Origin of the sequence: Pseudomonas ficuserectae (assembly GCF_024584585.1) — a bacterium.
In the GTDB taxonomy this organism is placed as follows: Bacteria; Pseudomonadota; Gammaproteobacteria; order Pseudomonadales; family Pseudomonadaceae; genus Aquipseudomonas; species Aquipseudomonas amygdali.
This window is the reverse complement of sequence record NZ_CP085684.1, coordinates 2,473,725-2,704,410: the sequence shown is the minus strand read 5'-3', so window position 1 is coordinate 2,704,410 and position 230,686 is coordinate 2,473,725. Positions and strand designations below refer to the sequence as shown.

188 protein-coding genes, 2 tRNA genes and 12 pseudogenes (2 of these 202 only partly in view) are annotated in these 230,686 nt (G+C 58.5%); 70 read left to right on the top strand and 132 right to left on the bottom strand.

Annotated elements, in window-relative coordinates; all coding sequences use genetic code 11:
- The 3 genes and pseudogenes from LJU29_RS11850 to LJU29_RS11840 form a co-directional block, all read right to left on the bottom strand.
- Positions 1–1,295: the 5' portion of an efflux transporter outer membrane subunit gene (locus LJU29_RS11850; RefSeq protein WP_057424217.1), read on the bottom strand. The gene continues 115 nt to the left of window position 1, outside the view; the window shows 1,295 of its 1,410 coding nt (coding positions 1–1,295); it begins with the start codon at positions 1,293–1,295; the stop codon falls past the left edge of the window.
- Positions 1,295–4,442, bottom strand: a pseudogene (locus tag LJU29_RS11845) (efflux RND transporter permease subunit). Before LJU29_RS11845 ends, LJU29_RS11850 begins: the two are co-directional and overlap by 1 nt.
- Positions 4,443–4,444: 2 nt before the next feature.
- Positions 4,445–5,648 (bottom strand): annotated as a pseudogene (locus LJU29_RS11840) (efflux RND transporter periplasmic adaptor subunit).
- A gap of 144 nt (positions 5,649–5,792) precedes the next feature.
- Between LJU29_RS11840 and baeS the strand changes: the two are divergent.
- The gene (gene baeS, locus LJU29_RS11835; RefSeq protein ID WP_257112423.1) at positions 5,793–7,184 is read left to right on the top strand and encodes a sensor histidine kinase efflux regulator BaeS; all 1,392 of its coding nucleotides are present in this window, start codon (positions 5,793–5,795) and stop codon (positions 7,182–7,184) included.
- 14 nt (positions 7,185–7,198) lie between these two features.
- Positions 7,199–7,873 carry a response regulator gene (locus LJU29_RS11830; protein ID WP_041924791.1) on the top strand — a complete coding sequence of 225 codons (675 nt, stop codon included), beginning with the start codon at positions 7,199–7,201 and terminating at the stop codon, positions 7,871–7,873.
- Positions 7,874–8,348: 475 nt separating this feature from the next.
- On the opposite strand, the gene LJU29_RS11825 is transcribed toward LJU29_RS11830, so the two are convergent.
- From LJU29_RS11825 to LJU29_RS11785, 9 genes are all read right to left on the bottom strand, one after another.
- Complete coding sequence (locus tag LJU29_RS11825) at positions 8,349–9,749, bottom strand: LLM class flavin-dependent oxidoreductase (RefSeq protein ID WP_057424237.1); 1,401 nt, start codon at positions 9,747–9,749, stop codon at positions 8,349–8,351.
- 4 nt (positions 9,750–9,753) lie between these two features.
- Positions 9,754–10,194 (bottom strand): acyl-CoA dehydrogenase family protein, encoded by a 441-nt coding sequence (locus LJU29_RS11820; protein WP_057452982.1) that lies wholly within the window; start codon positions 10,192–10,194, stop codon positions 9,754–9,756.
- 15 nt (positions 10,195–10,209) lie between these two features.
- The gene (locus LJU29_RS11815; protein ID WP_004662491.1) at positions 10,210–11,424 is read right to left on the bottom strand and encodes an SfnB family sulfur acquisition oxidoreductase; all 1,215 of its coding nucleotides are present in this window, start codon (positions 11,422–11,424) and stop codon (positions 10,210–10,212) included.
- Between the two features lie 184 nt (positions 11,425–11,608).
- On the bottom strand, positions 11,609–12,388 hold the full coding sequence (locus LJU29_RS11810; protein ID WP_257112421.1) for an ABC transporter ATP-binding protein: 780 nt from the start codon (positions 12,386–12,388) through the stop codon (positions 11,609–11,611).
- 5 nt (positions 12,389–12,393) lie between these two features.
- The gene (locus tag LJU29_RS11805) at positions 12,394–13,725 is read right to left on the bottom strand and encodes an ABC transporter substrate-binding protein (protein WP_002553384.1); all 1,332 of its coding nucleotides are present in this window, start codon (positions 13,723–13,725) and stop codon (positions 12,394–12,396) included.
- Positions 13,726–13,772: 47 nt separating this feature from the next.
- Positions 13,773–14,840 (bottom strand): branched-chain amino acid ABC transporter permease, encoded by a 1,068-nt coding sequence (locus tag LJU29_RS11800; RefSeq protein ID WP_004665249.1) that lies wholly within the window; start codon positions 14,838–14,840, stop codon positions 13,773–13,775.
- Positions 14,841–14,861: 21 nt separating this feature from the next.
- Complete coding sequence (locus tag LJU29_RS11795; protein ID WP_005733105.1) at positions 14,862–15,743, bottom strand: branched-chain amino acid ABC transporter permease; 882 nt, start codon at positions 15,741–15,743, stop codon at positions 14,862–14,864.
- A gap of 3 nt (positions 15,744–15,746) precedes the next feature.
- Positions 15,747–16,541 carry an ABC transporter ATP-binding protein gene (locus tag LJU29_RS11790; RefSeq protein ID WP_057452989.1) on the bottom strand — a complete coding sequence of 265 codons (795 nt, stop codon included), beginning with the start codon at positions 16,539–16,541 and terminating at the stop codon, positions 15,747–15,749.
- 5 nt (positions 16,542–16,546) lie between these two features.
- On the bottom strand, positions 16,547–17,647 hold the full coding sequence (locus LJU29_RS11785) for an AMP-binding protein (protein WP_257112420.1): 1,101 nt from the start codon (positions 17,645–17,647) through the stop codon (positions 16,547–16,549).
- 280 nt (positions 17,648–17,927) lie between these two features.
- Here LJU29_RS11785 and LJU29_RS11780 point away from each other — a divergent pair, with 280 nt between their 5' ends.
- Entirely contained in the window at positions 17,928–19,166 is a 1,239-nt protein-coding gene (locus LJU29_RS11780; RefSeq protein ID WP_257112419.1) for an acyl-CoA dehydrogenase family protein, read from the top strand.
- A gap of 9 nt (positions 19,167–19,175) precedes the next feature.
- On the opposite strand, the gene LJU29_RS11775 is transcribed toward LJU29_RS11780, so the two are convergent.
- From LJU29_RS11775 to LJU29_RS29575, 6 genes are all read right to left on the bottom strand, one after another.
- Entirely contained in the window at positions 19,176–20,162 is a 987-nt protein-coding gene (locus LJU29_RS11775; protein WP_257112417.1) for an ABC transporter permease, read from the bottom strand.
- Complete coding sequence (locus tag LJU29_RS11770; protein WP_005756219.1) at positions 20,159–21,163, bottom strand: ABC transporter permease; 1,005 nt, start codon at positions 21,161–21,163, stop codon at positions 20,159–20,161. The genes LJU29_RS11775 and LJU29_RS11770 overlap by 4 nt, the downstream gene beginning before the upstream one ends.
- Entirely contained in the window at positions 21,150–22,721 is a 1,572-nt protein-coding gene (locus LJU29_RS11765) for a sugar ABC transporter ATP-binding protein (RefSeq protein WP_060406982.1), read from the bottom strand. The genes LJU29_RS11770 and LJU29_RS11765 overlap by 14 nt, the downstream gene beginning before the upstream one ends.
- A gap of 15 nt (positions 22,722–22,736) precedes the next feature.
- Positions 22,737–23,741: a sugar ABC transporter substrate-binding protein gene (locus LJU29_RS11760; protein ID WP_044344532.1), complete on the bottom strand. Its 1,005-nt coding sequence runs from the start codon at positions 23,739–23,741 to the stop codon at positions 22,737–22,739.
- A 216-nt stretch (positions 23,742–23,957) separates the two neighbouring features.
- On the bottom strand, positions 23,958–24,596 hold the full coding sequence (locus LJU29_RS29580; protein ID WP_371321911.1) for a methyl-accepting chemotaxis protein: 639 nt from the start codon (positions 24,594–24,596) through the stop codon (positions 23,958–23,960).
- A 60-nt stretch (positions 24,597–24,656) separates the two neighbouring features.
- Entirely contained in the window at positions 24,657–25,586 is a 930-nt protein-coding gene (locus tag LJU29_RS29575) for an MCP four helix bundle domain-containing protein (protein ID WP_371321903.1), read from the bottom strand.
- A gap of 208 nt (positions 25,587–25,794) precedes the next feature.
- On the opposite strand from LJU29_RS29575, the gene LJU29_RS11750 reads away from it, so the two are divergent.
- On the top strand, positions 25,795–26,226 hold the full coding sequence (locus LJU29_RS11750) for a VirK family protein (protein WP_057424232.1): 432 nt from the start codon (positions 25,795–25,797) through the stop codon (positions 26,224–26,226).
- 321 nt (positions 26,227–26,547) lie between these two features.
- Here the strand turns inward: LJU29_RS11750 and LJU29_RS11745 are convergent, their stop codons facing one another.
- Complete coding sequence (locus tag LJU29_RS11745) at positions 26,548–27,000, bottom strand: DUF3237 family protein (RefSeq protein ID WP_005756229.1); 453 nt, start codon at positions 26,998–27,000, stop codon at positions 26,548–26,550.
- Between the two features lie 401 nt (positions 27,001–27,401).
- On the opposite strand from LJU29_RS11745, the gene LJU29_RS11740 reads away from it, so the two are divergent.
- The gene (locus LJU29_RS11740; protein ID WP_257112415.1) at positions 27,402–28,169 is read left to right on the top strand and encodes a C1 family peptidase; all 768 of its coding nucleotides are present in this window, start codon (positions 27,402–27,404) and stop codon (positions 28,167–28,169) included.
- A 4-nt stretch (positions 28,170–28,173) separates the two neighbouring features.
- Here LJU29_RS11740 and LJU29_RS11735 read toward each other — a convergent pair whose 3' ends face one another.
- Positions 28,174–29,373, bottom strand: coding sequence for a XylR family transcriptional regulator (locus LJU29_RS11735; protein ID WP_257112414.1), 1,200 nt, complete (start codon positions 29,371–29,373; stop codon positions 28,174–28,176).
- 182 nt (positions 29,374–29,555) lie between these two features.
- Between LJU29_RS11735 and xylA the strand changes: the two genes are divergently transcribed.
- The 4 genes from xylA (at position 29,556) to LJU29_RS11715 (ending at position 34,800) form a co-directional block, all read left to right on the top strand.
- Entirely contained in the window at positions 29,556–30,872 is a 1,317-nt protein-coding gene (gene xylA, locus LJU29_RS11730) for a xylose isomerase (protein ID WP_257112413.1), read from the top strand.
- Between the two features lie 139 nt (positions 30,873–31,011).
- On the top strand, positions 31,012–32,013 hold the full coding sequence (gene xylF / locus LJU29_RS11725) for a D-xylose ABC transporter substrate-binding protein (RefSeq protein WP_257112412.1): 1,002 nt from the start codon (positions 31,012–31,014) through the stop codon (positions 32,011–32,013).
- 93 nt (positions 32,014–32,106) lie between these two features.
- Positions 32,107–33,663 (top strand): D-xylose ABC transporter ATP-binding protein, encoded by a 1,557-nt coding sequence (xylG, locus tag LJU29_RS11720; RefSeq protein ID WP_005756235.1) that lies wholly within the window; start codon positions 32,107–32,109, stop codon positions 33,661–33,663.
- On the top strand, positions 33,664–34,800 hold the full coding sequence (locus LJU29_RS11715) for a sugar ABC transporter permease (RefSeq protein WP_122322740.1): 1,137 nt from the start codon (positions 33,664–33,666) through the stop codon (positions 34,798–34,800). It abuts the gene before it with no gap.
- A 20-nt stretch (positions 34,801–34,820) separates the two neighbouring features.
- Here LJU29_RS11715 and LJU29_RS11710 read toward each other — a convergent pair whose 3' ends face one another.
- The 11 genes and pseudogenes from LJU29_RS11710 to LJU29_RS11660 all read right to left on the bottom strand — a co-directional run bounded on the left by LJU29_RS11710 (position 34,821) and on the right by LJU29_RS11660 (position 47,281).
- Positions 34,821–35,255 (bottom strand): RidA family protein, encoded by a 435-nt coding sequence (locus LJU29_RS11710; RefSeq protein WP_122322739.1) that lies wholly within the window; start codon positions 35,253–35,255, stop codon positions 34,821–34,823.
- Positions 35,256–35,295: 40 nt separating this feature from the next.
- On the bottom strand, positions 35,296–36,879 hold the full coding sequence (locus LJU29_RS11705) for a flavin monoamine oxidase family protein (RefSeq protein ID WP_257112410.1): 1,584 nt from the start codon (positions 36,877–36,879) through the stop codon (positions 35,296–35,298).
- Positions 36,880–36,901: 22 nt separating this feature from the next.
- Positions 36,902–37,831 carry an ABC transporter substrate-binding protein gene (locus tag LJU29_RS11700; RefSeq protein ID WP_005733125.1) on the bottom strand — a complete coding sequence of 310 codons (930 nt, stop codon included), beginning with the start codon at positions 37,829–37,831 and terminating at the stop codon, positions 36,902–36,904.
- Between the two features lie 28 nt (positions 37,832–37,859).
- Positions 37,860–38,645: pseudogene (locus LJU29_RS11695) on the bottom strand (amino acid ABC transporter ATP-binding protein).
- Positions 38,638–39,612, bottom strand: coding sequence for an amino acid ABC transporter permease (locus tag LJU29_RS11690; protein ID WP_002553360.1), 975 nt, complete (start codon positions 39,610–39,612; stop codon positions 38,638–38,640). The pseudogene LJU29_RS11695 and the gene LJU29_RS11690 overlap by 8 nt, the downstream one beginning before the upstream one ends.
- A gap of 41 nt (positions 39,613–39,653) precedes the next feature.
- A complete protein-coding gene (locus tag LJU29_RS11685; protein WP_183138007.1) occupies positions 39,654–42,104 on the bottom strand; it encodes a TonB-dependent receptor plug domain-containing protein in 2,451 nt (816 codons plus the stop codon).
- Positions 42,105–42,637: 533 nt separating this feature from the next.
- The gene (locus LJU29_RS11680) at positions 42,638–43,306 is read right to left on the bottom strand and encodes a DUF3313 domain-containing protein (RefSeq protein WP_257112408.1); all 669 of its coding nucleotides are present in this window, start codon (positions 43,304–43,306) and stop codon (positions 42,638–42,640) included.
- Positions 43,307–43,737: 431 nt separating this feature from the next.
- Positions 43,738–44,574, bottom strand: a complete 837-nt coding sequence (locus LJU29_RS11675; protein ID WP_122322736.1) for a sugar phosphate isomerase/epimerase family protein — start codon at positions 44,572–44,574, stop codon at positions 43,738–43,740.
- Positions 44,575–44,581: 7 nt separating this feature from the next.
- Complete coding sequence (locus LJU29_RS11670; RefSeq protein WP_257112406.1) at positions 44,582–45,814, bottom strand: NAD(P)/FAD-dependent oxidoreductase; 1,233 nt, start codon at positions 45,812–45,814, stop codon at positions 44,582–44,584.
- Between the two features lie 18 nt (positions 45,815–45,832).
- Positions 45,833–46,153, bottom strand: coding sequence for a MocE family 2Fe-2S type ferredoxin (locus tag LJU29_RS11665; protein WP_003376651.1), 321 nt, complete (start codon positions 46,151–46,153; stop codon positions 45,833–45,835).
- A gap of 36 nt (positions 46,154–46,189) precedes the next feature.
- Positions 46,190–47,281, bottom strand: a complete 1,092-nt coding sequence (locus LJU29_RS11660; RefSeq protein WP_257112403.1) for a fatty acid desaturase family protein — start codon at positions 47,279–47,281, stop codon at positions 46,190–46,192.
- A 121-nt stretch (positions 47,282–47,402) separates the two neighbouring features.
- On the opposite strand from LJU29_RS11660, the pseudogene LJU29_RS11655 reads away from it, so the two are divergent.
- Positions 47,403–48,503 (top strand): annotated as a pseudogene (locus LJU29_RS11655) (LacI family DNA-binding transcriptional regulator).
- A 6-nt stretch (positions 48,504–48,509) separates the two neighbouring features.
- Here the strand turns inward: LJU29_RS11655 and LJU29_RS11650 are convergent.
- A complete protein-coding gene (locus LJU29_RS11650) occupies positions 48,510–50,504 on the bottom strand; it encodes a sigma-54 interaction domain-containing protein (protein WP_057423228.1) in 1,995 nt (664 codons plus the stop codon).
- A 193-nt stretch (positions 50,505–50,697) separates the two neighbouring features.
- Here LJU29_RS11650 and LJU29_RS11645 point away from each other — a divergent pair, with 193 nt between their 5' ends.
- From LJU29_RS11645 to LJU29_RS11630, 4 genes are all read left to right on the top strand, one after another.
- Positions 50,698–51,720 carry a Gfo/Idh/MocA family oxidoreductase gene (locus LJU29_RS11645; protein WP_257112402.1) on the top strand — a complete coding sequence of 341 codons (1,023 nt, stop codon included), beginning with the start codon at positions 50,698–50,700 and terminating at the stop codon, positions 51,718–51,720.
- On the top strand, positions 51,717–52,505 hold the full coding sequence (locus tag LJU29_RS11640; protein WP_257112401.1) for a TIM barrel protein: 789 nt from the start codon (positions 51,717–51,719) through the stop codon (positions 52,503–52,505). The genes LJU29_RS11645 and LJU29_RS11640 overlap by 4 nt, the downstream gene beginning before the upstream one ends.
- Positions 52,506–52,597: 92 nt before the next feature.
- On the top strand, positions 52,598–53,524 hold the full coding sequence (locus LJU29_RS11635) for a sugar ABC transporter substrate-binding protein (protein WP_257112399.1): 927 nt from the start codon (positions 52,598–52,600) through the stop codon (positions 53,522–53,524).
- A gap of 47 nt (positions 53,525–53,571) precedes the next feature.
- Positions 53,572–53,694, top strand: coding sequence for a hypothetical protein (locus LJU29_RS11630; protein ID WP_005756266.1), 123 nt, complete (start codon positions 53,572–53,574; stop codon positions 53,692–53,694).
- Between the two features lie 314 nt (positions 53,695–54,008).
- On the opposite strand, the gene LJU29_RS11625 is transcribed toward LJU29_RS11630, so the two are convergent.
- From LJU29_RS11625 to LJU29_RS11605, 5 genes are all read right to left on the bottom strand, one after another.
- Positions 54,009–54,084, bottom strand: a tRNA-Gly gene (locus LJU29_RS11625).
- Between the two features lie 66 nt (positions 54,085–54,150).
- Positions 54,151–54,711, bottom strand: coding sequence for a CDP-diacylglycerol--glycerol-3-phosphate 3-phosphatidyltransferase (gene pgsA, locus LJU29_RS11620; RefSeq protein ID WP_002553346.1), 561 nt, complete (start codon positions 54,709–54,711; stop codon positions 54,151–54,153).
- A 32-nt stretch (positions 54,712–54,743) separates the two neighbouring features.
- On the bottom strand, positions 54,744–56,567 hold the full coding sequence (gene uvrC, locus LJU29_RS11615; RefSeq protein ID WP_005732030.1) for an excinuclease ABC subunit UvrC: 1,824 nt from the start codon (positions 56,565–56,567) through the stop codon (positions 54,744–54,746).
- Between the two features lie 2 nt (positions 56,568–56,569).
- Positions 56,570–57,214 (bottom strand): response regulator transcription factor GacA, encoded by a 645-nt coding sequence (gene gacA, locus LJU29_RS11610; RefSeq protein WP_002553344.1) that lies wholly within the window; start codon positions 57,212–57,214, stop codon positions 56,570–56,572.
- A gap of 179 nt (positions 57,215–57,393) precedes the next feature.
- Positions 57,394–57,687: a helix-turn-helix domain-containing protein gene (locus tag LJU29_RS11605; RefSeq protein ID WP_005746418.1), complete on the bottom strand. Its 294-nt coding sequence runs from the start codon at positions 57,685–57,687 to the stop codon at positions 57,394–57,396.
- Between the two features lie 129 nt (positions 57,688–57,816).
- Here LJU29_RS11605 and LJU29_RS11600 point away from each other — a divergent pair, with 129 nt between their 5' ends.
- The 7 genes from LJU29_RS11600 (at position 57,817) to LJU29_RS11570 (ending at position 65,964) form a co-directional block, all read left to right on the top strand.
- Positions 57,817–58,053, top strand: coding sequence for a DNA-binding protein (locus LJU29_RS11600; RefSeq protein WP_002553342.1), 237 nt, complete (start codon positions 57,817–57,819; stop codon positions 58,051–58,053).
- 707 nt (positions 58,054–58,760) lie between these two features.
- Positions 58,761–59,843 (top strand): 3-deoxy-7-phosphoheptulonate synthase, encoded by a 1,083-nt coding sequence (locus LJU29_RS11595; protein WP_057424192.1) that lies wholly within the window; start codon positions 58,761–58,763, stop codon positions 59,841–59,843.
- An 81-nt stretch (positions 59,844–59,924) separates the two neighbouring features.
- Positions 59,925–60,206 carry a peptidylprolyl isomerase gene (locus LJU29_RS11590; RefSeq protein ID WP_002553340.1) on the top strand — a complete coding sequence of 94 codons (282 nt, stop codon included), beginning with the start codon at positions 59,925–59,927 and terminating at the stop codon, positions 60,204–60,206.
- 223 nt (positions 60,207–60,429) lie between these two features.
- On the top strand, positions 60,430–62,298 hold the full coding sequence (locus tag LJU29_RS11585) for an extracellular solute-binding protein (protein WP_257112392.1): 1,869 nt from the start codon (positions 60,430–60,432) through the stop codon (positions 62,296–62,298).
- The gene (locus LJU29_RS11580; RefSeq protein ID WP_005747402.1) at positions 62,299–63,363 is read left to right on the top strand and encodes a microcin C ABC transporter permease YejB; all 1,065 of its coding nucleotides are present in this window, start codon (positions 62,299–62,301) and stop codon (positions 63,361–63,363) included.
- Positions 63,363–64,385 (top strand): ABC transporter permease, encoded by a 1,023-nt coding sequence (locus tag LJU29_RS11575; protein ID WP_257112716.1) that lies wholly within the window; start codon positions 63,363–63,365, stop codon positions 64,383–64,385. Before LJU29_RS11580 ends, LJU29_RS11575 begins: the two co-directional genes overlap by 1 nt.
- 1 nt (position 64,386) lies before the next feature.
- Positions 64,387–65,964: an ABC transporter ATP-binding protein gene (locus LJU29_RS11570; RefSeq protein WP_257112715.1), complete on the top strand. Its 1,578-nt coding sequence runs from the start codon at positions 64,387–64,389 to the stop codon at positions 65,962–65,964.
- A 48-nt stretch (positions 65,965–66,012) separates the two neighbouring features.
- Here LJU29_RS11570 and LJU29_RS11565 read toward each other — a convergent pair whose 3' ends face one another.
- Positions 66,013–67,182: a PilT/PilU family type 4a pilus ATPase gene (locus LJU29_RS11565; protein WP_257112391.1), complete on the bottom strand. Its 1,170-nt coding sequence runs from the start codon at positions 67,180–67,182 to the stop codon at positions 66,013–66,015.
- Between the two features lie 123 nt (positions 67,183–67,305).
- On the opposite strand from LJU29_RS11565, the gene LJU29_RS11560 reads away from it, so the two are divergent.
- Positions 67,306–67,581: a peptidylprolyl isomerase gene (locus LJU29_RS11560; protein WP_002553334.1), complete on the top strand. Its 276-nt coding sequence runs from the start codon at positions 67,306–67,308 to the stop codon at positions 67,579–67,581.
- Between the two features lie 74 nt (positions 67,582–67,655).
- Here the strand turns inward: LJU29_RS11560 and pgm are convergent, their stop codons facing one another.
- The 4 genes from pgm to LJU29_RS11540 all read right to left on the bottom strand — a co-directional run bounded on the left by pgm (position 67,656) and on the right by LJU29_RS11540 (position 74,851).
- Positions 67,656–69,302, bottom strand: coding sequence for a phosphoglucomutase (alpha-D-glucose-1,6-bisphosphate-dependent) (gene pgm, locus LJU29_RS11555; protein ID WP_257112387.1), 1,647 nt, complete (start codon positions 69,300–69,302; stop codon positions 67,656–67,658).
- A gap of 115 nt (positions 69,303–69,417) precedes the next feature.
- Positions 69,418–71,745, bottom strand: coding sequence for an ATP-dependent DNA helicase (locus tag LJU29_RS11550; protein WP_257112386.1), 2,328 nt, complete (start codon positions 71,743–71,745; stop codon positions 69,418–69,420).
- 105 nt (positions 71,746–71,850) lie between these two features.
- A complete protein-coding gene (locus tag LJU29_RS11545; RefSeq protein WP_057422130.1) occupies positions 71,851–73,257 on the bottom strand; it encodes an aminotransferase-like domain-containing protein in 1,407 nt (468 codons plus the stop codon).
- 91 nt (positions 73,258–73,348) lie between these two features.
- Positions 73,349–74,851, bottom strand: coding sequence for a hypothetical protein (locus LJU29_RS11540; RefSeq protein WP_057452735.1), 1,503 nt, complete (start codon positions 74,849–74,851; stop codon positions 73,349–73,351).
- Between the two features lie 763 nt (positions 74,852–75,614).
- On the opposite strand from LJU29_RS11540, the gene LJU29_RS11535 reads away from it, so the two are divergent.
- Both LJU29_RS11535 and LJU29_RS29570 read left to right on the top strand, forming a co-directional pair.
- Positions 75,615–78,590, top strand: coding sequence for a Tc toxin subunit A (locus LJU29_RS11535; RefSeq protein WP_257112383.1), 2,976 nt, complete (start codon positions 75,615–75,617; stop codon positions 78,588–78,590).
- 87 nt (positions 78,591–78,677) lie between these two features.
- On the top strand, positions 78,678–79,745 hold the full coding sequence (locus LJU29_RS29570) for a neuraminidase-like domain-containing protein (protein ID WP_257112381.1): 1,068 nt from the start codon (positions 78,678–78,680) through the stop codon (positions 79,743–79,745).
- A 130-nt stretch (positions 79,746–79,875) separates the two neighbouring features.
- On the opposite strand, the gene LJU29_RS11525 is transcribed toward LJU29_RS29570, so the two are convergent.
- Positions 79,876–80,856 carry an IS5-like element ISPsy2 family transposase gene (locus tag LJU29_RS11525; RefSeq protein WP_054078085.1) on the bottom strand — a complete coding sequence of 327 codons (981 nt, stop codon included), beginning with the start codon at positions 80,854–80,856 and terminating at the stop codon, positions 79,876–79,878.
- A gap of 546 nt (positions 80,857–81,402) precedes the next feature.
- Between LJU29_RS11525 and LJU29_RS11520 the strand changes: the two genes are divergently transcribed.
- On the top strand, positions 81,403–82,044 hold the full coding sequence (locus LJU29_RS11520) for a DUF6602 domain-containing protein (RefSeq protein WP_306459402.1): 642 nt from the start codon (positions 81,403–81,405) through the stop codon (positions 82,042–82,044).
- A gap of 338 nt (positions 82,045–82,382) precedes the next feature.
- Here the strand turns inward: LJU29_RS11520 and LJU29_RS11515 are convergent, their stop codons facing one another.
- From LJU29_RS11515 to thrS, 11 genes are all read right to left on the bottom strand, one after another.
- Positions 82,383–83,075 carry a DUF4225 domain-containing protein gene (locus LJU29_RS11515; protein ID WP_371321902.1) on the bottom strand — a complete coding sequence of 231 codons (693 nt, stop codon included), beginning with the start codon at positions 83,073–83,075 and terminating at the stop codon, positions 82,383–82,385.
- A gap of 95 nt (positions 83,076–83,170) precedes the next feature.
- Positions 83,171–83,665, bottom strand: coding sequence for an Hcp family type VI secretion system effector (locus tag LJU29_RS11510; protein ID WP_003393924.1), 495 nt, complete (start codon positions 83,663–83,665; stop codon positions 83,171–83,173).
- A gap of 321 nt (positions 83,666–83,986) precedes the next feature.
- Positions 83,987–84,063, bottom strand: a tRNA-Pro gene (locus tag LJU29_RS11505).
- An 88-nt stretch (positions 84,064–84,151) separates the two neighbouring features.
- A complete protein-coding gene (locus tag LJU29_RS11500; RefSeq protein WP_002553165.1) occupies positions 84,152–84,508 on the bottom strand; it encodes a MerR family transcriptional regulator in 357 nt (118 codons plus the stop codon).
- Complete coding sequence (ihfA, locus tag LJU29_RS11495) at positions 84,489–84,791, bottom strand: integration host factor subunit alpha (RefSeq protein WP_002553164.1); 303 nt, start codon at positions 84,789–84,791, stop codon at positions 84,489–84,491. Before ihfA ends, LJU29_RS11500 begins: the two co-directional genes overlap by 20 nt.
- 3 nt (positions 84,792–84,794) lie before the next feature.
- Positions 84,795–87,173 carry a phenylalanine--tRNA ligase subunit beta gene (gene pheT, locus LJU29_RS11490; protein ID WP_257112378.1) on the bottom strand — a complete coding sequence of 793 codons (2,379 nt, stop codon included), beginning with the start codon at positions 87,171–87,173 and terminating at the stop codon, positions 84,795–84,797.
- Positions 87,174–87,201: 28 nt separating this feature from the next.
- Positions 87,202–88,218: a phenylalanine--tRNA ligase subunit alpha gene (gene pheS / locus LJU29_RS11485; protein ID WP_005753561.1), complete on the bottom strand. Its 1,017-nt coding sequence runs from the start codon at positions 88,216–88,218 to the stop codon at positions 87,202–87,204.
- A gap of 104 nt (positions 88,219–88,322) precedes the next feature.
- On the bottom strand, positions 88,323–88,679 hold the full coding sequence (rplT, locus tag LJU29_RS11480) for a 50S ribosomal protein L20 (protein ID WP_002553161.1): 357 nt from the start codon (positions 88,677–88,679) through the stop codon (positions 88,323–88,325).
- 29 nt (positions 88,680–88,708) lie between these two features.
- Positions 88,709–88,903, bottom strand: coding sequence for a 50S ribosomal protein L35 (gene rpmI / locus LJU29_RS11475; protein ID WP_002553160.1), 195 nt, complete (start codon positions 88,901–88,903; stop codon positions 88,709–88,711).
- A 60-nt stretch (positions 88,904–88,963) separates the two neighbouring features.
- Entirely contained in the window at positions 88,964–89,515 is a 552-nt protein-coding gene (gene infC / locus LJU29_RS11470; RefSeq protein WP_170855886.1) for a translation initiation factor IF-3, read from the bottom strand.
- The gene (gene thrS / locus LJU29_RS11465) at positions 89,515–91,437 is read right to left on the bottom strand and encodes a threonine--tRNA ligase (protein ID WP_005746771.1); all 1,923 of its coding nucleotides are present in this window, start codon (positions 91,435–91,437) and stop codon (positions 89,515–89,517) included. Before thrS ends, infC begins: the two co-directional genes overlap by 1 nt.
- A gap of 360 nt (positions 91,438–91,797) precedes the next feature.
- On the opposite strand from thrS, the gene LJU29_RS11460 reads away from it, so the two are divergent.
- The gene (locus LJU29_RS11460) at positions 91,798–92,103 is read left to right on the top strand and encodes a hypothetical protein (protein WP_257112375.1); all 306 of its coding nucleotides are present in this window, start codon (positions 91,798–91,800) and stop codon (positions 92,101–92,103) included.
- Between the two features lie 295 nt (positions 92,104–92,398).
- Entirely contained in the window at positions 92,399–92,611 is a 213-nt protein-coding gene (locus LJU29_RS11455; RefSeq protein WP_257112374.1) for a cold-shock protein, read from the top strand.
- A gap of 65 nt (positions 92,612–92,676) precedes the next feature.
- Here LJU29_RS11455 and LJU29_RS11450 read toward each other — a convergent pair whose 3' ends face one another.
- Positions 92,677–93,024, bottom strand: coding sequence for an I78 family peptidase inhibitor (locus LJU29_RS11450; protein WP_005746772.1), 348 nt, complete (start codon positions 93,022–93,024; stop codon positions 92,677–92,679).
- Between the two features lie 309 nt (positions 93,025–93,333).
- Here LJU29_RS11450 and LJU29_RS11445 point away from each other — a divergent pair, with 309 nt between their 5' ends.
- Positions 93,334–93,528 carry a hypothetical protein gene (locus LJU29_RS11445; protein ID WP_002553154.1) on the top strand — a complete coding sequence of 65 codons (195 nt, stop codon included), beginning with the start codon at positions 93,334–93,336 and terminating at the stop codon, positions 93,526–93,528.
- Positions 93,529–93,555: 27 nt separating this feature from the next.
- Here LJU29_RS11445 and LJU29_RS11440 read toward each other — a convergent pair.
- The 8 genes and pseudogenes from LJU29_RS11440 to LJU29_RS11405 all read right to left on the bottom strand — a co-directional run bounded on the left by LJU29_RS11440 (position 93,556) and on the right by LJU29_RS11405 (position 100,948).
- Positions 93,556–94,582: pseudogene (locus LJU29_RS11440) on the bottom strand (nucleoside hydrolase).
- Between the two features lie 22 nt (positions 94,583–94,604).
- A complete protein-coding gene (gene rbsD, locus LJU29_RS11435) occupies positions 94,605–95,009 on the bottom strand; it encodes a D-ribose pyranase (protein WP_002553152.1) in 405 nt (134 codons plus the stop codon).
- On the bottom strand, positions 95,006–95,926 hold the full coding sequence (gene rbsK / locus LJU29_RS11430) for a ribokinase (RefSeq protein WP_057423184.1): 921 nt from the start codon (positions 95,924–95,926) through the stop codon (positions 95,006–95,008). Before rbsK ends, rbsD begins: the two co-directional genes overlap by 4 nt.
- Positions 95,927–95,956: 30 nt before the next feature.
- Complete coding sequence (locus tag LJU29_RS11425; protein ID WP_002553149.1) at positions 95,957–96,973, bottom strand: LacI family DNA-binding transcriptional regulator; 1,017 nt, start codon at positions 96,971–96,973, stop codon at positions 95,957–95,959.
- A 1-nt stretch (position 96,974) separates the two neighbouring features.
- A complete protein-coding gene (locus LJU29_RS11420; RefSeq protein WP_054076385.1) occupies positions 96,975–97,967 on the bottom strand; it encodes an ABC transporter permease in 993 nt (330 codons plus the stop codon).
- Positions 97,964–99,517, bottom strand: a complete 1,554-nt coding sequence (locus LJU29_RS11415) for a sugar ABC transporter ATP-binding protein (RefSeq protein WP_005753550.1) — start codon at positions 99,515–99,517, stop codon at positions 97,964–97,966. Before LJU29_RS11415 ends, LJU29_RS11420 begins: the two co-directional genes overlap by 4 nt.
- A 53-nt stretch (positions 99,518–99,570) precedes the next feature.
- Positions 99,571–100,491 (bottom strand): sugar ABC transporter substrate-binding protein, encoded by a 921-nt coding sequence (locus LJU29_RS11410; protein ID WP_371321910.1) that lies wholly within the window; start codon positions 100,489–100,491, stop codon positions 99,571–99,573.
- A gap of 232 nt (positions 100,492–100,723) precedes the next feature.
- On the bottom strand, positions 100,724–100,948 hold the full coding sequence (locus LJU29_RS11405) for a YgdI/YgdR family lipoprotein (RefSeq protein ID WP_002553145.1): 225 nt from the start codon (positions 100,946–100,948) through the stop codon (positions 100,724–100,726).
- Between the two features lie 133 nt (positions 100,949–101,081).
- Between LJU29_RS11405 and LJU29_RS11400 the strand changes: the two genes are divergently transcribed.
- The 3 genes from LJU29_RS11400 to LJU29_RS11390 all read left to right on the top strand — a co-directional run bounded on the left by LJU29_RS11400 (position 101,082) and on the right by LJU29_RS11390 (position 102,522).
- Entirely contained in the window at positions 101,082–101,333 is a 252-nt protein-coding gene (locus LJU29_RS11400; protein ID WP_004662361.1) for a DUF1654 domain-containing protein, read from the top strand.
- Between the two features lie 4 nt (positions 101,334–101,337).
- Complete coding sequence (locus tag LJU29_RS11395; protein WP_005753543.1) at positions 101,338–102,039, top strand: endonuclease; 702 nt, start codon at positions 101,338–101,340, stop codon at positions 102,037–102,039.
- Between the two features lie 234 nt (positions 102,040–102,273).
- Positions 102,274–102,522, top strand: a complete 249-nt coding sequence (locus LJU29_RS11390; RefSeq protein ID WP_257112369.1) for a DUF6555 family protein — start codon at positions 102,274–102,276, stop codon at positions 102,520–102,522.
- Between the two features lie 77 nt (positions 102,523–102,599).
- On the opposite strand, the gene map is transcribed toward LJU29_RS11390, so the two are convergent.
- The 4 genes from map to LJU29_RS11370 all read right to left on the bottom strand — a co-directional run bounded on the left by map (position 102,600) and on the right by LJU29_RS11370 (position 105,076).
- Positions 102,600–103,391, bottom strand: coding sequence for a type I methionyl aminopeptidase (gene map, locus LJU29_RS11385; RefSeq protein ID WP_005753541.1), 792 nt, complete (start codon positions 103,389–103,391; stop codon positions 102,600–102,602).
- Positions 103,388–103,645: a ParD-like family protein gene (locus tag LJU29_RS11380; protein ID WP_002553140.1), complete on the bottom strand. Its 258-nt coding sequence runs from the start codon at positions 103,643–103,645 to the stop codon at positions 103,388–103,390. Before LJU29_RS11380 ends, map begins: the two co-directional genes overlap by 4 nt.
- 87 nt (positions 103,646–103,732) lie before the next feature.
- Positions 103,733–103,942, bottom strand: a complete 210-nt coding sequence (locus LJU29_RS11375) for a hypothetical protein (RefSeq protein WP_004662355.1) — start codon at positions 103,940–103,942, stop codon at positions 103,733–103,735.
- Between the two features lie 102 nt (positions 103,943–104,044).
- Positions 104,045–105,076 (bottom strand): Ldh family oxidoreductase, encoded by a 1,032-nt coding sequence (locus tag LJU29_RS11370; RefSeq protein ID WP_122322404.1) that lies wholly within the window; start codon positions 105,074–105,076, stop codon positions 104,045–104,047.
- A gap of 255 nt (positions 105,077–105,331) precedes the next feature.
- On the opposite strand from LJU29_RS11370, the gene LJU29_RS11365 reads away from it, so the two are divergent.
- Together LJU29_RS11365 and LJU29_RS11360 are read left to right on the top strand one after the other, a co-directional pair.
- A complete protein-coding gene (locus LJU29_RS11365; protein WP_002553138.1) occupies positions 105,332–106,360 on the top strand; it encodes a FecR family protein in 1,029 nt (342 codons plus the stop codon).
- Between the two features lie 228 nt (positions 106,361–106,588).
- On the top strand, positions 106,589–106,981 hold the full coding sequence (locus LJU29_RS11360; protein WP_002553137.1) for a Fe2+/Zn2+ uptake regulation protein: 393 nt from the start codon (positions 106,589–106,591) through the stop codon (positions 106,979–106,981).
- A 33-nt stretch (positions 106,982–107,014) separates the two neighbouring features.
- Here LJU29_RS11360 and LJU29_RS11355 read toward each other — a convergent pair whose 3' ends face one another.
- On the bottom strand, positions 107,015–107,203 hold the full coding sequence (locus tag LJU29_RS11355) for a hypothetical protein (RefSeq protein ID WP_005779813.1): 189 nt from the start codon (positions 107,201–107,203) through the stop codon (positions 107,015–107,017).
- A gap of 243 nt (positions 107,204–107,446) precedes the next feature.
- Between LJU29_RS11355 and LJU29_RS11350 the strand changes: the two genes are divergently transcribed.
- Positions 107,447–109,255 carry a monovalent cation:proton antiporter-2 (CPA2) family protein gene (locus LJU29_RS11350; protein ID WP_122322403.1) on the top strand — a complete coding sequence of 603 codons (1,809 nt, stop codon included), beginning with the start codon at positions 107,447–107,449 and terminating at the stop codon, positions 109,253–109,255.
- Between the two features lie 42 nt (positions 109,256–109,297).
- Here the strand turns inward: LJU29_RS11350 and LJU29_RS11345 are convergent, their stop codons facing one another.
- The 3 genes from LJU29_RS11345 to moaB all read right to left on the bottom strand — a co-directional run bounded on the left by LJU29_RS11345 (position 109,298) and on the right by moaB (position 112,069).
- Positions 109,298–110,224: a glycosyltransferase family 2 protein gene (locus LJU29_RS11345; protein WP_002553133.1), complete on the bottom strand. Its 927-nt coding sequence runs from the start codon at positions 110,222–110,224 to the stop codon at positions 109,298–109,300.
- Positions 110,225–110,311: 87 nt separating this feature from the next.
- Positions 110,312–111,523: a molybdopterin molybdotransferase MoeA gene (locus LJU29_RS11340; protein WP_257112365.1), complete on the bottom strand. Its 1,212-nt coding sequence runs from the start codon at positions 111,521–111,523 to the stop codon at positions 110,312–110,314.
- Between the two features lie 6 nt (positions 111,524–111,529).
- The gene (moaB, locus tag LJU29_RS11335) at positions 111,530–112,069 is read right to left on the bottom strand and encodes a molybdenum cofactor biosynthesis protein B (protein WP_257112364.1); all 540 of its coding nucleotides are present in this window, start codon (positions 112,067–112,069) and stop codon (positions 111,530–111,532) included.
- A gap of 75 nt (positions 112,070–112,144) precedes the next feature.
- On the opposite strand from moaB, the gene mobA reads away from it, so the two are divergent.
- Positions 112,145–112,750 (top strand): molybdenum cofactor guanylyltransferase MobA, encoded by a 606-nt coding sequence (gene mobA / locus LJU29_RS11330; RefSeq protein ID WP_005753525.1) that lies wholly within the window; start codon positions 112,145–112,147, stop codon positions 112,748–112,750.
- A gap of 97 nt (positions 112,751–112,847) precedes the next feature.
- Positions 112,848–113,072: a YgdI/YgdR family lipoprotein gene (locus tag LJU29_RS11325; RefSeq protein ID WP_002553129.1), complete on the top strand. Its 225-nt coding sequence runs from the start codon at positions 112,848–112,850 to the stop codon at positions 113,070–113,072.
- 76 nt (positions 113,073–113,148) lie between these two features.
- Here LJU29_RS11325 and LJU29_RS11320 read toward each other — a convergent pair whose 3' ends face one another.
- Positions 113,149–114,039 (bottom strand): pseudouridine synthase, encoded by an 891-nt coding sequence (locus tag LJU29_RS11320; RefSeq protein WP_057401625.1) that lies wholly within the window; start codon positions 114,037–114,039, stop codon positions 113,149–113,151.
- A gap of 184 nt (positions 114,040–114,223) precedes the next feature.
- Here LJU29_RS11320 and LJU29_RS11315 point away from each other — a divergent pair, with 184 nt between their 5' ends.
- The gene (locus LJU29_RS11315) at positions 114,224–115,078 is read left to right on the top strand and encodes a shikimate dehydrogenase (RefSeq protein WP_054076373.1); all 855 of its coding nucleotides are present in this window, start codon (positions 114,224–114,226) and stop codon (positions 115,076–115,078) included.
- A gap of 3 nt (positions 115,079–115,081) precedes the next feature.
- On the opposite strand, the gene LJU29_RS11310 is transcribed toward LJU29_RS11315, so the two are convergent.
- Both LJU29_RS11310 and quiC read right to left on the bottom strand, forming a co-directional pair.
- The gene (locus tag LJU29_RS11310) at positions 115,082–115,753 is read right to left on the bottom strand and encodes a TetR/AcrR family transcriptional regulator (protein ID WP_257112361.1); all 672 of its coding nucleotides are present in this window, start codon (positions 115,751–115,753) and stop codon (positions 115,082–115,084) included.
- A 107-nt stretch (positions 115,754–115,860) separates the two neighbouring features.
- Positions 115,861–117,768: pseudogene (gene quiC, locus LJU29_RS11305) on the bottom strand (3-dehydroshikimate dehydratase QuiC).
- A gap of 617 nt (positions 117,769–118,385) precedes the next feature.
- Here quiC and LJU29_RS11300 point away from each other — a divergent pair.
- Positions 118,386–119,714, top strand: a pseudogene (locus LJU29_RS11300) (MFS transporter).
- 682 nt (positions 119,715–120,396) lie between these two features.
- Here LJU29_RS11300 and LJU29_RS11295 read toward each other — a convergent pair.
- The gene (locus LJU29_RS11295; RefSeq protein ID WP_005753513.1) at positions 120,397–121,284 is read right to left on the bottom strand and encodes a DMT family transporter; all 888 of its coding nucleotides are present in this window, start codon (positions 121,282–121,284) and stop codon (positions 120,397–120,399) included.
- A 260-nt stretch (positions 121,285–121,544) separates the two neighbouring features.
- Here LJU29_RS11295 and LJU29_RS11290 point away from each other — a divergent pair, with 260 nt between their 5' ends.
- Entirely contained in the window at positions 121,545–122,801 is a 1,257-nt protein-coding gene (locus LJU29_RS11290; protein WP_257112359.1) for an OprD family porin, read from the top strand.
- Between the two features lie 252 nt (positions 122,802–123,053).
- Here LJU29_RS11290 and pcaC read toward each other — a convergent pair.
- The 8 genes and pseudogenes from pcaC to LJU29_RS11250 all read right to left on the bottom strand — a co-directional run bounded on the left by pcaC (position 123,054) and on the right by LJU29_RS11250 (position 130,073).
- Positions 123,054–123,452: pseudogene (gene pcaC, locus LJU29_RS11285) on the bottom strand (4-carboxymuconolactone decarboxylase).
- Positions 123,449–124,810, bottom strand: a complete 1,362-nt coding sequence (locus tag LJU29_RS11280) for a 3-carboxy-cis,cis-muconate cycloisomerase (RefSeq protein WP_060406972.1) — start codon at positions 124,808–124,810, stop codon at positions 123,449–123,451. Before LJU29_RS11280 ends, pcaC begins: the two are co-directional and overlap by 4 nt.
- Positions 124,811–124,834: 24 nt before the next feature.
- A pseudogene (pcaK, locus tag LJU29_RS11275) lies at positions 124,835–126,184 on the bottom strand (4-hydroxybenzoate transporter PcaK).
- Between the two features lie 86 nt (positions 126,185–126,270).
- Positions 126,271–126,873, bottom strand: a complete 603-nt coding sequence (pcaG, locus tag LJU29_RS11270) for a protocatechuate 3,4-dioxygenase subunit alpha (protein ID WP_004665140.1) — start codon at positions 126,871–126,873, stop codon at positions 126,271–126,273.
- An 11-nt stretch (positions 126,874–126,884) separates the two neighbouring features.
- Complete coding sequence (pcaH, locus tag LJU29_RS11265) at positions 126,885–127,604, bottom strand: protocatechuate 3,4-dioxygenase subunit beta (RefSeq protein WP_257112357.1); 720 nt, start codon at positions 127,602–127,604, stop codon at positions 126,885–126,887.
- Positions 127,605–127,729: 125 nt separating this feature from the next.
- Complete coding sequence (gene pcaQ / locus LJU29_RS11260) at positions 127,730–128,659, bottom strand: pca operon transcription factor PcaQ (RefSeq protein ID WP_257112356.1); 930 nt, start codon at positions 128,657–128,659, stop codon at positions 127,730–127,732.
- A gap of 52 nt (positions 128,660–128,711) precedes the next feature.
- Positions 128,712–128,954, bottom strand: a complete 243-nt coding sequence (locus LJU29_RS11255) for a glutaredoxin family protein (RefSeq protein WP_005732565.1) — start codon at positions 128,952–128,954, stop codon at positions 128,712–128,714.
- Positions 128,955–129,011: 57 nt separating this feature from the next.
- Positions 129,012–130,073 (bottom strand): acyltransferase family protein, encoded by a 1,062-nt coding sequence (locus LJU29_RS11250; RefSeq protein ID WP_057423189.1) that lies wholly within the window; start codon positions 130,071–130,073, stop codon positions 129,012–129,014.
- 243 nt (positions 130,074–130,316) lie between these two features.
- On the opposite strand from LJU29_RS11250, the gene LJU29_RS11245 reads away from it, so the two are divergent.
- The 7 genes from LJU29_RS11245 (at position 130,317) to LJU29_RS11215 (ending at position 138,155) form a co-directional block, all read left to right on the top strand.
- Positions 130,317–130,631 (top strand): ElaB/YgaM/YqjD family protein, encoded by a 315-nt coding sequence (locus LJU29_RS11245; RefSeq protein WP_257112353.1) that lies wholly within the window; start codon positions 130,317–130,319, stop codon positions 130,629–130,631.
- Between the two features lie 4 nt (positions 130,632–130,635).
- Complete coding sequence (locus LJU29_RS11240) at positions 130,636–131,028, top strand: phage holin family protein (RefSeq protein ID WP_257112352.1); 393 nt, start codon at positions 130,636–130,638, stop codon at positions 131,026–131,028.
- The gene (locus LJU29_RS11235; protein WP_257112350.1) at positions 131,025–131,381 is read left to right on the top strand and encodes a hypothetical protein; all 357 of its coding nucleotides are present in this window, start codon (positions 131,025–131,027) and stop codon (positions 131,379–131,381) included. Before LJU29_RS11240 ends, LJU29_RS11235 begins: the two co-directional genes overlap by 4 nt.
- A 189-nt stretch (positions 131,382–131,570) precedes the next feature.
- Positions 131,571–132,902, top strand: a complete 1,332-nt coding sequence (locus LJU29_RS11230) for a deoxyguanosinetriphosphate triphosphohydrolase (protein WP_002553115.1) — start codon at positions 131,571–131,573, stop codon at positions 132,900–132,902.
- A gap of 250 nt (positions 132,903–133,152) precedes the next feature.
- Positions 133,153–133,545: a response regulator gene (locus LJU29_RS11225; RefSeq protein ID WP_002553114.1), complete on the top strand. Its 393-nt coding sequence runs from the start codon at positions 133,153–133,155 to the stop codon at positions 133,543–133,545.
- 357 nt (positions 133,546–133,902) lie between these two features.
- Positions 133,903–134,529: a response regulator transcription factor gene (locus LJU29_RS11220; RefSeq protein WP_005732559.1), complete on the top strand. Its 627-nt coding sequence runs from the start codon at positions 133,903–133,905 to the stop codon at positions 134,527–134,529.
- Between the two features lie 56 nt (positions 134,530–134,585).
- On the top strand, positions 134,586–138,155 hold the full coding sequence (locus LJU29_RS11215) for a transporter substrate-binding domain-containing protein (RefSeq protein ID WP_257112712.1): 3,570 nt from the start codon (positions 134,586–134,588) through the stop codon (positions 138,153–138,155).
- Positions 138,156–138,237: 82 nt separating this feature from the next.
- On the opposite strand, the gene LJU29_RS11210 is transcribed toward LJU29_RS11215, so the two are convergent.
- The gene (locus LJU29_RS11210; RefSeq protein WP_005732557.1) at positions 138,238–138,582 is read right to left on the bottom strand and encodes a YggL family protein; all 345 of its coding nucleotides are present in this window, start codon (positions 138,580–138,582) and stop codon (positions 138,238–138,240) included.
- Between the two features lie 329 nt (positions 138,583–138,911).
- Here LJU29_RS11210 and dacB point away from each other — a divergent pair, with 329 nt between their 5' ends.
- Positions 138,912–140,378 (top strand): D-alanyl-D-alanine carboxypeptidase/D-alanyl-D-alanine endopeptidase, encoded by a 1,467-nt coding sequence (gene dacB, locus LJU29_RS11205; RefSeq protein ID WP_257112349.1) that lies wholly within the window; start codon positions 138,912–138,914, stop codon positions 140,376–140,378.
- A 52-nt stretch (positions 140,379–140,430) separates the two neighbouring features.
- Here the strand turns inward: dacB and LJU29_RS11200 are convergent, their stop codons facing one another.
- Both LJU29_RS11200 and rlmKL read right to left on the bottom strand, forming a co-directional pair.
- Positions 140,431–142,821, bottom strand: a complete 2,391-nt coding sequence (locus LJU29_RS11200; RefSeq protein WP_057423191.1) for a sensor domain-containing diguanylate cyclase — start codon at positions 142,819–142,821, stop codon at positions 140,431–140,433.
- Between the two features lie 140 nt (positions 142,822–142,961).
- Complete coding sequence (gene rlmKL, locus LJU29_RS11195; RefSeq protein WP_054995270.1) at positions 142,962–145,214, bottom strand: bifunctional 23S rRNA (guanine(2069)-N(7))-methyltransferase RlmK/23S rRNA (guanine(2445)-N(2))-methyltransferase RlmL; 2,253 nt, start codon at positions 145,212–145,214, stop codon at positions 142,962–142,964.
- A 588-nt stretch (positions 145,215–145,802) separates the two neighbouring features.
- Between rlmKL and rmf the strand changes: the two genes are divergently transcribed.
- Complete coding sequence (gene rmf, locus LJU29_RS11190) at positions 145,803–146,018, top strand: ribosome modulation factor (RefSeq protein ID WP_002553055.1); 216 nt, start codon at positions 145,803–145,805, stop codon at positions 146,016–146,018.
- Between the two features lie 144 nt (positions 146,019–146,162).
- On the opposite strand, the gene LJU29_RS11185 is transcribed toward rmf, so the two are convergent.
- Positions 146,163–147,194 carry a quinone-dependent dihydroorotate dehydrogenase gene (locus tag LJU29_RS11185; RefSeq protein ID WP_004659287.1) on the bottom strand — a complete coding sequence of 344 codons (1,032 nt, stop codon included), beginning with the start codon at positions 147,192–147,194 and terminating at the stop codon, positions 146,163–146,165.
- Positions 147,195–147,445: 251 nt separating this feature from the next.
- Here LJU29_RS11185 and LJU29_RS11180 point away from each other — a divergent pair, with 251 nt between their 5' ends.
- A complete protein-coding gene (locus tag LJU29_RS11180; protein WP_257112346.1) occupies positions 147,446–148,657 on the top strand; it encodes a CmpA/NrtA family ABC transporter substrate-binding protein in 1,212 nt (403 codons plus the stop codon).
- A 14-nt stretch (positions 148,658–148,671) separates the two neighbouring features.
- Positions 148,672–149,247 (top strand): ANTAR domain-containing response regulator, encoded by a 576-nt coding sequence (locus LJU29_RS11175; protein WP_257112345.1) that lies wholly within the window; start codon positions 148,672–148,674, stop codon positions 149,245–149,247.
- Between the two features lie 63 nt (positions 149,248–149,310).
- On the opposite strand, the gene LJU29_RS11170 is transcribed toward LJU29_RS11175, so the two are convergent.
- On the bottom strand, positions 149,311–150,558 hold the full coding sequence (locus LJU29_RS11170) for a glycoside hydrolase family 68 protein (protein ID WP_057422376.1): 1,248 nt from the start codon (positions 150,556–150,558) through the stop codon (positions 149,311–149,313).
- A gap of 900 nt (positions 150,559–151,458) precedes the next feature.
- Here LJU29_RS11170 and LJU29_RS11165 point away from each other — a divergent pair.
- From LJU29_RS11165 to cobA, 5 genes and pseudogenes are all read left to right on the top strand, one after another.
- Complete coding sequence (locus tag LJU29_RS11165; protein ID WP_002553050.1) at positions 151,459–152,670, top strand: nitrate/nitrite transporter; 1,212 nt, start codon at positions 151,459–151,461, stop codon at positions 152,668–152,670.
- A gap of 7 nt (positions 152,671–152,677) precedes the next feature.
- Positions 152,678–154,339 carry a bifunctional protein-serine/threonine kinase/phosphatase gene (locus LJU29_RS11160; RefSeq protein WP_054996215.1) on the top strand — a complete coding sequence of 554 codons (1,662 nt, stop codon included), beginning with the start codon at positions 152,678–152,680 and terminating at the stop codon, positions 154,337–154,339.
- A 277-nt stretch (positions 154,340–154,616) separates the two neighbouring features.
- Positions 154,617–155,822: pseudogene (locus LJU29_RS11155) on the top strand (NAD(P)/FAD-dependent oxidoreductase); the annotation flags it as partial.
- A 20-nt stretch (positions 155,823–155,842) separates the two neighbouring features.
- Entirely contained in the window at positions 155,843–158,563 is a 2,721-nt protein-coding gene (locus LJU29_RS11150) for a nitrate reductase (protein ID WP_057422378.1), read from the top strand.
- Between the two features lie 10 nt (positions 158,564–158,573).
- Positions 158,574–159,335, top strand: a complete 762-nt coding sequence (gene cobA / locus LJU29_RS11145; RefSeq protein ID WP_257112342.1) for a uroporphyrinogen-III C-methyltransferase — start codon at positions 158,574–158,576, stop codon at positions 159,333–159,335.
- An 87-nt stretch (positions 159,336–159,422) separates the two neighbouring features.
- Here the strand turns inward: cobA and LJU29_RS11140 are convergent, their stop codons facing one another.
- The 8 genes from LJU29_RS11140 to ppsA form a co-directional block, all read right to left on the bottom strand.
- Positions 159,423–160,457 carry an OmpA family protein gene (locus LJU29_RS11140; RefSeq protein ID WP_002553044.1) on the bottom strand — a complete coding sequence of 345 codons (1,035 nt, stop codon included), beginning with the start codon at positions 160,455–160,457 and terminating at the stop codon, positions 159,423–159,425.
- Between the two features lie 105 nt (positions 160,458–160,562).
- The gene (sigX, locus tag LJU29_RS11135) at positions 160,563–161,153 is read right to left on the bottom strand and encodes an RNA polymerase sigma factor SigX (protein WP_002553043.1); all 591 of its coding nucleotides are present in this window, start codon (positions 161,151–161,153) and stop codon (positions 160,563–160,565) included.
- An 82-nt stretch (positions 161,154–161,235) separates the two neighbouring features.
- Entirely contained in the window at positions 161,236–162,060 is an 825-nt protein-coding gene (locus LJU29_RS11130) for a mechanosensitive ion channel family protein (protein WP_002553042.1), read from the bottom strand.
- A 2-nt stretch (positions 162,061–162,062) separates the two neighbouring features.
- Entirely contained in the window at positions 162,063–162,311 is a 249-nt protein-coding gene (locus LJU29_RS11125; RefSeq protein WP_257112339.1) for a CrfX protein, read from the bottom strand.
- Between the two features lie 86 nt (positions 162,312–162,397).
- Positions 162,398–163,393 carry a divalent cation transporter CmaX gene (gene cmaX / locus LJU29_RS11120; protein WP_002553040.1) on the bottom strand — a complete coding sequence of 332 codons (996 nt, stop codon included), beginning with the start codon at positions 163,391–163,393 and terminating at the stop codon, positions 162,398–162,400.
- Positions 163,394–163,404: 11 nt separating this feature from the next.
- On the bottom strand, positions 163,405–163,893 hold the full coding sequence (gene rraA, locus LJU29_RS11115; RefSeq protein WP_004659258.1) for a ribonuclease E activity regulator RraA: 489 nt from the start codon (positions 163,891–163,893) through the stop codon (positions 163,405–163,407).
- Between the two features lie 87 nt (positions 163,894–163,980).
- Positions 163,981–164,973, bottom strand: coding sequence for an alpha/beta fold hydrolase (locus LJU29_RS11110; RefSeq protein ID WP_057454769.1), 993 nt, complete (start codon positions 164,971–164,973; stop codon positions 163,981–163,983).
- 161 nt (positions 164,974–165,134) lie between these two features.
- Entirely contained in the window at positions 165,135–167,510 is a 2,376-nt protein-coding gene (ppsA, locus tag LJU29_RS11105) for a phosphoenolpyruvate synthase (protein WP_257112338.1), read from the bottom strand.
- A 205-nt stretch (positions 167,511–167,715) separates the two neighbouring features.
- Between ppsA and ppsR the strand changes: the two genes are divergently transcribed.
- A complete protein-coding gene (ppsR, locus tag LJU29_RS11100; RefSeq protein WP_002553036.1) occupies positions 167,716–168,534 on the top strand; it encodes a posphoenolpyruvate synthetase regulatory kinase/phosphorylase PpsR in 819 nt (272 codons plus the stop codon).
- 53 nt (positions 168,535–168,587) lie between these two features.
- On the opposite strand, the gene prpF is transcribed toward ppsR, so the two are convergent.
- From prpF to LJU29_RS11075, 5 genes are all read right to left on the bottom strand, one after another.
- Entirely contained in the window at positions 168,588–169,769 is a 1,182-nt protein-coding gene (gene prpF / locus LJU29_RS11095) for a 2-methylaconitate cis-trans isomerase PrpF (RefSeq protein WP_257112337.1), read from the bottom strand.
- A 120-nt stretch (positions 169,770–169,889) separates the two neighbouring features.
- Positions 169,890–172,481 (bottom strand): Fe/S-dependent 2-methylisocitrate dehydratase AcnD, encoded by a 2,592-nt coding sequence (gene acnD / locus LJU29_RS11090; protein ID WP_257112336.1) that lies wholly within the window; start codon positions 172,479–172,481, stop codon positions 169,890–169,892.
- 69 nt (positions 172,482–172,550) lie between these two features.
- A complete protein-coding gene (gene prpC, locus LJU29_RS11085) occupies positions 172,551–173,678 on the bottom strand; it encodes a bifunctional 2-methylcitrate synthase/citrate synthase (protein WP_057454772.1) in 1,128 nt (375 codons plus the stop codon).
- Positions 173,679–173,975: 297 nt separating this feature from the next.
- Positions 173,976–174,869: a methylisocitrate lyase gene (gene prpB, locus LJU29_RS11080; protein WP_005753455.1), complete on the bottom strand. Its 894-nt coding sequence runs from the start codon at positions 174,867–174,869 to the stop codon at positions 173,976–173,978.
- Positions 174,866–175,573 (bottom strand): GntR family transcriptional regulator, encoded by a 708-nt coding sequence (locus LJU29_RS11075; protein WP_054077194.1) that lies wholly within the window; start codon positions 175,571–175,573, stop codon positions 174,866–174,868. Before LJU29_RS11075 ends, prpB begins: the two co-directional genes overlap by 4 nt.
- 296 nt (positions 175,574–175,869) lie before the next feature.
- Between LJU29_RS11075 and rloA the strand changes: the two genes are divergently transcribed.
- From rloA to pabB, 4 genes are all read left to right on the top strand, one after another.
- Complete coding sequence (gene rloA / locus LJU29_RS11070) at positions 175,870–176,421, top strand: retropepsin-like aspartic peptidase RloA (RefSeq protein ID WP_004664760.1); 552 nt, start codon at positions 175,870–175,872, stop codon at positions 176,419–176,421.
- Between the two features lie 4 nt (positions 176,422–176,425).
- Complete coding sequence (rloB, locus tag LJU29_RS11065; RefSeq protein WP_004659234.1) at positions 176,426–177,961, top strand: osmotic stress tolerance membrane protein RloB; 1,536 nt, start codon at positions 176,426–176,428, stop codon at positions 177,959–177,961.
- A complete protein-coding gene (locus LJU29_RS11060; RefSeq protein WP_162235178.1) occupies positions 177,961–178,938 on the top strand; it encodes an alpha-L-glutamate ligase-like protein in 978 nt (325 codons plus the stop codon). The genes rloB and LJU29_RS11060 overlap by 1 nt, the downstream gene beginning before the upstream one ends.
- A 75-nt stretch (positions 178,939–179,013) precedes the next feature.
- Positions 179,014–180,357 carry an aminodeoxychorismate synthase component I gene (gene pabB / locus LJU29_RS11055; RefSeq protein WP_005753452.1) on the top strand — a complete coding sequence of 448 codons (1,344 nt, stop codon included), beginning with the start codon at positions 179,014–179,016 and terminating at the stop codon, positions 180,355–180,357.
- Positions 180,358–180,475: 118 nt separating this feature from the next.
- Here pabB and thrH read toward each other — a convergent pair whose 3' ends face one another.
- Positions 180,476–181,093, bottom strand: a complete 618-nt coding sequence (thrH, locus tag LJU29_RS11050; protein WP_054995701.1) for a bifunctional phosphoserine phosphatase/homoserine phosphotransferase ThrH — start codon at positions 181,091–181,093, stop codon at positions 180,476–180,478.
- A 139-nt stretch (positions 181,094–181,232) separates the two neighbouring features.
- Here thrH and LJU29_RS11045 point away from each other — a divergent pair, with 139 nt between their 5' ends.
- Complete coding sequence (locus tag LJU29_RS11045) at positions 181,233–181,967, top strand: phosphoadenylyl-sulfate reductase (RefSeq protein ID WP_002553025.1); 735 nt, start codon at positions 181,233–181,235, stop codon at positions 181,965–181,967.
- A 91-nt stretch (positions 181,968–182,058) separates the two neighbouring features.
- Here LJU29_RS11045 and cysB read toward each other — a convergent pair whose 3' ends face one another.
- From cysB to LJU29_RS11025, 4 genes are all read right to left on the bottom strand, one after another.
- On the bottom strand, positions 182,059–183,033 hold the full coding sequence (cysB, locus tag LJU29_RS11040; protein ID WP_002553024.1) for an HTH-type transcriptional regulator CysB: 975 nt from the start codon (positions 183,031–183,033) through the stop codon (positions 182,059–182,061).
- 159 nt (positions 183,034–183,192) lie between these two features.
- Positions 183,193–183,681, bottom strand: a complete 489-nt coding sequence (locus tag LJU29_RS11035) for a universal stress protein (protein WP_257112334.1) — start codon at positions 183,679–183,681, stop codon at positions 183,193–183,195.
- Between the two features lie 76 nt (positions 183,682–183,757).
- The gene (locus tag LJU29_RS11030) at positions 183,758–184,678 is read right to left on the bottom strand and encodes a 5'-nucleotidase (RefSeq protein ID WP_257112332.1); all 921 of its coding nucleotides are present in this window, start codon (positions 184,676–184,678) and stop codon (positions 183,758–183,760) included.
- Positions 184,679–184,681: 3 nt separating this feature from the next.
- Positions 184,682–185,653, bottom strand: coding sequence for a putative 2-dehydropantoate 2-reductase (locus LJU29_RS11025; protein WP_257112330.1), 972 nt, complete (start codon positions 185,651–185,653; stop codon positions 184,682–184,684).
- 243 nt (positions 185,654–185,896) lie between these two features.
- Between LJU29_RS11025 and LJU29_RS11020 the strand changes: the two genes are divergently transcribed.
- A complete protein-coding gene (locus LJU29_RS11020; RefSeq protein WP_054995703.1) occupies positions 185,897–186,973 on the top strand; it encodes a 3-deoxy-7-phosphoheptulonate synthase in 1,077 nt (358 codons plus the stop codon).
- Positions 186,974–187,058: 85 nt separating this feature from the next.
- On the opposite strand, the gene LJU29_RS11015 is transcribed toward LJU29_RS11020, so the two are convergent.
- A complete protein-coding gene (locus LJU29_RS11015) occupies positions 187,059–187,346 on the bottom strand; it encodes a GNAT family N-acetyltransferase (protein WP_002553019.1) in 288 nt (95 codons plus the stop codon).
- A gap of 473 nt (positions 187,347–187,819) precedes the next feature.
- Between LJU29_RS11015 and oprI the strand changes: the two genes are divergently transcribed.
- A complete protein-coding gene (gene oprI / locus LJU29_RS11010) occupies positions 187,820–188,071 on the top strand; it encodes an outer membrane lipoprotei OprI (RefSeq protein ID WP_002553018.1) in 252 nt (83 codons plus the stop codon).
- 839 nt (positions 188,072–188,910) lie between these two features.
- On the opposite strand, the gene LJU29_RS11005 is transcribed toward oprI, so the two are convergent.
- The 3 genes from LJU29_RS11005 to LJU29_RS10995 all read right to left on the bottom strand — a co-directional run bounded on the left by LJU29_RS11005 (position 188,911) and on the right by LJU29_RS10995 (position 190,932).
- Positions 188,911–189,876, bottom strand: coding sequence for a L,D-transpeptidase family protein (locus LJU29_RS11005; RefSeq protein ID WP_002553017.1), 966 nt, complete (start codon positions 189,874–189,876; stop codon positions 188,911–188,913).
- A 112-nt stretch (positions 189,877–189,988) separates the two neighbouring features.
- On the bottom strand, positions 189,989–190,270 hold the full coding sequence (locus tag LJU29_RS11000) for a hypothetical protein (protein WP_002553016.1): 282 nt from the start codon (positions 190,268–190,270) through the stop codon (positions 189,989–189,991).
- 56 nt (positions 190,271–190,326) lie between these two features.
- Positions 190,327–190,932 (bottom strand): arylesterase, encoded by a 606-nt coding sequence (locus LJU29_RS10995; RefSeq protein ID WP_005753444.1) that lies wholly within the window; start codon positions 190,930–190,932, stop codon positions 190,327–190,329.
- A 10-nt stretch (positions 190,933–190,942) separates the two neighbouring features.
- Between LJU29_RS10995 and LJU29_RS10990 the strand changes: the two genes are divergently transcribed.
- Both LJU29_RS10990 and LJU29_RS10985 read left to right on the top strand, forming a co-directional pair.
- On the top strand, positions 190,943–191,626 hold the full coding sequence (locus LJU29_RS10990) for an ABC transporter ATP-binding protein (RefSeq protein ID WP_004664748.1): 684 nt from the start codon (positions 190,943–190,945) through the stop codon (positions 191,624–191,626).
- Complete coding sequence (locus LJU29_RS10985) at positions 191,626–194,142, top strand: ABC transporter permease (protein ID WP_257112321.1); 2,517 nt, start codon at positions 191,626–191,628, stop codon at positions 194,140–194,142. Before LJU29_RS10990 ends, LJU29_RS10985 begins: the two co-directional genes overlap by 1 nt.
- Before the next feature lie 37 nt (positions 194,143–194,179).
- Here LJU29_RS10985 and greB read toward each other — a convergent pair whose 3' ends face one another.
- From greB to LJU29_RS10960, 5 genes are all read right to left on the bottom strand, one after another.
- Complete coding sequence (greB, locus tag LJU29_RS10980) at positions 194,180–194,653, bottom strand: transcription elongation factor GreB (RefSeq protein ID WP_257112319.1); 474 nt, start codon at positions 194,651–194,653, stop codon at positions 194,180–194,182.
- Positions 194,654–194,699: 46 nt separating this feature from the next.
- Positions 194,700–195,029: a hypothetical protein gene (locus LJU29_RS10975; RefSeq protein WP_002553011.1), complete on the bottom strand. Its 330-nt coding sequence runs from the start codon at positions 195,027–195,029 to the stop codon at positions 194,700–194,702.
- Between the two features lie 104 nt (positions 195,030–195,133).
- On the bottom strand, positions 195,134–195,442 hold the full coding sequence (locus LJU29_RS10970) for a class I SAM-dependent methyltransferase (protein WP_122322105.1): 309 nt from the start codon (positions 195,440–195,442) through the stop codon (positions 195,134–195,136).
- Positions 195,443–195,684: 242 nt separating this feature from the next.
- On the bottom strand, positions 195,685–196,119 hold the full coding sequence (locus tag LJU29_RS10965; protein ID WP_002553009.1) for a DoxX family protein: 435 nt from the start codon (positions 196,117–196,119) through the stop codon (positions 195,685–195,687).
- Between the two features lie 106 nt (positions 196,120–196,225).
- A complete protein-coding gene (locus LJU29_RS10960; RefSeq protein ID WP_257112317.1) occupies positions 196,226–197,647 on the bottom strand; it encodes an MltF family protein in 1,422 nt (473 codons plus the stop codon).
- 181 nt (positions 197,648–197,828) lie between these two features.
- On the opposite strand from LJU29_RS10960, the gene LJU29_RS10955 reads away from it, so the two are divergent.
- The 3 genes and pseudogenes from LJU29_RS10955 to LJU29_RS10940 all read left to right on the top strand — a co-directional run bounded on the left by LJU29_RS10955 (position 197,829) and on the right by LJU29_RS10940 (position 200,592).
- Positions 197,829–198,665, top strand: a complete 837-nt coding sequence (locus LJU29_RS10955; protein WP_057404355.1) for a TatD family hydrolase — start codon at positions 197,829–197,831, stop codon at positions 198,663–198,665.
- An 84-nt stretch (positions 198,666–198,749) separates the two neighbouring features.
- Positions 198,750–200,225, top strand: a pseudogene (locus tag LJU29_RS10945) (methyl-accepting chemotaxis protein).
- 124 nt (positions 200,226–200,349) lie between these two features.
- Positions 200,350–200,592 carry a hypothetical protein gene (locus tag LJU29_RS10940; RefSeq protein WP_057453731.1) on the top strand — a complete coding sequence of 81 codons (243 nt, stop codon included), beginning with the start codon at positions 200,350–200,352 and terminating at the stop codon, positions 200,590–200,592.
- Positions 200,593–200,605: 13 nt separating this feature from the next.
- Here LJU29_RS10940 and LJU29_RS10935 read toward each other — a convergent pair whose 3' ends face one another.
- From LJU29_RS10935 to kdpF, 12 genes are all read right to left on the bottom strand, one after another.
- Positions 200,606–201,403 carry an acyl-CoA thioesterase gene (locus LJU29_RS10935; RefSeq protein ID WP_257112313.1) on the bottom strand — a complete coding sequence of 266 codons (798 nt, stop codon included), beginning with the start codon at positions 201,401–201,403 and terminating at the stop codon, positions 200,606–200,608.
- A gap of 121 nt (positions 201,404–201,524) precedes the next feature.
- Positions 201,525–202,286, bottom strand: coding sequence for a CHAD domain-containing protein (locus LJU29_RS10930; protein WP_257112312.1), 762 nt, complete (start codon positions 202,284–202,286; stop codon positions 201,525–201,527).
- 24 nt (positions 202,287–202,310) lie between these two features.
- Positions 202,311–204,320 (bottom strand): transglutaminase TgpA family protein, encoded by a 2,010-nt coding sequence (locus LJU29_RS10925; RefSeq protein ID WP_257112311.1) that lies wholly within the window; start codon positions 204,318–204,320, stop codon positions 202,311–202,313.
- Positions 204,317–205,300 carry a DUF58 domain-containing protein gene (locus tag LJU29_RS10920; RefSeq protein WP_039847526.1) on the bottom strand — a complete coding sequence of 328 codons (984 nt, stop codon included), beginning with the start codon at positions 205,298–205,300 and terminating at the stop codon, positions 204,317–204,319. The genes LJU29_RS10925 and LJU29_RS10920 overlap by 4 nt, the downstream gene beginning before the upstream one ends.
- Positions 205,270–206,187 (bottom strand): AAA family ATPase, encoded by a 918-nt coding sequence (locus tag LJU29_RS10915; RefSeq protein ID WP_002553000.1) that lies wholly within the window; start codon positions 206,185–206,187, stop codon positions 205,270–205,272. Before LJU29_RS10915 ends, LJU29_RS10920 begins: the two co-directional genes overlap by 31 nt.
- 393 nt (positions 206,188–206,580) lie before the next feature.
- Positions 206,581–206,859, bottom strand: a complete 279-nt coding sequence (locus LJU29_RS10910) for a hypothetical protein (RefSeq protein ID WP_002552999.1) — start codon at positions 206,857–206,859, stop codon at positions 206,581–206,583.
- A gap of 97 nt (positions 206,860–206,956) precedes the next feature.
- Positions 206,957–207,649, bottom strand: a complete 693-nt coding sequence (locus LJU29_RS10905; RefSeq protein WP_005746102.1) for a response regulator — start codon at positions 207,647–207,649, stop codon at positions 206,957–206,959.
- On the bottom strand, positions 207,646–210,309 hold the full coding sequence (locus LJU29_RS10900) for a DUF4118 domain-containing protein (protein WP_257112310.1): 2,664 nt from the start codon (positions 210,307–210,309) through the stop codon (positions 207,646–207,648). The genes LJU29_RS10905 and LJU29_RS10900 overlap by 4 nt, the downstream gene beginning before the upstream one ends.
- Positions 210,310–210,375: 66 nt before the next feature.
- A complete protein-coding gene (kdpC, locus tag LJU29_RS10895) occupies positions 210,376–210,948 on the bottom strand; it encodes a potassium-transporting ATPase subunit KdpC (RefSeq protein ID WP_004664723.1) in 573 nt (190 codons plus the stop codon).
- A 54-nt stretch (positions 210,949–211,002) separates the two neighbouring features.
- Positions 211,003–213,081, bottom strand: coding sequence for a potassium-transporting ATPase subunit KdpB (kdpB, locus tag LJU29_RS10890; protein WP_117139857.1), 2,079 nt, complete (start codon positions 213,079–213,081; stop codon positions 211,003–211,005).
- Positions 213,082–213,091: 10 nt separating this feature from the next.
- Positions 213,092–214,786 (bottom strand): potassium-transporting ATPase subunit KdpA, encoded by a 1,695-nt coding sequence (kdpA, locus tag LJU29_RS10885; protein WP_257112309.1) that lies wholly within the window; start codon positions 214,784–214,786, stop codon positions 213,092–213,094.
- 2 nt (positions 214,787–214,788) lie between these two features.
- Complete coding sequence (gene kdpF / locus LJU29_RS10880; protein WP_003406089.1) at positions 214,789–214,884, bottom strand: K(+)-transporting ATPase subunit F; 96 nt, start codon at positions 214,882–214,884, stop codon at positions 214,789–214,791.
- A gap of 242 nt (positions 214,885–215,126) precedes the next feature.
- Between kdpF and LJU29_RS10875 the strand changes: the two genes are divergently transcribed.
- On the top strand, positions 215,127–215,390 hold the full coding sequence (locus LJU29_RS10875; protein ID WP_005753408.1) for a helix-turn-helix domain-containing protein: 264 nt from the start codon (positions 215,127–215,129) through the stop codon (positions 215,388–215,390).
- A gap of 257 nt (positions 215,391–215,647) precedes the next feature.
- On the opposite strand, the gene LJU29_RS10870 is transcribed toward LJU29_RS10875, so the two are convergent.
- Positions 215,648–216,628 carry an IS5-like element ISPsy2 family transposase gene (locus LJU29_RS10870; protein ID WP_054078085.1) on the bottom strand — a complete coding sequence of 327 codons (981 nt, stop codon included), beginning with the start codon at positions 216,626–216,628 and terminating at the stop codon, positions 215,648–215,650.
- A gap of 42 nt (positions 216,629–216,670) precedes the next feature.
- Complete coding sequence (locus LJU29_RS10865; RefSeq protein WP_257112306.1) at positions 216,671–221,071, bottom strand: RHS repeat domain-containing protein; 4,401 nt, start codon at positions 221,069–221,071, stop codon at positions 216,671–216,673.
- On the opposite strand from LJU29_RS10865, the gene LJU29_RS10860 reads away from it, so the two are divergent.
- A complete protein-coding gene (locus LJU29_RS10860; protein ID WP_257112304.1) occupies positions 221,051–221,455 on the top strand; it encodes a hypothetical protein in 405 nt (134 codons plus the stop codon). The genes LJU29_RS10865 and LJU29_RS10860 overlap by 21 nt on opposite strands.
- A 106-nt stretch (positions 221,456–221,561) precedes the next feature.
- On the opposite strand, the gene LJU29_RS10855 is transcribed toward LJU29_RS10860, so the two are convergent.
- The 3 genes and pseudogenes from LJU29_RS10855 to LJU29_RS10845 all read right to left on the bottom strand — a co-directional run.
- Entirely contained in the window at positions 221,562–222,047 is a 486-nt protein-coding gene (locus LJU29_RS10855; RefSeq protein WP_005753400.1) for a hypothetical protein, read from the bottom strand.
- A 51-nt stretch (positions 222,048–222,098) separates the two neighbouring features.
- Positions 222,099–227,292, bottom strand: a pseudogene (locus LJU29_RS10850) (imidazole glycerol phosphate synthase).
- A 49-nt stretch (positions 227,293–227,341) separates the two neighbouring features.
- Positions 227,342–230,686, bottom strand: partial view of a hypothetical protein gene (locus LJU29_RS10845; RefSeq protein WP_257112303.1) — the 3' portion only. Its footprint extends 954 nt past the window's final position; 3,345 of the gene's 4,299 nt are visible here — the last part of the coding sequence; its start codon lies off the right edge, out of view; its stop codon occupies positions 227,342–227,344.

Below are 230,686 nucleotides of genomic sequence, written 5' to 3'. Positions count from 1 at the left end.
TCAAGTGCCTCCAGATAACTCTGCGACCCGCCGCGATACAGGGCATCGGCCAGTTCGTAGCTCTTGCGACTGGCATCGGTATAGGCCTGTTGTGCAGCCACCCGCTCGTCCAGCGTGCTGCGCACTGCCAGTGCATCGGCCACTTCTTTGAACGCAGTCTGAATCGTCTGCTGATAGGTCTGGATCTGAATCTGGTTTTCCACCTTGGCCGAGTCAAGCGTGGCCCGATTGGACCCGCCATCGAAAATCGGCACGCTGATGCTCGGCGCAAAGCTCCATGAGCCGCTCCCGGACGTGAACAGACCTGACAGGCTGGTACTGGCAGAGCCTGCATTGGCGGTGAGGGTGATGCTGGGGAAGAACGCGGCACGCGCTGCGCCAATGTCGATGTTCGCTGCTTTGAGGCTGTGTTCGGCGCTCAGCACATCCGGACGACGTTGCAGCAGGCTGGAAGGCAGTTCGTCCGGCACCTGCACCAGTTGCGCCACGGATGGCACGTCGGCAGTGGGCAGAAGCTCCTCCGGCAGATCGCTGCCCACCAGCAGGCGCAGGGCGTTGCGGTCCTGAAGAATCTGGCTTTTATATTGCGCCACATCGCCCCTTGCAGACTCTACCGTGGTTTGCGCCTGAGCCACTTCCAGGCCGGAAGAGCCGCCCAGAGCATGGCTGCTCCTGGTGAGGTCGTAGCTTTGCTGCTGGCTGGCCAGCGTATCTTCAGCCAGTTTCAAAAGCTGGTTGTCGGCAGCCAGGGTGAGCCAGCCGGTCGCGACTTCGGCAATCAGGCTGATCTGCGTGCTGCGCCGGGTTTCGGTCAAGGCCAGGTAATCCTCGAGCGCTTCGTCCTGAAGGTTCTGGATACGCCCGAACACATCCAGTTCATAGCTGCTCAAGCCCAGTTGCGCGCTGTACTCATGGCTGATCGACGACTTTCCGGTCATTGAGGTCGATGACGGCGTGCGTGTATGCGTGCAGCTGCCGCTGGCATCAATGGTCGGCAGGCTCGCTGCACGCTCGATACGGTATTGAGCCTGGGCTTTCTCGACATTCAGGCTGGCCAGGCGCAGATCCCGGTTATTCACCAACGCCAGGGTTTGCAGACGTACCAAACGCTTGTCGGTGAAAAAGTTCTGCCAGTCGATATCCGTGGGCACGCTGCCTGACGCGACAGGTTGGCCCGCCGTCGCCGGCAGCCATTGGCTCGATACAGGCGCTTCGGGGCGTTGATAATCCGGAGCCAGGTTGACGCAGCCCGTGAGCAGCGCCGAGAAAGCCAGCGAGGGCCAGAAAAGACGCATCATGCTTCACCTGTAGATGTGGATTGGGCAACCGGAGCATTGCCTGCAGAACGACTGAAGCGGCGACGGACTTCGACGAAGAACAGCGGCACCAGGAAAATACCCAGCACGGTGGCGCTGAACATACCGCCCAGCACGCCAGTGCCGATTGCATTGCGCCCAGCCGAGCCTGCGCCGGTGCTGAGGGCCAACGGCAGTACACCGAACATGAACGCCAGCGAGGTCATAAGAATCGGGCGCAGGCGTTGCCGGGCAGCAATGAGGGTGGCTTCACGCAGGCTTTTTCCCTGTTCCTGAAGATGCTTGGCGAACTCGACGATCAGAATCGCGTTCTTTGCCGCCAGGCCCACGGTGGTCAACAGCCCGACCTGAAAGTACACGTCATTGCTCAAACCGCTGAGCCGTGTCGCCAGAACCGCGCCGACAACGCCCAGAGGCACCACGAGCATGACCGAAAACGGTACTGACCAGCTTTCATACAAGGCCGCCAGGCAGAGGAACACAAGCAGCACTGAAACCGCGTAGAGCATGGGTGCCTGAGAGCCGGACAAACGCAGTTGATAGGACTGTCCGGTCCACTCGTAACCAATGCCTTCGGGAAGCTGCTTGATGATCGTTTCAACGGCATCCATTGCCGTGCCCGAGCTGACACCCGGCGCAGGATCACCCACCACTTCAAGCGACGAATTGCCGTTGTAGCGTTCCAGCAAGGGCGAGCCATAGCTCCAGCTACTGCGGGCAAACGACGAGAACGGGACCATTTCGTCATTGCTGTTGCGCACGAACCAGTGGTTCAGATCGGCTGATTGCATGCGCGAAGCAGCCTCGCCCTGCACGTAGACTTTCTTCACTCGCCCCTGGTTGAGGAAGTCATTGATGTAGCTGCCACCCAGCGCAGTGGACAGGGTCGAATTGATGTCGCTGGTAGACAGACTCAGCGCACCGGCCTTGCGGTCATCGATGGTCACTTTTAACTGTGGGGTGTCGTCCAGGCCGTTGCTGCGTACGCCCAGCAAGCTCGGGTCGTTCTTCGCCAGCTCGATAAACTGCTCGCGTGCCGCGACCAGCGCCTCATGCCCCACGCCGCCAAGGTCCTTGAGCTGCACATCAAACCCCGAACTCTGCCCCAGCCCGCGCACCGCAGGCGGTTGCATGACAAACACGCTGGCGTCGCCAATGCTTGCCAGCGCCAGCGTTGCCCGCTGAGCCACCTGCGCTGCGCCCTGCCCCTTGCCGGAACGCTCGCTCCAGTCCTTGAGCTTGATGAACGCCCTGGCAGTGTTCTGGCTGTTACCGCCCATCCCCAGCCCGGAGATACTGATCAGTGCCTCGACCTCCGGCTGCTTGAGCATGTAGGTCTCGAACTGCCTCATAACCGCCTGCGTACGGCTGTCGGTAGCGCCTACCGGCAGCTGGATCTGCGCCATCAGCGCGCCCTGGTCCTCATCCGGCAAAAACGATGTGGGCAGGCTGACATAACCCACCGCCATGGCCACCAGCACCAGCACGTACACCAGCAGAGCCCGCCCGCGATGGTTGATCACACCGCTTACGCCTCGCTGGTAACGGTCGGCGCTGCGGTCGAAGGAACGGTTGAACCAGCCGAAAAAGCCGCCCCGTTGTGCATGCAACTGAGCGTCCGAGGCTTTGAGCATCGTCGCGCACAACGCCGGTGTCAGGGTCATCGCCACCAGTACCGAAAGCAGCATTGCCGAAACAATGGTTACCGAGAACTGCCGGTAGATGATCCCGGTGGAGCCGCTGAAAAAGGCCATCGGTATGAATACGGCACTCAGCACCAGAGCAATGCCGATCAGCGCGCTGGTAATCTCATCCATTGATTTGCGGGTCGCCTCCAGCGGGCTCAGGTGCTCTTCGCTCATGACCCGCTCGACGTTTTCCACCACCACAATCGCATCGTCGACCAGCAGGCCGATGGCCAGGACCATGGCAAAACATGGTCAGGGTATTGATCGAATAACCGAACAGCGCCAGGACGCCGAAGGTGCCCAGCAGCACCACCGGCACAGTAATCGCCGGAATCAGCGTGGCGCGCAGGTTCTGCATGAACAGAAACATGATCAGCACCACCAGTACGATCGCCTCACCCAGAGACTTCACCACTTCTTTGATCGACAGGCTCACGAACGGTGTCGTGTCATAGGCAATCACTGTCTTCAGTTGCATCTGCGTGGGGTAGAAAGGTTCCAGCTCCTTGAGTTTGGCCTTGATCGCTTCGCCAACGCTCAGCGCGTTTGCGCCTGACGCCAGTTGAATGCCCATTGCCGCCGCAGGCCTGCCATTGAGCGCCGAATTGATGTCGTAGCTCTCGCTGCCCAGTTCCACCCGCGCCACATCGCGCAGGAGCACGACAGCGCCGTCACTGGAAGATTTGACGACCACGTTTTCGAATTGCTCAGGCGTCTGCAGCTTGCTGCGGGCGCTGATGGTCGCGTTCAGTTGCTGGCCGGTCACCGCAGGCAAGTCGCCCAACTGGCCTGCCGAGACTTCGGTGTTCTGCGCCTCCAGCGCCGAGCTGATGTCGGAGGGCATCAGTGCGTACTTTTCCAGCCTGGCCGGGTCCAGCCAGATACGCATGGCGTAACCCGAACCCAGGGTCTGCACGTCGCCAACGCCATCTATACGGCTGAGTTGGTCGAGCAGCGTGCTGGAAATGTAATCACCTATCTGCGTACCCGTGACACTTTCGTTATCGGATGCCAGGGCAACCAGCATCAGAAAATCGGAATTGCCCTTGGTCACCGTCAAACCTTCGCTCTGCACGCTTTGCGGCAAACGTGATTCAGCCTGCTGCAGCTTGTTCTGCACCTGCATCTGCGCCACATCAGGGTCGGTGCCTGCGGCGAAGGTCAGGTTGATGCTCGCACTGCCCGCAGAGCTGCTGGAGGCGGACATATAAGTCAGCCGGTCCAGCCCCTTCATCTGCTGCTCGATGACCTGGGTAACCGAGTCTTCGACGGTCTTGGCCGATGCGCCAGTGTAGGTGGCCGAGATCTTTACCGTCGGTGGCGCGATATTGGGGTATTGCTCAAGTGGCAGCTGGCTGATGGACAACCCGCCGGCGAACATGATGCAAATGGCAATGACCCAGGCGAAGATGGGGCGATCAATGAAGAAACGAGCCATGTTCAGTGCTCCTTCACGTCAGTGGCAGCGACAGTGCCGCTCGGCGATGGCGAATTCGGGCTGTCGGCGTTCTGGACACTGACTTCGGTGCCCACCGGCGTTTTCTGCCCGCCCTCGACCACCACCTGCTCATTGGCCTTGAGCCCGCTGCTCACCCACCACTGGTTGCCCACTGTGCGGTCGACACTGATCACCCGCTGCTCGATCCTGCCGTCAACCACCAGCAACACTGTGGTCTGGCCGCTGGCACTGCGGCTGACGGCCTTTTGCGGAATCAGGATCGCATTTTGATCCTGCGCCTGCTCCAGCACCGCTACCACGTACATGCCCGGCAGCAACAGCCGCTCGGGGGTTGGCAAAGCTGGCACGCAGCGTTACGGTGCCGGTGCCTTCATTGACGCTGACGCCACTGAATTGCAAGCGGCCGTCGTGGTTATAAGTGCTGCCGTCATCCAGCTTAAGGGTGATTCGGGCTTGCCCATCGCCGTTGGTTTGCAGCTTTCCGCTGGCCAGGTCGCGCTTGAGACGCAGCAACTCGGTGGTGGACTGCGTGACATCGACGTAAATCGGGTCCAGTTGCTGAACAGTGGTCAGCGCCGTGTCCTGCTGGGCCACCACCAATGCACCGGGGGTGACGGTCGAGGTCTCGATACGGCCACTGATGGGCGCGGTAATACGTGTGTAAGCCAGGTTGATGCGCGCGGTCTGCACATCGGCCTCCGCCACTTTTACCTCCGCCGCAGCGGTCAACAGACTGGCCTCGGCGTCTTCTTTATCCTGCTGGCTGATGGCATCTATCTTTGCCAGTCCAGTATCTCGCTTGGCGGTCGCCTGCGCCGATTTGAGCGTGGCACGGGACTTGGCGAGCGTGGCCTGTGACTCCGCCAGCGCGGCCTGGTAGGTCGCACTGTCGAGCTGATACAAAGGCTGGCCGGCCTTGACATCTGCCCCCTCGACGAACAGCCGCTGCTGAACGATGCCACTGACCTGCGGCCGTATCTCGGCGACCATGAACGCTTGAGTGCGCCCCGCCAGCTCGGTGGTCAGCGCCTGGCTGCGCGGCTGGACAGTGATGACCGACACGCTTGGTTTTGGCGCAGCGGGCGGCGGATCATCCGCCGAACAACCGCTCAGAAGACTGATAAGGGCTGCGTAGATGACAAAGGTCACCGTTATCAGGTATTTGGCGAAAATCTTGCTCGACATGTTTGCCTCAGGACGTTGTGGCGAAAGCCTGATGTCAGAGTGCGAGGCAAATGTGCAGGAAAATTGAAGATTGCTGCGCCGACTTGAAACTTGCGGTCACGAAGGCCTAAATGGACGCCGTCTTCAGGGAAAACCCGAGCTTTCATGAAATCGAGCATCTCCACCAAATTATTTGTCGCGGTACTGGCCAGCGTGCTGTCAGTGATCCTGATCATGGGTCTGACTGCGAACTGGAGTTTTGCCCGTGGCTTTCTGGGTTATCTCAACGAGCAGGCCATGCAGCGTATGTCGCCGGTCCTGCCGCGGCTGGCCGTGGCCTATGCTCGCGAAGGCAGTTGGGAGTTCATGCGTGACAACAAGGATCGCTGGTTTGAGGTGATGCGCCCGGAGCCCGCACAGGACTTCGCCATTCCCGGGCTGGCAACACCACCCACTTCCGATCTGACTGGTGCAGTGTTTCGAATCGCCCTGCTGGATGCGCAGAAGAACCTGGTAATGGGGTTTCCGGGCGTGCATGACGATGAATTCATGCGCCCGGTGGAAGTCGCCGGCAAAATCGTGGGCTGGCTGGCCGTCACACCCTTTCAGAGCGTCAGTGAAGCGGGTGGCGAGCGCTTTCAGCAGTACCAGCTGCGCGCCAGCCTGGCGATGGGTGTGCTGTCGCTGCTGCTGGCCGTGCTGATTGCCTGGTGGATTGCCCGCACGCTGCTCGACCCGGTCAAGCGTGTGGCCGCTGCAACCCATCGGCTCGCCGCCGTGGAATACAGCAGCCGCGTGGCGGTTTCCTCCAATGACGAGGTAGGCCAGTTGGCTCGCGACTTCAATCAGCTGGCCTATACCCTGGAGCGCAATGAAAAGATGCGCCGGGAATTCATGGCCGATGTCTCCCATGAGCTGCGCACCCCGCTTTCGGTACTGCGTGGCGAACTGGAAGCCATCGAGGATGGCGTGCGCACCCTGGATCAGGCATCGATGAAGTCCCTGCAGGGCGAAGTCGGCATGCTCAGCAAGCTGGTGGATGATCTGTATGAGCTGTCCCTGGCGGATGTGGGCGCCCTGACCTACCGCAAGGTCGACTGTGACCTGGCAGAGCTGCTGACAAACATCACTGAGATGTTCGAGGAGCGTTGCGCCGCGCGTCAATTGAGTTTGCAGCTGGAACTTGCGACTCACCCCTTGTCGGTACACGCAGACCCAGGCCGCCTGCAACAGTTGATCAGCAACCTGCTGGAAAACTCGGTGCGCTACACCGATGCCGGTGGCACGGTGCAGGTTCGCGCAGCCATGCGCGATGATGAAGTGTGTATCGAAGTCATGGATTCCGGCCCCGGCGTCGATCCAGCACAATTGCCCAGGCTGTTCGAACGCTTCTATCGCGGTGAAACATCGCGTAACCGCGCCAGCGGCGGTGCGGGTCTGGGGCTGGCGATCTGTCACAGCATTGCCCTCGCCCACGGCGGCAGCCTCAGCGCCGACCATTCGCCCACAGGCGGCCTCTGGCTGACCCTGTGCCTGCCTGGACGGCTGCGACCATGACCTCCATGACCTCCATGACCACCGAAACGCCGATTCTCATTGTCGAAGACGAACCCAAACTGGCATCGCTGATGCGCGACTACCTGATCGCTGCCGGTTATTCGACCCATTGCCTGAGCAACGGTCTGGAGGTAGTGCCAGCAGTCAGAGCCCAGCCGCCGCAACTGATCCTGCTGGATATCATGCTGCCCGGTCGCGATGGCATGGATATCTGCAGGGAGCTGCGCAGTTTCAGCGCCGTGCCCATTGTCATGATCACCGCGCGGGTCGAGGAAATCGATCGTTTGCTGGGCCTGGACCTCGGTGCGGATGACTACATCTGCAAACCGTTCAGCCCGCGTGAGATGGTAGCCCGCGTCAAGGCAATACTGCGTCGCACTTCCTCAACCGACCCGCACACGCCCAAGGGTTTGCAGGTGGACGAAGCGCATTATCAAGCCTCGTTCAATGGTGTCAGCCTGGACCTGACCCCGGTTGAGCTGCGTCTGCTGGCCACTTTCGCCCGCTCACCGGGCCGGGTCTTTTCCCGAGACCATCTGCTGGACCGGCTCTACTCGGATCATCGCGTAGTAACCGACCGCACGGTGGACAGCCACATCCGCAACCTGCGTCGCAAACTGGAGCAGGCCTGTCCTGGTCAGGACCCGATCCAGTCGCTTTACGGCGTGGGCTACAAGCTCGAGCTTTGACCGTCACAGCGTTGAGCACACGTCATCATCCATGCCGTTCCAAGCACCCAACATCGGACGCGGAGCGTCCAGAACGGCATGCGACGCACGATAGTTACGATGATCGTTCCGCACGCTCCAGCGTGGGAGTGCCGTTCGTGACGCTCCGCGTCAAAAATCTGCGCCGCGCCGCAACCTCAAGACCGGACGCAGAGCGTCCAGAACTGCATGCGACGCGGAGCGCCGCACGATAGTTGGGATTATCGTTCCGCACGCTCCAGCGTGGGAATGCCGTTCGTGACGCTCCGCGTCACAAATCTGCGCCGCGCCGCAACCTCAAGACCGGACGCAGAGCGTCCAGAACTGCATGCGACGCGGAGCGCCGCACGATAGTCGGGATTATCGTTCCGCACGCTCCAGCGTGGGAATGCCGTTCGTGACGCTCCGCGTCACAGATTTGCGCCGCGCCACCTGGGCAACGACAGTCGTCAAACGTTTAGGCACTCTCCGTTTGGCGAGCGCGATTTAGTGCAGCGAGGTCGCGAAAGGCAGCGCCCGGGTGCCCCGCTTCCAGGCGCGGTCCTTCGCCGAACAGCTTTTCGCGCAGGGTGCCTTTGGCATATTCGGTCTTGTAGACGCCGCGTTTCTGAAGTTCCGGCACCAGCAGGTCCACCGCATCGATGAACGTTTCATGGGTCAGCGCGTAGGCCAGGTTGAAGCCGTCCACGTCGGTTTCTTCAACCCACTCCTGGAGCAGGTCGGCCACGGTTTCCGGGCTGCCGACAAACAGCGGGCCGAAACCGCCGATACCGACCCAGTCGGCCAGCGCCTGCGGCGTCCACACCGTATTCGGGTCAGCAGTGGAAAAGGTCTCGACTGCCGACTGAATGGCGTTGGTGTGCACATGCCGAAGCGGCTCATAAGGCTTGAACTGGCTGAAGTCGATGCCGGTCCAGCCGGAAATCAACGCCATCGCGCCTTCATAACTGACCCAGCTTTTGTATTCTTCAAACTTGGCCTTGGCCTTGGCGTCCGTTTCACCAAGGATCACCGTCTGCAAGTTGAAAATCAGCACACTGGAGGGGTCACGACCGGCCTCGGCGGTGCGGCGACGGATATCGGCCACGGTCTTTTTCAGTAGAACCTTGGAGGGTGCGGCCACAAAAACGCATTCGGCGTGCTCGGCGGCGAACTGCTTGCCGCGGCTTGAAGCCCCAGCCTGATAGAGAACCGGCGTACGTTGCGGCGACGGCTCGCACAGGTGGATACCCGGCACCTGGAAGTGTTTGCCAACATGACGAATCTCGTGGATCTTGCCGGGGTCACTGAATACCCGACGCTCGCGATCACGCAGAATCGCGCCCTCCTCCCAACTGCCTTCCCAGAGTTTGTAACAAACCTCCAGATACTCCTCGGCATAGTCATAGCGCGCATCGTGCTCGGTAAGGGTTTTCTGCCCTAGATTCTTCGCGCCGCTCTCCAGATACGACGTGACGATATTCCAGCCTGCGCGGCCCTTGGTCAGGTGATCGAGCGTCGACAGACGTCGGGCAAACGGATAAGGATGTTCGAACGACAGCGACGCGGTCAGGCCGAAGCCCAAATGTTCGGTCACCAGCGCCATGGGCGGGATGAGCTGCAACGGGTCGTTGACCGGCACCTGCGTGGCCTGGCGAATGGCCGCCTCACCGTTACCGCGATAAACATCGTAAATGCCCAGCACGTCGGCAATGAACAACCCATCGAACTTGCCGCGCTCAAGAATTCTGGCCAGATCGGTCCAGTATTCCAGGTCCTTGTACTGCCAGGAGCGATCACGAGGATGAGCCCAGAGGCCAGGCGATTGATGACCGACGCAGTTCATGTCGAACGCATTGAGGCGAATCTGACGAGACATACACTTACTCCTGAAGCTGCGGCGGAACCACGCCATTGAGGCGTTGATTGCCGATAACCTGATAGTGCCAGCGCAGCGGTTCACGACCGGTCGGGGCAGGCAATGACGAACGTTTGCCGGTCAGTTCGTACTGAATATTGCCCACCGCCTGCAATGCATCGGCACTGGCGATGACCGCCTCGCTGCTGGCGACAAGGCGCTGCTCGGAAGAGCCATCCAGCCTTTGGGCACGCTCCAGCAGCGCAGCGGCAACCTCCAGACGAATCTGCAGATCTCCGACTTTGCTGATCACATAGGGGTCATCGACAATGCGCTGCAGGTCACTGAGCGGCCATGGCTGAGCGTGCTCACGCAGGTAATCGAGGGTGTCTTGCAAGCCTTCGCGCGCCTGACCAAGGTCTTCGGCGGCGACCTTCAGTTGTGCGGTAATAGCGGGATGCGTCATGGGCGTACTCCTTGATCAGTTCCAGGCATGGCGTGGCGGTGCAATGCCGTTGAGCACCTGATTACCGATCAGGTGATATTTCCAGCGTGCCGGGTCATGCAGGGTGTGGGTGCGCGCATTGCGCCAGTAACGGTCCAGATTGAGTTTGCCCAGCACCGAACGGGTGCCAGCCAGTTCGAACAGCTGGCTGCTGGCGAGCAAGGCAATCTGTGCCGACAGCACCTTGGCCTGCGCGACGATCACCGATGCTTGCGCGACGCTGGCCTCACTGGGTTCGGCCAACGCATGGTCAATGGCTTGGCCGGCCTTGGCGAGAATCGCGTCGGTGCCATGCAGCCGCCACTGCAAGTCGCCGATGGTGGCGATGCTGAACGGGTCCTGCCAGCCGAAATCCTGCTTGCTGTCGATCCATGGCCGCGCCAGTCGTGCGTGCTTGAGGGTTTCCTCGAAGGCGCCGTGAGCGATGCCAGTGTCCACCGCCGCCTGGATAATCTGCGAAATAGGCCCGTCGGCAGTCGGCTCATCGAAGGCCCGGTGCGCAGGGATCACCGCGCTCGACGGCACGCGGACAGCATTCAGGACTGCCCCGCCGCTGGCGGTGGTGCGCTGGCCGAAACCGTCCCAGTTGTCGATGATCGTCAGGCCCGGATTGTCGCGCTCGACGAACGCGATAAAGGCCTGATTCTTCTCGTTGACCCCCGCCACTGGCACGATGTGCGCGAACAGCGCGCCGGTGCAGTAAAACTTTTCACCGTCCAGCACCGCGTGCTCGCCATCGAAGCGGATACGGGTCTGGAAGGCTCCGGCGTTCTTGCTTTTCGACTCGGAGAACGCATTGCCGAAGCGGTAACCGGCCAGTGCCTTGCCGAAATAGTGGCGCTTCTGCTCCTCGGTACCGGTCTGCAGCAGGATATCGAGCACGCCCAGATGGTTCTGCGGGATCTGCCCGAGCGAAGAGTCGGCGGCAGAAATGATCTTGATCACTTGCGCAACGGTGACGTAGGAAACGCCTGCACCGCCATAGGCTTTGGGCACGGTAATGGCCCACAGTCCGCTGGCGGAAAACTCATCCAGCTCAGCGACCGGCAGACGGCGTTCGCGATCACGCAGCGACGCTTCCTCGGCGAACCGGCTGGCCAGTGCCGTGGCGACTTCGATGGCTTCGGCATCGGAAGCGATGACATGTGCTCTGGGCGGTGCTGCAGGTGGAATTGAGAGTGGGTTACTCATGGGCTGGCTCCTGCTCGTTGGCGACAGGTTGAAAACACTCAACACGCTTGACCTTGAACAGTGCATAGCCCGTGCCGTAAATTATTTTTCTTTTAAAACAGTCGCTTGCATTAAATTTAAGATTCTCGGCGGTGCCCCGCAGAACAAAATGTCCGAACACTGTTGCTGGGCGAACAGCGGGGATTCACACTTGAGTCGCTGTGCCCAGATAGAAGTTCTGGATATCGTCACTCCCGGCCAGTTCCTGCGCAGTCCCTGAGCCCACCACCCGGCCGTTCTCCAGCACATAACCGAAGTGCGCGTATTCCAGGGTCAGATTGATATTCTGCTCGGCCACCAGCAGGCTCAGCCCCGCCTCGCGATTGAGCCGCGCCAGCGTGTCAAAAATTTCCTCGACTACCTGCGGAGCCAGTCCCATGGAAGGCTCGTCGAGCAGCAGTAAACGAGGCTGGGACATCAATGCCCGGCCGATGGCGACCATCTGCTGTTCACCGCCCGACGTATAGCCGGTCAGCCGTTTACGCAGCAGGCGCAGCCTGGGGAAGTAGCTGTAGACCCTCTCCAGCCTGGCCTTGATTTCGGCCCGTGATGGTCGCGACACAAAAGCGCCGATCAGCAGGTTCTGCTCGACACTCAAGTGGGTGAAGCAGTGTCGACCTTCCAGCACCTGCGCCAGACCGTTTTTGACCAGTGCCGAAGGATCGGAATGGGTGATTGGCAGGCCCTGGTAGTGAATCCGGCCACTGACCACCTCGCCCCGCTCGGCACTCACCAGTCTGGAAATGGCCTTGAGCGTAGTGCTTTTGCCCGCGCCATTGGCCCCCAGCAAGGCCACGATCTGGCCCTGCCGAACCTGCAGACTGATCCCGCGCAACGCGAGGATGGATTGCTCGTAGAACACCTCGACCTGCTCCACCGACAGAATGGTTTCGGCAGCGGGCGCAGCATGCGGGATCAGGCTCATCGGGTTTACTGCTCCTTGCTGCAATCGCGCGGGGTAATGCCTTTTTCCTTGGCGTACTGCGCAGCCGATGCCTCGATGATGGGCCGCAACAAGGCACGATCAGCCTGTATCCAGTCGCTGATCAGGTTCCAGCGCTGGCCGTCCCATTGCTGAAAGCGCACCGCACCACCGCCTTCGTGGTCAGCGCACGACAGCTTCAATGGCTGTACCAGCCCTTTGGCACCCAGCGCCTGCAAGCGTGCGTCGTCAAGGTTCAAATGCTCAAACCCCCAGCGCACCTGCTCGCCAGTCAGTGGCTTATTGCCGAATCGGGCCTGTGCAATGCGCAGCGCTTCGACATTGAGGATGCCGTTCACCACACCCAGGTTGTAATACACGGTGCCAAAACGTTTGGGGTCGGCCAGGTTGCCTTGGCCCTTGTCGAGCACCGCCGTCTTGATGCCTTGCAGCACCGGGAAGTCGGTCCCGGAGGGGTGCGTGGTGATAGAAATGAAGCCCTTGGCGGCTGCCCCTGCGGGAATCACGTCTTCCTCGGAATTGCTCCAGATGTTGCCAATGATGTGATCCACCGGAAAGCCAACCTTCTGCGCCGACTTCAGCGCCACCGGATTCATCACCCCCCAACCACGCAGGATCACCCAGTCGGGCTTGAGGCGACGAATGTTCAGCCATTGCGATTGCTGTTCGTTACCGGGGTGCGGCACTTCAAGGGTGGTCAGCTCGAAGCCGTAATTTTTTGCCAGGGTTTCCAGTACACCATTGGTTTCCTTGCCATACGGCGAGCCGTGATACAGCACAGCGATTTTCTTGCCCTTGAGCGACGCCAGGCCGCCTTCACGCTGACCGATGTAATTGACGATGGCCGACACTTCGGAGTACGGGTTCAACTGCAGCGGAAACACATAGGGAAAGACACTGCCGTCTGTGGAATCCGTGCGTCCGTGGTTGATGGTGATCAGCGGAAGTTTGTCGGCAGTAGAGCGCTCCAGCGTGGCGTAGGCGATGCCGACGGAAAGCGGGTTGGTCGCCGCCGCCGGAGCACCGTTGAGCCCGCCTTTGAGACGCTCGTAGCACTCGACGCCCTTCTCCACCACGTATTCGGTTTCGCACTCCGACCAGGTCAACTTGACGCCATTGACCCCACCGTTGGCATTGACGTATTGCAGGTAGTCGATGAAACCACCGAAAAACCCGGTGCCGCCCGCAGCATAAGGGCCAACCCGGTAGCTCTGCAGCGGGAAATACTGCTCGTTGGCAGCCTGTGCCGTGGTAGCCAGACCACACCCCAGCAGGGCCATACCGAGGGCCAGACGCAACAGGGATTTTCGGTGTTTCATAGGCGCATTCCTTGAGGTACACGAGGTTTTTGTGGGTGAGTAACCAGTCAATAGCGCAGCGGCCAGACGCGTGCGCGCTGACGAAAGCGCAGCCAGAGACGCGCCAGCCCTTCGGGCTCCTTGATCAGAAAAGCGATGATCAAGGCACCGAAAAGCATCTTCTGAATGTTTTCCAGTTGCCCGGAATCGATCAGGCCGACCGGCAACAAGGCGCTGAGGTTGCCGAGCAGAATCGGGAACAGCACGATGAAAGCTGCGCCAAGGAAGTTGCCTTGCACGCTGCCCAACCCGCCGATAATGATGATGAACAGAATCTGGAATGACCGGTTCAGGTCAAAACCATGCGGCTCGACCGTGCCCAGATAAGCGAACGCCCACAGCGAGCCAGCGACGCCCAGATAGAAACCGCTGATGGCGAATGCCAGAAGTTTGGCCTTGAACAGGCGGATGCCGATTACCGCAGCGGCGGTGTCCATATCGCGCACGGCCATCCAGTTGCGGCCCAGCTCGCCGCGAAGCAGATTTCTCGCCAGCCAGAAAAGCAGCACTACCAGCCCAAGCGTCAACAGGTAGCGGCCTTGCGGCGAGCTGAAATTCACCCCGGCGATGATCAGTGGCGGCGAGGTGATCACGCCCGAGGCATTGTCGTTGGTGAACCAGCTGAAGCGGGTCAACACCCACTCGACCACAAACTGTGCGGCGAGTGTCGAGACCAGCAGGTAGAAGCCCTTGATCCGCAGGCTCGGCAGCCCGAACAGCAACGCCACCAGCGCAGACACCAGCCCGCCCAGCGCAAAACCGAGCAGCAATGGCATGCCCGGCACCCGCAGTTGCAGGTTATAGGCAGCGAAAGCACCCACCGCCATGAACGCAGCCGAGCCCAGCGATAACTGCCCGGCGTATCCGGTTAACAGGTTAAGCCCCAGCCCCGCCAGCGACAGCACCAGAAACGGAATCAGGATCGCGCTGAACCAGTAATCGTTACCCAGCAACGGCACTGCGATAAAAGCGAATACCAACAGACTCCACAGCCCGATGCGGTCCTGGCGCAGACGAAACACCCGGCGTTCATCCGCGTAGCTACTCGCCAGTTGTCCGGTTTCTCGATAAAGCATGGCATTGATCCTTGATGAAAGTCAGACGCGCTCTATCGCCCGCTCGCCGAACAGGCCGGCAGGACGAACCAGCAGAAACAACAGCGCCAGCACATACGGCACCCAGTTTTCGATACCGCTGCCGATGATCGGCCCCAGGTAAATCTCGGCCAGCTTCTCGGCTGCGCCGATTATCAGACCGCCGACAATCGCTCCGCCAATCGAGGAAAAACCGCCAATGATCAACACCGGCAGCGCCTTAAGCACCACCAGTGACAGGGAAAACTGCACCCCCAGCCGCGCCCCCCAGAGCAGCCCGGCCACCAGTCCGACAAACCCGGCCACGGCCCAGACCACCGCCCAGATGCGTGGCAAACGGATACCCACGGCCAGCGAGGCCAATGGGTCGTCCGCCACTGCACGCAACGACAGACCGATACGAGTACGGTTGAACAGCAACGACAGGGCAATCACCAGCGCCGCAGCCGTGCCCGCCGCGAACAGGTCGAACTGCGAGAGCAACATGCCGCGAATTTCCAGTGGCTCGTCAGGGATGCCCAGCTCAAGGCCGTGAACCTGCGCCCCCCACAGCGCCTGGGCCAGGCCTTCGATCATGTACGACAGGCCAAGGGTGGCCATGAACAGAATGATCGGTGGACGATTGACCAGTGGGCGCAGAACCATTCTTTCGATCAACAGCGCCAGCACCACCATGCTGGCCAGCGTTGCCAGAAACGCCCAGAAAAATGGCACACCCCGCTCCAGCAGGCTGACAAACGTCAGCGCCGCGAACAGCACCATCGCGCCCTGAGCGAAGTTGAACACCCCCGACGCCTTGTAGATCAGCACAAACCCAATCGCCACCAGCGAGTACATGACACCTGCCAACAGCCCGCCGATCAGCACTTCAAAGAAGAATTCCATGGTTTATGGTTTCCCGACCGAAAACGAACGACGCGTGCCGAGATACGCAGCGATTACCTGAGGGTTGGCGCGAACCTGCGCGGGTGTGCCATCCCCGATCTTGCGACCGTAATCCAGCACCACCACATGGTCGCTGAGGCCCATCACCACACCGATGTCGTGCTCGATCAGCACCACAGTGACGCCCAGCTCACGATTGATATCGCGGATGAACTGACTCATCTCGTGCTTCTCTTCGGCATTCATTCCGGCCATCGGCTCGTCCAGCAACAGCAGACGCGGTTCCGCCGCCAGGGCGCGGGCCAGTTCGACACGTTTTTGCAGGCCATAGGAAAGTTTGCCCACCAATGCGTGGCGCCACGGGTGGATGCGCAGAAACTCAATCACCCGCTCGGCATGCCGGCGTTGTTCGTCGTCTTCGGCAGGTGCCCGACCGATGCGCAGCATCTGCTCAAGCCAGGTACTGCGCCGTTTGAGATTGCGCCCGGTCAACACGTTGTCCAGCACACTCATGCCCTTGAACAAGGCGATATTCTGAAAAGTACGGGCGATACCGCCCTCGGCCGCCTGGTGCGGACGCATCCGGCGGCGCGTCTGGCCGGCATAAGTGATGGAGCCGCTTTGCGCCTGATACACGCCATTGATGACGTTGAGCAGCGAACTCTTGCCCGCACCATTGGGGCCTATCAATGCGCAGATCTCGCCTGTAGCCACCGAGAAACTGATTGAGGCAACAGCTTTAACCCCTTTGAAAGATAAGGAAATATCTTCAAGTTCCAACAGCGCCACAGGCGCCAGCGCATTCAAGACGGCACACCCAGTAGTGCTGGCGTATGCGGCATATCATCTGCCGGTTCTTGCGGCTGATTGGCCTGGCTCGCTGCCCCCAACCTGATTGGCCTGATACCCAGCGCCGTAAAAAATGCTTCGCTCTGTGGCGTCAGCGCATCGCCTGCCAGCAATGGTTTAGCCAGCCGACTCATGCCCAACACGTCCAGCAGCGGGCGGCGAATCAACCAATAACCCAGCCAGCGCCGCACGGCACCCGGAGCAGGAGCCATCGCCCATTGATAAAGCCGGTGGCTGATGCTGCCTAGTAGCGGCAAGCGCTCCCTGACCCAGAGTTCCAGACGTGCGTAGGACTCGCGAGTGCCCAGCACCAGGGTGGGCCCCAGTTCGCGACGGTCGTTGTCGCGAGTGCCAAGGGCCTCGGGAAAATTCAGGCAAAACCCGGCAACCAGCCAGGGTGCCAACAGATAGCGCGCCTGCCCGCTGGCGGCAAACACTCTGGCGGCCAATGCCTGATCCTGGCTGGAAAGCGCATGCCTTTGCGCCAATTGCCTTGCGTCCGAAAGCAGAACTGCATGACTCAACTGCAGGTCCGGCTGCCAGTCGACAGCGGGAAAGACAAAGGCCGCAGCCCGGCTCTGGCGCGGATCGGCAACGTTGCCAGCCGGTCCGTCCAGCAGTCGGGCATAGTCGATCACCCCGCTGTCATCAGCCTCAGTCAGGCCGCGCTTGTCCAGCAACACGACGATGCCCGGTGAGGCGACGCGCACCTGGAGAAGCGCTTCCAGCCCGTCGACCACTGCAAACTCCGGGGACTGGCCTGCCAGCCATGCGCGGTTATCCAGCGCCGGGTCGAGCAGGCTGACGCTGCCCCCAAGCCAGTGCGCCGCCAGCGTCAACAACAACGCTTCGGCTCGCGCCTCGCTGATAATGAACAGCCTGTCGGCCGGGCCGAACCCGACGCCCTTCAAGGCAGCGGCCAAGCTTCTGACGTCACTGGCCAGCTCGCCCCAGCTACGTTTCTGCCAGATACCGAATTGCTTGTAACGCAAGGCCGTCTGTTCAGGGCGGCTTTGAGCCTGCTGTAGCAGCGCCTGGGGCAATGAGTCGCACATGTTGCGCTTCCGTCGATAAAGAATCGATGAAGCCATAGCAGCGAGCGTGCCAGTCTAACAACCTTATTAATATCAATAGGTTGCAACGCCTGAATGAGTTTTGTCACTGTGCGGTTTGCAGACAAGCTGTTGCGCGGCTGTTGCCCGGACAACAGATGAATCCGCCAATTAAAATAAAATCTATAAAAATCATATAGTTATATTCAGGCATAAAGCATGCAGAGATATGCACGAACCCACCCGGCCCATGTGCCGATCTCTTCGCGTTCAGGAGTACCGCATGACTCAATCAACCGACTCAAACCCTCTCTCGCTGGGCACCGATTACGAAACTCTGGCCAACCGGTTCCGGCCGATTTTCCGCGAGATCGGCGCTGGCAACGTCGAACGCGAGAAAGCCCGCGCCCTGCCCTATGAACCGATTGCCTGGTTGAAGAAAGCCGGTTTCGGCGCTGTGCGGGTACCCGTCGAATACGGCGGTGCGGGTGCTTCGGTGAGCCAGCTGTTTCAACTGCTGATAGAACTGGCCGAAGCCGACTCGAACATTCCGCAAGCCTTGCGAGCGCATTTCGCCTTTGTCGAAGACCGCTTGAATGCACCACCGGGCGCCGACCGTGACACATGGTTTGCACGCTTCGTGGCTGGGGATCTGGTCGGCAACGGCTGGACCGAGGTAGGGGCAGTGAAAATCGGCGATGTGATAACCAAAGTCAGCCCTCAAGGCGATGGCTTCGTGCTTAACGGCACCAAGTTTTACAGCACCGGCAGCATTTTCGCCGACTGGATCGACGTCTACGCCCAGCGCGCCGACACTGGGGCCGATGTGATTGCGGTGGTGGATGCCAGGCACGCAGGCGTGCGTCACAGTGACGACTGGGACGGGTTTGGCCAGCGCACCACCGGCAGTGGCACCTCGGTGTACGACAATGTGCCGCTGCCCGCCACACATGTCATCCCGTTCGAGCAGCGTTTCAAATACCAGACGGCGTTCTATCAGCTGGTGCTGCTGGCGGTGCTGGCAGGTATTGGCCGAGCCGTCGAACGCGACATCGCGCATGAAGTGCGCGACCGCAAGCGCATCTTCAGCCACGGCAATGCGAGCAGCGTCAGCCAGGACTCACAGGTGCAGCAAGTGGTCGGGCAGATCTCCGCTCAGGTCTACGCCGCCGAAGCGGCCACCCTGCGTTCTGCCGAGCCTTTGCAACGCGCTTATGTCGCACGCTTCGGCAATAATCCACAGCAGGAAAAAGACGCCAACATTGCCGCGGAAATCGAGACTGCCAAGGCGCAGGTCATTGTGTCGGAACTGGTGCTGCGCGCTGCCACCGAGCTGTTCAATGCGCTGGGCGCTTCAGGCGTCAGCGTCAACAAGGCGCTGGATCGCCACTGGCGTAATGCGCGCACGGCGGCATCGCACAATCCGCTGATCTACAAGGCGCGCATTGTCGGTGACTGGCGCATCAATGGTACCGAGCCGCCTTTTGTCTGGCAGATCGGCAGCGGTACCGGCAAAGCCTGAAGTGTAAGGTTACGCCGCGTTACGCAACAGGTGGCGACTGGCAAAGCTGAACGCCAGCACCAGAAAGATCAGCACCCCGGTCGCTACCTGCTGCCAATAGAAGTTCCAGCCGATCAACAACAAACCATTGGCGATGACGTTGATGAACAGCACGCCCAATAACGTCCCGACAATGTTGGCACGCCCATGGCGACTCAGCGTCGTGCCGATGAACACCGCGCCAATGGCGTTGATCAGGTAGGCATTGCCCGACATCGGCACATAGGCGTTGACCGTGGAGCTGAGCATTATACCGGCGACCGCGCAGGCCAGAGCGCTGGCGACAAACACCTGTACGGCGATGCGCCGGGTAGAAAGCCCCGAGTAATACGCCAGCTGCGGCTGAGTCCCCAGCGCAAGCATTTCCCGCCCCAAACGGCCACGCGCCAGCACCAGCCCGTAAAACCCTGCCAGCACCCCGACCACCACCAGAGGCAATGGCACGCCCAGAATCAGTACACCGCTAATGCCCGGCAACGCGCCCTGAGCGATGTAGATAGGTTGACCACCGTCGGATAACAGCTGCTGCACGCTGGTGCCGATAAACAACGTATCCAGCGTCGCCAGAAACGGCGAAATACGCAGCCCGGCGATCAGCGTCGCATTAAACGCGCCCGCCGCGCCGCCTGCCAACAAGGCCACCGCGATGGCCGCACCCAGACCGTGGCCGCCATTGAGCGTGACGACAAAGCCGAGGCTGGCAAAGTCCAGCGCTGTTCCCACCGACAGATCGATGCCGCCGGCAGCAACTGCCCAGGTCATACCGACGGCCACAATGGCCAGCAACACAAAATTATTCAGCACCAGGCTCGACAGGTTGCCCCAGCTCAGAAATCCCGGTGCATTGATGGCGAAAAACAGCAGGATGATCAGCACCAACAGCGGCAGGACCGCAGGCAAAAGGCGCGGCAGGAATTTCACCAGTGTTGAAGAAGTGTTCAGGGTCAGCGTATTCATTGTTCACCCTCCCGGCGGCCCAGCGCCCCGGAAAATGCCACCACCAGCAGGATCAGCACGCCTTGGACGCCATTGACCCAGAAATTGGAAATGTTCAGTAATTGAAAGCCATTGATCAGAAAACCCAGCAGCAACGTCGCCAGCAAGGTGCCAGGAATGTTGGCGGTCAGGCGCCGCGAGAACACCACACCGAGAAAGGCAATCGCCACCACTGACAGCAGCATGTCGCCGGAGCCGGTGGTGCTGCCACTGAAAAATGCAGCAGAGCAGAACGCCGCAATGGCGGCGCAGCCACCGGCAATCAGGTAGCTGGCGAACACATGGCCCTGCAGATTCAGGCCGGCAGCAGTTGCCGCTTGCGGGTATTCACCGATGGCATACAGGCGCAGGCCAAACGCGCTGTGCTGAATCAGCAGCCACAACAGCGCTGCAACACTCAGCAACACCCACGCCAGCGCCGGAATGCCCAGCCAGACGCCGGAAGCCAGACTGTCCAGCAGCGCGGAATCGGTAGCCAGTACGGTGTTCTGGGTCAGCACCAGCTCCAGACCTGCAATCAAATTCATGCTCGCAAGCGTCGCCAGCAAGGGCGGCAAGCGTAATAACACCACTGCCAGACCATTGAGCGCCCCAACCAGCAGACCACAGGCGAGCGTCAAACCAATCGCTTGCCAGGCTTCGAAACCGGCGTTGTTCAGACTGCTGTAAACGGCTGCGCACAGACCGAGATTGGCCGCCAGCGACAGGTCCAGCCCTCCGCTGACAACATTGGAGCCGCCACCGATAACCACACATGTCAGGCCCAGCGCCAATATGCCCAGCACGGCTGACTGGGCGAACACGTTGCTGATGTTGCCGATGCTGAGAAAGTTGGGCGCGCTGACCGCAAAGCCCAGCAGTATCGCCAGAAATACCAGTAACGAACCGCGCTGTGCCAGCCGTACCAGCCAGCGTTGCGAGGGATCGCCGACCTGAATGACTGATGTTTCAAGCGTGGACATGGCGGGTCTCCTGGAGAGTATTTTTACCGTCATGACGGCTTTCGCTGGCACCGGTGGCGCAGGCCAGCAACTGGTCACTGTCGGTGCTCGACGAATCGAATTCGCCCGCAATACGCCCCCTGTGCAGCACCACAATGCGCTGGGTGATGCCGATCAGTTCCGGCAGGTCCGACGACAGCACCAGCACTGCTGCACCGCCTTCAGCCAGCCGGGCAATCAGCCGGTAGATTTCCACCTTGGCACCAATGTCGACACCCACACTGGGCTCATCCAGCAGGTACAACGTCGAGTGTCGACTCAGCCATTTGGCCAAGGCGACCTTTTGCTGGTTGCCACCACTGAGCAATTGAACCGCCGCATCATGGTCTGAGGTCTTGATCGCCAGTTCACCGATCAGGCGCTGACTTTCCCTTGACTGCGCAGCACCGTCGAGCAATCCCCAGCGGCTGAAGCGCCCGAGGCTGGCCAGGGTAATGTTCTCCAGCACCGAAAGCGCTGGCGCTACGCCATGCGTGCGGCGCTCTTCGGGGACCAGCGCGATACCGTTGCGCACCGCATCACGAGGGGATTTCAGTTGCAACGGCTGACCGTTCAACAGCAAGCCGCCGCGATCCGGCTTGAGCAGCCCGAACAGGCTCTTGAGCAGTTCCTTGGCACCCGAGCCGACCAGCCCGGTCAGGCCCACCACCTCGCCACTTCGCACGCTCAGGTCAACGCCGTTGTAAAAGCGCCCTGCTCCCAGCCCGTTCAATTGAAGCACTGGCGGGCCGGGCTGCGTCTGCGCCCGGAAATATTGCTCACCCACGTCACGATTGACCATCAGCCGGGCGATCTGCGCGGTGCTGACAAGCGCGGGATCAACCACCGCCACATCGCGTCCATTGCGCAGCACGGTGACCTGATCACACAACGATTCGATTTCCTGCAGGTAGTGGGAGATGTACACAATGGTCAGACCGTCATCGCGCAAGCGCCGGACAATCGCCAACAACCGGTCCACCTCCTGTTTGACCAGTGACACACTCGGCTCGTCGAACACCAGCACCTGCGGTTTGGCCAGCAGTGCGCGAGTGATCTGCAATATCTGTCGCTGCGCGCTGTCCAGATCGCGTACCAGCGCCCCGCTCGGCAGGCGCATGGCAAAATAATCATCCAGCAACCGGGCCGCTTCGCGCTCCTGAGCGCGTCGATCGACGAACAGACCGCGTTTGATTTCCTGCCCAAAAAACAACGCCTCGCCGACGCTGAAGCTGCCCGGCAGCAAGCGCTCCTGATGAATGAAATGCACGCCCGCGGCTTCAATCTGGCGCGGAGTAAAGCTGTCGAACTGCTGGCCATGAATACTCAAGCTGCCCGCATCGGCGCGATGAATACCGGCGAGGACCTTGATCAGGGTTGACTTGCCTGCGCCGTTTTCGCCAACCAGCCCATGAATCGTTCCGGCCTCGACCCGCAGGTTGACACCATCCAGTGCCTTAGTGGCGCCAAAGCGCTTACTGATGCCCTGCAAGTACAAGGCCGCCGTTGCCCTCGTAACGTCTGCAATCGCTGCTCTCATGGTCGATCTCCTGCGTCAGTTATCACCCCTGAGTTCCTGCACTTGCGGCAGGTTGGCGGCCGTGGTCAGCAGGGTCGGCACCTGAGTCTCTTTGGGCAGGTCGCGTTGCCCGGCCAGGTAGCGAGCGACGTTCTGCACCGCGGTCTTGCCGATCAGGGCCGGCTGCTGCGCAACCACCGCACCAATCGGCGAGTTCTCACGGCGCATCAGCTCAAGCACTTCCGGGGTGCCGTCGACGCCATAGGTCTTGATTTCAGTTCTTCCGGCGTCGATCAGTGCCTTGCTGGCACCCAGCTGGGGAATGTCCCAGGCCGCCCAGATCGCCGAAACACTGCCTTTGGGATACTTGTTAAGCAGTGCCGAGACTTGCGAGTAAGCGTCTTGAACCGTGTTGGGAATGACGTCACGCAACTCCGGCTCGATGATTTTCAGTTCCGGATGATCCTTGAGCGCCAACTTGAGCTGGTCGTAACGAATGGCACACACCGGCACACCATAAAAGCCGTTGAATACCAGCACGTTGCCCTTGCCGCCCGCGTCTTTGATCAGTTGCCCGGCCAGTGCCTTGCCGGTGGCAATATTGTCCGAGGTGGTGTTGTTGAGGCTGTATTGCGAAGGTGCATCGATGGTGAATAGTGGAATCCCCGCCTTGCTGATGCGCTTGAGCCAGGGGTCGATAACGCTGAGTGTGCCCAGGGTCTGAATCACCGCGTCGGGCTTTTGCGTGACCACGGTCTGCAGTTGATTGACCAGGTTCTTGTCGTTGCGACCTGCATCAAGCGTTATAGGCGTGCCGCCCAGGCGCTTGACCTCATCCACCTGCGCCTGAAACGTCTTGATATCGAAGTAGTGACTGGTACCGGTCATGCTGATCGCGATGCGCTTGCCCGCCAGCGAAGGTACATCGCTGTCATCGGCATATGCCGTCGCGACAAGGCTGGTGGCCAACACGGTCAGCGCCAGAGCGCGCCCTAATGCACGCAGGCGGGTTGGCTGGTAAATCGGGACGGCATCAGGCATTCGGGTGGCTCCGCTGGCTCAGGAAAACAATCCTGATCAGCAGTGCACAGGTCATGCCCAAAGCCCTGCGGTTACGCTGGCAACGGCGCAGAGCCTGGCTTGCAGGCTATTGCGCCGAATTGCGTCTAGGCTGATAGCCGACGCTTCAGGCCTAAGGCGGCGAACACATTGTCGATTCGCTTTTGTCCGGGCAACAGCAAGGTCATGCCTGACTGCTTAGCCAAGCTTGAACTGCCTAAGGGTAGTAGTCAGATCACTCGCCAGTTCGGCCAGGGACTGACTGGCACTGCCGGTCTGGCCGGTACGCACTGCCGACTGCGCCGACAAGTCACGGATTCGTACCAGGTTGAGATCCACTTCGCGCGCGACCAGCGCCTGCTCCTCAGAAGCGCTGGCGATCACCGTATTTCGCTCATCGATGACCATGACCGAACTGGCAATACTGGCCAGCACGGCGTTGGCCGACTCGGCCTGCTGTTTGGTACGTTGGGCCTGCTCGGTACTGACTTCAAGCGCCACCAGCGTGCTCTTGGTGCCCTGCTGGATGTGCCCGATCATGGTCTCGATCTCACGGGTCGACTCGCTGGTGCGATGAGCCAGCGCGCGAACTTCGTCCGCAACTACGGCAAAACCCCGCCCGGCATCGCCAGCCCGTGCCGCCTCGATGGCGGCATTGAGGGCCAGCAGGTTAGTTTGCTCGGAGACTGCGCGAATAACATCCAGGACCTTGGTGATATCCAGCGTGCGGGTTGCCAGCGCCTGCGCCTCGACCGACGCGGTGCCGACATTGCGGGTCAGTTCAAGGATCGACTGAACGGTTTGATTGAGCTCTTCCTGACCTTCGCGGGCCGACACCGAAGAGGCTTTGGATTCTTCCGAGGTGGCCACCGCATTTCGCGCTACTTCGTCGACCGCCTAGCTCATCTCGGTAACGGCGGTGGCGGCCATTTCTATCTCGCTGTTCTGCACCACAAGGTCAGCGTTGCTGTTGACCATCAGCACACTCATTTGCTCTGTGGCCGAGGCCAATTGGTGAGCGGCATCGCCCACCTGGGTCAGGGTCTGGCTCAGATTGCCGCGCATGCGCTCCATCGATTGCAGCAAAAGGGCCGCTTCATCAGTGCCCTCACGGTTGATTGCGCTGGGACGCAGGTCGCCCGCAGCAATGGTTTCCGAGCTGTGCAGCGCCTGACTGATCGGCACTGCCAGACTTTTGGTCAGGCGCCAGGCGAGCAATACGGTCAGCAACACCGTCAGAAACATAACCCCCTGAGTGACTATCAGGGCGTTTTCATACACCGACGTCGCTGCAGCGCTGGATTCGGCTTCGGAGTCATCATTGATCTTTTCCAGCTTGCCAAGGGCGGCTTCGATACTTTCCGCCATGGCCTTCATCTCGCCCCAGACGAGCGCCCTTCCGGCCTCTGCCTGATTCTCGTTGATCAGCGTATAGACCTTTTCGGCACGCTCGATGTAGCCCTGATAAGTGCTCTTCAGACCCTCTACGAGCGCGCGCTCTTCATCATCGGTGATCAGCGGGTCGTAGGCCTCTACGGCCTTTTGGAAACCGGCCTTCCTTTCAAGGAACTCGTTGTGAGCCTGAGCTACCTGCGCAAGATCATGCGTGGCAAGCATTTTGGCCACGGTGGTGCGGGTTTTCTCGACCGCCAGGGCAATGTCGTCACCCAGCGCAATCCCTGGAAGCGCGTAGTTTTCGATTTCAAGCGATTGCTCACGAATACCGTGCAATTGCTGAATGCTAAAAATACCAAGCCCGAACACCAGCACCACCATCAACGCAAAGCAGGCGGAGGTCCGCGCGGCTATTTTCAGCTGTCTCAGCATGTTCAATCCCCTTCTCGTGGCTGACGAATAAATTAGCACCGTCATTTCTATCGGCTGATCGAGAAAAAGAATGAAGAACGTCGAATCAGAGCCGTGCCACTGCTATTCAGGGCCCACTTCAAGGAAACCTTATGGTAGGTTTCGCGACGCTCGATAACCACGAGATGACGGGTCTTTTCAACCTTCAGACTGACTTACTGGAGTTGCCATGAAACATTATTACGCTGCCGCATTACTCGCCCTTGCACTGCCCGGTGCTGCTCACGCTGGCGACGCGCTGGTCAGCTACCCCGCTATCATCCAGGCGTTGAACACCGGAGAGTCGGTCGCTGTGGCGATTGATCTTGGGCAATGCAAGTCTTCGGTCGCGGGTGCCGAGCCGTCCAAAACCAAAGGCGGCAAACGCATCGATGCCTACCGCATCACTCCCGACGGCACCCTCGCGTTCTCGGACAGCCACTTCACCCTCGATCGCGATAACAAGCCTATCGAGCAGTTCATTCGCTACCAGATACGCTCTAATGGCAGTGCCTTATTCAGCATGACGACGCTGAGTGTTCCCGGCTATCAGCAGGTCGGCAATCCGGTGAGTTATGAATGCGCGATCGGCAAAGGACTAAGCTTTTTTGCCAGCCAGTAACGGTCACGCCACAACCAAATGAACCAGACAGATATCCGGCGTGGGCGACAGACCGTCCTCACGCCCTTGAAAGTTACGCTTGAATTGCTTATTGGTGGACAATTTCGAGCACTTCAAACCCGATTGATAAACTGAGAATGGTTGAACCCAGCCTGCACGCAAGCCGCCCTGTCAGACTGACCAGTCTCTGGTTATATACATAACCAGCAAAAATGATTTAAACGCCATCACGCCGACCCGCCAATTGTCAGCGACAAGGTTTATACCTTGATAACACACTTGACACTTGCTTTCACACCCACGCGCTTCTTTGAAGGCTCTCTATATCTCGTTAACCTGATAAATACTGACACGCAGGCGGTCATCCCCGGCTTTTATATTTAATCTGCCGACGTACAGGTTTCTCTGCAGGTAATCATGAGCGTCGGAAGGAACGCTGAACTGTTTGCTGCACGTGCACCGACAGCGCGATTCGGCGAATGGCGCGCGGTCCGTTTCATCGAAGGCCACGAGCCCTTCTCCGACGACATCTATCTTTATTCCGTCGTCAGTCAGCAAGGTGTAGTACAGGCTGAATCGTGCAAGGCTGTCATCCTGGGGCACGAGAAAAAGGCTACCTCCCGGAAGAACCTGCCCCTGCAATCGATCGCCGGTAAAGTCTCCTCCCAGTATCTCACCGCTGCTGCGTTGCCCTCGTTGAGGGTTACAAAGCGCTTGCGGCTTATCGATACGCAGGTGAGCAGCCAGTATTTCATGCAGTTGCATCGTCTCCATCCCTCAACCCCTCATCTTGCATGCGGTGGCTCGCGCCTGCCCATAACTGTACCGAGGTGTATCTTTTAGCCCGGACATCGCATGCTGTCAATTTAAATATACCAACTGGTACACTTATGAGGCTTAGGATAAGCGTCTGTAAAGCAGTATCGTTTTGCCACTTTCGATAAATCTCTGTGGCTCGTACCCAGCGCAGAAAAAAGCGGAAAGTCTATTCCGCAAGTTCATTTAAAAATTGATTCACATGGCCTATTACTCAACTAACAGTACTGGCCAAATGAGCCCACTCGGCCAACTCATAGCTCACTACTTACTAAATGAAGTTTAATCCGCGCCTGCCAAAAACCTGTTTACATGAGGACTGTCAACTTTTCCGACAGTGTCTTACAAGGAGATACGAAATGACCTATACCGTGAAACAGTATGGATGGATTCGCGATCTGCCTGATCATCGCGATCATCTTTATGCGGCCCCCACAACGGCGCTGGCGGCGCTCCCACACATGGTTGATCTGCCCCCCCATTGCCCGCCCGTATACGACCAGGGCCAACTGGGCAGTTGCACCGCGAACGGTATTGCCGGAGCGATTCAGTTCGATCGCATGAAGCAAAAGCTGACGCCCGCGTTCGAGCCCTCGCGGTTGTTTATCTATTACAACGAACGGGTCATTGAGCATACCGTCGATTCGGACAGCGGCGCGATGATCCGCCACGGAATCAAAAGTGTAGCGGAGCAAGGTGATTGCCCTGAAAAAGAGTGGCCTTATGACATTGAAAAGTTCGCTGTCAAACCTCCGGCTGCCTGCTACAAGGACGCTAGAAAATACAAAGCGGTGTCCTACCAGAAGGTTGCGCAAAACCTCAACCAGATGAAAGGCTGCCTGGCGGCAGGCTATCCGTTTGTCATTGGTTTTTCCGTCTACGAAAGCTTTGAAAGCAAGAAAGTCGCCCAGACCGGGCATGCCCCGATGCCGGGCCCTCACGAAAAAATGCTCGGAGGGCACTGCGTGTTGGCAGTGGGCTACAACGATGCCCACCAGCATTTCATCCTGCGCAACTCATGGGGCACTGGCTGGGGCATGGAAGGCTACTTCACCCTGCCCTACAGCTATCTGCTGGATGAAAATCTGTCCACCGACTTCTGGACGATAAGGGTCGTGGCTACCTGACTTGTCAGGCAACCGGGCATTGCACTGCCGCATTGGCACCCTGCAGGTACTCTCGCGGCGTGCATCCAAATTCCCGGCGAAATACCGTGTGCAGGTATTGCGCCGACCGGAAACCACAATCGCGGGCGATGTCGGCAATTGCGCAGTCCGTATTTTGCAGCCCGTGTGCGGCAGCGGCCAGTTTGAAACGCAGGATCTCGTCATTCACGCTACAGCCCCGCACCCGGCGAAAATGCGCTTCCAGCGACGAGCGCGAAACGCCCACGTACGCGGCTACCTGTGCGGTCTTGATGCCTTGGCACGCGTACTGCCGGATAAACAGCAACGCCTGCATGACATAGGGGTCCCCCAACGGTTGATGCAGACTCGAAGCCTGTACGTTGACAGCGTCCGGCGGTATCAGAATGTGGGTGCCGGAAGACGGCATGCCATGCAACATCTGGTGCAGCAGGCGCGCGGCGGTTCGGCCCATTGTGTCGGTGCCTTGAACCACCGAGCTCAGCGGTACACGCGTGAGGGTTCTGGTCAACGGATCGTTGTCGATGCCGATCAGCGCCACTTGTTCAGGCACGGCAATTCCGGCAGTCAGGCAGGCCTGCAACAATTGACGGGCGCGGGCATCTGTCACGGCAATGATGCCGATAGGCTTGGGCAGGCTTTGCAGCCAGGCGATCTGCTGTTCCACAGCGCTGTCCCAGAGTGGTGCACTGGTGCCCAGGCCGCGATAAACCTCGGCGTGCAGGCCGTCGCGTTGCAGCAGTCGACGAAAGGCCTGCTCGCGCTCCTGCGCCCAGCGATTGGCCTGAGCCTCAGGCAGACTGAAGCAGGCAAAGCGGGTCAGCCCGGCCACTATCAAATGCTCGTAGGCGGCCTTGATCAAAGCGTGGTTATCGGTCGCGACATAGGGAATGCCCTTCGGGTAGGCGCGCTCATCCTGGTAGGAACCGCCTACCGCCACCACCGGCAGCCTGATGCCAGCCAACGCCTCGCCAATCAGCGGGTCGTCGAAGTCGGCAATGATCCCGTCACCCTGCCAACGCTCGATGCCTTTCAGGCGACAGAGAAAATCTTCCTCCAGAAACAGATCCCAGGACACCCGGGTACTGCTTAGGTAGTTGCCGATGCCGCTGATGATGCCGCGGTCATAGATTTTGCTGCCGTTGAACAACAGTGCAATACGGTGAACGGGGGGGACGGTTTTCATTATTTTTATGCCGGTTTTTTATATTGATTCGATAAGCACTACATCACTCAACACAGACTAGGCCCGCAAAGGACCAATCTCAATACTCAAAATCGCACTGCGCGTTGACGATTTTCATAATCAGCAGGCCTGGGGCCGTTGCTAGTATCGAGGCATCGCCAAGAACAATAAGGAAAACGCAGATGCCGTACTTCCCCGCCGTCGACAAGGTTCGCTACGAAGGCCCTGACAGCGACTCGCCCCTTGCCTTTCGTCACTACGATGCCGACAAACTGATTCTCGGCAAACCCATGCGCGAGCATTTGCGCATGGCGGCCTGCTACTGGCACACGTTCGTCTGGCCGGGCGCCGACATGTTTGGTGTCGGCACTTTCAAGCGTCCATGGCAAGGTTCCGGGGACCCGCTGGAGCTGGCTATCGGCAAGGCTGAAGCAGCTTTCGAGTTTTTCTCCAAACTCGGCATCGACTACTACAGCTTCCATGACACCGACGTGGCACCGGAAGGCAGCTCGCTCAGGGAGTATCGCAACAACTTCGCGCAGATGATTGATCAGCTGGAACGTCATCAGGAGCAAACCGGGATCAAGCTGCTGTGGGGCACCGCTAACTGTTTCAGCAACCCGCGCTTTGCCGCAGGGGCCGCCAGCAATCCGGACCCTGAAGTATTTGCCTACGCCGCGACTCAGGTGTTCAGTGCCATGAACGCCACCCAGCGACTCAAAGGGGCCAACTACGTCCTGTGGGGCGGTCGTGAAGGCTACGAAACCCTGCTCAATACGGACCTCAGGCAGGAGCGCGAACAGTTGGGCCGCTTCATGCGTATGGTGGTCGAGCACAAACACAAGATTGGCTTCAAAGGCGACTTGCTGATCGAGCCCAAGCCGCAGGAGCCCACCAAGCATCAGTACGATTACGACAGTGCTACGGTGTTCGGTTTTCTGCAGCAGTACGGTCTGGAAAAAGAGATCAAGGTCAACATCGAAGCCAACCACGCGACCCTGGCCGGACACAGCTTCCACCACGAAATTGCCACAGCAGTCTCGCTGGGGATCTTTGGCAGCATCGATGCCAACCGCGGCGACCCGCAGAACGGCTGGGACACTGACCAGTTCCCCAACAGCGTCGAGGAGATGACCCTCGCCACCTACGAGATTCTCAAGGCCGGTGGTTTCACCAATGGCGGCTACAATTTCGATTCCAAGGTCCGTCGTCAGAGCCTCGACGAAGTCGACCTGTTCCACGGCCACGTTGCCGCCATGGACGTGCTCGCCCTGGCGCTGGAGCGCGCAGCGGCGATGGTGCAGAACGATAAGCTTCAGCAGTTCAAGGACCAGCGCTACGCAGGCTGGCAGCAGCCGTTTGGCCAATCCATACTGAGCGGAGGTTTCAGTCTCGCTTCGCTGGCCGAGCATGCGTTCGCCAACGACCTCAACCCACAAGCCGTCAGCGGTCGGCAGGAATTGCTTGAAGGAGTGGTCAACCGCTTTATCTACTCCTGAAGCAAGGCTGAACGGACGCCGCAGTGACATTCTCACGACAAATCTGTGCCCGCGGCGTCCGACAACGTTCTACAGTTGCACCGGCATTACGCTGCACATCATGAAGTGTCTTTCGAACAACAATAAAAGGACGCACCCTATGAACACCCTGAAACGCACGCTGCTTGCCAGCGCTCTGGCCTTGCTGTCCCTGCCGGTCATGGCCGACTCCGCCCACCCGAAAATCGGTTTTTCCATCGATGACCTGCGTCTGGAACGCTGGTCACGCGACCGTGATTACTTCGTCGCTGCGGCGGAAAAGCTGGAGGCCAAGGTCTTCGTGCAATCGGCGGATGCCAACGAGCAGAAACAGATATCGCAGATCGAAAACCTCATCTCTCGCGGCGTCGATGTGCTTGTCATCGTGCCGTTCAACGCCACCGTGCTGACCAACGCCGTTGCCGAAGCCAAGAAGGCCGGGATCAAAGTGGTGTCTTATGACCGGCTGATCCTCAACGCCGACATCGATGCTTACATCTCCTTCGATAACGAAAAGGTCGGCGAAATGCAGGCCGGCGGCGTACTGAAAGCAGCGCCCAAGGGCAACTACTTTTTGCTGGGCGGAGCCCCCACTGACAACAACGCCAAGATTCTGCGCGAAGGTCAGATGAAGGTGCTGCAGCCAGCCATCGACAAGGGCGATATCAAAATCGTCGGCCAACAGTGGGTGAAGGAATGGAACCCCACTGAAGCCCTGAGCATTGTTGAAAATGCCCTGACCCGAAATAACAACAAGATCGATGGCATCGTTGCTTCCAACGACGCCACCGCCGGGGGCGCGATTCAGGCGCTGGCCGCACAGAAACTGGCCGGCAAAGTGCCTATCTCGGGGCAGGATGCGGACCTGGCGGCGGTCAAGCGGGTCATTGATGGCACCCAGACCATGACCGTCTACAAGCCGCTGAAGCTGATTGCCAGCGAAGCCGCCAAACTGTCGGCGCAACTGGTGCGCAACGAGAAGCCTGCCTTTACCGCGCAGTACGACAATGGCAGCAAGAAAGTCGACACCATCCTGCTGACCCCGACACCGTTGAACAAGGACAACATCGACCTGCTGGAGAAAGACGGGTTCTACACCAAGGCGCAGATGGGCGGCCAGTGAGCTATCGATAATCAGTCGATAGAAAGCCTGGGCCTGTGCAGAACGGCTGCGCAGGCTCAGGCACGCCCTTGGATCCCCGTGTGAGCCTGTGCCATGTCCGACTATCTGTTGCAAATGAACGGCATCGTCAAAACCTTTGACGGCGTCAAAGCCTTGAACGGCATTGACATAAAGGTCCGGCCCGGTGAATGCGTCGGCCTGTGCGGCGAAAACGGCGCGGGCAAGTCCACGCTGATGAAGGTGCTGTCGGCGGTATACCCTTACGGCACCTGGGACGGCGAGATTCTCTGGGACGGCACCCCCCTCAAGGCGCAGTCAATCAGCGAAACGGAAGCAGCCGGTATCGTCATCATTCATCAGGAACTCACGCTGGTGCCTGACCTGTCGGTGGCCGAAAACATCTTCATGGGTCATGAACTGACGCTCCGCGGTGGACGCATGAACTACCCGGCCATGATCCATCGCGCCGAAGTGTTGATGCGTGAGCTCAAAGTGCCAGACATGAACGTGGCTCTGCCGGTTTCCCAGTACGGCGGCGGTTATCAGCAACTGGTGGAAATCGCCAAGGCACTGAACAAGAAAGCTCGTCTGTTGATCCTCGACGAGCCGTCCTCTGCCCTGACCCGCTCGGAAATCGAGGTGCTGCTAGACATCATTCGTGATCTGAAAGCCAAGGGCGTGGCGTGCGTGTACATTTCGCACAAACTCGATGAAGTGGCGGCCGTGTGCGACACCATTTCGGTGATCCGCGACGGTAAGCACATCGCCACCACCGCAATGTCGGACATGGACATCCCGAAGATCATCACCCAGATGGTCGGTCGCGAAATGAGCAACCTTTACCCCACCGAACCCCATGAGATCGGCGAGGTGATTTTCGAGGCGCGGAATATTACCTGTTACGACGTCGATAACCCCGGACGCAAACGGGTCGACGACATTTCGTTTGCTCTCAAGCGCGGGGAAATCCTCGGCATTGCCGGGCTGGTAGGCGCGGGTCGCACCGAACTGGTGTCCGCTCTGTTCGGTGCCTACCCGGGCCGATATACCGGTGAAGTGTGGCTGGACGGCCAGCCTGTCGACACACGCACGCCGCTCAAATCAATCCGCGCCGGCCTGTGCATGGTCCCGGAAGACCGTAAGCGTCAGGGCATTATTCCGGACCTGGGCGTTGGTCAGAACATCACCCTCGCGGTTCTCGATACCTACTCGAAAATGACCCGCATTGATGCCGAAGCCGAGCTGGGCAGCATCGACCGGGAAATCTCGCGCATGCACCTCAAGACGGCCAGCCCGTTCCTGCCGATCACCAGCCTGTCCGGTGGCAACCAGCAGAAAGCCGTGCTGGCGAAGATGCTGCTGACCCGCCCGCGCGTTCTAATTCTCGACGAACCGACCCGCGGCGTCGATGTGGGTGCCAAGTACGAGATTTACAAGCTGATGGGCGCGCTGGCGGCCGAAGGTGTGTCAATCATCATGGTCTCTTCGGAGCTGGCCGAAGTACTGGGAGTCTCCGACCGTGTGCTGGTGATTGGCGAAGGCCAGTTGCGCGGCGACTTCATCAACCATGAACTCACTCAGGAACAGGTGCTCGCCGCTGCGCTCAGCCACCCCGATGCCCCTGACAATAATGCCCGGAAGACCGCATAGATGAACCAGGTCAAACAGTTCTTCACCCGCTACAAAATGCTTGCGCTGGTGATTGCCATCGCAGTGATCTGGCTGTTCTTCAGTTGGCAGACCGATGGAGGGTTTCTGACCCCACGCAACCTTTCCAACCTGCTGCGGCAGATGTCCATCACCGGCATTCTGGCTTGCGGCATGGTATTGGTGATCATAAGTGGCGAGATCGACCTGTCGGTGGGGTCATTGCTGGGCCTGCTCGGGGGGCTGGCGGCGATTCTGGATGTGGTTTACCACGTGCCGCTGCTGGCCAATCTGAGTCTGGTGGCCCTGTGCGGCTTGATGATCGGTCTGGCAAACGGCTACATGACGGCCTACCTGCGTATTCCCTCCTTCATTGTCGGGCTGGGCGGTATGCTGGCCTTTCGCGGCATTCTTCTGGGGATTACCGGCGGCACGACCATCGCCCCGGTATCGCCTTCGCTGGTCTACGTCGGCCAGGGATATTTGCCGCACTCTGTCGGTACAGCGCTTGGCGTACTGTTGCTGGCCCTGACGCTGTTCCTGACCTGGAAACAACGGCGCAACAGAGCGCTGCACGGGCTGGCGGCACATTCGATGATCCGTGATGTGTTACGCGTGGTATTGATCGGCGCTGTGTTGGGCGGGTTTGTCTATGTGCTCAACAGCTACGACGGAATCCCCGTTCCGGTATTGCTGTTGCTGGTCCTGCTCGGCGTGTTCAGTTATGTCACCAGCCAGACGGTTTTCGGACGGCGCGTGTATGCGGTGGGCAGCAACATGGAAGCCACGCGGTTATCCGGCATCAACGTACAGGCCGTAAAACTGTGGATCTTCGGCATCATGGGCGTCATGTGTGCCTTCGCCGGGCTGGTCAATACCGCACGCCTGGCTGCAGGCTCGCCCTCGGCCGGCAACATGGGCGAACTGGACGCCATTGCCGCCTGTTTTATCGGCGGCACGTCCATGCGCGGCGGTTCGGGCACTGTCTACGGTACCCTGCTTGGCGCGCTGGTCATCACCAGTCTCGATAACGGCATGTCCATGCTCGACGTCGACAGTTACTGGCAGATGATCGTCAAGGGCGGCATCCTCGTGCTGGCGGTGTGGGTGGACGTCAGTACGCGGGCCGCACGGCGATAGTCACAACTGACGGCACTGAATCAAGCAGGTCTGGCCGCGATGGCTTCGACCTCGATCAGCGCACCGGGCAACGGCAGCGCCACTACCTGCAAAGCGGTGCGCGCAGGTTTCAAGGGTTGCTCGGGGGTGCCGAAAAACTGCGTGTAACCGGCCTGCAGGCCTGCAAAGTCAAGCTTGCCGCCGGTTTCCTCGGCCCCCACCAGATACACCCGCAACTGCACGATATCGCCCAGATCAAGGTCCTGTTGCCGGAGGATATTGCGCAGTTTGTTGAACACCGAAACGCTCTGCACTTCAGTGTTGCCATAGGCGGCAGGCGTACCCGCCGGAGCGTGTGGGTCGGCAAGGTCGGGCAAAGTGCCGCTGATGAACACCAGGCTGGCCGAGGCTGGCACGGTCACGGTTTGCGAGATTGGAAAATCGCCGACGCTGGTACGTTGAATGCTGTCGCTCATGGTGTCACTCCTCAATGGATGTTGATGCTGCAATAAAGGCTCAGGACGCCGTGAGGGCCGCCGTCTGTCGTTGCTGGATAACCCGCTCGGCCAGTTGCCCGACCACATGGCGCGCCGAATTGGCGGCTGATTCCTGCCAGATACCCACGCCGCTCTGCACCAGCCCGTCGCCAGCGAAGTAAACCCGGCCATGAGGTTCATCCAGCAAGGCGCTGGCGTCGGCCGGGAAATGTTCGCGTTGCAGCCACGGGCCTTCGCTGTAAGGAATCTGCTCCCAGGACACGGCCAACGGGTTACGCAAGTGATGCGAGTAACCGGGATGCAGCAGTTCGACCGCCTCTCTGGAGGCTGCGTATTGCGCCTCGAACGGTTTCGCGCCGAACACGTCGGCACCCTCTCCGGTCACGTAACCGGCGACGAGCAGGCCATCGCGGGTGTTCAAGTCATTGCTCGGGTACCACAGCAGGCGCGCCGGATGGTCGATCCAGGACAACCCGCCATAGGTGCGGTAATCGGTTTCCCAGAAGCGCGGGGATTGCCACGCCACCTTGGTCGCCTGATCGTTGCGGGTGCTCAGCAAAGCAGCCTTGACCGGCTTGCTGAAGTCGGTATCCAGCCTGGCCAGCAACGGCAACGGCAGGGTCGAGACCAGATAATCGGCGCGTACTACCTGTTCACGGCCACTGTGTCTGTCGTGATAGGTGACCGCCACACCGTCTTCCAGTTGACGAATCTGGCGCACCTGCGCGCCCAGTTGCACCTGTTCGGTGAGGCGCTGGTAAAAGGCGTCGGTGATGCGGTCCATACCGCCGTCCGGCTGAAACATGGTCGCCGAGAACTCGGGAAACTCAGTGTGCAGCAGCGCGCCCCACAGCTCGGGATGCAGCAGGCGCTCCAGCCCTACCGGCTGCGCACTGGTCGGCAATGCCCCCGGATGCGAGAGCGACTCCTGATGTCCGGAACGCAGGCTGCCCTCATAAGCCAGTTCCTGCGAGAGGTCGCCATACACCTGCAAAAACGCTAACAGGCGCTGACGCTCTTCGCCGCTCAACACATCGTCCAGAGCATCGCGCTGCACCGCCGTGGCCAGTAGACCCGAGAGGTGGCCGCGGGCGTCGTTGATAGCCTGGCCGACAGTGAACGCGGGCTGTTGCAGGTCCGGGCGGACCTGAGCGCCATGACTGCTGTTGACCAGCACTTCAAGCGGCACTCCCAACTCGCTGCAATAGTCGAGCAGCGTGCGGTGCTGGCTGGGAATCCGCGCTGGCCCGGCATTGAAATACAGCCCGGGATCAAAGCCCACGGTCTGCGTGCGACCGTCCTTGTAGTCCACCTGATCGCCGCTGCGCAACGTCCAGTTGCGGCCGCCCACTCGATCACGGGCCTCCAGCACTTGCACAGTAAACCCTGCCCGCGTCAATTCCAGCGCAGTCACCAGCCCGGCGATTCCGGCACCCAGCACCAGTACGCGAGTGCCCTGCCCCAGCCCGTTTCCGAGTTTCAGAGGTTTTGGCCGCCGGTGTGATGAAGGCCCCAGCCCCAGTACCGCAAGCGCGTCCTTGACGGCTTTTTCGCCACCTACCGCAGCAATGCTGGAAAGTGCTTCACGTCGTGTCAGTCCCATATCATTTGCTCCCTTGAAGTCCTCAATCCGGTAAGCCGGGCGGGTTGATCAGCGACTTGTCGACGCGCTCCACATCCAGGCCCCAGCGCTGCAACACTTGCTCGTACTGCCCGCCGGCAATCGCGCCTTCAAGGGCGGTATGAATCGGTTTGACCAGACCGTTGTCCTTGCGCGTGGTCACTGCGATATCAGCCTGCAATGGCCAGCCGCCGTTAACCGTGCCGACCCGCTTGATGCCTCCGGTGATGGCGGCCGAGTAGGCATACACCGAATTGGGCCCGAACAGCGCATCACTGCGCCCCGACTGAATGGCAAGCTGCGCAGCCGCCTGATCATCGAAATACTGCAACAGCGCAGGCTTGATACCAGCCTTTTCGTTAGCCTCGTTCCACGCCAACAGGACCTTTTCCTGATTGGTGCCGGAGCCGACGATGATCTTCAGCCCCGCGATGTCCGACGCCTGTTTTATCTCGCTGATTTTGCTGTTGGTCTTGACATAGAAGCCCAGGACATCCTGGCGGTAGGTGGCGAAATCGAAGCGTTTCTTGCGCGCTTCGGTCACGGTGACGTTACTGATGACTGCGTCGTATTTGCCCGAACTGACGCCCAGTGGCCAGTCCTCCCAACTGGTCTGCACCACGTTCAATTGCAGGCCCAGGCTGTCCGCCACCAGTTGCGCGGTGTCGGCCTCGCTGCCGATGGTGGTCTTGTCATCATTGGCCAGCAGCGCCAGGGGCGGCCCCGCCACACCGGAGACGGCCACGGTGAACTTGCCTGGCTGGGCAAACTTGAAGCCCGCCGGGATCTGCGCAATGGCCGCTTCGTTACGCGGTACATGAATGCGTTGTCGGTCAGGACTGAGGTCGACCGGTTGCGCGGTGGAAGCAAAAGCACTTTGCGCCACGCTGACGGCTATCGTCAGCAGGGCTACGCGGGCGGTATTCACTAGCATCAGCAATCACTCCTTGAAAGCGGGAAATTCACAGCACCTTGCCGAGAAAGGCAGCGGTGCGAGGGTGTCGGGGATGGTGGAAAACCTGTTCCGGCGGCCCTTGCTCAATCAACTGGCCCTCGCACAGAAACACCACGTGATCCGCCACTTCCCGGGCAAAGCCGATCTCGTGGGTCACTACCACCAGCGTGACACCCAGTTGCGTGAGCCCTTTGATGACATCCAGCACCTCGCCGACCAGCTCGGGGTCGAGGGCTGAGGTAGGTTCATCAAACAGCAGCACCTTGGGGTCCAGCGCCAACGCACGCGCAATGGCGACGCGCTGTTGCTGGCCTCCGGAAAGCTGGCGTGGTTAAGCGTCCACTTTGTCTGCCAGGCCAACCCTAGCCAGCAGTTCACCTGCTCTTGCCTGCGCCTCGGCCTTGCTCCAGCGTTTATGGGCCAACGGTGCTTCAGCAATGTTTTCCCAGGCAGTGAGGTGCGGGAACAGGTTGAAATTCTGAAATACGAAGCCGACCTCGATGCGCCGCTTGAGGATTTCGCGCTCGTTGAGATCATAGAGCAGATCACCCTTGCGCCGATAACCAACGTAGTCGCCGTCGATGGTGATGTAACCGCTGTCGATCTTTTCCAGGTGGTTGATGGTGCGCAACAGAGTGGACTTGCCCGAGCCGGACGGCCCGAGAATCACCGTGACCTTGCCCGGTTCAATGCTCAGGTCAATGTCCTTGAGCACCTGCTGGCTGCCAAAGCGTTTGCCCACGCCCTGGATCTGAATGCGCCCTGCGCGCACGGGTGCAGAGGCTTCACTCATGATGCTTCTCCTTCAACCAGCCGCGCACTCGCTGCAAGGGCGTGGGCGGCAAAACACGCGCCGTGCCACGAGCAAAGTGTCGCTCGACGTAGTACTGCGCGCTGGTCAACAGCGTGGTGATGATCAGGTACCAGACGGTGGCAACAATCAGCAGCGGAATCACCGCCTGGGTACGGTTGTAGATGACCTGCACGGTGTAAAACAGCTCTGGCAAGGCCAGCACGTAAACAATGGAAGTGCCTTTGACCAGGCCGATGATTTCGTTGAAGCCCGAAGGCAGGATCGAGCGCAGTGCCTGGGGCAGAATGATGCGGAAAACCCGACGCGAAGCCGGCAAGCCCAGGGCTGCGGCGGCTTCATGCTGGCCAGCATCGACACCGATCAGCCCGCCACGAATGATTTCTGCGGTATACGCCGCCTGCATCAGGCTCAAGCCCAGGACCGCCACGGTGAATTGACTGAGCACGTCGACCGTTGACCATTCGGCGAAGACCAGATCGGTAAACGGCACACCCAGTACGATGTGGTCGTACAGGTAGGCGAAGTTGTAGAGAATGATCAACACCAGCAGCGCCGGCATCGAGCGGAAAAACCAGATGTAGCCCCAGGCCAGCGCCGCCAGCAGCGGTGAGCCCGACAGGCGTGCCAGCGCCAGCGCAGTGCCGAGAATGATGCTGAACACGGTGCTGAGCAGTGTCAGCAGCAACGTCTGGGCCAGGCCGCGCAGCACTGACGGCGAGAAGAACCATTGCCCGAACACGCCCCACTCCCAGCGCGGATTGGTCGCCAGCGAATGCACGATGGCGACCAGCACCAGTGCAGCGAATATCGACCCCACCCAGCGACCGGGATGCCGGGCGGGTACTACCTGCAACGCCTTGATCGGTGGTTGTGCTACCCGGCTCTGGCGCAGCGGGTAACGGCTGGTCTCGTCGATGAAGTCATAGGGTTTGGCGACAGTGGGCATGCTTGTTCCTCGCACTCAATGGGGGTTTTCAGGTGCTGGCCTTAAAAGGCGTAAGTCAGCCGGGTGTAGTAGTAACCGCCGGTAAAACCGTAGGGCGAATAGGTGCCGTAACTGCTGACCATGGTGCTGCTGGGAACCCCCTGTTTCTTTGGATAGATGTCGAACAGGTTCTTTGCGCCTATGGCAACGTTGAGGTTTTTGCTGAGGTTGTAGCCGAGGTCCAGATCGGTGATCCACTTGGCGCTGTACACCCGATCCAGATCGCGATTGGCTGAGGAATTGACCTCTTTGTAGGAACCGTAACGGGTCAGCGCCAGGTTCAGGTTGAAGCGCTCGATGCTCCAGTCGCCGCCCAGAATCAGTTTGGTACGCGGCTGCACCCCGGTAATCAGATTGCGGGCCTCGCGGTCCATCAGCTCATAGGACGTACCGAGGATAGAAATGGATTCCTTGTAGCTAAGGATCTTTGTCTGGTTCCAGTTGAACGCCGCTGTCCACTTCACTGACCCGTACTGCCCAAGGTCCTGGCGGTAGTTGCTGACCAGATCCAGCCCCTTGGTGCGGGTGTCGGCACCGTTGATGAAATACTGGCCGCCCGACGTCGAATCGATGCCGTTGTTGAGCAGCACCTGAGTGACTTCATCACCCAGCAGGGTGCCGGTCAGAGTGATGCGGTCACGCAGATTGATCACGTAGGCATCGGCGGTCAGGGTCAACTGATCGGTAGGCGTCAGGGTGAGACCGAGGCTGAAATTGGTGGAGCGCTCCGGCTTGAGGTCCTCGGCACCCAACGCTCTGGCGGCACCCGAGCCGGTCGGCAGTACGCCGTAATTGATCGACTGATACACGCCGTCCACCACGCCGTAAGTGGTCGAACGTGCACTGAACAGACTGTTGGCCAGGGATGGCGCACGAAAGCCATTGCTGACGGTGGCGCGAACGGCGAACTGCGGGGTGAAGTCGTAGCGTGTGGTCAGCTTGCCGCTGCGGGTCGCGCCCACACCTTGGTTGTAATGTTCATAGCGCAATGCGCTGCCGACATACCAGTCAGGCAAAAGGTTGAAGCCTACGTCGACATAACTGGCGACACTGTTGCGTGAGGCGCTGCTTTCTTCGTCCGGCGAAATGCCATTGGTGACCTGCGCACCTGACGATGCACAGTTGCCCGGTGCAACGCAGTAGCCGCCGTTGGCATAGGACTCGTAGTCGCCCGCCTGCACCTCATAGGTGTCGCGTCGATGTTCAAGGCCGTAGGACACGTCGAGGGGCTTTTGCAGGCCGATGTCAAAGCCGCGCTTGAAGTCCAGATTGGTGGTCAGCTCGGTGGAAATCCACGTTCCTGATGTGAAGCTGTTGGGCGTGGCCTCACCCAGCGACGGGTTCTGGTTATGCGTGGTGCCCTGCTCCGCCTCGTTGCGCCCGTAAGTGCTGGACAGATCCCAGTCCCATTCACCAAGCGTGCCTTTGCCACCAAACGCAGCCTGAAAATCGTCTTCGTCGATGTACCAGGTCGGTGTGTATCCCGCCGGATAACCATTGGGCCCGGTGGTGATCGTATTGGTAATGGTCGGCAGGCGAAAATTCTGCCCCTGCTCGGCCTTGCGACGCGAATAGGTGGTGAAGGAATACAGACTGAAACTGTCATCGATCGGCAGCTCGGCGTTGTAACCCAGGGTCAGCAGATTGGTTTTCGGCGTGCCGTAACCGCCATACGTGGACTTGCCCGCCAGGTCGTAGGCTTTTTCGTAGCTGTAGCCATTGGCGCTGGCCTTGTTGTCGTCATTCTGGCTGCGGGCATCCAGCGCCAGTTGCACGATACCGCCGTCGCCAATCTCGAAGCCTTTATTGAGGCTTTGCTGCACGGTCTGCTTCTTGCCGTCATAACCGAGCCCGGCGTTGGTCACCGAGGTGCCGCTGGTGTCGGCCTTGAGAATGACGTTAATCACCCCGGCAATGGCATCGGAGCCATATTGAGCCGCGGCACCGTCACGCAGCACTTCTACATGATCAATGGCGCTGATCGGGATCAGATCGAGGTCTGCCGGCGCAGCGCCGGTGTTGATGCCGTTGATATTAAGAGTCGCGCTGGTATGGCGGCGTTTGCCATTGACCAACACCAGCACCTCGGCGGCACTCAAGCCACGCAAGTTGGGCGCACGGGCAATGCCGCTGGCGTCCCAACCGGTTTTTTCCGGCAGTGTCAGAGATGGGATGACCGCGCTCAATGCCTCCATCAGGCCGGGCTTGCCAGTACTCTGTAATTGTTTGGCACTGACCACATCGATCGGCACCGGGCTGCTGGTCACGGTGCGCTGCTCGGCACCGCGATTACCGGTGACCACCACGGTGGACAAGGTGCGACGCTCATCCTCGGAGGTTTTTGCCTCGGCCTGAATCGTCCCTGACAGCAAAACGCTCCCTATCGCCAACGCCAGCGGGCAGTAGCCCAGCACGGCAGTCGAGGCTCGGGCACGGTGTAAAGCTTGCTTCATATTCACTCCAGACATGGCCGTTATTGAAGCCATGCATGCAAATCGCAAAGTCGGGCGTTCCTGCTGTCGTAGGGACAGCGCGGTACGCACGTTTCAGGCTGTGCAGGTAAAACCTGCGCGATGAGCTAGCGGTGGGGTGAGAAGCCGGTTGGCGGCAGAAGTGACGCGCAGCGCCTGTCAACAGCAGGGCGAGAGGAATAAAGCCAGTGGCAGGATTGAACAGGCAACATACGTTGAACTCCCTTCCAACGATTCTGCTTGAGGGGAATGGTTTATCCCTCGGTCATGGCGCACTCGACGGCGGCCTGATGCGCAGAATCCTGATAACGATTGGTACCATCCGAGGTAAGGGGTAGGCTGTTGAAACCAAACATAACGGAATCAATTTCGAAAATATAATTCTATTTGGTCATAAGCTAATATTATTATTTTTGATTTATATTTATTTTATTATTCACAAATAGCATTTTCAGTTCTCAGGTGTCTGACTGACAGGAAGACCCGATTATCAGGCCGGGCTTCCCAAGGCTGCTTTACTTTGAGAGCAACAACTCAATCAGCTCATCCGCGCCTCTGGAAATACCCGCCTGCGCCGCCGACAAACGCCCGAAGGTCGAGCTTATGTCATAAACCATTGGATATTGCCGAGTGACATAGGACTCCAGCAGCTGCGAAGTGGACGCATCGTAGATCTCGACGGCATAGCTGACGGACCCGGTAAACGTACCTTCACGGTCTCTGGAGGCCTGAACGAGGTTATATGACCCCATGCCGATATCGAATCGGGAGAATGTAGACAGCCCGGTAACAGTGGTCTCGGCCCCGGTCAGGGTGAGGCGAATGCGCACTGTCCCGCGTGAAGGTGTGTCGGTGAACCGGAAATGCTTGCCCAGGGCTTCAGAGAACCTGACCGTCATGTCGTTGGCCAGGACGATCTTTTCGTTGCGCTCCAGGTCTGAAAATTGCGCATCCGCTCCCGAGTAGATCACCACAGGTTCAAGCATTACCTTATCGTATTGGTTCCAGTTGACTGACGTCGAGTACTTGAAGGGAATACGACCCGAGCTGTCCTGTTTGTTGGGCCGCATTTCAAGTGATGACTCGATTCCTGAATACGGCGACGGCTCGTGACTGGCACACCCCGTGACCAGAAAAACCAATAACAACAGCCCGGCCAACTTCATGTTTTTAACGTAGTGCATGCAGAACTCTCCAGCGTGATCAGGTTATTGAAATTCAAGCATTCACCGTCAATCCCCGAGCCCGACTACTATCAGGCACGCACCGTCACGGGCAGTACCTTTGAAGGGCACTGGTAATATCCCGGGACTGTTTATCCAGAAGCACGTTTTCCAGGGGCACTGTATCTCGGAGCACTCTCTTGCCTGATGCAGGGCCATCCATGATCGCGACGTACCGCGTTGCACGGCATTTAATCGATCATCATCAGACTGCTCTGCGAGGCGCTGCCGGACTGTTCTGGATGTGTGTCAGTCTGCAATGAACTGCGAGACCACCAAAACTGTACCGACGCGTATAGTTTTAAACCGTTGGCGATGGGTCGTCAACCTAAAATGTACACATCGGTATGCTTTTGAAGAGTTCACTATTCGCATCAAGAGGGCTGAACCCGTCAGACCCTTGAACGGCAATCATTCCAGATTCCGCGAATCAGATCCTTGAGTAACAGTGCCTCGCTCCAGCGATCTGAAATTTCGCGCCCGTCACTCCCTGTGATTGCATACGGGGGTGGGCCCAGCTCGCACGTGAAAGACAGGCTGGCTGGTTTATTCGGTCGAGCCAGCCAATCTTCGATACCGTAACGCCACCAGGCTGAAAACCGCTCAAGCCAGGGGCGGTGTTGTGCAAAGCTCAAAGGCACCTGCACTTGTTCACTATTGGCTATGCGGCCGTGAAAGCCCCAACTATGGCGCAAGATGCTGTGAATGTGCTCGTCGTCCTCGGCCGTCGCCGACTCGGGCAACTCCCGACCTACCACGTAGTGGGACAAATCAGCCAACAGTTTGAGGTCCGGCATCTGCGCCAGCACGTGGAGGGTAAATAACAGATCACTGGTAAGGCGGTAACGGTGAGTTTCCAGCAGAACCGGAAAGTCCACCTGCTCGGCCAGACGCTGCCAACCCTCGATCAACGTAATTGCCTGGGCCAGCGTCCGCGGACGTGCATCGGCCTGCAGAGTCAGGTGATGACAACCGTAGCGGCAAGCAACTTCAAGCGCCCTGTCCAGATCGGCCACTGTCTGTGGGAATAGCTGACCTTCAATCTGTAAGCCACGGGCCTCTGCGGCGGCATGCAGCCGCATGACATCGGGGGCATGCCAGTAATGGTCGGTGATCCCGTCAAAGCCGGCGGCGGCAATTCTGTCCAGTTGCGCCTCAATGGGAAGGTCACACTGGCCACGATGGTCCTGCATGGCCCATAGCGACTGAAATACCAGAAATGTGTCCATGTCAGAGTCAGAGCCTCAGCAGTTGTTTGAGCGAACACTCGGGGTCGTTGAGCATGGTGACGCTCAGCGGAGTTCGGGCAACGATCAGGTGCTCACACAGCTTGATATCTTTGGCAACGCTGTTGCCCAGCGCCAGGCCACAGGCCCCCTGCAGTCGTTGTTGCGCATCCAGGTAGAACAGCAACCGCCCACCGCAGGCCAATGCGCGGCTGGCTGAAGGCAGGGGCTGCGTGGTTACACCGACTGTCTGCACGCTCCAGTCGTACTGATCGGACCAGAAGCCGGGCACCTCCTGGAACGGAAGATCGTACCCCAGCATATTCAATGCGCTGTGGCGCCCCTGCGCTTCGGCGTTGCGCCAGGTCTCCTGCCGCTGATATACCCCCTCGGGGTGCAGGCGATACTCACACACATCACCGGCGGCGAAGATGTCCGGGGCGCTGGTGCGCAGTCGATCGTCGACACGAATCCCTTGCCCCACGGCAAGGCCAGCCGCTACTGCAAGCTCGATGTTCGGCTGCATGCCAACGCCGACAACCACTGCGTCACAAGGCACACTCCGGCCGTCGACCAGCAGCACTGACTCGGCGCGCTCATTGCCTTGCAAGCCTTCAAGCACGACATTGAGTTGTACATCGACGCCGTGCTGCCGATGCAAATCCAGCAATGCCCGGGACACTTCTTCAGGCAAGACGCGCCCGGCCAGACGAGGGCCTGCTTCGAGCAACGTCACCTGGCAGCCTAGAGCCCGCGCCGTCGCCGCAACTTCAAGGCCAATGAACCCGGCACCGATGACCACCAGGCGTGAACCGTGGATCAAGGCACCCCGCAACGCCAATGCTTCATCGTGGGTGCGCAGGTAGAAAACATTGCTCAGGTGCCTGGGGATCTGTGCCAGGCAACGCGCCCTGCCCCCGGTCGCCAACAGCAATCGGCTGTAAGGCAACTCATCGCCGTCAGCCAACTGCAGGCGATGACCCTGCGGGTCGAGGCTCTTTACCGGGTTGTCGGTCAGATGCTCGATACCCAGCTCAGTGAGGCGCGTGTCCGCACACAGGCTGCAACCGGCCAGGTCCACGGAGCCTCGCAGCACGCCCTTGGATAAAGGTGGGCGCTCATACGGCACGTGCGGCTCGGCGCCGATCAGTATCAGTCGGCCGGCGTAACCCTGATCGCGCAAGGTCAGCGCTGCACGGCCACCTGCATGACCCGCGCCAACGATAATCAATGGAGCATTCATGGCATGCACTCCTGATTTTCAGTCACTGACCGCAAGCAAAACCCGCCCGGCTTCGACCCGTACGGCAAAGGTCTTGAGATTGACGCACACGGGTGCTCCCAGGGCTTTGCCATTGCGATAGTCGAAACGGCCGTTATGTTTAGGGCATTCGATGACGTGATCTATTACCAGCCCGTCGGCGAGGTGAATCTTTTCGTGGGTGCACAGGCCCGCCGTGGCGAAAAATTCGTTGTCGGCGGAACGGTATACGGCATAGGTATGCGGGCCGTGATCGAAGCGAATGACGTCTTCTTCATCAATTTCGCCCACGGCGCATACATCAATCCATTGATTGTTCATGGTTTTTCTCTCTCGTTCGGGAACAACCGGAAAGTGTCAGCCGGAGGTCGCTTCAGGCTGGGGACGTGCGGCGGTGGCAGGCGCTGAAGCATGTGACACCTGGCGCTTGATGAAATAGGTCGGGTCGCGGCGCTGCCTCAGGAGGGTTGGAATAATTTCCTTGAAGGCTTCGCCGAGGCTGGCATAAGGCGGCGGACAGTCGTGGCGGATCTCTTCATGAAGTTGCGCCAACGCGTGATACGGCACCATCGGGTACATATGGTGCTCAAGGTGGTAGTTCATGTTCATGTACAGAAAGCGCAGCACGCGGTTCATGTAGATAGTGCGGCAGTTGCTGCGATGATCGAGCACGTCTTCAGCCAGCCCCACATGTTGAGTAAGGCCGAACAGGTAAGACAGCCAGCCGCCATAAAGCATGGGCAAACTGACGTACATGGGGGGTAACCAGCTTTGCAGATACAGTGCCGCAGCAACCACTCCGGCATAAATGGCGAGCCAGATACGCGCGGCCAGAAACACTCTGGGCCATTCGGATACCGGGATGAAATCCTTCTCTTGCTCGCTCATGTGCGCAAAAGCATGTCGGAACACGCCGCCCATTGTTTTGATCAGCAAGGGAATCTGAAACAGGGTCAGGAACATCATCACAAGGCTCGGCGGCCGTGGCTCGACAATTTCCGGGTCGCGACCTACCACGATAGTGTCGGTATGATGCCGCGCATGGCTCCAGCGCCATACATGTGGCTCGAACATGCACATGAAACTGGCCACCTGGTACAACCCGTCATTCATCCACCGGGTCTTGAACGCGGTGCCGTGGCCAGTCTCGTGCCAGCGCGGGTTGGAGGCTGTGGCGTAAAGAACGCCGTAAGCCAGGAAGAACGGCACACATGCCCAGGAACCCCAGAACCAGTAGCCGCCAAAACCGCTGACCAGCAGCGCCAGCAACCAAATGGCAGTGTCGAGCAAGGCCGGGCCGTCGCGGCGCTGCATCAATTGTTTCATGCGTTGACGAGAGATGGGCGACTGGTACCACTCGGCAGATACCAGGCCTTTTTCCGCTGCACGGGCAGCTTCGGGGCCGGTCAGGCTATAGTCGCGCTGACAGGCTGCAGTGTCTTGAGGCATTGTTATTATTCTCCGCAAGTGTGAGGTTTCAGGAACTTTGCGTAAGAAAATATAGAGAGCACCCACCCCCCTCTCAAGGCCTTGAATACATTCACTATCAAGCTATCATCGAGCATCTGCGGTGCTTGATAGTTTTCTATCAAGCCGCTTCAAGGGCATGTCATGAATAACAATAAGCGCCCCACCATCGCGACTGTTGCCGCGCAGGCAGGCTTGAGTGTCGCGACTGTCGATCGCGTGCTCAACGCCCGCGCTCCGGTAAACCCCGCTACCGCCGAGCAGGTGCTGAAGGCCGCGGAAGCAGTGGGTTATTTCGCCGCACGGCTGATTGCGCAGCGCATTGTCGAGCAACGTCCCACTTACCGTTTCGGCATTCTGTTGCTGAACACCGCCCAGGCGTTCTATGCCAACCTCGCTCAGGCCATTGGCCAAGCCGCGCAACGTCGTATCGGGGCCAATCTGACCTGCCAGTTCGAATACGTGACTGATCGCAGCCCGGCCGCCATCGTTGCCCAACTCGAACAACTGGCGGTGCAATGTGACGGCCTGGCGGTGGTCAGCTTCGCCCACCCGCTGATCAACGCTGCTCTCGAACAGATTCGCCAGGCTGGCGTCCCGGTGATAGCGCTGCTTTCAGACATTCATGAGAAGGCCGATGAGCCTTACGTCGGTCAGGACAATTATCAGGTCGGACGCACCATGGGCTGGCTGCCGGCACGTACCTGCGGTGCTCGCAAAGGCAGCATCGGCATTCTGCTCGGCGGCCATCGCTTTCTCGGTCATCAGGCGCGGGTTGAAGGGCTACACAGTTACCTGGCAGAACATGCGCCGGGGTTACGTCCTCTGGTGCCGCTGATCAACCTCGACAACTGTGATATCACCGAAGAGGCGAGCCTGGAATTGCTGGGCAATCATGACGATCTGCGCGGGCTGTGCGTGGTGGGCGGTGGTGGGCGGTGGTGGCGACGGCATCATCAGTGCCCTCTCGCAACTGCCCAGACGTCCAGCGCTGTGCTGCATTTTGCAGGAGTCCACCGAACTGTCGCGCCTCGCACTCGCGAACGGGCTGGTTGACGTGGTGATCGACTCCCAGCCTCTTCAAATTGCCGAAGCACTGGTAAATCTGCTGATCGAGTTGCAGACCGTCAACAGCTTCGATCCGCTCAGGCACCGGGTGTATGTACCGCTACAGATCGTGACCTCGGAGAATACCGACGCCTGACCGGCGTCAGAGCCCTCGAAAATCGGCGGCGTTCAAGCCGAATCGACTCATTTTGTTGTACAGCCCGCCGCGGGAAACGTTCAGCTGTCGAGCTGCGAGGCGAATATTGCCTCGGGTGCTTTCGAGCGCCGCAATAATCGCGTGCATTTCGTGGGTGCCAAGGTCATGGGCCGCCAAAGGCACTGGCAGCCGGCCCGGCACCGCGGGGCCGCTGCGCTGCCTGATTTCAAGGGGCAGATCGGCGGGCTGGACGAGCTCACCCGTGGCCAGATTGGTCGCGCGCTCAATGCTGTTTTCCAGCTCTCGCACGTTGCCCGGCCAGCTATAAGCCACCAGCAATTCCAGGGCTTGCGCAGAAAGCCCCAGCACTGACTTGCGCAATGAACGGGCACAACGATCAAGAAAATGTTGCGCCAGCAAGGCTATGTCTTCCCGACGCATACGCAGCGGCGGTACGGTCAGGTTGAGCACGTTGAGTCGGTAATACAGATCTTCACGAAAGGCGCCTTCGGCCACTGCCTGACTCAAGTTACGGTGAGTGGCGGCAATGATGCGTACATCCACTGGTCGCGAGCTTTTCGCCCCGACCCGGGTTACTTCGCCCTCTTGCAACACCCGTAACAGGCTGACCTGCGCGTCGAAGGACATGTCGCCGATCTCATCAAGAAAGATCGTGCCGCCATCGGCCAGTTCGAACTTGCCCGCCGACCCGCCTTTAGCCGAACCCGTGAATGCGCCCTCGACATGGCCGAACAGCTCGCTTTGCACCAGGTCCCGGGGAATCGCACCGCAGTTGACCGCCACAAAAGGCCCGCTATTGCGGTCACTCGCATTATGGATCGCCTGGGCGAACAACTCCTTGCCGGTGCCGCTTTCGCCAAGAATCAAGGTGGTGGAATCGCTGCGACTGGCGATCCGCCCAAAATGCACGGCATCTGCAATCGCCCGTGAACGGCCCTGAATGGTCTCGAACGTGTAACGGGCCTGAGTGCCGATAATTCGCCGGGTGATCTCCCGAATGCGCCGATTTTCTCGCAGCGATACCACGCGCCCGCCCTGCTCCAGTGGGCATACCGAAACCAGACAGGACAACTGGCTGAAATCATGCAGTTCAAAGGTGCAGTCCAGGTCCCGCAGCCCTTCACCGATACGCGCCAGAATCTGTTCGTTCAAATCACTGCGCCCCAGACGCTGGAACGGGCTGCCCAGCAAATCCAGGCCGACCCGAAAAAGCTGCCGGGCATAGCGATTGAGCGCTTTTATACAGCCTCGTTCGTCCAGTACCACCAAACCTTCGTTGAGCACTTCGAGCACGGTTTGCTGTTCTTCCAGCAGCGCCTGCAAGGCCATTTGCCGCGAGACGGCCTCGGCCGCCGCCTGGACAGTGCCGAGCGTATGAAAATGGAACCAGCCAGGTTCTGCGGTCAGGGTCAGCATCGCCAGGGTCTTGCCTTGGGCATTGCGGATGGGCGCCGCAGCGCAATGCATCCGCCGCTGACGAAGGCCTGTACCGAAGTTTTCCTCTGCCAGTACATACACCAGGGAATCTTCAGCCAGGGCCAGCCCGGTGCAGTTGGTGCCCTGCACCGACTCCAGCAAACGCGTACCCACCGGCGTCAGATCCAGCCCGCAAAAATACAGTGTGGTGCCCTCAGCATCGGTGAGGTTGATATGGCCTCTCGGGTTATAGGCAAGCAAGCCGCGCATCACTTGAGCTGCTGCGGCAATCAAAACCCGATTGGCCGCCAGAGTAGCCGCAAGGTGTTGAGGGTCGACAAACCGGTAGTCGCTGTCTTCAGGGTTCACGCCGCCTGCGATGCTGCGTCCCCAGGAATCCCAAATAACCTTCCTGACCGTCGCCGGGCGCTCGTCAACGCCACTCAGGCGCGCCCGCCAGGCCTGCTCCAGTTCGGGTATGGGACCGCTGTTGAGTGCCACAGTCCCCAATGCGGTGAGGTATCCGAGGTCTTGCACGCTGAAGGTCGCAGACTGTGAGGACATTGATGTATCCATGTTTATATATTCAACATGTCAGTATAGACATGTCATTAAAATGAACACTTTTTGAATGGAAATTTTTAATAAACGTTTAAAATCAATAGCTTAAGTTATGGCATAGCCTTTGCTCTCCCCCTTTTGCCCGGCGCGCTTACGGCCGGGAAATAATCGAACAACAATTAAAAAGGGTTATTTCATGAGCAAAAAAATTCTCCGCCTTGGTCTGATTGGCGCCGGTCGCATGGGCCGCTTCCACGGCCAGACCGCCGCCCACCATATTCCCGGTGCCTGCCTTGCGGCCATCGCCGACCCCACTCCGGGCCAGGCGTCGCGTCTGGCCGCAGAGTTAGGGGTAGATCGGGTTTACACCGACCCTCAGCAATTGCTGGACGACCCAGACCTGGATGGCGTGCTGATCGCTGCCCCCGCGCGCAGCCACGCAGAATTGGTCATCAGCGCGGCGCGGGCCGGCAAGGGCATTTTTTGCGAGAAACCCATGGCGATCACTCTCGAGGAAGCCGACCGCGCTATCGCTGCGGCCGCCGATGCCGGCGTGCCCTTGCAAGTCGGTTTCAACCGTCGCTTCGCCAAAAGCTTTCGTACGGCTCATCTGAACGTGGTTGAGGGGCGTATAGGTACACCGCAACTGTTGCGCTCGTTAACCCGAGATCCTGCGCTGAACAATCCGGCAGCCTCGCCGCAATGGGTGATCTTTCTTCAAACGCTGATTCATGACTTCGATACCCTGCGCTACCTGAACCCCGGCGCCGAGTCAGTCAGCGTGTTCGTCATGGCTGATGCGCTGATTGCACCGGATTACAAGAACAATGGGTTTCTGGACACAGCGGTGGTGATGATCCGCTTCGACAACGGTGCCATTGCCACCGCTGAAGCCAGCTTTCAGGCTGTCTACGGTTACGACGTCCGGGGCGAGGTCTTCGGCAGTGCCGGCATGTTGACTATGGGCAACGTCAGTGAATCTGATCTGACCCGTTATCTGGCCAATGGCATACAGGCCGACTCACAACGACTGGACACCGACCTGCTGCGTGACGCCTACATCGCCGAACTCAATCATTTTGCCGACTGCCTGCGTACCGGGGCCAAACCCCTGGCCAGTGGCGAAGATGCCCGAGCGGCGCTGGCCATTGCGCGCGCCTGCATCGAGTCGTTCCAGCAAGGCCGGCCGGTAGCAGTATCACGAGGAGTCGACGCATGAGCTCCATACCGTTCACATTAGCGGTCAGCGCCGAGATGGTGTTCCTGGATTTACCCTTCACCGAGCGTGTCAGGCGTATTCACGAGCTGGGCTTCAGCGCCGAAATATGGAGCTGGGCCAATAAGGACATCGCAGCGCTGGCTGCCACAGGGGCGAATTTCACCTCCATGACCGGCTACACCCACGGCAATCTGACCGATGCCGACGCAATCCAGCACCTGCTGGACAGCGCACGCGAATCCCTCGCGGTTGCCGCCCGGCTCAATTGCCCGAGCCTGAACCTGCATGGCACGGGCCTTGACGACAAAGGTCTGCCCATCAATCCGGTGGCTCATGTCAATGGACGCATGTGGCTGAGTGCCTGCAAAACGCTGGAAAAAATCGCTCGCCTTGGCGAAGAGGCTGACCGGGTATTCTTGCTGGAAAACCTGAATACCGAGGTCGACCACCCCGGCACCCCGTTCGCTCGCGCTGAAGACACATTGGCCCTGATCGAGGCCGTGGGTAGCCCGCACCTGAAAATGAACCTGGACCTTTATCACGCGCAAATCGGCGAAGGAAACCTGATCGAACTCATCCAGCGCTCAGGCAGCGCCATAGGAGAAATCCAGGTCGCCGACGTTCCCGGTCGCCAAGAGCCCGGTACAGGTGAAATTCATTATCCCGCCATTGCCAGAGCGTTGTTCGATATGGGCTACACGGGTGTCGTCGGGCTTGAAGGCTGGGCTAGTGGCAACAGCGAAGCAGCACTGGAACGCTTCAAAAAAGCCTTCACCCTAGCTTGAGGAACACCTTGGCAAGCTCTCGTGAAAAGCGCTGGAAACGTTCATGACAGGTCTTGGTGAACGTCACACATAACAACAAAAGGAAACGTCTCATGCCCTTCTGCAAACTGTTTATCGCCGTGCTGTTACTGGTTTCCAGCCAATGGGCTGCTGCGAGCTACCGAATTGGCGTCACGATCGCCAGAGTCGACGATAACTTCATGACCTATGTGCGCAGCGGCCTGGAAGAAGCTGCCCGAAAAGAGAATGTGCAGCTCCAGTTCGAGGACGCTCAAGGCGATGTCGTTCGCCAAATCAATCAGGTTCAGGGCTTTCTCAGCCAGAAAGTGGATGCGGTCATCGTCTTGCCGGTGGACACCGCCGCCACGGCAAATATGACCCGCGCAGCGGTCGAGGCAAAGATGCCGCTTGTCTACGTCAACCGTCACCCGGATGAGCGCGTCTTGCCCAAGGGCGTTACCACCGTGGCGTCCAACGACATTGAGGCAGGACAATTGCAGATGCGCTATCTGGCAGAAAAGATGGGAGGCAAAGGTACTATCGCGCTCATCATGGATGACCTCGCGCAGAACTCGACACACGACCGCAGCGAAGGCGTCAAACAGGTGCTCAAGGACTATCCGGGCATAACGATCGTCGAGCAGCAAACAGCGGAATGGCAACGTAACAAAGGTATGGACCTGACCAGTAACTGGCTACTGGCGGGCAGAACCTTTGATGCCATCGTGGCCAATAACGACGAGATGGCCATCGGCGCCGCCATGGCGTTACAACAGGCTGGCAAAGCGAAGGGGGAAGTTGCAATTGTAGGCATTGACGGCTTGCCTGATGGCCTGGCGGCAATTAAACGTGGAATGCTGGCAGCCTCGGTGTTTCAAGACCCGAAGGCCCAGGCGACCACAGCTCTGCAATCGGCCATAAAAATGATCAAAGGCGAGCCTGTCGACGCCGAGGTCTGGGTGCCCTTCCAACTCATTACACCGGAGCAGGTAGCGGTGTTCGAGCAACATTATAAATAGTAGTCGGGAAGGCGAGTATCGAATGGAGGGATGAACGCCCTGACCAGATGAGTTTCGAAGTTCAGGGGCAACGCATGGCATGGGCTGCCAAGCCGGGTATCGACACTGGCGTAGAAGGTGTGCGCTGGGTAAAGTCTGCCAATAACGATGCCGTCTGGGTGAACTACTAAAGCACTGACTGCCGGGTTTCTTACCCGGCAGGATGGCTGCCCTGCCGGCGAATTCAACCGACGGTGGCTTCCTTGCCGAAGTCTTCGTAGGTGCGCAGCGGGTGCCCGATAATGGCCTCCAGCCGGTCTACTGTTCCTTCGACTGCTTGAGGTGGCGACGGCTATATGGCTTCGGACGCCAAAACTGCTTCAGACAATCAGAAGTACATCACAAGAAAGTAAACCCGGGATATTTACCGCAAAAACGAAAAAAGACGCCTAAGCGTCTTTTTTGTTAATCCCATATGCCTCTTGTGCATACATGGATTTATATTTGGAGCGGGAAACGAGACTCGAACTCGCGACCCCGACCTTGGCAAGGTCGTGCTCTACCAACTGAGCTATTCCCGCATTGTCTTGATGACGGGCGCTATTCTAGCGTTTCAGAAAGCTGCGTCAAGCCCTTGATTCAAAAACTTATTTTTTTTCTGCCGTAGTCTTGAGGTGCGGCCACGCGGCTCTGAGGTATTGCACCATCGACCACAGGGTCAACCCCGCTGCAACGAGCAGCAATGCGTAGCCGAGAATCACCCAGATAGTGATCGCAGGCGGGTTGCCCAGCAGAATGACCAGCGCGAGCATTTGCGCCGCCGTTTTCCATTTGCCCATATTGGAAACGGCAACCTGCGCACGCGCGCCGATTTCCGCCATCCACTCGCGGAGTGCAGAAATCACGATTTCGCGACCGATGATCACCGCTGCGGGCAGCGTCAGCCACAGATTGGCATGCGCCTGAACCAGCAGCACCAATGCCACGGCCACCATCAGTTTGTCTGCTACCGGGTCGAGAAAGGCGCCAAAAGGCGTACTTTGTTCAAGACGGCGGGCCAGATACCCGTCGAGCCAGTCGGTCGCCGCAGCGAACGCAAAGACTGCACTGGCGGCCATGTAGCTCCAGTGATAAGGCATGTAGAACAGCAAAATGAAGATCGGAATCAATAAAACGCGTAGTACGGTGATCAGATTAGGGATATTCATCGGCACAACTGGCTACGAGGTGAGCGGGCATTCTACTCGCTGTGCAGGTTTGCATAAATCGACTCTGCCAGCTTTTTACTGATTCCGGGTGCTTTTGCGATTTCATCGATGCTGGCACGGGACAATTCCTGTAATCCGCCGAAATGTTTGAGCAGGTCACGACGCCGGGTCGGCCCGACGCCTGCAACGCCCTCAAGGGTCGAGGTGCGCCGGGTCTTGCCGCGCCGCGCGCGGTGACCGGTGATTGCGAAACGGTGGGCCTCGTCGCGAATCTGCTGGATAAGGTGCAACGCTGGAGAATCGCCGGGCAGCGTGAATTCATGTGCTGCGTCGTTCAGGTAAAGGGTTTCAAAGCCTGCCTTGCGCGTGGTGCCCTTGGCGACACCGAGCAGAATCAGATCGGGCACCTGCAATTCATTGAGCACATCACGGGCCATGGACATCTGGCCCTTGCCGCCGTCCACCAGCAGCACGTCAGGCAGCTTACCCTCCCCGGCCTTGATGCGACTGTAACGTCGGGTCAAGGCCTGGTGCATGGCGGCATAGTCGTCGCCTGCCGTCACGCCTTCGATATTGAAACGCCGGTAATCGGACTTGATCGGGCCTTCCGGACCGAACACCACACAGGACGCTACGGTCGCCTCACCACTGGAGTGGCTGATGTCGTAGCATTCGAGGCGCATTGGCGGATCTTCAAGCCCCAGCACCTTGGCCAGCGCTTCGAACCGCGACGCAACATGCTGACGGTTGGCCAGCCGCGCAGTCAGTGCCTGCTCGGCATTGGTGACCGCCATTTGCTGCCAGCGCGCCCGGGTGCCGCGCACGCGATGACTGATAACCATCTCGACACCGCGCAGTTCTTCGACGGCGTCGACGAACGCAGGGAAATCGTCGTTGATGACATTGACGATGACTTCGCCCGGCAGCTCACGGTCGATGCCGCCGAGGAAATACTGAGCCAGGAATGCCGACATCACTTCGCCGACCTCCTCTTCTATGCCGACCTGCGGGAAGAAGTTCTTGCTGCCCAGCACCCGCCCGCCCCGCACGCTGATCAGGTGCACGCAGGCACCGCCAGGGTTGACGAACGCGGCGACCACATCGACATCGCCGGTACCGCCGTCCATGCTTTGCTGATCCTGGACGCGGCGCAACAAGGCGACCTGATCGCGCAACTCGGCTGCGCGTTCGAAGTCGAGCGCCATCGCGGCTTTTTCCATGGAGGCGTTCAGTTCGTCACTCAGGGCATTGCTGCGTCCCTCGAGAAACATCACCGAGTGACGTACGTCTTCGGCGTACACCTCAGGCTCGACCAGACCGACGCATGGCCCTTTGCAGCGCTTGATCTGGTATTGCAGGCAAGGACGCGTGCGGTTCTTGAAGTAGCTGTCCTCGCACTGCCGCACCTGAAAGGTCTTCTGCAGCAGGCTAAGGCTCTCGCGAATCGCGCCGGCACTCGGGTAAGGCCCGAAATAACGGCCCTTGGCCTTTTTAGCTCCCCGATGAATACTCAGTCGCGGGTAGTTACCATCGGACAGAAACACATAGGGATAGGACTTATCGTCACGCAGCAGAATGTTGTAGGGCGGCCGCCACTCCTTGATGAGGGTCTGCTCCAGCAACAGCGCTTCAGTTTCGTTGCCCGTGATGGTCGTTTCAATCTGGGCGATGCGCGACACCAGCGCTCCGGTCTTGGGCGCGTGTCCGGTTTTGCGAAAATAGCTGGCAAGACGCTTCTTGAGGTTCTTGGCCTTGCCGACGTAAAGCAGTGTGGCTTCGGCGTCGAACATACGGTAGACGCCGGGACGACCGCTACAGGTCGCGAGAAATGCACTTGGATCGAAAGTCTGGGTCATGTTCAGGCGCTGGCATCAACCATGCCGTGACGTACAGCGAGCAAAGCCAGTTCAACATCACTGCTGATCGAGAGCTTTTCAAAGATACGGTATCGGTAGGTATTAACGGTTTTCGGTGACAGGCACAGCTTGTCCGAGATGGTCTGAACTTTCTGGCAGCCGACGATCATCAGGGCAATCTGGATTTCACGCTCGGAAAGCAGATCGAACGGCGAATTGTTGACCTGCGGTTGAAACGACTTCAATGCCAATTGCTGGGCAATCTGCGGGCTGATGTAACGCTGACCGGCAAACACCAGGCGAATGGCCTGGACCATTTCGGCAAGCCCCGCACCCTTGGTCATGTACCCGGCAGCACCTGCCTGCAGCAAACGGGTCGGAAACGGGTCTTCTTCACAGACAGTGACTGCGACGACCTTGATATCAGGGTGGCTGCGCAGCATCTTGCGCGTCGCCTCCAGCCCACCGATGCCCGGCATCTTGACGTCCATGAGTACAACGTCAGGCTTGAGCTCGCGCGCCTTCTTCAGTGATTCCTCGCCGGAATCAGCCTGCCCGACAACCTGCAGACCGTCTATGTCGGCCAGCATGCGTGTGATGCCTGTCCGGACAAGATCATGGTCATCGACAACTAGCACCTTAATCAAGCAGACACCTCGCGCAACGGTCATAACGAATGCCAATCACCATAACAAAAACAATGAGTCAGACCTAGCACTGCGAACTCAGACTCTCGACAACTTGACGGTGGGTGCTTCGAGAACGACGAAAAAAACCCCACAGGCCGCAGGAAAGCAGGCTGCATGTCCGCCTCGCAATGCTTACCCTAAGGAAGCTTTTCAGGAGCGGAAAGCTCGGCAATGGTCGTCGTCAAACGCCTGATCGCATCCTGATCATCCTTGGCCAACACCCGGTAATTACCCAGAATCTTTTCTTCGATCACACTGAGGTTGTCAATCGGCACCGGCGTGCGCGCTCCCGTCAGCACATAGAGCACATCCACACCTTTGGCCGCCACCGCAGCCAGGTAATCGGCCTTGGGCGCACGATCACCATTTTCATACTTTCCCTGGGCGTTAGCCTCAACTCCCCCTATTTCACCGAAGGTACGCTGAGACATGCTCAGACGCTCTCGTTCTTTTCTCAGCCGACAACCGATTCCACTCATTTGAATCTATGATCCTGTTAAAGCCATCCTAACGAATGTTAGAATCCCGCGGAATTGAATAGATTTGAACGGTTTTGAACTATGCCCGGAATACGCACCGCCGCACAAGCCAAGGCCTGGCTCGAACAACAGGGAAAATCTGTTCAGGAATTCGCTCGGGAAAACAGCATTGATCCGGCGACAACTTACCAGGTGCTGGCGGGCCGCAAGAAAGGCAGGCGCGGTGAAGCGCATAAGGTAGCCGTATTGCTGGGCATGAAGATCGGGACCATCCCGAACATGCAAACCCCGCAGGAAGAAGTAATGGGTGAAGAGTAGCTGATCCTCCCGGAGACTGCAGGCGCAATATAATATGTAGAAGCCTAGCCGCACCATAGCCTGCCGCCAGGTAACTGTCATCAGCCGTTGAGCGGTTTACCCCTCGCCCTCTGGACCACCACGTCAATGCTCGTAGCCATTGATAATCCTGGTGATTGAATTTTCCAATTGAATGCGCCGCCGCTCCTGAAGTAAGCTTCGGAGCAATCAACGGAGACCCACCATGCTGCAATCCACTTCATCACTGCTTAAAGCGGCTACCGGCATTTCCTGCCGTGCATGCGCTGTGGCTGTGCGGGTTGCCTCGGTGAATGCTCCTGTTCAGCTCAACTCTTATTATGGGTATTGGTTTAGCCACTGGCGCGCCTGATACCTATCCGGCGCCCACTTCAAGGGGACGCCAACCAGAGAATTCTCTACCCCCGGTCGGCTTCCCGACCGGGGGTTTTGTTTTTTCAGGGCCAGGTATTTTCAACCCTTCATAAATATCACGCTGCACATTGAGGACTACGACATGAACTACGCCACTTATTACCGCAACGACATCGACTTCGCCTGGCGATTTAGCCATCTCCGTTCGGGACAGCCTGCCGCCTCCGTTCGGTCACTGCCAGGTGGCAACCACAAACGCCCGGCCAATACGGCCCTTTGTCGAACACCCCAGTAGGTCTGCGCGGTACTGCACCGCCAGCCCAGGAAGCCAGAATATGAATTCGTCCGTTGCCGTAAAACCGTCCGACCTGTCCAGCCATGCCGTTGCTCTGGCAGACAACAGCCCCTCCTCAAAACGTCTGCCCGGCACGCTTGAACTGAAAATGCGCCTGCCACTGAATGCAGCGCTGACCGAACAGGTTGCTGCCCATCGCCGCGCCGTACGCGCCATCCTTGAAGGTGAAGACTCGCGACTGCTCGTTATCGTGGGTCCCTGCTCGATCCATGACCCGCAATCTGCTCGTGAATATGCCGAGCGACTGGCCGGCCTTGCGGCACAAGTCAGTGATCAGATGCTGCTGGTGATGCGCGCCTACGTCGAAAAACCGCGCACGACAGTGGGCTGGAAAGGCCTGGCGTACGATCCCCATCTGGACGGCAGTGACGATATGGCTGAAGGCCTGGCGCTGTCGCGACAATTGATGCGTGACATGCTGCAAATGGGCCTGCCGATTGCCACCGAGATACTGCAACCCATGGCCGCGGGCTATTTCGATGACCTGCTCAGTTGGGTCGCGATCGGCGCACGTACCACCGAGTCGCAAATCCATCGGGAAATGGCCAGCGGGCTGCCCATGGCAGTCGGCTTCAAGAATGGCACTGACGGTGGCGTCGCGGTGGCCAGCGATGCAATGCGTTCAGCGGCGCATCCGCATCGCCACTTCGGCATGGACGGTCACGGTCATCCGGCAATCATCCAGACGCAGGGCAATCCGGACACTCACATTGTGCTGCGCGGCGGCCACAGCGGCCCCAACTACGATGGCCAGAGTGTCGCTCGGGTGCAGGCCAGCCTGACCAAAAACAATATCGCATCGCGAATCATGGTCGATTGCAGCCACGCCAACAGTGGCAAGGACCCGTCACGCCAGCCCCACGTCTTTAACGATGTTCTTGAACAGCGCCTGGCCGGCAATACCTCGCTGATCGGCATGATGATCGAGAGCCACTTGTTCGACGGCTGCCAGGCATTGGGCGGGACGCTGCAGTACGGCGTTTCGGTCACCGATGGCTGCCTTGGCTGGGAAGGCACCGAACAGCTATTGCGTTGCGCGGTTGACCGTCTGCGTTACAGATAAACAGAGCGAAGGAACTTTGTCGGGAAATACCGCACTGAATCCGGTAGGCTGTTTCTTTTTTTTCACAGGAGATTATTCCCCATGGCTAAAGCCACTGCCCGCCACATCCTTGTTTCGAGCGAAGAAAAATGCAACGAACTCAAGGCTCAGATCGAAGGCGGCGCTGATTTCGCTGAAATCGCCAAGGCCAACTCCAGCTGCCCATCCAGCCGTCAGGGCGGTGATCTGGGTTCGTTCGGTCCAGGCCAGATGGTCAAGGAATTCGACACTGTCGTATTCAGTGCTCCGGTGAACACCGTTCAGGGTCCGGTAAAGACTCAGTTCGGTTACCACCTGCTGGAAGTGACCAGCCGCCAGGACTGATCCTGCTGCGCTGAGTACCAGACGGCTCATCTTCGGATGGGCCGTTTTTGCAGGTGGCCGTTAATACCGTTGCCTGCTCGTAGCGGCTTGGCGAAGCGACCATTTGTCTGTAGAAGATACCGCGACGCAGGTGCATGAGCGCTGCCGGGATTTCGCCATACCTTTACAGTCAGTCGCCTTTAACCCTGACATTCGCTTGCGAACGTCAGTCAGGATTCGAGTCATGCGTTTTGTTTTTCCATCATTGCTCGCCTTGACGCTGACCTTCGTTGGCGTTGTTCAATCGCTGTCTGCAGCACCACAACACGCACTGACCGTTTACGGCGAGGCCCCGCGCTACCCTGCCGACTTCAAACATTTCGATTATGTGAACCCGGACGCCCCGAATGGCGGCAGCATGCGCCGCTCGGCCATTGAAATAGGTCAGTTCGATCACTTGATGCCGTTTACCGACAAAGGTATGGGGGTTTCGCAGATCAATGGCCTGCTCTATGCCCCGCTGGCCATACGCTCTATGGATGAGCCTTATACGGTCTACGGACTTGTCGCCGAGAAAATGGAGCGTGGTGCAGACGGCCTTTCCTTGCGCTTTTACCTCAACCCGAAGGCGCGTTTCGCGGATGGCACCCCGATTACCGCCGACGACGTCAAGTACACCTACGAACTGCTGATGACCCAAGGCAACATGCAATACCGGACCCAGTTTGAGGCGGTCAAAGGCCTGGAAGTCGAATCCCCCTTGCAGATCCGTTTCGACTTCAAGCACAGCGACAGCCGCACCCTGCCCCTGGACCTCGCTTCACTGCCGGTATTCCCGGAGCACTGGTGGAAATCCCGCGACTTCGCCAGTGGCGCGGGGTTTGAAGTTCCTCCGGGCAGCGGGCCTTACACCATCAGCCATGTCGACCCGGGGCGCACCGTCACGTTTCAACGTGACCCAGGCTGGTGGGGCAAAGACCTGCCGGTCAGCAAAGGCCTGTACAACTTCGACACCTTCAGCATCGAGTATTTCGGCGACATTGACGTGGCACGCACGGTTCTCAAGGGCGGGGCCTACGACTACAACCGCGAGTTTTCAGCGACCGGCTATTCAATTCGCTATGACGGCCCGGCACTCAGTGACGGTCGCTTGCAGAAGCCCCAACTGGCCAAGGGCGCGGTGCAAAGCTCACAGGGCTTCGTATTCAACCTGAGCCGACCGATGTTCCAGGACCGCCGCGTGCGCCAGGCGCTGTCGCTGCTCTGGGACTTCGAATGGACCAACCGGCAGTTGATGCGCAACATGTACATTCGCCAGGACAGCTTCTTCTCCAACTCGGAGCTGGCTGCCAGCGAATTGCCTACTCCCGCCGAACTGAAAATCCTTGAGCCGCTGCGTGGCAGGGTCCCCGAACAGGTGTTCGACAGCGTGTTCAAGACGCCAAAAACCGATGGCACAGGCTTCATTCGCGACAAGCAACTGCAAGCACTGGCGCTGATGAAAGAGGCTGGCTGGACGCCACAGGGCGACCAACTGGTTAACGCAAAGGGCGAACCCTTCAGCTTTACGTTTCTCAACGCACAGAATGGTTTCGAGCGGATGCTGCTGCCCTACAAACGCACGCTGGCGCAGATCGGCATTCATTTTGATATTCGTCGCATCGATTCCGCGCAATACCTCAACCGGGTAATGGCCCGCGATTACGACATGATTGTCACCGGCTACCCGGTATCTACCTCGCCCGGGGCCGAGTTATACAACAGCTTTGGTTCGAAAGTAGCGATGGACCCAGGTTCCAGCAATTACATGGCACTTCAGGACCCCGCCGTAGACACCCTGATTGCAGGCCTGCTCAAGGCCGACAACAAGCAGGCCATGACCGACTATGCACATTGCCTGGACCGGGTACTACAGTGGAACTACTACTGGATTCCCAACTATTACCCGCCAGGCTCCTCCACCGTCTGGTGGAACCGTTTCGGCATTCCGAAAATCCAGGCCAGCAACAATGAAGCCATCGAAACATGGTGGGAAATCAGCCCGACGCCATTGACCAATGAGCAGTTCGCTGAAAAACGCGGTGCTTCAGCCATCGTTTCGGAGATGCACTGAATGCTCGGCTATATTTTGCGTCGCCTGCTGCTGATCATCCCTACTCTGCTGTGCATTTTGCTGGTCAACTTTTTCATCGTGCAGGCCGCGCCGGGCGGCCCTGTCGAACAGGCTATTGCGCGCTTGCAGGGAATTGGCGGTGCGGCCGTGGGCGCGGGGGCGAGCGAATCGGCCGATGCCGGACACTCCCGAGCGTCCCGAGGACTGGACCCGGTACTGATCAAACAGATCGAACATCAATACGGTTTCGACAAGCCCTTGCATGAGCGGCTCTGGCTGATGCTGAAGAGTTACGCCCGACTGGATTTCGGCAACAGCTTCTTTCGCGGTGCCACGGTGACCGACCTTATTCTGCAAAAAATGCCGGTCTCCATATCATTGGGCCTCTGGGCGACGTTGCTGACATACCTGGTATCCATCCCGCTGGGTATTCGCAAAGCGGTCAAACATGGCAGTCAGTTCGATATCTGGAGCAGCACCGCGATCATCATCGGTTACGCCACGCCAGCCTTCCTGTTCGCCATGCTGCTGGTGGTGGTGTTCTGCGGTGGCACGTCACTGAACTGGTTTCCGGTGCGCGGGCTGGTCTCGGACAACTTCGAGCAACTGACCACCGTCGGCAAGATCGCTGACTATTTCTGGCATTTGGTGCTGCCTGTTTCAGCGCTGGTGATCGGCGGTTTTGCCACACTGACCCTGCTGACCAAACATTCCTTTCTCAACGAAATAACCCGTCAGTATGTGACTACCGCCCGCGCCAAGGGTATGAGCGAGCGGCGCGTGCTCTATGGCCATGTGTTTCGCAATGCCATGTTGCTGGTTGTGTCGGGTATTCCGCAGGCGTTCATCAGCGTGTTCTTTGCCGGTTCGCTACTGATCGAAGTGATCTTCTCGCTGGATGGCCTGGGCCGCATGAGCTATGAAGCGGCCGTTTCGCGGGATTATCCGGTGGTGTTCGGCTCGCTGTTCATCTTTACCGTCTTCGGCCTGCTGATAAAACTGATTGGCGATGTCTGCTACACGCTGGTTGACCCCCGAATCGACTTCAGCGCGAGGAATGCATGATGCGTAGCCTCTCGCCGCTGGCCCGTCGCCGTCTCGAGCGCTTTCGCAGCAATCGCCGGGGTTGGTGGTCACTGTGGCTGTTCTGCGCGCTGTTTGCCCTGACTCTGGGCGGTGAGCTGATCGCCAATGACAAACCGCTGATGGTCAGTTACCAGCACTCGCTCTACTTTCCGGTATTCAAACGCTACACCGAGCAGCAGTTTGGCGGCGAGCTGCCCTTCCAGCCGGATTACCGCAGTGAATGTGTGCGCCAGCTGATTACCAAGGGCGACGGCTGGATGCTGTTTCCGCCAGTCCCGTTCAGTGACGACACACCTAACTATGAGCTGACGACACCAGCGCCTAGCCCACCCTCTGCAAGCAACTGGCTGGGTACAGACGATCAGGCGCGCGATGTACTGGCTCGAGTGATTTTCGGTGCACGTATTTCAATTCTATTTGCCCTGGTGCTGACCTTCATCAGTGCATTGATCGGCATCTCTGCCGGCGCGCTGCAAGGCTATTACGGCGGCTGGGTAGACTTGCTCGGTCAACGTCTGCTGGAGGTCTGGTCCGGCTTGCCGGTGCTGTACCTGCTGATCATCCTGTCAGGCTTCGTCGAACCCGATTTCTGGTGGCTGCTGGGCATCATGGCGCTGTTTTCCTGGCTGACGCTGGTTGATGTCGTGCGCGCCGAGTTCCTCCGTGGCCGCAACCTGGAGTACGTCAAGGCAGCGCGCGCACTGGGCCTGGGGGACCGGAAGATAATCATGCGTCACATCCTGCCCAACGCGATGACTGCGACGCTGAGCTATCTGCCGTTCATCCTCACCGGTGCCATTTCGACCCTGACCGCTCTGGATTTCCTGGGCTTCGGCATGCCAGCGGGCAGCGCGTCACTGGGCGAACTGATCGCCCAGGGCAAGCAGAACCTGCAAGCGCCCTGGCTGGGCCTGACAGCGTTCTTTGCCCTCGCGTTGATCCTGACGCTGCTGGTATTCATAGGCGAGGCGCTGCGTGATGCCTTTGACCCGAGGTCCTGATATGCCGGAAAACCTGATCGAAATCCGCGACCTGAGCGTTGCGTTCAGCGGGCAAAAGGTCGTCAGCAACCTGAGCCTGGACGTACGCCGCGGTGAATGCCTGGCGCTGGTGGGTGAATCCGGCTCCGGCAAGTCCGTCACTGCGCACTCGATCCTGCAACTGCTGCCGCACAACGGTACGCTGACCACTGGCAGCATCACCTACCGGGGTCAACAACTGGTGGGTGCCGACCAGCGCACCCTGCGCGAGCTGCGTGGCAACCGCATTGCCATGATTTTCCAGGAACCGATGACCTCGCTGAACCCGCTGCACAGCGTGGCCCGACAGATAGGCGAGACGCTGCTGCTGCATCGCAGCATCAGTGGCCGTGAAGCGCAGAAACGCATTGTCGAACTGTTGGAAATGGTCGGCATTCAGCAGCCGGAAAAACGCCTGAAAGCCTACCCGCACGAACTGTCCGGAGGCCAACGCCAGCGGGTGATGATTGCCATGGCGCTGGCGTGCGAGCCGGAACTGCTGGTTGCCGACGAACCGACCACTGCACTGGACGTCACCGTGCAACGCAAGATCCTCTTGCTGCTCAAGGAGCTGCAGCAGCGCCTGGACATGTCGCTGCTGCTGATCAGTCATGATCTCAATCTGGTTCATAGCGTGGCGCAGCGCGTCTGCGTCATGCGTGCCGGCGAGATTGTCGAGCAGTCCGATTGCAAGTCGCTGTTCAAATCGCCGCAGCATCCTTACAGCCGCCTGCTGCTGGATGCCGAACCTGCGGGCGAGCCGCTGCCACGCGACACGCGGGAAACGGTTCTGCAGGTCGATAATCTGAAAGTCTGGTTCTCCCTGACCGGCGGCATTCTGCGGCGGCACAAGGAGTACCTCAAGGCGGTGGATGACATCAGCCTGAGTATCGAGCGCGGCAAGACCCTCGGTATCGTTGGCGAATCAGGTTCCGGCAAGTCGACACTGGGCCAGGCGATCCTGCGCCTGCTGGAATCACGCGGCGGTATCCGCTTCCGCGGGCAGGCGCTGGACGGCCTGAGTCAGAAACAGATGCGCCCGTGGCGTAAAGAGATGCAAGTGGTCTTTCAGGACCCTTACGGCAGCCTCAGCCCGCGCATGTCAGTGGCGCAGATCATCAGTGAAGGACTTGAGGTGCACAGCCAGTTCGCCTCTGCCAAATGCGATGCCGAAGTCATTCGGGCGCTTGAAGAAGTCGGCATCGACCCGCAGAGCCGGCATCGCTACCCCCATGAGTTTTCCGGTGGCCAGCGTCAGCGTATCGCCATTGCACGGGCGCTGGTGCTGAAACCCGCGCTGATTCTGCTCGACGAGCCTACCTCGGCGCTGGACCGCACCGTGCAGAAACAAATCGTCGCACTGCTGCGCGAGCTTCAGGAAAAGCACGGCCTGACGTACCTGTTCATCAGTCATGACCTGGCGGTGGTCAAGGCGCTCGCCCATGATGTCATCGTGGTAAAGGACGGCAAGGTTGTCGAGCGCGGTGCCAGCCACGATGTGTTCGAATCACCGCAGCCCCCCTACACACAGGAATTGCTGGCTGCTGCGCGCCCTGAATAATCTGGTCCACAACGAAGCTTCTGCCCGGAGCGCAGGAGCTTCACCGATTTACGCCTGCGGCCCCGGCGCGTCGTCATCGACCAGCCCCCACTCGGCGGTACTTGCCGTGCTGCTGCCGGTCGGGGCCGGGGGCGGCGTCGTCAGGCTGGCGACTCCGCCTTCACTGTGCAGTTTGAGGCGCAGACGAACGTTGTTCTGCGAGTCGGCATTCTTCAGCGCCTCCTCCTCGCTGATCGCCCCCTCGACGGCCAGATTGAACAACGCCGTGTCGAAGGTCTGCATACCGAGGCTGCCGGATTTCTCCATGATGCCCTTGAGCTCGGTCAGTTCATTGCGCTGAATCAGGTCGCGAATGGTCGGCGTGCCCATCATCACTTCCACCGCTGCGCGGCGTTTGCCGTCCGGGGTTCTGACCAGTCGCTGGGACACGAACGCCTTGAGGTTATTGCCCAGGTCATGCAGCAACTGCGCACGACGCTCTTCCGGGAAGAAGTTGATGATCCGGTCCAGCGCCTGATTGGCGTTGTTGGCATGCAGGGTCGAGATCGCCAGGTGGCCGGTGTCGGCAAACGCCAGCGCATGCTCCATGGTCTCGCGATCACGAATTTCGCCGATCAGAATCACATCCGGAGCCTGACGTAACGTGTTCTTCAGCGCCGCGCGGAAGCTTCGGGTATCGACCCCCACTTCGCGCTGGTTGACGATGGATTTCTTGTGCCGATGGATAAATTCGACCGGGTCTTCAATGGTGATGATATGGCCGCTGGCGTTGCGATTGCGGTAATCGATCAGCGCCGCCAGCGAGGTCGACTTGCCCGAACCGGTGGCACCGACGAACAACACCAGCCCGCGCTTTTCCATGATCACATCGAGCAGTACGGGCGGCAGGAACAGGTCCTCGAAACGCGGAATGTCCAGCTTGATATTCCGCGCGACGATGGACACCTCGTTACGCTGCATGAAGATATTGATCCGGAACCGGCCGATGCCCGCCAGCGAAACAGCAAGGTTCATCTCCAGTTCGCGCAGGAATTCGAGCTTCTGCTCCTCGTCCATCAGCCCCTGAGCAATCACCGCCACCTCGCCCGGCTTGAGGGTTTCACTGCCCAGCGGCTTGAGCACACCGTTGAATTTGGCGCACGGAGGTGCTCCGGTGGAGAGATACAGGTCCGATCCGTCCTGACTGGCCAGAATCTTCAACAGCGCCGGAAAATCCATAATCAATACCGTACAAAATGAAGTAAAAAGACGACGATCGTCATGACGGCACGCGTGACGCGCGGGCGTCGCTCAGCAAGAGCAGACATAATGGCAGCCTTTTGCAGCAGGTGATATTGCGACATGAAAGCCCAAGCCCGCCATATTCTGGTGAAAACCGCCGAAGAGGCCGAACAGCTCAAGCTGCGCATTGCCAAGGGTGAGGCGTTTGACGTGCTGGCTAAAAAGCATTCTAGCTGCCCATCCGGCAAACGTGGCGGTGATCTGGGCGAAGTCCGGCCAGGGCAAATGGTCGGTGCCATCGATCAGGTGATCTTCAAGAAGCCGCTACGCGTGGTGCACGGCCCGATCAAAAGCAAATTCGGTTATCACCTGGTGCAGGTCTTCTATCGCGACTGAGCCACAGGTCAAAAGCTGAAAAACCCCGAAGCGGTTGAGGTTCGAGGTTTTTCGGGCCTTGACGAAAGCAGTGATTATTTAGGCGAAATCGCCCCGTCCACCAGCACTTGAGCTTCTGCTACCAAGCGCTTGAGGTGATCTTCGCTGACAAAACTCTCGGCGTAGATCTTGTAGATGTCCTCGGTGCCTGAAGGGCGTGCCGCAAACCAGCCGTTTTCAGTCATGACTTTCACGCCACCGAACGCCTGATCATTACCCGGCGCGTTGCTAAGTACCTTCTGAATCGGCTCACCCGCCAGCTCGGTAGAAGTCACCTGCTCTGGCGACAGCTTGCTCAGCAGCGCCTTCTGCTGCGGGTTGGCCTTGGCGTCGACGCGGGTCGAGAACGGCTCGCCCAGCTCGTCGGTCATGGTCTTGTACGTTTCGCTTGGGTCACGACCGGTACGGGCAGTGATTTCCGCAGCCAGCAAGGCTGGAATCAGACCGTCCTTGTCAGTGGTCCAGACCGTACCGTCGCGGCGCAGGAACGAGGCGCCAGCGCTTTCTTCACCGCCAAAGCCCAACGAACCCTCGAACAGGCCCTGCGCGAAATACTTGAAGCCGACCGGCACTTCGTACAGGCGTCGACCCAGGCGCGCAGCCACACGATCAATCATGCCGCTGCTGACCACAGTCTTGCCGACTGCCGCATCGGCGCGCCACTCAGGACGGTTCTGGAACAGGTAGTCGATGGATACCGCCAAGTAGCTGTTGGGCGTCATCAGGCCACCGCTCGGGGTCACGATGCCGTGGCGGTCGTGATCCGGGTCACAGGCAAATGCCACTTGATAACGGTCCTTGAGACCGATCAGGCTCTGCATGGCATGGCTGGAAGACGGGTCCATACGAATCTGGCCGTCCCAGTCAACGGTCATGAAACGGAACGTAGGATCGACAAACTTATTGACCACATCCAGGTTCAGGCCGTAATGCTCGCCAATCGCCGACCAGTAGTTCACCCCGGCCCCACCCAGCGGGTCGACACCGAGACGCAGACCCGAATCGCGAATAGCGTCCAGATCAATGACGTTCTTCAGGTCGGCTACGTAAGTGTTGACGTAGTCATGGCGGTGAGTGGTGTCGGCACGCAGTGCTTTTTCATGACTGATGCGTGAAACGCCAGTGACTTTATCCGCCAGCAGTTCGTTGGCCTTGTTCTCGATCCACTTGGTGATATCACTGTCAGCCGGGCCGCCATTGGGCGGGTTGTACTTGAAGCCACCGCTTTGCGGCGGGTTGTGCGACGGCGTAATGACGATGCCATCAGCCAGCCCCGAAGTACGGCCACGGTTGTAACAGATAATGGCGTGAGACACCGCAGGGGTTGGCGTGTATTCATCGCCTTGCGAGATCATCACCTCAACGCCGTTGGCGGCCAGCACTTCAAGAGCGGTGGCAGCGGCTGGCGTGGACAACGCATGGGTATCAGCGCCAAGGAACAAAGGGCCGTCGATACCATTTGCCTTTCGGTACAGGCAGATCGCCTGGCTGATAGCCAACACGTGCCATTCGTTGAAGCCCAGATCGAACGACGTGCCACGGTGTCCGGAAGTGCCGAACGCAACGCGTTGAGCAGGTACGGATGCATCAGGTTGACCCGTGTAGTAAGCCGTGACCAGTCTCGGAATATCGACCAGTAACTGCGCAGGTGCCAGCTTGCCGGCGAAAGGACTGAGTCTCATACAACCTCCACGAAGAAATGAAATACGGAGAAAAAATAAAGACTTGCTGCAGGTAAAAACATAATCGATGCGGCAGTTTACTGGCAGTTCGACAGCGCTGCTTGAGTATCGATCCCTAGGCTGTTGACGTTTCAGGCCGCCACCACGCCGGAAACAGCTGCCTGACCTTGTGCTCGGCAAAACGATCGTCGATCAGCATCACCACGCCACGATCACTCTGGCTGCGGATCACCCGCCCCGCTGCCTGCACCACCTTCTGCACGCCGGGGTAAAGATAGGTGTAGTCGTAGCCAGCACCGAACAATGCGGCCATGCGCTGCTTGAACTGCTCGTTGACCGGGTTGAGCTGCGGCAGCCCCAGCGTGGCGATGAACGCGCCGATCAAACGTGCGCCCGGCAAGTCGATGCCCTCACCAAAGGCACCGCCCAGTACGGCAAAACCGATGCCCTGACTGCTCAGGGTAAAGCGGTCGAGAAACGCGTGACGCTCACTCTCGCCCATGCCCCGCGCCTGCTGCCAGAGGGTGATGTGCGGATGAGTCTGCGCCATCAGTTCAGCCACTTGTTGCAGGTAATCAAAACTGCTGAAAAACGCCAGGTAGTTACCTGGCCGCGCTTCGAACTGCTCCGCCATCAGCTCGACAATCGGTGCCAGCGAGGCCTGACGATGAGTGAAACGGGTGGAAATGCGGCTGACAATCCGCACGTCGAGTTGATCGTGATTAAACGGTGATTCCACATCGATCCACGCTGTGTTGACCGGCAGCCCGAGCAGATCCGCATAGTAATGCCGCGGGTTGAGCGTTGCGGAAAACAGCACGGTGCTGCGCGCAGCGGTCAGGCGCGGACGGATGAAGCGTGCTGGAACCACGTTACGCAGGCTGAGGCGCGACATAATGCGCTTGCCGCCCGCCTCGCGCCGGGTGATGTCGAATATAAAATGCTCGTCGAACAGCTCGGCGATGCGTGCAAAGCCGATGGCTTCCAGATAGAAACCCTGCAACGTGCCATCCACTGCCTGCGGGTGCTCGTTGAAATGATCACCAATGGTCGAGATGCACTGGTTCAGGCTGCCGATGAGTTTTTCCGGTGCCGCCGAGTACGCCTGATAGGCAGCGGGCTGCACTTTGTGCAGCGCATTCCATTGCCGGTCGAGACGCTGCAAGGCTTTTTTAACGGGTTCGGGCGACGTCTGGATCAGGGCTTTCAACTGGCTCTGATCAAGACTGGCGCTGTACATCTGCCGGGCCCGCTCGACCATGTTGTGCGCTTCGTCGACCAGCACCGCCACGCGCCACTGATTGAGCTGGCCGAGGCCGAACAGCAGCGCACTGAGGTCGAAGTAATAATTGTAATCAGCGATTACTACATCGGCCCAGCGTGCCAGTTCCTGGCTGAGGTAATACGGACAGACCTGATGCCGCAATGCGGCCTCGCGCACGCTGGCCTGATTCAGCCAGGGCCACTCAAGTGCAGCGGCGCGGGCCGCTGGCAGACGATCGTAAAAGCCATTGGCCAGTGGACAGGAATCTCCGTTACAGGCCTTGTCCAGATGCTCGCAGGCCTTGTCCCGCGCCACCAGTTCCAACACCCGCAGCTTTAGCTCCGGCGCACTGTGATTGATGACCTCAAGCGCATCCAGTGCCAGCCGACGCCCGGGAGTCTTGGCGGTGAGGAAGAAAATCTTGTCAAGCTGCTGACCGGGCGCCGCCTTGAGCAATGGAAACAGCGTGCCCACCGTCTTGCCGATGCCCGTAGGTGCCTGAGCCATCAGACAACAGCCGGTGCTCACCGCCTTGTACACCGACTCGGCCAGCACCCGTTGCCCGGTTCGAAAGGACGCGTGAGGGAACTTCAGGCTGCCCAGCGTCTTGTGCAGCGCCTGCGTATGCGCCATCTGTTGCTGCGCCCAGCCGAGGAATATCGTGCACTGTTGCTCGAAGAACTGTTGCAGTGTCGTTGCACTGAATGGCTCGCGAATCAGGGTTTCCTGCTCGCTGACAATGTTGAAATACACCAGAGCCAGCGTCACTTGTTCAAGTTGCAGACGCTGGCAAAGCAGCCAGCCGTAGACCTTCACCTGTGCCCAGTGCAATCGACGGTGGTTGGCAGGCATCGCATCCAGCTCGCCGCGATAGGTCTTCACTTCTTCCAATTGATTGCGACCGGCGTCGTACCCGTCCGCCCTGCCCCTTACCGTCAGCTCGCGATAATCGCCACTCAACGACAACTCGGCCTGATAATCAGCGCCACGACGCGACGCGACCGTGCGGTGTCCGGCAATCCCTTCCTGAGCCGTGGGCGATGGTGTGAAGCGCAGGTCAAGATCGCCGACCTTGGCGGTGAACTCGCACAGTGCGCGCACGGCCACGACATAATGCGCAGGCGAGTCGCTGATGAGGGCTTGCCCGGAATCGGGTTTTACAGGGGCGGTCGGGGTCACTGCGCTGGGAAGCCGTAGGTTGTGAATACTGGACAGGCGTCCAGTTAACAGCCTTGAATCACGTCTGGCAAACATAAATGGATCGACGGCTTGCGATGTCAGTGCCTAGTACAGACGCGCCTGCGTTAACGCTCCTCCCAACGCGGCCAGGCGCGCGGCCGGATCCTGACCCCAGTCGATGGCGTAGCTGACCCATAAATGCTGCCCATAACGGTTTTGCAGGCTGAACAGTTCGCCGGGAGTAATGACGATGCGCTGGGCCAGCAGCCTGTCGAAGACCTGGCGCATGTCTACGGGATGCATGCTCTCGGCCCAGACGCCGCAGCCGCCCTCGGGTACCTGATAACGCAACGCTCCACCCGTCTGTTCATCCAGTTGTTGTGTCATCGACTGCATGCGTCTGACCAGCGTTTCTCGCAACGCCACCAGTTGCCTGTCCAGACGCCCACTGCTGCACAATCTGGCAATCGCCCGCTGACGAATCGGCGGCAGTTCGAATGCTCGCAGCCAAAAATACTGCTGCCAGCGCACCTCAAGGGTTTTGCACAGCAGATAGCCGTAAGGGGCTTCAGGCCCAAGACTCTTGTCAAATGCGCCGATAATCACCAGACGCTGCGGGTCAACCCAGTGGCGCAGAGGGATCTGCTCGTAAGCAAATTGCAAACCCGCATGGCTGTCATTTTCCAGCGCCCAGACTTGATGGCGATTTAACGCTTGCGCAACGGCCTCGCTGTTACCCGGAGGGCGCACGCTGCCTCGCACCGGGTTCAGTAAAGAAGGCAACACGGCAAGCCCGATATCATTGTCGCGCAACAGGTTATCGAGTCGCGCAGGATCAAGGCTGCCGGTCTCGTCCAGTGGCAGCTCGATAACGCGAATGTCGAACGATTGCAGCAAGCGCAGCAACGCCCAGGCGCAGGGCGACTCCACCAACACCACAGTGCCACGCAGCCCCAACGTTTCGATAACGGCCTTGAACGCCCCATGCAGGTCTGGGGCGATATAGACATTGTCAGCGTGCCAGCAGTGTTCTGCATCGCGGGTGTAGCGGGCTGCCAACGCGGTGCGCAGCTCTGGCTCGCCAAACGGCTGAAAACCTGGCTCCCGCAGGCGCGGATAATGCCGAGTCAGTTCTCGCTCCATTGCCGGTAGCGGACTTTCCTGTGCATGCAGAAGGGTCGGTTCATCACAACCCAGCAGCGACATGCCCGGACGACTGGCGTTATCGCACAGTACGTGTAACAGATCGCCATCGCTGTCAGAACATGCCCGCCCCGCCCTGTTCCCGCTGCACGGTGCCGAGTAATAGCCCGACTTGGGAAGCGAATAGACGCGCCCTTCCTTTTCCAGTAGCGAATAGGCGCTTTGTACTGTGGATATAGATACGCTCAGTCGCTGCGCCAGCTGTCGCAGTGATGGCATCTTCAGCGCCAGCTCGCCTTGTTGCTGGTCGACCAGCCGCACCAGATAGCGGTAAACCGCCTGGTAAGCGAAATCCATGTTGTTTTTCATCCAGGTATCCGCCGCTCAGCCAGACCAGGCTTTAGAAAGTCGCGACATGACTGATGCCGGTTGCCGACAGCAGCCATGATCCGAAACCGGTTCAGCGCCCGGAAAGCATCTCGACCACTGCCTGACCGGTCGCCGGGTCAACGGTCATGATTCGGCGTTTGTCAGGATCGGCAGCGCGAATTCTGGCGATGATCGAATGCGGGTCATCGAAGTTCACCCGCTGTTTGCCGTAAAGGTTTTGCAGCGATTGGAGGCTCAGACCGCTGATATCCACCAGCCACTGCATCACTTGATCCGGGGCCGTCGAGCCCGAGAGCACCTTGTGCAGATCCGGCAGTGCCACCAGCATGCCGGGATGGCAGCGGCGCAGAAATGATTCAAGGCCATCGCCCTGATTGACGAATGGCGAGAACAGCATGCAGACCAGTTGAGTCTCGTTCAGGCCAAACCCCTCCTGAGCGAAGCCTGAGGCCAGCTCGCGACGCGTCTCGATTCGCGCCCGCCCGGCATAAGCGCTGAGCGCCTGATCAATCAATCGTGGCGGCATCTGCTTTCTGCGCATCAGCGATGTTGCCAGCTCAAGGTATTCGGCTATCCCGTCGGCATAATTGCGCTCTTGCAGGTACTGCGCAGTCAGGCCCCGCATATGAGCCATCAGCAAAGGATTGGCGCAATCGGACTCACTGAAGCCGAATGACAGATCATCGAAGCGAAAATCAAGGAATTCGGTCAGCAGGTTCCAGTGCTCATCCGCCTTGCAACTGACCAGATCGGCGATGGTGATAAAGGCTGGCGCGTTGGCTTTTTCAGGGACCGCTATGGATCGGTTTGTCCGCGGGCTGTCTTCGCCGTCCCCGTACAGTTCGTGGTAATACGCCTGGCCGATCGTGTCGATGACCTTGAGTACGCCAGTCAGCGTCTGGTTACCCCAACTGCCCGTGTACTGCCCGGAGCGCTGGGCCAGACGCATGATCCACGTCGCGTACTGCCGCTGCTCCCTGCGTGAATCGCCGCTGACCACAGCATCGACACCGTTACCCCAGCTCAACGCGCGACCCAGAAACTCCGCCAGGCCCAGATAGCAGGTATTGCAAAACGTGGTCCGCGCGTCACCTGCGGACAGATGTCCACCGAGCAGCATGTCCAGGCGATTCTGCTCGCGCCCTGCGCTGGAAAAAGGCAGATCCGGCTCGAAGGCCTGGGTGTACTGGTTGTCGATCACCAGCGTTTCGACGCGCGGGTCGTCATACAAAAACAATGCTGAATAGGTGCGGTTGATGTTATCCATCACCGCGGGTGTCATTCCCGCGTGACGTCGGTTGGCGACCCGCAAATTGAACGTACCGGGCGATCGACAGGCAATGCTCAACTGGGCGGCGCGCAAAAAGGCCAGCGTGTAGGCACTGTCCTTGCCACCGCCGAACGCTACCAGCACCTTGAAACCGGAAATCCGCTCGATCCCGCCAGCCGCGACAATCAATCGCTGAATCAACAACTGCAACGCCGTGCGTTCCGCACGGGTGAAATACCCCAGCAAACGTTGCAATACTTGCTGATAGACGTAATTCATTGCCTGTTCGTGGATAGAGCTCATTGTGTGTCACCTGCCTGTCGCTCAAGACGCGACACGGTGCAGGCAGAACATTGAACATCAAGCTGACAACCAAGTTTATAGTCGAGCATGACTCATTCCCTGAGTGGTAATTACCGACGCATTATCAATATCTTCAAAACAATTACAATAGACAGTTTTCTTTTGAAAACAACGCAGAATGTTTACATAAGGCGGCCGTATTAGACAACGCGTTTAAACGCCTCACTCATTCAGCAGCCAAGAACTTATTATTTTGCCAATTATACTCCACGCCAGATCCCTCTACAGGAAGCTCTCGGCGAGCAAGAGCGTATCGACATACAATGATGCTTTTACTCTGCCCTGTAGGAAACACCAGTGGCATTGTGCGCATTCTGACAGATTGATTAAACTTTAATACTCATGTCGCCCACAGCTCCATATTTACCTTCGTCCAGCGGAACTGAACCGGTACTTTCAATGAAGCCATAAAGAGCATCGTGCCCGGCGCGGCATTGTCGAGGTGAAATATAACACAGCCGGCATTCAATTGTCTCGATCATCGCCAAAGGTTCTAAGCGGCACTCACCGACATCGACCCATTCTGTCCTAAGGAAGGTCTGAAAAAGCCTTTTCTTCAAAAGTCGAAGCCAGTAAATACAGGCGCTCCAGCCCGGTTCCTCTCCAAAAAAATGGACTTTTTCAGAAGATACCTAAGCTTGATCAATGCGCTCTGCATTAAAGACGCACAAGGAGTTTTCAAACCCAACAAGGACGTACAACCATGGCCCTGCCATCCGCTTCCCTCGAAAAAAGTTCATCTCCGACCTACACCAGTCTGTTTCCGGAAAACCTAGCGCACACCACCTCCGCGGGCGCACTGGATTCCAGCGACGGGCCTCTCGCCTACCTGAGCGATCTGTATCAACGAGCCATCAAGCTGGAAATAATGGCCGACAACAAGGCCATCAAACTCGGTGTCCGACGCCCTGCGCTGGGCGATCTGCTGCTTGACGAAACCAGCGCCCACCAGACCGTATCCGCGCTAAAACTGGTGATCGATATACTCGCTCATCCCGCGCAGATGCTGGCCGGCATTACACCATTGCCGAATGCCATCGCCGCATCGGGCAGTCATGCAACGCTGCCATTCCATCTGGCTTTCCAGCAAATGCGGGCGGTGCTTGAGCAGAAGGGCATCACGCTGTTCGATGTGCACAAGCTTGCGTCTTATGATTATCCCAACTTCTGCTACCAGAATTTCCGCCAGAAAGACCTGCGCGCGGCCATACTCTCGGGCAGCGGCCTTGACCCGTCCCTGCACACACTGCTGCTGGACAATGAGACTGCGGCAAAAGCCGATTTTTTCAAAACTGCCTACGGCGTAGCCGGTAGCGCAACCGAGGCTCTGCTGGCGATCAGCGATGTAGCCCTGTTTCGCCACCAGACCGGGCTGAGCGAACAGGACCTTTACGACCTGCTTGCCCTCAAAAGTACGGACGATGGAAAGCAGACCGGCTTCAGCACCACGGTAAAACGTTCCGAACACCTCCCTGTCGCATCGCAAACAGAGGTTGCAGCCAGTCAGGTTTACGGTGCCTCGTTTATCAACAATGCCAGCAGCCCGGCAATCGCCATTACAGTGCCCGCTGACAGCTCGTCAGGCCAGCAACTGACCAACGTCAGCGCCAGCCATTTCGCCCGCCTGCACAAGCTCATTCACTTGCAGCACTTCCTCGGCCTGCCGTTCGCTGACGTCGATACGCTGGTAATGTCCGCCTTGCGTGCAGAAGGTCAAACCAAAGATTTCCACTTTACCGCCAACACGTTGCGAGCAATCAGCGTGTTCCGTTACCTGCATCGTGATTTCAAGGTCAGCGCATGGCAGTTTGCGACCATGCTTGGCGCGTTGCCGGTATATTCGGTGGGTCAGGCATTGCCCGCTCTGGATACCGTATTGGGTGCGCAGGCCGCCAACGGTAACGACAGCAATCAGACCCGAGTGATATTCGATGACGCTGAGTTCGATCTGGATACCGACGCGGGCCAGGCTACGCTGGCGCAGATGTGCTACGCACTGAAGATCGACGAACAGACCGCCAGAGATTTCGTTGCAACTACACAGCGATTCCAGCAACCCGCCGCAAAAGGCGCCCCGGCAAAACTGCCCAAACGATCACTGACCTTGTTTTCTGCGTTATATCGTCAGGTTTACCTGCCGCGCCTGTTGAGGCTATCGCCGCAGGCCGGGGCCGGTCTGATGTCGCTGCTGTTCATCGGCAACGACGACCTGCTCAAGCAACTGGCTGGCGCACCGACGCTTCTTGATAAAGACGATCAGCCGGACATCCTCGACGTGATGATGGCTGCGGTGAACCTCACTCAGTGGGCGAGGCAGCAAAACATCGGTCTGGACCTACTGGCGTTGTTGCTGACGCCCACGCCGGATATCGAGGCGAAAACGCTCCCCGCTCCGGCCGACTGGCTGGAATTGATCACGGAATCTGCAGATCGGCTGGGCAAATCATCGCTGACAGAAGCCAGACTTGCATCATTGGCCGCTGTGCAGCAGGTTGCACTCAAGGATGACAAGAACACCTGGCTGCAGATTTTCAACCCGCTGATAGACGCCGACGGCTGGGTCAAGGCGATCCCCGTACTGCAGGGCGAGGACCGCCAGACGGCGATCAATGCTCAGGTTTCAATCTGTCTGACGGGCGTGTTGGCGCAGAGTGATGCACTGGACGTAGACGTTTATCTCAAAACCGGTGAGGCCTTTGCCGCACAGATCAATGGAGCGCTGATCGCTCAGGAAGATGTGATCAAGTCATTGGGGGCGGCGCTGTCAGGCAATAGCAGCCAGCCGGGTCGATCAATATTGAGTGAACAACACATATTGCTACTGCTGCGCTGGCTCGACATCAATACCTCCACCTTGATCAATGAAATAAACAATCACGCGCTTGAAACCGGCAACCAGAGCACGTTCAGCAAAAGTGCATTCGTCATGTGGTCAGAACTAAAGCGGCATGCCGAACTGATCATGCGTTTCAACCTCAGCCCCGCCGGGCTGGAGCTGTTACTGGAATACCCTGAGCGAATGGCCTTGGATGAGTCCGGATCAAGCCTTGACATGTGCTACCAGCTTTCATGCTTTGGCAATTGGGTCAAACGCGCTCATGAGACAGGCTATCAGGAGTCCGATGTTCTGGTTTATCTGCGCATTATCAACAGCGATGAGGAAGAGTCAACCGGGCTTGAAGCGGCAGAGCGGCTGGCCAAGTTGATTGGCTGGAACGCTGAAGAAACGCTGTGTGCCGTGGGGACTACGTATCAGACCGGGCTACAAGACAACGTTAGCAGTGCCAGCGATGCTATCGCCAAATCATCCCGTAAGACCTTTGCTGACTTTGTCGCCAGCCTGAGCAGCAAGGGTAAAGAGAAATTTGACAGCAGCAGCGGACTTACGTACGTCATTTATTGTTATTACGTTATTGGCGATATCAAAAATTGGGACGCCAATGTACAAGCACTGATGAAACCGTTTTATCAATTTCTGAAGGACAATCCCGGACCGCTCATCGTCACCGAAACCCAGTTCGACAGTGTCCGCTACCAACAGAAAAAAAGAGCGGAGGAACGGGCCAGCGGTAAAGCAGGGAAAACCGTACTGGCGGTCCTAAACTTCACCGATGGTAAGCGGATCGGCGGACCATTGAGTGTGTCTGCTGATCACTCAACACGCCCGACTCGGCAATAGGCCTATAACGTCGCCGATATTGATCAGGTGATTCGTTTACAGTCACTTTGCCAAAAGACCGGGCTGGCGTGCCAGTCGCTAATCAACGTGACTGCACTGGATGCAAAATCATCCTATGGACAGGTTCAGTCACTTGCCACGCTGTTGTTCGCAAGTTGTGATGAGGCCGAGCAGCACGCTATCAATATTCCGCTCAACGAAGCGTGGCGAGATGCACTGGTTGGCTACCTGCTGATCAACTTGCCCAACACGCCTGACTACAGGTTTTCCACTGCTGCCGACGCCGACGATCTGTCCAACTTTCTGCTGACCGGCGTGCAGGTTTCCAGTGAAGTCATGACCAGTCAGATGGCGCATGCGACGGCCAGTTTGCAACATTACCTCAGCCGATTTTTCGCACACCTGGAACCGGGTTACGACACAGCGGCGCGGAATATTATTGCTGACGCGGACGACGAATGGCGTCGCTATTGCAACCAGTACGCGCGCTGGCGCAGTTGGCACCAACAGGTCAACCATCCGGAAAACCTTATCCAGCCAGCCTTGCGGCCCGGCAAGAGCCAACCATTCGTCGAGCTGGAAAACGAACTGAATCAGGGCAAACTGACCAGTGATATGGTTCAACTGGCGGTGGCCAACTATATCGGCAAGTTCGAGCAGGTCAGCAACCTGCAAGTGGTCAGCGGCTACCTCGACGGCTTTGACCCGGTAAGCGATACCTACCATTTCATCGGCAAGACCAACGTCGAACCGACTGAGTACTACTGGCGATCGCTGGATATCAGCAAGCGCGATAATCTGGGGCAACTCAGCCCGCTGGCATGGAGTGAATGGGAGAAAATCGGCTTGCCTCTGAGCGGGCAGATCGTGCAAACACCAACCACAGATGGGCAAACGCTGGATGTGATTCGTCCGATCATCATCGCTGGGCGTCCCTATGTGATCTGGGTCGAACGCTCGACCACTCCGATACCCAGCGCAGACGAAACGAAGCAGACGCCTACAAAGTTCAGAAAAATTACCGTGCATTACTGCTATAAGCAGATAGATGGGCTATGGAGCCCAGCGAATGAGTTGCTGGCCCTGGACGGGACAAAGGATGGCAAGCGTTTAAAAGATGAAAATAACAATTACCTTAAGGAAGGTCTGAAGTAGCCGGATGTTTTCCGGCTACCGAGTCCTCAGCACTTTTCAAAAAACGATGCATGTCGAAATTTGCTCAATTATCTTCGCTTTTCAGCTCTTTCGGCCGCTGCAAAGCCTTTTGCGGTAACCATTTCCTGCATTACACGCGCACCTCTCCTGCGCTCGCCAACAAATGTCGACGGGCCATCCACAGGTTTGACAGGGCGAACAACGTCACCATCTGCGCGGTGTTCTTGGCCAAGCCCCGAAAGCGCACTTTTTCATAGCCAAACTGGCGTTTGATGACCCGAAACGGATGCTCGACCTTGGCGCGAACCTGGGCCTTGGCCTTCTCGATTTTGCGGATCGCCTTGTACAAAATACTGCGTTTTCCGTGCTTTTTGTAAGTGCTGCGGCGGGCGGCAATCTGCCAAATGACCTTGCGCCCAGCGTGTTCTTCGCGCTTCTCGACCCCGGTGTAACCTGCGTCGGCGCAGACTACGTTTTCCTCGCCGTGCAGCAGTTTGGCAACCTGCGTGACGTCTGCCACATTGGCCGCTGTTACTACCACACTGTGCACCAGGCCTGACTCGTCGTCGGCGCCGATATGAGCCTTGGCGCCGAAATAGTACTGGTTACCTTTCTTGGTTTGATGCATCTCAGGATCGCGTTTGCCATCCTTGTTCTTGGTCGAACTGGGCGCGTGAATCAGCGTGGCATCGACGATGGTGCCTTGACGCAACGACAAGCCGCGGTCGCCCAGATAACCATTAATTACGCCGAGAATCCCGGTCGCCAACTCGTGCTTTTCCAGCAGACGACGGAAGTTGAGAATGGTGGTTTCGTCTGGAATTCGCTCCAGGCTCAGGCCTGAAAACTGACGCAGGATGGTCGTCTCATACAGCGCTTCTTCCATCGCCGGATCGCTGTAGCCGAACCAGTTCTGCATCAGATGAACACGCAGCATCGCCATCAGTGGGTAGGCGGGCCGGCCACCTTCTCCTTTTGGATAATAGGGCTCAATCAGGGCAATCAAACCTTTCCAGGGCACCACCTGATCCATCTCGATCAGGAACAATTCCTTACGGGTCTGCTTGCGCTTGCCGGCATACTCGGCGTCGGCGAAGGTCATCTGTTTCATCATCGAAAAGCTCGGCGACTGGTGTCCGGAGATTTTGCCAAATTAGGAAGTCTTTTTCAGAGTTTCCTTAGCACCGTAAAAACATGGCCTGTTTGTGTTTTTAGCAAACGAAAAAACGCAGCCTCCAGAGGAGGTTTACACGTTACGCTATCTTTGGCGAAACGATATCTATGGTGCGAGATGCATCAGACGTCAAGCTGCGCTTTTGCGTCAAAAATGGCTCTGGAGCGAGCAGTCGGACAGCCTGCTCACAAATCTGTAGCGTACGACCCGATATAGCCAGTTTAGCTGCAACCTCCAAGCAAAATTCAAGCGCTCGATGTTGTTTTTGACTAAGTGGAAACGAGCTACAAAAGCTAAACCTCCCAAGGAGTTGTGCAATGTTATTTGCCCATATGGCTGCGGTGGAAGATCAGCTACTCGCTACGTCCAGAATCCCTGCTAACTCTGGTCATTCCTTGCACAAAGGAACTCCACGTGAAGCGTTTATCAAAGAATTTCTTCAATCCCATCTCCCCTCCACTCTTTCCATAGGGTCGGGGGGAAATTATCGATAGTCGCTCGTTGCCTGCCAGCCCCCGAAGACAATTTGACCTCGTAATTTATAAGAGAAGTCTTCCCAAACTCGATTTTGGCGGTGGCATTAGTGGTTTTCTTGCGGAATCGGTGATTGCTACTATCGAGGTCAAGTCAACTCTTGACAAGTCCGGAATGCATCAGGCCTTGACTGCCGCGCGGCAGGCAAAACAACTCGAAAAAAGCGAGGTATGGACTTTCAGTTCTGGTTTTATACCACCAGCGATTCTCAGTTTTGTCGTCGCTTACGAAGGGCCGCAAAAGATGGAAACTGTGCTCAACTGGATCACTGAACTGGAATCCGAGCTAGGCATATCCATACCCTCGTTGCCTCTTGGAGCGGGGAGGCTGAATACTCCTAGCGCCTCCATTGATGGAGTATTCATTTTAGGGAAAGGCTTTGTAACTTTTGACAACTTCCCAACAGGTTTTTTGGACGACCCCGCCCGCAGCATTAATTCAAATATAAAATGGGTAGCTGCGTCAGCGACGCATGGAGCTTTGCTTTGGTTATTTCATATGCTGACCCAAGCATCAATGAACATAAGCGGAACATTTCTTAACATGATTCCTTATATGAGCGACTTACGAGCAGAGATCAAATCTGGCTGATCATTTTCCTCATTGCTAGAATCTCATATTGCAGCAGTATGGGAGAGATAGGTACAATGCCTCAGAGTCACTCATTATCGAGCCTCTGATTAATTCAGAAAAAATGTATATTGCGCCCCATACAAATCAAAGTCTGTTTATTTTCGGACTAAATGACTTAATGCAAAAAAAAGAAATTACAATAAAAAACAGGGCAGCTAAAAACCTGGCCGTGAAGACGCCAGGGTCAAAAAAATAATTAACGAGAAGCAACATCCATACTGAATGAAAAGCAGCGCACGCAATCGCAAACAGATAAATTCTTGCGTGTGAAAAAAATCGTCCAGCTTTTTGTCGGTTCACTGCTTTTGCATTCCGTCTACTGTGATGGTGTCGGCGGCTCTATCTATGACCAATACAGGTACTGACGTGTTTCGATATGCACGAACATAGTCAGTTCTAATATATCTAAATAGCCGCCAGGAATCCGGCTTTAAAACCAGCTTCGTGACCCCATACACAGACATCGCAAGGTCGGCTGACCCGTAGGCCATATTTCCTTCTCGTGCTCCGTAACCAACTGCTTTTGCTGCTGCTTGGTATCCCTTTCTTACTGGGCCCTCTGTATCACTACGCCCCTCCCAAAGGTTGCGCCCGTTTTCATAAACGTTATTTGCACCATGAGCCATAATTGGTACACCTGCAACGAGGCACAGCGTACCTAAAGAGCCATAGCAAATGCCCGCACCAGCTCCGAATTGCATTGCTCCGGCGACTACTCCAACGCCTTTTTTGGCAATCTCCCATGACTGGGCAAACAAGCTATCTTGTTCATCTTTTATTTCTTTTAGCCCCTGCTCAGGACTTTTTTTACCTTCAGAAACATCATTAACAATACTTTTTGCGTAATAGGAGACTTCACGATTGAATTGCAATCGCAGAATGGCATTATCAATATGCTTAATACCTAAGGTACAGGCTTGCTCTCCTAGCTTTTCAGCGGCGGCACTAATCATCAAATAGCTTGTGCGATTTTCGTCTGTTGGTTTCATTCTTCACCCCTCCAAATGACGTATGTGCCGCTAGTCATACATCTACCCCTGAGATTAAATCTTCCACTTTATCTGTTGACACTGAATCCATTCGCCTACGCAAATGGCTTATTCGCAGTCCTGTCCCAGCCACCAGAAACGATACCGGCACTACCACCATCAGCGCGGCGTTGTTGTGAATATTCAAATTTAATGCGGCCATAATTCAGGTTTACTACTTCTATAGGGAAGCCTGACTGGTCGGCACCTTGACCGCTTACTAATGAGATCAGGACTTCTTCAAGTACGATATCCAAATACTTGAATTTTTCAGTTCCTGCACGATGGATTCGAATGGTCACATTTTTGATATGCGAACCCCTACAGCAAAGCTCAAATAGCTTAGGGGTGGCTCTATCCACATATTTACTGATCTGGAAATCGCCAAGGGAAACCCCTCCAGCAGTAGCCCCTCCATTCGAGCTGGCAGTCTGACTGATGGACTGCATGGCGTTGTAGTGGTAGGAAAGCAATTCGACCCAACCTTTGTGCCCATCGTCAAGAGACTCGCCCTCAACACCATCAACCTTCATAAACGCATCAAAAGACATAGAACTCCCTGTTCTTCGAAAAAATGGAAAAATCAGTCACACTTTAGTACTGCTGCAGAATCATTACCACTTTAAAATTCTACAACCACCTTCCTTGCCCTATCCGTCCCTCAGCGGAGCATCCCACAGCGAAGCGCAGGACCAATGCTCAGATCCTGGATACATGACCTAGTCTGCAAACATGGTGTCAGAAAATGATCACACGGACCGTTTGTGACAATTTGGAAAAGGTGATAACCATCGAGAGACAGCAAGTCACTCAAAACTCACGCATATGAAAAAGCCCAACCTTCTCAGATTGGGCTAAATCACTGAAAAATATGGTCGGGACGGAGTGATTCGAACACTCGACCCCTAGCACCCCATGCTAGTGCGCTACCGGACTGCGCTACGCCCCGACTAGGCGTGTATCTGTTTTGCAACCTGCGAAAACGTTGAGGAATATACCCTAAGCGTTTGAATTTTGGAAGTATCCTGGTTGCTCAATTACGCTTTGAGCATAACCAGTACGTCTTCAAGCTCGGCAATCATCTGCCGGATCATCTGCTTGTACTGCTGGGTATCGTCCTTCGGTTCCCCGGTGGTAAGACGAAGTCGGGCACCACCAATGGTGAAGCCCTGATCGTAGAGCAAGCCGCGGATCTGGCGGATCATCAGCACGTCCTGGCGCTGATAATACCGGCGGTTTCCGCGTCGCTTGACGGGGTTGAGTTGAGGAAACTCCTGCTCCCAATAACGCAAAACGTGCGGTTTTACCGCGCAGAGCTCGCTGACCTCACCGATGGTGAAGTAGCGTTTGCCGGGGATCGGCGGTAGCTCATCGTTATGACTTGGTTCCAGCATATGCCTCAACTCGGGCCTTCAGCTTCTGCCCTGGACGAAAGGTGACCACACGGCGCGCCGTAATCGGAATTTCTTCACCGGTCTTGGGATTTCTCCCAGGCCGCTGGCGCTTGTCTCGAAGGTCGAAGTTGCCGAAACCTGACAACTTCACCTGCTCGTTATCTTCCAGAGCGTGCCTGATTTCTTCAAAAAACAGTTCAACCAGTTCCTTGGCTTCCCGTTTATTCAGGCCCAGCTCTTCGTACAGACGTTCGGCCATCTCAGCTTTCGTCAGAGCCCCCATACGCTACTTCCTTAACGTGGCGTTTAACCTTTCCTCAAGCGAGGTGAGGATAGCAAGTGTCGTTGCGTTTACCTCATCGTCATTAAGAGTGCGCGATGGATGCTGCCAGGTCAAGCCGACTGCAAGGCTTTTTCTATGTGGATCAATGCCTTTACCCTGGTAAACATCAAATAACCTGAGGTCTGTGAGCCACTCGCCTGCATTTTCACGAATAACGTCCAGAACGGCACTGGCCGAAACGTCGCGATCAGCCAGCAATGCCAGGTCGCGACGCACTTCCGGGAAGCGCGACAGCTCGTGGAATTTCGGCAGACGGCCTGTCGATACTTCAGCCAGAACCAGCTCGAAAACAAATACCGGACGATCCAGGCCCAGGGTTTTTGACAGTTCCGGGTGAATGGCGCCCAGGAAGCCGACTTCGCGACCATCACGCTCGATGCGAGCTGTCTGGCCTGGGTGCAAGGCGGGATGCTGGCCCGGAGTGAAGGTGAACTCACCCAGCGCACCGGCAAAACCCAGAACCGCTTCGACGTCAGCCTTGACGTCGAAGAAATCGACCGCATCACGGCCTTGCGCCCAACCTTCCGGCAGACGGCTGCCGCATACCACACCCGCCAGCATCGGCTCTTGCTTCAAGCCGTCAAGCTGACCGACGAAGCGCAGGCCGCTTTCGAACATGCGTACACGGTCCTGCTGGCGGTTGAGGTTGTGCTGCAGCGCTTTGACCAGACCCGGCCATAGCGAGGCGCGCATGGCGGCCATGTCATTGGAAATCGGGTTGGCCAGCAACAGTGGCTTGGCACCCGGCGAGAACAGTTCGAACCATTTCGGGTCGATGAAGCTGTAGGTAATCGCTTCCTGATAACCGCGGGCAACCAGCAGGCGACGCAGCTCGGGCAGATCGCCTTTGGCTTCGGCCTTGGCCTGAGGAGCAAGACGGGCTTGCGGATAACGAACCGGCAGACGGTTGTAGCCGTATAGACGAGCCAGTTCTTCGATCAGATCGACCTCAAGGCTGATGTCGAAACGATGACTTGGCACTTCGACACGCCACTGGCCGTCGGCTTCGGTTGTCACAGCAAGGCCGAGACCTGTCAGCAGACGCTCGATTTCGACGTTTTCAATGACCAGACCAAGCATCTGCTCGACGCGACTGGCGCGCAACGTAACCGAAGCAATCGATGGCAAATGCTGTTCGCTGACCACTTCTGTTATCGGGCCAGCCTCACCACCGGTGATTTCCAGCAGCAGGCCAGTCGCCCGCTCCAAGGCTTCACGGGCCAGTTGCCAGTCAACACCACGCTCGTAACGGTGCGAGGCATCGGTGTGCAGGCCGTAGGAACGCGCCTTGCCAGCCACCGAGATGGTGTCGAAGAAAGCACTTTCCAGGAAGATATCGCGAGTGCCGGCAGTCACGCCGCTGTGCTCGCCCCCCATGACACCGGCGATTGCCAGAGCACGCTGGTGGTCGGCAATGACCAGGGTGTCGGCACGCAGGCTGACTTCCTGACCGTCGAGCAGGACGAGCTTCTCGCCCTCCTCGGCCATGCGCACACGAATGCCGCCGTTGATTTCGGCCAAATCGAAAGCATGCAGAGGCTGACCCAGCTCGAGCATCACGTAGTTGGTGATATCGACAGCGGCATCGATGCTGCGCACGTCGGAACGACGCAGACGCTCGACCATCCACAGCGGAGTAGGACGCGACAGATCAACGTTGCGGATGACGCGGCCCAGGTAACGCGGGCATGCAGCCGGAGCCAATACTTCGACCGGGCGCACTTCATCGTGCACAGCGCTGACAGCAGCGATCTGCGGACGGGTGACGTCAGTGGCGTACAGCGCACCGACTTCACGCGCCAGACCTGCTACTGACAAACAGTCGCCACGGTTCGGGGTCAGGTCGACCACGATGCTGGCGTCATCCAGGTTCAGGTAGACACGAATGTCTTCACCGACCGGCGCATCGGCGGCCAGCTCCATCAGGCCATCATTGCCCTCGCCGGCCTGCAACTCGGCAGCTGAACACAGCATGCCGTTGGACTCGACGCCACGCAGCTTGGCTTTCTTGATCTTGAAATCGCCCGGCAGCTCGGCGCCGATCATGGCGAACGGAATTTTCAAACCGGGGCGCACGTTTGGCGCGCCACAGACAACCTGAAAGGTTTCGCTGCCATTGCTGACCTGGCACACGCGCAGCTTGTCGGCATCGGGGTGTTGTTCGGTGCTCAGCACCTCACCCACGACCACCCCACTGAAGACACCGGAGGCCAGCGTGACGCTGTCAACCTCAAGACCGGCCATCGACAGACGAGCAACCAGCTCGTCGCGGGAAACCTGCGGGCTTACCCAGCCACGCAGCCATTGTTCACTGAATTTCATCCTGCTCTCCTGAAAGGTTCGTTACGACTTAGCGAAATTGCGCGAGGAACCGCAAATCGTTGTCGAAGAACAGGCGCAAATCATTGACGCCGTAACGCAGCATGGCCAGACGCTCTACGCCCATGCCGAACGCGAAGCCCTGAAACTCTTCAGGGTCTATGCCCGACATGCGCAGCACGTTCGGGTGGACCATGCCGCAGCCCATGACTTCAAGCCAGCCAGTCTGCTTGCAGACACGGCAGCCCTTGCCACTGCACATCACGCATTCCATATCCACTTCTGCCGATGGCTCGGTGAACGGGAAATACGAAGGACGGAAGCGCACGGCCAGCTCTTTCTCGAAGAACACCCGCAGGAATTCTTCGATGGTGCCTTTCAGGTCGGCAAAATTGATGTCGCGATCAACCAGCAGACCTTCGATCTGGTGGAACATCGGCGAGTGGGTAATATCGGAGTCGCTACGGTACACACGGCCTGGGCAGACAATGCGGATCGGCGGCTGTTGCGATTCTATGGTGCGGACCTGTACCGGTGAGGTATGGGTGCGCAGCAGCATGTTCGCATTGAAATAGAAGGTGTCATGCATCGACCGGGCCGGGTGATGGCCTGGGATGTTGAGCGCCTCGAAGTTGTGGTAATCGTCTTCGACTTCAGGGCCTTCGGCGATGCCGTAGCCAATGTGCGTGAAGAATTGTTCGATACGTTCCAGAGTACGGGTAATCGGGTGCAGACCACCTGAGGTCTGGCCGCGGCCCGGCAGGGTCACATCGATGCATTCGGCAGCGAGCCTGGCAGTCAGCTCTGCCTGCTCGAACGATGCCTTGCGTGCATTGAGAACCTCTGTGACACGCTCCTTGGCAACGTTGATCAGCGCGCCGACTTGCGGACGCTCTTCAGCTGGCAGGTTCCCCAGGGTCTTCATCACCTGAGTCAACTCGCCTTTCTTGCCAAGGTAGTGAACCCGGATTTGCTCCAGGGCATTGATATCTTCGGCGCTTTGCACAGCCTCAAGAGCTTGAGAGACCAGCGCGTCCAGGTTTTCCATGTACAGACTCCAGATACAAAATAGGGGAAGAGCTGAAGGCTCTTCCCCTATTTATGACGTTTAACACCGACCCCGGAGAACCGGGGCCAGTGATTGTCGGGGACTTAGGCCAAGGTGGCTTTAGCTTTCTCGACAATCGCAGCAAACGCCGCTTTTTCGTTCACTGCCAGATCAGCCAGAACCTTACGGTCGATCTCGATGGACGCTTTTTTCAGGCCGGCAATGAAACGGCTGTAGGACAGACCGTTAACACGAGCACCAGCGTTGATACGAGCGATCCACAGAGCGCGGAACTGACGTTTTTTCTGACGACGGTCACGGTAGGCGTATTGGCCTGCCTTGATTACCGCTTGCTTGGCAACACGGAATACGCGTGAACGCGCGCCGTAGTAGCCTTTTGCAAGTTTCAGAATTTTTTTGTGACGCTTACGGGCAATGACGCCACGCTTTACACGAGCCATGAGTTACTTCCTCTATATCTTGATCAAAATTAACGAAGGCGCAGCATGCGCTCGACTTTTGCCACGTCAGACGGATGCAGCAAGCTGCTACCGCGCAGTTGACGCTTACGCTTTGTCGACATTTTGGTCAGGATGTGGCTCTTGAAAGCGTGTTTGTGCTTGATGCCGTTGGCGGTTTTCAAAAACCGCTTAGCTGCACCACTTTTAGTCTTCATCTTTGGCATGTTCGGATACTCCGCATTCAGTTGATAAATATAACCGCAAGGCCTGCCGTGCCCTGGTGGTTATTTCTTCTTTTTCGGGGCGATGACCATGATCAGCTGGCGTCCTTCCATCTTAGGATGCTGTTCGACGGAACCGTATTCGAGCAGGTCACCTTCAACCCGCTTCAACAGCTCCATACCCAGCTCCTGGTGGGCCATCTCACGACCGCGGAATCTCAACGATACCTTGGCCCTGTCCCCGTCACTCAGGAAACGTACCAGGTTGCGTAGTTTTACCTGGTAATCCCCTTCCTCCGTCCCTGGACGAAACTTGATTTCTTTAACCTGGATCTGCTTCTGGTTTTTCTTCGCTGCAGCAACCTGCTTCTTCTTCTCGAAGATCGATTTGCCGTAATCCATCACACGGCAGACCGGAGGAAGTGCGTCGGCAGAAATCTCTACCAGATCCAGCTTAGCCTCTTCGGCAATACGAAGCGCTTCATCAATCGAGACGATGCCAATCTGCTCGCCGTCAGCGCCAATTAAACGAACCTCGCGGGCCGAGATATTTTCATTGATCGGGGCCTTGGGTGCAGCTCGTTTATCTTGTCTCATTTCACGCTTAATAATAATTACTCCGTATCTTGGCGACCACGCCGGGAAACCGCTTGTGCGAGGAATTCAGCGAATTGGGCAACCGGCATCGAGCCAAGGTCAGCGCCTTCACGTGTACGCACAGCGACAGTTTGCATTTCAACCTCCCGATCTCCAATCACGAGGAGATAAGGAACCTTGAGCAAAGTATGCTCGCGGATTTTAAAGCCGATCTTTTCATTTCTCAAGTCGGACTTGGCACGAAACCCGCTTTCAGCCAGAGTTTTTTCCACTTCAAGGGCAAAATCGGCCTGTTTGTCAGTGATATTCATGATCACTGCCTGAGTAGGCGCCAGCCAGGCTGGAAACGCGCCCTCGTAATGCTCGATCAGAATTCCGATGAAACGTTCGAAAGACCCAAGGATCGCACGGTGCAACATGACCGGATTCTTGCGACTGTTGTCTTCCGAAACGTACTCGGCGCTCAAACGGATCGGCAAGTTGAAGTCCAGCTGCAAGGTGCCGCACTGCCAGACCCGGCCGAGGCAGTCCTTCAGGGAAAACTCGATTTTCGGACCGTAGAACGCGCCTTCGCCCGGCTGCAGATCATAGGGCAGACCAGCACTGTCGAGCGCAGAGGCCAGCGCCGTCTCGGCACGGTCCCAAAGCTCGTCGGAGCCTACACGCTTTTCAGGGCGAGTGGACAATTTGAGTTCGATGTCCTTGAAACCGAAATCGGCGTAGACATCCAGCGTCAGCTTGATGAATGCGGCAGATTCGGCCTGCATCTGATCTTCGGTACAGAAGATATGAGCATCGTCCTGAGTGAAGCCACGCACACGCATGATGCCGTGCAAGGCCCCCGACGGTTCGTTACGGTGGCAGGCACCGAACTCGGCCAGACGCATCGGCAGCTCGCGGTAGCTCTTCAGACCCTGATTGAACACCTGCACGTGGCAAGGGCAGTTCATCGGCTTGATCGCGTAGTCGCGGCTCTCGGACTCGGTGGTGAACATGTTGTCAGCGTAGTTGGCCCAGTGCCCGGATTTCTCCCAGAGCGAGCGATCAACCACTTGCGGGGTTTTGATCTCGAGGTAGCCATTCTCGCGCTGCACTTTGCGCATGTATTGCTCGAGCACCTGATACAGGGTCCAGCCCTGCGGATGCCAGAACACCATACCCGGCGCTTCTTCCTGGGTATGGAACAGGCCTAGGCGCTTGCCGATCTTGCGATGATCGCGCTTTTCGGCTTCTTCGATGCGCTGAATGTAGGCAGCCAACTGCTTCTTGTCAGCCCACGCAGTGCCGTAGACGCGCTGCAACTGCTCGTTCTTGGCGTCACCGCGCCAGTAGGCACCGGACAGCTTGGTCAGCTTGAACGATTTCAGGAAACGAGTATTCGGCACGTGTGGGCCACGGCACATGTCGACGTATTCTTCGTGGTAATACAGGCCCATGGCCTGCTCGTTCGGCATGTCTTCGACCAGGCGCAGCTTGTAGTCTTCATGACGGGCGGTGAACACCTCGATCACTTCAGCGCGCGGGGTGACTTTTTTGATGACGTCGTAATCTTTTTCGATCAGCTGCTGCATGCGCTGCTCGATCGCCGCCATGTCGTCAGGCGTGAAGGGGCGCTCGTAGGCGATATCGTAATAGAAGCCGTCGTCGATCACCGGGCCGATGACCATTTTTGCAGTCGGATACAACTGCTTGACCGCATGCCCGACCAGATGAGCGCAAGAGTGACGGATTATTTCCAGTCCTTCCTGATCCTTGGGGGTGATGATCTGCAGGCTAACATCGTTTTCGATCAGGTCGCAGGCGTCGACGAGCTTGCCGTCAACCTTGCCGGCCACGGTGGCCTTGGCCAGCCCGGCACCGATTGAAAGCGCGACATCGGCTACGGAAACCGCATGATCGAATGAACGTTGACTGCCGTCGGGAAGAGTAATAGTTGGCATGGCGCCTCCTCTCCTAGTGGTGACCCCTACCAAAGGTCACGTGGGTTGGGATGAGCCAGTACGTGATCCGGTGGTATGCCTGCCTCACAGTGGCAGGAGCCTTGGGGCCAACCTTGAACCGGACCAGATGACTGGAATGTACGAAAAACCTGCCTGCGTCGCGTCCAAAGCCATCAGCCATGGGGACACTTGAAAATAACAGGACGCGCATCCTAGCACAGCTCGGCCGACACCGGACGTTCATATGCGTAAATCACGCCAAATAACACGTCACCTGAACTGGCTGGCTTGATGGGCGTCTTAACCAATCAGGATCCTGTACGTTTCCTTGTTCACTAAAGTCAGCAAAAGGAGAACACCATGAAGCTTTCCCGCATGTCCGCACTCCTCGCCTGCGCCGCCGTCATGGCCCCTTGGGGCGCTCAGGCTGCCATGGAAAAAACCGTGCAAGACACGTTCACCCAGGAATGCATCGCTGAGGCGAATCAGCACAAGCAAGATGCCAAGGCCGCGCAGGCTCATTGCGATTGCAGCGCCCGGGTAGTGAACAAGGAGTTTTCTCAGCAGGAAATCGAAGCATTGAGCAGTACCGATAGCGCTCCTGCCCCTGCATTGACGCAAAAACTGCAGAAACTGGTTGCCGAAAACTGCACCAAATCAAAATAAATCATTTTTTTTAACGCAGTAAAGCAGCTGCCTGAAATGCCGAGAGCTGCGCCCCGCCGCCAACCTGAAAGCCTTGCAGAGCGGGGCTTTCAGCATATCCCGAACAGTCTTGATGCAAGGCTGGCAGAGACATCATTTAGCCACTTTATGTGTATGACGCTTTGCATATGCAGCGACCCAGACTAAAGAGATCACCTTAGTAGCTGTCTTTTTGCGCATTTCGACTATGATAGGCCCGTGTGCCCAGTTGGCCTGAGCAGCACGTTATTGAAAATTATGTTTCTGGAGATACACCATGTCTAATCGCCAAACCGGCACCGTAAAATGGTTCAACGATGAAAAAGACTTCGGCTTTATCACTCCACAGGGTGGCGGTGACGACCTGTTCGTACACTTCAAAGCGATCGAAAGCGACGGTTTCAAAAGCCTGAAAGAAGGCCAGACCGTTTCTTTTGTTGCTGCTAAAGGCCAGAAAGGCATGCAGGCGGAACAAGTCCGCGTTGACTGATTCATTCGGCGCAAAAAAACCCCGTCACTGACGGGGTTTTTTATGCGCCACAGAAAAGTGCCGACTCAACCGCAGTTGATGCGTGTCACCTTTCCCGAAGCGTCGGTATTAACGTTTACCCGCTCGGATCGGTATTCCAGCGTAACCATATCGTCAGGCCCGAGAATGCGGGCATCCTGAGAACCGGTACGGGCGCGCACTTGTGACAGAAGGTCGATGGACGCTGGCTTGCCGATTGCGAACTGGCCAAGCCCTGCGTCACAACGGCCGGGTATGGCGTTGGCGTTACTGGCGGATGCGGGAGCGTCTGCCTTGACGGACGCTTCAGCGCCCTTATCAGAGGACGTGCTGCTGCATCCTGCCAGCAACGACGCCGCGACCACAAAACCCAATGTTGCGAACTTCCGGGGCATACACCCTCCTCTGCCAATAAAACATTCCAGACCTGTCCGACCGCACTCAGGCGCGTTGGTTGCACACCTCAGTTGAGAAGCCATCGGTAACCTGTTGATCTGCCTGGGCCGAGAGTCTGCCTTGGGATCACACAAGGCGCGCGGTGAAATCGTCACAAAACGTTTACAACCTATGGCCATAGACTCGGACTATCGGGATGAGATGTAAGTAGAAGTGTCAAAATGTGCGCGGGATGGTTTACTGCGAGAGACGCAAGCGCCGGGAAGCGAACAGCGTAGTGCGTGACCCTTTACTGGAGATCAACAGACATGACAGCCATAACTCTGGATGCAGACATCAAGGCCAGATGGCCTCAGGGCCACTGCTCGCACAGCCCTGGAAACCCGGAAGAGCTGATGATCATTGCCGTCGACCTGCTGATCAAGGAACTGGGCACCGAGGGCGCCCGCGCCTTCATCAGCCAGGTACTGAGCCGTTATGCCACGGCAGGGCTGCCGGTCTGATGCACCTGTTGCAGCCCGCGTGATGGGTTACTTCAGTCGCGCCAGACGCTCGGTCAGCAGATCGAACAAACCCTTAGCGTTGCCATTCTCGACCCAGAATACATTCTGCGGCTGCTTGAGCGTGCCGTACCAGTCAGCCACCGTCTGGCCGAAACCAATGCCCTCGCGGGTGTCGACCGCAACGTTGATCTGCCGCCCGGAAAACAACTCGGGCTTGAGCAACCATGCAATGACACTGGCGTCGTGAACCGGACCACCGGGCAAGCCGTAATGTTCCATGTCCAGTTTGACGTATTCATTGAGAATGCCGTCGACCAGCTTGCCGGCGTTATTGCCCAATGCGGCAATCTGCTTGAGGCGTTGTTCGCTGGTCAGGATCTTGTGGGTCACGTCCAACGGTACGTAAGTAAGCTTCACACCACTGGCCAGAACGATCTGCGCAGCATGCGGGTCAGCAAACAGGTTGAATTCGGCAACCGGCGTAATGTTACCGCCGTTGAAATGCGCGCCCCCCCATGACCACCACTTCCTTGATGCCCTGGGTGATTTCCGGTGCCTGCACGAGCGCCAGCGCCAGGTTGGTCTGCGGACCGAGCATGGCGATAGTGATGCTGTGCGGCTTGGCCTTGCTCAAGGTGCGGATCAGGTAATCGACTGCATTACCGTCGGCCAACCCCTTGGCTGGCTCATGCACGGGCACGCCGGGCAACCCTTCCTGACCGTGAACGTTTTCTGCGTAGATAGGTGTGCGCACCAACGGTTTGGGCGCACCGGCATACACCGGCACTTCTTCACGCCCGGCCCATTCACGCGCCAGCCTGGCATTGCGCGAGGTCTTGTCCAGACGGACATTGCCGGCGACGGTGGTGATCGCCATCACGTTCAATTCTTCGGGTGACGCCAGCGCCAGCAGCAGCGCAACGACGTCGTCCGCGCCAGGGTCGGTATCGATGATCAGATCACGCTTTTCTGCCGCCTGAACGGCAGCGCTACTCAGTATGGACAAGAGCAATGCTCCACGAATGAACTGTCTGGAAAACTGCATCAACGTCATATGAAACTCCCTTTCTTGATAGCTAGAACACAACTCCGGAAACCAGCGCCACATTACTGTACGGCTGGCATTCTCCGGTACGGATGATTGCCCTGGCCTTGCGGCTCAATACTTTCAGGTCCTCATGGCTTATCCAGCGCTGCTGACCCAATTGATCATCGAGGTTCAGGCTTTCGATGACCTGCAATGCGGGCGGCTTGACCTCGGCCATTTCGTTGGCCAGCACATGGCTTTCGACCTGCATCTCACTCAGCACCACGTCCAGCACACTGACGAAATCAGGTACGCCGCGAGTCAGCGCCAGGTCGATCAGCTCGACGCCTGCCGGTACTGGCATTCCAGCGTCGACGATCATCAGGATGTCGCCATGCCCCAGCGACGCAATGACGCGAGACAGGGCAATGTTGAGTAGCGGGGTCTTTTTCATAGTGAATCGAATTCCTTTACTTCCTCGAACGTCGGGATGGACGGCTGGGCACCCGCGCGGGTCACGGATATGGCTGCCGCGGCCTGACCGAAGCGAATGGCCTGCGATTCACTCTGACCCGCCGCCAGTGCTGCGGCAAAACCACCGACAAAGGTATCACCTGCAGCGGTGGTGTCCACGGCCTGTACACGACGCGCAGGGATATGTTCCACGCCCGCAGCACTGGCGAACAGGGTTCCACGCTCACCCAGGGTAATGATTACGTTGCGCGCCCCGGCCGCCAGCATGGTCGCTGCCGCCTCTTCAGCCGCCGCCGAGGAGTCGACAGTCACACCGGTCAGGGACTGCGCCTCGCTTTCATTGGGGATCAGATAGTCGATCAGGCCATACCAGTTTGCCGGCAAAGGCTCGCTGGCCGGGGCAGGATTGAGAATGACGGTCTTGCCCAGCGCGCGGGCGCGGGTCAGGGTGTGGAAAACTGTTTCAGTCGGCACTTCAAGCTGGCAGATGATGATCCCGGAACCCGCCAGCAATGCGTCGAAACGCTCGATCAATGCCGGAGTGAGCCGACCATTGCCGCCGGCAACAATGACAATTGCATTCTGACTGCTGGCGTCGACCACAATCGAAGCGATCCCGGTGGATACGCCTTCAACGACCGTCACGGCCTGACAGTCGATATGCTCGGCCAGCAATGCTGCACGCAGTTGTTCCCCGTAGGCATCGGCACCCACACAGCCGATCATCGCGACACTGCCACCCAGGCGCGCTGCGGCAACTGCCTGATTGGCGCCTTTACCGCCAGGCACGGTGTCGAACGTTTCCCCGCTCAGCGTCTCGCCGGGGCGCGGCAGACGCTGGGCGCGGATGACCAGATCCATGTTCAGACTGCCCACTATCACTATTTTTGCTTGCATGGCTCATTAATCCGTTGCTGTGCGTGCGCGTCATTCATTGGACAAAGTGTTCGGCGCTGCCGTGGACTCGCGCACCACGACGCAAGGCGTCACGAGTCTTTTTTCGACAGGAACTGTATGCGGTGCGGCGATTCGGTTTAACAACATTTCGGCGGCGGTTTCGCCCAGTTGCATGATCGATTGCCCCACGGTGGTGAGGGCCGGATAGACGTAGCGGCTCATCTGAATGTCATCAAAACCGATGACCGACAGATCCTGAGGCACGCGAATAGAACGCTCGGCGGCAGCGCGCAGCACACCGATAGCGATGACGTCGTTGCCGGCAAAGATCGCTGTTGGCGCATGACCGGCCAGCAGCAGCTTCGCAGCCGCATGGCCAGCCGAACTGGTAAATTCGCTGTGCACCGCCCAATCCGGGCCGACCTCGACAGATGCCTGCTGCATGGCCCGCCGATAACCCGCCAGGCGCATCTCGGCAACCATACTGTCACGCGGCCCGCCAATGCAGGCAATGTGACGATGCCCCAGATCAAGCAGATGTCGGGTTGCCAGCCAGGCACCCTGCTCGTGATCGATGCGCACCATGTCAGCTTCGATGCCTTGCAGCTCGCGGTCGACGATTACCAGCGGCGTGCGCACCTCGGTGAGGCCACAGGCGACGCTGGCATCACCCGCCACAGACGAGACAATCAACCCGTCAACGCGCTTTTCCAGCAAAACACGCAGGTAACTGCGCTGTTTTTCCGGGTTGTCGTCGGAATTACAGAGGATCACGCAAAAACCGTTGCGCTCACAGTAGTCCTCGATGCCCCTCGCCAACTCGGCGAAATACGGATTCATACCGTTGGGAATCAACAGGCCGATAGTCGATGTGCTCCTGGCCTTCAGCGAACGCGCCACGGCGCTGGGCACATAATCGAGCTGCGCGATGGCTGCCTCGACCTTGAGCCTGACCGGCTCGCTCACCGGCCGGGTCTTGTTCAGCACATGGGAAACCGTGGTGTACGAGATTCCCGCCAGCGCCGCGACATCCTTGATAGTCGCCATATCAGCTCTGGCGCCGTGCCCGGTGACTGCGGTAGGTGTCCAGCACTACTGCGATCACAATCACCGCACCAGTGATGATGCGTTTGGTCGGCTCGGTCGCACCGATCTGCGCCAGGCCTGCGGCCAGTACCGAAATGATCAGCACGCCGAAAAAAGTACTGATGATCGAACCGCGCCCGCCCATCAGGCTGGTGCCACCGATCACGACGGCGGCAATCACTTGCAGCTCAAGACCGGCACCGGCATTCGGATCAGCCGCTTCCAGTCGCGATATCTGAAACAGCGCCGCCACACCGGCCAACAGGCCCATCAGCGAGAACACCAGAATCTTGTAGGGCTTGGGATTGATACCGGCCAGACGCACCGCTTCTTCATTGGTGCCGATGCCGATCAGGTAGCGACCAAAAACGGTACGGGTCAGCACCGCCTGAGCAATGAAAATAACCAGCAGTGCGATGATGAAGGACGGCGCGATACCGAACGCGATCGGGTCAGACAGCCAGGCGAACGAATCACCGATATAAGCAGTGCGCGAATTGGTCATCTGGTAGGCCGCGCCACGAGCCATCTCCAGCACACCGAGGGAGACGATGAACGAAGGGATGCGCCAGGCAACGGTAATGGAGCCGGTAATCGTGCCTGCCAGGGTCGCGCAGGCGATGCCTAGCAAAGCGGCCGGGAACACACTCCAGCCCCAGCCCAGGATGGCCACACTCACGGCCGAAGCAGCCAGCGCCAACACCGACCCAACGGACAGGTCGATACCGCCGATGATGAGGATCAGCGTCATGCCGACCGACAGCACCATCAGGTCAGGGATCTGGTTGGCCAGCATGCTGAATGTCTGATAGGACAGAAAGTGATCGCTGAGCAGGGAAAACAGCACGATCATCACCAGCAGCGCACCCGCCAGCCCGATGTAGGTGCCAAGACCAAAGTAATTGCCGCCGCGACGGGCCGGCACGGTCAGCGTCGGAGAAGGAGTATTTTTCATGAGTCGTTCCTGGGCGCGGCGTCATTGAGCAGCGCGTCACGTTTCTGATAACCGGCAAAGGCAGCGGCAAGCAATTGGTCCTGAGTCCAGCTGTCGCGCTCGAACGTGTCGATCAGGCGACCGGCAGACAGCACACCGATACGATCGCAGATCAACATCAGTTCGCGCAGATCACTGGAAACCACCACCAGCGCCCTGCCCTGACGGGTCAATTCGGCCAGCAGCGCGTAGATATCGAATTTGGCACCGACGTCGATGCCTCGCGTCGGCTCGTCGAACAGCATCACCGGGCAATCACGTTCCAGCCAGCGACCGATCACGACCTTCTGCTGGTTACCGCCTGACAGCTCGGAGACCAGCTGGTCCGGACTGGAACTGCGAATACGCATGGCAGCCACCTGGCGCTGCGCCAGCTTCAGTTCGTCATCGGTATTGACCAGGCCTGCTCTGGAGATCGAATGCATATTACCCAGCGCAATGTTGGCGCTGATTGACTGCGACATCAGCAGTCCTTCGCTCTTGCGGTCTTCCGTGATCAGGGCAATACCGTGCTCCACGGCGTCCGAGGGTGAACGGATGGTGACGGCTTGCAGTGGCTGCCCAACTTCAATCGCACCACTGTCGGCAACATCTGCACCGTAGATCAGGCGCAGCAACTCGGTGCGCCCAGCACCGATCAGCCCGGAAATACCGAAGATTTCACCTCGTCGCACATCGAACGAAACATCCTGAACCTTGCCGGCACGACTGAGCCCCTTGACTGACAGCGCTACTTCGCCAATCTGCCGGGCGCCCATGTCCATGTGTTCGCCAAGTTCACGGCCGACCATCAACGTGACCAGTTGCTCGCTGTTGTAACGGGCAATCGGCTCGACGCACACCAGCTTGCCATCGCGCAGTACGGCTATGCGCTGAGACACCCTGGCAAGCTCCTCAAGCCGGTGGGAGATGTAGATGATCGAGACGCCACGAGCCTGCAATCGCGTGATCTGCTCGAACAGCATTTCCACCTCGCGAGAGGTGAGCATGGCAGTAGGCTCGTCGAGGATCAGCACATGGCAGTCGCCAACCAGGTTGCGAGCGATCTCGACCATCTGCTGATGACCGATCCCCAAATCACCGACCAGCATATCGGGATCAATAGCGTCCAGCCCCACTTGAGCCATAGCCTTGATCGCGTTTTCACGCAGGCGCTTGCGGTCGATCCAGCCAGCACGACGCGGCAGGTCGTCAAGGAACAGGTTTTCGGCAACGGTCAGGGTCGGCAGCAGGTTGAGCTCCTGCATGACCATGCGAACCCCGAGCTTTTCGGCCTGGGTACGACTCGCAGGTTCATAAGGCTGCCCTTGAAACTCCATGCGCCCGGTAGTGGGCGTCACCAGGCCGCCAATGATTTTCGACAAGGTGCTTTTACCGGCACCGTTTTCCCCGGTCAGGGCCAGCACTTCGCCACGCATCAACGTCAGATCGACGTCACCGAGCACAGGTTGAGCGTAGGTTTTACCGATGCCACTGACCGAAAGAACAGCTGTCTGAACAGACGCTGACATACATTTCTCCCAGCACCCGTCCTTCAAGGACGGGCACCTTTACGCGGCGTGGATCAAGGTTTGGTAACGAGTTCTACCGGCGTTTCGATGACGCCTTTTTCGTTGGTGTAGACCTTCTCGACTTTGACCAGCTTCAACGCAGCTTCAATACCGAAGACCGCTTGTTTGGCTGCAAACTGGTCAGCAGTGGCCAGCACTCGGCCATCCTTGAGCATCGGTTTGATCGCGTTGATGTTGTCGTAACCCACCACCATGACCTTGCCAGCCTTGCCTGCTGCACGCACTGCAGAAACCGCCCCCAGCGCCATGCTGTCGTTGCCGGCCAGCAGGGCCTTCAGGTTCGGGTATTCATTGAGCATTGCCGAAGCAACGGCGTTGCCCTTGTCGATTTCCCAGTTGCCGGACTGTACAGACACAACCTTCATCTGCGCTTTGTCCATGGCATCCTTGAAACCGGCGGTGCGTTGCTGAGCGTTAGTGGTGGTCGGCACGCCTTCGATAATGCCGACTTCGTCACCGCTCTTGAGCTGCTTGGCCAGGTAGTCGCCTACCAGCTCGGCACCTTTGCGGTTGTCCGGACCCACGAACGGGATCATCAAGCTTTTGCTTTTGAGCACGTCGGGATCAAGCTGGTTGTCGATATTGACGACTTTGATACCGGCGTCTGTAGCTTTCTTGAGCACCGGCACCAACGCCTTGGAGTCGGCAGGCGCGATCACCAGGGCGTCGACTTTGGAGACAATCATCTGCTCAACGATACGAATCTGCGCAGAGGTGTCTGACTCGTCCTTGATCCCGTTGGAAATAAGGTCGAAGTCGGTGGCGTGCTCTTTCTGATAAGCCTTGGCACCGTCTTCCATGGTCAGGAAAAATTCATTGGCGAGCGACTTCATCACCAGTGCGACCTTGGGTTTTTCAGGAGTCTGAGCGTATGCAGCAGAGAGGGGCATGACTGCCGTGACAGCAGCGAACATGGCGACAGCGAGAAGGCGTCCAGCAAATGGCAGCTTCATGAGTTCATCTCCGATCTTGTGATTATTGTTCGGGCGAACGACGCAGGGTCGATGCAATGCATCAACACGCAAACGTTTGCGAGGGATGAACTATGAAAAAACCCGCAGGGTTTGTCAATCCGTCGAAAATGAAATCTGTTTGTACTGCTCGCCCCCAACGCACAGGGAACGAGCATTAGCGTTCAGTCGGATTTCACTCCTCCGGTCTGACCGTAGCCACTTCGTCGGCCTTGATCCGGACTCTCTTGCCAGAGATGTCTTCAAACTCGTAGAAACCATCACGACTCTTGGTCTTGGGCATGTCCTTGGTGATGTATTGTGTGCCGTTCTGAAGCGTGACGACCGAAGGCGTGGAACAGCCTGCCAGCAGTACAGCAGTTGCGGCCAGTAACGGAAACGTCAGTGACTTGATATTCATGCGCGACTCCGGGAGCGTTGGTTTTTCAAGACAATAGTGTGCCATTTCAAGCGCTTTATCTTACATAGATGTTGCGAAAGATCCGACACTGAAATACTGTATGCCCGTACAGCGAAAATCAGGAACCCTATCCGTGGCCAAACAAACCGCAGCGACCGCCTCCACTCCCGGCCCTTACGAGCGCATGGGCATGCGGGTACAGAAGATCATCAACTCGCCTACCGCGCAGAAATCCAGGGCTGCCCTGCTTTTTCGTCAACCGGATGAGTCAGAGGACGACTGGGCGCAGCTTCTTGAAGAAATAGCCGAGAACGACAACGTCACCCTCGCCTGGCGCGACGATGGTGGTGTGCAAATATTCTGGACGTTGCCGAAGGAAGACTGACGGCATGATGTTTCGATTCTCGACACTGCTTTGCACCACCCTGCTCATCACCGCTTCATTCAGCGCTCAGGCCGAAGCTCCGCGTACTTTCAGCGAAGCCAAGAAAGTCGCCTGGGGGTTATACGCACCACAATCGACCGAATTTTACTGCGGCTGCAAATACACCGGCAACCGGGTCGATCTTGCTGGCTGCGGCTATGTCCCGCGCAAGAGCGCCAAGCGCGCCAGTCGCATTGAATGGGAACACATCGTTCCGGCCTGGCAGATCGGCCATCTGCGCCAATGCTGGCAGAACGGCGGGCGCAAAAACTGCACAAAGACCGATGCCGTTTATAAACGCGCCGAGGCAGACCTGCATAACCTGGTACCCAGCATCGGCGAAGTGAATGGCGACCGCAGCAACTTCAGCTTTGGCTGGGTACCCGAGCAAAAAGGCCAGTACGGTTCTTGCCTGACGCAAGTGGATTTCAAGGCGAAAAAGGTCATGCCTCGCCCTTCCATTCGCGGCATGATCGCCCGCACCTACTTCTACATGAGCAAGCAATACAACTTGCGCCTGTCGCGTCAGGATCAACAGCTTTATCAAGCCTGGGACAAGACTTATCCGCCCCAGGCCTGGGAGCGCCAGCGCAATCAGCAGGTCGCCTGCGTTATGGGTCGGGGTAATGATTTTGTCGGCCCGGTAGACCTCAAGGCATGTAAATGAGGCTTGTTTCAAAACAGAAGATCTTCGTTTGGATGACCATTGGGTCATCCATTCATGCGTATGAGTGAATCCAAAACCACTCATCGGACAACTGGCAACGACATCTCGAAACAACGCGATTTTCGTTCTACGCTCTGAAGACAGCAGCGTGACCGGAGAAGGCTTCTCGCGCATGCCCCACTGGAAAAATCACACTATTTTGATGGCATGCCGTCAGGCTTACGAGCAGGAAAGATGAATCATCAAACGGAATTTGAAATTCACTATCAGTTCAATGGCGAACCTCGTTGCTTTCTGCACCAGACCAGGCAAATGTGCCAGTGCGACGCATTGCACTGCGCAACGCTACACGCCGGCGTCGGCGTCGGCGTCGGCACAGTGAGTGGCAATATGTCTGCTGGGCCGATAGGAATGGCGACCTTGCAAGCCGAGCGTTTTGGCGTAACAGAAGTACGCTGGAAAAGATCTTCGCCGCAGTACTGAAACATCACCCCTGATCAAAAAAATGGCCTTTCGACAAGGCCATTTTTTGTGTACATAAATCGCCAGACCACTGACGTTTAAATGGCAGGATAATCGCCTGTCCCCTCAGGCCAGGGCGTCAGCAGTTCAAAACCGGTCGAAGTGACTGCAACCATATGCTCCCATTGCGCAGACAATGAAAGATCGCTGGTCAGAACCGTCCAGCCATCCGGCAAGGTACGAGTACCGGCCCTGCCGGCATTGATCATCGGTTCGATGGTGAACACCATGCCCGGCTTTAGCCTGAGGCCCTTGCCCTGAGCGCCGTAGTGCAGAACCTGAGGCTCTTCATGGTACTTGCGGCCAATGCCGTGCCCGCAATATTCACGCACCACACTGAAGCCTTCACGATGAGCGATGCTCTGAATGGCATAACCGATATCACCCAGCGTCGCCCCCGGACGCACTGCATGAATACCGGCGCGGGTTGCTTCGTAGGTCGTCTCGACAAGACGTTTTGCCAAGGGGCTGACCTCACCGACCAGATACATACGGCTGGTATCGCCGTACCAGCCATCCTTGATGACCGCGACATCGATATTGACGATATCGCCATCTTTCAGAATATCGGTGGCAGAAGGTATGCCATGACAGACCACTGCATTGGGAGAGATGCAGGTGGTCTTGGTAAAACCGTGATAGCCCACATTCGCGGGTATCACTTTCAACTCCTTGACGATGTACTCGTTGCAGATATCGTCCAGCGCTTCGGTGCTCACGCCAGCCTTGACGTAAGGCGTGATCATTGCGAGTACATCGGCAGCCAGCCTGCCGGCTATGCGCAACTGCACAATGTCCTGTTCGGTCTTGATACCGATGGCGCTGCTCATGAGGCCGCCTTGGAAAGGCTGGACGCAGAAAGCTCTGCAACGTTGAAGTTCGAAGCAGTCAGCACCGTGCCGCCTGCGTTCTCGATACGGATCAACATCTGGCAGATCTCGCTGTAATCCAGTGCCGGGTGCAATTCGGCAAGCATGCCGATGCGCATCCAGTGCTCAGCCTGCGCATTGATGGAGCGACTGAGCGCAACGCTGGCAGAGCGCAGGTTGGCGTGCATGTTTTCGGAAATCTTTACCAGACCCATGATTCACCTCAAATTGAATATATGAAGCATATACGTTACATATACTCACAATCAACCCGAGACGCATCATGGCCGCTACCAGCCGCACTATTCCATCGCGCTGGCCTGACGGAATTCGCCACTCGCGCGGGCTGCCGCAATGGCTATCGATACATCCTGCTCGTAGCCATTGAACTGACGAAGACCTGCCGCCAGCCGGAGGAAATCCTCACGCTGCATTTCATTGACGGTAGAGAGGGTACGATGCTGCTGGGCAACCGGGCTTTGTACTGACGTTTGCACTGACTTAAGGGACATGACAGACCTCATTCGCTCTTTACTGTTCATGCATACAGTATTTAGAACCGAGCGCCGACACAAGACTGACTGCGACGAATGGTCAGCGAATTTGTAAACGGCTCAACCGCCCGCCAGACCCTGCAAGCGCTCCAGATCAGCCTCAGCGATGTCGATACCGTGCGCCATCGACCGCGCACGCTCGCTGTAGCGTCGGTCCCCCGGCAGGCGCTCCTGCCCTGCCCCGTGGAGCTGCCTTACCAGTTCCTCGCTACGCAGTGCAAAATGCTGACCGCTGCCTTTGTCCGGATCGATGACGATCAGCAACTGACCTGTCCAGGGTGTCCGCGCGCCGGGATGCTTCGACCAGTCGAACTCAAAGGAGAAATTACCGCCTGTCAGCCCTGCCGCCAGCAGTTCGACCATCATCGACAATGCGGAACCCTTATGACCGCCAAAGGGCAGTAGTGCCCCGCCATCGAGAATGGCGCGAGGATCTTCAGTAGGCCGGCCCTCGCGGTCCACGCCCATACCCGCTGGTAGCAATCGCCCTTCCCGCGCTGCGATCTGAACATCACCATGGGCAATGGCGCTGGTTGCCAGATCGAAAACAACAGGCTCGCCCCCCGCACGCGGTGCAGCGAAGGCAATAGGGTTGGTGCCGAACAGGGGCTGACGCGCACCGTGTGGCACAACGCAGGTCATACTGTTGACCATGCTCAGGGCGACCAGCCCCTGTTCGGCGAAAGGTTCGACATCCGGCCACAGCGCGGCAAAGTGATGAGAATTGCGTATCGCCAGAACCGCAATCCCGGCACTGCGCACTTTGTCGATCAGCAATGAACTGGCCGCCGCCAGCGCAGGCTGGGCAAAGCCGTTGCCGGCGTCGACCCTGACAAATGCAGCACCGACATCCTCGATCAACGGCACTGCCTTGCCATCCACCCAGCCGCTGTTCAGCGATGAGATGTAGCCTGGCATGCGAAAGATGCCATGACTGTGCGAACCGTCGCGCTGAGCGCTGGCGCAGTTCTCGGCAAGCACATCGGCAACCTCCGGGGAGGTGCCGTGTGCAAGGAAGATCCGCCGCAACAGATTTGTCAGTTGCTGATATGAAACGGTCCGGACCGGCTGATCGTTAGGGATGGCGGACATTTGAGGCTCCTGTTCATGTCATGGCAAGGTACCGGGAACAACCACACGAAATAACAGCACCGAGAGTAGCGCTGCAGGCCCTGCAAAAAAACTCCCTGCGCACTGCACGTACTCGATTGTCGCGGAAAGGTTTCAATGAGAGCGGCTTGCATTCACAAGGAATTACGCTGTGCGTTGACGGGTAATATCCTGCAAATGTTCTCTCTCCCTGACATCCAAGGGTAGAATGCGCCGACGGTATAGGCCGGAGCGCCCATGAGCGACCCTCTTTTCAGCAAGGCAGAACACGACGCGATCACCGATGCCGCTGCGCATTGGTGCATGCGCCTGCACGCCGAAGACTGCACCGCCGCAGAACGAAAAGCGTTCGAGCAATGGCTGAAAGCCCATCCTTTGCATGCGGTGGAGTATGAGGCGATGCGGGAAGTCTGGGACATTACCGGACAAATCGAACCGCTCAATCCGGCCCCGGCACTCCCGATTCAGGCTACACAGAGCAACCAGCCCGTACTTCGTCGCAAGCGCCGCGTGGCACCACTCGCGGCTGCCGCGGCGGTCATTGCTCTGGCTGTGCCGGTCACCGGTTATGTGGGCTGGAATCAGGGCTGGCTGCCTGATACCTACGAGTCCTACAACGCCGATACCGCGACGCGTCTTGTGGTACTGGCAGATGGCAGCCGTGCCGAACTGAACCTCGGCACCGAGCTGACCTACGCCAACTACAAGGATCGACGCAGCGTCACGCTGAAAAAGGGTGAGGCGTTCTTTGAGGTCAGCCACGACAACACACACCCTTTTGTAGTAGATGCCGGCAAGGGCAGCATCAAGGTCACGGGCACACGCTTCAATGTGTGGATGTATCAGGACCAGGTACGTGTAACGCTGGTCGAGGGCTCGGTTCAGGTCAGCAGTGATCGCGCACATCCGTCGTCAAGCCATCATCTTGACCCTGGCATGCAGGCCAGCTACAAGGCAGGCGACGACGCGCCCCTGATCAGCCAGACAGACACAAAGGATTCGAGCCTGGCGTGGCGTAATGGCAAGCTGATCTTCAATGATCTGCCTCTCAGCCAGGCCTTGCCACTGATCAATCGCTACCTGCAAACGCCTATTCTGCTGGCCGATACCGCAACCGGTGCCATGCGCCTTGGCGGCAGTTTCAACACGCGCGACCTGTCCAGCCTGCTGGCCTCTCTGCCCAAGGTGCTGCCGGTTTATGTCACGCAGAACCAGAACGGCAACCCGGTGCTCAACCGCCGGATACCCGACGCTCCAAAAGGCTGAGCGCTCTCGCGCACCTGACTGACGCAGAGCGATTTTGTATCCGCCGATAGCCGGATCAACCGTCCCCTCGCGACTGCCCGATCTTCATCTACCCTGAACCGCACAGCGCTGCGGCCACCCCGTGCGTGTTGGCGTTTTTATTTTTTTCCATTGATAACTGAGGTTTTGCTGCGCTCGTTCGTCTTAGTAACTGAGATTGTTTAAAAAAGCCTGAAAAGGAGTTTGTGGATGTTCAATCGCCAAGGAATCACGACTCGCACCCTGCTGCGCCAAACAGCACTGGCTGCGCAGGCACAGTCGCCCGCTCTGGAGACCGAGCGGCCCGGAAACGAGCACATCCGACTGCTCCTGAAAAGCTTTGGTCTGCGTACCAGCCTGGTCAGGCTCAAGGTGCTCGATGCGCTTCTGGTATCGAGCGAGGAAGGCCAGCCATTGGGAGTACGGGGCGTGCACAGCCAGCTGCTCAGGCTTGATGTACCGCTGTCGTTTCTAAGTGTGCGCGAAGTGCTCAAGCGCCTGTGCGATGAAGGCGTGATTCACCTCAATGACGACAAGACCTACAGCCTGCACCCTCGTGCCCGACAATGGCTGGGTGATGCGAGCAAGGATGGTGCCCAGTAAAACGGGCCTCGTCATCCTTGCCACTTGCCGCGCTTACCGCTTGACCTTGCGGCGCATGATTCCGTTAAGAATCACGACCAGTACGGCCACGCTGATTGCGATGTACTGAAAGGTTTTTTCGGTGATGACACCGCTGTTTTGCAGGTGCGACAAGCCCAGCATGATCGCGAGAACGCCGAGGGCGATCAGAATCGAGTAAATCAAACGCTGCTTGTTGGTCATAACGGTTTCCTGAATGCTCGTGAGCGGGCAGTTGGCACTGCCTGTTTGCGCGCATAGCTTACGCCGATGCGCGACGAATGGCATCGTCAGCCTGCCCTGCTCCCCTCCTTCGCATCCTTCACGCGCGCTTTATCAACCGCGTTGATTATTGTCATGCCGCGATGAACGTTGCCGTGTAAAACTCCCATGCTTTAATACCGCCCTGCTCAAACAGTGTGTTCAATTATTACCAAGGAGTTTTACATGCCCCATGAAGGCAGCCTGTTGCAGGCCGCAGTAGTGTTTCTACTCGCCGCCGTGCTGACAGTACCGCTGGCCAAGCACCTGAAGCTGGGCGCGGTGATCGGCTATTTGTTCGCGGGAGTGATCATCGGCCCTTCGGTGCTGGGCTTGATAGGCGACACGGAGAGCGTCAGTCACATTTCAGAGCTGGGCGTGGTCTTGTTGCTGTTCATCATTGGTCTTGAGCTGTCGCCAAAGCGTTTATGGGTCATGCGCAAATCGGTGTTCGGCGTAGGCATGGCGCAGGTGTTGCTGACGGGCCTGGTCATTGGCGGGATCGCGTTGCTTGCCTTCGGCCAGTCGCTGAACACTGCGGTCATTCTGGGTCTTGGCCTGGCGCTGTCATCCACAGCCTTCGGCCTGCAGAGTCTGGCAGAGCGCAAGCAGTTGAATAGCCCGCATGGCCGGATGGCGTTCGCTATCCTGCTGTTTCAGGACATTGCGGCAATTCCCTTGATTGCCCTGGTGCCATTCCTGGCCGGGGCCGATCACGCAATGGACACCGGCGAAAGCATCAACCACGGCCTGCGCGTGCTGGGCAGCATTGCCATTGTGGTGATCGGCGGCCGCTATTTGCTGCGTCCGGTATTTCGCATCGTTGCCAAGACCAAAATCCAGGAAGTCTCGACCGCCACTGCCTTGCTGGTAGTGATTGGTACGGCGTGGCTGATGGAACTGGTGGGCGTGTCCATGGCGCTGGGCGCATTTCTCGCCGGTCTGCTATTGGCAGACTCCGAATACCGTCACGAACTGGAAGCACAGATCGAACCGTTCAAAGGGTTGTTGCTGGGGCTGTTCTTCATCAGTGTCGGCATGGGTGCCAACGTCGGCTTGCTGCTCAGTTCGCCCCTTGCGGTGCTGGGCCTGACGCTGCTGTTGATCGGAATCAAGCTGCCGATGCTGTTCCTGATCGGTCGTACCGCTGGCGGTCTCAATAACCGCAGCGCGCTGCAATTGGGCCTGGTGTTGGCAGCCGGTGGCGAATTTGCCTTCGTGGTGTTCAAGATCGGCAGCGCTCAAGGGCTGTTCGAGGCGGGGCTTTACGACATGCTGGTGCTGACCATCACCTTGTCGATGGCGATCACGCCGTTGCTGTTCATTGCCCTGGCGCGCTGGATCAAACCCAGGATCAAGCCTGTCGAGGTGCCGGACGAGTACCGCGATATCCAGACCGACAAACCACGCGTGGTCATCGCTGGTATGGGCCGTATGGGGCAAATCGTAGCGCGGATCCTGCGGGCGCAGAAAATCCCTTTCATCGCTCTGGATACCGCTGTGGAATCGATCGAGTTTTCGCGCAGCTTCGGCAATGTGCCGGTGTTTTATGGCGACCCGCTGCGCCCGGAAATACTGCGTGCAGCCAAGGTTGATGAAGCGGAATACTTCGTCATTGCGACGGATGATCCGGACACCAACATCAAGACAGCCGAGTTGATCCGCAAGCTGTATCCGCACATGAAGATCATTGCCCGTGCACGTAACCGCCAGCACGTTCACCGGTTGATGGACATTGGCGCTCATGCCGTGCGTGAGACATTCTATTCAAGCCTGGAGATGAGCCGTCAGACCCTGATGGGGCTGGGCCTGACCGAGGCACAGGCCGATGCGCGCATCAGTCGCTTCAAGCGCCACGACGAACAGGTGCTGGCCGCACAACATGAAGTGTATGACGACGACGCCAAGGTTCTGCAGACCGCCCGTGAAGCCAGGGCCGACCTCGCGCAACTGTTCGAGGCCGACCGTCTGGACGAAGAAGCTGCGAAAAGCTGATGTGCCAGACGCCGGGCGCTCAGCGTCCGGCGCAGGGTTCGGTCAGGCGTAAGGACTGTCCCAATAGCGCTTGTACATCCCGAGTTTTTTCTTTACGCCACGGGGCAGGCGCTTCTCCTGCTTGCTCAGCTTGTAGGCCAGCAGCTTCAGCGCATTACGTACGAACGACATGGGCCACCAGAGAATTCGCCGGGGGCCGAGGAATTTAAGCTCGGACTTGACGTAACGCATGCCCTCGCCGCCGATGCCGCCAAAGGTTTCGTAGATCCACGCTTCACGGGACTGGAACACACCGATATCAAAGTAACGGCAAAACTCCTCACGCAGGCTGTAGTTATGTGAGTGACGGCATACAGCCGAACCTTCATAGGCTGCTTTCCAGCCATCGATCAGCATTTTGGCGGTGACGTACATGTCTTCGGAAAGAATCACATGCCGGGGAAAGCCGCCAATCGCCCGCAACGCTTCACCGCGATAGGCCGCGAACGAGTTGGACATGAATGGCGTCTTGATGCCCAGCGTGCGTGCATCGGCCAGAGTCTTGATCTGCGACGTCGGAGGGTAATTGAACAACCGTGCATGCTGGGCCAGCAGGTTGGCGTTCTTGTGCGGCAATTGACGCCCGCAGACCGCGCCGACCTTGGGGTCGGCGAAAGGCAGCAGAATGTTGGCAATGGCATTGATATCTTCAACATAGGCGTCTTGGGTCAGATAGACATAGACGTCGTAGTCGGGATGCAAATCGACCATCATCTGCCGGGTGCCACCGTGGTTGAAGTCCTTGCTGTCGATGCGCAATACGTTGGCACAACGAGCTTGCGCCAGCTCCAGCGTGCCATCTGAAGAACTGGAGTCGACGATCAGTGTATCGAAGCTCGCAGTCTGCGTAGCCAGCGAGTCCAGTAGACGTTCCAGATCCTTGCGTCCGTTGTAGGTCGGGATCACACAAGCCACTCTCAATGGCGCCATAACAATACTCCAGGGCGAAGTCCGGTTGCCCAACTTGTCAGCGATGTTGAGAGTAGCTCATGCGTGCCAGCCCAACCATTAATCCACTCAGCCCAGCACTTCACTCAACGGGATGAAGTTGACCCAGTCCCCTTCGGCCACGGTCGAGCCTTCACGCACTTCAATCAGGCCGTCAGCCCAGGCAGCGCTGCGCAATACACCCGAGCTCTGGTTGCGATAGGCCACGGCCCTGCCCTGTTCCAGACGCCCGCGCAGGTATTCGCGACGATTGCCCGGGCGCGTCCAGACGAACCCTGCGGGCACCGGAAACTGCAACGGCGCTACGTCAATCACACCTTGGCGACGCAGCAGGTAAGCACGCGCCAGCAAAGCGAAGGTGACCAGCGTGGAGGCGGGATTGCCGGGCAGGCCAATCACCGGTACGCCACGAAAATGCCCGAAAGTCAGCGGTTTTCCGGGCTTGATGGCCAGCTTCCAGAGCGTCAGTTCGCCTTCCTCACGCAATGCGTCACCAAGGAAATCCGCTTCGCCTACCGAGACGCCGCCCGTGGAGAGGATCAGGTCGACATCGTGCAGATTCGCCAGCGCAGCACGAGTCTTCGCCAGATCGTCCGGCAGGATGCCTGCATCCACGACCTCGCATTCGAGTCGCTTCAGCCAACTGCACAGCAACACCCGGTTGCTGTTGTAGATCTGCCCCGGCCCCAATGGCTGACCTGGTTCAATCAACTCGTCGCCGGTGGACAGCACCGCGACACACACCCGTCGGATCACCTCAAGCTCGGCGAGGCCCAACGAAGCGGCCAGGCCCAATTCAATAGGACCAAGCCGCGTCCCGGCCGCCAGTACGGTGTCGCCGACGCGGGTTTCCTGCCCCTGTGGGCGAATGTTCTGCCCAACGCTCAGCGGCTCGCTGAAGCACACGCGCTGATCCGCCAGCACCTCGGCGTTTTCCTGCATCTCGACGCAATCGGCACCTTCAGGCATCGGCGCACCGGTGAAGATTCGTGCACAGGTGCCAGGTGCCAGCGGCTCGGGTGCCTGACCGGCAAAGATGCGCTGGCTGACCGTCAACGGCTCGCCGCTCCAGTCCGCTACGCGCAGGGCATAACCGTCCATGGCGCTGTTCGGCCAGGGCGGCAGATCCAGAGTGGAAATCAGATCTACCGCCAGCACACGGCCTTCGGCATCGGCCAGCGGAACACGCTGGCGATCAGTGATCGGCGTGGCCTCGGCCATCGCCAGCAGCCGTGCGATAGCCTCTTCGACAGGCAGCAAGGTTTTCGGCTCGTTGTTCATCAGCACTCAACCACGAATCGCACAGGGCTCGGCCTGCTTGAGGTGCGGCACGAAGTTGCAGGGCCGGAAGCGCGAATCCAGTTGCTGGGCGAGAATCCCGTCCCACGCCGTGCGTACCGCATTGGTGGAGCCCGGCAGGCAGCACACCAGGGTGCCATTGGACAGGCCCGCCAACGCACGGGACTGAATGGTCGAGGTGCCGATATCCGGCACCGAAATCTGCCGGAACAGTTCACCGAAACCATCGACCTGCTTGTCGAGCAAACACGCCACGGCTTCAGGCGTGCTGTCGCGACCGGTAAAGCCGGTGCCGCCGGTGATCAGCACGACCTGCACCTGATCGTCGGCAATCCAGGTCGCTACCTGAGCGCGGATTTTGTACAGGTCATCCTTGAGCAGCACGCGCTCGATCAGGCCATGACCGGCATCGGTCAGGCGGTCGACGAACATTTGGCCCGAGGTATCGGTTTCACGGGTGCGGGTATCGCTGACGGTCAGCACGGCGATATTCAGGGGTACGAAAGGTGTGTCAGCCTTGGCTTTCATGGCCTCATCCAGTTGTTAAGGAAACAGGCCGGTGTTATATCACAGCACTCCTTTTGACTGCCCGCCGAGTGTTTGATGAATGTCCCTGCCGCACTGCCTCCCTGCTCTATTCTGCTGCTGGCCGGAGGTCGCGGGCAGCGCATGGGCGGGCGTGACAAGGGCCTGATCGAGTGGCAGGGCAAGGCGCTGATCGAGCACCTGCACCGGCTGACCCGGCCGCTGACCGACGACCTGATCATTTCCTGCAACCGCAACATCGAGCGCTATGCGCATTACGCCGATCAACTGGTGCAGGACGACGATGCCGATTTCAACGGTCCTCTGGCCGGAATTCGCGCCGCCCTGCCACTTGCCCGGCATAAGTGGTTGCTGGTTCTGCCCTGCGACGTACCTTTGGTCGATGAACCGTTGCTGCAAGCGTTGCGCGAAAAGGCTGTTGAATGCCCGGAGCGACCAATAATGGTGCGTGAAGGCCAGCACTGGCAGCCGCTTTTATGTATGATCCCCATCGCTCACGCCGCAACGCTGGAAGCCGCATGGCAGGCCGGCGAACGCAGCCCGAGACGGGCCCTGGAACCGCTGCAACCAGTCGCCCTGCAACTGGAAGCTGGCGATCCACGCCTGGCCAACCTGAATACTCCCTGTCTGTTGACCGGGATCAGCGAAAACTGTGGCAAGTGACTGGCTATTGAACTTGCTGACGGTGTATACGGAACTTTGCCGACGGTGTATCCGTCTGAGAGTTCAGTAAATCAAGAATCCATCTGGAGACACAGTAATGAAACAACGGACCCTTCCCGCTGCCTTCCTGCTTGCATTGAGCATTGCCTCCCTCGCCGGCTGCGCATCGCCCACTGTGATCACCTTGAACGATGGTCGTGAAATCCAGGCTGTCGATACGCCAAAGTACGATGAAGAATCGGGCTTCTACGAGTTCAAGCAACTCGACGGCAAGCAGACCCGCATCAACAAGGATCAGGTACGTACCGTCAAGGATCTGTGATCCGGGCGTCGTGTGACTGATTTGAAAAAACCCGCCGAGTGCGGGTTTTTTTTGGCCGTCAGCCCGGCTTTACCGCTTACCAGTCGAGTTCAAGCAAGCTCTCGAACTGACGCTGTTTACCGCTGAGCGGGTCGATGAAGCGCAAGCCCTTGGCCAGCAGCTTCAGAGGGTTTTGATAATCGTCGACAGGGTTCTTTACCACGTCCGGGTAGAACGGGTCGTTGCAGATGCCCGCGCCCAGTGCCGCCATGTGCACGCGTAGTTGATGTTTCTTGCCGGTCACCGGATAAAGCCCGTACCGCCACAATTGATCCTGCCGTTCGAGCACCTCGATCTGCGTCCGGGTATTGCTCGCCCCTGCTCCTTCCTGCATGCGAAAGAATGGTTCGCCTTCGACCAGACGGCTTTCGTGCAAACGTGGAAACTCCAGCCCCGGCAACGCTGGCGCAATGGCTTCGTAGAACTTGTCGATCTGCCGGGTGGGAAACAGCGCCTGATAAGCCGAGCGCGTCTGCCGGTTGGCGGAAAACAGCACCAGCCCGGCGGTGTGCCGGTCGATACGGTGCAGCGGCACCAGATCGGGGTTGCCCAGGCGATGGATCAGGCGGCGCAGCAACGTCTGCTCGACGTACTCACCTGCGGGTGTCACCGGCAAAAAGTGCGGTTTGTCCGCCACCACCAGATGCTCGTCGGCGTACAGAATCGTCTCAAGCACCGGGATCGGCGTTTCGTTGGGCACCTCACGGAAATAGTGAATGCGCAGGCCCTCGCGGTACGCAAGGTCAGGCGCGATGGCCTTGCCGTTTTCGTCCAGCACCCGTCCGCGGGCAATACGGTCCAGCCATTGTTCGCGGCTGATGGCGGTGAATTTCGCGCACAGGCAATCGAGCACTGTGGCCCACGCGCCTGGCGGCAGGTACAACGTGCTGGCTTGTTGCTGTGCGGCGCTGAAAACGGAATCGGGCATGTGCGGCGTGAACTCTGGCTGATCTGAAGCGGCTGGCCGTGGATTATCACTGATTAGGGCGATCACCGCACAATATCGCTGCATGGCAATCGCCTGCCGCCTGCGGCACTATTAACCATCTGGTACATTCCGCTCAACACCTGCTCTGGACCGGGCAGTAGCACAAAAACAAGAGACTTATTCTATGACCCATGCTGAAAAAAAATCCGTTCTTGCCGGCCTGATCGGCTCGGGCATTCAGGCCTCGCGAACGCCCGCCATGCACGAGCACGAAGGCGACGCCCAGGGCCTGCGCTACTTGTATCGGCTGATCGATATCGACGCCCTGCAACTGGATATCAGCGCCCTGCCCCAGCTTATCGAAAGCGCACAAAACTGTGGCTTCACCGGCCTGAACATCACCTTTCCGTGCAAGCAGGCGGTTATCCCCTTACTGGACGAACTGTCCGCCGAAGCCCGCGGTATAGGCGCAGTGAATACCGTGGTGTTCAAGGGCGGCAAGCGTATCGGTCACAACACTGACTGCCTGGGTTTTGCCGAAGGCTTCCAGCGCGGCCTGGACAAGGCTCCACGTCAGCAGGTGGTGCAAATGGGCGCAGGTGGCGCAGGCGCTGCCGTGGCTCATGCGTTATTGAGCGCTGGCGTCGAATGCCTGACAGTATTCGAAGTCGAGCCGCAACGCGCGCAAGGGCTGGTGGACAACCTCAACGGGCATTTCGGTGCAGGACGGGCAAAGGTGGGTATCGATTTGCCTGCCGCTATGGCCGAAGCCGACGGCCTGGTCAATACCACGCCGGTCGGCATGGCCAAACTGCCGGGCACGCCGTTGCCGGTCGAGTTGCTGCGCCCTGAGCTGTGGGTTGCGGAAATCATCTACTTCCCGCTGGAAACCGAACTGCTCAAGCATGCCCGTGCGCTGGGCTGCCGCACGCTGGATGGCAGCACCATGGCGGTGTTTCAGGCAGTCAAGGCATTTGAGTTATTCAGTGGCCAGTCAGCCGATGCAGAACGGATGATGGCGCACTTCCATACGCTGTAAACCTCAGCGCTTGAGATAACGCAGCACAGCGTCGCAAATCATCGCCTTGTGACGCTGTTTGACCTCCTCGCTCCACAGCTCGATCTGGAAAATTTCGCTGAAGGTATGGCGGTTGGAGATCCGGTAGAAGCAGAACGAACTGATCATCAGGTGCAGGTCCACCGGATGAACACCATCGCGGAACAAGCCACTGGCCTCGCCGCGTCGCAGGATGCCATCGAGCGCCCTGATGATATTCTGGCTTTTGGCCTGGATCGAATCGGACTGTTTGACGTTCTCGCCGTAATGAATGTTTTCGATGCACACGATACGCACGAAATCGACGTTGCTGTCATGGTGATCGAAGGTGAATTCAACCACGCGATGAATCGCCTCGACAGGCTCCAGCTCACTCAGGTTCAACTCGCTCTCGGTGTTAAGAATCGCACCGTAGAGTTTTTCGAGCACTTCGACATACAGCTGCTCCTTGCTGCCGAAGTAGTAATAGATCATCCGTTTCGAGGTTTTAGTTCGCTCGGCGATGGCATCGACGCGCGCGCCTGTAAGACCGTGGGCAACGAATTCGGCGACAGCAGCCTGAAGAATATCTTCGCGGGTTTTTTCCGGGTTGTTCTTGCGGCCCTTGGGCGCAGTGGCGGCAGTTTCAACGGCAACGGCGGAGTCGATTTTTTTCATTGTTGGCTCATGACCACGGGTAATGCGCGAAGTATGAAGCTGACCGCAGGCAGAGGGAAGCTGCGAGGGATTCGAACCCCCGCAGCAGCTCTACTGTCGGCCTCGCTTTACAGCCGCGCCTGACGCGCTGCCACATTGCGCGCCTTGGCCATCGCCGCCAGACGCACCGGCACGTTGGCCGCGCCATAGCCCACGTAGCCATTCTTGCGTTGCAGGATCTCGAAGAAGAAGCGCCCGTCGAAGGCGTCCGTGTAGACGTGGAACAGCTCGCCGCCCTGCGCATCGCGGTCATAAAGCACGTTGTAATACGCCAGTTCGCTGAGAAACTCTTCATCGAAATCGAAGCGGGCTGCCAGGTCGTCGTAGTAATTGAGCGGGATGTCCAGCAACGGCACCCCCGCTTCCTTGGCGCGGCTGACCTCGGCAAAGATGTCTTCACAGGAGAACGCAATGTGATGCACCCCAGAGCCGCGATAGCTCGACAGCGCGTGGGAAATGGCCGTGTTGCGATTCTCGGAAATGTTCAGCGGCAGGCGCACGGTACTGCAACGACTGCGCAGGGCACGACTTTTCACCAGACCGTAGGGGTCGGGCAGCACCACCTCGTCATCGGCCTCGAAATCCAGAATGCTTTTGTAGAACAGTACCCAGCTGTCCAGGCTGTCGGCGGGCAGCGCCATGGCCATGTGGTCGATACGCTGCAAACCACCCTTGGCAACCGCTTGCGGGTCGACGACAAAATCGCTGTCGTAAATCGATTCTCCGGGCGCAGCGCTATCAACCAGATAGATCAGGCTACCGTCGGGCGCGCGGACTGAAGGAATCTCCCGCTCATTGGGGCCGACCAGCCCGCGATACGGCTGGCCTTTGAAGGCCCGCGCACGCTCCAGCGACTGATGGCCGTCATCGACGCGCAAGGCGGTGGCGCACAACGACGGCCCGTGGGCCTCGAAAAAGCTATGGGCAAAAGAATAGGGTTCGGCATTGAGCACAATCTTGATATCACCCTGCCCCAACAGACTGACCGCCTTGGAGCGATGCTGACCCAGCCTGGCAAAGCCCAGCCGTTGCAGCCAGCCCGAGAGGCGCGCGCCGTGGCTCTCATCGACCGCAAATTCCAGAAACTCGACGCCGTTGTAAGTGCTGGCAGCGGGCGGGTTGAAAAGTATTTCAGGAACAGCGGCTGGCTCGTCACGCGCCATCAACTGGCGGGTTTTTTCTTCCAGATAAAGCAGCGAACGCAAGCCGTCCGCCGCGTTGGCGCGAGTCGGGGCGGCACGGAAACCGTCGTTGAACACTTCCAGCGACAATGGGCCGGTGTAGCCGCTGCGCAGAATCGGCGCGAGGAAACCGGCAAGATCGAACTCGCCCTGACCGGGGAAGCAGCGGAAATGGCGGCTCCACTCCAGCACATCCATGGCCAGAATCGGCGCGTCGGCCATTTGCACAAAGAAAATCTTGTCACCCGGGATTTGCGCAATCGCGCTTGGGTCGCCCTTGAGTGACAAGGTATGGAAGCTGTCGAGCAACACACCCAGAGCAGGATGATCAACCTGACGCACCAGGTTCCAGACCTGTTGCCAGGTGTTCACATGCTTGCCCTAGGCCAGCGCTTCATAACCGACGCGCAGGTTACGGGCACCGGCACGCTCGGCCAGCAGGCTCAGGTCATCCAGCAGAATTTTCTCGTCGCCCACCGAATCGGCAGACGCATTGCTGCAGACCAGCACCAGATCGGTGCCCAGTTCCTGCATCAGATCGAATTTGCGTTCGGCACGGTCGACATTGCGCTGCAGACGATCACGGCGGCAGCCTTCAAAATCCCGGAACGGCTGGAACAGGGTGATGGCGATCCCAAGATCGGCACATATCTGCCTGACGTTGCGTGGGCTACCGTCGTAATACAACAAGTCGTTTTCGAAAATTTCGACGCCGTCAAAGCCGGCTGCGGCGATGGCTTCGAGCTTTTCGGGCAGAGTACCGCTCAAGGATACGGTAGCAATTGAACGCTGCATGCTTTTCAGCTCCTGGATGAACGCGACCTGTTTCGGTCGCGACTGGACAGCACCGCATTCCTGGCCTTTCCCGGCCTTATTCAGAGGTGCGAGTAAAGTATTTGCCTGTCAAAATACTACAGCAACATAAAGTGTACGAACCGGTTAGTTTTACGTTCGATTATCGAACAAAAGCCGTTTTACTCAATTGACGCTGTACCGCGCAATGCTCAACATCAGCATCACATTGCAGGGTAGACCCGCAGTCAAACGTTTTGATCTTTTGCTTCATCAGCAGCAACCCATAACAATTCAAAAAACAGGAACATTGCTCATGTGCACCCTTCTCGCTTTGCTCGCCCGCTCGCCCGTCCGTCTCACCAGACGTCAGGTTCAACGAACTCGTCCGGCCAAAAGCCCCGCGCGGATCTGCGTCGCCTGAAACATTCCAACACACTTGCGCGGCCCAACCTGTAAATTGTCGGCCCGACGGATCGTCTCGATGAAAGCCTGAGTCAACAGGCCAGTCGAATCACGGTTCTACGACTTCACTTTACCTGCACAACGCCTGCATCGAGTGGACTTCTCAGTCCGACTGTTGCCAGCAGCACAGTCCTGGAACGGATGGTTAGAACATCATGCTTAACACCCAGACCAACCCTGTCGCCCAGGCCGCCCGTGCCGGGATGGGCGAAAAGATTCGCGGCGCACTCGCCGTGGGCAAGACGCGCTGGGGCATGCTCGCCCTGGTGTTCTTCGCCACCACGCTAAACTACATCGACCGAGCGGCGCTTGGCGTCATGCAGCCCATCCTCGCCAAGGAAATGAGCTGGACGGCGATGGACTACGCCAACATCAACTTCTGGTTTCAGGTCGGTTACGCGGTGGGCTTCGTGCTGCAAGGCCGCTTTATCGACAAGGTCGGCGTCAAGCGCGCGTTCTTCCTCGCGGTGCTGCTGTGGAGCCTGGCGACCGGCGCTCATGGCCTTGCAACTTCCGCTGTGGGCTTCATGGTCTGCCGGTTCATTCTCGGCCTGACCGAGGCGGCCAACTACCCGGCCTGTGTAAAGACCACACGTCTGTGGTTCCCGGCAGGTGAACGTGCCGTGGCGACTGGCATTTTCAACGCTGGCACCAACGTCGGCGCAATGCTGACCCCGGCGCTGCTGCCGCTGATCCTTACCGTCTGGGGCTGGCAGGCGGCCTTTATAGCGATGGGTTCGCTGGGGCTGATCTGGGTCATCATGTGGCGCCTGAAGTACTACAACCCCGAAGAGCATCCGACCGTCAGCAAGGCCGAGCTGGATTATATTAATCAGGAAGTCGAACCTGCGCCGGTCAAGGTGCCCTTCACCGGCATTTTGAAGATGCGCGGCACGTGGGCGTTCGCGCTGGCTTACGCCATTACTGCGCCGGTGTTCTGATTCTACCTGTACTGGTTGCCGCCGTTTCTCAATCAGCAATACAACCTGGGTATCAGCGTGACGCAGATGGGCATCCCGCTGATCCTGATCTGGCTGACCGCTGACTTCGGCAGCGTGGGTGGCGGCATCCTGTCCTCCTGGCTGATCGGGCGCGGCATGCGTGCGACCACTGCGCGTCTGCTGTCGATGCTGATCTTTGCCATCACTATCTGCAGCGTGGTATTCGCCGCCAACGCCAGCGGCCTGTGGGTGGCGGTACTGGCCATCTCGCTTGCGGTGGGTGCGCATCAGGCCTGGACCGCAAACATCTGGAGCCTGGTGATGGACTACACGCCCAAGCACATGATGAGTACGGTGTTCGGCTTCGGCGGCATGTGTGCGGCCATTGGCGGTATGTTCATGACCCAGATTGTGGGTGCCGTGTTGACCGCCACCAACAACAATTACAACGTGCTGTTCACCATGATCCCGGCGATGTACTTCATCGCGTTGATCTGGCTGTACTTCATGGCCCCGCGCAAGGTTCCGACGCTCAGCGAGTAATCGTCTGACACCATCACAAAGGCCCGGCTCACTCAGTGACCGGGCCTTTTTGCTATCGTCCCCACGCTTTGCGCAGAGTGACGAAAAGTGCTCTCCCGGACGCCTCTCGTGGGTCTGCGACCTCAGGTGGATTTAGGTTCGACTAAGGTCGCCTTTTCGCCCCTCCGCGACTCACTTAGTTATCCCAGACGCCGCTCGTTCCTCACGCTCCGCGTGGGAATGCAGTTCTTGACGCTCCGCGTCACAAAGCGGTTCTGTGGTTTCAGGTGGATTGGGGGTCGACTCAGGTCACCTTTTCGCCCCTCGGCGACTCACTTTGAGGGACCAAAGTGAGCAAAGTCCTTCGCTCCTGTTTCCGGCCCGACTTCGTCGGGTTCCTTCGCCCTGTCACTGATCCGGGGGCCGCCGCAACGGGCCATCCTTGGCCCGGTGCGGCTTGCTCGGCGTCCTGCCTCGCATCCCCCGGATCAGTGCCAGGACTCAGCCGTCACTAACGTCGCACTCTGCGTCGTCAGTGCCACCGTGATAAAAAAGCGCTTTATCTATGTAAAGTGATTGCGCGCAAGACACTACGTTGTGCTGCGGTACAGATGTGACGCGGAGCGTCACGAACTGCGTACCAACGCGGAGCATTGGCACGATAGTCAGTCAGATTTGTGTATTCGTGCGAAGGAACAGCTCATCACCCACCCTTACGCCGCTGTTGCCAAGCCGCCGCCAGGCCGCTGAGGCAGATGATGGCGATACCGGCCTGTGCGGTCGGTGATGGCATGTGGTCGAACACCACGAAACCCAGCAGCCCGGCAAACACAATCTGGCAATAGCTGAACGGTGCGAGCATTGCCGGGGCGGCGAAGCGGAAGGCCTGGGTCAGCAGCAAGTGGGCCGACATACCACATGCCCCCAGCGCCAGCAGAAACGGCAGATCTTTAAGCGCAGGCACTTCCCAGAAGAACGGCACCAGCACGCTCATCAACAGGGTATTGAACAGCCCGGCAAAAAAGTTGCTGGTGGTCGGGCTGTCGAACGGGCTGACCAGCCGCGTCAGGAGTTGATACAGCGCAAAGCACAAGGCTGACGACAGCGGCAGCAGAATCGCCGGGGTAAACAGCTCGCCCCCCGGATGAATGATGATCATCACCCCGATAAACCCGACAACCACCGCAACCCATTGCCCGCGCGTCACACGCTCATGCAACAGCGGCACCGACAGTGCCGTGACCAGCAACGGCGCAAGAAAGTTGACCGCGGTCGCCTCTGCCTGCGGAATGAACATCAGGCTGCTGGTAAACAGCAGACTGGTGCCCAACAGCGCCAACGCACGCAATGCCTGCAAGCCGGGACGCTTGGTACGCAGCACGCGCAACCCCGCCGATGGCATGAAGATGCAGGCCATGAGCAGCGTGTGCACCACGTAGCGCGCCCAGACCACCAGAATGATCGGATAGAAGCCGGACAGGTACTTGGAGAGTGTGTCGTGACTGGCGAACAGAAAAGTCGCCAGAAGAATGAAACCAATCCCTTTCAGTGGTTGGTTGACGCCGGACAAAGGCGTGCTGGCAGTGCTCATCGCGCTTCCTTGTTCAAGTTTCAGCAGCCGGACGCCGTGGCCGAAAACGCCAGAGCACGCCGCCTATGTTTACAGACCCGTATCTACAGACCAGTGAGCATCGCACACACGTTTGCAACGCCCTCCACAAAATGTTCGAACCGGTTCATTAACGTTCGATTATCGCCCGAAACAGTTATTTCACAATTGCACGGCACCTTCCGGCCTTTCACTATCGTAGCCAGCTACACGACTCAATAACTACAAAAAAGGTCTGTTCCATGCGCGCCAATTCCTCCTGCAAATTCCTTTGCGGTCTGTATGCGGCCATTGCTGCAAACCTGACACCTATCAGCGGCAATGCTGCCGGGTTCGTCGAAGACGCCAAGGTCAATCTGAACCTACGCAACTTCTATATCAACCGCAACTTCGTCGACCCGGCCAATGCGCAGAACTACGCCGAGGAGTGGACGCAGAACTTCATCCTCGATGCCCGCTCCGGCTTCACCCAAGGCACCGTTGGCTTTGGTGTGGATGCGCTGGGCCTTTACTCGCTCAAGCTAGACGGCGGCAAGGGAACGGGCGGCACGCAATTGCTGCCGATCCACAGCGATGGACGCCCGGCCGACGATTTCGGGCGACTGGCCGTGGCGGGCAAGGCGCGCTTCTCGAAGACCGAATTGAAGGTCGGCGAGTGGATGCCCGTGTTGCCGATCCTGCGTTCAGATGATGGGCGCTCGCTGCCGCAAACCTTTCAGGGCGGGCAAATCACTTCCAAAGAGATCGACGGGCTGACCCTGTACGGCGGCCAGTTCCGCGGCAACAGCCCGCGCAACGACGCCAGCATGGAAGACATGTCCTTGAACGGCCGCTCAGCGTTCACCTCAGATCGTTTCAACTTCGGCGGCGGCGAGTACGTGTTCAACGAAAAGCGCACCCAGGTCGGCGTTTGGTACGCCGAGCTTGAAGACATCTACCACCAGCAATATTTCAACCTGCTGCACAGCCAGCCGTTGGGCAGCTGGACGCTGGGTGCCAACCTTGGCTACTTCCAAGGCAAAGACGACGGCCAGTCGCTGGCCGGTGATCTGGACAACAAGACCTGGTCAGCGCTGCTTTCGGCGCGGCACGGCGGCAACACCTTTTATGTGGGCCTGCAGAAAGTCAGCGGCGACAGCGCCTGGATGCGCGTCAACGGCACCAGTGGCGGGACGTTGGCCAACGACAGTTACAACTCCAGCTTCGACAACGCCAGGGAGAAATCCTGGCAGTTGCGTCACGACTATGACTTCGCAGCCTTGGGCGTGCCCGGCCTGACCCTGATGAACCGCTACATCAGCGGCGACAACGTGCATACCGGCACCATCACCGACGGCGAAGAGTGGGCACGGGAAACCGAGCTGGCGTACGTGTTCCAGAGCGGCGCGTTCAAAAGCCTGTCGCTCAAATGGCGCAACTCGACCATGCGGCGTGACTACAACACCAACCAGTTCGACGAAAACCGCCTGATCGTCAGCTACCCGCTGTCGCTGCTCTAAAAACAAAAACGCCGCCACGGTTGATCACTCATCGTTATACAGAAATCTAACTGACTATCGTGCCGACGCTCCGCGTCGGCATGCAGTTCTGGACGCTCTGCGTCCTCTTTGTGGCGCTACGCGCCACGCGCTGGTTCTGCGAGTCAGTGAGATTGAGGCCCGACTTCGTGATAAAACAGCGCTTTCATTTATGGGCAGTGAACGCGGGTAAGGCATGACATTTCGCTGCAGCACTCCTTGTTATGCGACTTTTCAATCCTCCTTCAACGACTCCACGCCCATTTCATCCCATACCGCTTCGGCCAGGTGGAACGTCGCATTGGCCGCCGGAATGCCGCAGTAGATAGCGCTCTGCATCAGCACTTCCTTGATTTCCTCACGGGTCACGCCATTGTTTTTTGCGGCCTTCAGGTGCAGGCGCAATTCGCCCTCGCGATTCATGCCGATCAGCATCGCAATGGTGATCAGGCTGCGCGTGTGGCGCGGCAACCCTGGACGTGTCCAGATATCACCCCAGGCGTGACGGGTAATCATCTCCTAGAATTCTTCATTGAACGGCGTCAGTTTGCTCAGGCTGTTGTCGACATGCGTATCGCCCAGCACTGCACGGCGTACCTGCATGCCAGCTTCGTAACGTTCGTCTTCGGTCATCGGGAAATCCTTGTGTGTTCAGCCACGGCACGCTCGACCCATTGTCGGGCCTGGCCAAGGTAATGGGCCGGATCAAGCAGACGATCCAGCTCGTCGGAAGAAAACTGCTCACTGACTTGCGAGTTTTCGCCGAGCACCTGACGCAAATGCGCGCCCTGCTCTACCGCACGACGGCAGCACTGTTCTACCAGATGGTGGGCAGCATCGCGGCCGATGCGCTGAGCCAGCGCAATGCTCACTGCCTCGGCGAGCACCAGCCCTTTGGTGGATTGCAGATTGCTCGCCATACGCTCGGCATCGACCTGCAGACCGGGTAGCACCTGCAACGCTTGCTGCAGCGAACCGGAAACCAGACAGCACAGCTCCGGCAAAGTCTCCCACTCGGCATGCCACAGGCCCAGACTGCGCTCGTGCTCCTGCGGCATGGCGGCCAGCATCGTGGCGACCAGCCCCGGTGCGCGGGTCGCGGTGCTGATCATGACCGCAGCACCGACCGGGTTGCGTTTGTGCGGCATTGTCGAAGACCCGCCCTTGCCCGGTGCCAAGGGCTCGAAGACCTCGCCCACTTCGGTCTGCATCAGCAGGCTCACGTCGCGCCCCAGTTTGCCGAGGCTGCCGGCGATCAGGCCCAGCAGACCGGCAAACTCCACAAGTCGGTCGCGCTGGGTGTGCCAGGGCTGCTCGGGCAACTCCAGTTGCAATTCACCGGCCAGCGCTTCGGCCACCGAAAACGCCTGATCGCCCAGCGCCGCGAGGCTGCCGGAAGCACCGCCGAACTGCAGGCACAGCAGGCGTGGTTTGATCTCGTTCAAGCGCTGTCGATGACGAGTGACCGCGCCCAGCCAGCCGGCGATTTTCATCCCCAGGGTGACCGGCGTGGCCTGCTGCAGCCAAGTGCGTCCAGCCAGCGGCGCGCCAGCATGACGCTGTGCCTGCTCAGCCATCGCATCGGCCAGTAGGGTGAGATCACGCTCAAGCAGCACGATCGCTCGACGCAGTTGCAGAATCAGCCCGCTGTCCATCACATCCTGGCTGGTTGCGCCCATATGCACATAGCGCTCGGCCTCAGCACTGCGCGCGGCTATCTGTTTGCCTAGCGCCTTGACCAGCGGAATCGCCGAATTGCCGGCACTGCCGATGGCAATTGCCAGCGCGTCGAAATCGAACAGCCGTGCGTCGCAGCTCAGCTCGATGTCGGCGACCACCTCGGGTGGGATCAGGCCGACGCGTGCCTGTGCCCGAGCCAGCGCAGCCTCGAAATCGAGCATGCTCTGTACCCGGCCTTCATCCGAAAAGATCTCGCGCATTTCGGGTTGCATGAAGTAGGCATCGAAAAGTTGATTGCTCACTCTGTTCACATCACCACTCCAGATTGAAAGGTTTCAGGTAGCGTCCGAATGACTGACCCAGCCCTTGATCAGCACCGCTATCGCGGCCAGGGCAGCCGGGACCACCAGCGCCGTCAGCACCTGTTCGAAGCTCCAGCCCAGGCCCAGCAGTGTGGCACCGGCCCAGGCGCCGAGAATCGCGCCGAAGCGGCCGATCCCGAGCATCCACGACACGCCAGTGGCACGCCCCTGGGTGGGATAGAAACGCGCTGCCAGTGAAGGCATTGCCGACTGTGCGCCGTTGATGCACATACCGGCCAGCAGCACCAGCGTGGCCAACAAGGCGACATTGCCCAGACTCTGCCCGACCAGCCAGGCGAACACACCCGCCAGCGCATAGGCCAGACCAATGACCTTATGCGGATTGTAACGATCCATTGCCCAGCCGACCCCCACTGCACTCAGCACCCCGCCGAACTGGAACAGCGCACCGATGAACGCCGATTGCTCCATGCTCGCGCCACTGTCGCGCATCAACGTCGGCAGCCAGCTGGTCAACAGGTAGACGATAACCAGACCCATGAAATACGTCAGCCACAGCAACAGCGTGCCAGCGCTGTATGTGCCGGAGAAAATCACTTTCAGCACGTTGCGGCTACTGACCGTTTTCTGCTAGGGAACGCTGAAATCGGTGATGCCAGCCAACGCCTTCGGCGCAATCGGTGCCAGCACTTTGCGAATACGCTCCGCACCGCGATTGCGCACCACCAGAAACCGCGCTGATTCCGGCAGCCAGACCATCAGTACCACCGCCAGTATCAACGGCAGAATACCGCCCAGCATCAGCAGGCTGTGCCAGCCCATGCTCGGGATCAGTTTGGCCGACACAAACCCACCGCAGGCCATGCCCAGATTGAAACCACAGAACATGCTGGTCACCAGCAGCGACTTGAGCCGCTCGGGCGTGTATTCCGACAACAACGTGGTGGCATTGGGCATCGCTGCACCGAGCCCCAGCCCGGTCAGAAGGCGTAATACCAGCAGTTGATCAATGTTGCTGCTGTAGGCAGACGCCAGGCTGAACAGACCGAACAGAAACACCGCGAACACCAGCACGACCTTGCGCCCGAACCGGTCGGCCAGCGGGCCGGAACCCAGCGCGCCGAACACCATGCCGATCAGCGCAGCGCTCATCACCGGGCCCAGGCTGGCCCGGTCGATGCCCCAGTCCTGGCTGAGCGCTGGTGCAATGAAGCCCATTGCGGCGGTATCGAGGCCATCGAGAAACACGATCAGAAAACACAGCGCAACCACCCGCCACTGATACCCGGACAGCGGTTGCGCATTGATGAAGGCCTGAACGTCGAGCGTACCCGGCACAGGCTGGCTGGCGGAAAGCGTCATGGAGATGTCCTTTTATTTTTATAAGGTCGCCTGCCGATGCAGGCGCCGGGAACGCACGCACACTGATACGCGAATCGACAACCGATTCAGAAATCGAAAAACACCGTTTCGCCTTCACCCTGCACGCGGATATCAAAACGATAGGCCGTTTGCCCATCATGCGTGCAGCGGCGCGCGACCAGCGTTTCGCGACGCGGCGGCTGCTCGATCAGATTGAGCACCGGGTCCTGAGCATTGGCCTGCGCTTCGTCGTCGAAATACAGCCGCGTCTGCAGATGAATATTGATACCACGGGCAAACAGCGAAACGTTGATGTGCGCAGCCATCGGCACCCCGGCCGCATTATGTGCCGAGCCTGGCTTGATGGTCTTCAGAATCCATTGGCCGTCGTCAGTGGTCGCCGTGCGGCCGAAGCCGTTGAACGGCCGCTCCGGGTCGAATTCGCTGTGATACGCGCCTTGATGGTCGGCCTGCCAGAATTCCAGATACGCATCGCGGATCAGATGACCGTTGCCGTCGAAGACGTTGCCCAGCAGCACGATGTGCTCGCCCGGCGCGTCGGGTCTGGCCATCTCGTTCCAGATTTCCAGCTCGCGGGTCGGATTGCCGGCCACTTGCGGTGCCAGACCGATGTGCACGTACGGGCCAGCGGTTTGCGAAGGGGTTTCCTGCAGTAATTGAACGGGCATATCGGGCCTCCTCAGCAGTTTTCGAAGTGTGTCTTGCGCTGGCCGCGTAACACGATGTCAAAGCGGTACGCCAGGCAATCCATTGGATTACCCATCCCCAGATCGAGCCTGGCAATAAGGCTCTGCACAGCGTCCGGGTTGGCGATGGCCTTGACAATCGGGCAGATAGGAATCAACGGATCGCCTTCGAAATACAGCTGGGTGACCAGGCGGGTGGCAATCGACGGGCCGCTGATCGACACATGAATATGCGCCGGACGCCAGTCGTTAGGGCCGTTGCGCCACGGGTAAGGGCCTGGCTTGACGGTGCGGAAGCTGTAATTGCCTTCGCTGTCGGTCAGCGCTCGCCCTACACCGCCAAAGTTGGGGTCGATGGGTGCCAGATAGGCATCGCGTTTGTGGCGATAACGCCCGCCGGCATTGGCTTGCCAGATCTCCACCAAGGTATGCGGAATCGGCTTGCCGTACTGATCACAGACCCGGCCGGCCAGCAGGATGCGCTCACCGATGGGCAGCCCGCCGTTGTCGAAGTTGAGCAGCAGATCGTTGTCGTGCTGACCAAACTTCAAATGCGAGAAATCCGGGCCCGTGGTTTCGGAAATGGATTGCGGGATACTGACCAGCACCTGACGCGGCGAGCGCAGGATCGAGGTCTTGTAATCAGGTGTCAGGGCTTTGGGGTGCCAGTTTCGGTCACGAATGACGAAGCGGCTATTGTCAGCGGCAGACATGGCGTTCTCCTTGTTTTTCTTATGGGCGCAAGCGTCGATCACTTACGCTACAGGCTGCGGCGAAGTGTCGCGTGATCCATGCTTATAGAAAATTGAAATAAAACCGGTTATCCATAACCAAATGGTTATGCATACTGCGCTTTGCAGTAGGTCTCTCCGACGCCTCGCAGTTCATCCACACACCATTGCGCCGCACGTGTCAGCGGCAGGGCCGGGTTGCTGCACAGGCCGACTGATCCGCCCGGCTCGCGAATGCCCATGTCCAGCTCCACCAGCGTGCCGCCTTTCAACTCCAGCGACACCGCATCCAGTGGCGCGATCCACACCGCATCGCTGCACTGCACATAGCGGCGGCTCAGGGTGAGCGAGAGGGTTTCAAGGCGCTGACGCGGCATGCGGATACCGCACTGTACGAAAAGACTGTCGGCAAACTTGCGGATGGTGGTGCCAGCCAGCGGCAACACCAGCGGGAACTGCTCCAGACTTTCAGGCTTGAGCGGCGCCGTCAGTAACGGGTGATCGTTGCGCACCACCAGCGTCATCGACTCGTTGTACAGATGCTCGAACGTCAGCCCCTGAATCTGCGGGCTGTCAGTCATGCGCCCGACCACGAGGTCCAGCTCCCCTACCCTCAGTTGCGACAGCAGGTAGGCACTGGGGCCGGTCATCACGCTGACGATCAACGCGGGGTGGCGCTCGTGCAGACGATGGACCACCTCCGGAACCAACAGGCTTTCAGCCGTGGACAGCACGCCCAACCGTGCGGTAACAGTTTCATGTTCACCCGAGCGCAGGCTACTGACACCTTCACGCAGGGCCTGGACGCTCGGCCCGGCGAAACGCATGAATGCCACCCCCGCCTCGGTCAGCGCCGCACCGCTCTTGCTGCGCACAAACAAGGTGGTGGCCAGCAGTGTTTCCAGCTCCTTGAGACTTTTCGACAGCGCGGGCTGACTGATTGCCAGTACATCGGAGGCACGCGCCAGGCTGCCCTGCCGAGCCACCTCGAGAAAGCACACCAGATGGCGAAATTTGATGCGGGTATCAATATTCAATGCGCGTCGGGTCCGGGGGATAAAGAAGAATGCAGCTCTACGACAATGCCGCTCAACGACTCAAAAACGAAGCTACCTGAGGCGCGTCAAATGGCCAGTCCAGCTCATCACCGGTGTCGACTCGACGCAACACAGGGACGCGCAACTCGTAACGCTCGAACAGTTGTTCATCCTCGCAGATGTCGACCAGCTCAACCAGTAGGCCGTGCTCGATGGCGAACGGCAGTAAAACCGCTTCGGCAACCTCGCACAGCGGGCAGCCCAGGGTACTGAACAGCTGGCATTCGGGCGGCATGAATTGATCCTCGGCAAATCCTCTACAACCGAAAATTATTCTAGGCGCACCCCGCGATCACGTCGACACCCGGAAATGCGTCTTGCTGAACGCGTTGGCGCGGTCCAGTACCGGTTTCTCGAAACAACGGTAACCGACCCAGCCGTAACACACCGTTGCCGCCATCATCAGCAGCGCGAAAAACAGGTTGTCCAGATAGCTTTCGGGCCAGGCACCGATCAGGCTCCACACCCGCCCGATCACCCCCAACACCAGCAGATGAGACAGATAGATCGTGTAGGACATGTCGCCCACAGCGACCAAAAACCCTGGCACAGCCAGTTGTCGACGTCGTTCGAGCAGGGCAAGGGTCAGTACCAGCAGGCCGAAAGTACCGCCGACCATGAGCATGCGCAGCAAGCCCTGACTGTCGTATAACCGGAAGTAACCGATCAGGGGCACGCCCAGCAGCAGCGCACCTCCCAGCGAGGCAAGGACGGCAGCGGTGGGCACGTGCCGACCATAAAAGAACAATGCCAGCGCTGCGCCGAGAATGAATTCAAGGGCGTAGGGATGCAGGATGATCTTCAGTGCGGGCGAATAGTCCTGCCAGTCGGCCAGCACGTTGAACACGATGATGATCAGCGCCCAGCCGCCGAGCAGAAGCGGCACGCTGCGTTCACGAAACAACAGAAAGCCGGAGTACACGACGTAGAACCACAGTTCGAACAGCAGCGACCAGGCCACCATCACCAGCAGCACTTTATCGTTGGGCAGCAGCAGGAACGACATAATCAAGTTGGAAGCCCCATGCCCGCTGTTGACCATGCCCGGCTGCACCAGGTACACCGCCAGCGTAATGAAAAAGTACAGCCAGTACGTGGGGTAGATCCGCGACACCCTGTTGAACAGAAAGCGCCGGGCCTCGACCCCACTCTGGAAACGGCCACGACTGACGATCACCATCACGAAACCGCTGATGACAAAGAACAGATCGACACCCAACTGAAAAAAATCGAGCATTGGCGGCAGAAGGATATCGCCACCGGAAAACTTGCTCTCTACCGACATCATGTGAAACAACACCACACCCAGGACAGCTATGCCCCTGAGCCCCTGCAGGGAATACAGCCGCTCCATGCCTCTCTCCATTCAGCTCTCATATCGCGCGCCATGTACGTGATCACGCGTGTGGAGCATAGCCAATGGCCAGAAATACGGAACCCCAATATTCAACACGTCGCGGTTTTTCCTGACAGATACTTTTGGAGTAAGGTGCAGCGGCAGCACGCAGCCTGATCGAACACCAGACGGCAATCGAAGTGAACCTTCAGGAATCACCTGTACTCGAAACATTCATACGCCCACCACACGGAGAACATCATGGCCCGCCAAACTGCACAGAATGCTCAGGAAATCCTGAGAGCCGACTTCCAGGTACTGGTTGCCGACACTGAGAAATTGCTGGCGCATACCGCCTCTCTCGCTGGTGATCAGGCCGATGAACTGCGCGCCCAGATCCGCGAAAGCCTGCTGCGTGCCAAGGAAACACTGAAGACCACTGAAGATTCGCTTCGTGAGCGCGGTGAGGCTGCTGTGATCTCTACCGAAGATTACGTTCAGAACAACCCCTGGCAGTCAGTCGGTATCGCCGCAGGTGTCGGCTTTCTGATCGGTCTGCTGGCTACAAGGCGCTAACATCATGACTCTGGGAACGGAATCAGCACCGCCCGAGGGAACTCCGGGCTCTTCACCGCGGCGTCTTGGCGCTGCATTCCTTGGCCTGCTGCACACGCACGTCGAGCTGTTCGGCATCGAATTGCAGGAGCAGAAGGCACGTACCGTCAGCCTGCTGCTGTTCGCGGGACTGGCGCTGGTTTTCGGCCTGTTGCTGCTCACTGGGCTCTCGGCCTTGTTGCTGATAGTTCTGTGGGACAGCTATCGCCTGGCCGGTATCGTCGGCCTTTGCACGTTCTACCTGCTGGCCGCCATCTCCTGCGGGCTGCGCCTCAAGGCAGCGATTTTCGATGAGTCGTCGCCATTCCACGCAACCCTTGAAGAGCTGGCCAACGACCGCGAGCGATTGATGCCATGAGTGAACCCAAGTCGCACCAGAGCAATACCCGTCGAGAACTGCGCAAGGCGTTGATCCGCCTGCGCATGGAGATGCACCGTCAGGAAATTCGTCATGAGTCGGCGCAACTGCTGCAGCCGTTGCAACGCTTTCGCGGGATCCGCCATGACTGGAAAAGCGCGCAAGGCTTTCGCCACGCGCCACTCTGGGGAGTGGGCTCGGTCGCCCTGCTGGGGTTTCTGAGCGGCAAACGTGCCAAGACCGGACGCACCAGCCTGCTGGGTCGCCTGTTGAAGCTCGGCATCACGCTGACGCCACTGATCAAGGTCGCCATGCAGAGTCGCGCCATCCAGAACCGCAACCGCAGGCTCTGATTACGCCAGACCTTTTGCGTGATTCGAGCCTTGTGACAAATGCCTGCTCCGGTGCTCCGGTGCTCCGGTGCTCCGGGGCGGGCATTTGCTTTTTAACACACCCTGTTTCTGTCTGTCCGCGCTTCAGGCCTTGCGGCAGGCATGCCGAACCGGGAAGCTACGGCTAACATTACTGACGGAGTGAACGCCTTGGATTGGCAAACCCTGCTCAACCGTGAACGACTTGGCAAGACACTGCACAGCCCCGAAGAATTGGGGCGCAGTCCGTTTCACAAGGACCATGACCGGATCATCTTTTCCGGTGCGTTTCGCCGTCTTGGACGTAAGACCCAGGTCCATCCGGTGTCCAGCAACGACCATATTCATACCCGCCTGACTCACTCGCTGGAAGTCAGCTGCGTCGGCCGCTCACTGGGCATGCGCGTTGGCGAAACCCTGCGCACTGCGCTGCCCGACTGGTGCGACCCAAGCGACCTGGGCATGGTTGTACAATCCGCCTGCCTGGCACATGACATTGGCAACCCTCCGTTCGGCCATTCTGGCGAAGACGCAATTCGCAACTGGTTCAATCAGGCTGCCGGACGTGGCTGGCTCGACGCGATGAGCGAGACAGAGCGCAATGACTTTCTCAATTTCGAGGGCAATGCCCAGGGCTTTCGGGTGCTGACGCAGTTGGAGTACCACCAGTTCGACGGCGGTACCCGTCTGACCTACGCCACACTGGGCACTTACCTCAAATACCCGTGGACCGCTCGCCACGCAGACTCGCTGGGCTACAAGAAGCACAAGTTCGGCTGCTATCAGAGTGAACTGCCAATCCTTGAGCAGATCGCTGGCAAGCTGGGCTTGCCACAGCTTGAGGAACAACGCTGGGCGCGCCATCCACTGGTTTACCTGATGGAAGCCGCCGATGACATCTGTTATGCACTGATCGATCTGGAGGACGGCCTGGAGATGGACCTGCTGGACTACGCGGAAGTGGAGTCACTTCTGCTTGGACTGGTCGGCGATGATCTTCCGGAAACCTATCGGCAACTGGGCCCTGGCGACTCTCGGCGGCGCAAGCTGGCCATCCTGCGCGGCAAGGCCATCGAGCACCTGACCAACGCAGCGGCCAGAGCATTCGTCGAGCAACAGGACGCCCTGCTTGCGGGCACGCTGCCCGGGGATCTCGTGGAACACATGCACGGCCCGGCCAAACGCTGCGTACTGAACGCCAAGGACATGGCGCGCAAGAAAATCTTTCAGGACAAGCGCAAAACGCTGCATGAAATAGGTGCCTACACCACACTGGAAATCCTCTTAAACGCCTTTTGCGGTGCAGCGGTCGAACAGTTTGGCGGCAGGACGCCCTCCTTCAAGCACCGACGTATCCTCGACCTGCTGGGCAACAGCGCGCCGGATCCCAAGGCACCGCTGCATGCATCGTTCCTGCGCATGATCGACTTCATCGCCGGCATGACCGACAGCTATGCCAGTGAGATGGCCCGGGAAATGACTGGCCGCTCCGGACAGATTTAGCCTTGATAAGACCAGCCGAGTACCTGCGCGCATGCAGATACAACGCTGGTCAGACCTGATTGCCTCGCAAAACTCAGACAGGCCCTACATGCATGTCAGACGAGTCCTATCGCAGCTTTTCTTGCATCCCTCAATAATTACAGCCACTTCGAATGCCACTCCGGCTCGTCATCCATCCGCCTGCGATACTAACGGTCCGCACGCCGCCTGCGAGGCCTGAACGTCTCGCCAGGGCCTTTCCGGAAAACTCATGTCCACACACAGCCTGCGCATCCTCCTGGTGGAAGATCACCCGTTTCAACTGATCGCCACTCAGGTGCTGCTCAACAATCAGGGCTATTTTCTACTGACTCCCGCACTCACCGCCGCAGAGGCCATGGCTGCCATGCAACGCAGTCCGGAGCCCTATGGGCTGTTACTGTGCGATCAGTGCCTGCCGGATATGTCAGGCCTCGACCTGATCGACGAGGCAGCCCGTCAAGGCTTGCTGCATCAGGCCATTCTTCTCAGCGGCCTGCCTGATGTACAGCTTGAAAACCTGCAGCAGCTTGCCACGCAGCGCGACCTGCCCCTGCTCGGCTGCCTGAGCAAACCCCTGCATGGACCTGACCTCAGCCGCTTGCTGGGGCACAGCCCTGAGTGACATCTGCATTCCTGTTTCAAGCGACTTCGGAAATGCCTCGCAACTATGTAAACGGCAACTGATGCAAAACCGCGCTGCTTGTGAATTCACGTTCAGTCCCGTAGGAAATCATCAACCCACATGAATGATGATTCCATAAAGTAATAAACACCCCGTGCATCAATAACCAAATACACACCGAAATAAGCATTAACGTTTAAACACACTTGTGTTCAACGTAGGCTTTTACGTACTCCGATACGCTAATTATTGTAGGACTTTTCCTATATATGCCTGCCGAGCAAGTCTCTTTATGTGCCTGCCCGAACATCTGAGCTAAGGTGCGCGCTTTCTTCACTGCTTGTTATGGAATGGAATATGAACTCAGTTTTTATCATCGACGACCATCCGGTTATCCGGATGGCAGTCAGAATGCTTCTGGAAAACGAAAATTACGAAGTGGTGGGCGAAACCGATAACGGCGTCGACGCGATGCAAATGGTTCGCGAATGCATGCCTGACCTGATCATTCTCGACATCAGCATTCCCAAGCTCGACGGCCTTGAGGTACTGGCGCGCTTCAATACGATGGGGCTGCCCTCCAAGATACTGGTGCTGACATCGCAAACCCCCAACCTGTTTGCCATTCGTTGCATGCAATCGGGCGCTTCCGGTTATGTATGCAAGCAGGAAGACCTGAGCGAACTGCTCAGTTCGGTGAAAGCGGTATTATCCGGCTACAATTACTTTCCCAGTCAGGCATTGGCGTGTGCCGTTCGCGAAGACGGGCAGACGAACGAGCTGGAATTGTTCAAGTTGGTCAATGATCGCGAATTGATGGTGTTGCAATTGTTTGCTCAAGGCCGCTCCAACAAGGAAATAGCCAAGGGCATGTTTCTCAGTAACAAGACCGTCAGCACTTACAAAACGCGACTTATGCAAAAGCTGAAAACCAGAACCTTGGTAGAACTTATCGAGATGGCAAAACGCAACGCGCTAGTGTGAGAAACCGGATGCCCACACGCTTTAGACAATTATTAATACTGGCCACAGGCCTGTGCATGGGCTGGAGTGCTCAGGCCAGCCTTTATGCGGCCGAACATTACACACTGCTTGGTCGCTCGAGCCCGGCACACATGGACGTGAAGCTGGACAGCAACCAATGGCAATGGGTGCGCGGTCAACGTGAACTGACTCTCGGCATCTCGAACCCTGATTACCCGCCCTTCGATATCACAATGTCAGGCAACGACTATGAAGGCATCACTGCCGATTACGCGGGCATCATTTCGGATGCGCTGGACCTGCCGGTCAGGGTGCAGCGCTTCGAAACCCGCGATGCAGCGATCAAGGCACTGATCACAGGCCAGGTCGACCTGCTGGGCACTGCCAACGGCTTTGAAGCAGTTGATCGCAACATCAGACTGTCACAGCCCTACTCGGTGGATCAGCCCGTGCTGGTCACCCGGGTCGGAGACACGCGCCCCCTCAACGATGGCCTGAAAGGCATGCGGCTGAGCATGGTCTATCACTATTTGCCACCCGCAGAGGTCGAGGCGACGTACCCGGGTGCAACACTGAAGACCTACCCCTCGTTTCAGAACGCCATCAACGCCGTAGCCTTCAACCAGGCCGATGTCTTTCTGGGCGATACGATTTCCACCCAGTACATCATCAACAAGGGCTATCTGAACAATGTGCAAATGTCGAATTTCGGCAAGCACGAGCCCAATGGCTTCAGCTTCGCCGTCAGCAATGAAAACACACAATTGCTGGGTGTCATCAACCAGACACTGAAAGCGATTCCAGTCGATGAGCGCATCAACATTTCCAGGCGCTGGAGCACCGGCAGCGACCTGATGCTCACCGACCAGAAGCTGCAACTGACGCAACGCGAGGAACGCTGGATCGCTCAGCACCCGACCGTGCGCGTGGTGGTCAACGAAGCGTACGCACCGCTGACCTTCTTTGACGCCAAGGGCAACTTTCGCGGCATCACCGCCGACCTGCTTGAACTGGTCCGCCTGCGCACCGGCCTCAGGTTCGACGTCAAGCGCTCGCCCAGCCTGACCGATATGCTGAACCAGGTCAGCGAGGGCCAGGCGGACCTGATCGGCGCACTGGTGTCCAGCGATGAACGAGAAGACCACCTGAGCTTCAGCCGGCCGTATATCGACAACTCATTTGTACTGGTCACCCGCAAGGACCAGGGTTCGCCCAGCTATCTGGAACAGATGGACGGCAAACGTCTGGCAATAACCCAAGGCAGCCCGATGCTGGACTGGCTGCGACGCAAATACCCCAGAGTCGTACCGCTGGAAATCGACAACCCGTTCCAGGCGCTGGACATGTTGTCACTGGGCAGAACGGAAGGCGCGGTCATTTCGCTGCTCAGCGCAGACTACTTTCTGTCTTCAGGCATCTTCGAGGAACGCCTGCAGATGACCGCCACCATCGGCGAGGACCCAGCGCTGATTTCCATGGCTACCTCACGCAATGCCACCGAGCTGAGTTCGATTCTCGACAAGGCGCTGGCAAGCATCGCGCCGCAGGATCTGGCGGCGATCAACAATCGATGGCGCGCCTACGCCCCTTCAAGCGCCAGCTGGCATGACTACGAACGCCTTATCTATCAGATTCTGATCAGTGCTGGCCTGTTGCTGCTGGGCCTGCTGGCCTGGAATGCCTGGATGCGGCGGCAGATACGTCAGCGTGAAGCGGCAGAGCGGGCGCTGGGCGACCAGTTCGAATTCATGCGCGCACTGGTTGAAGGCACGCCCCATCCGATCTACGTGCGGGATCGCGAAGGCATGCTGCGCATGTGCAATGACAGCTACCTGAGGGTCTTCTCAGCGCAACGTGAAGACATCATCGGCAAGAGCGCTACCGAAGGAGTGCTGGGCAATGCCTTCGAAGCGCGGGAATACGCTGCCGACTATCAACGGGTCATGGCCAGTAACACTGCATTGATCCTCGACCGGCCCCTGCGCATTGGCGACCGGCAGATGACCATCTACCACTGGATCCTCCCCTTTCGCGACTCTCTGGGCGAGGTGCAGGGCATCATTGGCGGCTGGATCGATATCAGCGAGCGTCGCCAGCTTATTGAAGACTTGCAGGCCGCCAAGGAACAGGCTGACGCTGCCAGCCGTGCCAAGAGCACCTTTCTTGCCACCATGAGCCATGAAATCCGTACGCCCATGAATGCAGTGATCGGAATGCTGGAGCTGGCGCTCAAACGTGCCGATCATGGCGAACTGGACCGCTCAGCCATCGAAGTCGCCTACAGCTCGGCCAACGACTTACTGGACCTGATCGGTGACATTCTCGACATTGCGCGCATTGAATCCGGCCGGCTGTCACTGAATCCAGAGCGGGCGAACCTGCGTCGACTGGTAGAGTCGGTACTGCGGGTATTCGACGGTCTGGCTCGCCAGAAGGACCTCGACCTGGTGCTGGAACTGGACAGCCGGATCAACGCCGATGTGCTGATCGACCCTCTGCGCTTCAAACAGATACTGCCCAACCTCGTAAGCAACGCCATCAAGTTCACCCCTATGGGACGGATCAAGATCGTGCTGCAGGCAGCCGAGAGCCCGGACCCGCAACTGCTGCACCTGCACATTACCGTTCAGGACAGCGGTATAGGCATCAGCGCCGAAGACCAGCAGCGTTTGTTCGAGCCCTTTGCCCAGGCCGATAACACCGGGCAGATGGCGCGCACCGGTGCCGGGCTGGGTCTGGTGATTTGCCGCAGCCTTTGCATGATGATGGGCGGCAACCTCTCGCTTGATAGCGTACCAGGCCAAGGCACCCGGATCAGTATGAACCTGGTGCTTACCACGCTTGAACCACTCACAGGCCAGCCCGTTACTACGCCACCGCTAGCCGTCGCTCACCAGACGCTACGGATCCTGATCGTCGATGACCATCCTGCCAACCGGCTGCTGCTCTGCCAGCAACTCGGTTTTCTAGGTCACCACTGCGAAATGGCCGAAAACGGCGCGCAGGGGCTTGAGCACTGGAAGACCGATACCTTTGATCTGGTGGTTGTCGACTGCAACATGCCGGTCATGAACGGCTATGACATGACCACTGCAATCCGCGCGATTGAAGACGCAGACGGCCAGCCACGCTGTCCGGTCTGGGGCTTCACGGCCAATGCACAGCCTGACGAGATCGAGCGCTGCCACGCAGCAGGCATGGACGACTGCCTCTTCAAACCCATCAGCCTTTCGATGCTCAGCGAACGGCTGACAGCCATTTCGACGCTGGCGCGCACACCTCTGCCGTTCAGCCTCGACAGCCTCAGCAACCTGACCGGTGACCGTCCGGAAATGGTTGAACGCCTGCTTGCGCAGCTACTGCAAAGCAATCACGAGGACCGGCTGTTGCTGGCCAGACTGATACCGGAAAACAATCGCAGGAAAACCCGCGACCTGGCCCACAGGATCAAAGGTGCCGCACGGATCATCAGCGCTTCAAGGGTGGTCGATGCCTGCGATGCACTTGAGCAGGCCTGCGAAGCGGACACGCCGGATGAACAGTTCCATACCTGTCAGCAGGTTGTCGAGCTGGCGATGATCGAGCTTGAGGACGCGCTGATTCTGCAGCAGGCGAAACCTGACTGAAGACGTTTCAAAGACGATGTAGCGAAGGGGAACAAGCGGGGGAAAAGCAAGAGAGGCAGGCGCTGGCCTGCCTCCCGTTACATCAGGCGGCCGGGTTGATTTCTTTTTCCGGGTACCAGACGTCGATCAGCGGGCTGACAGTGACTTCTGTCAGTTCACTGCGGCCTTTGAGCCAGGCTTCGACAGCAACACGCTGTTCTTCGCTGACCGAGCCACGCTTGCTCAGGCAAACCAGACCGAAGTCGTCGCCGCCCACATAACCAAGACCGTTGGCTTCCATTGCTTCTTTCAGAAAAGCGTCAAGGAAAGCATCGATTGCCTTGTCATCCAGCTCTTGCTTGAAGTCCAGGTTCAGTTCAAAACCCAATTCCTGGAACTCGTCCACACACAGTTTTTTGCGCAGACGGCGGGAGCGGTTAGTGGCCATGGGACAATCCTCATCAATAAATATCGGGCGGCACTTTACCAGCTTGACGATTTAAAAGCCCGACAATTGCGGTCTGTCATGGATATCCGGTCTTGCGACAGTGATGCAGGCCCAATCGATAAAAAATAACGTTTACCGGCCTGCCCCCCATCACAAGCCTGCCCTGCTTGGGGCATAATGCGGGTCGTTTCATGCGTGGCACTGTATGTTACAAAAAAGCCCGCTACGCATTCACTACTATAGTTATCAACATCGCAGCGAAATAGTTACCGAGGGAATTCATCCATGCCCTCTTTTTTATGTCCCCCCTTGCAGTAGGGTTTTATTCAATGATCAAGTCGCTACGTCCATTGTTGCTCGCGTCAATTCTTTTGCCACTGGCTCTGCCCTCCTACGCTGCCGTCATCAACACCACGCTGCCCCCCAAGGTTCAACAGGCTCTGAAAGCCAGCAAACTCGGCGATGACGCGCTTTCGCTGGTGATGTTGCCGCTCAACGGGCCGGGCACGCCGACCGTGTTCAATGCCGACGTATCGGTCAACCCGGCCTCAACCATGAAGCTGATCACCACCTACGCCGCGCTGGAAATGCTCGGCCCTACCCACCAGTGGAAAACCGAATTCTTCACCGATGGCACCCTGAGCAACGGCGTGCTACGCGGCAACCTGTACCTCAAAGGCGGCGGCGATCCAAAGCTGAATATGGAAAAACTCTGGCTGCTGATGCGTGACCTGCGCGCCAATGGTGTGCAACAGGTGACCGGTGACCTGGTATTGGACCGCAGCCATTTTGTGCAGCCGCAATTGCCCGAATTCAATGATGACGGCAACGATGATAACAAGCCGTTTCTGGTCAAGCCTGATGCGCTGATGGTCAATCTCAAGGCATTGCGCTTCGTGACCCGAAACGATGACGGCAGAATTCTGGTCTCGGTCGAGCCGCCGATTGCGACCATTCGCATCGACAACCAGGTGAAGGCGAGCTCATCAAAGCAATGCACCGGGGATGTGCGCTACAACCCGGTCACCCAGCCTGACGGCAGCGTCAATGTGACGGTGACTGGCCAGTTGGGCAACGGCTGCAATTCGCAGACCTACCTTTCGCTGCTTGACCATCCGACCTATGCGGCAGGCGCAGTACGGGCCATCTGGCAGGAACTGGGCGGCACTATCCAGGGCAAGGACCGCGTTGGCGTTTTGCCCGGTAACGCCAAGCTGCTGGCCAAGGCTTTTTCGCCGGATCTGGTGGAAGTCATTCGTGACATCAATAAATTCAGCAACAACACCATGGCCCAGCAACTGTTTCTGAGCCTGGGTGAAGAGTTCCGCAATGAAGCTGACGGTGACGACGGCAAGGCTGCCCAGCGCGTCATCCGCCAGTGGCTGGCGAAAAAAGGCATCACCGCGCCGCATCTGGTCATGGAGAACGGCTCCGGCCTGTCGCGTGCGGAACGTGTCAGTGCCCGTGAGATGGCCATTATTCTGCAGGCTGCGTGGCGCAGCCCGTATGCTGCCGAATTCATGAGTTCGATGCCGTTGGCAGGCATGGACGGCACCATGCGTAAACGTCTGAAGCGCACCCAGTTGCTGGGTGAAGCGCACATCAAGACAGGCACGCTGAACACGGTTCGCGCTATTGCCGGCTTTAGCCGCGACAGCAACGGCAACACCTGGGCGGTCGTGGCGATCCTCAACGACCCGCGTCCGTTTGGCGCATCCTCGATACTGGACGAGGTACTGGTCGATCTGTATCGACAGCCGAAACTGACCAACACCACGGTCTCGATCCAGCAATAACCACCCGCCGCTTGTAACCAGCAGACCCGCTTTCGAAGCGGGTCTGTGTCCGTCAGATCTGCTCAGGCTCGACCCGATCGCGACCGGCCTGTTTGGCGGCATAGACACCCGAGTCAGCGCGCAACAACATTGTGTCGATCCCCTCACCGGCTCTCCAGCTGGCGATGCCGAAGCTGGCCGTCACAACCTGATCGACGCCTTCGATAACCTGGTTACGCAGGCCCTCGCGTAGGCTCAAAGCCAGTTGATACGCCTGCGAGCCCCGTGTGCCCGGGCAGATCACCATGAACTCTTCACCCCCAAGGCGGCAGAACACATCATCGCTACGCAGGCGCTGGCTGATCTTTTCCGAAATCGCCTTGAGCACCTGATCGCCTGCGGCATGCCCGAAACGATCATTGATGCGCTTGAAATGATCGATATCGAGCATGATGATCGACAGGTTACCGCCGTGCCGGTCGATCCTTTTCAGCTCGGCCTGCATGCGGTCCTGGAAATAGCGCCGGTTGTAGGCACCCGTCAGTACGTCGGTGACCGACAGCGCGCGCAACTCCTGTTCGACACGCTTGAGGTCGGTGATGTCGGACACAAAACCGTGCCATAGCACGCTGCCATCTACCAACCGTTCTGGCGTGGACGCAGCGCGCAGCCAGCGCTGGCCCTTGCGTGGCAGGTCGACACGGTACTCCTCGCTCCAGGGTGTCAGATGCTTCGCGCTGGCCAGAATAGAGCTTCTGACGCGCGTCAGATCCGGTGGCTGGATACGTCGCAGAACGGCCTCGGAATCGCCCAGCAACTGCGCTTCATCGACTTCAAACAGCTCGCACATTCCAGCGCTGGCGTATCTGAAGCGCGCACTGCCGTCGATAGCCAGGTGATACTGATAAATGCCGCCAGGCACCTGCGAGCCAAGTTTTTTCAACAATTGCCCTTGTTCGGCAAGCGCTTCGTTGACGCGCTTGTGCTCCGTGACGTCGATGCACACCGCCAGATACCCGGTCCAGAGCCCCTGATCGTCGCGCACGGCGGTAACCAGCATGTTCACCACCAGGGTGCTGCCGTCACTGCGCTGCAGGGTCCACTCCTGCGAAGGGTGATTACCGTCTTGCACGGCGTCGAGAAACATCAGCCGGGAAGCGCTGATCGGGTGCCCGCGGTCCTTGCTCAATACACTCGCGCGGGCCTCCAGCTCGGCCGGCTGATAAAGGTCCATGAGGCGCAGCCTGCCCAGTACCTCTTCCTGAGAATAACCCAGCATTTTCTGCGCACCGACGTTGAACGTCTTGATCAGCCCATCCAGGTCGGTTGCAATGATCGCCACTTCGGTCGCGGCGTCCAGCACACTGCGCAATTGCCCGTGCGCCGCCCGTAACTGCTGCCCGCGCTGGCGCAACTCACGGGTACGCTGCGCCACACGCTGCAGCGCTCGCTGACGCTGGCTGATCAGGCTGTAGAGCAACGCGCTGAGCATCAGGCTCAAAAGCCCGCCAAGCCAAAGCACCCGGCCCGGCATCATGGTCTGATTGCTCTGGCTGAAGATTTCCGTAGGGCGAACCTCGACCAGATAATCCCTGTCACCGAGGCTCAGCAGGCTGCTGGCATACAAATGATTGCGTACTGCTACGACCGGCGACTGGTAAACCTGCTCAGGCTTTGCCGGCGAACTGAGGTCAAGCATGGTGACCGCAAGATTGTCCTGCTCCGCTGTGCCGATGCTCATCAATTGCGTCAGGCTGATCACTGCAGTGACATAGCCTCTCAATTCGGAAGGCGACTGGCCGATGGAGAACACCGGCGCCACCAGCAAAATTCCGTACGTGTCTGACGGGTCAAGGGCCAACAGGCTGATACGAGGCGTTGCAACAATGCGCTTGAGCAAACGCGCACGCTCAAGAGCGATATGACGCACCGGCTCCGAGGCTATATCAAACCCCGACGGCGTCGGAACTTTGCTGAGTGTCTGGATGAATCGAACCGGAAAATACTCGTTGCGTACAGTGGCGGTTTTCAACGCACCGTTTTCATCCATTTCACGTATGGCGTATCCGGCTGAGCCCTCCTCACGCGCCTGCTGTTCAAAAGCGGCCCGCTCCGCCAGCGTTACTTTCGGGTTCCAGGCGTAGGCCTGGGTTCCAATCAGCAATGGCGCGACAAAGCCGTCGAATTCCGATTGCTCGACCTTATGGGAAAAGATAAAGAAGCGACACAGGGTGTCCAGCCGAGTGACCTGCCGGTCCAGACGCTCCTGAAGACGACTGAAGCGCTCCGCAGCAAGCATGTCGAAACGCTGGCGCAATTGACGCTGGTACAGCTCATTGTCGGCCAGCGCCAACATGATGGTAAGTGCCGCTCCGACCATCAATGCCAAAACGGCTATTGGCCACGCTGAGAGCTGGCCGTTGATGAAACTCAGAACTCTGAGCCTGAACCGTTTCGCTGTCATACACAGAAACTCATGACGCCAACATGCTGAAGCGTCAAGCTGGCTATGACTTCTGTTATAGCTATTCGCCAGTAATTTTCATAGGGAGCGATGAGCAAACCTGTACAAAACTGTTACAGGCAAGCTCATCACACACCGTATCAAGCACGCGCCATGATTTTCCAGGCGCGGTGAATCTTGCCGTTGCGGGCAAAATCCTGGTCGATGGTTTGCGCGGTAATATCCTCGACCGCATAGCGCTGACTCAGATTTTCATCGAGCACGAACTTGCGGAAGTTGTTGGAGAAGTACAGCACGCCACCTGGTGCCAGACGCGCCATGGCCAGATCGATCAGCTCGACCTGATCACGCTGCACATCAAAAATGCCTTCCATGCGCTTGGAGTTGGAGAACGTCGGCGGATCGATGAAGATCAGGTCGTACTCATCGCGATTGGCCTGCAGCCAGGCCATCACGTCCCCTTGCTCCAGACGGTTCTTGTCGGAGAAGCCGTTCAGTGACAGGTTACGCCGCGCCCAGTCCAGGTAAGTACGCGACAAGTCGACGCTGGTGGTGCTGCGCGCGCCGCCCTTGGCGGCATGCACGCTGGCCGTCGCGGTGTAGGCAAACAAGTTCAGGAAGCGCTTGCCGGAGGCCTCGCGCTGGATACGCATACGCATCGGACGATGGTCGAGAAACAGGCCGGTGTCGAGGTAGTCGGTCAGATTGACCAGCAGCTTGACGCCGCCTTCACTGACTTCCAGAAACTGGCCCTGCGCGCTTTGACGCTCATATTGTTTGGTGCCGCTCTGACGCTCGCGACGTTTGATCACCACACGGTTCTTGTCAATGTTCAGCGCCTGCGGAATGGCCGCCAGTGCATCGAACAGCCGGGCCGAAGCCTTTTCCGGATCGATGGACTTGGGCGCTGCGTACTCCTGAACGTGAACCCAGTCGTGATACAGGTCGATCGCCAGCGAGTATTCAGGCATGTCGGCGTCGTAGACGCGGTAGCAATCGATACCTTCGCGGCGCACCCATTTGCCCATCAGCTTGAGGTTCTTTTGCAGGCGATTGGCAAACATCTGCCCGCCTTCGCTCAGGCGCGCCTGTTCGACCACCACCGGTTCCGGCTTGATCGGGTTGCCGTTCTTGTTGAGCTTTCTTTCAACAACTTCAACTTCGACAAGGTTCTCGCGTTCGATCTGACGCTGCTCGGGTGTGCGACGCTCGCCGGTCACGAACTGATCAGGCGTGACCTTGATCAGCAGCAATTTGCACGGCAAGGCACCGTTCCAGAACGAATACTGCTTGTGGCTGCGAATGCCCATGCGCTTGCCCAGGTCAGGCGCGCCGGTGAACACCGCAGCTTCCCAGTTAAGGCAGGCCTGACGCAGGCGCTCGCCCAGATTCTGGTAGAGATAAAGCAGGCTGGCTTCATCACCCAGGCGTTCGCCGTACGGAGGGTTGCAGATCACCAGACCTTTCTGGTTCTGGTCGGGACGCGGCTCGAAGGTCGCGACTTCGCCCTGATAGACCTTGATCCAGTCACTCAGACCTGCACGTTCGATGTTGTTGCGCCCAGGCTGGATCAGCCGCGGATCGGCCTCGTAACCGCGAATCCATGAAGGCGTTTTGGCCAGCCCTGCTTCTGCGCGTGCCAGCGCTTCGTCGTGCAGCTTGCGCCACAGCGCCGGAACGTGGCCGAGCCAGGCAGAGAAGCCCCAGCGTTCGCGTTTGATGTTCGGGGCGATGTCGGCGGCGATCATGCCGGCCTCGACCAGGAACGTACCGACACCGCACATTGGGTCAGCAAGCGCGCCGCCCTCGGCAGCAATGCGCGGCCAGCCAGCACGAATCAGGATAGCGGCGGCGAGGTTTTCCTTCAGCGGTGCAGCGCCCTGCTGCAGACGGTAACCGCGCTGGTGCAGGCTATGCCCGGACAAGTCGAGGGACAGAATGGCTTCGCCGCGATCCAAGCGCAGGTGCACGCGCAGATCGGGGTTGATCTTGTCGACCGAAGGACGCTCGCCATCCGGAGTACGCAGCTTGTCGACGATCGCATCCTTGACCTTCAATGCACCGAAATGGGTGTTATCGATGCCCGAACCATGACCACTGAATTCCACCGCAATGGTGCCGTCGGATTCAAGATGATCCTGCCACTCGACATCCAGTACGCCGTGGTAGAGGTCTTCGGCATCCTTCATCGGGAAGCGCTTGAGCACCAGCAGCACGCGGTTGGCTAGCCGCGACCAGAGGCACAGCCGGTAGGCGGTCTCCATGTCGGCCGAGCCGCGAATGGCTGAAGTGTGCTCGCGGGTCTCTTGCAGGCCCAGCGCAGTGGCTTCCTCGGCAAGCAGGCCTTCGAGGCCCTTGGGGCAAGTGAGGAAAAGTTCGTAGCGATCCGACATGTGTATTCCAGGGCCTGAGCCGTCTGCGGCGGGCAACGCATTGCCCTGCCAGATTTGAACAGGCGTCTTTCATGGAGAACGCCTGCGTGGCACATGATGTGTGCCGGTCCACCGCATGATCCTGTCATGTCATTGCGGCAGTTCTGGCGCGTATTAGAACAGATATCAGGCAAGTCGATGTCGGCAATAAGGCACGCAATCAAAAGTCGTGTTTTGAAAAGTCACATTTGTGCAGCGCCGATCATGACCCTTCGTCGCTTAAGCAACCAAGGCATTGAGCCAGTATATGAGTCTGATAAGCGATTTCAATTAGCCTGCAAACGCCTATGTTCAAGGGGCTGCAGAAAAAATCATGGTTAAAACAGATCATCGCTTATTGCTCGACAGACCTGAATGTGACGTGCTTATGACAAAACGATCATTCACACCGCCCTGCGCTTTGGTTAGAAATCGTCTCAGGTCACCGCCGCAATGGTGGTGGCATCAAGGCCCGCGACGCCGGCAGCGGGCACCAACGGCAGAAGATTCTGCCCGACCTCATCAAGGGGTCTCAGGGATATTACAGTCAACAGACGAGGGCATTACCCTATGAGAAGACTTAAGCGTGATCCGTTGGAAAGAGCATTTTTACGCGGATATCAATACGGCGTTCATGGTAAATCCCGTGAGCTTTGCCCTTTTACTCTACCGTCAGTACGCCAGGCATGGATCAATGGCTGGCGCGAAGGACGCGGCGACAACTGGGACGGTATGACCGGCACTGCGGGCATCCACAGACTCAACGAACTTCACGCGGTCGGATGAGGCGATTCAGATTCAAAGACTTTCAGGCCTCTGTCGGGCCACCCACATGATTGACTGATTCACACCTGTACCATGCACGCCCGACCCGGGCGGCGGGCCAACGCCCAGGGGCTCTCTCGAGGAGCCCCTTTTTTTGCCTTCGATTCAGCGTACGGCCGGTGGCATTGCCGCAATGGCGTCCACCGATTCGCGAATCAGCGCAGGGCCCTTGTAGATGAAACCGGAATAGATCTGCACCAGACTGGCACCTGCGGCTATCTTCTCGGCGGCATGCCGGCCTTCAGTGATACCACCAGCGGCAATGATCGGCAAACGACCTGCCAGCTCACCGGCCAGCACCTTGACGATGTGCGTGCTTTTTTCCCGCACCGGCGCGCCCGACAGACCACCCGCTTCATCGCCATGCGGCAGCCCTTCCACGCCCTGGCGGCTGAGCGTGGTGTTGGTGGCAATCACCGCATCCATGCCCGACTCGATCAGTGCAGAGGCCACCAGCACGGTTTCTTCATCGCTCATGTCCGGGGCAATCTTGATCGCCAACGGCACGCGTCTGCCGTGCCGCTGCGTCAGTTCCTGCTGGCGCAGGCTCAGGGCCTGGAGCAGTTGCTTGAGCGAGTCACCGAACTGCAGACTGCGCAGCCCGGGCGTGTTGGGTGAGCTGACGTTGACGGTGACGTAGCTGGCGTGGGCATAGACCTTGTCCAGGCAGATCAGGTAATCGTCCACCGCACGCTCGACCGGCGTGTCGAAGTTCTTGCCTATATTGATGCCCAGAATGCCGCGATACTTTGCCGCCTGAACTCGGGACACCAGGTTATCGACGCCCAGATTGTTGAAGCCCATGCGATTGATGATCGCCTCGGCATGCGGCAGGCGGAAAATGCGCGGTTTGGGGTTGCCCGGCTGTGGACGTGGCGTCACAGTACCGATCTCGACGAAGCCGAAGCCCAGCTGCGCAAAGCCATCAATGGCTGCACCGTTTTTGTCCAGACCTGCTGCCAGCCCCACAGGGTTGGGAAATTCCAGCCCCATCACACTGACCGGCAACTTCGCCGGGGACTTGCTCAGCAGGCCATTAAGGCCCAGCCGCCCGCCTGCACCGATCAGGTCCAGCGACAGGTCATGAGAGGTTTCCGGAGAAAGTTTGAACAGTAACTGGCGGGCCAGGTTATACATGGCGAGATGGGCTCGTGAGCAGCTGAATTCAGGGTGGCGATTATAGACGCGTGCAGGCCTGTCAGGCGAGGCGCGAGACAAACTTGTTGCTCACTCTTCCCCGGCGATGGCATATGCCTTGCTTGAAACCGCTATCGGCACTCACTCCAACGGCGGAGCGGTGCATGGACAACGGCGTCGCTTCGACACCTGCATTGCAATGGGTCGGACGACGCCTTTTTTCTGGACGGACCTTTGATGAAGCACGCGCGATGAACGAACGAACCGGTAATGCGCTGGACTGGGTGGCCGGTAGTGACGCCCCGGAAATGAACAGCCTGGACGTGGGCTTCATGGCATTGACCGACTGCGCCCCGCTGGTGGTTGCGGCCACTCAGGGTTTCGCCCAGCCATACGGCCTGAGCCTGAACCTCGAGCGTCAGACCTCCTGGGCCGGGCTGCGCGACAGACTTGTCAGCGGGCAGTTGCAGGCGGCACACAGCCTGTATGGTCTGATCTATGCGGTGGAACTGGGCATCAGCGGTGGTCCGGCGACCGACATGGCCATCCTCATGGGACTCAACCAGAACGGCCAGTGCATCAACCTGTCCCGCGAGTTGCAGCAGGCGGGCGTGATCACTCCTGAAGCACTGGACAAACGCGCGCACCAAAGCGGATCAAGGCTGACCTTCGCGCAGACCTTCCCCACCGGCAACCACGCCATGTGGCTCTACTACTGGCTGGCCAGCCAAGGCATCCATCCGCTCGATGATGTGACCAGTGTCGTGGTGCCACCCACGCAAATGGCGCAACACCTGCAGGCTGGGCGCATCGATGGTTTCTGCGTCGGCGAACCCTGGGGCGCCAGCGCCGTTCAGCAGCAACTGGGCTTCACCATGGCGACCAGCCAGTCGATCTGGCCGGACCACCCGGGCAAGGTGCTGGGCTGTACCCGTGAGTTCGTCAAGCAGAACCCCAACACCGCCAGAGCGCTGATCATGGCCGTACTGGAAGCGAGCCGCTTCATCGAGGAAAGCGACTATAACCGGCGCAGCACCGCACAACTGCTCAGCGGTGCGGATTATCTGGATACCTCGCCGGACTGCATCGAGCCGCGCCTGCTTGGCCACTACAGCGACGGCCTCGGCAATCACTGGCAGGACCCACATGCAGTCAGTTTCCATGATCAGGGGCAGGTCAATTATCCGTGGCTGTCCGACGGCATGTGGTTCATGACTCAGTTCCGGCGCTGGGGCCTGTTGCGTGAAGATCCTGACTACCTCGCTATCGCCAGCCGTGTCCAGCAACTGGACCTGTATCGCCAGGCAGCCGACGCGCTGGGCATCGACGCACCCACTGCAACCCTGCGCAGCAGTCAGTTGATCGATGGCAAGGTCTGGGACGGCAGCGACCCCGCAGGCTACGCGCGTAGCTTCAAGCTCCACTCGCTGGCCGACAACGCGCCCGCTGTGGCCAGTCGTTGACGGAGAACGTGACCATGCTGCGTATCCTGCTTATCAATGACACGGCCAGAAAAGTCGGTCGCCTCAAATCGGCATTGATAGAGGCCGGTTTTGAAGTAATCGACGAATCCGGCCTGATCATCGACTTGCCCGCCCGCGTTGAAGCGGTGCGCCCGGACGTCATCCTGATCGACACCGAATCGCCAGGACTCGACGTAATGGAGCAAGTGGTGCTGGTCAGCCGTGACCAGCCGCGGCCCATCGTGATGTTCACCGACGAGCACGATCCGGGCGTGATGCGCCAGGCAATCAAGTCCGGGGTCAGTGCGTATATCGTCGAGGGTATCCAGACCCAACGGTTGCAACCGATTCTGGACGTGGCGATGGCCCGTTTCGAGAGCGATCAGGCGCTGCGTGCGCAACTGCATGCCCGCGATCAGCAACTGGCCGAACGCAAGCGCATCGAGCTGGCCAAGGGGCTGCTGATGAAAATGAAGGATTGCAACGAGGAAGACGCGTACACCCTGATGCGGCGTCAGGCGATGAGTCGCCAGCAAAAGCTGATTCAGGTGGCCGAGCAAATTATCGCGATGAGCGAGTTGCTGGGGTAAACGAGCGAAGAACGCCTGCTCGCACAGGCGTTCTTCCGCTACCAGGTTAATGCGTGCAGTCGGTCAGCTCAGCACCACGTTCTTCATCGCGGGGATGTAGCCGTAGTCATACACTTCCTGCACAAACGAGCGATCGCCCTCCAGTAGAATCCTCACCGTCGGTGCCTCGGTACCGCCAATGCGGTAATCCTCGCCAGAGGTGGGTACGCTGTCGATGAACGAGGTCACCAGACCGTTCGGCATCACACAGTGCGAGTAAGTCTGAAATGGCTGTGCAGGCGGATTGCCCAACACCAGGCCGGAAGCGTTCATCGGCCGGTAAGGCCCGAACAAATGCTCGCCGACAAACCCGTAAACACCATCCGGACCCGTAACACCATCGGCATAAGTAAACTTGTGGCTGATGGTGAACAAGTAATACTTGCCGTCCTGAAAGACATAATGCGGGCGTTCAGTCTGATCATTGACGCCTACTGCGGTGACCAGCGGCGGAAGTATTTCCCACTCATCACCACTGAGGTCTTTCGCAACGGCCAGTCCGATACAGCCGACTTGAAATCTGGCACCGCCTATTTCCTCATGACCTGGCGGAACAGGACCAAGTTCTGCGGCGCCTACTGTATGCGTGCCGCGTTCGCCGGCGACATTGCCTTCAAAAACCATGTACAACTTGCCATCATTGGGATCAATAAACGGACTGGGGTCGCGAAAGTTCCAGGTCGAGTTCTGCGCTTCGGTTTGGTAATATTTGCCGTCGGCCTCGAACAGTGTTTTCACCTCTGTAAAGTCTTTCAATTCCACGCCCTTGTCGGACGTCACAATACGGCCACGTACTTTGGCAATTGCCGCACCCGGCGTTACACAGGTGTAGTACAGGCCGATATCGCCTTTATCATTCAACAGTACGGGTGTGCCCGCCCACTCCCGGGTGGTTGGCGACACACCTTCGGCCATTACCCGGCCACCGAAGATCCAGTCCTTTCCGGTGCGCGAGTACCAGTAGCACATGCGTGCCCGGCCATGACGATCTTCCCAGTCACGCTTGATGTCATAGCGGCCATTGGCACCGACATACTGCGGATCGTCGGGGTGGCGGTCAGCCGTCAGCGTGACGATCACCGACCAGCCGTTGACTGAAACCACGGTGCCGTCAAGCTCGCGCAACGGCATGGTGTCCCAGATGAATACGGTATCACTCATGACCGGAAAATCCGGGCTTACCAGAGGCTGCGTGGTAGTCGGATCATTTTCATTGACCTTCAGCGCATCAGCTCTGGACCAGATGGTGGGTGCGTAATTGATGTTACTCATGATGATGTCCTTTATTGGCGCCTGCAATGAAGCGCGAAGAGGAAGACAGCCCGGTCGGCGCGGCTGTATTGCCGGGAGGTACCCGGGATCGGTGTTTCAAGCCCTTGGGGGCAACTGAAAACCGGAAAAAGAGCGAGTAGCCGATTACTTTTTAAAAAGTAAACATTTATCGAAATTGACAGGCAATTTGCAATTACAGATCGCCGTAGTGAAGAGTAAATTCATTTCCTGATGGATGAGCCGTGTTAATCACGGTGCAATGAATGCTGTCAGAGATACCGGGCAATGTAAATTAAATATTGATACTGGCGTTATCGTACAACCTCAATAAACAGAATATTAATAAATATTAAAACTTCTTGATCAGCGCTATTAAAACCGTCATACAAGCACGTCAAAACAGCATCACAATGACAGTACTTAACACCAAAACCAATGGCACATGAAATAATAATACCGCCATTGAACTTTAATAAACTCTTCAATGGCCATGCGTGATCTTGCCCTTTCAGGCTGCAGACTGTCGCTCGCGGCGCGCCCTGTTTTACAGCGCTTTGCCGGCGAGCGCCCGCTTCAAGGTCACTGACCGGCCCTCGCCTGCTTCCCGGGAATCACCCAAACCCGCTCGCAGCTTGCGGCTAATCGGTTGCAAAGCCATTGGCCCATCTCTTGCTTTAGCAATCGCACGGTAGCCAACGGCGGCTATCACCTTTTTACGACAAAGACGTCGCTCATCTCTTTCCGCTCACGTGGACAGAGAGGCGACGTTTTTTGCGTTTTGGCCCCGGCGACGGGGCCGGTGGAGTCGCCGTCATTCGGAACACTCCACCACAGCGTCTGGAATACCCCGTGTCGCGGTCATGGCCCGACTGACTAACTAGCAGATGATGAGGTGTGCACATGGATACAAGCTTCTGGAAGGCAGGCCATAAACCGACCCTGTTTGCGGCGTTTCTCTATTTCGACCTGAGTTTCATGGTCTGGTATCTGCTTGGCCCGCTGGCGGTGCAGATTGCCACTGACCTGCACCTGACCACTCAGCAGCGTGGCCTGATGGTCGCCACGCCGATTCTGGCGGGTGCCGTGCTGCGCTTTTTCATGGGCCTGCTGGCGGACCAGCTGTCGCCCAAGACCGCAGGCATCATTGGCCAGGTGATTGTCATCGGCGCACTGCTGGCGGCCTGGCAACTGGGCATTCACACCTACGGTCAGGTACTGCTGCTGGGCCTGTTCCTGGGTATGGCCGGTGCTTCATTCGCCGTCGCGCTGCCCCTGGCGTCGCAATGGTATCCACCGCAGCACCAAGGCAAGGCGATGGGCATAGCCGGTGCGGGCAACTCGGGCACCGTACTGGCAGCATTGATCGCGCCGGTACTGGCCGCCAGTTTCGGCTGGGGCAACGTGTTCGGCCTGGCGCTGATCCCGCTGGTTCTGACCCTGATCGCTTTCACGCTTATGGCGCGCAACGCCCCGGAGCGCAGCAAGCCCAAATCCATGGCGGATTACCTCAAGGCGCTGGGTGATCGTGACAGCTGGTGGTTCATGTTTTTCTACAGCGTGACGTTCGGCGGCTTCATCGGCCTGGCCAGCGCCCTGCCCGGCTATTTCAACGACCAATATGGCTTGAGCCCGATTACTGCCGGTTACTACACCGCTGCCTGTGTCTTCGGCGGCAGCCTGATGCGCCCTCTCGGTGGCGCGCTGGCTGACCGCTTTGGCGGGATTCGTACGTTGACCGTGATGTACGCCGTTGCGGCCATCGGTATCGCGGCGGTGGGTTTCAACCTGCCAAGTTCGTGGGCAGCACTGGCTCTGTTCGTTGCCGCGATGCTGGGCCTGGGTGCCGGTAATGGCGCAGTCTTTCAGCTGGTTCCGCAGCGTTTCCGCAAGGAAATCGGGGTCATGACCGGCCTGATCGGCATGGCGGGCGGCATCGGTGGCTTCCTGCTGGCAGCGGGTCTGGGCACCATCAAACAGAACACTGGCGATTACCAGTTGGGCCTGTGGCTGTTCGCAGGCCTGGCAGTGCTGGCCTGGTTCGGTCTGCTGAACGTCAAGCGTCGCTGGAGAACCACCTGGGGTTCGGCGGCTGTGACCGCGGCGCGAGTCTGAACCGCCGATGACGCTGCAACTGCAGTTCGCTCAATTCAGCGCCAGCGGTCCGCGCGCAGAAAATCAGGATGCTCTGCGCCTGGTGACTCCGGCCCCGACACTGGCCGCCAGCAAGGGCTATCTGTTCGCCCTTGCCGACGGCGTCAGCCAGTGTGCCGATGGCGCACTGGCTGCGCAGTCCACGCTACAGGCGCTGGCGCTCGACTATTACGCCACGCCGGAAACCTGGGGCGTGGCCCAGTCTCTCGACCGCTTGCTGCTGGCGCAGAATCGCTGGCTGCTGGCCAATGGTTTACTGACTACCCTCAGCGCTCTGGTGCTGCGCGGACGACGCTTCACCCTTGCCCATGTCGGTGACTGCCGGGCTTATCGCTGGCAGGCCGGTACGCTAAAGCGCATCAGTGAAGACCACGTCTGGGAACAGGCCGACATGCAGCATGTGCTCAAGCGCGCGCTGGGCCTGGACCAATACGTGGTCATGGACTATCTGGACGGCGAGCTGTGTGAAGGTGAGCGGCTGTTGCTGGTCAGCGACGGTGTCTGGGCGACCCTTGGTGATGCCAGCATCCGCTCGATTCTGACTGAGCAGGACAACCTCGATTCGGCGGTGAAAACCCTGGTCAGCGCGGCGCATCTGGCAGGCAGCCAGGACAATGCCAGCGCCCTGCTGATTCAGGTCGACAGCCTGGGCGAGGACGATCTGGGGGACACGCTGCTGCAATTGCAGCAATGGCCACTGCCACCCGCGCTCAAGGCGGGCCAGGCCTTCGAAGGCTGGACGGTTGGCAGCATCGTGGCGCAGTCGCGCCAGTCCATCCTTTATCGGGTGACCGATACCCACGGCCAACCGTGGCTGCTCAAGACCCTGCCAGCCAGCCGACATGACGAATCGGGTGCTGGCCAGGGGTTATTGCTTGAAGAGTGGTTTTTGCGCCGGGTTGCCGGGCGCTTCTTTCCCGAGGTCCATCCGTTGGCAGACCGTCAGCACCTGTATTACGTGATGCGCGAGTATTGCGGAAATACACTGGCCGAGGTTTTCACGCGCAACGGGCCGCTGCCGCTGGCCCAATGGCAGGACCTCGCCACCCGACTGTTACGCGCTGCGGGCCTGCTGCATCGGCGCAACATCATTCATCGCGATATCAAACCGGAAAACCTGCTGCTGGCAGATGATGGCGAACTGCGCCTGCTGGATTTCGGCCTGGCTTACTGCCCGGGACTATCAACCGGTAACGCTGACGACTTGCCCGGCACCCCGAGCTACATCGCCCCGGAAGCCTTCAACGGCGCTGAGCCGCATCCGCAGCAAGATCTGTATGCGGCAGGCGTCACGCTGTATTACCTGCTGACAGGCCACTACCCCTATGGCGAGATCGAAGCCTTTCAGCATCGCCGCTTCGGCACGCCGATCGCCGCCAGCCGTTATCGACCGGATCTGCCGCAATGGCTGAGCCAGAGTCTGGACAAGGCACTACAAGCCGACCCGCACCAGCGTTACGAAACCGCCGAGCAGTGGTTGCTGGAAATGGAGCAGGCCGAGCATCGCCCGGTGGTAGCAAAACCGCGCCCGTTGCTGGAACGCGAACCGCTCAAAGTCTGGCAAACGCTGGCACTGATCTCGATGCTGCTCAATCTTCTGCTGGTGATCTGGCTCATGAGCCATCACTGAACCAGACCGCCCTGCTTCTGTGCAGCACGCCTCAACGCAGTGCAGAAATAGCCTGAGGCATCGACCGAAATCCCCTTTACGCAAGTGAATGCGAGTTGGCACAGGCGCTGCATGGTCTTGTGCAGATCATTCATAACACGTAGCCCTCAACGATGAAGGCTGCGCCTCCCGATAGAACGGGACCGGACAAAGGCGTCCCCGTCAGGCAACTGGCGGGACGCCTTTTTTTGTTTGCGCGAAACGTGTCGAGCACGCGCTGCAGTGACTCGGAGGCAAGATGAAAAAACTCAAACTGGTGATGATAGGCAACGGCATGGCCGGCGTGCGCACACTCGAAGAGTTGCTGAAACTGAGCGAAGACCTGTATGACATCACGGTCTTCGGTGCCGAGCCACACCCCAACTACAACCGCATCATGCTGTCCCCAGTGCTGGCAGGCGAACAGAATTTCGAAGACATCGTGCTCAACGATCTGGCCTGGTACGAAAGCAACGGTATCCAGTTGTTGCTGAACCGTCGCGTGGTGAAGATCGACCGCATCAAACGCGTGGTAATCGCCGATGACGGCACCCAGGCCTCTTACGATCGCCTGCTGATCGCCACCGGCTCACGACCCTTTATTCTGCCGGTTCCCGGCAATACGCTGGAAGGCGTCATCGGCTACCGCGACATCTGCCACACCCGTCAGATGATCGATACCGCCGTCACACACAAACGCGCAGTGGTCATCGGCGGCGGCCTGCTCGGGCTCGAAGCTGCCAACGGCCTGAGCCTGCGCGGCATGCAGGTCACTGTGATTCACAACGGCCAGACGCTGCTGGAGCGCCAACTGGACAAAACCAGCGGGCTGATGCTGCAAGCCGCGCTGGAAAAGCGCGGCCTGGGTTTTCGCCTCAACGAACAGACCGAAGCCTTGCTCGGCGATGATCTGGGCCGCGTACGCGCGGTGCAATTCAAAAGCGGCGAGGTGATCGACACCGATCTGGTGGTCATGGCCGCAGGCATACGCCCCAACACCGAATTGGCCGAACAGGCTGGTCTGCCCTGCAACCGGGGCATTCTGGTCAACGATACCTTGCAGACCTACGACCCGCGCATCTATGCGATTGGCGAATGCGTCAGCCATCGCGGCATCGCTTACGGGCTGGTGGCGCCGCTGTTCGAGCAGGCCCGTGTGTGTGCCAATCACCTTGCCCAGTTGGGCTTTGCCCGTTATCCGGGGTCAGTGACCTCGACCAAGCTGAAAGTCACCGGCATCGACCTGTTTTCCGCCGGGGACTTTCTGGGTGCCGAAGGCACTGAAAGCATCACCCTCTCGGACCCCATCGGCGGTGTCTACAAAAAGCTGGTGATCAAGAACGACGTACTGGTCGGCGCCTGCCTTTATGGCGACACCGCGGACGGAAGCTGGTACTTGCAGCAGATACGTGATGGCCAGGGCATTGATGCCATACGCAATCACCTGATGTTCGGCAAACCCGCCGCGCCAGAGGCCGCCTGCGCATGACCAGCCTCGCCATTCAGACCACTCGGGTGACCGCGTCCACCTGCTGCTATTGCGGCGTTGGCTGCGGCGTGCTGATCGAGCATGACGGGCAGAATATCCTCGGCGTCAGCGGCGACCCGAAGCACCCGGCCAACTTCGGCAAATTGTGCAGCAAAGGTTCAAGCCTGCACCTGACCGGGGACATCGAAGCGCGCGCACTGTATCCGGAACTACGCCTGAGCAAAGGCCTGGCACGCAGCGTCACCGATTGGGACACCGCGCTGGAGCACGCGGCCAACGTCTTCGCCGACAGCATCCGCGAGCACGGACCCGACAGCGTCGCATTCTATATTTCCGGCCAGTTGCTGACCGAGGACTATTACGCGTTCAACAAGCTGGCCCGTGCACTGGTCGGCACCAACAATATCGACAGCAATTCACGGCTATGCATGTCTTCGGCCGTGGCCGGCTACAAGCGCAGCCTGGGCGCCGACGCACCGCCTTGCAGCTATGAAGACATCGAACTGAGCGATTGCGTGATGATCGTCGGCAGCAACATGGCCTACGCGCACCCGATTCTGTTTCGTCGCCTGGAAGAAGCAAAAAGCCGTCGCCCGCAGATGAAACTCATCGTCATCGACCCACGGCGCACCGATACCTGCGAACTGGCGGACCTGCACCTGGCGATTCAGCCTGGCACCGACGTTGCGCTGTTTCACGGCATCCTCCATGTGCTGATCAGTGAAAGCCTGATTGATCCCGAGTTCATTGCCGCACACACACAGGGCTATGAAGCGCTGTCAGTGCTGGTACGAGATTACCCGCCTGAACGCGTAGCAAACCTCTGCGGCATTACCCAGGAACAGCTATACACCTGCGCCAGTTGGGTGGGTGAAGCTCCGGGCTTTCTGTCGCTGTGGTGCATGGGACTGAATCAATCCACTGCGGGAAGCGCAAAAAACAGCGCACTGATCAACCTGCACCTGGCCACCGGGCAGATCGGCCGACCCGGTGCAGGCCCCTTTTCGCTTACCGGCCAACCCAATGCCATGGGCGGACGTGAAACCGGCAGCCTGTCCAACCTGCTGCCCGGCCATCGCGACGCAGCCAATTCCGAACACCGTGCGCAGGTTGCGCACTACTGGGGTGTCGACAGCCTGCCCGCCAAGCCCGGTTTGTCGGCCATCGAACTGTTCGAACAACTGCAGAACGGTACGATCAAGGCATTGTGGATTGCCTGTACCAACCCGGCACAATCACTGCCCGATCAGAACAGAATCCGACAGGCGCTGGAAACCTGCCCGTTTGTGGTACTTCAGGAGGCCTTCAAGACCACCGAAACAGCGCGCTATGCCGACCTGTTGCTGCCTGCCGCCAGTTGGGGCGAGAAAGAAGGCACGGTGACCAACTCGGAGCGGCGCATCTCCAATGTCCGCAAAGCCATTGCGCCCCCCGGCGAAGCGCGCTCCGACTGGGCAATCACTGTGGACTTCGCCCAGCGCCTGCAAAAGCGCCTGCAACCCGATGCACCTGCGCTGTTCGATTTCCACACACCCAAGGCCTTGTTCGATGAGTTCAAAGGCCTGACGGCCGGACGGGATCTGGATATGTCCGGAATCGACCGCCAGCTCATCGACCTCCATGGCCCGCAGCAATGGCCCTTCCCTCGCGGTGCAAGCGTGGGCACGCCACGCCTGTATACCGATGGTATTTTCCCCACTGACTCGGGCCATGCGCAGTTTTTATCCGAGCCTTACATCGCCGCCAAAGAGCTGCGCGATGCTGACTACCCACTGACACTCAACACCGGCAGGCTGCGCGATCAATGGCATGGCATGAGCCGCACCGGCACCGCTGCGCGGCTGTTCGGGCATGTCAGCGAAGCGCTGTTGAGCCTCAACCCTCAAGACATGCAACGTTATGACCTGCAACCTGGCGATCTGGTCAAGCTGATCAGCCGACGCGGCGAGCTGTTGTTGCCCGTCGGCGGCGATGACAGTGTTGCCTGCGGTCAGGCCTTCTTGCCGATGCACTGGGGCGACCGGTTTCTCAAGGGCGGCGTAAACGCTCTGACTCAGCCAGCCTTCGACCCGATCTCGAAACAACCGGAACTCAAGCATTCCGGGGTCAAAATCGAAAAAGCTCATCTGCCCTGGCAGTTTTTCGCGCTTATCGAGGGCAATGTGCAGCAGCAAATGGAAAGGCTGCGTCCCCTGTGCGACGTGTTTACCTACCTGAGCATGGGCCTTGCCGGACGCGAACGTCCTGCATTGATCATACGCGCCGCCAGCGCCGAAGCGCCTGATCCGATGCTGCTGCAGCACATTGACCAGGTACTGGGCCTCGATGAAGGGCCAGTCATGGCTTATGACGACCCCAAACGCTCAATTGGCAAGCGGGTGCGTATCGACAACGGCCGAATTACTGCCATCCGCCTGGCCGGTGAAACGCTTGCCCGACACTGGCTCCAGGCGCTATGGCTGGAAGAACGCATTGATGCTTCGCTGCGGCGCTGGCTGCTTGCCCCGCTCAGTAGCGAGCCTGGCAAAGACTCGACGCAGGCCTTCGACAAGACCTTGTGCAACTGCATGAACGTCAGCCAGAGCGCAGTAAAGGAAGGTATCGAGCGCGGCCTGGACCTGAATCAACTCAAGACACAACTGGGTTGCGGGACCCAATGCGGTTCCTGCGTGCCTGAAATAAAAAGACTGATCAACACCGTGGCGGTTACCCAATGAGGAGTGCAGCATGAGCGCAAAAGTATGGCTGGTGGGTGCCGGTCCCGGTGACCCGGAACTACTGACCCTCAAGGCAGTGCGTGCCTTGCACGAAGCCGACGTGGTGCTGATAGATGATCTGGTCAATACCGCAGTGCTTGAGCACTGCCCGAATGCGCGAGTGATCGCGGTCGGCAAACGCGGCGGTTGCCGTTCAACGCCACAAGCGTTCATCCATCGCCTGATGCTGCGCTATGTACGTCAGGGCAAATGCGTTGTGCGCCTCAAGGGTGGCGATCCGTGCATCTTTGGCCGTGGCGGTGAAGAGGCGCAGTGGTTGCAGGAACGCGGCGTCGCGGTGGAACTGGTCAACGGGATCACGGCGGGGCTCGCCGGCGCAACACAATGCGGCATTTCGCTGACCCTGCGCGGCATAAGCCGTGGCGTGACACTGGTCACTGCCCATACCCAGGACGACAGCAGCCTCAACTGGCAGGCCCTTGCACAAGGCGGAACTACTCTGGTGGTTTACATGGGCGTGGCAAAGCTGGCGGAAATTCGCGAGAGCCTGCTGGCTGGCGGAATGAGTGGCGAAATGCCGGTGGCGATGATCGAGAATGCTTCGCTGCCCTGGCAGCGCGAGTGCCGCAGCACGTTGAACGCAATGCAGCGCGACGCCAGCGCTTTCGAGCTGAAGAGCCCTGCCATTCTGGTGATCGGCGCGGTTGCTGCGTGCAGCAATGAGCTGCTGAATGAAACGCTGACTGATCACGCACAGCTGAGTGCTGGCTGACCGTGCCTCCTGAGTAGCGTCTGCCTGAGCAAATCGCAGGCAAAGAAAAGCCCGGCCTGAGCCGGGCTTTTCAGTACAAGCGGCTAATTACTTAGCTTGAGCTTCTACTTCTGCTTCTACGCGACGGTTAACTGCGCGGCCAGCTTCAGTTGCGTTGTCAGCAACTGGGCGGGATTCGCCGTAACCAACCGAGTTTACGCGGCTAGCGCCAACACCGTACTGGTTAACCAGAACCTGTTTAACGGCGTTTGCACGACGCTCGGACAGTTTTTGGTTGTAAGCGTCAGGACCGACGGAGTCAGTGTGACCTTCAACAGTGGTGGTGGTCTGTGGGTACTGCTGCATGAAGTCAGCGAGGTTCTTGATGTCGCCGTAGCTGTTAGGCTTGACTACGGATTTGTCGAAATCGAACTTCACGTCCAGCTCAACACGAACGACTTCGGCAACTGCTGGGCAGCCATCAGCGTCAACGGTAACGTTGGCTGGGGTGTCCGGGCACTTGTCGACGTTGTCGCATACGCCGTCGTTGTCGCTGTCGGAGCACACTTCAGCTACTGGAGCTGGTGCTGCTTCGACTTTCTTGCTGCCGCCGCCGAAGTTTACGCCGATACCGACGCTAGGCGCCCACTCGGTGTTGCCTTGGTCGATGTTGTACTGAGCTTCAACGCCTGCACGGGCATAGAAGTTGTCAGTGAAGTACAGCTTGGCGCCGCCGCCGATGTTGGCGAAGGTAGAACCGTCACGGCCGTTGCGAGCGTCTTGACCGATGCTTTGGTCAGAGAAACCGGCAGACAGGTAAGGACGCAGCATGTCGCCTGGGTTGTTGAAGTGGTACAGAGCGTCCAGAGCGGTGTTGGCGCCCTTGATGTTCTTGCCACTGTCGCTACGGACGTTGTGGACTTCGTCGTAGCCCAGACGCAGTTCAACATCGTCAGTCAGGAAGTAGCCAACGGAGCCGCCGAACAGGTTGCCGTCGTTTTTGAAGTTACGATCGCTGTCGTAGTATTCTTTCTTGGCGAAGCCTTCGATTTCGACCGCGCCTTGGCCTTGAGCCAGAGCGCCGAACGAAGTTGCGGCAACAATAGTACCAATGGCCAAGCCCAAGGTGTTTTTCAGTTTCATCCGTTAAATCCCCATCTGATGATTATTAAGCAGTCCCACACAGGGGGACAACTCAGCGGCGAGTCTACCAGACCTTGCCAGTTTGTTAGAGATATTTGCACCATATTAAGTTTCGGCGATTCCCGCAAATTTCTCTCGTAATTTATCTAAAGCCCGCTTGTAACGCATTTTCGTTGCGCTCAAGCCCATGTGCATGATGTCAGCAATCTCCTGGAATTCAAGTTCTGCAACAAAACGCAGGACCAGAATCTCCCGATCGATCGGGTTCACATACACAAGCCAGCGATCAAGTCCGCCCCGCTCTTCAGGTTTGGGCGTCTTTTCTTCCGACGCTTCCTCAAGTGGATCCAGACTCAAAGCGTCCATCAAGCGACGCTTACGCCGTTCCTTTCTGTACTGCGTGATGCATTCATTGTAGGTGATGCTGTAAAGCCAGGTCTTAAATTTAGATTTACCTTCAAAATTTTTCAACCCATACAACACCTTAAGCATCACCTCCTGACAGACATCGTCAGCATCGCGATCGTTCCCTAAATAACGTGCGCAGACGTTAAAAAGTGTTCTCTGGTAACGACGCATCAATTCTTCATAAGCCCGCGTCACATTGAATAGCTCAACATGGGCGCGCGCGACCAGCTCCTCATCAGAGAGCTCGCGGGGATCGTAGCGCGTCGAAAACGGTTGAGGTTTATTCAAAACAAATCTTGCCGACAGTCAGGTCAGTGTCCGCCACGGCCTGTATCGGCAACCTGGCGGCATACATTAGCAGGTTAGCCGCTTAACGGCTGCTTACTCTCTGCTCGAGAAGGATGCGGTTGGAAAACGACACCAGCTCCCCCTCGTCTGTCAGCAACGTTGTCTTGACCGTACCGATTTCCTCGATCTGACCTTCCGTATCGCCCACCCGCACCTGCTGGCCCACCTGAAACAGCTCACGAACATAAATTCCGGCGATGATCTGCCCGGCAATCTCCCGACTGCCGAGGCCCAGGGCAAGCGCCACTGTCAGACCAACGGTAATCAAGGCAATCACAATAACGTGGTTCAGCAGGTCGGTCTTGACCTCAAGCTGGCTGATCGCAACCGAAATACTGATGATGATGACCAGGCCTTGAGCTATTCGTCCCAGGCCTGCGGAGTAGTCGATACCTACGCCTTCGGCTGCGCCGCGTACCAGCCCATTGACCAGTTGCGCCAGCAGCACGCCGACCAGCAAGACCAGCGCCGCACCAAATACCTTGGGCAGATACAGCGCCAACATGTCCAGCGTAGCTGAAACCCGCTGCAGCCCCAGCGATTCGGCAGCCGAAACGAGGAAAATCAGTAATACAAACCAATACACGATCTTGCCGATCAGCGTTGAGATCGGCACCTTGACGCCGGCGCGGCCGATGATCTTGGTCAGACCTGTACCGCCGACCAGACGATCCAGGCCCAGTTTGGCCAGCAGTTTGGAAAGCAGCGCGTCGAGCAGTTTGGCCACGACAAAACCCAGCAGCACCACAACAAGCGCGCCGAACAGGTTAGGGATGAAATTTGCGACTTTGGTCCACAATGCAGTCATTGCAGCAAGAAGGCTCTGGGTCCAGAGATTCAATTCCATGCTCAATCAGCCTTATCGATAGAACGGGCACCCGGAATGGTGCGGCGAGAAACAGGAGAGACGTGGGCAGAGCCGTTGTTCACGGCGATCATCAGTGCTCCTGACCAACGGCCCAGCAACCCGAACAACACACCAGCACCGACCTGGCGATTGGCGGTTTTCAGGACGCGTCCCAGACATGCGTCATCATCCCGGCTGGAAGATGAAGAATTGAGCATGTCGCGTAAAGATTCTTCAAACGGATCGTGCATCAGGCACCTCACGTAATGTCAGTCAAAGACGCGACGCGAAAACAACAAGTCACACACGCCCATCAAAAACCCGGCCAAGCCCACGCTTATACCCAGCGCAATCGCTTGAATAGCCACCACTGCCCGACGGCCAGCGCGACAATCAGCGAGCACGCCACCAGAAAGCCGTATGAACTGTCAGAACCGGGTATGCCGCCGACATTGATACCCAGCAAACCGGTGAGAAAACTCATGGGCAGGAAGATACCGGTAATGATCCCGAAACGGTACATGGTGCGGTTCATGTGCTCGCGCAAGCGCCTGTCTTCGGACTCCAGCAGCAGCCCTACCCGCTCGCGGGTCAGCTCGAGTTCTTCCAGATAACGCGTCAGGCTGTTGTTCAGCTCATTCCAGTAATCGGCGTCGTCATGGGCGAACCACGACAGTTTGATCCGCGAGAGCTGGCCATAAATATCGCGCTGCGGCCCGAGAAACCGGCGCAGACCGGCTGCGCGTCGACGAATATGCAGCAGCTTGCCATGCTCGGGACTGTACCGTTCGTCGGCGTCGGTCTTTTCTTCCTCTTCATCGACCGATTCGGTGAGTTCGCCGACCAGATCCTGAACCTTGTCGGTCAGGTATTGCGCCAGGTACAGGATCAGCTCCGAGGCACTCGTGGGGCCTTTACCCTGCCCCAGCATCTCGATCAGTTCCTCAGTGGCCCGCAGAGGACGCAGACGCAGCGAGATCACCCGCTGAGCAGCAGCAAAAATGCGCACCGAGACCATGTCTTCCGGTTCGGCACCGGGGTTGAGGTTCACCCCGCGCAGAAACAGCAGCAACTCTTGCTCCGGCAACGGCAGCAGGCGCGGCCGGGTGTTCTCTTCAAGCAACAGGTCGCAGGCAAATTCGCTCAGACCACTACCGGTACGCAGCCAGGTATGGGTCTGCGGATGACTGCGATCCCAATGCAGCCACAGACTTTCCTGCGGCTGCAGCTCAAGGTCCTGCAACTCGGTTCGAGCGATGAAACGCGCCCCACCTTTACCGTCCAACACAAGGGCATGAACCAGCCCCCACTGCGCGTTTGCTTCATCGAACATGGATATTTCGCTTATTCCGGCATGGTCAGGGGTGAAGGGGAAATGATGACGCCATTGTTGTCGGCATACAGATACTCTCCCGGACGGAAGGTCACGCCACCGAAGGTGACCAACACATTCAGGTCACCGATTCCGCGTTTCTCGGTTTTTTTCGGATGGCTGGCCAACGCCTGAACACCCAGGTCGGTCTGCGCGATGACGTCAACATCGCGGATGCAACCGTAAATCAACATGCCTTCCCAGCCGCTTCTGGCCGCTTTCTCTGCCAGCATGTCACCGAGCAAGGCACAACGCAGCGACCCACCACCGTCGACCACCAACACCTTACCCTTGCCGTCGAGCTCGACCTGCTCCTTGACCAGCGAGTTGTCTTCGAAACATTTAACGGTGACGATCTGGCCGCCAAACGAATCGCGACCGCCAAAATTGCTGAACATCGGCTCCACGACCTGAATCAGGTCCGGATAGGCGTCACACAGATCGGGGGTGATGTAGTGCATAAGGTCAACTCCTGTCTCGCGAATGGTACGGATCGGCCTGATGAATCAGGCGCGACCGGCTGACGCTAACCATAGCGACTTTAACCGCTAACTGCCCACCGCCGCCTGAAACTCTACAACCTGTTCAGGAACAGACTGCCCTTTCAGCCACTCGATGACCCGCGGCCAGACCTGTTGCTGCGCGGCCTTGCTGACCAGCATGCGCACGTGGTCGAAGTCTTCGTCAAAACCGTGCTCGCGCCCCAGGCAAAGAAACTGTTTGTGCTGCGCTGCGCCGATCTGATCAAACAGCGTGCGACAGGCCCACTCCGGGTCCTGATGATCGCCAGCCGCAGCAACGGCCAGCACCGGCACCTGAACCTCCTTCAGCCCGGCCCACCAGTTGTTGTCGCGCTCGCCAAAACGCCCGAACAGCCCGTGCCAGCGCAGGCTTTCCAGCACCAGCCCTATTGGCTCGTCTTCCGGCCCACGCTTGAAACGCGGCCCTGAAACATGTTCGAAGGACCTGAGCAACAGCCGCGCGGACCATTGCAGCGGCGGAATTTTCAGCGGCCAGTACGTGCGGCTGACCTGACTGCCGAATAGCACCACCGACGCTGCAGTGTGCGGCCCCAGGTACTGGCCGCCCAAGGCCGCCGCCAGGGTTGTGCCGCCCAGCGAGTGCCCCATCCAGTGCGGTATCTGACCACTTTGCTCACAGACAAAAGCGGCAATGGCGGGCACGTCGAAACGGGCATAGTCAGCCACACAATTGGCGCGGTAGTTCTGGTTGCGTGCCGACAAACCGTGCCCGCGCATTTCCGGGATCCATACGTCATAACCGGCACGCGCCAGATACGGCCCCAGACCGATACCTTTGGGCGAATACCAGAAGCGCCGGTTGGAAAAACTGCCATGCAGCAGAATTACCGGGATGCCGCGCACGTCGGGCTGATCGACCAGCCCCAGTCGGGTCACCACCAGCTCGACGCTGGGGTCGGGGCTGTTGGCAGGCTTGAGACGGTAGACGTCCTCGACAAGGTCGCCGCGACGCTCGGCGCTGATCAAGGCAACGGGAAAAAGCTGGCTACTGCTTTGCATATCACTCTTTATCTGGCTTGACAGACGGTATGAAACAACGCGCTCCAGGGCTATCGCGGCACGCCATAAAAAAGGCGGCTTCCGAAGAAACCGCCTTTTTCAAACACCTGAACCAAATGACGGTTCAGGCCACCCTCGCGTCACACGAAGGCCGCGTCACCTCAAACAGGTGCCTGCGCCTCGGCGAGGAAGAACCAGGTTTCCAGCACCGAATCAGGGTTGAGCGATACGCTCTCGATCCCTTGATCCATCAGCCAGCGCGCCAGATCCGGATGATCGGAAGGACCCTGTCCGCAGATGCCGATGTACTTGCCCGCCTTGTTGCACGCCTGAATGGCATTGGACAGCAGCTTCTTGACCGCCGGGTTACGCTCGTCGAACAGGTGAGCAATGACGCCGGAGTCGCGATCAAGGCCAAGTGTCAGCTGGGTCAGGTCGTTCGAGCCGATGGAGAAACCATCGAAATACTCGAGGAACTCTTCGGCCAGAATCGCATTGGACGGCAACTCGCACATCATGATGATGCGCAGGCCATTTTCGCCACGTTTCAGGCCATTGGCCGCCAGCAGGTCGATGACCTGACTCGCTTCACCCAGAGTCCGGACGAATGGCACCATGATCTCGACGTTGGTCAGGCCCATCTCTTCGCGCACGCGCTTGAGCGCACGGCACTCCAGCTCGAAACAGTCGCGGAAGTTCTCGCTGATATAGCGCGACGCACCTCGAAAGCCCAGCATCGGGTTTTCTTCTTCAGGCTCGTATAGCTTGCCGCCGATCAGGTTGGCGTACTCGTTGGACTTGAAGTCCGAGAGGCGCACGATGACCTTTTTCGGCGTGAATGCGGCGGCCAGGGTGCTGATACCCTCGACCAGTTTGTCGACGTAGAAACCGACCGGGTCATGGTAACCGGCGATGCGCTTGTCGACGCTTTCCTTGATTTCCGATGGCAGCAGCGAATAGTTGAGCAGCGCCTTGGGATGCACGCCGATCATGCGGTTGATGATGAACTCCAGACGCGCAAGACCAACACCGGCGTTGGGCAACTGGGCGAAATCAAACGCACGATCCGGGTTGCCGACGTTCATCATGATCTTGAACGGCAACTCGGGCATCGCATCGACCGAGTTGGTCTTGATGTCAAAACCCAGTTCGCCTTCAAAGATGTAACCGGTGTCGCCTTCTGCACAGGAAACCGTTACACCCTGGCCATCCTGCAGCGTCTGAGTGGCGTTGCCACAACCGACCACTGCCGGAATGCCCAGCTCGCGCGCGATGATCGCGGCGTGGCAGGTACGACCGCCACGGTTGGTAACAATTGCGCTGGCGCGCTTCATGACCGGTTCCCAGTCCGGGTCGGTCATGTCGGACACCAGCACGTCACCAGGCTGGACCTTGTCCATCTCGGACACGTCCTTGATGATCCGCACCTTGCCCGCGCCGATGCGCTGGCCGATGGCACGACCTTCGACCAGCACCTTGCCGGTCTCCTTGAGCAGGTAACGTTCCATGACGTTGGCCGAGGCGCGGCTTTTCACGGTTTCCGGACGCGCCTGCACGATGTACAGCTTGCCGTCATCACCGTCCTTGGCCCATTCGATATCCATCGGGCACTTGTAGTGCTTCTCGATGATCATTGCCTGCTTGGCCAGTTCCGAGACTTCGGCATCGGTCAGGCAGAAGCGCGCACGATCAGCAGGCTCTACGTCGATCACCTTGACCGAACTACCAGCCTTTGCTTCTTCGCCGTAAATCATCTTGATGGCCTTGCTGCCCAGATTGCGACGCAGAATCGCCGGACGGCCGGCAGCCAGCGTGTCTTTATGCACGTAGAACTCGTCCGGGTTGACCGCGCCCTGCACAACCGTCTCGCCCAGGCCGTAGGCACCGGTAATGAACACCACATCGCGGAAACCGGATTCGGTGTCCAGAGTGAACATCACGCCCGCCGTTCCGGTTTCGGAGCGCACCATACGCTGCACTCCCGCCGACAGCGCGACCAGCTTGTGGTCGAAGCCCTGATGCACGCGATAGGAAATGGCACGGTCATTGAACAGCGAAGCGAAGACTTCCTTGGCAGCGCGGATAACGTTCTCGACACCGCGAATGTTCAGGAAAGTTTCCTGCTGGCCTGCGAACGAGGCATCCGGCAGGTCTTCAGCGGTCGCGGAAGAGCGCACCGCCACTGCCAGGTTCGGATTGCCGGCCGACAGCTCGGCAAATGCAGTACGAATCTGGGCGTTGAGCGTCTCGGGAAACTCGGCTTCCATGATCCACTGGCGAATCTGCGCACCGGTGCGGGCCAGGGCGTTGACGTCATCGACATCGAGCGCGTCCAGCGCAGCATGGATCTGATCGTTCAGACCGCTCAGCTCAAGAAAATCACGGTAAGCCTGGGCCGTAGTCGCGAAGCCGCCGGGCACTGAGACGCCAGCACCTGCGAGGTTGCTGATCATCTCGCCGAGGGACGAGTTTTTGCCCCCCACGTGCTCTACATCATGGACGCCGAGCTTATCGAGGGAAACTACGTACTCTACCAAGGTGATCTCTCCACTAACTGTGTTTGTTGTTGGGAAAAGCTCATTCACCCGAGCCACCGTTATGTGACCTCGGGCGTGTCGGGCCGGGCGCAAGCCCATGCCTTGAAACCGTGCCTTCAAAAAAGATGCACCTGCAGGCCCTCAGAGCCGGCAGGCACGCCTATGATAGCCAGAATTCGTCAACTGCTTAAGGCCTGGGTCAAAAATGAAACGATCTGCTTTCTTCATCTCGGACGGCACCGGTATCACCGCCGAAACCCTGGGCCAGAGCCTGTTGGCACAATTTGAAAACATTACATTCAACAAGTTCACCAGGCCCTATATCGACAGCGTCGAGAAAGCGCGGGCGATGGTACAACAAATCAATAATGCCGCCGACAAGGACGATGTGCGCCCGATCATCTTCGACACTATCGTCAATCAGGACATCCGCGAGATTCTGGCGACGTCCAACGGCTTCATGATTGACATCTTTTCGACCTTCCTTGCCCCGCTGGAGCAGGAGCTTAGTTCACACTCCTCCTATTCGGTGGGCAAATCGCACTCCATCGGGCATAACTCCAACTACATGGAGCGCATCGAGGCAGTCAACTTCGCGCTGGACAACGACGACGGCGCGCGGACGCATTATTACGACAAGGCCGACATCATCCTGGTTGGCGTGTCGCGCTGCGGCAAGACCCCGACCTGCCTGTACATGGCCATGCAATTCGGTATCCGGGCCGCCAACTACCCGCTGACCGAAGATGACATGGAGCGTCTGCAACTGCCTGCGGCACTCAAGGAACACCGCAGCAAACTGTTCGGCCTGACCATCGACCCGGACCGCCTCACCGCAATCCGTCACGAGCGCAAGCCAAACAGCCGCTATTCCAGTTACGCGCAGTGTGAATTCGAAGTGCGCGAGGTAGAGAGCCTGTTCCGCCGCGAGAACATTCCCAACATCAACTCCACGCACTTTTCAGTGGAAGAGATCTCTGCCAAGGTGCTGGTCGAAAAAGGTGTGGAGCGCCGCTTCAAATAACCATTGAAAGTAGCCGCATCAACTGATTTTTGCAGCTGACTGTTTCAGTCGTTTTACTGTGGCACTCGCACCCAGCCCTCCATCAGCACTCTGGCGCTGCGGCTCATGAGGGCTTTGGTGACTTTCCAGTCAGCGCCTTCCTGAACAGCCTGCGCACCGACTCGCAGTGTGCCGGAAGGATGACCGAAGCGCACCGCACTGCGCGCCTGTCCGCCAGCTGCCAGACTGACCAGCGTGCCCGGAATGGCGGCGGCAGTGCCGATGGCAACGGCAGCGGTGCCCATCATCGCGTGATGCAACTTGCCCATCGATACGGCACGCACCAGCAGATCGATATCCTTTGCCGCAACAGGTTTGCCACTCGATGACAGGTAATCGGCAGGCGCTGCTACAAAAGCCACCTTGGGTGTGTGCTGGCGCGTCGCGGCTTCAGCAATGCTACGAATCAGGCCCATGCGCACGGCACCGTGGGCGCGAATGGTTTCCAGACGGGCGAGCGCCTGCGGATCACCATTGATATCGCCCTGCAACTCGGTACCGCTGTAGCCGATATCGGCGGCGTTGACGAAAATTGTCGGGATACCCGCGTTGATCATGGTCGCTTTCAGGGTGCCGATGCCGGGCACTTCAAGGTCGTCTACCAGGTTGCCGGTAGGAAACATCGAGTCACCTGCGCCCTCTTCGTCCGCTGCCGGATCAAGAAACTCCAGCGCCACCTCTGCGGCCGGAAAAGTCACGCCGTCCAGTTCGAAATCGCCGGTTTCCTGCACCTCGCCGTTGCTGACCGGCACATGGGCGATGATGGTCTTGCCAATATTGGCCTGCCAGATACGCACGATGACGACGCCGTTTTGCGGCACACGGCCAGCATCGAGCAGACCACTGGCAATAGCAAACGAGCCGACGGCCGCCGACAGGTTGCCGCAGTTGCCGCTCCAGTCGATGAAAGGCTTGTCGATGGACACCTGACCAAAGAGGTAATCGACATCGTGATCGGCCTTGGTACTACGCGACACAATGACCGTTTTGCTGGTACTCGACGTCGCCCCGCCCATGCCGTCGATCTGCTTTTCATAGGGGTCTGGGCTGCCGATGACTCGCAGCAACAGTGCATCCCTGGCCGGACCGGGCGTTTGCGCGGCTTGTGGCAGATCATTCAGCCTGAAAAATACCCCTTTGCTGGTGCCTCCGCGCATGTACGTGGCGGGGATTCGGATCTGTGGTGGGTGAGCCATGAATTCGTTGTCCTGTTCAAAAAGCGCGCTGAGCGCTCAAAGTCGAACGCAGTGCGTCCAGAACGGCATGCCCACGCGGAGCATGGGCACGATAGTGTTTTTCCGCGCGCTTATCGTTCCTCACGCACCAGTCGTAGCCTCTAGAAAATCCTGGGCAAAGCGCTGCAACACGCCGCCAGCCTCATAGATGGAGAGTTCTTCGGCCGTGTCCAGACGGCACGTTACCGGCACTTCCACACGCTCACCGTTACGGCGCTGGATCACAAGCGTCAAGGTCGCGCGCGGTGTGCGCTGGCCGACCACGTCGAATGTTTCGCTGCCGTCGATGCCCAGAGTCAGGCGGCTGGTGCCCGGTTTGAACTCAAGTGGCAGCACGCCCATGCCCACCAGGTTGGTGCGATGGATACGCTCGAAACCTTCTGCGGCAATGGCTTCAACGCCCGCCAGCCTGACGCCTTTGGCGGCCCAGTCACGGGAAGAACCCTGCCCGTAGTCGGCACCGGCAATGATGATCAACGGTTGCTTGCGGGCCATGTAGGTTTCAATGGCTTCCCACATGCGCGTAACCACGCCCTCGGGTTCGATCCGGGTCAGCGAGCCTTTCCTGACCTTGCCGTCGACCACCGCCATCTCATTGACCAGTTGCGGGTTGGCAAAGGTTGCGCGCTGGGCCGTCAAGTGGTCGCCCCGGTGGGTTGCGTAGGAGTTGAAATCCTCCTCCGGCAGGCCCATTTTCGCCAGATACTCGCCCGCAGCACTGTCCAGCATGATGGCGTTGGACGGTGACAAATGATCGGTGGTGATGTTGTCCGGCAGCACGGCCAGTGCGCGCATGCCCTTGAGCGTGCGCTCCCCGGCCAGCGCGCCTTCCCAATAGGGCGGGCGACGGATGTAAGTGCTCATCGGGCGCCAGTCATACAGCGGCTCGACTTTCGGCCCGGCGTGTTCTTCGATGGCGAACATCGGAATGTAGACCTGACGAAACTGCTCCGGCTTGACCGACGCCTGCACCACGGCATCAATCTCTTCATCGCTCGGCCAGATGTCCTTGAGGCGAATCTCTTTGCCATCGGCCATCCCGAGCACATCGTTTTCGATATCGAACCTGATGGTGCCGGCAATGGCGTAGGCCACCACCAGAGGTGGCGAGGCCAGAAACGCTTGTTTGGCATAAGGGTGAATACGCCCGTCGAAATTGCGATTACCCGACAACACCGCAGTGGCGTACAGATCGCGGTCGATGATTTCCTGCTGGATCATCGGGTCCAGCGCGCCGGACATGCCGTTACAGGTGGTACAGGCAAACGCCACGACGCCAAAGCCCAATTGCTCCAGTTCGGACGTCAGCCCTGCGGCATCCAGATACAAGGCCACGGTTTTCGAGCCGGGTGCCAGCGACGACTTCACCCACGGCTTACGCATCAGCCCCAGGCGGTTGGCGTTGCGGGCCAGCAGGCCTGCCGAAATCACGTTGCGCGGGTTACTGGTGTTGGTGCAGCTGGTAATCGCCGCGATGATCACCGCGCCATCGGGCATCTGCCCCGGCACGTCTTCCCACTGCCCGGCAATACCTCTGGCTGCCAGATCCGCGGTGGCGACCCGCGCATGGGGGTTGGACGGCCCGGCCATGTTGCGCACCACGCTGGACAGGTCGAAGCTCAGCACGCGCTCGTACTCGACCTCCTTCAGGCTGTCCGACCACAAGCCGGTGTGCCGGGCATACAACTCGACGAGCTTGACCTGTTCGTCCTCACGCCCTGTCAGGCGCAGATAATCGATGGTTTGCGAATCAATGGAAAACATTGCCGCTGTCGCGCCGTATTCCGGTGCCATGTTGGAAATCGTCGCCCGGTCACCGAGGGTCAGGCTCGACGCACCCGCGCCATAGAACTCCAGATACGCGCCAACCACCTTCTGCTGACGCAGGTATTCGGTCAGAGCCAGCACCACATCGGTGGCGGTAATACCCGGCTGACGGCGTCCAGTCAGTTCGACACCGATGATGTCCGGCAGGCGCATCCACGAGGCGCGCCCCAGCATGACGTTTTCGGCCTCGAGGCCGCCAACGCCGATGGCAATCACGCCCAGCGCGTCGACATGTGGCGTGTGGCTGTCTGTTCCCACCAGCGTGTCGGGAAAGGCTACGCCGTCGAGCACCTGCACCACCGGCGACATTTTCTCCAGGTTGATCTGGTGCATGATGCCGTTGCCCGGCGGGATCACTTCGACGTTCTTGAACGCCTGTTTGGTCCAGTCAATGAAGTGAAAGCGGTCTTCGTTGCGACGGTCTTCGATGGCGCGGTTCTTTGCGAACGCCTGCGGGTCATTACCGTCGGATTCCACTGCCAGCGAATGGTCGACAATAAGCTGCACCGGCACCACCGGGTTTACCTGCGCAGGATCACCGCCCTGCGAGGCGATTGCATCGCGCAGGCCGGCAAGATCGACCAGTGCGGTCTGCCCCAGAATGTCGTGGCAGACCACCCGCGCAGGGAACCACGGAAAGTCCAGATCACGCTTGCGCTCGATGAGCTGGGTCAAAGAAGCACTCAAGGTCGCAGGATCACAGCGGCGCACCAGGTTCTCGGCCAGCACGCGCGAGGTATAGGGCAGCGTGGCATAAGCGCCGGGCTTGAGCGCCTCGACCGCTGCGCGCGCATCGAAATAGTCCAGTCGGGTGCCAGGAAGCGTTTTGCGGAATTCACTGTTCATTGCGGGACTCGATCACGGAATGTTCGGAATGCGGGTGGGGAACTCGTCAGCGGTTCCCCTGCCCCCTTTTCAGCGCTGTTCGATGGGCACGAAGCTGCGCTGTTCGACACCGGTGTACTCGGCGCTCGGACGGATGATGCGATTGTTGGCGCGCTGTTCGAAAACGTGGGCGGCCCAGCCGGTCAGGCGCGAGCAGACGAAGATCGGTGTGAAGAGCTTGGTCGGGATTCCCATGAAGTGGTACGCCGAGGCATGGTAGAAGTCGGCGTTGGGGAACAGTTTCTTCTGCTCCCACATGACCTTGTCGATGGCCTCGGAAACCGGGAACAGCACCGTATCGCCCACTTCGTCAGCGAGTTTCTTCGACCAGCCCTTGATCACCTCGTTGCGCGGGTCGGACTCCTTGTAGATCGCATGGCCAAAGCCCATGATCTTTTCCTTGCGTTCCAGCATGCCCAGCGTGCCTTTAGTGGCTTCCTCAGCCGAAGCGAAGCGCTGAATCATTTCCATCGCGGCCTCGTTGGCACCACCGTGCAGCGGGCCGCGCAATGTGCCGATGGCTGCCGTGACGCAGGAATACAGGTCCGACAGCGTCGACGCGCAGACGCGGGCGGTGAAGGTCGAGGCATTGAATTCGTGCTCGGCGTACAGAATCAGCGAGACGTCCATGACCTTACGGTGCAGTTCGCTGGGCGCCTTGTCGAGCAAAAGGTGCAGAAAATGCCCGCCGATGGAGTCTTCTGCGGAGGTGCAGTCGATACGCTTGCCGTCATGACTGAAGCGATACCAGTAGCACATGATCCCCGGGAACGCTGCGAGCAGACGGTCGGTTGGGTCGCGCTGCTGATCGAAGCTGCGCTCCGGCTCCAGGGTGCCGAGCATGGAGGCACCCGTGCGCATGACATCCATCGGGTGAGTGTCGGCGGGTATGCGTTCCAGCACTTCCTTCAAGGCCTGCGGCAGATCGCGCAGGCCCTTGAGTTTGTCCATATAGGCAGACAATTCGGCTTTATCAGGCAGTTCGCCGTACAGCAGCAGATAGGCAACTTCTTCAAAGCGAGCTTCGGCGGCCAGATCGCGCACATCATAGCCGCGATAGGTCAGCCCGGCACCGGCCATGCCCACCGTGGACAACGCCGTCTGCCCGGCCACCTGCCCGCGTAGCCCGGCACCACTCAATACTTTTGCTTCAGCCATGGTTCTCTCCAATTTTGTTTTTTTGATGTTGGACTGACTCTGGCTATCGTGCCAACGCCGGAGTGCTCATCGTTGTACACAAATCCGCTTTTGATTCTGGCCGAAGGCTGTGGGAGCGAACTTGTTCGCGAAAGGGCATGTATGATCGCCAAAAATGCATAGCCTGAAACACCGTATTCGCGAACAAGTTCGCTCCCACGCCCTTCGGGCAGAAGCCTGAAGCCCTGATTAAAGGCTCCCCAATACTTTTTTATAGCGCTGAGCGCTGAAGCGTGGGAACGATAGTCAGATGTGCTTTTACCCTTTCTTCTGCGCAAACAGCGCGTCCAGTTTTTGCTCGAATGTGTGGTAGTCGATGGCGTCGTACAACTCCATGCGCGTCTGCATGCTGTCGACCACGTTCTTCTGGCTGCCATCGCGACGGATTGCGCCATAAACATTTTCCGCAGCCTTGTTCATGGCACGAAAGGCAGAAAGCGGGTAAAGGACCAGCGACACGTCGGCCGCACGCAACTCATCGACGGTAAACAAGGGCGTAGCGCCAAATTCAGTGATATTGGCCAGGATCGGCACGCCTGCACGGTTGGCAAATTGCTTGTACATCGCCAGTTCGGTGATTGCCTCAGGAAACACCATGTCCGCGCCCGCGTCGATACAGGCCGCAGCACGCTCAAGTGCCGACTCCAGCCCCTCGACCGCCAGTGCATCGGTGCGCGCCATGATCACGAAACTGTCGTCAGTGCGTGCATCTACAGCGGCTTTGATCCGGTCGACCATTTCCTGCTGCGAAACAATTTCCTTGTTCGGGCGATGCCCACAGCGCTTGGCACCCACCTGATCCTCAATATGAATCGCAGCAGCCCCGGCCTTGATCATCGAGCGCACGGTTCGCGCTACATTGAAAGCCGAGGAACCGAAACCGGTGTCGACATCCACCAGCAGCGGCAGGTCGCAGACATCGGTGATGCGGCGCACATCAATCAACACGTCTTCAAGACCGGTAATGCCCAGGTCCGGAATACCCAGTGAACCTGCTGCAACGCCGCCGCCAGAAAGGTAGATAGCCTTGAACCCGGCACGTTTTGCGAGCAGCGCGTGATTGGCATTGATTGCGCCGACCACTTGCAACGGCTGTTCACTGGCGACCGCATCGCGGAAACGCTGGCCGGGAGTACTGTTGTTGTGACTCATTGTTCACCTCGGTCGGGAGCCGCCTGAAAGTGGCGCTCAATGTTGCGTCTGGATGCACCGATATGGCGGCGCATCAACAATTCAGCCAGCTCACCGTCGCGATCAGCGATGGCATCGAGAATGCGGTGGTGTTCGGCAAAGGCCTGACGAGGCCGGTTGGGCGTTGTGGAATACTGGATGCGGTACATGCGCACCAGTTGGTACAGCTCGCCACACAGCATCTGGCTGAGGGTACGATTGCCGCTGCCCTGAATGATCCGGTAATGGAAATCGAAATCACCCTCCTGCTGGTAATAGCCGATGCCCGCCTGAAATGCAGCATCGCGCTCATGGGTGTCAAGGACGCCCCGCAACTCATCGATCTCGGCCTGGGTCATGCGTTCGGCGGCCAGGCGACAGGCCATGCCTTCCAGAGACTCACGGATCTCATAAAGCTCTATGAGCTCGGCATGGCTGAGCGCGACGACCCGGGCGCCGACGTGCGGCACGCGCACCACCAGTCGCTGCCCTTCGAGCCGGTGAATGGCTTCACGCAACGGCCCACGACTGATGCCGTAGGTGCGAGCCAGTTCCGGTTCGGAGATCTTGCTACCAGGGGCAATCTCGCCTTTCACAATAGCGGATTGAATGCGTCGAAAAACGTTCTCGGAAAGGGTTTCCGAATCATCAACGACTGCCATTGCCTTCTCGACCGCACCCAGCATTGTCGACACCTTTAGTCTTTTAAGACGAAAATCTAGCCATAAACCGCAAATCAGTCAAAGTAAAATAGGTGATTGTCGACAATATATCAAATGGACGTAAAAGCCTCCTGCAAGAGAACCTGAACAGACATACAGGTTGATCGCTGGCAGCGCCAAGGCTTCATGCTAGAATGCGCCGCGTCCGCACAGCACGCTCCGCACCGAAGCGGCGACTGCGAACTGCCCGCCCTATCACCCTCAGGTCAACTCTATTTGCGCCCTGACCCTGAAGTTGTTCGCTCATCGCGCCAGGATTTATGAGACTGACTAGACTGCCCACACTGCTCTGCCTGCTGTTCTTTTCCGGCCTGCTGCTGCCCAGCGTCAGCCTGGCCGCCAACAAGACAGTCTATGGCCTCAACGAATACGCCAGCCTCATTGAAATCGACGTCGAGATTGCCGCCAAACTGGATACGGGGGCCAAGACCGCTTCACTGAGCGCCCGCGATATCAAGCATTTCAAACGCAATGGCGAAAGCTGGGTGCGCTTCTATATAGCCAGCGACAGCAAGCATATACACCCCATAGAACGGCCTCTGGCCCGGGTCAGCAAGATCAAGCGTCGCGCCGACGACGTTGACCCGAATGAAGAAAACAAATACTCGTCACGTCCGGTGATCAACCTCGATATCTGTATGGGTGAAGCTTTACGCAACATCGAAGTGAACTTGACTGACCGAAGTGCTTTCCAATATCCGCTTTTGATCGGCTCCGAAGCGTTGAAACGCTTCGATGCGCTGGTCGATCCAAGTCTAAAATATGCGGCAGGGAAGCCCGTCTGCGCTTCCGTCGCTCAAAACGCAGAGTAAACCCATGCGCTCTCTTACACTCCATCTGAAGATCCTGATCACTGCCCTTGTAACCCTGGGCATCGCGATCACGGCCTATCAGATACTGGCGCTCGGCATACCCGTCACCGAAGACGAAACCGATGACCTGTGGAACATCGACGCCAAAGTCGAATTCATCGCCAATCCAAAGGATTCGGTGAAGGTCCAGATGTTCGTGCCGCCACTGGCCCACGACTACATCAGCCTCAATGAAAGTTTCATCTCGAACAATTACGGCGTCAGCGTCAACCGCGCTGACGGCAACCGCAAGGTCACCTGGTCTGCCCGTCGTGCCACCGGCAACCAGACGCTTTACTACCGCCTGGTACTGACCAAGCGCTACAGCGGTGAGAAACCCAAGGTCAAAGGGCCGATCTTTCGCGACAGCATGACCGTCGAAGGCCCCGAAAAAATTGCGGCCGAGGCACTGCTGGCCCCGATTCGCCAGCACTCTGCGGACGTGGAAACCTTCATCACCGAAGCCATCAAACGCGTCAACAACCTGAATGACGACAACGTCAAACTTCTGCTGGCGGGAGATACCTCAGCCTCCAACAAGGCCCGGATTACCGAGTTGCTGCTGTCGATTGCCCACGTGCCGCTGGAAAAAGCCCACACCATACGCCTCGATGCCGAACAGCAGACGCCGGAACTCTGGCTGCGCAGCTTCAATGGCAAGGAATGGCTGTACTTCAACCCGGACACTGGTGAAGCCGGTCTGCCGGATGATCGCCTGTTGTGGTGGACCGGTGAAGACGCCCTGGTCAGTGTCGAAGGGGGCAAGAAAGTGCAAGTCACGTTCAGCCTCAATAACAGTGAAATGAACGCCATGCGTCTCGCCAAACTGACCGACGCCAGCACAGACTCCGACTTCCTTGCCTATTCTCTCTACGGGCTGCCACTGCAAACCCAGCAGACCTTCATGGTCATGGTCATGATCCCGATTGGCGTACTGGTCATCCTGATCCTGCGCAACCTGATCGGCCTGCAGACACTGGGCACTTTCACGCCCGTGCTGATTGCCCTGGCGTTCCGCGAAACCCAACTGGGTTTCGGCATTATTCTGTTTACGGTGATCACCGCTCTGGGCTTGTCATTGCGCTCGTACCTGGAGCACCTGAAGTTGCAAATGCTGCCGCGCCTGTCGGTTGTACTGACCTTCGTTGTGGTGCTGATTGCGGCCATCAGCCTGTTCAGCCACAAGCTGGGGCTCGAACGCGGGCTTTCGGTAGCGCTGTTCCCGATGGTGATCCTGACCATGACCATTGAACGCCTGTCGATTACCTGGGAAGAGCGCGGCGGCAGCCACGCCATGAAAGTCGCGATCGGCACGCTGTTCGCGGCATCCTTGGCACACCTGATCATGAGCGTGCCGGAACTGACCTATTTCGTTTTCACCTTCCCGGCAGTGCTGTTGATACTGGTCGGCTTCATGCTGGCGATGGGCAGATACCGTGGCTATCGCCTGACCGAACTGGTGCGCTTCAAGGCTTTTCTGAAAGAGGAAAAGACTAAATGATCGGCTGGTGGAAGACCTGGAAGGCGCTTGAGGCCCGCGGCATCATGGGCATCAATCGGCGTAACGCCGACTATGTACTCAAGTACAACAAGCGCAGCCTTTATCCGGTCGTCGATGACAAGATCATCACCAAGGAGCGGGCCATCGCGGCAGGCATTCATGTGCCGGAAATGTACGGAGTGATTTCCACGGAAAAGGAAATCGACCGGCTTGACGATATCATCGGCGCACACAGCGACTTCGTCATCAAGCCCGCTCAGGGCGCAGGCGGCGACGGCATCCTGGTCATCGCCGACCGTTTCGAGGAGCGTTTTCGCACCGTCTCGGGACGCATCATCAGCCACGCGGAAATCGAGCATCAGGTGTCCAGCATTCTCACTGGCCTTTATTCACTGGGCGGCCACCGTGACCGGGCGCTGATCGAGTACCGGGTTGTTCCGGACCCGATCTTCAAAAGCATCAGTTATGAGGGCGTGCCGGATATCCGCGTCATCGTGCTGATGGGCTATCCGGTGATGGCCATGCTACGCCTCCCGACCCGCCAGTCAGGCGGCAAGGCCAACCTGCATCAGGGCGCGATTGGCGTCGGTGTGGACCTGGCCACCGGCGTCACCCTGCAAGGCACCTGGCTGAACAACATCATCAGCAAACACCCGGACACCACTCACTCGGTAGACGGCGTGCAACTGCCCAACTGGGACGGTTTCATGAAGCTTGCCGCCGAGTGTTACGAGCTGTGTGGTCTGGGCTACATCGGTGTCGATATGGTGCTGGACCAGGACAAGGGCCCGCTGATTCTGGAACTCAATGCCCGTCCCGGCCTGAACATTCAGATTGCCAATGACAGTGGCCTGACCCACCGCACCCAGGCCGTCGAGGCGCGCCTGGAACAACTGGCTCTCGAAGGACGCCAGGAATCCGCGCAGGAGCGGGTCAGCTTTGTACAGGACCTTTTCGGCCACGTGCCCGGCATCTGAACGGACATACCGCTAGGACTGCCGCATCGGCAAGGCTACAATCGCCAGCCGCGTTTCCAAGACCGATATTCGACAATGCCGATCTGCTCGATACACCCCCTGCCCTACAGCGCCGACCCGATCGCGTTCTTTGCGCGAATCCGCGAAGCGCCGGGCGCGGTGCTGCTCGACAGTGGCAGGCCCGCCGCCGAGCGCGGCCGATATGACCTGCTCAGCGCCTGGCCGCAGCAAGAGCTGGCGGTTGCGGATGGCGAGAATGGGGCCGCTTATCTCCAGCGGTTGCGCGACAGTCTCAAGGCGCTCGGCACTGCGCAATTGCCTGAAGGGTGCAAACTGCCCTTCGCTGGCGGCCTGATCGGTTATATGGGTTACGAGTTCGGTCGACGCCTGGAACCGCTGCCGGATCAAGCCGTCGACGACCTGCAACTGCCCGAAGCGCGCCTGGGGCTCTACGCCTGGGCGCTGATCAGTGATCATCAGGAGCAGACCAGTCAGCTGATTTTTCACCCGTCCCTGCACGCCAGCGAGCGCAAACGGCTGATTGATCTGTTCTCTGTCTATATCCCTGAGCCGCACACGGAGTTCCGCCTCAGCCAGCCGTTTCAGGCCAGCATCAGCGCGGATCACTATCGACAGGCTTTCGAACGTATTCAGGCCTACATCCAGGCGGGTGACTGTTATCAGGTCAACTTCGCGCAACGCTTTCAGGCGCAGTGTACGGGCGACCCGTGGGCCGCTTATTGTGCACTGCGAGCGGCTTGCCCGACGCCGTTCGCCGGTTACCTGAGCCTGCCGGGGCACGATGCAATCCTGAGCCTTTCTCCGGAACGCTTCGTGCGGGTCAGCGCCAGACAGGTCGAAACCCGCCCCATCAAAGGCACGCGGCCGCGCAGCCCGGACGCCACAGAGGATGCCGCGTTCGCCAACGAGCTGTTGGCCAGCGAGAAAGACCGCGCTGAAAACCTGATGATTGTCGACCTGCTGCGCAATGACCTGGGCCGCAGCTGTAAAATCGGTTCGGTAAAGGTCCCTGAGCTGTTCAGCCTGGAAAGCTACCCCAATGTGCATCATCTGGTGAGCAGCGTGACCGGGGAGCTGGCCGCTGGCAACGATGCACTGGACCTGATTGCGGGCAGCTTCCCTGGCGGCTCCATAACCGGCGCGCCGAAGATCCGCGCCATGCAGATCATTGACGAACTGGAACCGAACCGACGCAGCCTGTATTGCGGCTCGTTGATGTACCTGGACGTACGCGGCGAAATGGACAGTTCAATCGCCATCCGCAGCCTGCTGGTCAAGGATGGGCGCATTTCCTGTTGGGGCGGCGGCGGGATTGTGGCGGACTCGAGCTGCGAGGCTGAATATCAGGAAACCTTCACCAAGGTCCGCGTGCTGCTGAAAACGCTTGAGGCGCTCTGATATCCTGCGCGATACGCCTACCTCGCTCCGACTATCGTGCCAATGCTCCGCGTTGGCATGCCTTTCTGGACGCTCCGCGTCCGATCTTGCGCAGGAACCAGAAGTGTAAGCCCTGCGTCTAGGGCGCCAGATCCCGATTCGACGCCTTGATGAACTCTTTTTTCAGCTCATCAAAGGTATGCACCGCCGGAAACTGCGGAAACTCGCGGATCACGTTGTCGGGGGCATGAAACAGGATACCGGCATCGGCCTCGCCCAGCATGGTGGTGTCGTTGTAGGAGTCGCCCGCCGCAATGATCCGGTAGTACAGGCTTTTGAACGCCAGTACCGACTGACGCTTGGGGTCTTTCTGACGCAACTGGTAACTGACCACCCGGCCGGTTTCATCGGTGATCAGGCGATGGCATAGCAGGGTCGGAAACCCCAATTGGCGCATCAGCGGCTGCGAGAACTCGTAAAAGGTGTCGGACAGAATCACTACTTGAAAACGCTCGCGCAACCAGTTGACGAACTCCACTGCACCTTCCAGCGGCTTGAGGGTGGCGATCACTTCCTGAATGTCCGACAGTTTCAGACCGTGCTCATCGAGAATACGCAGGCGCTGATTCATCAGGACGTCGTAGTCGGGAATGTCCCGAGTGGTTGCGCGCAGTGATTCGATACCGGTTTTTTCGGCAAAGGCGATCCATATTTCCGGGACAAGCACACCTTCCAGGTCCAGACAGGCAATTTCCACAGCGCACTCCTCAAGGCTTTGACTATCAACGCAGGCAGCACTCTAGCCTCTGGTAACGGCCACTGAACAGCGGATTTTGTTACCATTGCCGCCATCACGAGCGCTTAAGCGCCACTCTTGCATTTTAGGAAGCCGCCTGATGAGCCAACCTTTCGACGTCGCTGAACTGGCGACGACCTATGCGAACAAGTCTGCACAAGACATTCTGAAACTGGCCTTCGAACACTTCGGTGATGAACTATGGATCTCCTTCAGCGGTGCCGAAGACGTCGTGCTGGTAGACATGGCCTGGAAGCTGAACAAAAACGTCAAGGTCTTCAGTCTCGACACCGGACGCCTGCACCCGGAAACCTATCGTTTCATTGAACAGGTCCGTGACCACTACAAGATCGAGATCGAAATCATCTCGCCGGACCAGAGCAAGCTCGAACCGTTCGTCAAGGAAAAAGGCCTGTTCAGCTTTTACCGGGATGGTCATGGCGAATGCTGCGGCGTCCGCAAGATCGAACCGCTGCGCCGCAAACTGTCTGGCGTCACAGCCTGGGCCACCGGCCAGCGCCGCGACCAGAGCCCTGGCACACGCAGCGCCGTTGCCGCACTGGAAATCGACAGCGCGTTCTCGACCGCCGAGCGCACGCTGTACAAATTCAACCCGTTGGCGCAGATGAGCAGCGAAGAAATCTGGGGCTACATCCGGATGCTGGAACTGCCCTACAACAGCCTGCACGAGCGTGGTTTCATCAGCATCGGCTGCGAACCCTGCACCCGCCCGGTATTGCCGAACCAGCATGAGCGCGAAGGTCGCTGGTGGTGGGAAGAAGCCACACAGAAGGAATGCGGGCTGCATGCAGGCAACCTGATAGCGCGCAACTGACGTTGCGAGCGGCAAGCCTCAAGCTGCGAGCCTCAAGTCAGAGCGCGTAAGGCTCTGGCTCCGGCTTGTAGCCAAAAGCTTGCCGCTGCTACTAGTGCACCGGCAATTCGACGTTGGCAAACAGCTCTTCCATTTCCTGTTTGTTGTGGCACTGAATCGCCTTGGCCATGACTTCGCGGGTCAGGTGCGGGGCGAACTTTTCGATGAAATCGCACATAAAGCCACGCAGGAAGGTGCCACGACGGAAAGCGATTTTGGTCACGCTGGACTCGAACAGGTCGCTGGCGTCCAGTACCACCAGATCGCTGTCGACTTCTTCGTCGACCGCCATCCTTGCAACAATGCCCACGCCCAGATTCAGTCTGACGTAGGTCTTGATCACGTCAGCATCCGCAGCCGTAAACACTACCTTGGGCACCAGTCCCCGATGACTGAACGCTTCATCGAGCTTGGAGCGGCCGGTAAAACCGAATACGTAAGTCACAATCGGGTACTCGGCCAGCAGCTCCAGGGTGAGCTTGGGCACCTTGGTCAACGGGTGGCCCTGTGGCACAACAACGCAACGGTTCCAGCGGTAGCACGGCATCATTACCAGATCGCTGAACTGCTCAAGCGCTTCGGTGGCAATAGCGAAATCGACCGTCCCGTCAGCGGCCATTTCGGCGATCTGCATTGGCGAGCCCTGATGCATGTGCAGGGCCACGTCAGGGTACTGCTTGATAAAATTACTGATAACCGACGGCAACGCATAACGCGCTTGGGTGTGAGTGGTTGCGATCGACAGTGTGCCCTTCTTCTCGTTGGAGAACTCCTGAGCAATCTGCTTGATGCTTTCGACCTTGCGCAGAATCTCGCCTGCGGTGGTGATGATCCGCTCGCCTGCGGGTGTCACGCGCGTCAGGTGCTTGCCGCTACGGGCGAAAACCTCGACGCCCAGCTCGTCTTCAAGCAGACGAATCTGCTTGCTGATGCCTGGCTGGGAGGTGTAAAGGCTCTGGGCCGTCGCAGAAACGTTGAGGTCGTGGTGCGCCACTTCCCAAATGTAGCGCAGTTGTTGGAGCTTCATATGTATCCCTCAAAGCAGATAAACCCTATGGGTATCAGCGACGGTATATAACTGGATTAATGGTGAGGCGAATAATTCTAGAACTTTTTATCACCTTTGTAAGGTGATCGCACGCTCGATTTCACTAAAACCACCAATTGAACCTTCCTTTCCCTACCCTCACTCCTTTTTCAACATCATCGGAACCATGTAGACCGGCACATCGGAAAATTGCAGGACCCTGGCAGCCGTTCGGCCTATCGATGTGCCCTCTTCTATCCTGCGGCTGTGACTGCCCACCACCAGCAAATCCACCTCCAGCTTGTGCGCCTGCTCGATAATCACGCTGGCAGGTTCTCCCTGAACGACACGTATCGTACGGATCAGGGAGAGGTCCGCGTGGCCGTCCCCCAGCTCCTCACGAAACCCGTCGAGCACTCGCTGCTCTATGGCATCCAGAAACGTATTGACCCCCTTGCCACGAAGTTCTTTCAACGCCTCCTCGCCCAGATGACTCTGCAGTACCGACTCGGCGAACAGGCCCATCGGCTCAACGACATGGATTACATACAGCCCTGCGTTGAACGTTAGAGCCAGCGCCAGCGCGTGCTGCGTTACATAAGGCGCGTACAGACCAAGGTCTGTGGCATACAGCATCGAACGAACCATACAACCTCCCGAACAACCGGAATGGCGGAGATTGACTCAGCGTAGCAGCGCATCATCGGCTGCGACGACGGACTTCTCAGCTGCCGTCGGCAAGCGGCGTTAATTCATTGCTGATGCCATGCGGAACATGTCCGGTTGCCACCACTTCACGCGCCTTTTCGCAGTGACCGGGCTGATCGTCGAAAAACACATCGGCGGCAAATGCTTCAAGAAAAGCCGACTTCTGCAAGCCGCCGAGAAACAACGACTCGTCGAGACGAATGTCCCATTCGCGCAAGGTGCGGATCACCCTTTCATGTGCGGGTGCAGAGCGGGCCGTGACCAGCGCGGTACGAATCGGGCAGCTCGCGTCGGGAAACTCGCGCTGCAATTGGTAGAGCGCGGCGAGAAACGGCTTGAAGGGGCCGCCACGCAACGGCTCGCGCGCCGACTCACGCTCACTGGCCTGAAAGGCAGCCAGGCCGCCGCTCTGGTAAACCCGCTCCGATTCGTCGGAAAACAACACGGCGTCGCCGTCGAACGCCATACGCAGCTCGGCGCTGGCTGCACGTCGCGCACCGCCTGAAAGGATGGTCGCCGCAGCAAAACCGGCATCCAGTGCGCTGCGCACATCCTCGGCGTGGGTCGACAAAAACAGATGGCAGCCAAACGCCGCCAGATAAGGATAAGGACTGCGTCCGCCTGCAAAGGCAGCACGACTGATGTCCAGGCCGTAATGCTGGATCGAGTTGAAGACCCGCAAGCCGGTATCGGCGCTGTTGCGCGACACCAGCACCACTTCCACGCGCGCCTTGTCCAGGCTGGCATTGAGGCTCAGAAGTTTTTCAACCAACGGGAAAGCGTCGCCCTGTTCGAGAATCTCATCCTCGTGCTCAATCTGATACTTGCGGTAGGCCTCCACGCCGTCGGCCATATACACCTCGTGGCTGTCGCGAAGATCGAACAGCGCCCGCGATGAAATCGCCAGGACCAGCTTATGGCCATCAGCCTCTTTCATGAATCATTCCTCGTTTGCCGAGCGGTTGGCACGGTCAATAAATGCCAGTGCCTGATAAAGCGCCCGCACGCGGGGCATGTCAAACCCTGCGGCAAGCGCGGCTGCGAGGGGCCGGGCGTAAATGGCTTCAAGCTCCAGTGGCCGCTTCTCGACCAGGTCGTGATACATGCTGGGCCTGTAGTCCGGCATGCTCTGGGTCACGGTAAACAGATGCTGCGCGAACCCCGGCGGCAAGGCATGACCACAGGCCTGGGCACCCTGCACCACTTCATCCATCAGCGCTTGGATCAATGCCTGACTGTCAGGGTCGGTCATCAATTGGCTGGTACTGGTATGCAACAAAGCCGACAGACCGTTGTAGGGCACATTCCAGACCAGCTTCTGCCAGCGGGCCTGCTGCAGATTAGCCATGACAGGGGCGTCGATGCCGGCCGTCTTGAACAGCTCCGAGCAGGCTTCGACGACCGCCATGCGGCTCGCTTCGTCGCCTGCCGGGCCGCTGTGATAGCCGATACTGACCGCGCCGAAGGCTTCATGAGCGACGACGCCGGGCGCAACCCGGTTGACGCAGACGAAACATAGCCCGCCCAATATATGCAGGCTGTCGGGCAGCACGCTGCGCAACTGATCTTCGACGGCCAGACCGTTCTGCAGCAGCAACACCTTGGCGTCCGGCGCAGCAGCCTGGCTGATGATCGGACCCAGCGCGGCGTTGCCGGTGCTCTTGGTGCCCACCAGCAACCAGTCGCAAGGCGGCATGTCAGCCGCCGAGCGATAGGCTTGAACGGGCTTGAGATGCAAGTCGCCATGCACAGCACTATTGACCTGCAATCCCTCGCGCGCCACCGCCTCAAACTCGCTGCGCAGCAGAAAATGCACGTTGTATCCGGCACGCGCCAGCATCAGCCCGTAAAAGCCGCCAATGGCACCGGTACCTATAACGCCGACACGCGGACGACGGGAATCAACACTCATGACCTCTCCCTTGGCTGCCAGGTTATTTCGGGCCATACACTATCCGTCGCAGCGGATTGTCTTGCAATACAGCAGCGCGGCCCGGCGGGCAGTTACCCGTAACCTGCCCGATACCTCGTTTACTTATTGTCGAACAGCGCGATAACGCGCTAAGGTTCGGCTCCCCGCTGCGCTCAAACCTGCTGGGCACCGCCGCACGGGGTACCGTTGGCGGCCAGTACCCGCGACCTGATGAGTAACACGATGGCTGATTTACCGATTGACGACCTTAACGTTGCCTCCAACGAGACTCTGATCACCCCGGATCAGCTCAAGCGCGACATCCCTCTGACCGACGCCGCCCTGCACACCGTCAGCCAGGGCCGCGAGGTGATTCGCAACATCCTCGATGGCAATGATCACCGCCTGTTCATCGTGATCGGCCCCTGCTCGATCCACGACCTGAAGGCAGCCAAGGAATACGCCGAGCGCCTCAAGGCATTGGCGGCAGAAGTGTCCGACACGCTGTATCTGGTCATGCGCGTCTATTTCGAGAAGCCACGTACTACCGTGGGCTGGAAAGGCCTGATCAACGACCCGTACCTGGATGACTCGTTCAAGATCCAGGATGGCCTGCACATCGGTCGCCAGTTGCTGCTGGACCTGGCTGAAATGGGCTTGCCAACCGCCACCGAAGCACTGGACCCGATCTCCCCGCAGTATCTGCAGGACCTGATCAGCTGGTCGGCCATTGGCGCGCGCACCACCGAATCCCAGACTCACCGCGAGATGGCTTCCGGCCTGTCGTCGGCAGTCGGTTTCAAGAACGGCACCGACGGCGGCCTGACCGTTGCCATCAACGCCTTGCAATCGGTCTCGAGCCCGCACCGCTTCCTCGGTATCAATCAGGAAGGTGGCGTATCGATCGTGACCACCAAGGGCAATGCCTACGGCCATGTCGTACTGCGCGGCGGCAATGGCAAGCCCAACTATGATTCGGTCAGCGTCGCGCTGTGCGAACAGGCCCTTAACAAGTCCGGCATTCGCCCGAACATCATGGTCGACTGCAGCCACGCCAACTCCAACAAGGACCCGGCCCTGCAGCCGCTGGTGATGGAAAACGTCGCCAACCAGATTCTGGAAGGCAACGAATCGATCATCGGCCTGATGGTCGAGAGTCACTTGAACTGGGGCTGTCAGGCGATTCCGAAGGACCTGTCGGAATTGCAGTACGGCGTATCCATTACCGATGCCTGCATCGATTGGGAAAGCACTGAAAAAACCCTGCGCAGCATGCACGCGAAACTCAAGGCTGTACTGCCCGCTCGCAAGCGCAAGTAACTGCCTGACTGATTAACCTGCAATAACGAAAACGCCGAGCATATGCTCGGCGTTTTTCATGCTGACGGTCAGTAAGCTCGATGTATCAGAGCTTGGCCGCCTGGGACTGCAGGTCATGCAGTTCCATGTATCGCTCGACGTAAGAGCAGGACGGTATGACGGAGTAGCCCATGCTGCCTGCATAGTCCAGGGCCTCCTTGGTCAGGGCGGCGGCTATACCGCGTCCACGCAAGGCATCGGGCACAAAGGTCCGGTAGAAATCCAGCGTCTGCTTGCCGAGATCCATGTACGTCAGGTAGGCACGGTGGCCGTCGATAATGATTTCGAAATGGTGGCCGACTTCGTCATGGTGGATGGACAACGCCTCGCTCATCGCTACTCCTCGCGGGTCTTGGAATTTGACCCCTACCTTACCGGTCTTTTTCAGGCGAAGGAACATCTACGCCACCCAGTGCCTGTTTTCGACACCGGTAAGAGCATTGCCGATCTCGACGTACATCACATTCAGATAGTAGGCACCATTGCCGGATATCCTCAAGCGCAGTCGGAGTAAAAACGCCTGGAAATGCCCATGCACCGACCGACAGTCAGACATGTAAGGTTTTTGCAGATGTTCAAGCGAGTCCTGAGGAACCGCCGATACAGGCGGGGGGTCCAGTGAAAGTGGATAGTTTTTGTACAGAACGCTTGAGAAGTAACGCGGAACACTTTCAAAGCAGGGAATTTTAGCAGCTTCTTGCGCTGGGTCCGTTTACTTACTACAAACAATGGGTACTATGTACGCCGGTCGTTTTCTCATTTTCGAGAGATGACTAATTTGAACAAAATTCCTTGAAGGTGAACACGATGAACAACGTTCTGAAATTCTCTGCTCTGGCTCTGGCCGCAGTTCTGGCTACAGGTTGCAGCAGCGTATCCAAAGAAACCGAAGCTCGTCTGACAGCTACCGAAGACGCAGCAGCTCGTTCGCAAGCACGTGCCGACGAAGCCTACCGCAAGGCTGACGAAGCTCTGGCTGCTGCTCAAAAAGCTCAGCAAACTGCTGACGAAGCCAACGAGCGCGCTCTGCGCATGCTGGACAAAGCTAGCCGCAAGTAATAATCCCCCGGGATTATTGAAAGCCGATCCGGCAACGGGTCGGCTTTTTTATGCCTGTTATCTGACTGGGTGACTTTGTTATCCCAGACGCCTCTCGTTCCTCACGCTCCGCGTGGGAATGCAGTTCGTGACGCTCCGCGTCACACAGCGGTTCTGCGATGTCAGGTGGATCGGGGTTCGACTCAGGTCACCTTTGTTATCCCAGGCGCCTCTCGTTCCTCACGCTCCGCGTGGGAATGCAGTTCGTGACGCTCCGCGTCACACAGCGGTTCTGCGATGTCAGGTGGATCGGGGTTCGACTCAGGTCACCTTTGTTATCCCAAACGCCGCTCGTTCCTCACGCTCCGCGTGGGAATGCAGTTCGTGACGCTCTGCGTCACACGGCGGTTCCGAGACATCAGTGATATATGTTTCTAGCTCAGGTCACCTTTGCGCCCTTACGGCGCCCTACTTTGAGGGACCAAAGTAGGCAAAGTCCTCGCTCCTGTTTCCGGCCCGACTTCGTCGGGTTCCTTCGCCCTGTCACTGATCCGGGGGCCGCCGCAACGGGCCATCCTTGGCCCGGTGCGGCTTGCTCGGCGTCCTGCCTCGCATCCCCCGGATCAGCGTCAGGGCTCAGCCGTCACTAACGTCGCACTCTGCGTCGTCTGTGCCATCGCGGTTGAAAAGCACTGCTCTGGCAGCGGCTGCGCGTAAGGCGTGGATGTTGTGCGGCAGCACAGATGTGACGCGAAGTGTCACGAACTGCGTGTCTACGCGGAGCGTAGGCACGAGGGTCATTCGCCTGATTTCGCAGAACCGTTGTGTAAGGCATAGCATTGGCGCGCGAACAGGTTGGACTACTGAAAAATCACAGGCTCTTCAGCACTCGCAGGCGCTTTGCCCGGTTCTGCGATTTCCACCGGCATGCCGTCTTCGGCCGCAACTACATCGCGTACTACGTCCCAGTTCATGCGCAGGTTGTTGGCCAGGTCGTCACGTTTGAGCAACGCATTGATCACCGCAGTGTGCTTGTCGACAACCGACGGGTTGCCCAGATCATCTACCGGTGTGTGTGCTTCAAGGTAAACCTTGCCGCCACTGATGCCGAATTTGTAAGGCTCGCTGATGATTCGCACGGTCGTACCTACCGGAGCCATGTCGGCCAGTTCCAGCACGTTGTTGTTGTACATGCGGAAACAGCCATGACTGGTGCGCATGCCAATACCGAACTTCTTGTTCGAACCGTGGATCAGATAGCCGGAAAGCCCAAGACCGAATTTGAACGGCCCCAGCGGGTTATCCGGACCGGCAGGCACTACGTCAGGCAGCGGGTCACCGTCGGCGGCATGTTCGGCCTTGATCGAGGCAGGTGGCGTCCAGGTCGGGTTTGGCGTCTTGGCCGTTACCTTGGTCACCCCGATGGGCGAACCCCAGCCTTCACGACCGACACCCAGCGGATAGGTATGCACGACATTCTGCCCTTTGGGGTAGTAGTACATGCGGTACTCGGCAAGGTTGATGACTATCCCTTCGCGCGGGCCCGGCGGCAGAATGAAGCGGGTCGGCAGCACGATGTCCTTGCCTGCACCCGGCAACCAGGGGTCAACACCAGGGTTGGCCGCGATCATTTCCAGATAACCCAGATCGTATTTTGTGCCCAGATCGGCAAAGGTATCCTCGTATTTGGCCTTGATGACCTGCACCTGGCCCACGATGTCCTCGCCGGGCGGCGGCAACGGAAACTCCAGAGCATGGACAGAGCTCGCCGCGCACAGAGCAGCAAGCGACAGACAGCGGGTAACGGCTGGTATGCGCGACAACATCCGGGAAGATCCTTCGGGTAACGACTAAAGAGATGGAAACAGGACCTGAAGTGTACACCGGCCCTTGCAGGATCGGGGATATCTGCGGTTGGCCTTCAGGCAGTCATGACAGCTAGAGCTCAGGCCAGATCGGATTCATGCCCCTGCGCTGCGCATCCATGATGGCCTTGCACAGCGGGCACAGGCGCTCATCGCGCATGGCTTGCAGTTCGACGGCGCGCATCTGTGGCTGGGCAGGCAACAACGTGCCACACAACGTCCGGTCGATCGAGCCGCCCAGCTCCAATTGGCGAGCAATCAGATGGACGCGCACTTCCTGACAGGCGAACAGATCCAGCTGCTCATGGGGCTCAAGCATTTGATAGGCATACAGGGACCAGGCGGGACGCGGCATGGGGGGCTCCAGATCGGGGGCGCCACATTAGCCGAAAGCCCCCGTCCGGGAAAGCCTCAAAGCAGCGGTTTCAGGCTCGGCCAGACATTTTCCAGCAACTTGCCCTGAGCAGCCGCCGCCGGATGCAGACCATCAGCCTGCATCAGTTCGGGCACTCCGCCCACACCTTCCAGAAAGAAGGGCACAAGCGGGACTTTTTTCTGCTCGGCCAGGTTGCTGTAAACCTCTTTGAACGCGTTGGTGTAACGCGGCCCGTAGTTGGGCGGTATCTGCATACCGAGCAGCAACACTTTCGCACCGGCTGCCCGAGAGCTGTCGATCATCGATGAAAGGTTTTGTTGCAATTGAGCGGGCTGCTGGCCACGCAGTCCGTCGTTGCCACCCAATTCGAGAATAACCAGTTCCGGCTTATGCTCTGCAAGCAGCGCAGGCAAACGCGCCTGGCCCCCGGCACTGGTGTCGCCACTGATCGACGCATTGACCACCTTGTCGTCGAATCCCTCCTTGCTCAGACGCTGCTCCAGCAGGCTGACCCACCCCACGCGGGTATCCAGTCCGAAAGCCGCACTGATACTATCCCCAACGATCAATACCGTGCCCGCCAACGCGCCCTGTGACAGCAGCAGTAACCCCAGGCCAGCACTTAAAAACAACGCACGCATCGGATTCTCCATGAGTGAAAGTATTCTCAGTGCCCAAAGCCTCAGCAAAGTAGTCCCCAGCACCGAAGGTGACCTGACCATCCTGCACGAACTCTCCCTGGAACTAAACAAGGGCGACACACTGGCCATCGTCGGTGCATCCGGTTCAGGCAAATCCACCCTGCTCGGCTTGCTTGCCGGGCTTGACCTGCCCAGCTCCGGTTCGGTCATCCTCTCGGGCCGCAACCTGAGTGAGCTGGATGAAGACCAGCGCGCCAGAGTACGCGCCGAGCACGTCGGTTTTGTATTTCAGTCATTCCAGTTGCTCGACAGCCTCAATGCGCTGGAAAACGTCATGCTGCCGATGGAGCTTGAAGGCCGCAAGGACGCCCGCGAAAAGGCTCGCGACCTGCTGGAGCGCGTAGGCCTTGGCCAGCGCCTGACCCACACGCCTCGTCAGTTGTCCGGAGGCGAACAACAACGTGTCGCCATCGCCCGCGCTTTTGCCGCCGACCCGGACGTACTGTTTGCCGACGAACCCACCGGCAACCTGGACAGCCACACTGGCGAGCGTATCAGCGACCTGCTGTTCGAACTGAACAAGGAGCGCAACACCACGCTGGTGCTGGTGACTCACGATGAGCGTCTGGCGCATCGCTGCCGCCGCCTGATCCGTCTTGAAGGGGGCCGACTGGTCGCCCCGCTGGAGCCTTGATGGCACGTTTGCCTTTTGCCCGTCTGCTAAGCCTCGCCGCCCGCCAACTGCTGCGCGATGCACGCGCCGGAGAGTTGCGGGTGTTGTTCTTTGCCCTTCTGGTAGCCGTGGCTGCCAGCACCGCCATCGGTTATTTCGGCGCGCGCCTGAACGGCGCAATGCTGTTGCGGGCAACCGAGTTTCTTGGCGCTGATCTGATTCTTGAGGGTTCCAGCCCGGCGCGCGCCGAGCAGGTCGAGGAAGGCAAGCGCCTGCAACTCAAGCATGCGCAGATCGTGATCTTCTCCAGCGTGATCGCCACCGATGCCGGTATCCAACTGTCCAGCATCAAAGCAGTGGATGACGCTTACCCACTGCGCGGCGAGCTTAAAAGCGCTGCGGACCTGTATCAGACCGAGCAGGCTGGCAGCGGCCCCAGGCCCGGTGAAGCCTGGGCCGAAGCGCGACTGTTTCCAGCCGTTGATCTGAAGGTCGGTGATGATATCGACGTCGGCTCGAAAACCCTGAAACTGACTCGGGTACTGACGTACGAGCCAGACCGTGCGGGCAACTTCTACAGCCTGACCCCGAGGGTGATGATCAATCTCCAGGATCTCGCCGCTACCGGCGTAGTGCAACCGGGCAGCCGGGTCAGCTACCGGGAAATGTGGAGCGGCCCGCCCGAAGCGCTGGCCGCCTACCGTAAAGCCATCGAGCCGACTCTGGAACCGCATCAGGAAATCAAGGACGCCCGCGATGGCAGTCAGCAGATTGGTGGCGCGCTGGGCAAGGCTGAACGTTATCTGAATATGGCGAGCCTGGTGGCCGTACTGCTGGCGGGCGTTGCCGTGGCGCTTTCGGCATCCAGGTTTGCCGCACGGCGCTTCGATGCCAGCGCCCTGCTGCGCTGTCTGGGCCTGTCACGCGGCGAGACCATGACCCTGTTCAGCCTGCAACTGGCGATCATCGGCCTGCTGGCCAGCCTGAGCGGCGCGCTGCTGGGCTGGCTGGCGCAATTGGGGTTATTTGCACTGCTGCAAAATCTATTGCCGGCCGCGGTACCTCCGGGCGGCGTTTTGCCTGCGCTGGCAGGCATGGGCACCGGGCTGGTGGCGTTGGCCGGTTTCGCCCTGCCACCGCTGGCAGCACTGGGTCGCGTGCCGCCGCTGCGCGTGCTGCGCCGTGACATGCTGCCGATTCCCGCCAGCTCATGGCTGGTGTATGGCGCGGCGCTGTTCGCGCTGGGCCTGATCATGTGGCGCCTGAGTCTCGACCTGGTGCTGACCTTTGCCCTGCTGGGCGGTGGCGTCGTTGCCGCGCTGATACTGGGCAGCCTGTTGCTGCTGGCGCTCAACAGCCTGCGCCGCCTGCTCGCCGGTGCGTCGCTGCCGTGGCGGCTGGGCCTGGGGCAACTGCTGCGTTACCCGCTGGCCGCTGCCGGTCAATCACTGGCTTTCGGCCTGATCCTGCTGTCGATGGGTTTGATCGCGCTGCTGCGCGGTGAACTGCTCGACACCTGGCAAAACCAGCTGCCCAAGGACGCACCGAACTATTTCGTGCTCAATGTGTTGCCATCAGAGAAAGAAAACTTCGCCCAGACCCTGAGCAAGCTGTCCACCCACTCGGCTCCGCTCTACCCGGTAGTGCCGGGACGTCTGACCAGCATCAACGGTGAACCGGTGGGCAACTTCGTGACCAAGGACTCGCGTGGTGAAAACGCCACTCGCCGCGACCTGAGTCTGACCTGGGCCGCCGATTTGCCCGAAGGCAATACCCTGACTGCCGGTAACTGGTGGAAGGCGCTGCCGGCCTCAGGCCAGAGCGACGCGACGCCCGGGGTATCGATCGAGACCAAGCTGGCCGAGAGCCTGAAGATCAAGCTGGGCGACCGCCTGAGCTTCATTGTCGGTGGCCTGACGCGCGAATCTGTGGTCACCAGCCTGAGGGACGTGAACTGGGATACCTTCCAGCCCAACTTCTTCATGATCTTCCAGCCTGGCACCCTGGCTGATTTGCCCACCACTTACCTGACCAGCTTCTACTTGCCGCCTGGCCAGGACAAACAGATCGTCGAGCTGTCGCGGGCCTACCCGTCTATCAGCATTCTGGGAGTGGAGGCCTTGCTGGCGCAGGTGCGCAGTATTCTTGATCAGGTCACGCTGGCCGTGCAATTCGTGCTGCTGTTTGTGCTGGCGGCCGGTATTGCCGTGCTGTTCTCCGGGTTGCAGGCGACCCTGGACGAACGCATCCGTCAGGGCGCGCTGCTGCGTGCACTCGGCGCAGAGCGAGCACTGCTGATCAAGTCACGGCGCATCGAATTCGGTTTGCTGGGGGCTGCCAGCGGCGTGCTGGCGGCGCTGGGCTGTGAGCTGGTGAGCTTCGTGCTGTACCGCTACGCCTTCTCACTGGAATGGCAGCCGCATCCGTGGCTATTGCTGCTGCCAGTGGTCGGTGCCCTGCTGGTGGGTGGCGCTGGCGTATTCGGCACGCGCCGCGCACTGAACGTCAGCCCGTTGACCGTACTGCGCGAGGGTTGAGGACGACTGGCCGGACCACGACGCTGTGCGTCCGGCCTCACTGCTCATAAACAATCGAATTCACGAACCACAGTTTCTCGCCTTCCGGCGTGTTGACCAGCACCTCATCGCCCTCTTCCTTCTTCAACAAGGCGCGCGCCATGGGCGAGTCGATGGAAATGTAATCGTTGCGCCCGTAGATCTCGTCATACCCGACAATGCGAAATTTCTTGAGGTCGCCCGCTTCGTTCTCGATCTCGACCCAGGCACCGAAGAACACTCGCCCTTCCTGCTCCGGCGAATAGTGGACGACACGCATGTCTTCAAGGCGCTTGCGCAGGTAGCGCACGCGCCGGTCGATCTCGCGCAGCAGTTTCTTGTTGTACTGGTAATCCGCGTTCTCGCTGCGATCACCCAACGACGCTGCCCAGGCGACCTTTTGAGTAATGTCAGGCCGGTGCTCTCGCCACAGGTAATCGAGTTCTTTCTTCAGGGCTTCATGCCCGCCCCTGGTGAGGATCTTTGTACTCAAGACGTTTCTCCAGCCCTGCAAAAATCAGTTCGACAGGCATAAAAAGTCAGCGACGCGCCACCTCATGCTGGATGCAGCCGTCGTAATACACCTTGCTGACCGCATCAGGCTTCAAACGCGACTCGCTGTCGTAGGTCTGCTCGGTGATACGCAATGCCATGGGTCGCATCCACTGTTTGGCGAACTTGCGCGCCTGCAGCTTTTGCCGCGCCCCGTAGCGGGTGACGCCTGAGAGCTTGGAAGCCTGCGCACCACCGGCAATGGTCGAGCCCCAGCGACAAAGATAACGCTCGTTCTCCGTCGCGTTTCTGGCCTGAACGGAAAAAGCCAGCCCGGAAAGCGTCAGGCACGCCAGAGCACAATAGACCAAACGCATGCGAAAACCACCTAATCCTTTGATAAGGCGGCGATTTTGCCTGTCAGTTCACAGGCTGGGGGCCAGCAATATGCCTTCTATGCCAATTGAATACGTCCGCCGTTTCAACCCAGCGTAATCAGGCCCTGGCGGGCAATACGCGTCAGCTCACAAATGAGCTGCTCGACGTCGTCAGCCTGCGGCGATTGCACCACCGCCAGGTCGAACTCATCGTTGCCAAAGTGGCTCAACGACGAGTCAGTATCGACAAACTGAATTAGAAACGCACAGTTACCAGCGCCCCGACGAGGCCAGCCATCGAGATAGCGCAACAGCGTAGGCTGATGAGAGCCGCTCAGAAGGATTTTCGGGTTCTTGCGTGACAAGACCGTGCTGATAGGGGAAAGACGAATGAGGGGGCGCAGGTTGTTCATGGTTATATCTCTGCCTCGCAAGATCCGCTGGGCAGCGGTGAGAGGCAACACCGAACCAACGTTTTAGCGGTATTTCGACAAGACCTGAGCCTTGCCAGGCGCCCCGCAAGTAGTTGTTAAATCGGCGCTTGAGCACGCATCCTAGAGAAACGCCCCATTCATTGTCAATTGTCATCCGTGACGCGAGCCTGCAAACGCACAAGGCCCGCTAGAAGCGGGCCTTGCAGGACAAGCATAGCCGGTTATCGGGAGATGACGCGGTCCAGCGACAACTTGCCTGCACCTTCGATAAGCACTGCCAGAGCGCCGCCGAGCAACGCCAGCGCATACTCATAACCGTTATTGGCCATGAAGAAACCGTTATGGATATGCACGGTAAAGATCGCTACCAGCAACAACAGGATCACCACTACCGCAGCCGGACGAGCCAGCAGCCCCAACAGCAGGCCCAGACCGCCAAAGAACTCGGCGCTGCCAGACATCAGCGCCATCAGATAACCCGGTGTCAGGCCCAGGCTTTCCATGTACTGCGCAGTGCCTTCCAGGCCATAACCGCCGAAGGCCCCGAACAGCTTCTGACTACCGTGAGCGATAAAGGCAATACCGACAATAACGCGCAACAGGGTAAGGCCGTAACCGGCGCGAGTGCTGAGAACCGATTTGATCATTGTGTTCATGTGGGTAATTTCCGGGATTGATTGAGTGAACGTGGCGCCATCATAATCAAATTTACTTATGTGAAAACCGCAAATAACAGCACGTAACAATCCAATAAATCGATGATTAGCGTTTTACGGCGGTTTTCGGCCCACTCTTTTCCAGCGAGTCTCGCTCGCGATCAAATGCCAGGTAATACTTGTTCACGCTGTTGACGAACGCGACGACGTTGGCACCGCCCTGCTCCATTGCCACGCGCTCGGTCTGGAAAAACCACTGATCTGGATTGAGCCCCCGCCGCCGCGCTTCCTCTCGCATGCCTTGCACACGCTCCGGCCCCAGGTTGTAGGCGGCCATCACAAACGCCATACGCTCGCGCTCGTTGACTCGGCTGCTGGAGAAATACTTGCGCTGGATCAGCGCCATGTAACGCGAACCTGCACGGATGTTGTCGTCAGCGCTCTGAATGCTCGGTACTCCGACGCTTTTTGCCGCCGACGGAGTGATCTGCAACAGCCCTGTCGCGCCGCCACTGCCCTTGGCCGCCGGGTCCAGCTTCGACTCCTTGAACGCCAGGGCAGCCAGGTCCAGCCAGTCCATACCCTGCGCATCGGCGTGGCGTTGCAGCATCGGACGCAGTTGCTCAAGACGTTGCAGGTTGTTGCGTACCAGCGGGTTGTTGACCTTGTAGGTGTTTTTGTAAGCCTTGGCGAGCACCTGATCCTGCTGAGCCGAAGGTTTATAGCCTTTGAGGAAATCATCGATACTGGCCCGCAGCTGGGTTGCGTTGTCACGTACAAACCAGCTGATGTCGCCGTGGGTCTGCAAGGTAAGGCCGCGCTCGATACGCAGCTTGGGCATGATCTTCGCCCAACGCTCGGCAATAGGCTGCTCGACCAGTGTCATCGGGTAAATACCGGCCTGGACCATTTCCAGCACATCTTCGACTGCCAGGCTAGGGTCGACCCATTCGATCTTGGCCAGCGGCAGCTTGCGCAGCTCCAGTTGCCGATTGACCTGATGCAGGGCCTCGTCGGCCGCGCTGCCGGTGGGCAGGCTCAGTGTATGTCCCGACAGTTGCTCCACACGCCGTACGTTGCGCTGGCCACGCGCGCCGACCAGCACCAGAGGCACATCATGAATAATCGGCGCACTGGCCTGAACACCTTTGGCTTTGCTGACATCAAGCAGTTCGCCAGGCGCGATCATATCGCCTTCGCCGCGCTGCAACGCTGTCAGTAACTGGTTCTTGGCCTTGGGTATGACTTTGAGTGTGACCTTCTGAGCGCCGCGCGAATGGCTGTTGAGGTACTGTTCGAAGGCTTGCAGGCGATGATATTCGATGCCGATTTCCTGACCCTTGACGTCACCGGAGCTGTTGCGGCTTTGATTGACCAGCACGCGCAGCACCTTGCTGCTGCGAATGGCAGGCAGATCGCGCACCTGCGCGTTGTGCTGCACGGCCTGTGGGCCAGTCTGACGAGCAGAAACCTGCAGCGGCAGCAGCGCCAACAGACACATAAAAGACACAAGCGCGGATCGGATCATTCACTTCCCCAGGGCAACGCCGGAAAAAAAACAGGAAAAAGGAAATCTTGAGGTCACGCAGCAGCATCGAACAGCGAAGGAAATCGTTGAACCATCCGGCTCAATCGCTTGAATACCCGGCGTTTTCTTATTGTGGCCAGAGCTCTGGTATGCTCGACAGCCTTCAGCTGGAGGTAGCACCATGCAACTCATCGACATCGGCGTCAATCTGACCAACGCAAGCTTCGCCTCGCAACGACAGGCGGTACTCGATCGCGCCTATGCCGCAGGCGTCGAGCAACTGGTGGTGACCGGCACCAGCGTCGAGGGCAGCGAACACGCCTTGCAGCTGTGTCACGAGCTGGATGAAAGCGCGCAACGCCTGTTCTGCACGGCAGGCATCCACCCGCACTCGGCGAGCGATTGGACCGGTGACACCGAGAAACAGTTGCATGCGCTGCTCAAGGAAAATCGCGTTCGCGCCGTGGGTGAATGCGGCCTGGATTTCAATCGCGACTTCTCGCCTCGTCCGCAGCAGGAAAAGGTTCTTGAAGCGCACCTGGCCATGGCGGTGGAACTGCAATTGCCGGTGTTTCTGCATGAACGTGACGCCAACCAGCGCCTACTGGAGATTCTGCGTGACTACCGCGACCGTCTGCCGGCTGCGGTGGTGCACTGCTTTACTGGCGAACGCGCCGCGCTGTTCAGTTATCTGGACCTCGACCTGCACATCGGTATCACCGGCTGGATCTGCGATGAGCGACGCGGCACGCATCTGCACCCGCTGGTGGGCAATATTCCTCGCGGTCGGCTGATGCTGGAAAGCGATGCGCCCTATCTTCTGCCACGCAGCCTGCGCCCCAAGCCGAAAAATGGCCGCAACGAACCCGCTTACCTGCCGGAAGTCTTGCGCGAAGTGGCTTTGCATCGCGGCGAAAGCCAGGAAGATCTCGCCCGTCACAGCACGGCCTGCGCGCGGGAGTTTTTCGATTTACCCCCCCTGGAACAGATAACCGGCGAAAATCTGCAGCTTTCTTGACCCGCATCAAGGGTCTCTTTGATGGCTGAGGCATCGTGATGGCATCTTGCTGCTACCTCACACGACCATCAAAGAAGACCGCTCATGGGCTCATGGCTTGGCAACCTGTCACTGAAATATAAATTCTGGGCCGTGAATGCGGTCGCCTTCGTCACAACCCTGTTGCTGGTGCTTTACGCCATGCAAGCAGAACAGCAGGCACGAGTAGATACGTCACGTCAGGCAGCGCAAGCTCAGGCCCGCTTGCTGGCCGCGTAGCCTGCCGACGCAGTGCTGCCCGCCAGTGATACGTTGCTGACTTACAACAGAGGTCAGACACCGACCTTCAATACCCTCGCGCTGCCGGAACTGGCTGACGCCCGCGACTGGGTTGCGCTGAATAAACCAGCCAACGACAGACTGCTGAGCGGTGCGCAGATCTTCACCCGCAGCACCGGCCAGCAGGTCGCGGTGCTGGCTTTTGCTCCGACCTTCCTGCAGGTATTTCAAGATCGCTTCAGCCATTACGCAGCCGCGGTTTTCGTGCTGATGCTGTTGATGCTCTGCGCCTCGCAACTGCTGATCCGTTTTCTGCTCAGCCAGCTCAACGCGCTCAAGGATGTGATGCTGCACGTCGAAAAAAGCGGCGATCTGGCGGCCCGCGTGCCTAACCGCAGTGACGATGAGGTCGGGCAGATGGCCAAGGCGTTCAATGCCATGCAGGCCGGGTATCAGCGGGTGGTCAATACAGTTTCGCAAACCGCAGGCCGACTCGATCAGGGTGCCGCGCATCTGGCTGCGGGCATGAAGGATGTGCGCCAGGGCATGCTCGGTCAGCAAAGCGAAACCGATCAGGTAGCCACGGCAATCAACGAGATGACCGCCACGGTCCATCACATTGCCCAGCACGCCACGGCCACACGCGACCAGTCGCAGACCGCCGACGCGTTGGCGGGCAGTGGCAAGGAAGTGGTCGACCGCGTGCAGGTATCCATCGCCGGGCTCTCCAGCGGCGTGCAACAGACCGCCGAAATGATCCAGCGCATGGCCCAGGACAGCCAGAAGATCAACGGCGTGGTCAACGTGATCCACAGCATTGCCGAACAGACCAACCTGCTGGCCCTGAATGCCGCCATCGAAGCCGCACGCGCCGGGGAAATGGGTCGCGGCTTTGCCGTGGTAGCCGACGAAGTGCGCAATCTGGCCAAACGGGTGCAGACCTCGACCGATGAAATCACCACAATGGTTTCGACCCTGCAAAGCGGCACCCGCGATGCGGTGGATTTCATGCAGGAGAGCTCATTCAAGGCCGATGAATGCGTGCAGCAGGCCAAGGAAGCGGGCGAAGCGCTGGCGGCCATTGCCGGTGCCGTGGCACAGATGCGCGAAAGCAATACGCAGATTGCCGTCGCCGCGCAGCAGCAAAGTCAGGTGGCCGAGGAAATGAACCGTGCGGTGGTGAGTATCCGCGATGTCACCGAACGCACGGTGGTGCAGACCGTGGACTCGGCCAGCACCAGTGACGAACTCGCCACGCTGGCGGGCGAGTTGAATGCTGCAATCGGCCAGCTCAAGTTGTAACAGGCTATCGCGGCGATAGACAGGCTTGAGTCGTCAGCGATCAGCAAGCGGGCCTATGCTTCAGGCATTGAACGGCGCTTTACGCACCGTCCTGAACAAGCGCTATCTTTAAGAGGACCGCAGCATGAACAAGCCACTTTCCGATCTGCAGCTCAATCAATGGCGTAACAACAACGACAATCAGGAGCACTCGGCCAGCCTGGCCATGTACCTGATTGCCGTACCATTGTTCATTCTGGCGGCCCTGCTGATACTCAACGGCCTGTTCTCCGAGAGCCTGCCATCGGTTGCCATCGGCGTGATCGGGCTGCTGGCTGCGCTGGGTTTTCAGCGCAAGGACGCCGCCCGCTCCGCCCGGAAATATTGACCTGCCTTGTCAGTCAGCCAAACACCGTCACCGTCTGGCGGCTGATTGCGATCAGTTCGCCGTCGGGGCTCCACAACGCTGCGGCGGTGTGACCATAGCCATCCCGGGCGTATTCGATGACTGAGCGATAACTGCACCATTGCAGCGTATCGAGCACCGGCTGTGGCTGGACGAATTCGATGGTCCAGGTCAGCGAACTGCCCGGTGCGGGCTTGTTGAGGTGCGGCAATACTGCAGGCGGCCATGTGTCGACCAGCGCCAGAATATGGGCCTCGCTCATGGGGCTGGCATGCGCCTCATCACGAAAACGCACATGACCACCAATTGCCGGTGACGGCGTATTGCTGAACGGCATGCCGCCCAATGCCCAGCGAATGTCCATGAAACGCAAGTAGTCGGGCATCACGCCCTTGGCAAAAGGCAGCTCCGGGCATTGTTCTACCGGCTTGAGCACTGGCGCGGCCTCTGCTGCAACCGCAATCATCGACTCACGGGGTGCGCCGAAGCTGCCTTGTATCAGGGTCATCACCTGACCGTTCTGCATGGCGCGCCCCGACACCTGACTGACAGCCTTGCCGTGACGCAGAATTTCAACCTCAAACGCAATCGGCACGCCCGGCTCGGCCGGCCCGACAAAGGTAATCGCCAGCGAGCGAACCGGGCGCCCTTCCGGCACCTCGGCACGCATCGCTTCATAGGTCAGCGCCGCCATCAACCCGCCAAAGCAGGCGCGCCCCTGGGACCATTCGGCAGGGATCGTGACAGCACGCGGGTCGCGACGCACCGCATCGATCAATTCGGAAAAGGTCATGCTTACTCCAGCAAGTCGACACACAAGTGGATGGATGATAACCATCCTCTTAGTCAACGACATGCCGCATATTGGCCATTATTGCGGCCTGAATGACCTATTTCATAAAAAAGCCACTGCCTTAGAAACAGGCCTTGGCCAGCCGCTTGAGCGACGCCTCGGCCTTGCGCTCTGCACGCACGATGCCGATCTGCCAACCCGCAATGCACGGTGCCAGATCCGGCTGCTCGGCAGCCTGCGCCAGCCATTGCAAATGATCATGCCAGTCGCCCAGCTCGCCTTGTGCGGCCTTGAGCCGGGCCTGCATGTTTTTCGGCTGGTGGCTGAGTTCCGGGTACGCTACGGCGGCGTAACGCACGCGTTTGATCAACAGGCGCAGGTCATGCCGATCATGCCCAGGCTCGGCGATGGCCGCACGTAGCTTGCTCCATTGTTTGTTCATACGCTTTTCGATGGTCTTGCGCAGGCCGCGCAACATTCCCTGACGCTGTTGCAAACGCAGTAGCTCCGGGAATTGGTCGATCAGCTTGAGCAGGCGGCTCAGTTCAGGCGACGTCGCAACCCTGGGGCAGGCATTTCCCAAGTACTGGTTGCGCTTGAAAGCGGCCTCGTTCAGGCCCTGCTCTTCGAGAAACGCGGCGAGCACCTGCATGTCACGCAAAGGCGTGGTCAGTTGCCCTACCGCTTTTGCGGCCTCTTCCAGTTCTGCGGCAGCCGGGTTTTCCCGCAGGGGCCGCAGTACGCTACGCAGACGACGCACGGTGGTACGCAAATCATGCAGCGCTTCGCTGTCCGTCGAAACCGCAAGGCGTGCCTGGCACGCGAGCAATTTGACATCCAGCGCCAGCACCTTGGCCACCAGATGATCTACCATTGAAGACATGCAATTCCCCTTCGACACACTCATTCATGAATGCCTGTCCCTGACGGCTGACAACCTCCATGGCAGACGACGACGCAACGTGCTTAATGCATGCCTCAAGCGGCTGGCCGAAGCCAGCCGCCCAGCGTAGCGCTGCGCCTGAAATTCGCGGATGAAACCTTCAATGGCCTCGGCATGCTGCGGAAAGTAGAGTACCGCCCTGCGGCAGAATGCGTCAGCGCCTTCACCCGGCATACGACGCAGACCATGACGGGCGAGCAAGCGTTCAAATGCGTTGAACACCCGCAGTTGCGAGTCGCTTTCGCGTTGCCAGGGTTTGAACAGCCATAACGCCACCACCCCCAGTGAAAACAGGGTTCCCAGGACGAAAACCGGCGCCTGGAAGCCAGAAAACCAACGGCCGAGAATTTGTAACTGCTGTTGTCCCTGATAGCCCAGCACCCAGCGCTGCCAGCCATAGTTGAGGTTATCCCAGCTCAGGCGTATGGCGTTGACCCAAGGCACATTGCGATAGCGTAACGCTGAATAGGGCGAGTCCTGCAGAAAGGCTTCGTCTGCTGCCAGCGCCTGCTCCAAGCCCTGTTCGATACGCTGCGGTGCAACTGCTGCGGTGGGGTCGACACTGCGCCAGCCGATACCCGGCTGCCAGTATTCGACCCACGCATGCGCGTCGAACTGGCGCACGGTCAGGTAGTGCCCGTCAGGGTTCAGTTCACCGCCTTGATACCCGGCCACGACCCGCGCCGGAATACCCGCAGCGCGCAGCACAAAAGTCATTGCGCCGGCGTAGTGGGCGCAAAAACCCTGACGACTCGCAAACAGAAACTCATCAATGCTGTCATTGCCCAACGGTGCGGGCTTGAGGGTGTAGTGAAACGGCTGGTCGCTGAAATAACCCAGCATCGCGGCGACCATCGCATCCGCCGTAGTGTAGCGACGGCGCAGTTCAGCCGCCCACTGCCGGGCCTGATCATTCCCCTTGGCGGGCAATTGCAGGTTCTGGCGCTGGACCTGTTCGCTGGATTGCGGGTCGCGAATACTCAGCGGCCAGGAATTGACGGCATATAACAGCGATTGCTCGACGGGACGCCGGCGTTGCAGGCGGAAGTCGCTCATCTGCCGAACGTCCGGCAACGTGGTCTCGGCCACGTCGAGGCTCGGCAACCAGGGCCGACCGCTGGCTTCCATGACAATGCTGTAAGCCAGTGGATCGCCGCGCTTTTCCCACTGCGGGATCTGCACGGTCTGGGCACGTGCCGACTGTGACCAGCGCCGCCCATCGAACTGCTCAAGGGTCAGACCGCGCCAGTACAACTGATTACGCGCCGGTATCGGCCCTTCAAAACTGGCCCGAAATACCAGTGCCGGCGACTTGCTCAGCTCGGCCATGTCGCCCGGTGCCATGTTGTCGGACAGCCCAGTGACGCCCTTGTTGCTCGGTTGCGGCAATGACCAGAGCGGGTCCAGGCGTGGAAAAAACAGAAACAGCACAAGCATCAACGGCACAGCCTGCGCCATCAGCTTGAACGCCAGCTTGAGCGTATCGGTTGATCTGCCAGCCAGATCCGCGTGCTGCAGCCCGATCAACGCGGCCAGCAGCGCGCCGATCGGCAGCAGGCTGAAAAGCGCCCATAGCAGGTTGTCTTCAAACAGATAGCCGACCGCCACGCAAAAGAAACCGAGGAAGATCAGCACCCGAGCGTCGCGATGGTTGTTCATTTCCAGCATTTTCAGAACGAATGCCGCAACCAGTAAAGCCGCACCGGCGTCCAGCCCGACAAGGCTGCCACGCGCCAGATACACGCCACCGGCAGTGCCCACCAGCAACCCTGACTTGATCCAGGTGCCGGGCAGCCGCGCGCGCATCCGGAACACCTGAACCCGCCAGCATGTGCAGCCCAGCCACAGAAGCGTGATCGATACCGGCACGTGCAGCGCGAACGGCAACACGACCAATGCCTGCGCCAATAGCAGCCAGGTAAGGCTGACACGCGGAATGGGTGCGGCTGCGAGCGCCTTATTCTTGTCACTCATGATCGATGACCATAAAGCGCCAACGCACGCAGGCAGGCTTCACGGTGCGCATCACCGCTGTCGACCGTGGACAGAAAACCTGGCAGGCGCAAGGCAAACGGCTGACGACGCTGGGACAGCTCCAGTACCCAATAACACAGGCGCGACAAACGCTCCTCGATATCGCCGCCCAGCGCCATGAAGTCCAGGCACAGATCGTGGCCGCTCAAATCAGTGAAGTCCTTGACCAGCAACCCCTGACCACGGGAGTAGGCTTTCCAGTGCAGACGACTGAGGTTATCGCCCGGCTGGTAGCTGCGCAGCCCCTGATAATCATCGACACCGGCACCCTGAGTGGCCTGACCGTCGTCCTCGGCGTGGGGCTGCACGCCTTTTAGCAGCGGCATGGCACCCGACAGTGGCCGCGGATAGATCAAGGCGCTCTGCTCCAGATCCAGCCAGCTCCAGGCGCGGAAAATGCCCAGCGGAAACACACTCTCGACCCGCAGCCTTGGCGCATGCAGCCAGCCGCGCTTTTCGGCAGGCAGGGTCAGTTCCACATCGGTCAGCCCGCGAGGCAGTACATCGCCGGATTGCAGAGCTGTCGCAGTCCAACCCACGCCCAAGGCGTGGTGGGCCTGGCTGGCACTTTCCAGGCGCAGGCGCAATTGCACCGGTTCGCCGACAAACACTGAACGCGCCACACCCGCACTGAGAATCAGGCCGCTGACGTTGCGATACGTGTGCAAAATGGCCAGCACGCCAATCGACAACAACAGAAAGGTCAGCCCGTAGGCCAGGCTGTTCTGATAATTGATCGCCACCAGCAGCATGAGCACGATCACGACCGCAAAGGTCATGCCGGTGCGCGTCGGCATGATGAAGATGCGCCGATGGTCGAGCGTGATGCGTGACGCCGGAGGAATTCGTCTTGCCAGCCAGCGTTGCCAAAACGGTTTGAGCGGCTCGATCAAAGCACCGGCACCTCGCGCAATAACCACTGCACCAGCGCCCCGCCGCCATGCCCGGTCGGGTCGCTGCGCTCGCGCAGCCGATGGCCGACCACCGACGGCAATACCGCCTGCACATCCTCGGGAATGACGTAATCACGCCCCAGCAACATCGCCCAGGCCCGCGCTGCGGCCAGAATCGCCAGGCTCGCCCTGGGCGACAGTCCATAGGCGAATTGCGGCTGGCTGCGGGTTGCCTCGACCAGTCGCAGCACATAGTCGACCAGCGCATCGCTGGCCCGCAACTGCCGCGCATGCGCTTGCAACTGGCCAAGCATGGCGTGGTCCAGAATCGGCTGTAGGCGCGGTAAAAGTTCGCGGCGTGACTCGCCAAGCAGCAGCGCTTTCTCCGCCGCTCTCGCCGGATAGCCCATGGAGATGCGCATCAGGAACCTGTCCAACTGAGACTCGGGCAAGGCAAAGGTGCCACCGGAACTGAACGGGTTCTGCGTCGCAATCACGAAGAATGGATCGGGCAACAGACGTGTCGCGCCCTCGATGGAGACCTGCCCTTCTTCCATGGCTTCCAGCAACGCGCTCTGACTCTTGGGCGTGGCGCGGTTGATTTCGTCGGCCAGCACCAGTTCGGCGAAGATCGGCCCGGGATGAAAGGTGAATTGCCCGCTGTCCCGATCAAATACCGAAGTCCCCAGGATGTCACCCGGCAGCAGGTCGGAAGTGAACTGAATGCGCTGATAACTCAGGCCCAGAATTTTCGCCAGCGCATGGCTGAGCGTGGTCTTGCCCATCCCCGGCAAGTCTTCGATCAGCAAATGCCCGCCGCCGATCAGGCAGGTCATCGCCAGCCGTACCTGCACTTCCTTGCCCAGTACCACTTCATTGATGGCGCTCAGGCATGCATCGAGTTTTCTACCCATCGAAAGCCCCTTCCGGCAACTGCTTAATGACTGTGGGACTGCAAGCGATGCTAGTGTCCGAACACTTTAAGATGAGCGTAGGCCGTTTCGCTAGAGTCGGTAGGGATTTGATGTGATGCGAGCATACGGAGCGAGAGGTATCTGGACAAACACTGTGCGGAACGGGCGACGGTTCGCTAGTCCGCGAAGGCGATGTTGAGAGCGATATATCTCCTGCGAATTTAAGGCCCTTTTCGCGGACAAGTCCGCTCCCACGACTTGAACTAGCGTAAGACGCTCCGCGTAAGCATGCCGTTTGCGGCTTTTGATTATCGTGCGACGCCCCGCGTCGGCATGCCGTTCTGGACGCTCTGCGTCCACGATGGCATGTACAACGCGGTGCAGGCTCAGCTATCAGCGGCCAGCGCGGGACTCGCGGATGTAGAAGCGGGCTTTTTCGGCTTTTTCGGTGCAGCCTTCAAATGCTTCGAACTGTTGCTGGGTCTTGGCACCGGTCAGCAGCGACAGGGCCTTGGAGTAACTGACGGTGCCGGCGAAGCCTTCGGCCTTGGCCAGATCAAGCTCGTGCCAGGCAGCGTCTATCTGGGTGGCGCAGCTGTCTCGATACCCGGTCTTGCCAGCGCAACCTGCAAGAACCAAGACAAGCAATGGCAGACAGATAAAGGCTTTCATGGGGGGTGTTACCTCAGGAGTGAATATGGAGTGTGCGGCTTTGACGGTTCGATGCAGTAAAAGTGCCGTGCCACGGGGGTATGGTCGCTTTTTTCATCTAGTGGTCGGCCAGCAAACGATACCCTATTCCAGGCTCGGTGAGGATGAACCTCGGGGCGGTCGGATCGTCTGCCAGTTTCTGACGCAAATGCCCGACCACAATGCGCAGGTAGTGGCTGTCATCGGTGTGGGTAGGCCCCCAGATATCCTTGAGCAACTGCTGCTGGGTAATGACCCGCCCAGGGTGGCGTGCCAACTGCGCCAGCACCGCGTATTCCTTGCGCGTCAGCGCCACTTCGTGACCATCGAGCAGCACCCGGCGATAGGCCAGGTCGACGGTCAGCGGACCGAATTGAAGGGCCGACTCCGGCTTGTCGCTACCGGAAACCTGCCTGAGCAGCGCCCTGATTCTGGCCAGAAACTCCTGAATGCCGAACGGTTTGGTCACGTAGTCGTTGGCCCCGGCGTCCAGTGCCTGGACTTTCTGTGCTTCGCTGGCGCGTACCGAAAGCACCAGTACCGGCACCGCTGACCACTCGCGAAACTCGCTGAGCACTTGCTGGCCGTCCATGTCCGGCAGGCCAAGATCAAGCACCAGCAAATCCGGCTTGTTCAATGCCGCCTGGGTCAGGCCATCCCCGCCGGTGGCCGCTTCGAGCACCTTGTAGCCTTGAGACACCAGACTGATACGCAAAAATTTGCGAATCTGCGGCTCGTCATCGATGACCAGAATGGTTGCCGCCTGGCTCAAGCTGACTCCTCCATTTCCACATCGGGCTGCGCCTGCAATGGCAGGAACAAGGTGATGCGCGTACTCTGCCCGTCAATGCCTTCCTCTACCGTGAGCCGTCCACCATGCGCGCCAATCATTCCCTGACAGATCGCCAGCCCCAGGCCCGTGCCCTGCCCGCCCCGATCACCGCGTGCCGCGGTATAGAACATGTCGAAAATCTTCGCCCGTTCATCCTCGGGAATGCCCGGCCCTTCGTCACTGACCGAGAAGAACAGCTCGCTGTCGAGCACACCTGCTGCCACCTGCAAGCGCCCGTCGACAGGTGAAAAGCGTGCAGCGTTTTCCAGCACATTGACCAGCGCCTGCTCGATCAGCGCCGCATGCACGTACAGCAATGGCAGCTCGCCGGTCACCTGAGTGCTGACCTGCAAGGGTGCCAGCACGGCGCGCAGCCGGTTGAGCGCACTGCCGACGATATCGGCAGGCGACACCCAGTCTCGTGCAAGTTTCAGCGCGCCATGCCCCAGGCGCGTCATGTCCAGCAGGTTCTGGATATAGCGATCCAGACGTTCGGCTTCGTCGCGTGTACCTTCCAGCAGCTCGCGGCGATCCTCCAGCGGGATGGCTTCGCCCAGCGCCAGCAGGCTATCGATGCTGCCGCGCATGGACGTCAGTGGCGTGCGCAAGTCGTGGGACACAGAGGCCAGCAAGGCGCTGCGCAATTGCTCGGTTTCACCATGCAGACGCGCGGCTTCAAGCTCTTGCGCCAGTTGTGCGCGAGCCAGCGCCTGCGCCAGCGGCTGAGTCAGCGCCGCCAGCAGACGCCGGTGTTGCGCGGTGAACGACTGGCCTTCACGCGCACTGACACCCAGCAGGGCCAGTGGCCCTTCTTCCGCGGTAATCGGCCACCACCACCAGCGCCCGGACGGTAGCGTGCCGGTGCCGCTGCCAGCCGGTTGATCGTGCTGCCAGGCCCAGTCGGCGGCGGCACGTTCGGCTTCCGAGAAGGTCAGCGGCCCACCAGTTTCAACAACCAAACCGCCCTGACCGTCACGATCAACCAGGCACAGATACAATTCCTTCCAGCCGGAAAAATGCTGTTCGGCGGCATTGAGCACCGCTTTGCGATCCGTGGCAGCGGTCATCTTGCGCGACAGGTCGAGCAGTTCGCTGGTCTGTTCCTGAGTATCACGCAACGCCTGCAACTGCCTGCGCTGGCGCGCCGCGAGCTTGCCGGTCAGCGCCGACATCAGCAGGAAGAACAGCAGCGTCAGCACGTCTTCTTCGCGCTGGATGTTCAGGGAAAAACTCGGTGGAATGAACAGAAAGTCATAGGCCAGAAATGACAGCCCGGCACACGCCAGCGCCGGTCCCATGCTGCTGCGCACCGCAACCAGTAACACCGCCGCGAGAAAGATCAGGGAAATGTTGGGCAGCGCCAGCACGCCCGACACACCCCAGGCGACCAGACTGGCAAGCAGCGTGGCCACAAAGGCCAGGCCGTAATCGAACCACACCACTTCGCGAGCCGGGCGTGCGCGGGGCGGTTGATCGGGTAGCTCTTCACTGTCGTCGAGCACCGAGATTTCCAACCCGTGCCCTTCACGCAGCAAACGTGCGGCAACGCCGCCGCCAAACACCCGGCGACGCCAGTGCCGACGCGACTGGCCGACCAGTACCACGCTGGCACGCCGTTCGATGGCATGCTGCACCAGTGTTCTGGCAACCTCTCCGGCACGTAATGAAACCGCCTCGCCACCCAGCCGCTCGGCCAGTTGCTGAGCGCTTTGCAGGCGCGCGCGGGACTGCTCGTCGAGGGTTTGCCCGTCGTCCACATGCACGGCGCTCCACGGCAGGTGGCGACGCTGAGCAACCCGACTGGCGTGACGCACCAGGCGCTCGGCATGGGTATCACCGTCGATGCCCACCAGCATCCGCCCACGAACTGCCGGAGCCGACTGGCCCAATTGCCGGTAGCCCTGCGCCAGATCGTTATCGACCTGCGCCGCAGCGGTCTGCATAGCCATTTCGCGCAGCGCAGTGAGATTGGTTTGCGTGAAGAAAGCGTCGATGGCCGCGCGCGCCTGCTCAGGCACGTACACCTTGCCGTCGCGTAGGCGCTCCAGCAGTTCGCGCGGCGGCAGGTCGATCAGCACCAGATCGAAAGCTTCCTGCAACACCCAGTCCGGCAGCGTTTCGCGCACCTGCACCCCGGTAATACCGCGCACCTGATCATTAAGGCTTTCCAGGTGCTGGACGTTGACCGTGGTGTAGACGTCGATGCCGGCAGCGAGCAGTTCCTGAATGTCCTGCCAACGCTTGGTATGCCGACTGCCGGGCGCATTGGTGTGCGCCAGCTCGTCGACCAGCACCAAAGCCGGTGCCGCCTTGAGCAAGGCATCAAGGTCCATTTCTTCAAGGGTCATGCCGCGGTATTCGGTGCGCAGCAAAGGCTGTTGCGGCACGCCATTGAGCAGCGCTTCGGTTTCCGCACGGCCGTGGGTTTCCACCACGCCCGCCACGACCCTGACGCCCTGACGCAACTGCGCATGGGCCGCCTGAAGCATGGCGTAGGTTTTGCCCACGCCCGGCGCGGCACCGAGAAAAACCTTCAGCCGCCCGCGCCCTTCGCGGGGCAGCTGGGCCAGCAGTGCATCAGCTCGACCGGAATCACTCACCTTGGTTACCACCCCTCTCTAATCATCTACAGCTTAGTGAATCTGCTGCGAACACGGCGCACTTTGTTACAACTGCGCGTTGCGCGGTGCAGACGGTAACTGATTCAGGCTCATATTCAAGGCCAATACGTTGACCACGGGCGGGCCTATCAGCGGACGTTGCGTGTTGGCGTCGATCAGCGCCTGTACTTTCTCCAGCGGCAACTGGCGCGCCGCGGCAACGCGACCGGCCTGCCAGGCAATGGCTTCAGGCGAGAGATGCGGGTCCAGACCGCTGCCGGACGTGGTCAGCAAGGCCAGTGGCACCGGTTCCTGCGAGGCATTGGCCAGTTTCGCAACGTCCTCTTTCACGCGTGTCACCAGTGCCGGGTTGCTCGGCGCGAAGTTGCTCGCGCCACTGGCTACCGTCGCAAATGCGCCTGCCGAAGGACGCGACTGAAACCACTCATCACCCGTAAACGACTGGGCGATGAGTGCCGAGCCGCGCACTTTGCCCGCCGCGTCGTACACCAGGCTGCCATTGGCCTGCGCCGGAAACGCCACTTGCGCAACCCCGGTGACTACCAGTGGATAGGCCACGCCGGTGATCAGGCTCATCAACACGATCAGACTCAAGGCCGGACGCAATACATTGGACATCTGCACATCCTCAATCAGGTGAGGCTGCACGCCGACCGGCGTGCAGCACAGGCTTCAAACAAGGCCGAGTGCGACCAGCAGCATGTCGATCAACTTGATGCCGAGAAACGGCACAACGATGCCGCCCAGGCCATAGATCAGCAGGTTGCGACGCAACAGATGCGCCGCGCTGGCGGCCTGAACCCGCACGCCACGCAGGGCCAGCGGGATGAGCACAACGATGATCAGCGCGTTGAAGACGATGGCCGAGACAATCGCACTTTGCGGGCTGGCCAGTTGCATGACGTTGAGCACGCCCAGTTGCGGATAAATCGAGGCAAACAGCGCAGGCAGCACGGCGAAGTACTTGGCCACGTCATTGGCAATCGAAAATGTCGTCAGCGCACCGCGTGTGACCAGCAATTCCTTGCCGATCTGCACCACGTCCAGCAGCTTGGTAGGGTCGCTGTCGAGGTCAACCATGTTGGCCGCTTCACGCGCGGCCTGGGTGCCATCGTTCATCGCCATACCGACGTCCGCCTGCGCCAGTGCGGGCGCATCGTTGGCACCGTCGCCGCACATCGCCACCAGTCGGCCTTCGCCCTGCTCCTGACGAATCCGCTCCAGCTTTTTCTCTGGCGTGGCTTCGGCCAGCACATCATCGACACCCGCTTCAGCGGCAATGGCTGCAGCAGTCAGTGGGTTGTCGCCAGTCACCATCACCGTGCGAATCCCCAGCTTGCGCAACTCCTCGAAGCGCTCGCGAATACCCGGCTTGACCACGTCCTTGAGATGAATCGCACCCAACAAGCGACCGTTGGCGCAGACCAGCAGCGGCGTGCCGCCGGTCTTGGCAATCTTGTCGACTTCCCGCGCCAGGGCAGGCGGCAGGTCGCTACGCTGCATGTTGATGAAGGCTAGCAGCGAATCCACCGCGCCCTTGCGGTACACATGGCCCTGATAATCCACACCGGACAGACGTGTATCGGCGCTAAACGGTACAGCGGTTACCGAACTCAGGGTGGGCTCGTTCATCGGGTGCAGATTGCGCAGGAACTCGACGATGGATTTGCCTTCCGCCGTATCGTCGGCCAGCGAGGCCAGCAAGGCGCCCTCGCCCAGTTCCTTCGGGGTCACGCCGGGTGCTGCGTAAACGGCAGCGCAGCGGCGATTGCCGAAGGTGATGGTGCCGGTCTTGTCCAGCAACAGCACATGCACATCGCCCGCAGCTTCCACGGCGCGACCGGACTTGGCGATCACGTTGAGGCGCACCAGCCGGTCCATGCCGGCAATGCCGATGGCCGACAGCAGGCCGCCAATGGTGGTCGGGATCAGGGTGACCAGGAGTGCTACCAGAAACACCAGCGGCAGGCTGCCCCCGGCAAAGTGGGCGAACGGCTGCAAGGTGATGACCACCAGCAGAAAGATCAGGGTCAGGCCGATCAGCAGAATATCCAGCGCGACTTCGTTAGGGGTCTTCTGCCGCTTGGCACCTTCCACCAGCGCAATCATGCGGTCCAGCGTCGATTCGCCGGGGTTGGTGCTGATGCGTATCAGCAGCCAGTCGGACACCAGTCGGGTGTTGCCGGTGACGGCCGAGCGGTCGCCGCCGGATTCGCGAATCACTGGCGCGGATTCGCCGGTAATCGCCGCCTCGTTGACCGCCGCGATGCCTTCGATGACTTCGCCGTCGCCAGGGATCATTTCCCCGGCGTCGACACGCACCACATCGCCCTTGCGCAACTCGCTGGCTTTGATGGTGCGCAGGCTGCCATTCTCATCGCGAATGCGCGCCTTGAGCCCTTCGCTGCCGGCCTTGAGGCTGTCGGCGCGGGCCTTGCCACGACCTTCGGCGAGCGCCTCGGCGAAGTTGGCGAACAACACGGTGAACCACAACCACAGGGCGATCTGCACGCAGACCGAAGTTGGCACCTGCGGGTTGGGGATCACGCACAGCACGGTGGTCAGAATGGCAGTCAGTTCCACCACCAGCATCACTGGCGAACGCTTGAGCTGGCGCGGGTCGAGCTTGACGAACGCCTGCACCAGCGCCGGACGCCACAGGGCAGCGATGCCGGTCTTGGCTGACTCGCTGGCGGCCTGAGGCTCGGCAGTTTTTACAGCATCACGTCTTGAAAAATCAGTAGTGCTCATGATCGGTTCCTCAGAAACCCAGGCTCAGGTGTTCGGCAATCGGCCCCAGTGCCAGGGTCGGCAGGAAGGTCAAACCACCCACCAGCAAAATGGTGACGGTCAGCAGAGTGACAAACAGCAGGCCGTGGGTCGGGAAGCTGTTCTGACCCTGTGGTGCGGTTTTCTTCATGGCCAGGCTGCCAGCCAGTGCCAGCACCGGCAGGATGTAACCAAAGCGGCCAATGAAGATCGCCAGGCTGAGCATCAGGTTGTGGAACACGGTGTTGGCACTGAAACCGCCGAACGCCGAGCCGTTGTTGGCCGTGGCCGAGGTGTAGGCGTACAGCAACTGGCTGAAACCGTGCGGGCAGGGGTTGCTGACCGCACCGGCCGGGCCAGGCAGGCTGGTAGCAATCGCGCCCAGCACCAGCACGCCGACCGGCATCACCAGCAAGGTGGCGACCAGCAGCCGGACTTCCTGCGCTTGCAGCTTCTTGCCGAGGTATTCCGGCGTGCGGCCAATCATCAGGCCGGAGAGAAATACCGCAATCAGTACGTTCAGCAGCATGCCGTTGAGGCCCACACCCACGCCGCCGAAAATCACTTCACCGACCATCATGTTGACCAGCGCAACCATGCCGGTCAGAGGGTTGAGGCTGTCGTGCATACCGTTGACCGAGCCGTTGGAGGCCGCAGTGGTAGCGACTGACCACAGCACCGTGCCGGTGGTGCCGAAGCGGGTTTCCTTGCCTTCCAGCGGTGCGGTCTGCTCGACACCGGCGATGTTCAGTGCCGGGTTGGGCTGGTACTCGGCCCACAGCGACACCGCGCCGCCGATCAACAGCAGTGCCAGCATGCAGCCAAGAATTGCGCGGCTCTGGCGCATGTCCTTTACGTAGTGGCCAAAGGTGAACACCAGCGCTGCCGGGATCAGCAGGATCGACACCAGTTCGAACAGGTTGCTCCACGCCGTCGGGTTCTCGAACGGGTGCGCCGAGTTGACGCCGAAGAAGCCACCACCGTTGGTGCCCAGCTGCTTGATCGATATCTGGCTGGCCGCAGGGCCCATCGGCAGGCTTTGATCCGCGCCTTGCAGGGTCAGCGCATCAATGTAATGACCGAAATTCTGCGGCACGCCCTGCCAGACCAGAAACACGGCCAGCACGATACTGATCGGCAACAGCCCATAGAGCGTGGCGCGGGTCATGTCGGCCCAAAAGTTACCCAGGCTCTGCGACGAGCGACGGCTGATACCGCGACATAGCGCGACCAGCACGGCGAGACCGGTGGCAGCGCTGACGAAGTTCTGCACGGTCAGGCCGACCATCTGGCTCAGGTAGCTGAGCGACGCTTCGCCGCTGTAGGCCTGCCAGTTGGTGTTGGTGACAAAACTCATCGCCGTGTTGAAAGCCAGCGACCATTCCATGCCCGGCAGTTGCTGCGGGTTGAGCGGCAGCACGCCTTGCAGCATCAGCATCGCGAACAGCACGACAAAGCCTGCAAGGTTGAACGCCAGCAAGGCCCACATGTATTGCTGCCAGGATTGCTCGGTTTTCGGGTCGACGCCGTAAATTCGGTAGCAGGCCCGCTCGACCGGCCCCAGCACCGGGCTCAGCCAGGTGCGCTCGCCTTCCATGACCCGATAATAGAAACGCCCCAACCAAGGCGCGGGTGCCAGCAGCAGGACCAGAAAGGCCAGGATCAACAGATAATCGTAACTGTGCATGATCACTCCTGACTCTGATCGGCGCGCAACAGCGCCACTAGCAGATAGATGAACAGCCCGACTCCCATCAGCAGCGAGATACCATCCATAACGCTCATTGAAATTTCCCTCATCAGGCAACACCGATACGGCACAGGCCGCGTGGGGAGATTGTCCGCAGGCGGGGTGTAAAGGCGCGAGATCGACAAGCTGGTCGGGGCGTAAAGAAGCTGTAAAAAAGCGCTACAGCCTTGACGGCGCAAGGCCTTCGCGGACCTCCAGCGCTGTCATTTATGTCAGGTTCGCGTTGGGGATTGCGGGGGTATCGTGGTGCGGCGATCTTCAGGAAAAGGACTTCACCATGCTTCGCGACAACGGAAAACCACCCGGCACCACGCCGCCCTCCCACACCACATCCGCCACTGTCCAGTTGACTGTCAAGGAACGACAAGTCCTGGAATGGGTGGCGATCGGCAAATCCGCGTGGGAGATATCCCGTATTCAAGGGTGCACGGAAGCGACCGTGCACTTTCATACCAGCAATATCCGCCGCAAGTTCGGGGTGACGTCATTGAAGGCGGCGCTGGTGATGGCGATCAGGCAGGGGGTTATTTTGGCGGAGTGAAGTATTTAAAACCGGTGCACCCCACAGGAGGTAATCCCCTGCGTTGTGCACTTGGATGGCGGATCAGCACTTATATTTATTAGTCTGAGTCGAAGGTATATTTATCCTTAGGGAAGGTCTGAAGTAGCCGGATGTTTTCCGGCTACCGAGTCCTCAGCACTTTTCAAAAAACGATGCATGTCGAAATTTGCTCAATTATCTTCGCTTTTCAGCTCTTTCGGCCGCTGCAAAGCCTTTTGCGGTAACCATTTCCTGCATTACACGCGCACCTCTCCTGCGCTCGCCAACAAATGTCGGCGGGCCATCCACAGGTTTGACAGGGCGAACAACGTCACCATCTGCGCGGTGTTCTTGGCCAAGCCCCGAAAGCGCACTTTTTCATAGCCAAACTGGCGTTTGATGACCCGAAACGGATGCTCGACCTTGGCGCGAACCTGGGCCTTGGCCTTCTCGATTTTGCGGATCGCCTTGTACAAAATACTGCGTTTTCCGTGCTTTTTGTAAGTGCTGCGGCGGGCGGCAATCTGCCAAATGACCTTGCGCCCGGCGTGTTCTTCGCGCTTCTCGACCCCGGTGTAACCTGCGTCGGCGCAGACTACGTTTTCCTCGCCGTGCAGCAGTTTGGCAACCTGCGTGACGTCTGCCACATTGGCCGCTGTTACTACCACGCTGTGCACCAGGCCTGACTCGTCGTCGGCGCCGATGTGAGCCTTGGCGCCGAAATAGTACTGGTTACCTTTCTTGGTTTGATGCATCTCAGGATCGCGTTTGCCATCCTTGTTCTTGGTCGAACTGGGCGCGTGAATCAGCGTGGCATCGACGATGGTGCCTTGACGCAACGACAAGCCACGGTCGCCCAGATAACCATTAATTACGCCGAGAATCCCGGTCGCCAACTCGTGCTTTTCCAGCAGACGACGGAAGTTGAGAATGGTGGTTTCGTCTGGAATTCGCTCCAGGCTCAGGCCTGAAAACTGACGCAGGATGGTCGTCTCATACAGCGCTTCTTCCATCGCCGGATCGCTGTAGCCGAACCAGTTCTGCATCAGATGAACACGCAGCATCGCCATCAGTGGGTAGGCGGGCCGGCCACCTTCTCCTTTTGGATAATAGGGCTCAATCAGGGCAATCAAACCTTTCCAGGGCACCACCTGATCCATCTCGATCAGGAACAATTCCTTACGGGTCTGCTTGCGCTTGCCGGCATACTCGGCGTCGGCGAAGGTCATCTGTTTCATCATCGAAAAGCTCGGCGACTGGTGTCCGGAGATTTTGCCAAATTAGGAAGTCTTTTTCAGAGTTTCCTTAGGTTTTCCACGCAGGTACCGGTCCAATCCTACTTTTCCAGGAGCCAGTTTTGGATGCCTTATGTTTTCTACGGTGGGAATTTTTTTAAGCTCTTTTCTGGCAAGTGATAAATCTTTTTTAATCACAGAACGCGCATGAGCAGTCATTCCGGTTTTATCGATATTCTTCTGCATGTATCTTAATACTTCGACAGCGTTGACTTCTTTGCCAGTAAGAAATTCTGCTGTTTTAAGCTCGTAATTACTTATGGCAGAATCAATTCTACGGCGATAACTTTTGGTAGTCTCAAGCAATCTAGCTACGTCTTTTTGCCTGATGGTTTTTAATGCTGTTACGCTTTTACTCCCACGAGTGGTAAGTAGCTCAGGAATTTGTTCGACGCCTGGAGATTTTGTGGTCAGAGTAGGAGTCTGCTTTAAGGCTCGGTACAACAGCTTGAATGGAGTAGATATCCCAAAGTGCCCCGACGGATCCACCCTGTTCACCGGATCGCCCTCGACATACGCATACCCATTCACCCCTCCCTTGCCAAACGGACTCCAACTATCGGGACTGTTGAAGCGCATCAACACCGGGCTGTAGGCCCGATAACCATTCCCCAGCATTTGCCAGCCGCTATCCGCCTCGGCCAGTTCGCCATTGAACCCCAGTTTGCCGAGTGGGGGGGCTTCACTGCTGGCGTGGCCGTAGGCCGTATACCTCTTCCGGTTGACCCCGTCGCCACCTACCTCGCCCAGCACGCTATCGCTGCCGTCGGTGGCAAGCAGCAGCGTGTGATCACTCTGCTGTTCGGCCAGCAGGTAGTCGTCGCCACGCATGAAGGTGCTCTGGACATGGCTGCCAAGTTGATTGGCCAGCCCTGCGTCGCTATAGAAACGCAGGTCCCTGTCGTCGCCACGGGTCTCCCCGGTCAGTTGGTCCTGGGGGTCATACTGGTAATGAATGCCGGCCGAGGGCGTGCCTACTTCGATCAGGCGGCCGAGGGGATCGTATTTAAGCGTGCGCCCGGCTTCGTCGGTTTTGAGGTTGCCGTCCAGGTCGTACTCAAGTTTGATTTCAGACGGGTAGTATTTATCATTACTGTTCGTCACCCGGCTCAACTGCACCGGGTCGTCACCTTCGTAAAAATACCTGGCATTGTTGCTCTCGACATTGCTGTTGTCGTCGCTGCCGTCATTGAAGCGGGTCGTGACGACCGTCAGGTTGTTCGCGCCATCGAAAGTGAAAGCCTGCGCGCGGAGGGTCCTGCCATAGGGGTCCACTGGCCGCTGAGTTCCCGTGCATTGGTATTGACCCAGGCGACCGGACGGATCGTAAAGGTAGGTTTCGTCACGGAGTGTTTCCGTGCCTTGGCGCAGAGTACGCTGGACCATGTTATCCACATCATCATAGACCTGAACCATCTGTTGCTCGACTCCGTCGAGGTCAAACGTACGCTTTACTTCCCGACCCAGATCATCATATTCAAGGCTGATCGCGACGGTTCTCTCGCGGCTGCCGTCGGTCTTGTCGGTGGTGGTGATTTTTGCGAGGCGACCAAAGACAGTGTCGTAGTCGAACGTTGAATAGACCTCACCCAGCGAGGTTTCGTAAAGACGACCGCAGCTGTCATAGCGATTGACCTGCTCCTGTCCCAGTACGTCGGTGTAAGACAGCAGCAGGCCCAATCGGCTGTAGCTGTAGAACATGTCGTAGGTCTTGCCTGCCGAGGTGCGCTTCTCGCTTTTCAGCGAGCCGGTACTGTAATACTCGCGATCCAGTATCTCGCCCTGCTCCGAGGAATGAAGCAGACGAGCATTCTGCTTATCGTAACTGTAATCGGCAGCCAAACCCGGCTCCGCAGTCCGGACAGGCCCGGACTCTTTCAGCGGATCAACTTCGCAGGTGGTTTCAGGTTCAGGCACAGCTTCGGACTGCACCCTGCGCCACGGCTCATCGCCCACCTGGGGCTTGTATTCGTAGTCGATTTTCCGCTTGCTGGGCAGGGTTATCGTTTTGGGCTGCAGCAGACCGGGGTCGTAAACAAACGTACGTTTACGCCCCCCGGTGACAGAGCTGACCAGACGATCCAGCCCATCGAACTCCTGCTCTCCCAACACAATGCTTTTGTCGTTGTGCTCGATGCCGATACTGACGGGCAAGTCTTCGCTGCTGTAGCCAGCATAGCTGCGACGCACGATGGCCCTGCTTGGCAATGTGGACTCGATCACCCGATCAAATACGTCGTAAACAGAGGTGGTGCGCCGCTCGCCGCCCGCTTCCCCGACAATTTCCTCGACACGGCGGCCAAGGCCGTCGTAATGGTACTGGCTCAGAATGACCGAGTTTTCAACCTGATCCTTTCGCTCGCTGCGGGTCGGCTGTTCGAACAGGTTCATCCAGGTCTCGGTGAACTCGCTTTTACCGCCACCGTTGCCTTCGATCCAGCTACGTTGAATCGGGCCCTGCGATTGCGCCGTACCAATAGGGTCGGTCTCTTCGAGCGTCTTGACGCCATCCGGCCCGGTGACGCAGAGCTGCTTGCCCCAATCGTCGTATTCGAAGACGCTCTTGAGCGCCAGATCCTGCTGGCCCAGCCAGTCAAACTCGGTCTCACTGACCATAAGCCCCCACGCATCGTAAACAGCCTCGTAGGTCTGTCGGGGCTTATCGGCGCGTGCAGGATTATCTGCGTCATCCCGTTCCTCACGGACGACTCGGTTGAGGCCATCGAAGTGGCTGCAGGTTTTTACCCCTTTGACGTCGATGAGCGTCTGCATGGCCTGATCAGTCGCGTTGGCACATAGCTGATACTCGTAACTTCTGGTCGCGTTGTAGGTTTCATCATTTGGCGCCACGGTTTCACTCAGCACACGTCGCAGGCTGTCGTAGACATAACTAATTTCCACGTTGTTGTCGTCGCGATTGAGCAAGGGTTCGCCATCGAGCAGAGAATCCTCCAGCGTAATGACCTTCTTCGCGCCATCGAAGCCGGTTACGGTCTGTACGGTTTGCAGCACTGTCGCGGCATAACGGCTGCTCTCAGGGACGCTTTCGGGAGTGTTCTCGGGAGCACTTTCAGTGGTGTTCTTGAGGAGGCGCACAGGAATGCTGTAGGCGTACGCTGTGCTGGTCACCTTCCCACCCATGATCACTTGCTGCAATTTGAGCCGACCGTGCAGGACTGCATTGTTCGGCTCATCGAAGTATTCGTAGGTCGTGCGTTGCTGTTCCTGCTCACCGTCAGTAGCCTGCATCAGTAACGTCTCGCTTTGCGGTGCAAGCCATTTCTGTAGCTGGCCGCCACCCACTGCTGGCAACGCAAGGTAGCGATAGCGGGTGATCAGGACCGGCGCCTTGCCGTAGCCGGATATCGCCGGGGTGACCTTGCTGCTTTTCATCCAGCGGACGAAGCCTTCAGGGTCCTTCGGGCATCCGTCCTCGCCGTCGGCCAGATACCACTCACTGGCCTCGACCACACCGTTGGCCTGAGTCTGAGTGAGCAGATTACCGTGCTCGTCATACGTGCTGCTGACAGTCTCACTGCGCGGCACACTGCCGTCTGACGACAGCCGCCAGGTGGTCTGGATCTCTTTGGGCAGCTGACAGTAGGCAAGCTGAGTCGAAAAGGGTTCTCCCGGCTTGATGTAGTAACGAGTGTCCACCTGCATGACGGTAAGGTTCTTGCGCGTGGTTTCTCGAGTGAGCAGGTGAAACTGGTTGAAGGTTCGTTCGATGCTGCGCTCGGCATCAGCCTTGCCCGCGACCTCGACACGCAATGTTTCGGTCGACGAATACTCGTATAGCTCCGCCCCGAGGTACAGATACAGATTGTCCAGACCATTGTCTTCCCAGGCGATATCCAGCCCTGCGCCCAGAAAATTGTGCTCGCGCCCGGAGCTGTCCTTGTAAGTGTAATAAACGTCCATTTGCGCCTGCCCCACGCCGGGCGTCGTGCGATGGCGCGTGACTCTGGGGAGAGGCGCGCGTTCCGCCCTCTTAGGAAACTGATGGCCGCTGTCGGTATAAAAGATATCTTCCCGGCCGCCAGCGGGTGTTTCCACCGCCGTCATGCATAAATGCTCACGGATCGTGTTGTATACAAAACGCCAGGAGGCAGCATTGTCGGTCGGCAATTCGATACGGTTGACATGGTGATCCGATCCACCCAGCACCATCACGAAGGTCGCATCCGGTTCCTCGCCAGCAATCATCCGCAACGTTACCGACGTTTCGTCGCGGCTGATGCCGAGCAGGAGCTGATCCGAGTCATCCTTGATTTCGCTGAGCATTTGATGCCCGCCGAAAGAAGCGTAATCCAGCGTGATACTGTGACCTTCAGGGGCGAATACGCGCACCGGCAGCGCGACTCTGTGGGTGCCGCTGCCGCGCATTTCGAGCTGCTCCACCAGACCGGACTTGTGCATCACCCGGTAGTGATTATCGTCCTCCTTGTACAAGTGAAAGCTGTCGATTTTCTTTTCCGACATCAGCATCTGGCCGTTGCCGGTTTGATCGACCTTGAATGTCTCGCCGCTGCTCAGCGATACGATCTGCTTACCCGGATCGTACTGCGACAATTGCAGGTTCCAGCCAAGACCAAAGCCGCTGTCCTGACGGTTGAGAGGATTATAGTTGAGTGCCAGTGGCATGCCCGGGCCACGCAACCCGTTGGTTTTGACATCGGGCAGGGTGATCGCCACTGTGTATTGCCCGGTGCGGGGGTCAACGCCGCTCTGTACATAACTGAGGAAGTTGAACGCGTTGGAGTGTACTGAAGTCGATGCTGTCATGTTCCATGAACCTCGAACTTTATGTATTAAGATAACCGCCGCCCACGGGGCAACGGTTAAGCAGGTCTGACAAGTCCAGTTGTACTAACAGCTAATCCGATACATCGACACGCACGCAGGACAACTTGCCTTTTATATTTTCATCACCGTCATACGCCTTGATCACAACAACGCCGCGACTGACGATGGTGTCGACCGGTTTGCTTCTGAGCTGGTCGATGGATATCCAGGGTGTTGTAAGGGGGTCGATATAAGTCTCGAGCCCAAATACCCAGCCTCCCGAATCATTACAATCTCTGGATTCCAGGTATATCTTCATGGCCGAGCGCACATTATCCAGCTTGATAAAACTCATCTCATCGTTCGTGCACCCATGATCTTCTTTGTTGAGATAAACCGTGTCGTCCTTGGCGGTAAAGTTGCAGTTCTTGCCTCCGCCATCAGCGTTTGCTGCGAGCATGATCAGTCGAACCGCCTGTGCCGGGGGCTTTGGCACCGGGCTGTGGGACGGGACGAGCGTACAGCCTGTCAAACCCGCAAGCACTACACAGGCAAAGGTTTTACTTAGCGCATTCATAATAATAATGACTCCCTGTCGGTGTGTGGCATCAATGCCTTATTCGGGCTTCTATACCGAATAGAGGGTATGCATGAGACGGTTGCGCCTGCCGACGCCGGTGGCCAGAAAACCGATTCGTCGTTTATGGGCATTGCCCTGCTTATCGAGCAACAGGACTACTATTTCCCCCATCAATTTGTCGCGTGAGTCACCTACCGGGATATATTTAAGGCCCCGGAGGCGGTGCAGGCTGATGACCAGTTTGCCGGTCTCGAATAAGGACATCTTGACGTCAATGTCCAACGTGTGGACATCCCCCATCACGTCCTGGAGCGCTTCGTCAAAGTTCACCTTGCTTACATCACCGATAACCGCAGGGTCGTCGAAAATAAAACCCGTCCAGCTGAACATTTTTTCTTCTTCCAGCTCGCTCTCCCAGAGAATGATCGACGTATTGATCCCGTCACCGTCAGGCTTGGAGGGCAGAAACTTCAGCGTCTCGAAATTCACCCATTGCTGGGTTTCGGGGTTAATGAAAGTCAGCGTCCAGTAATCAGTGGTCTCGAACTGGTAATCGAAATGCACATCCACCCCAAAGTCCGGAGCCCCACTCGACGGCGGATCAACCGGAGGATTTCCGCCATCCCCATGTGCACGCCGCGGAATGAAGGTGTAACTGCGGGCATCGAAACTGGGCAAGTGTCGCGGGGTGATTTCAACCTTGCTGTTAATCTCTTCAACCATCAAAGAGGTCCACCACTTGGCGTTGTCATCCTGAAATTTCGCGTGGAAGACTTTGACGAAACCCGATACCGCCCGGCTGTGCAGGAAGAAGTACTGCGTGATTGTCCGTGACGCATCCAGGCCCGATTCAGCAGCCAAGACGCCAGCCCCGGATAGCTCGAAGCGGTTATATTGACTGCGCACGCGCCACGTTTGGCCATCCCCCTCGGGTATGCCTTCGAGATGGGAGAGTACTGACTCGATACATTGATTGGATTCATCGTCTACCAGACGCATGGAGGCCCTTTCGGTGGGACTCAGCTCGTACTCGATGTTGTTGTGCGGCCTTATCTGGGTCTTGATCTGCAGCCTGAGTTGCTGATAACCGTTGGGGTACAGATTGCCTGTATTACCGTAAGGCGGTGACGAGCCAGGAACCGTGACGATAAACATCGACATTTCTTGCCAACTTTCTTCATCGATGACTTCGGATAATTCGATGACGCTATAGCCGTACGCCATAACCACCCCCTTGCTCAGCACTTCACAGCTCACCACGCTACTGGCGACAAACGCCTGATCGGGCGGCATGAAAAGCCCCTACTGATCAACAGTGCCTAGCCCACCCGCCACTTTCCAGCGTCGCTCAAACCCAAGCAGCAGTGCGCTGTCATCGTGTAACTGCACCGCTACCTTTGGCCGTGCTCTGGGTACGAAAGCTGGCTCGATACGCAGCGTTTGCTGCCCTTTGGCAATAAGCACCGTAGCGATGCCACGGTCATTACCCAACGCCTGTATCTGTTGCACCGCCAGTGCTCTTTTTCCGGACCTGGCATCCGGACTGAAGAGCGCGCCCTTGTCGACCGTACTCAAACTGCCAAGCTCAGTGCCCAACAGCGCCCAGCTCACCGGGCTGCCGTCAAGCGTCGAAGCCGCCAGCGAGACCGGTTGCAGCGCATCCCCCCCTGGCACTACCGTTACACTTGGCGCCAACTCCATGCTGCGTGATACCACACCCACCAGCGCCGAGACCTTGACGACAGCGCCTGACTCTTCATACGTGGCTGTGATGACCACGCGCAACGCGTCATGGCCAATCGCCTCAAGCCCCGGCGCCGTGTAAACACCGCTGGAAGAGATGCTGCCGCTTCCCGCAGCCAGGTGGCTTTTAATGCTTAACGCACTCCAGCTGGTGGCCGGTATTTCTTCGCCTTGCGGGTTGTGCAGGGCAAATCGCTGAGTCTGCCCGACCTTCAGGGTCGAAAACAGGGGTGTAATGCTGGCCTGTGTCGAACGAAGGCTGCCAAACAACAGCAGGTCATGTGGGCGGTATTGCTCAAGTGGTTCGAATACGCGTCCACCGGTGAACTTCAGGCAGTCCGCCACGTGCAGACGTTCACGCTCGATCATCGACTGAGTCTCTTGCGAGAGCATCAGCACCGTGCCGTAGGTTGGCTGACCGTCTTCCCCACGATCATCAGGTATCGGATAAACGAAATCATCTGTCGGTGCAAACACGCCTTCAGCGTCGCCATCCTGCGCGCCCATGAACAGCACAAGCGCGCCATCACCGGTAGTAGTGTCCATACGCGCATCGCTTGAACGCGGCGCAGCGCGGGTAACAAGCCGCAAGCTGGCTGGCGTCTGAACATGATAGCGATTGAGCTGTGCCTGCAGCACAGAGAAAACCCGGCGATGAAGTGCAATCTGCTTGAACTCCTCAGCAAAGAAATCTGCCAGCCGCAGATTGATCACATCATCGAGGCCCCCCAGATTACAGGCAATGTCAACCCCGCCGGCCAGATCGAGCAGCACATGCCCCTCATCACCCACGAAGAGGTCAACAGTCATTGCCAGCCTGAAGCCCATGGGCTCGCTGATGATGGAGCTGCCGGACACGGTGGTTGCACTCCCCTCCGGCTGATGCAAGCCGCTGTAACGGCCAGACACCATGTTCATCGTGACGAGGACACTGCCGGAGCCCGGCGAGTCAGGCAGAAACGACAGGACCGGCACGCCCAGCTCGACCTGTTTCAGACGAACAGTGTCGCCTTGTCGCTCATCCACCACGATGTCGCCGGTGAACAACGGCAAGAAGGCCAGATCCTGATAGCGCTCGATGTATTGTTGCTCTATATGCCGGTTGAGCTCGCTGCGACTGACCGCCGCGACGGCTCCCCAGCCTTGGGTCAAGGTACCTGCACCCGCTCGCTGCACAATACCGCTCAATGAACGGGGCATTGCATTAGCCGCCGAGCCCCCCGCTGTCCCGGTCAGTGCCTGCACCACACCGGAGGAACCACTCAATGGCAGCGGCAGAATCAAGTGCCCGGCCATTGTGCCCAAAGCGTCGTCTTCAAATTCTGCAAACACGACAACGTAGCGTTCGGGTGCTTCGGCATCACAGCTGTACACGCCAGTGGCGTCTATAGAGCCCGGCCCATCAAGACTCCAGGTGACTTGAAGGTCATGACCATTGACGACGACTTTCAGCTCGGCACGCTGATCATTGACGCTGACAAGCGTGATGAACAGCATCGGTGAGTGGCGAAGAACCAGAACCTGAATTGACTGGGTGTGCTGATCGTCGCTGACCGTTATTGTGTCAAGGACATAGGTATTATTCCCTGTCCCACCTGGACCGGCGACGTAAAACTGCTCATGCGGTGCATCGACGCCATCCTCAAGCGTCCCGCTTTGTCCGGGTATCGGATCGACCACCGTCCATTTCAGGGGAGTTGCACGCGAACTGCGTGCTGAAAGCGCTATCCGTTCACCGTAATTACACACCTGAATCAACGGGCTGACGCTGACGCTGCTGGTGAGCACCGTCAACACTGCGGTACTCTCATGCTCCGACACCGGGTCAATAGCCTTGATCAGTACACGCTGAAAACCCTGCCTTGCGGGCAGCGTTGCGGGAGCCGTATACCGGCCCTGCATATCGATTTTTCCCAGTCCTTCAGCATCGCCACCCAAAGGATCTTCCAGAGACCAGGCGATGCCCGCCCGCGCAGGCTGGGTGGTCAATTGCAGCTCTTCGCCTATACCGATCAATGCCTGGTGCCCGGCGATACTGAACGTGGACGCACCGGGATCGATACGACCGAACACGGCCAGGTCATAAGGCAGACGCTTGAGTACGGGTTGCAAAGCTTGCTCGTCAGGCAATAACCAGCCGCCCAGAAAACGCTCGGCGCCGGTAGCATCCAGAGTTTTGCTCAACCCTTGAAGCACAGCGTTTTTGACGGTGTAGGCCACGAAGCCGTTGACCTGTTCCAGCTCCCTGGCACTCAGGTTGTCCAGCGTTCCTGAAACGGCGCTGACCTCATGATCGAACAGGTAAGGTGTATAAAGATGCCCTTCCACTGCTTGATCATCTGACTCACCTTCCAGCAGATGAAACTCATGCTTGAGGCTGATGTTGAAGGTAGCGTTGTGCGATTGCCATTCATCGCTGTCCAGCGCTCTGTAGCGAAAACCCAGCGTGCAGGGAAACTCCCAGGTCTGCGTGGTCTGGACGTACTCGAAGTCAATGGTCAGGGGATGCTCGGCGTTGAAGGCCTGAACGTTGAAGGATTCCGATTCAAAGACGAATTCCGCGCTGCGATATTCTCCAGCCGGAACTTCAAACGTGCCGGCCTGAGCGACCATCTGCTTCAGTGGTTTATCGTTTGGAACGTTGTAGCTGAATTCAGACGCTTGCAGCATCTGTATCGCCGCATGACCAAAGGCAGCACGGTGCAGTGCGTGAGAGGAAAACACGGCGGTCGCCGAATACGAATGCTGAGCATCGTTGGGAATCAGGTAACGGAAGTCGGAGTCGCCACCCGGAATCCCGCCCGACACGCCGTATTGCATGGTCGTGAACAGCAGCAACGCGCCTTTTTTATGGACCGATACAGCATTTGGGCTTTCAAGCTGTGATCGCACATCAATTCTACGTACATTGAGCAATTCGTTGCTCTGCTCGTTGAAAATACCCAGCCTGAACTGCTGCTCCTGATTTTCCGGGTTGCTGAACCAATCCTGAAAAAAGTCGCCGATCTTCTCTCGTTCGGTAGAATGGCCCGGAAAATCCAGTGAAAGGTTTTTAGCCAGACCAAGGTCCACCACCAGATCCGCGCTTTGACTGCTCATTTCCAGATCGAAATCCAGGCCCGGCGCATTCAGTGGGTCGTAGGCTGCGATTCTGTGAACATTGTGCTGCCCTAGAGCGTTCTCTACCACGGTATGCAAACCGGCGATAACCGGAATGCGCCAGGCCAGCAGCGAATTCTCCAGAACGCTGTGCTTGAACGACAAGGTTGGTGCCCCGAGAACACAGCCCGAGAAAAAAATGGGAATCAATCGTATTGGGAATCGTGATACTTCCGTCCGGCACCGGACGCGACATTCCCTGAGCCAGACTCTGTTGGTAAACATGGTCGAGGAGCTCGTTGACCTTGTCGCCATCCAGAGCAATGATCGCGTCCCAGCCTCTGAGACGCGTGTTATCTTTCATCCATGCCAACAGACTTTCCGCTGAATAACCAGCCATGACATCACCTCCTGTGATGTTGATATAGATAAGACCGATGTGCCTTGGGTCAGGACGCCGGTACTTCTTTGCCCTTCATCAATTCCAGCTCCGTGGCAAACCCGTCCACCGGTAGCGGCAATATGATATGCCCCTCAATGACGTCAAAGACTGAATGATCGGCCTCGGCAAAAATAAGCACAAACCGGTCAGTCGACGATATGTCGGGGGTGTACAAGCCGTCACTGATGCTCCCGCTCCCGGCGCCTATTCTCCACTCGACGCCGGCCGGCGTAGCGCCATCGGCAAACGCTTGCAGTTGAACCTGATCGGCACGAATGGTCACAACGTCCACGGGCTTGCCGACCTTCGCAACCTCCAGAACTTCCGAAACCTCCACGGTTCTTACGACTTTCACGGTTAACAGTGGGATTTGATGCTTTACCAGCACCCACGACGAAACACTCGCCTGCCCACTGGTCACGACTATCTGATCCAATAGGTAGGTTTTGCCGGACACCTGCTGCGCCGCGACGTAACGGTGATCACCATCAGCCAGTTGGCTGGGCTCCAGGACACCGCTTTCGCCGGGAACCGGATCCTTGAGCGACCAGTACATTTCTTCTGTGCCGAGCGAGCCTGCCTCGAGCTCCACAATCTGCCCGGCGTCACACACCTGAATCAACGGATTGAGGGTGATCGGGTTGGTCACGATCGTGACCAGCGCCGAACTCTGATAGTTGGAGCTCATGTCAGTGGCCGTCACCCGAACACGTGTGAACGGAAACTCGGTTGCCGAGCTTTCTGGCGCGTAATACCGGCCGGCACCATTGATGGCACCGTAGTTCTGCGTATGACCATCCAGACGTTCGACACCCCACGTCACACTCAACGCCAGCGGTTGAGTGGTGAAGGTGGTGAAGGTGGTGGAACTGTCGACTACCATCAGATGCTCCGCCGGGCTGACGACAAAGTCTGCCCCGGAACTATTGATGCGCCCGAAGGCGGCTATGTCTCTGGGCGCACGCAGTACATCAGGCACAATGGCTTCGTTGAAATTGAGATTGATACTGTCCCGGATGAACGAACTGATCGGCACACGGGTAGCGAGTTTGCCCTTTAGTACGGCCCTGATCCCGGACTCGAACGGATGAGTGTCCAGGGTCTCGAAATTCGTCTTTACTGCCACTATCAAAAACGCTAATGACGGGCTCAATGGTGGTGGATCCAAATCTCCGAAAGCCGGTTCACCGCTGGTGGTATTTATCGTGAGGCTGGGGGTCAGAACGAGGTCGTTGTTTTCTTCGGCGAAGGTATAAATGCACCGTACATCGACCGTGATGACCTTGCTCATGACCAGTACCGTCTGGCCTGGCAACGTAAGCATAACGCTGGGTGTAGCTTTGGGCTTCCAGGTCAATTCCACCGTGCCATCGCAAATGAGTTGCACTGACAAAGGCGTGCTCTCCAACGCCTCAAGCCAGGTCTCGGGTTTGTAAACATTTGCCATGACTGACACGCCATCGATTTGAACCTCGACATCCCGGCTGCTCGACTCAGACGTCTTCAATCTGCCCGACTTGGCCGTCGCCTTGACCAGTCGGCCGGAGCCATCATGAACAAATTCGAAATCCACGTCTGCAATAACCGAAGCAATGGTCTTGGTCACCTCGCCGATGAACAGTGCCGCCTTGAACGTACGCTCAGCACTGAACAAAACTGTTGCTGAGTAATCTTTCCCGACATCATCCGGTATCAGGTATTGGTACTCTACCGGGATGTCGCCGTCTTCCTGACTGCCTTCCAGACGAATGAACACCAGCACGGCCCCGTCGCCATAGTTGGCGGCATGCGGGTCGAGAGGTGCTGCAGGATTGGTCTGGGTGCGCAGTTTGAAAGACTGAGGGTGCATCAGATCATTGCTGCCACGCTTGATCACGCCAAGCGTCCATATGCGCTCATCGTCCGGCAAATCATTGAACAGGGCTTTGAAAAAATCTCCGCCGAGTGCCCGGTCAGCCCTGTCAGCCGCGAAGGTAAGAATGAAATTGTCACTGTCCTTGAGGTCGAGCCGCACCCGGCCATCGCTCTCGATATTGCCCGGGACCATTTCCAGCGCGAGATCCAGTGTCAGCTTCGGACCTTGCAGCGCATCGATATGGATAACCCTGTAGGCTTCCCAATTATCGACGTTATTCTTCATCGTCAATTGGGTTCCGCCCAGAATCGAACAGGTCAATGTCGCATGAGAATAACCGAGGTTATCGTTCGAGAAGGCCAGTCTGGGCGCATCCAGAATAAAATTGTGAATACATTCTTTAAACCCGTCGCTCAGTATCACCTCTCCGCTCACAGGCTTTATACAGGTGTCCGACGAAAAACGCGCAACATACTCCTGAAGCAACAGGTTATTCACCTCGCCTCGGGCCATTGCAGCGATGGAGTCCCAACCCCACATAACATTGTTAGCGGGGTCTTTCATCCACTCGGTCAGGTGGTTCAGCGTGTTATTGGCCATAGGGTTGCGTCCTTGCATGTGTGGGGTCATACCAGTGGCTGTTGCGTCCTGCGCCAGCCCGCCGGCCTGTGAAGAATGACCGTCCAGTACCTCGAAATCGATAGACGGAAACTGTGTGTAAGTCGCCCCGTCATCAAAGCTGACTTCAACCGCCACGGTGTTGGTCAGATTGTTTCTCTGCAGACTCTCCAGAAAGTCCCTCGGGATGATCACCGACACCTGCTTGGATTGGTATTCCGCCTCACTGAGCGGTTCGGCTGCGCCGGTACGTAGCCCGAGCGCTTGTGGCGAACCCGATTGTGACAAGCCAATGGCCTTGATTCGTACCCGTTGCCCGGGTGCCATATAGGGCCAGGATGCGAGGTCCAGACCCGCACCTTCTGACGGCACAAGGTCGAGGTAAAGCTTGGTATCGGTAATGCGTGGTCGCATGATCTGGATAACCGGCCAAACACCGACAAGGCCTCTGACTTCCAGTTCGAATACTGGCGAAGTGCCTGACTGCGACAGCGAAACGACCTTGTAATACACATCTACCCACTTGCCCATATTGGCCGGAACCGCCGTGGACGGGATGATGAACAGGCGCGGATCGTCTGGTGAAGGATCAGCGATAAAGCTGCCCGTGCTTGTATTGCCATCCCAGTGCATCTGTACCGTGGAATCGTCACCGATGAAAGCATTGTCCGGTATGCGAATTTTCACCCCGCTCTGCAGCCACGAGGCATTGATATAGCCCTTTACTCCCCATTCTCCAGAGCTCTCGATCGTGGCGTGGTCGATAACGGGCACAGGAAGATCGAGCGCAAGACTCAGCATGACCTTGCGCGGCAACGAGCTGGCGGCATGGCCTGGTCGCGCGTACTGATACACCAGCTCGATTTCCTTGCCGTTATT

What these genes read in the sequence shown, in the direction of transcription:
- LJU29_RS11765 (WP_060406982.1), bottom strand. Translation starts at nt 22,721, where the DNA reads ATGAGAGCAGCGATTGCAGACGTTACGAGGGCAACGGCGGCCTTGTAC.
- LJU29_RS10875 (WP_005753408.1), top strand. Translation starts at nt 215,127, where the DNA reads ATGCTTCGCGACAACGGAAAACCACCCGGCACCACGCCGCCCTCCCAC.
- LJU29_RS11110 (WP_057454769.1), bottom strand. Translation starts at nt 164,973, where the DNA reads ATGCAAAGCAGTAGCCAGCTTTTTCCCGTTGCCTTGATCAGCGCCGAG.
- LJU29_RS11185 (WP_004659287.1), bottom strand. Translation starts at nt 147,194, where the DNA reads ATGTATAACCTGGCCCGCCAGTTACTGTTCAAACTTTCTCCGGAAACC.
- rloA (WP_004664760.1), top strand. Translation starts at nt 175,870, where the DNA reads ATGAGACTGACTAGACTGCCCACACTGCTCTGCCTGCTGTTCTTTTCC.
- LJU29_RS11170 (WP_057422376.1), bottom strand. Translation starts at nt 150,558, where the DNA reads ATGAGTAACATCAATTACGCACCCACCATCTGGTCCAGAGCTGATGCG.
- LJU29_RS11545 (WP_057422130.1), bottom strand. Translation starts at nt 73,257, where the DNA reads ATGAAAAACAACATGGATTTCGCTTACCAGGCGGTTTACCGCTATCTG.
- LJU29_RS11705 (WP_257112410.1), bottom strand. Translation starts at nt 36,879, where the DNA reads ATGGGACTGACACGACGTGAAGCACTTTCCAGCATTGCTGCGGTAGGT.
- LJU29_RS11365 (WP_002553138.1), top strand. Translation starts at nt 105,332, where the DNA reads ATGAGCGACCCTCTTTTCAGCAAGGCAGAACACGACGCGATCACCGAT.
- LJU29_RS11290 (WP_257112359.1), top strand. Translation starts at nt 121,545, where the DNA reads ATGCGCGCCAATTCCTCCTGCAAATTCCTTTGCGGTCTGTATGCGGCC.
- LJU29_RS11180 (WP_257112346.1), top strand. Translation starts at nt 147,446, where the DNA reads ATGAACGAACGAACCGGTAATGCGCTGGACTGGGTGGCCGGTAGTGAC.
- xylF (WP_257112412.1), top strand. Translation starts at nt 31,012, where the DNA reads ATGAACACCCTGAAACGCACGCTGCTTGCCAGCGCTCTGGCCTTGCTG.
- cmaX (WP_002553040.1), bottom strand. Translation starts at nt 163,393, where the DNA reads ATGTTCGATGAAGCAAACGCGCAGTGGGGGCTGGTTCATGCCCTTGTG.
- rraA (WP_004659258.1), bottom strand. Translation starts at nt 163,893, where the DNA reads ATGCACTACATCACCCCCGATCTGTGTGACGCCTATCCGGACCTGATT.
- LJU29_RS11165 (WP_002553050.1), top strand. Translation starts at nt 151,459, where the DNA reads ATGGATACAAGCTTCTGGAAGGCAGGCCATAAACCGACCCTGTTTGCG.
- LJU29_RS11515 (WP_371321902.1), bottom strand. Translation starts at nt 83,075, where the DNA reads ATGAAACCAACAGACGAAAATCGCACAAGCTATTTGATGATTAGTGCC.
- LJU29_RS11455 (WP_257112374.1), top strand. Translation starts at nt 92,399, where the DNA reads ATGTCTAATCGCCAAACCGGCACCGTAAAATGGTTCAACGATGAAAAA.
- LJU29_RS11295 (WP_005753513.1), bottom strand. Translation starts at nt 121,284, where the DNA reads ATGAGCACTGCCAGCACGCCTTTGTCCGGCGTCAACCAACCACTGAAA.
- map (WP_005753541.1), bottom strand. Translation starts at nt 103,391, where the DNA reads ATGAGCAGCGCCATCGGTATCAAGACCGAACAGGACATTGTGCAGTTG.
- pcaG (WP_004665140.1), bottom strand. Translation starts at nt 126,873, where the DNA reads ATGCCCGTTCAATTACTGCAGGAAACCCCTTCGCAAACCGCTGGCCCG.
- LJU29_RS10995 (WP_005753444.1), bottom strand. Translation starts at nt 190,932, where the DNA reads ATGCGTGCGTTGTTTTTAAGTGCTGGCCTGGGGTTACTGCTGCTGTCA.
- LJU29_RS11395 (WP_005753543.1), top strand. Translation starts at nt 101,338, where the DNA reads ATGATGTTTCGATTCTCGACACTGCTTTGCACCACCCTGCTCATCACC.
- LJU29_RS11665 (WP_003376651.1), bottom strand. Translation starts at nt 46,153, where the DNA reads ATGAACAATCAATGGATTGATGTATGCGCCGTGGGCGAAATTGATGAA.
- LJU29_RS11700 (WP_005733125.1), bottom strand. Translation starts at nt 37,831, where the DNA reads ATGCTAGTGAATACCGCCCGCGTAGCCCTGCTGACGATAGCCGTCAGC.
- LJU29_RS11715 (WP_122322740.1), top strand. Translation starts at nt 33,664, where the DNA reads ATGAACCAGGTCAAACAGTTCTTCACCCGCTACAAAATGCTTGCGCTG.
- LJU29_RS11460 (WP_257112375.1), top strand. Translation starts at nt 91,798, where the DNA reads ATGAAGCTTTCCCGCATGTCCGCACTCCTCGCCTGCGCCGCCGTCATG.
- LJU29_RS11020 (WP_054995703.1), top strand. Translation starts at nt 185,897, where the DNA reads ATGGCTGATTTACCGATTGACGACCTTAACGTTGCCTCCAACGAGACT.
- LJU29_RS11600 (WP_002553342.1), top strand. Translation starts at nt 57,817, where the DNA reads ATGCCCGGAATACGCACCGCCGCACAAGCCAAGGCCTGGCTCGAACAA.
- pheS (WP_005753561.1), bottom strand. Translation starts at nt 88,218, where the DNA reads ATGGAAAACCTGGACGCGCTGGTCTCTCAAGCTCTTGAGGCTGTGCAA.
- LJU29_RS11785 (WP_257112420.1), bottom strand. Translation starts at nt 17,647, where the DNA reads ATGTGCGACTCATTGCCCCAGGCGCTGCTACAGCAGGCTCAAAGCCGC.
- LJU29_RS11415 (WP_005753550.1), bottom strand. Translation starts at nt 99,517, where the DNA reads ATGTCAGCGTCTGTTCAGACAGCTGTTCTTTCGGTCAGTGGCATCGGT.
- LJU29_RS11825 (WP_057424237.1), bottom strand. Translation starts at nt 9,749, where the DNA reads ATGTCTCGTCAGATTCGCCTCAATGCGTTCGACATGAACTGCGTCGGT.
- cobA (WP_257112342.1), top strand. Translation starts at nt 158,574, where the DNA reads ATGAGCGCAAAAGTATGGCTGGTGGGTGCCGGTCCCGGTGACCCGGAA.
- LJU29_RS11420 (WP_054076385.1), bottom strand. Translation starts at nt 97,967, where the DNA reads ATGAAAAATACTCCTTCTCCGACGCTGACCGTGCCGGCCCGTCGCGGC.
- LJU29_RS11780 (WP_257112419.1), top strand. Translation starts at nt 17,928, where the DNA reads ATGACTCAATCAACCGACTCAAACCCTCTCTCGCTGGGCACCGATTAC.
- rbsD (WP_002553152.1), bottom strand. Translation starts at nt 95,009, where the DNA reads ATGAAAAAGACCCCGCTACTCAACATTGCCCTGTCTCGCGTCATTGCG.
- LJU29_RS11425 (WP_002553149.1), bottom strand. Translation starts at nt 96,973, where the DNA reads ATGGCGACTATCAAGGATGTCGCGGCGCTGGCGGGAATCTCGTACACC.
- LJU29_RS10990 (WP_004664748.1), top strand. Translation starts at nt 190,943, where the DNA reads ATGAGTGAAAGTATTCTCAGTGCCCAAAGCCTCAGCAAAGTAGTCCCC.
- LJU29_RS10935 (WP_257112313.1), bottom strand. Translation starts at nt 201,403, where the DNA reads ATGACCTTTTCCGAATTGATCGATGCGGTGCGTCGCGACCCGCGTGCT.
- LJU29_RS11680 (WP_257112408.1), bottom strand. Translation starts at nt 43,306, where the DNA reads ATGCACTACGTTAAAAACATGAAGTTGGCCGGGCTGTTGTTATTGGTT.
- LJU29_RS11235 (WP_257112350.1), top strand. Translation starts at nt 131,025, where the DNA reads ATGAGTGAACCCAAGTCGCACCAGAGCAATACCCGTCGAGAACTGCGC.
- LJU29_RS11820 (WP_057452982.1), bottom strand. Translation starts at nt 10,194, where the DNA reads ATGACGCATCCCGCTATTACCGCACAACTGAAGGTCGCCGCCGAAGAC.
- LJU29_RS11325 (WP_002553129.1), top strand. Translation starts at nt 112,848, where the DNA reads ATGAAACAACGGACCCTTCCCGCTGCCTTCCTGCTTGCATTGAGCATT.
- LJU29_RS11410 (WP_371321910.1), bottom strand. Translation starts at nt 100,491, where the DNA reads ATGTTCGCTGCTGTCACGGCAGTCATGCCCCTCTCTGCTGCATACGCT.
- LJU29_RS11675 (WP_122322736.1), bottom strand. Translation starts at nt 44,574, where the DNA reads ATGGACACATTTCTGGTATTTCAGTCGCTATGGGCCATGCAGGACCAT.
- LJU29_RS11805 (WP_002553384.1), bottom strand. Translation starts at nt 13,725, where the DNA reads ATGAAACACCGAAAATCCCTGTTGCGTCTGGCCCTCGGTATGGCCCTG.
- LJU29_RS11245 (WP_257112353.1), top strand. Translation starts at nt 130,317, where the DNA reads ATGGCCCGCCAAACTGCACAGAATGCTCAGGAAATCCTGAGAGCCGAC.
- LJU29_RS11150 (WP_057422378.1), top strand. Translation starts at nt 155,843, where the DNA reads ATGACCAGCCTCGCCATTCAGACCACTCGGGTGACCGCGTCCACCTGC.
- LJU29_RS10955 (WP_057404355.1), top strand. Translation starts at nt 197,829, where the DNA reads ATGCAACTCATCGACATCGGCGTCAATCTGACCAACGCAAGCTTCGCC.
- kdpF (WP_003406089.1), bottom strand. Translation starts at nt 214,884, where the DNA reads ATGAGCGTTATGGATGGTATCTCGCTGCTGATGGGAGTCGGGCTGTTC.
- LJU29_RS11800 (WP_004665249.1), bottom strand. Translation starts at nt 14,840, where the DNA reads ATGCTTTATCGAGAAACCGGACAACTGGCGAGTAGCTACGCGGATGAA.
- LJU29_RS11375 (WP_004662355.1), bottom strand. Translation starts at nt 103,942, where the DNA reads ATGTCCCTTAAGTCAGTGCAAACGTCAGTACAAAGCCCGGTTGCCCAG.
- pabB (WP_005753452.1), top strand. Translation starts at nt 179,014, where the DNA reads ATGCCGATCTGCTCGATACACCCCCTGCCCTACAGCGCCGACCCGATC.
- pgm (WP_257112387.1), bottom strand. Translation starts at nt 69,302, where the DNA reads ATGAGACTCAGTCCTTTCGCCGGCAAGCTGGCACCTGCGCAGTTACTG.
- acnD (WP_257112336.1), bottom strand. Translation starts at nt 172,481, where the DNA reads ATGAACAGTGAATTCCGCAAAACGCTTCCTGGCACCCGACTGGACTAT.
- ihfA (WP_002553164.1), bottom strand. Translation starts at nt 84,791, where the DNA reads ATGGGGGCTCTGACGAAAGCTGAGATGGCCGAACGTCTGTACGAAGAG.
- LJU29_RS11175 (WP_257112345.1), top strand. Translation starts at nt 148,672, where the DNA reads ATGCTGCGTATCCTGCTTATCAATGACACGGCCAGAAAAGTCGGTCGC.
- baeS (WP_257112423.1), top strand. Translation starts at nt 5,793, where the DNA reads ATGAAATCGAGCATCTCCACCAAATTATTTGTCGCGGTACTGGCCAGC.
- LJU29_RS11560 (WP_002553334.1), top strand. Translation starts at nt 67,306, where the DNA reads ATGAAAGCCCAAGCCCGCCATATTCTGGTGAAAACCGCCGAAGAGGCC.
- LJU29_RS10970 (WP_122322105.1), bottom strand. Translation starts at nt 195,442, where the DNA reads ATGAACAACCTGCGCCCCCTCATTCGTCTTTCCCCTATCAGCACGGTC.
- prpC (WP_057454772.1), bottom strand. Translation starts at nt 173,678, where the DNA reads ATGGCTGAAGCAAAAGTATTGAGTGGTGCCGGGCTACGCGGGCAGGTG.
- LJU29_RS11740 (WP_257112415.1), top strand. Translation starts at nt 27,402, where the DNA reads ATGACCTATACCGTGAAACAGTATGGATGGATTCGCGATCTGCCTGAT.
- LJU29_RS10960 (WP_257112317.1), bottom strand. Translation starts at nt 197,647, where the DNA reads ATGATCCGATCCGCGCTTGTGTCTTTTATGTGTCTGTTGGCGCTGCTG.
- ppsR (WP_002553036.1), top strand. Translation starts at nt 167,716, where the DNA reads ATGAAACGATCTGCTTTCTTCATCTCGGACGGCACCGGTATCACCGCC.
- LJU29_RS11045 (WP_002553025.1), top strand. Translation starts at nt 181,233, where the DNA reads ATGAGCCAACCTTTCGACGTCGCTGAACTGGCGACGACCTATGCGAAC.
- LJU29_RS11000 (WP_002553016.1), bottom strand. Translation starts at nt 190,270, where the DNA reads ATGCCGCGTCCCGCCTGGTCCCTGTATGCCTATCAAATGCTTGAGCCC.
- LJU29_RS11370 (WP_122322404.1), bottom strand. Translation starts at nt 105,076, where the DNA reads ATGTCCGCCATCCCTAACGATCAGCCGGTCCGGACCGTTTCATATCAG.
- LJU29_RS11125 (WP_257112339.1), bottom strand. Translation starts at nt 162,311, where the DNA reads ATGCACGATCCGTTTGAAGAATCTTTACGCGACATGCTCAATTCTTCA.
- LJU29_RS11760 (WP_044344532.1), bottom strand. Translation starts at nt 23,741, where the DNA reads ATGCCTGATGCCGTCCCGATTTACCAGCCAACCCGCCTGCGTGCATTA.
- LJU29_RS11240 (WP_257112352.1), top strand. Translation starts at nt 130,636, where the DNA reads ATGACTCTGGGAACGGAATCAGCACCGCCCGAGGGAACTCCGGGCTCT.
- LJU29_RS11525 (WP_054078085.1), bottom strand. Translation starts at nt 80,856, where the DNA reads ATGAAACAGATGACCTTCGCCGACGCCGAGTATGCCGGCAAGCGCAAG.
- LJU29_RS10925 (WP_257112311.1), bottom strand. Translation starts at nt 204,320, where the DNA reads ATGAGTGACAAGAATAAGGCGCTCGCAGCCGCACCCATTCCGCGTGTC.
- LJU29_RS11035 (WP_257112334.1), bottom strand. Translation starts at nt 183,681, where the DNA reads ATGGTTCGTTCGATGCTGTATGCCACAGACCTTGGTCTGTACGCGCCT.
- LJU29_RS11380 (WP_002553140.1), bottom strand. Translation starts at nt 103,645, where the DNA reads ATGGGTCTGGTAAAGATTTCCGAAAACATGCACGCCAACCTGCGCTCT.
- LJU29_RS11810 (WP_257112421.1), bottom strand. Translation starts at nt 12,388, where the DNA reads ATGAGCCTGATCCCGCATGCTGCGCCCGCTGCCGAAACCATTCTGTCG.
- LJU29_RS11770 (WP_005756219.1), bottom strand. Translation starts at nt 21,163, where the DNA reads ATGTCCACGCTTGAAACATCAGTCATTCAGGTCGGCGATCCCTCGCAA.
- xylA (WP_257112413.1), top strand. Translation starts at nt 29,556, where the DNA reads ATGCCGTACTTCCCCGCCGTCGACAAGGTTCGCTACGAAGGCCCTGAC.
- xylG (WP_005756235.1), top strand. Translation starts at nt 32,107, where the DNA reads ATGTCCGACTATCTGTTGCAAATGAACGGCATCGTCAAAACCTTTGAC.
- rloB (WP_004659234.1), top strand. Translation starts at nt 176,426, where the DNA reads ATGCGCTCTCTTACACTCCATCTGAAGATCCTGATCACTGCCCTTGTA.
- rplT (WP_002553161.1), bottom strand. Translation starts at nt 88,679, where the DNA reads ATGGCTCGTGTAAAGCGTGGCGTCATTGCCCGTAAGCGTCACAAAAAA.
- LJU29_RS11315 (WP_054076373.1), top strand. Translation starts at nt 114,224, where the DNA reads ATGACCCATGCTGAAAAAAAATCCGTTCTTGCCGGCCTGATCGGCTCG.
- LJU29_RS11340 (WP_257112365.1), bottom strand. Translation starts at nt 111,523, where the DNA reads ATGAACAACGAGCCGAAAACCTTGCTGCCTGTCGAAGAGGCTATCGCA.
- LJU29_RS11630 (WP_005756266.1), top strand. Translation starts at nt 53,572, where the DNA reads ATGAGTTTCGAAGTTCAGGGGCAACGCATGGCATGGGCTGCCAAGCCG.
- LJU29_RS11590 (WP_002553340.1), top strand. Translation starts at nt 59,925, where the DNA reads ATGGCTAAAGCCACTGCCCGCCACATCCTTGTTTCGAGCGAAGAAAAA.
- LJU29_RS10930 (WP_257112312.1), bottom strand. Translation starts at nt 202,286, where the DNA reads ATGTCTTCAATGGTAGATCATCTGGTGGCCAAGGTGCTGGCGCTGGAT.
- LJU29_RS11585 (WP_257112392.1), top strand. Translation starts at nt 60,430, where the DNA reads ATGCGTTTTGTTTTTCCATCATTGCTCGCCTTGACGCTGACCTTCGTT.
- LJU29_RS11745 (WP_005756229.1), bottom strand. Translation starts at nt 27,000, where the DNA reads ATGGAGACGATGCAACTGCATGAAATACTGGCTGCTCACCTGCGTATC.
- LJU29_RS11575 (WP_257112716.1), top strand. Translation starts at nt 63,363, where the DNA reads ATGCGTAGCCTCTCGCCGCTGGCCCGTCGCCGTCTCGAGCGCTTTCGC.
- LJU29_RS10940 (WP_057453731.1), top strand. Translation starts at nt 200,350, where the DNA reads ATGAACAAGCCACTTTCCGATCTGCAGCTCAATCAATGGCGTAACAAC.
- LJU29_RS11775 (WP_257112417.1), bottom strand. Translation starts at nt 20,162, where the DNA reads ATGAATACGCTGACCCTGAACACTTCTTCAACACTGGTGAAATTCCTG.
- LJU29_RS11030 (WP_257112332.1), bottom strand. Translation starts at nt 184,678, where the DNA reads ATGAAAGAGGCTGATGGCCATAAGCTGGTCCTGGCGATTTCATCGCGG.
- LJU29_RS11750 (WP_057424232.1), top strand. Translation starts at nt 25,795, where the DNA reads ATGAAACATTATTACGCTGCCGCATTACTCGCCCTTGCACTGCCCGGT.
- LJU29_RS10865 (WP_257112306.1), bottom strand. Translation starts at nt 221,071, where the DNA reads ATGCGCGGCAGCGGCACCCACAGAGTCGCGCTGCCGGTGCGCGTATTC.
- cysB (WP_002553024.1), bottom strand. Translation starts at nt 183,033, where the DNA reads ATGAAGCTCCAACAACTGCGCTACATTTGGGAAGTGGCGCACCACGAC.
- LJU29_RS11130 (WP_002553042.1), bottom strand. Translation starts at nt 162,060, where the DNA reads ATGGAATTGAATCTCTGGACCCAGAGCCTTCTTGCTGCAATGACTGCA.
- LJU29_RS11015 (WP_002553019.1), bottom strand. Translation starts at nt 187,346, where the DNA reads ATGAGCGAGGCGTTGTCCATCCACCATGACGAAGTCGGCCACCATTTC.
- LJU29_RS11500 (WP_002553165.1), bottom strand. Translation starts at nt 84,508, where the DNA reads ATGCTGGAACCAAGTCATAACGATGAGCTACCGCCGATCCCCGGCAAA.
- LJU29_RS10855 (WP_005753400.1), bottom strand. Translation starts at nt 222,047, where the DNA reads ATGAATGCGCTAAGTAAAACCTTTGCCTGTGTAGTGCTTGCGGGTTTG.
- pheT (WP_257112378.1), bottom strand. Translation starts at nt 87,173, where the DNA reads ATGAAATTCAGTGAACAATGGCTGCGTGGCTGGGTAAGCCCGCAGGTT.
- LJU29_RS11140 (WP_002553044.1), bottom strand. Translation starts at nt 160,457, where the DNA reads ATGAAACTGAAAAACACCTTGGGCTTGGCCATTGGTACTATTGTTGCC.
- LJU29_RS11360 (WP_002553137.1), top strand. Translation starts at nt 106,589, where the DNA reads ATGTTCAATCGCCAAGGAATCACGACTCGCACCCTGCTGCGCCAAACA.
- LJU29_RS11605 (WP_005746418.1), bottom strand. Translation starts at nt 57,687, where the DNA reads ATGTCTCAGCGTACCTTCGGTGAAATAGGGGGAGTTGAGGCTAACGCC.
- LJU29_RS11350 (WP_122322403.1), top strand. Translation starts at nt 107,447, where the DNA reads ATGCCCCATGAAGGCAGCCTGTTGCAGGCCGCAGTAGTGTTTCTACTC.
- uvrC (WP_005732030.1), bottom strand. Translation starts at nt 56,567, where the DNA reads ATGACCCAGACTTTCGATCCAAGTGCATTTCTCGCGACCTGTAGCGGT.
- LJU29_RS11645 (WP_257112402.1), top strand. Translation starts at nt 50,698, where the DNA reads ATGAGCAAAAAAATTCTCCGCCTTGGTCTGATTGGCGCCGGTCGCATG.
- LJU29_RS10985 (WP_257112321.1), top strand. Translation starts at nt 191,626, where the DNA reads ATGGCACGTTTGCCTTTTGCCCGTCTGCTAAGCCTCGCCGCCCGCCAA.
- LJU29_RS11390 (WP_257112369.1), top strand. Translation starts at nt 102,274, where the DNA reads ATGAATCATCAAACGGAATTTGAAATTCACTATCAGTTCAATGGCGAA.
- LJU29_RS11355 (WP_005779813.1), bottom strand. Translation starts at nt 107,203, where the DNA reads ATGACCAACAAGCAGCGTTTGATTTACTCGATTCTGATCGCCCTCGGC.
- LJU29_RS11510 (WP_003393924.1), bottom strand. Translation starts at nt 83,665, where the DNA reads ATGTCTTTTGATGCGTTTATGAAGGTTGATGGTGTTGAGGGCGAGTCT.
- LJU29_RS11570 (WP_257112715.1), top strand. Translation starts at nt 64,387, where the DNA reads ATGCCGGAAAACCTGATCGAAATCCGCGACCTGAGCGTTGCGTTCAGC.
- LJU29_RS29575 (WP_371321903.1), bottom strand. Translation starts at nt 25,586, where the DNA reads ATGCTGAGACAGCTGAAAATAGCCGCGCGGACCTCCGCCTGCTTTGCG.
- LJU29_RS11710 (WP_122322739.1), bottom strand. Translation starts at nt 35,255, where the DNA reads ATGAGCGACAGCATTCAACGTACCAGCGTCGGCGATTTTCCAATCTCG.
- LJU29_RS11670 (WP_257112406.1), bottom strand. Translation starts at nt 45,814, where the DNA reads ATGAATGCTCCATTGATTATCGTTGGCGCGGGTCATGCAGGTGGCCGT.
- LJU29_RS11535 (WP_257112383.1), top strand. Translation starts at nt 75,615, where the DNA reads ATGGCCCTGCCATCCGCTTCCCTCGAAAAAAGTTCATCTCCGACCTAC.
- kdpC (WP_004664723.1), bottom strand. Translation starts at nt 210,948, where the DNA reads ATGTCCAATGTATTGCGTCCGGCCTTGAGTCTGATCGTGTTGATGAGC.
- LJU29_RS11595 (WP_057424192.1), top strand. Translation starts at nt 58,761, where the DNA reads ATGAATTCGTCCGTTGCCGTAAAACCGTCCGACCTGTCCAGCCATGCC.
- LJU29_RS11215 (WP_257112712.1), top strand. Translation starts at nt 134,586, where the DNA reads ATGGGCTGGAGTGCTCAGGCCAGCCTTTATGCGGCCGAACATTACACA.
- pcaH (WP_257112357.1), bottom strand. Translation starts at nt 127,604, where the DNA reads ATGTCTGCCGCTGACAATAGCCGCTTCGTCATTCGTGACCGAAACTGG.
- thrS (WP_005746771.1), bottom strand. Translation starts at nt 91,437, where the DNA reads ATGCCAACTATTACTCTTCCCGACGGCAGTCAACGTTCATTCGATCAT.
- mobA (WP_005753525.1), top strand. Translation starts at nt 112,145, where the DNA reads ATGAATGTCCCTGCCGCACTGCCTCCCTGCTCTATTCTGCTGCTGGCC.
- LJU29_RS11310 (WP_257112361.1), bottom strand. Translation starts at nt 115,753, where the DNA reads ATGAAAAAAATCGACTCCGCCGTTGCCGTTGAAACTGCCGCCACTGCG.
- dacB (WP_257112349.1), top strand. Translation starts at nt 138,912, where the DNA reads ATGATCAAGTCGCTACGTCCATTGTTGCTCGCGTCAATTCTTTTGCCA.
- kdpB (WP_117139857.1), bottom strand. Translation starts at nt 213,081, where the DNA reads ATGAGCACTACTGATTTTTCAAGACGTGATGCTGTAAAAACTGCCGAG.
- rbsK (WP_057423184.1), bottom strand. Translation starts at nt 95,926, where the DNA reads ATGCAAGCAAAAATAGTGATAGTGGGCAGTCTGAACATGGATCTGGTC.
- LJU29_RS11685 (WP_183138007.1), bottom strand. Translation starts at nt 42,104, where the DNA reads ATGAAGCAAGCTTTACACCGTGCCCGAGCCTCGACTGCCGTGCTGGGC.
- LJU29_RS11405 (WP_002553145.1), bottom strand. Translation starts at nt 100,948, where the DNA reads ATGAATATCAAGTCACTGACGTTTCCGTTACTGGCCGCAACTGCTGTA.
- oprI (WP_002553018.1), top strand. Translation starts at nt 187,820, where the DNA reads ATGAACAACGTTCTGAAATTCTCTGCTCTGGCTCTGGCCGCAGTTCTG.
- prpF (WP_257112337.1), bottom strand. Translation starts at nt 169,769, where the DNA reads ATGGCTCACCCACCACAGATCCGAATCCCCGCCACGTACATGCGCGGA.
- rmf (WP_002553055.1), top strand. Translation starts at nt 145,803, where the DNA reads ATGAGAAGACTTAAGCGTGATCCGTTGGAAAGAGCATTTTTACGCGGA.
- LJU29_RS11160 (WP_054996215.1), top strand. Translation starts at nt 152,678, where the DNA reads ATGACGCTGCAACTGCAGTTCGCTCAATTCAGCGCCAGCGGTCCGCGC.
- LJU29_RS10975 (WP_002553011.1), bottom strand. Translation starts at nt 195,029, where the DNA reads ATGCGTTTGGTCTATTGTGCTCTGGCGTGCCTGACGCTTTCCGGGCTG.
- LJU29_RS11250 (WP_057423189.1), bottom strand. Translation starts at nt 130,073, where the DNA reads ATGGAGCGGCTGTATTCCCTGCAGGGGCTCAGGGGCATAGCTGTCCTG.
- rlmKL (WP_054995270.1), bottom strand. Translation starts at nt 145,214, where the DNA reads ATGTCGGATCGCTACGAACTTTTCCTCACTTGCCCCAAGGGCCTCGAA.
- LJU29_RS11210 (WP_005732557.1), bottom strand. Translation starts at nt 138,582, where the DNA reads ATGGCCACTAACCGCTCCCGCCGTCTGCGCAAAAAACTGTGTGTGGAC.
- LJU29_RS11345 (WP_002553133.1), bottom strand. Translation starts at nt 110,224, where the DNA reads ATGGCGCCATTGAGAGTGGCTTGTGTGATCCCGACCTACAACGGACGC.
- LJU29_RS11450 (WP_005746772.1), bottom strand. Translation starts at nt 93,024, where the DNA reads ATGCCCCGGAAGTTCGCAACATTGGGTTTTGTGGTCGCGGCGTCGTTG.
- LJU29_RS11255 (WP_005732565.1), bottom strand. Translation starts at nt 128,954, where the DNA reads ATGCCGCCCGAATGCCAGCTGTTCAGTACCCTGGGCTGCCCGCTGTGC.
- LJU29_RS11735 (WP_257112414.1), bottom strand. Translation starts at nt 29,373, where the DNA reads ATGAAAACCGTCCCCCCCGTTCACCGTATTGCACTGTTGTTCAACGGC.
- LJU29_RS11660 (WP_257112403.1), bottom strand. Translation starts at nt 47,281, where the DNA reads ATGCCTCAAGACACTGCAGCCTGTCAGCGCGACTATAGCCTGACCGGC.
- LJU29_RS11445 (WP_002553154.1), top strand. Translation starts at nt 93,334, where the DNA reads ATGACAGCCATAACTCTGGATGCAGACATCAAGGCCAGATGGCCTCAG.
- moaB (WP_257112364.1), bottom strand. Translation starts at nt 112,069, where the DNA reads ATGAAAGCCAAGGCTGACACACCTTTCGTACCCCTGAATATCGCCGTG.
- LJU29_RS11025 (WP_257112330.1), bottom strand. Translation starts at nt 185,653, where the DNA reads ATGAGTGTTGATTCCCGTCGTCCGCGTGTCGGCGTTATAGGTACCGGT.
- LJU29_RS11640 (WP_257112401.1), top strand. Translation starts at nt 51,717, where the DNA reads ATGAGCTCCATACCGTTCACATTAGCGGTCAGCGCCGAGATGGTGTTC.
- LJU29_RS10870 (WP_054078085.1), bottom strand. Translation starts at nt 216,628, where the DNA reads ATGAAACAGATGACCTTCGCCGACGCCGAGTATGCCGGCAAGCGCAAG.
- LJU29_RS11320 (WP_057401625.1), bottom strand. Translation starts at nt 114,039, where the DNA reads ATGCCCGATTCCGTTTTCAGCGCCGCACAGCAACAAGCCAGCACGTTG.
- prpB (WP_005753455.1), bottom strand. Translation starts at nt 174,869, where the DNA reads ATGAGTCACAACAACAGTACTCCCGGCCAGCGTTTCCGCGATGCGGTC.
- LJU29_RS11200 (WP_057423191.1), bottom strand. Translation starts at nt 142,821, where the DNA reads ATGACAGCGAAACGGTTCAGGCTCAGAGTTCTGAGTTTCATCAACGGC.
- LJU29_RS10965 (WP_002553009.1), bottom strand. Translation starts at nt 196,119, where the DNA reads ATGAACACAATGATCAAATCGGTTCTCAGCACTCGCGCCGGTTACGGC.
- LJU29_RS11075 (WP_054077194.1), bottom strand. Translation starts at nt 175,573, where the DNA reads ATGCTGGGTGCGGTCGAGAAGGCAATGGCAGTCGTTGATGATTCGGAA.
- LJU29_RS11815 (WP_004662491.1), bottom strand. Translation starts at nt 11,424, where the DNA reads ATGAGTAACCCACTCTCAATTCCACCTGCAGCACCGCCCAGAGCACAT.
- LJU29_RS11005 (WP_002553017.1), bottom strand. Translation starts at nt 189,876, where the DNA reads ATGTTGTCGCGCATACCAGCCGTTACCCGCTGTCTGTCGCTTGCTGCT.
- LJU29_RS11650 (WP_057423228.1), bottom strand. Translation starts at nt 50,504, where the DNA reads ATGTCCTCACAGTCTGCGACCTTCAGCGTGCAAGACCTCGGATACCTC.
- LJU29_RS10915 (WP_002553000.1), bottom strand. Translation starts at nt 206,187, where the DNA reads ATGGGTAGAAAACTCGATGCATGCCTGAGCGCCATCAATGAAGTGGTA.
- LJU29_RS11690 (WP_002553360.1), bottom strand. Translation starts at nt 39,612, where the DNA reads ATGCCCACTGTCGCCAAACCCTATGACTTCATCGACGAGACCAGCCGT.
- pgsA (WP_002553346.1), bottom strand. Translation starts at nt 54,711, where the DNA reads ATGAATATCCCTAATCTGATCACCGTACTACGCGTTTTATTGATTCCG.
- LJU29_RS11220 (WP_005732559.1), top strand. Translation starts at nt 133,903, where the DNA reads ATGAACTCAGTTTTTATCATCGACGACCATCCGGTTATCCGGATGGCA.
- LJU29_RS11540 (WP_057452735.1), bottom strand. Translation starts at nt 74,851, where the DNA reads ATGAGCTCTATCCACGAACAGGCAATGAATTACGTCTATCAGCAAGTA.
- LJU29_RS11635 (WP_257112399.1), top strand. Translation starts at nt 52,598, where the DNA reads ATGCCCTTCTGCAAACTGTTTATCGCCGTGCTGTTACTGGTTTCCAGC.
- LJU29_RS11830 (WP_041924791.1), top strand. Translation starts at nt 7,199, where the DNA reads ATGACCACCGAAACGCCGATTCTCATTGTCGAAGACGAACCCAAACTG.
- kdpA (WP_257112309.1), bottom strand. Translation starts at nt 214,786, where the DNA reads ATGCACAGTTACGATTATCTGTTGATCCTGGCCTTTCTGGTCCTGCTG.
- LJU29_RS10910 (WP_002552999.1), bottom strand. Translation starts at nt 206,859, where the DNA reads ATGAAAGCCTTTATCTGTCTGCCATTGCTTGTCTTGGTTCTTGCAGGT.
- LJU29_RS11580 (WP_005747402.1), top strand. Translation starts at nt 62,299, where the DNA reads ATGCTCGGCTATATTTTGCGTCGCCTGCTGCTGATCATCCCTACTCTG.
- LJU29_RS11795 (WP_005733105.1), bottom strand. Translation starts at nt 15,743, where the DNA reads ATGGAATTCTTCTTTGAAGTGCTGATCGGCGGGCTGTTGGCAGGTGTC.
- rpmI (WP_002553160.1), bottom strand. Translation starts at nt 88,903, where the DNA reads ATGCCAAAGATGAAGACTAAAAGTGGTGCAGCTAAGCGGTTTTTGAAA.
- LJU29_RS11225 (WP_002553114.1), top strand. Translation starts at nt 133,153, where the DNA reads ATGTCCACACACAGCCTGCGCATCCTCCTGGTGGAAGATCACCCGTTT.
- LJU29_RS11565 (WP_257112391.1), bottom strand. Translation starts at nt 67,182, where the DNA reads ATGGATTTTCCGGCGCTGTTGAAGATTCTGGCCAGTCAGGACGGATCG.